This is a genomic window from Acinetobacter seifertii, from assembly GCF_016064815.1.
Lineage (GTDB): Bacteria > Pseudomonadota > Gammaproteobacteria > Pseudomonadales > Moraxellaceae > Acinetobacter > Acinetobacter seifertii.
The window spans coordinates 346,029-576,714 of sequence record NZ_CP065820.1 but is presented as its reverse complement, the minus strand read 5'-3'; the positions used below and the strand labels follow the sequence as shown (position 1 = coordinate 576,714).

General features: G+C 39.2%; 222 protein-coding genes, 8 tRNA genes, 6 rRNA genes and 5 pseudogenes (2 of these 241 only partly in view). 87 read left to right on the top strand and 154 right to left on the bottom strand.

Annotated elements, in window-relative coordinates; all coding sequences use genetic code 11:
- On the top strand, nt 1-1,691 hold the 3' portion of the coding sequence (gene mnmC / locus I8T81_RS02850; RefSeq protein WP_198072069.1) for an FAD-dependent 5-carboxymethylaminomethyl-2-thiouridine(34) oxidoreductase MnmC. 181 nt of this gene lie to the left of the window's left edge; 1,691 of the gene's 1,872 nt are visible here — the last part of the coding sequence; the start codon falls outside the window, past its left edge; the stop codon is at nt 1,689-1,691.
- A 52-nt stretch (nt 1,692-1,743) separates the two neighbouring features.
- Here mnmC and I8T81_RS02845 read toward each other — a convergent pair whose 3' ends face one another.
- Nucleotides 1,744-2,058 (bottom strand): rhodanese-like domain-containing protein, encoded by a 315-nt coding sequence (locus I8T81_RS02845; RefSeq protein WP_019457454.1) that lies wholly within the window; start codon nt 2,056-2,058, stop codon nt 1,744-1,746.
- A 91-nt stretch (nt 2,059-2,149) separates the two neighbouring features.
- On the opposite strand from I8T81_RS02845, the gene I8T81_RS02840 reads away from it, so the two are divergent.
- From I8T81_RS02840 to I8T81_RS02830, 3 genes are all read left to right on the top strand, one after another.
- Nucleotides 2,150-2,638 carry a YajQ family cyclic di-GMP-binding protein gene (locus I8T81_RS02840; protein WP_002051423.1) on the top strand — a complete coding sequence of 163 codons (489 nt, stop codon included), beginning with the start codon at nt 2,150-2,152 and terminating at the stop codon, nt 2,636-2,638.
- Between the two features lie 35 nt (nt 2,639-2,673).
- Nucleotides 2,674-3,168 (top strand): DUF4442 domain-containing protein, encoded by a 495-nt coding sequence (locus I8T81_RS02835; RefSeq protein WP_049063462.1) that lies wholly within the window; start codon nt 2,674-2,676, stop codon nt 3,166-3,168.
- A gap of 75 nt (nt 3,169-3,243) precedes the next feature.
- Nucleotides 3,244-3,750: a nuclear transport factor 2 family protein gene (locus tag I8T81_RS02830; protein ID WP_198072068.1), complete on the top strand. Its 507-nt coding sequence runs from the start codon at nt 3,244-3,246 to the stop codon at nt 3,748-3,750.
- A 49-nt stretch (nt 3,751-3,799) separates the two neighbouring features.
- On the opposite strand, the gene I8T81_RS02825 is transcribed toward I8T81_RS02830, so the two are convergent.
- The 3 genes from I8T81_RS02825 to I8T81_RS02815 are packed head-to-tail and all read right to left on the bottom strand — an operon-like array spanning nt 3,800 to nt 5,552.
- On the bottom strand, nt 3,800-4,216 hold the full coding sequence (locus I8T81_RS02825) for an acyl-CoA thioesterase (protein ID WP_002051216.1): 417 nt from the start codon (nt 4,214-4,216) through the stop codon (nt 3,800-3,802).
- A 1-nt stretch (nt 4,217) separates the two neighbouring features.
- The gene (gene trxC, locus I8T81_RS02820; protein ID WP_002051446.1) at nt 4,218-4,655 is read right to left on the bottom strand and encodes a thioredoxin TrxC; all 438 of its coding nucleotides are present in this window, start codon (nt 4,653-4,655) and stop codon (nt 4,218-4,220) included.
- Nucleotides 4,656-5,552, bottom strand: a complete 897-nt coding sequence (locus I8T81_RS02815; RefSeq protein ID WP_198072067.1) for an alpha/beta hydrolase — start codon at nt 5,550-5,552, stop codon at nt 4,656-4,658.
- 191 nt (nt 5,553-5,743) lie between these two features.
- Here I8T81_RS02815 and I8T81_RS02810 point away from each other — a divergent pair, with 191 nt between their 5' ends.
- On the top strand, nt 5,744-6,079 hold the full coding sequence (locus tag I8T81_RS02810; protein WP_049063451.1) for a TIGR01244 family sulfur transferase: 336 nt from the start codon (nt 5,744-5,746) through the stop codon (nt 6,077-6,079).
- Nucleotides 6,080-6,367: 288 nt separating this feature from the next.
- Here I8T81_RS02810 and I8T81_RS02805 read toward each other — a convergent pair whose 3' ends face one another.
- A complete protein-coding gene (locus tag I8T81_RS02805) occupies nt 6,368-7,852 on the bottom strand; it encodes an Ig-like domain-containing protein (protein ID WP_198072066.1) in 1,485 nt (494 codons plus the stop codon).
- 147 nt (nt 7,853-7,999) lie between these two features.
- On the opposite strand from I8T81_RS02805, the gene I8T81_RS02800 reads away from it, so the two are divergent.
- A complete protein-coding gene (locus I8T81_RS02800) occupies nt 8,000-9,373 on the top strand; it encodes a dihydrolipoyl dehydrogenase (RefSeq protein WP_191110268.1) in 1,374 nt (457 codons plus the stop codon).
- Between the two features lie 255 nt (nt 9,374-9,628).
- On the opposite strand, the gene rrf (I8T81_RS02795) is transcribed toward I8T81_RS02800, so the two are convergent.
- The 5 genes from rrf (I8T81_RS02795) to I8T81_RS02775 all read right to left on the bottom strand — a co-directional run bounded on the left by rrf (I8T81_RS02795) (nt 9,629) and on the right by I8T81_RS02775 (nt 14,962).
- A 5S ribosomal RNA gene (rrf, locus tag I8T81_RS02795) occupies nt 9,629-9,743 on the bottom strand.
- A 183-nt stretch (nt 9,744-9,926) separates the two neighbouring features.
- Nucleotides 9,927-12,817 (bottom strand): 23S ribosomal RNA (locus tag I8T81_RS02790).
- A 340-nt stretch (nt 12,818-13,157) separates the two neighbouring features.
- A tRNA-Ala gene (locus I8T81_RS02785) sits at nt 13,158-13,233 on the bottom strand.
- Nucleotides 13,234-13,288: 55 nt separating this feature from the next.
- Nucleotides 13,289-13,365 (bottom strand) — tRNA-Ile (locus I8T81_RS02780).
- A gap of 59 nt (nt 13,366-13,424) precedes the next feature.
- Nucleotides 13,425-14,962, bottom strand: a 16S ribosomal RNA gene (locus I8T81_RS02775).
- Together the 16S, 23S and 5S rRNA genes with 2 tRNA genes alongside form the textbook arrangement of a ribosomal RNA operon.
- A gap of 543 nt (nt 14,963-15,505) precedes the next feature.
- Here I8T81_RS02775 and I8T81_RS02770 point away from each other — a divergent pair.
- The 3 genes from I8T81_RS02770 to I8T81_RS02760 are packed head-to-tail and all read left to right on the top strand — an operon-like array spanning nt 15,506 to nt 17,732.
- On the top strand, nt 15,506-16,009 hold the full coding sequence (locus I8T81_RS02770; protein WP_004704137.1) for a YfiR family protein: 504 nt from the start codon (nt 15,506-15,508) through the stop codon (nt 16,007-16,009).
- Nucleotides 16,010-16,014: 5 nt separating this feature from the next.
- Nucleotides 16,015-17,238: a diguanylate cyclase domain-containing protein gene (locus I8T81_RS02765; RefSeq protein WP_004704135.1), complete on the top strand. Its 1,224-nt coding sequence runs from the start codon at nt 16,015-16,017 to the stop codon at nt 17,236-17,238.
- A gap of 14 nt (nt 17,239-17,252) precedes the next feature.
- Nucleotides 17,253-17,732 (top strand): OmpA family protein, encoded by a 480-nt coding sequence (locus tag I8T81_RS02760; protein ID WP_004704133.1) that lies wholly within the window; start codon nt 17,253-17,255, stop codon nt 17,730-17,732.
- A 46-nt stretch (nt 17,733-17,778) separates the two neighbouring features.
- On the opposite strand, the gene I8T81_RS02755 is transcribed toward I8T81_RS02760, so the two are convergent.
- Complete coding sequence (locus I8T81_RS02755; protein WP_039255371.1) at nt 17,779-18,789, bottom strand: metallophosphoesterase; 1,011 nt, start codon at nt 18,787-18,789, stop codon at nt 17,779-17,781.
- Between the two features lie 106 nt (nt 18,790-18,895).
- Here I8T81_RS02755 and I8T81_RS02750 point away from each other — a divergent pair, with 106 nt between their 5' ends.
- A complete protein-coding gene (locus tag I8T81_RS02750; RefSeq protein ID WP_198072065.1) occupies nt 18,896-20,521 on the top strand; it encodes a phospholipase D family protein in 1,626 nt (541 codons plus the stop codon).
- Here the strand turns inward: I8T81_RS02750 and I8T81_RS02745 are convergent, their stop codons facing one another.
- Nucleotides 20,522-21,331 (bottom strand): lysophospholipid acyltransferase family protein, encoded by an 810-nt coding sequence (locus tag I8T81_RS02745; RefSeq protein ID WP_002048714.1) that lies wholly within the window; start codon nt 21,329-21,331, stop codon nt 20,522-20,524.
- Nucleotides 21,332-21,534: 203 nt separating this feature from the next.
- On the opposite strand from I8T81_RS02745, the gene hflX reads away from it, so the two are divergent.
- From hflX to I8T81_RS02725, 4 genes are all read left to right on the top strand, one after another.
- A complete protein-coding gene (gene hflX / locus I8T81_RS02740; RefSeq protein WP_198072064.1) occupies nt 21,535-22,869 on the top strand; it encodes a ribosome rescue GTPase HflX in 1,335 nt (444 codons plus the stop codon).
- Between the two features lie 42 nt (nt 22,870-22,911).
- The gene (locus I8T81_RS02735) at nt 22,912-23,283 is read left to right on the top strand and encodes a hypothetical protein (protein ID WP_019456617.1); all 372 of its coding nucleotides are present in this window, start codon (nt 22,912-22,914) and stop codon (nt 23,281-23,283) included.
- A 10-nt stretch (nt 23,284-23,293) separates the two neighbouring features.
- A complete protein-coding gene (locus I8T81_RS02730) occupies nt 23,294-23,968 on the top strand; it encodes an LrgB family protein (RefSeq protein ID WP_198072063.1) in 675 nt (224 codons plus the stop codon).
- A gap of 83 nt (nt 23,969-24,051) precedes the next feature.
- Nucleotides 24,052-24,495: a DUF2147 domain-containing protein gene (locus I8T81_RS02725; protein ID WP_198072062.1), complete on the top strand. Its 444-nt coding sequence runs from the start codon at nt 24,052-24,054 to the stop codon at nt 24,493-24,495.
- 40 nt (nt 24,496-24,535) lie between these two features.
- Here I8T81_RS02725 and I8T81_RS02720 read toward each other — a convergent pair whose 3' ends face one another.
- From I8T81_RS02720 to pdxA, 3 genes are read right to left on the bottom strand one after another with little or no spacing between them, the layout of a single operon-like run.
- On the bottom strand, nt 24,536-25,375 hold the full coding sequence (locus I8T81_RS02720) for a symmetrical bis(5'-nucleosyl)-tetraphosphatase (RefSeq protein WP_198072061.1): 840 nt from the start codon (nt 25,373-25,375) through the stop codon (nt 24,536-24,538).
- On the bottom strand, nt 25,376-26,188 hold the full coding sequence (rsmA, locus tag I8T81_RS02715; RefSeq protein WP_004704118.1) for a 16S rRNA (adenine(1518)-N(6)/adenine(1519)-N(6))-dimethyltransferase RsmA: 813 nt from the start codon (nt 26,186-26,188) through the stop codon (nt 25,376-25,378). It lies immediately after the preceding gene.
- Between the two features lie 23 nt (nt 26,189-26,211).
- Nucleotides 26,212-27,186 (bottom strand): 4-hydroxythreonine-4-phosphate dehydrogenase PdxA, encoded by a 975-nt coding sequence (gene pdxA / locus I8T81_RS02710; protein ID WP_019456613.1) that lies wholly within the window; start codon nt 27,184-27,186, stop codon nt 26,212-26,214.
- A 182-nt stretch (nt 27,187-27,368) separates the two neighbouring features.
- On the opposite strand from pdxA, the gene rplM reads away from it, so the two are divergent.
- From rplM to I8T81_RS02665, 9 genes are all read left to right on the top strand, one after another.
- Entirely contained in the window at nt 27,369-27,797 is a 429-nt protein-coding gene (rplM, locus tag I8T81_RS02705; RefSeq protein ID WP_002117832.1) for a 50S ribosomal protein L13, read from the top strand.
- Between the two features lie 12 nt (nt 27,798-27,809).
- On the top strand, nt 27,810-28,196 hold the full coding sequence (gene rpsI, locus I8T81_RS02700; RefSeq protein ID WP_002048725.1) for a 30S ribosomal protein S9: 387 nt from the start codon (nt 27,810-27,812) through the stop codon (nt 28,194-28,196).
- 172 nt (nt 28,197-28,368) lie between these two features.
- The gene (locus I8T81_RS02695) at nt 28,369-29,022 is read left to right on the top strand and encodes a glutathione S-transferase N-terminal domain-containing protein (protein WP_004704113.1); all 654 of its coding nucleotides are present in this window, start codon (nt 28,369-28,371) and stop codon (nt 29,020-29,022) included.
- Between the two features lie 6 nt (nt 29,023-29,028).
- Nucleotides 29,029-29,463 (top strand): ClpXP protease specificity-enhancing factor, encoded by a 435-nt coding sequence (locus I8T81_RS02690; RefSeq protein ID WP_198072060.1) that lies wholly within the window; start codon nt 29,029-29,031, stop codon nt 29,461-29,463.
- A 17-nt stretch (nt 29,464-29,480) separates the two neighbouring features.
- The gene (locus tag I8T81_RS02685; RefSeq protein WP_004704109.1) at nt 29,481-30,137 is read left to right on the top strand and encodes a hypothetical protein; all 657 of its coding nucleotides are present in this window, start codon (nt 29,481-29,483) and stop codon (nt 30,135-30,137) included.
- Between the two features lie 336 nt (nt 30,138-30,473).
- Nucleotides 30,474-30,833: a roadblock/LC7 domain-containing protein gene (locus tag I8T81_RS02680; protein ID WP_198072059.1), complete on the top strand. Its 360-nt coding sequence runs from the start codon at nt 30,474-30,476 to the stop codon at nt 30,831-30,833.
- An 82-nt stretch (nt 30,834-30,915) separates the two neighbouring features.
- On the top strand, nt 30,916-31,881 hold the full coding sequence (locus I8T81_RS02675; protein WP_198072058.1) for a hypothetical protein: 966 nt from the start codon (nt 30,916-30,918) through the stop codon (nt 31,879-31,881).
- Nucleotides 31,882-31,889: 8 nt separating this feature from the next.
- Nucleotides 31,890-32,450, top strand: coding sequence for a GTP-binding protein (locus I8T81_RS02670; RefSeq protein ID WP_019456610.1), 561 nt, complete (start codon nt 31,890-31,892; stop codon nt 32,448-32,450).
- On the top strand, nt 32,443-32,862 hold the full coding sequence (locus I8T81_RS02665) for a roadblock/LC7 domain-containing protein (protein WP_019456609.1): 420 nt from the start codon (nt 32,443-32,445) through the stop codon (nt 32,860-32,862). Before I8T81_RS02670 ends, I8T81_RS02665 begins: the two co-directional genes overlap by 8 nt.
- A gap of 46 nt (nt 32,863-32,908) precedes the next feature.
- On the opposite strand, the gene I8T81_RS02660 is transcribed toward I8T81_RS02665, so the two are convergent.
- The 7 genes from I8T81_RS02660 to I8T81_RS02630 are packed head-to-tail and all read right to left on the bottom strand — an operon-like array spanning nt 32,909 to nt 41,469.
- Nucleotides 32,909-34,849, bottom strand: a complete 1,941-nt coding sequence (locus tag I8T81_RS02660; protein WP_198072057.1) for an acetyl/propionyl/methylcrotonyl-CoA carboxylase subunit alpha — start codon at nt 34,847-34,849, stop codon at nt 32,909-32,911.
- A gap of 18 nt (nt 34,850-34,867) precedes the next feature.
- Nucleotides 34,868-35,704, bottom strand: a complete 837-nt coding sequence (locus I8T81_RS02655; RefSeq protein WP_198072056.1) for an enoyl-CoA hydratase/isomerase family protein — start codon at nt 35,702-35,704, stop codon at nt 34,868-34,870.
- 16 nt (nt 35,705-35,720) lie between these two features.
- The gene (locus I8T81_RS02650; RefSeq protein ID WP_198072055.1) at nt 35,721-36,878 is read right to left on the bottom strand and encodes an acyl-CoA dehydrogenase family protein; all 1,158 of its coding nucleotides are present in this window, start codon (nt 36,876-36,878) and stop codon (nt 35,721-35,723) included.
- Nucleotides 36,879-36,920: 42 nt separating this feature from the next.
- Nucleotides 36,921-38,534 (bottom strand): acyl-CoA carboxylase subunit beta, encoded by a 1,614-nt coding sequence (locus I8T81_RS02645; RefSeq protein WP_198072054.1) that lies wholly within the window; start codon nt 38,532-38,534, stop codon nt 36,921-36,923.
- Nucleotides 38,535-38,543: 9 nt separating this feature from the next.
- Entirely contained in the window at nt 38,544-39,455 is a 912-nt protein-coding gene (locus I8T81_RS02640; protein ID WP_198072053.1) for an SDR family oxidoreductase, read from the bottom strand.
- Nucleotides 39,456-39,475: 20 nt separating this feature from the next.
- On the bottom strand, nt 39,476-41,281 hold the full coding sequence (locus tag I8T81_RS02635) for an acyclic terpene utilization AtuA family protein (protein WP_198072052.1): 1,806 nt from the start codon (nt 41,279-41,281) through the stop codon (nt 39,476-39,478).
- Nucleotides 41,282-41,301: 20 nt separating this feature from the next.
- Nucleotides 41,302-41,469, bottom strand: a complete 168-nt coding sequence (locus tag I8T81_RS02630; RefSeq protein WP_198072792.1) for a hypothetical protein — start codon at nt 41,467-41,469, stop codon at nt 41,302-41,304.
- Here I8T81_RS02630 and I8T81_RS02625 point away from each other — a divergent pair.
- Together I8T81_RS02625 and I8T81_RS02620 are read left to right on the top strand one after the other, a co-directional pair.
- Nucleotides 41,468-42,067: a TetR/AcrR family transcriptional regulator gene (locus I8T81_RS02625; RefSeq protein WP_022575198.1), complete on the top strand. Its 600-nt coding sequence runs from the start codon at nt 41,468-41,470 to the stop codon at nt 42,065-42,067. The two genes, I8T81_RS02630 and I8T81_RS02625, sit on opposite strands and share 2 nt — an antisense overlap.
- Complete coding sequence (locus I8T81_RS02620; RefSeq protein ID WP_019456601.1) at nt 42,064-42,564, top strand: GNAT family N-acetyltransferase; 501 nt, start codon at nt 42,064-42,066, stop codon at nt 42,562-42,564. Before I8T81_RS02625 ends, I8T81_RS02620 begins: the two co-directional genes overlap by 4 nt.
- Nucleotides 42,565-42,607: 43 nt before the next feature.
- Here I8T81_RS02620 and I8T81_RS02615 read toward each other — a convergent pair whose 3' ends face one another.
- The 12 genes and pseudogenes from I8T81_RS02615 to I8T81_RS02560 all read right to left on the bottom strand — a co-directional run bounded on the left by I8T81_RS02615 (nt 42,608) and on the right by I8T81_RS02560 (nt 54,141).
- Nucleotides 42,608-43,771 (bottom strand): acyl-CoA dehydrogenase family protein, encoded by a 1,164-nt coding sequence (locus I8T81_RS02615; RefSeq protein WP_198072051.1) that lies wholly within the window; start codon nt 43,769-43,771, stop codon nt 42,608-42,610.
- A gap of 136 nt (nt 43,772-43,907) precedes the next feature.
- Nucleotides 43,908-44,471: a DUF4256 domain-containing protein gene (locus I8T81_RS02610; RefSeq protein WP_191107393.1), complete on the bottom strand. Its 564-nt coding sequence runs from the start codon at nt 44,469-44,471 to the stop codon at nt 43,908-43,910.
- Between the two features lie 17 nt (nt 44,472-44,488).
- Nucleotides 44,489-44,842 carry a GFA family protein gene (locus I8T81_RS02605; protein WP_077164349.1) on the bottom strand — a complete coding sequence of 118 codons (354 nt, stop codon included), beginning with the start codon at nt 44,840-44,842 and terminating at the stop codon, nt 44,489-44,491.
- A gap of 128 nt (nt 44,843-44,970) precedes the next feature.
- Nucleotides 44,971-45,366 (bottom strand): putative signal transducing protein, encoded by a 396-nt coding sequence (locus tag I8T81_RS02600; RefSeq protein ID WP_198072050.1) that lies wholly within the window; start codon nt 45,364-45,366, stop codon nt 44,971-44,973.
- A 160-nt stretch (nt 45,367-45,526) separates the two neighbouring features.
- Nucleotides 45,527-45,641, bottom strand: a 5S ribosomal RNA gene (gene rrf / locus I8T81_RS02595).
- Nucleotides 45,642-45,824: 183 nt separating this feature from the next.
- Nucleotides 45,825-48,715, bottom strand: a 23S ribosomal RNA gene (locus I8T81_RS02590).
- Nucleotides 48,716-49,055: 340 nt separating this feature from the next.
- Nucleotides 49,056-49,131 (bottom strand) — tRNA-Ala (locus I8T81_RS02585).
- A gap of 55 nt (nt 49,132-49,186) precedes the next feature.
- A tRNA-Ile gene (locus I8T81_RS02580) sits at nt 49,187-49,263 on the bottom strand.
- Between the two features lie 59 nt (nt 49,264-49,322).
- Nucleotides 49,323-50,860: ribosomal RNA gene (locus I8T81_RS02575) — 16S ribosomal RNA — on the bottom strand.
- A gap of 444 nt (nt 50,861-51,304) precedes the next feature.
- A pseudogene (locus I8T81_RS02570) lies at nt 51,305-52,391 on the bottom strand (DUF6670 family protein).
- Nucleotides 52,392-52,408: 17 nt separating this feature from the next.
- Nucleotides 52,409-53,242: a CDP-diacylglycerol--serine O-phosphatidyltransferase gene (gene pssA, locus I8T81_RS02565; RefSeq protein ID WP_004705447.1), complete on the bottom strand. Its 834-nt coding sequence runs from the start codon at nt 53,240-53,242 to the stop codon at nt 52,409-52,411.
- 41 nt (nt 53,243-53,283) lie between these two features.
- On the bottom strand, nt 53,284-54,141 hold the full coding sequence (locus tag I8T81_RS02560; protein ID WP_004705444.1) for a 23S rRNA (adenine(2030)-N(6))-methyltransferase RlmJ: 858 nt from the start codon (nt 54,139-54,141) through the stop codon (nt 53,284-53,286).
- Nucleotides 54,142-54,257: 116 nt separating this feature from the next.
- Here I8T81_RS02560 and I8T81_RS02555 point away from each other — a divergent pair, with 116 nt between their 5' ends.
- Together I8T81_RS02555 and I8T81_RS02550 are read left to right on the top strand one after the other, a co-directional pair.
- Nucleotides 54,258-54,863 (top strand): 2OG-Fe(II) oxygenase, encoded by a 606-nt coding sequence (locus tag I8T81_RS02555; RefSeq protein WP_198072049.1) that lies wholly within the window; start codon nt 54,258-54,260, stop codon nt 54,861-54,863.
- A 68-nt stretch (nt 54,864-54,931) separates the two neighbouring features.
- Nucleotides 54,932-55,459 carry a hypothetical protein gene (locus tag I8T81_RS02550; protein ID WP_100290170.1) on the top strand — a complete coding sequence of 176 codons (528 nt, stop codon included), beginning with the start codon at nt 54,932-54,934 and terminating at the stop codon, nt 55,457-55,459.
- A 50-nt stretch (nt 55,460-55,509) separates the two neighbouring features.
- On the opposite strand, the gene I8T81_RS02545 is transcribed toward I8T81_RS02550, so the two are convergent.
- The 4 genes from I8T81_RS02545 to I8T81_RS02530 all read right to left on the bottom strand — a co-directional run bounded on the left by I8T81_RS02545 (nt 55,510) and on the right by I8T81_RS02530 (nt 59,778).
- Nucleotides 55,510-55,755, bottom strand: a complete 246-nt coding sequence (locus I8T81_RS02545) for a DUF2789 domain-containing protein (RefSeq protein ID WP_191010495.1) — start codon at nt 55,753-55,755, stop codon at nt 55,510-55,512.
- A 162-nt stretch (nt 55,756-55,917) separates the two neighbouring features.
- Complete coding sequence (locus I8T81_RS02540) at nt 55,918-56,904, bottom strand: malate dehydrogenase (RefSeq protein WP_002119517.1); 987 nt, start codon at nt 56,902-56,904, stop codon at nt 55,918-55,920.
- Nucleotides 56,905-57,114: 210 nt separating this feature from the next.
- Complete coding sequence (locus I8T81_RS02535; RefSeq protein ID WP_068935658.1) at nt 57,115-57,777, bottom strand: ribonuclease T2 family protein; 663 nt, start codon at nt 57,775-57,777, stop codon at nt 57,115-57,117.
- A gap of 57 nt (nt 57,778-57,834) precedes the next feature.
- Nucleotides 57,835-59,778, bottom strand: a complete 1,944-nt coding sequence (locus I8T81_RS02530) for a lytic transglycosylase domain-containing protein (protein ID WP_039251732.1) — start codon at nt 59,776-59,778, stop codon at nt 57,835-57,837.
- Nucleotides 59,779-60,065: 287 nt separating this feature from the next.
- On the opposite strand from I8T81_RS02530, the gene miaB reads away from it, so the two are divergent.
- The 3 genes from miaB (at nt 60,066) to ybeY (ending at nt 63,399) form a co-directional block, all read left to right on the top strand.
- Nucleotides 60,066-61,517: a tRNA (N6-isopentenyl adenosine(37)-C2)-methylthiotransferase MiaB gene (gene miaB / locus I8T81_RS02525; protein WP_068935662.1), complete on the top strand. Its 1,452-nt coding sequence runs from the start codon at nt 60,066-60,068 to the stop codon at nt 61,515-61,517.
- Between the two features lie 37 nt (nt 61,518-61,554).
- On the top strand, nt 61,555-62,643 hold the full coding sequence (locus I8T81_RS02520; protein WP_198072048.1) for a PhoH family protein: 1,089 nt from the start codon (nt 61,555-61,557) through the stop codon (nt 62,641-62,643).
- Nucleotides 62,644-62,919: 276 nt separating this feature from the next.
- Nucleotides 62,920-63,399: an rRNA maturation RNase YbeY gene (ybeY, locus tag I8T81_RS02515; RefSeq protein ID WP_198072047.1), complete on the top strand. Its 480-nt coding sequence runs from the start codon at nt 62,920-62,922 to the stop codon at nt 63,397-63,399.
- Nucleotides 63,400-63,486: 87 nt separating this feature from the next.
- Here the strand turns inward: ybeY and I8T81_RS02510 are convergent, their stop codons facing one another.
- Nucleotides 63,487-64,371, bottom strand: a complete 885-nt coding sequence (locus tag I8T81_RS02510) for an energy transducer TonB (protein ID WP_004705430.1) — start codon at nt 64,369-64,371, stop codon at nt 63,487-63,489.
- A gap of 232 nt (nt 64,372-64,603) precedes the next feature.
- On the opposite strand from I8T81_RS02510, the gene I8T81_RS02505 reads away from it, so the two are divergent.
- From I8T81_RS02505 to I8T81_RS02495, 3 genes are all read left to right on the top strand, one after another.
- Nucleotides 64,604-65,275, top strand: a complete 672-nt coding sequence (locus tag I8T81_RS02505) for a hypothetical protein (RefSeq protein WP_004705429.1) — start codon at nt 64,604-64,606, stop codon at nt 65,273-65,275.
- A gap of 157 nt (nt 65,276-65,432) precedes the next feature.
- Nucleotides 65,433-66,146 (top strand): DUF3108 domain-containing protein, encoded by a 714-nt coding sequence (locus I8T81_RS02500; protein WP_151749370.1) that lies wholly within the window; start codon nt 65,433-65,435, stop codon nt 66,144-66,146.
- Nucleotides 66,147-66,217: 71 nt separating this feature from the next.
- Complete coding sequence (locus tag I8T81_RS02495) at nt 66,218-66,793, top strand: xanthine phosphoribosyltransferase (protein WP_002050789.1); 576 nt, start codon at nt 66,218-66,220, stop codon at nt 66,791-66,793.
- A 53-nt stretch (nt 66,794-66,846) separates the two neighbouring features.
- Here the strand turns inward: I8T81_RS02495 and wrbA are convergent, their stop codons facing one another.
- Entirely contained in the window at nt 66,847-67,440 is a 594-nt protein-coding gene (gene wrbA, locus I8T81_RS02490; protein ID WP_174724368.1) for an NAD(P)H:quinone oxidoreductase, read from the bottom strand.
- Nucleotides 67,441-67,727: 287 nt separating this feature from the next.
- Here wrbA and I8T81_RS02485 point away from each other — a divergent pair, with 287 nt between their 5' ends.
- Nucleotides 67,728-68,975, top strand: coding sequence for a YihY family inner membrane protein (locus I8T81_RS02485; RefSeq protein ID WP_198072046.1), 1,248 nt, complete (start codon nt 67,728-67,730; stop codon nt 68,973-68,975).
- A gap of 19 nt (nt 68,976-68,994) precedes the next feature.
- On the opposite strand, the gene I8T81_RS02480 is transcribed toward I8T81_RS02485, so the two are convergent.
- Nucleotides 68,995-69,909, bottom strand: coding sequence for a DMT family transporter (locus I8T81_RS02480; RefSeq protein ID WP_198072045.1), 915 nt, complete (start codon nt 69,907-69,909; stop codon nt 68,995-68,997).
- Between the two features lie 105 nt (nt 69,910-70,014).
- Here I8T81_RS02480 and I8T81_RS02475 point away from each other — a divergent pair, with 105 nt between their 5' ends.
- A complete protein-coding gene (locus tag I8T81_RS02475) occupies nt 70,015-70,809 on the top strand; it encodes an AraC family transcriptional regulator (RefSeq protein WP_198072044.1) in 795 nt (264 codons plus the stop codon).
- A gap of 75 nt (nt 70,810-70,884) precedes the next feature.
- On the opposite strand, the gene I8T81_RS02470 is transcribed toward I8T81_RS02475, so the two are convergent.
- On the bottom strand, nt 70,885-71,526 hold the full coding sequence (locus tag I8T81_RS02470) for a fumarylacetoacetate hydrolase family protein (protein WP_049064626.1): 642 nt from the start codon (nt 71,524-71,526) through the stop codon (nt 70,885-70,887).
- A 41-nt stretch (nt 71,527-71,567) separates the two neighbouring features.
- On the bottom strand, nt 71,568-72,065 hold the full coding sequence (locus I8T81_RS02465; protein WP_004705413.1) for a YcxB family protein: 498 nt from the start codon (nt 72,063-72,065) through the stop codon (nt 71,568-71,570).
- Between the two features lie 224 nt (nt 72,066-72,289).
- On the opposite strand from I8T81_RS02465, the gene I8T81_RS02460 reads away from it, so the two are divergent.
- A complete protein-coding gene (locus I8T81_RS02460; protein WP_198072043.1) occupies nt 72,290-72,982 on the top strand; it encodes a nitroreductase family protein in 693 nt (230 codons plus the stop codon).
- A gap of 118 nt (nt 72,983-73,100) precedes the next feature.
- Here the strand turns inward: I8T81_RS02460 and I8T81_RS02455 are convergent.
- Nucleotides 73,101-73,177 (bottom strand) — tRNA-Arg (locus tag I8T81_RS02455).
- A 592-nt stretch (nt 73,178-73,769) separates the two neighbouring features.
- Between I8T81_RS02455 and I8T81_RS02450 the strand changes: the two genes are divergently transcribed.
- Nucleotides 73,770-76,139, top strand: coding sequence for a beta strand repeat-containing protein (locus tag I8T81_RS02450; RefSeq protein WP_198072042.1), 2,370 nt, complete (start codon nt 73,770-73,772; stop codon nt 76,137-76,139).
- Between the two features lie 68 nt (nt 76,140-76,207).
- Here I8T81_RS02450 and I8T81_RS02445 read toward each other — a convergent pair whose 3' ends face one another.
- From I8T81_RS02445 to I8T81_RS02430, 4 genes are all read right to left on the bottom strand, one after another.
- The gene (locus I8T81_RS02445; protein WP_100193374.1) at nt 76,208-76,801 is read right to left on the bottom strand and encodes an HAD-IB family hydrolase; all 594 of its coding nucleotides are present in this window, start codon (nt 76,799-76,801) and stop codon (nt 76,208-76,210) included.
- A gap of 106 nt (nt 76,802-76,907) precedes the next feature.
- Nucleotides 76,908-76,984, bottom strand: a tRNA-Arg gene (locus tag I8T81_RS02440).
- A 39-nt stretch (nt 76,985-77,023) separates the two neighbouring features.
- Nucleotides 77,024-77,100: transfer RNA gene (locus I8T81_RS02435), tRNA-Arg, on the bottom strand.
- 10 nt (nt 77,101-77,110) lie between these two features.
- A tRNA-Ser gene (locus I8T81_RS02430) sits at nt 77,111-77,201 on the bottom strand.
- Between the two features lie 260 nt (nt 77,202-77,461).
- Here I8T81_RS02430 and rnr point away from each other — a divergent pair.
- From rnr to I8T81_RS02410, 4 genes are all read left to right on the top strand, one after another.
- Nucleotides 77,462-79,882, top strand: a complete 2,421-nt coding sequence (gene rnr / locus I8T81_RS02425; protein WP_198072041.1) for a ribonuclease R — start codon at nt 77,462-77,464, stop codon at nt 79,880-79,882.
- Between the two features lie 135 nt (nt 79,883-80,017).
- Nucleotides 80,018-82,072: a M3 family metallopeptidase gene (locus I8T81_RS02420; protein WP_198072040.1), complete on the top strand. Its 2,055-nt coding sequence runs from the start codon at nt 80,018-80,020 to the stop codon at nt 82,070-82,072.
- 40 nt (nt 82,073-82,112) lie between these two features.
- Nucleotides 82,113-82,322, top strand: a complete 210-nt coding sequence (locus I8T81_RS02415) for a YheV family putative zinc ribbon protein (RefSeq protein WP_002049754.1) — start codon at nt 82,113-82,115, stop codon at nt 82,320-82,322.
- 11 nt (nt 82,323-82,333) lie between these two features.
- Nucleotides 82,334-82,762, top strand: coding sequence for a hypothetical protein (locus I8T81_RS02410; RefSeq protein WP_198072039.1), 429 nt, complete (start codon nt 82,334-82,336; stop codon nt 82,760-82,762).
- A gap of 148 nt (nt 82,763-82,910) precedes the next feature.
- On the opposite strand, the gene I8T81_RS02405 is transcribed toward I8T81_RS02410, so the two are convergent.
- The 5 genes from I8T81_RS02405 to I8T81_RS02385 form a co-directional block, all read right to left on the bottom strand.
- On the bottom strand, nt 82,911-85,106 hold the full coding sequence (locus I8T81_RS02405) for a TRAP transporter large permease subunit (RefSeq protein WP_019457776.1): 2,196 nt from the start codon (nt 85,104-85,106) through the stop codon (nt 82,911-82,913).
- Between the two features lie 187 nt (nt 85,107-85,293).
- Nucleotides 85,294-85,860 (bottom strand): rhombosortase, encoded by a 567-nt coding sequence (rrtA, locus tag I8T81_RS02400; protein ID WP_004705397.1) that lies wholly within the window; start codon nt 85,858-85,860, stop codon nt 85,294-85,296.
- Nucleotides 85,861-85,944: 84 nt separating this feature from the next.
- Complete coding sequence (locus I8T81_RS02395) at nt 85,945-87,030, bottom strand: hypothetical protein (protein WP_019457778.1); 1,086 nt, start codon at nt 87,028-87,030, stop codon at nt 85,945-85,947.
- 768 nt (nt 87,031-87,798) lie between these two features.
- The gene (locus tag I8T81_RS02390; protein ID WP_198072038.1) at nt 87,799-88,188 is read right to left on the bottom strand and encodes a hypothetical protein; all 390 of its coding nucleotides are present in this window, start codon (nt 88,186-88,188) and stop codon (nt 87,799-87,801) included.
- A 6-nt stretch (nt 88,189-88,194) separates the two neighbouring features.
- A complete protein-coding gene (locus I8T81_RS02385; RefSeq protein ID WP_002049719.1) occupies nt 88,195-88,452 on the bottom strand; it encodes an FAD assembly factor SdhE in 258 nt (85 codons plus the stop codon).
- Nucleotides 88,453-88,641: 189 nt separating this feature from the next.
- On the opposite strand from I8T81_RS02385, the gene I8T81_RS02380 reads away from it, so the two are divergent.
- Nucleotides 88,642-89,814, top strand: a complete 1,173-nt coding sequence (locus I8T81_RS02380; protein ID WP_198072737.1) for an acyl-CoA dehydrogenase family protein — start codon at nt 88,642-88,644, stop codon at nt 89,812-89,814.
- A gap of 49 nt (nt 89,815-89,863) precedes the next feature.
- Here the strand turns inward: I8T81_RS02380 and I8T81_RS02375 are convergent, their stop codons facing one another.
- The 30 genes and pseudogenes from I8T81_RS02375 to I8T81_RS02230 all read right to left on the bottom strand — a co-directional run bounded on the left by I8T81_RS02375 (nt 89,864) and on the right by I8T81_RS02230 (nt 106,065).
- A complete protein-coding gene (locus I8T81_RS02375) occupies nt 89,864-91,354 on the bottom strand; it encodes a flavin-containing monooxygenase (protein ID WP_004705389.1) in 1,491 nt (496 codons plus the stop codon).
- A 181-nt stretch (nt 91,355-91,535) separates the two neighbouring features.
- Nucleotides 91,536-91,913, bottom strand: a complete 378-nt coding sequence (gene rplQ, locus I8T81_RS02370; RefSeq protein ID WP_002049717.1) for a 50S ribosomal protein L17 — start codon at nt 91,911-91,913, stop codon at nt 91,536-91,538.
- Nucleotides 91,914-91,931: 18 nt separating this feature from the next.
- Nucleotides 91,932-92,939, bottom strand: a complete 1,008-nt coding sequence (locus I8T81_RS02365; protein WP_004705386.1) for a DNA-directed RNA polymerase subunit alpha — start codon at nt 92,937-92,939, stop codon at nt 91,932-91,934.
- A gap of 17 nt (nt 92,940-92,956) precedes the next feature.
- A complete protein-coding gene (rpsD, locus tag I8T81_RS02360; RefSeq protein WP_002049716.1) occupies nt 92,957-93,583 on the bottom strand; it encodes a 30S ribosomal protein S4 in 627 nt (208 codons plus the stop codon).
- A gap of 12 nt (nt 93,584-93,595) precedes the next feature.
- Nucleotides 93,596-93,982, bottom strand: coding sequence for a 30S ribosomal protein S11 (gene rpsK / locus I8T81_RS02355; RefSeq protein ID WP_001040166.1), 387 nt, complete (start codon nt 93,980-93,982; stop codon nt 93,596-93,598).
- Between the two features lie 19 nt (nt 93,983-94,001).
- Nucleotides 94,002-94,358, bottom strand: coding sequence for a 30S ribosomal protein S13 (rpsM, locus tag I8T81_RS02350; RefSeq protein ID WP_000090816.1), 357 nt, complete (start codon nt 94,356-94,358; stop codon nt 94,002-94,004).
- 107 nt (nt 94,359-94,465) lie between these two features.
- Entirely contained in the window at nt 94,466-94,582 is a 117-nt protein-coding gene (gene rpmJ, locus I8T81_RS02345) for a 50S ribosomal protein L36 (RefSeq protein ID WP_000867907.1), read from the bottom strand.
- Nucleotides 94,583-94,602: 20 nt separating this feature from the next.
- Complete coding sequence (secY, locus tag I8T81_RS02340) at nt 94,603-95,922, bottom strand: preprotein translocase subunit SecY (RefSeq protein ID WP_170318186.1); 1,320 nt, start codon at nt 95,920-95,922, stop codon at nt 94,603-94,605.
- Nucleotides 95,923-95,967: 45 nt separating this feature from the next.
- Nucleotides 95,968-96,408: a 50S ribosomal protein L15 gene (gene rplO / locus I8T81_RS02335; RefSeq protein ID WP_002049750.1), complete on the bottom strand. Its 441-nt coding sequence runs from the start codon at nt 96,406-96,408 to the stop codon at nt 95,968-95,970.
- A 3-nt stretch (nt 96,409-96,411) separates the two neighbouring features.
- Nucleotides 96,412-96,588 (bottom strand): 50S ribosomal protein L30, encoded by a 177-nt coding sequence (gene rpmD / locus I8T81_RS02330; RefSeq protein ID WP_000849088.1) that lies wholly within the window; start codon nt 96,586-96,588, stop codon nt 96,412-96,414.
- A gap of 6 nt (nt 96,589-96,594) precedes the next feature.
- Nucleotides 96,595-97,092: a 30S ribosomal protein S5 gene (gene rpsE / locus I8T81_RS02325; protein ID WP_001141025.1), complete on the bottom strand. Its 498-nt coding sequence runs from the start codon at nt 97,090-97,092 to the stop codon at nt 96,595-96,597.
- Nucleotides 97,093-97,094: 2 nt separating this feature from the next.
- The gene (gene rplR, locus I8T81_RS02320) at nt 97,095-97,445 is read right to left on the bottom strand and encodes a 50S ribosomal protein L18 (protein WP_002049741.1); all 351 of its coding nucleotides are present in this window, start codon (nt 97,443-97,445) and stop codon (nt 97,095-97,097) included.
- Between the two features lie 14 nt (nt 97,446-97,459).
- A complete protein-coding gene (gene rplF, locus I8T81_RS02315; protein WP_004705382.1) occupies nt 97,460-97,993 on the bottom strand; it encodes a 50S ribosomal protein L6 in 534 nt (177 codons plus the stop codon).
- 13 nt (nt 97,994-98,006) lie between these two features.
- Entirely contained in the window at nt 98,007-98,402 is a 396-nt protein-coding gene (gene rpsH / locus I8T81_RS02310) for a 30S ribosomal protein S8 (protein ID WP_002049732.1), read from the bottom strand.
- Between the two features lie 11 nt (nt 98,403-98,413).
- On the bottom strand, nt 98,414-98,719 hold the full coding sequence (gene rpsN, locus I8T81_RS02305) for a 30S ribosomal protein S14 (protein WP_001074624.1): 306 nt from the start codon (nt 98,717-98,719) through the stop codon (nt 98,414-98,416).
- A 9-nt stretch (nt 98,720-98,728) separates the two neighbouring features.
- Complete coding sequence (gene rplE / locus I8T81_RS02300; RefSeq protein WP_004705381.1) at nt 98,729-99,265, bottom strand: 50S ribosomal protein L5; 537 nt, start codon at nt 99,263-99,265, stop codon at nt 98,729-98,731.
- A 15-nt stretch (nt 99,266-99,280) separates the two neighbouring features.
- Nucleotides 99,281-99,598, bottom strand: a complete 318-nt coding sequence (gene rplX, locus I8T81_RS02295; protein ID WP_002049703.1) for a 50S ribosomal protein L24 — start codon at nt 99,596-99,598, stop codon at nt 99,281-99,283.
- 9 nt (nt 99,599-99,607) lie between these two features.
- Complete coding sequence (rplN, locus tag I8T81_RS02290; protein WP_001982634.1) at nt 99,608-99,976, bottom strand: 50S ribosomal protein L14; 369 nt, start codon at nt 99,974-99,976, stop codon at nt 99,608-99,610.
- A 92-nt stretch (nt 99,977-100,068) separates the two neighbouring features.
- Nucleotides 100,069-100,326 (bottom strand): 30S ribosomal protein S17, encoded by a 258-nt coding sequence (gene rpsQ / locus I8T81_RS02285; protein ID WP_001291845.1) that lies wholly within the window; start codon nt 100,324-100,326, stop codon nt 100,069-100,071.
- Nucleotides 100,323-100,520 (bottom strand): 50S ribosomal protein L29, encoded by a 198-nt coding sequence (rpmC, locus tag I8T81_RS02280; RefSeq protein ID WP_000849927.1) that lies wholly within the window; start codon nt 100,518-100,520, stop codon nt 100,323-100,325. Before rpmC ends, rpsQ begins: the two co-directional genes overlap by 4 nt.
- Entirely contained in the window at nt 100,520-100,933 is a 414-nt protein-coding gene (rplP, locus tag I8T81_RS02275) for a 50S ribosomal protein L16 (protein ID WP_002049688.1), read from the bottom strand. The genes rpmC and rplP overlap by 1 nt, the downstream gene beginning before the upstream one ends.
- Nucleotides 100,873-101,689, bottom strand: a pseudogene (rpsC, locus tag I8T81_RS02270) (30S ribosomal protein S3). Before rpsC ends, rplP begins: the two are co-directional and overlap by 61 nt.
- Nucleotide 101,690: 1 nt before the next feature.
- Entirely contained in the window at nt 101,691-102,020 is a 330-nt protein-coding gene (gene rplV, locus I8T81_RS02265) for a 50S ribosomal protein L22 (protein ID WP_001982638.1), read from the bottom strand.
- Between the two features lie 11 nt (nt 102,021-102,031).
- Entirely contained in the window at nt 102,032-102,307 is a 276-nt protein-coding gene (gene rpsS / locus I8T81_RS02260) for a 30S ribosomal protein S19 (RefSeq protein ID WP_001138119.1), read from the bottom strand.
- A gap of 13 nt (nt 102,308-102,320) precedes the next feature.
- Entirely contained in the window at nt 102,321-103,145 is an 825-nt protein-coding gene (gene rplB, locus I8T81_RS02255) for a 50S ribosomal protein L2 (protein ID WP_002049686.1), read from the bottom strand.
- 11 nt (nt 103,146-103,156) lie between these two features.
- Entirely contained in the window at nt 103,157-103,477 is a 321-nt protein-coding gene (gene rplW / locus I8T81_RS02250) for a 50S ribosomal protein L23 (protein ID WP_002049693.1), read from the bottom strand.
- On the bottom strand, nt 103,474-104,076 hold the full coding sequence (gene rplD / locus I8T81_RS02245; RefSeq protein WP_002049755.1) for a 50S ribosomal protein L4: 603 nt from the start codon (nt 104,074-104,076) through the stop codon (nt 103,474-103,476). Before rplD ends, rplW begins: the two co-directional genes overlap by 4 nt.
- A gap of 11 nt (nt 104,077-104,087) precedes the next feature.
- Nucleotides 104,088-104,726 (bottom strand): 50S ribosomal protein L3, encoded by a 639-nt coding sequence (gene rplC, locus I8T81_RS02240; RefSeq protein ID WP_002049740.1) that lies wholly within the window; start codon nt 104,724-104,726, stop codon nt 104,088-104,090.
- A 57-nt stretch (nt 104,727-104,783) separates the two neighbouring features.
- Nucleotides 104,784-105,095 carry a 30S ribosomal protein S10 gene (gene rpsJ, locus I8T81_RS02235; RefSeq protein WP_000070912.1) on the bottom strand — a complete coding sequence of 104 codons (312 nt, stop codon included), beginning with the start codon at nt 105,093-105,095 and terminating at the stop codon, nt 104,784-104,786.
- 241 nt (nt 105,096-105,336) lie between these two features.
- Nucleotides 105,337-106,065: a type 1 glutamine amidotransferase gene (locus I8T81_RS02230; protein WP_198072037.1), complete on the bottom strand. Its 729-nt coding sequence runs from the start codon at nt 106,063-106,065 to the stop codon at nt 105,337-105,339.
- A gap of 168 nt (nt 106,066-106,233) precedes the next feature.
- Here I8T81_RS02230 and I8T81_RS02225 point away from each other — a divergent pair, with 168 nt between their 5' ends.
- The 7 genes and pseudogenes from I8T81_RS02225 (at nt 106,234) to I8T81_RS02200 (ending at nt 112,390) form a co-directional block, all read left to right on the top strand.
- Nucleotides 106,234-107,424, top strand: a complete 1,191-nt coding sequence (locus tag I8T81_RS02225; protein WP_198072036.1) for a PLP-dependent transferase — start codon at nt 106,234-106,236, stop codon at nt 107,422-107,424.
- A 43-nt stretch (nt 107,425-107,467) separates the two neighbouring features.
- The gene (locus I8T81_RS02220; RefSeq protein ID WP_198072035.1) at nt 107,468-109,003 is read left to right on the top strand and encodes a helicase HerA-like domain-containing protein; all 1,536 of its coding nucleotides are present in this window, start codon (nt 107,468-107,470) and stop codon (nt 109,001-109,003) included.
- Nucleotides 108,991-109,121, top strand: a pseudogene (locus I8T81_RS19075) (hypothetical protein). The gene I8T81_RS02220 and the pseudogene I8T81_RS19075 overlap by 13 nt, the downstream one beginning before the upstream one ends.
- Before the next feature lie 23 nt (nt 109,122-109,144).
- Nucleotides 109,145-109,909 carry a globin domain-containing protein gene (locus I8T81_RS02215; RefSeq protein WP_049064635.1) on the top strand — a complete coding sequence of 255 codons (765 nt, stop codon included), beginning with the start codon at nt 109,145-109,147 and terminating at the stop codon, nt 109,907-109,909.
- Between the two features lie 84 nt (nt 109,910-109,993).
- A complete protein-coding gene (locus I8T81_RS02210; RefSeq protein ID WP_019457787.1) occupies nt 109,994-110,431 on the top strand; it encodes an RrF2 family transcriptional regulator in 438 nt (145 codons plus the stop codon).
- A 108-nt stretch (nt 110,432-110,539) separates the two neighbouring features.
- Nucleotides 110,540-111,316, top strand: a complete 777-nt coding sequence (gene yihA / locus I8T81_RS02205) for a ribosome biogenesis GTP-binding protein YihA/YsxC (RefSeq protein ID WP_019457788.1) — start codon at nt 110,540-110,542, stop codon at nt 111,314-111,316.
- Nucleotides 111,317-111,439: 123 nt separating this feature from the next.
- Nucleotides 111,440-112,390: a metal-dependent hydrolase gene (locus tag I8T81_RS02200; protein WP_191001072.1), complete on the top strand. Its 951-nt coding sequence runs from the start codon at nt 111,440-111,442 to the stop codon at nt 112,388-112,390.
- A 43-nt stretch (nt 112,391-112,433) separates the two neighbouring features.
- On the opposite strand, the gene I8T81_RS02195 is transcribed toward I8T81_RS02200, so the two are convergent.
- Both I8T81_RS02195 and I8T81_RS02190 read right to left on the bottom strand, forming a co-directional pair.
- Nucleotides 112,434-113,699: a dicarboxylate/amino acid:cation symporter gene (locus I8T81_RS02195; protein ID WP_198072736.1), complete on the bottom strand. Its 1,266-nt coding sequence runs from the start codon at nt 113,697-113,699 to the stop codon at nt 112,434-112,436.
- A gap of 106 nt (nt 113,700-113,805) precedes the next feature.
- On the bottom strand, nt 113,806-114,678 hold the full coding sequence (locus I8T81_RS02190; protein ID WP_198072034.1) for an acyl-CoA thioesterase: 873 nt from the start codon (nt 114,676-114,678) through the stop codon (nt 113,806-113,808).
- 275 nt (nt 114,679-114,953) lie between these two features.
- Here I8T81_RS02190 and plsB point away from each other — a divergent pair, with 275 nt between their 5' ends.
- Complete coding sequence (plsB, locus tag I8T81_RS02185; protein WP_004705358.1) at nt 114,954-117,527, top strand: glycerol-3-phosphate 1-O-acyltransferase PlsB; 2,574 nt, start codon at nt 114,954-114,956, stop codon at nt 117,525-117,527.
- 42 nt (nt 117,528-117,569) lie between these two features.
- Here the strand turns inward: plsB and I8T81_RS02180 are convergent, their stop codons facing one another.
- Nucleotides 117,570-118,556, bottom strand: coding sequence for a putative solute-binding protein (locus I8T81_RS02180; RefSeq protein WP_198072735.1), 987 nt, complete (start codon nt 118,554-118,556; stop codon nt 117,570-117,572).
- A gap of 67 nt (nt 118,557-118,623) precedes the next feature.
- Entirely contained in the window at nt 118,624-119,451 is an 828-nt protein-coding gene (locus I8T81_RS02175; RefSeq protein ID WP_198072033.1) for an NAD(P)H-binding protein, read from the bottom strand.
- A 20-nt stretch (nt 119,452-119,471) separates the two neighbouring features.
- Between I8T81_RS02175 and recG the strand changes: the two genes are divergently transcribed.
- On the top strand, nt 119,472-121,517 hold the full coding sequence (recG, locus tag I8T81_RS02170) for an ATP-dependent DNA helicase RecG (protein WP_174743389.1): 2,046 nt from the start codon (nt 119,472-119,474) through the stop codon (nt 121,515-121,517).
- Entirely contained in the window at nt 121,510-122,145 is a 636-nt protein-coding gene (locus I8T81_RS02165; protein WP_198072032.1) for a ComF family protein, read from the top strand. Before recG ends, I8T81_RS02165 begins: the two co-directional genes overlap by 8 nt.
- Before the next feature lie 5 nt (nt 122,146-122,150).
- On the opposite strand, the gene I8T81_RS02160 is transcribed toward I8T81_RS02165, so the two are convergent.
- A complete protein-coding gene (locus I8T81_RS02160; RefSeq protein ID WP_004705348.1) occupies nt 122,151-122,549 on the bottom strand; it encodes an NUDIX hydrolase in 399 nt (132 codons plus the stop codon).
- Nucleotides 122,550-122,563: 14 nt separating this feature from the next.
- The gene (locus I8T81_RS02155) at nt 122,564-123,145 is read right to left on the bottom strand and encodes an LOG family protein (protein ID WP_004705346.1); all 582 of its coding nucleotides are present in this window, start codon (nt 123,143-123,145) and stop codon (nt 122,564-122,566) included.
- Between the two features lie 157 nt (nt 123,146-123,302).
- Here I8T81_RS02155 and I8T81_RS02150 point away from each other — a divergent pair, with 157 nt between their 5' ends.
- Nucleotides 123,303-124,316, top strand: a complete 1,014-nt coding sequence (locus I8T81_RS02150) for a magnesium and cobalt transport protein CorA (RefSeq protein WP_004705344.1) — start codon at nt 123,303-123,305, stop codon at nt 124,314-124,316.
- Nucleotides 124,317-124,389: 73 nt separating this feature from the next.
- Here I8T81_RS02150 and I8T81_RS02145 read toward each other — a convergent pair whose 3' ends face one another.
- The 8 genes from I8T81_RS02145 to dxs form a co-directional block, all read right to left on the bottom strand.
- Nucleotides 124,390-124,677, bottom strand: a complete 288-nt coding sequence (locus tag I8T81_RS02145) for an STAS domain-containing protein (protein ID WP_019457795.1) — start codon at nt 124,675-124,677, stop codon at nt 124,390-124,392.
- A gap of 11 nt (nt 124,678-124,688) precedes the next feature.
- The gene (locus tag I8T81_RS02140) at nt 124,689-125,330 is read right to left on the bottom strand and encodes an MlaC/ttg2D family ABC transporter substrate-binding protein (RefSeq protein ID WP_039253560.1); all 642 of its coding nucleotides are present in this window, start codon (nt 125,328-125,330) and stop codon (nt 124,689-124,691) included.
- Nucleotides 125,331-125,356: 26 nt separating this feature from the next.
- Complete coding sequence (gene mlaD / locus I8T81_RS02135; RefSeq protein WP_019457797.1) at nt 125,357-126,040, bottom strand: outer membrane lipid asymmetry maintenance protein MlaD; 684 nt, start codon at nt 126,038-126,040, stop codon at nt 125,357-125,359.
- Complete coding sequence (gene mlaE, locus I8T81_RS02130) at nt 126,040-126,816, bottom strand: lipid asymmetry maintenance ABC transporter permease subunit MlaE (protein ID WP_004705340.1); 777 nt, start codon at nt 126,814-126,816, stop codon at nt 126,040-126,042. Before mlaE ends, mlaD begins: the two co-directional genes overlap by 1 nt.
- Complete coding sequence (locus I8T81_RS02125; protein WP_004705339.1) at nt 126,813-127,631, bottom strand: ABC transporter ATP-binding protein; 819 nt, start codon at nt 127,629-127,631, stop codon at nt 126,813-126,815. Before I8T81_RS02125 ends, mlaE begins: the two co-directional genes overlap by 4 nt.
- 404 nt (nt 127,632-128,035) lie before the next feature.
- Nucleotides 128,036-129,931, bottom strand: a complete 1,896-nt coding sequence (locus I8T81_RS02120) for a DEAD/DEAH box helicase (RefSeq protein WP_077163590.1) — start codon at nt 129,929-129,931, stop codon at nt 128,036-128,038.
- Between the two features lie 410 nt (nt 129,932-130,341).
- Entirely contained in the window at nt 130,342-131,172 is an 831-nt protein-coding gene (locus tag I8T81_RS02115) for an inositol monophosphatase family protein (RefSeq protein ID WP_019457801.1), read from the bottom strand.
- A 119-nt stretch (nt 131,173-131,291) separates the two neighbouring features.
- Nucleotides 131,292-133,196: a 1-deoxy-D-xylulose-5-phosphate synthase gene (dxs, locus tag I8T81_RS02110; RefSeq protein WP_198072031.1), complete on the bottom strand. Its 1,905-nt coding sequence runs from the start codon at nt 133,194-133,196 to the stop codon at nt 131,292-131,294.
- A gap of 303 nt (nt 133,197-133,499) precedes the next feature.
- On the opposite strand from dxs, the gene ribA reads away from it, so the two are divergent.
- The 3 genes from ribA (at nt 133,500) to aroE (ending at nt 136,147) form a co-directional block, all read left to right on the top strand.
- The gene (gene ribA, locus I8T81_RS02105; RefSeq protein WP_001121170.1) at nt 133,500-134,102 is read left to right on the top strand and encodes a GTP cyclohydrolase II; all 603 of its coding nucleotides are present in this window, start codon (nt 133,500-133,502) and stop codon (nt 134,100-134,102) included.
- Between the two features lie 127 nt (nt 134,103-134,229).
- Entirely contained in the window at nt 134,230-135,180 is a 951-nt protein-coding gene (hemF, locus tag I8T81_RS02100) for an oxygen-dependent coproporphyrinogen oxidase (protein WP_198072030.1), read from the top strand.
- 178 nt (nt 135,181-135,358) lie between these two features.
- Nucleotides 135,359-136,147 (top strand): shikimate dehydrogenase, encoded by a 789-nt coding sequence (aroE, locus tag I8T81_RS02095; protein ID WP_198072029.1) that lies wholly within the window; start codon nt 135,359-135,361, stop codon nt 136,145-136,147.
- Between the two features lie 48 nt (nt 136,148-136,195).
- On the opposite strand, the gene I8T81_RS02090 is transcribed toward aroE, so the two are convergent.
- The gene (locus I8T81_RS02090) at nt 136,196-138,544 is read right to left on the bottom strand and encodes a hypothetical protein (RefSeq protein ID WP_198072028.1); all 2,349 of its coding nucleotides are present in this window, start codon (nt 138,542-138,544) and stop codon (nt 136,196-136,198) included.
- 256 nt (nt 138,545-138,800) lie between these two features.
- On the opposite strand from I8T81_RS02090, the gene I8T81_RS02085 reads away from it, so the two are divergent.
- Complete coding sequence (locus tag I8T81_RS02085) at nt 138,801-140,624, top strand: acyl-CoA dehydrogenase C-terminal domain-containing protein (RefSeq protein ID WP_077168962.1); 1,824 nt, start codon at nt 138,801-138,803, stop codon at nt 140,622-140,624.
- 69 nt (nt 140,625-140,693) lie between these two features.
- Here I8T81_RS02085 and I8T81_RS02080 read toward each other — a convergent pair whose 3' ends face one another.
- Entirely contained in the window at nt 140,694-141,353 is a 660-nt protein-coding gene (locus I8T81_RS02080; RefSeq protein WP_151750438.1) for a hypothetical protein, read from the bottom strand.
- 241 nt (nt 141,354-141,594) lie between these two features.
- On the opposite strand from I8T81_RS02080, the gene I8T81_RS02075 reads away from it, so the two are divergent.
- Nucleotides 141,595-141,849 (top strand): PspC domain-containing protein, encoded by a 255-nt coding sequence (locus I8T81_RS02075; RefSeq protein ID WP_191016456.1) that lies wholly within the window; start codon nt 141,595-141,597, stop codon nt 141,847-141,849.
- 68 nt (nt 141,850-141,917) lie between these two features.
- On the opposite strand, the gene I8T81_RS02070 is transcribed toward I8T81_RS02075, so the two are convergent.
- The 4 genes from I8T81_RS02070 to I8T81_RS02055 all read right to left on the bottom strand — a co-directional run bounded on the left by I8T81_RS02070 (nt 141,918) and on the right by I8T81_RS02055 (nt 145,739).
- On the bottom strand, nt 141,918-143,018 hold the full coding sequence (locus I8T81_RS02070; protein ID WP_198072027.1) for an HPP family protein: 1,101 nt from the start codon (nt 143,016-143,018) through the stop codon (nt 141,918-141,920).
- A 132-nt stretch (nt 143,019-143,150) separates the two neighbouring features.
- On the bottom strand, nt 143,151-143,948 hold the full coding sequence (locus I8T81_RS02065) for a TIGR03915 family putative DNA repair protein (RefSeq protein WP_198072026.1): 798 nt from the start codon (nt 143,946-143,948) through the stop codon (nt 143,151-143,153).
- Nucleotides 143,949-143,950: 2 nt separating this feature from the next.
- A complete protein-coding gene (locus I8T81_RS02060) occupies nt 143,951-145,213 on the bottom strand; it encodes a putative DNA modification/repair radical SAM protein (RefSeq protein ID WP_077163599.1) in 1,263 nt (420 codons plus the stop codon).
- 109 nt (nt 145,214-145,322) lie between these two features.
- Complete coding sequence (locus tag I8T81_RS02055) at nt 145,323-145,739, bottom strand: lysozyme inhibitor LprI family protein (RefSeq protein ID WP_198072025.1); 417 nt, start codon at nt 145,737-145,739, stop codon at nt 145,323-145,325.
- 29 nt (nt 145,740-145,768) lie between these two features.
- Between I8T81_RS02055 and I8T81_RS02050 the strand changes: the two genes are divergently transcribed.
- The 3 genes from I8T81_RS02050 to glyS all read left to right on the top strand — a co-directional run bounded on the left by I8T81_RS02050 (nt 145,769) and on the right by glyS (nt 149,330).
- Nucleotides 145,769-146,194 (top strand): hypothetical protein, encoded by a 426-nt coding sequence (locus tag I8T81_RS02050; RefSeq protein ID WP_039253539.1) that lies wholly within the window; start codon nt 145,769-145,771, stop codon nt 146,192-146,194.
- A gap of 89 nt (nt 146,195-146,283) precedes the next feature.
- Nucleotides 146,284-147,261, top strand: a complete 978-nt coding sequence (glyQ, locus tag I8T81_RS02045; protein WP_002044989.1) for a glycine--tRNA ligase subunit alpha — start codon at nt 146,284-146,286, stop codon at nt 147,259-147,261.
- A complete protein-coding gene (gene glyS / locus I8T81_RS02040; protein WP_198072024.1) occupies nt 147,261-149,330 on the top strand; it encodes a glycine--tRNA ligase subunit beta in 2,070 nt (689 codons plus the stop codon). Before glyQ ends, glyS begins: the two co-directional genes overlap by 1 nt.
- 52 nt (nt 149,331-149,382) lie before the next feature.
- On the opposite strand, the gene I8T81_RS02035 is transcribed toward glyS, so the two are convergent.
- The gene (locus tag I8T81_RS02035; protein WP_198072023.1) at nt 149,383-149,667 is read right to left on the bottom strand and encodes a YciI family protein; all 285 of its coding nucleotides are present in this window, start codon (nt 149,665-149,667) and stop codon (nt 149,383-149,385) included.
- Nucleotides 149,668-149,703: 36 nt separating this feature from the next.
- Nucleotides 149,704-150,606: a DMT family transporter gene (locus I8T81_RS02030; RefSeq protein ID WP_198072022.1), complete on the bottom strand. Its 903-nt coding sequence runs from the start codon at nt 150,604-150,606 to the stop codon at nt 149,704-149,706.
- A gap of 108 nt (nt 150,607-150,714) precedes the next feature.
- Here I8T81_RS02030 and I8T81_RS02025 point away from each other — a divergent pair, with 108 nt between their 5' ends.
- Together I8T81_RS02025 and I8T81_RS02020 are read left to right on the top strand one after the other, a co-directional pair.
- A complete protein-coding gene (locus tag I8T81_RS02025; RefSeq protein WP_198072021.1) occupies nt 150,715-151,581 on the top strand; it encodes a LysR family transcriptional regulator in 867 nt (288 codons plus the stop codon).
- 235 nt (nt 151,582-151,816) lie between these two features.
- Entirely contained in the window at nt 151,817-152,527 is a 711-nt protein-coding gene (locus I8T81_RS02020) for a cysteate racemase (protein ID WP_191028827.1), read from the top strand.
- A 37-nt stretch (nt 152,528-152,564) separates the two neighbouring features.
- Here I8T81_RS02020 and I8T81_RS02015 read toward each other — a convergent pair whose 3' ends face one another.
- Nucleotides 152,565-153,461, bottom strand: coding sequence for a LysR substrate-binding domain-containing protein (locus I8T81_RS02015; RefSeq protein WP_198072020.1), 897 nt, complete (start codon nt 153,459-153,461; stop codon nt 152,565-152,567).
- 170 nt (nt 153,462-153,631) lie between these two features.
- Between I8T81_RS02015 and I8T81_RS02010 the strand changes: the two genes are divergently transcribed.
- The gene (locus I8T81_RS02010; protein WP_198072019.1) at nt 153,632-154,051 is read left to right on the top strand and encodes a hypothetical protein; all 420 of its coding nucleotides are present in this window, start codon (nt 153,632-153,634) and stop codon (nt 154,049-154,051) included.
- Between the two features lie 98 nt (nt 154,052-154,149).
- Nucleotides 154,150-154,581, top strand: coding sequence for a hypothetical protein (locus I8T81_RS02005; RefSeq protein ID WP_198072018.1), 432 nt, complete (start codon nt 154,150-154,152; stop codon nt 154,579-154,581).
- Nucleotides 154,582-154,679: 98 nt separating this feature from the next.
- On the opposite strand, the gene I8T81_RS02000 is transcribed toward I8T81_RS02005, so the two are convergent.
- Nucleotides 154,680-156,035 carry a S8 family peptidase gene (locus I8T81_RS02000; RefSeq protein ID WP_198072017.1) on the bottom strand — a complete coding sequence of 452 codons (1,356 nt, stop codon included), beginning with the start codon at nt 156,033-156,035 and terminating at the stop codon, nt 154,680-154,682.
- 74 nt (nt 156,036-156,109) lie between these two features.
- Nucleotides 156,110-156,418, bottom strand: coding sequence for a hypothetical protein (locus tag I8T81_RS01995; protein WP_081400346.1), 309 nt, complete (start codon nt 156,416-156,418; stop codon nt 156,110-156,112).
- A 581-nt stretch (nt 156,419-156,999) separates the two neighbouring features.
- Between I8T81_RS01995 and I8T81_RS01990 the strand changes: the two genes are divergently transcribed.
- The gene (locus I8T81_RS01990; protein ID WP_198072016.1) at nt 157,000-157,734 is read left to right on the top strand and encodes a hypothetical protein; all 735 of its coding nucleotides are present in this window, start codon (nt 157,000-157,002) and stop codon (nt 157,732-157,734) included.
- Nucleotides 157,735-157,796: 62 nt separating this feature from the next.
- Here the strand turns inward: I8T81_RS01990 and astE are convergent, their stop codons facing one another.
- The 8 genes from astE to I8T81_RS01950 all read right to left on the bottom strand — a co-directional run bounded on the left by astE (nt 157,797) and on the right by I8T81_RS01950 (nt 169,444).
- Nucleotides 157,797-158,771 carry a succinylglutamate desuccinylase gene (astE, locus tag I8T81_RS01985; protein WP_198072015.1) on the bottom strand — a complete coding sequence of 325 codons (975 nt, stop codon included), beginning with the start codon at nt 158,769-158,771 and terminating at the stop codon, nt 157,797-157,799.
- Between the two features lie 12 nt (nt 158,772-158,783).
- A complete protein-coding gene (gene astB / locus I8T81_RS01980; protein ID WP_191028822.1) occupies nt 158,784-160,127 on the bottom strand; it encodes an N-succinylarginine dihydrolase in 1,344 nt (447 codons plus the stop codon).
- Between the two features lie 18 nt (nt 160,128-160,145).
- Nucleotides 160,146-161,615: a succinylglutamate-semialdehyde dehydrogenase gene (gene astD, locus I8T81_RS01975; RefSeq protein ID WP_191028821.1), complete on the bottom strand. Its 1,470-nt coding sequence runs from the start codon at nt 161,613-161,615 to the stop codon at nt 160,146-160,148.
- The gene (gene astA, locus I8T81_RS01970) at nt 161,615-162,646 is read right to left on the bottom strand and encodes an arginine N-succinyltransferase (RefSeq protein ID WP_004705286.1); all 1,032 of its coding nucleotides are present in this window, start codon (nt 162,644-162,646) and stop codon (nt 161,615-161,617) included. The genes astD and astA overlap by 1 nt, the downstream gene beginning before the upstream one ends.
- A gap of 18 nt (nt 162,647-162,664) precedes the next feature.
- Complete coding sequence (locus I8T81_RS01965; protein WP_191016427.1) at nt 162,665-163,879, bottom strand: aspartate aminotransferase family protein; 1,215 nt, start codon at nt 163,877-163,879, stop codon at nt 162,665-162,667.
- A gap of 144 nt (nt 163,880-164,023) precedes the next feature.
- On the bottom strand, nt 164,024-165,298 hold the full coding sequence (locus I8T81_RS01960; RefSeq protein WP_049063596.1) for a Glu/Leu/Phe/Val family dehydrogenase: 1,275 nt from the start codon (nt 165,296-165,298) through the stop codon (nt 164,024-164,026).
- A gap of 1,021 nt (nt 165,299-166,319) precedes the next feature.
- Nucleotides 166,320-167,753 (bottom strand): amino acid permease, encoded by a 1,434-nt coding sequence (locus I8T81_RS01955; protein WP_151792878.1) that lies wholly within the window; start codon nt 167,751-167,753, stop codon nt 166,320-166,322.
- A 413-nt stretch (nt 167,754-168,166) separates the two neighbouring features.
- Nucleotides 168,167-169,444, bottom strand: coding sequence for a hypothetical protein (locus tag I8T81_RS01950; protein ID WP_198072014.1), 1,278 nt, complete (start codon nt 169,442-169,444; stop codon nt 168,167-168,169).
- A gap of 127 nt (nt 169,445-169,571) precedes the next feature.
- On the opposite strand from I8T81_RS01950, the gene I8T81_RS01945 reads away from it, so the two are divergent.
- A complete protein-coding gene (locus I8T81_RS01945) occupies nt 169,572-170,366 on the top strand; it encodes a class I SAM-dependent methyltransferase (protein WP_198072013.1) in 795 nt (264 codons plus the stop codon).
- A gap of 15 nt (nt 170,367-170,381) precedes the next feature.
- Nucleotides 170,382-170,915: a hypothetical protein gene (locus tag I8T81_RS01940; RefSeq protein WP_004705274.1), complete on the top strand. Its 534-nt coding sequence runs from the start codon at nt 170,382-170,384 to the stop codon at nt 170,913-170,915.
- 48 nt (nt 170,916-170,963) lie between these two features.
- Here the strand turns inward: I8T81_RS01940 and I8T81_RS01935 are convergent, their stop codons facing one another.
- Both I8T81_RS01935 and I8T81_RS01930 read right to left on the bottom strand, forming a co-directional pair.
- Entirely contained in the window at nt 170,964-171,536 is a 573-nt protein-coding gene (locus tag I8T81_RS01935; RefSeq protein WP_019457834.1) for a hypothetical protein, read from the bottom strand.
- Between the two features lie 139 nt (nt 171,537-171,675).
- Nucleotides 171,676-172,143, bottom strand: coding sequence for a Holliday junction resolvase-like protein (locus I8T81_RS01930; RefSeq protein ID WP_198072012.1), 468 nt, complete (start codon nt 172,141-172,143; stop codon nt 171,676-171,678).
- A 160-nt stretch (nt 172,144-172,303) separates the two neighbouring features.
- On the opposite strand from I8T81_RS01930, the gene I8T81_RS01925 reads away from it, so the two are divergent.
- From I8T81_RS01925 to yccS, 4 genes are all read left to right on the top strand, one after another.
- A complete protein-coding gene (locus I8T81_RS01925) occupies nt 172,304-172,948 on the top strand; it encodes a ParA family protein (RefSeq protein WP_198072011.1) in 645 nt (214 codons plus the stop codon).
- A gap of 124 nt (nt 172,949-173,072) precedes the next feature.
- Nucleotides 173,073-174,191 carry an AI-2E family transporter gene (locus I8T81_RS01920; RefSeq protein ID WP_039250553.1) on the top strand — a complete coding sequence of 373 codons (1,119 nt, stop codon included), beginning with the start codon at nt 173,073-173,075 and terminating at the stop codon, nt 174,189-174,191.
- A 116-nt stretch (nt 174,192-174,307) separates the two neighbouring features.
- Entirely contained in the window at nt 174,308-174,883 is a 576-nt protein-coding gene (gene sodC / locus I8T81_RS01915) for a superoxide dismutase family protein (protein ID WP_198072010.1), read from the top strand.
- Between the two features lie 194 nt (nt 174,884-175,077).
- Nucleotides 175,078-177,228 (top strand): YccS family putative transporter, encoded by a 2,151-nt coding sequence (gene yccS / locus I8T81_RS01910; RefSeq protein WP_198072009.1) that lies wholly within the window; start codon nt 175,078-175,080, stop codon nt 177,226-177,228.
- Between the two features lie 36 nt (nt 177,229-177,264).
- On the opposite strand, the gene craA is transcribed toward yccS, so the two are convergent.
- Nucleotides 177,265-178,494 carry a chloramphenicol efflux MFS transporter CraA gene (gene craA / locus I8T81_RS01905; protein WP_049066350.1) on the bottom strand — a complete coding sequence of 410 codons (1,230 nt, stop codon included), beginning with the start codon at nt 178,492-178,494 and terminating at the stop codon, nt 177,265-177,267.
- A 368-nt stretch (nt 178,495-178,862) separates the two neighbouring features.
- Entirely contained in the window at nt 178,863-179,228 is a 366-nt protein-coding gene (locus I8T81_RS01900; RefSeq protein WP_039250545.1) for a hypothetical protein, read from the bottom strand.
- A 221-nt stretch (nt 179,229-179,449) separates the two neighbouring features.
- Between I8T81_RS01900 and I8T81_RS01895 the strand changes: the two genes are divergently transcribed.
- Together I8T81_RS01895 and I8T81_RS01890 are read left to right on the top strand one after the other, a co-directional pair.
- A complete protein-coding gene (locus tag I8T81_RS01895) occupies nt 179,450-180,037 on the top strand; it encodes an NAD(P)H-dependent oxidoreductase (protein ID WP_198072008.1) in 588 nt (195 codons plus the stop codon).
- Nucleotides 180,038-180,050: 13 nt separating this feature from the next.
- Nucleotides 180,051-180,365, top strand: coding sequence for a putative quinol monooxygenase (locus tag I8T81_RS01890; RefSeq protein WP_019457841.1), 315 nt, complete (start codon nt 180,051-180,053; stop codon nt 180,363-180,365).
- Between the two features lie 45 nt (nt 180,366-180,410).
- Here I8T81_RS01890 and I8T81_RS01885 read toward each other — a convergent pair whose 3' ends face one another.
- Entirely contained in the window at nt 180,411-180,779 is a 369-nt protein-coding gene (locus I8T81_RS01885; protein ID WP_100191765.1) for a hypothetical protein, read from the bottom strand.
- A 94-nt stretch (nt 180,780-180,873) separates the two neighbouring features.
- On the bottom strand, nt 180,874-182,283 hold the full coding sequence (locus I8T81_RS01880; protein WP_198072007.1) for an FAD-binding oxidoreductase: 1,410 nt from the start codon (nt 182,281-182,283) through the stop codon (nt 180,874-180,876).
- Between the two features lie 378 nt (nt 182,284-182,661).
- Between I8T81_RS01880 and serA the strand changes: the two genes are divergently transcribed.
- The 3 genes from serA (at nt 182,662) to I8T81_RS01865 (ending at nt 185,830) form a co-directional block, all read left to right on the top strand.
- Nucleotides 182,662-183,894 carry a phosphoglycerate dehydrogenase gene (gene serA / locus I8T81_RS01875; RefSeq protein WP_002051786.1) on the top strand — a complete coding sequence of 411 codons (1,233 nt, stop codon included), beginning with the start codon at nt 182,662-182,664 and terminating at the stop codon, nt 183,892-183,894.
- A gap of 98 nt (nt 183,895-183,992) precedes the next feature.
- Complete coding sequence (locus I8T81_RS01870) at nt 183,993-184,877, top strand: EamA family transporter (RefSeq protein WP_198072006.1); 885 nt, start codon at nt 183,993-183,995, stop codon at nt 184,875-184,877.
- 89 nt (nt 184,878-184,966) lie between these two features.
- Nucleotides 184,967-185,830, top strand: coding sequence for an EamA family transporter (locus tag I8T81_RS01865; protein WP_198072005.1), 864 nt, complete (start codon nt 184,967-184,969; stop codon nt 185,828-185,830).
- Between the two features lie 14 nt (nt 185,831-185,844).
- On the opposite strand, the gene I8T81_RS01860 is transcribed toward I8T81_RS01865, so the two are convergent.
- The 3 genes from I8T81_RS01860 to truB form a co-directional block, all read right to left on the bottom strand.
- On the bottom strand, nt 185,845-186,282 hold the full coding sequence (locus tag I8T81_RS01860) for a hemerythrin domain-containing protein (protein WP_198072004.1): 438 nt from the start codon (nt 186,280-186,282) through the stop codon (nt 185,845-185,847).
- Between the two features lie 213 nt (nt 186,283-186,495).
- Nucleotides 186,496-187,272, bottom strand: a complete 777-nt coding sequence (locus I8T81_RS01855) for a sulfite exporter TauE/SafE family protein (RefSeq protein ID WP_004705250.1) — start codon at nt 187,270-187,272, stop codon at nt 186,496-186,498.
- Between the two features lie 19 nt (nt 187,273-187,291).
- Nucleotides 187,292-188,197, bottom strand: coding sequence for a tRNA pseudouridine(55) synthase TruB (gene truB / locus I8T81_RS01850; RefSeq protein WP_198072003.1), 906 nt, complete (start codon nt 188,195-188,197; stop codon nt 187,292-187,294).
- A gap of 153 nt (nt 188,198-188,350) precedes the next feature.
- Between truB and I8T81_RS01845 the strand changes: the two genes are divergently transcribed.
- Both I8T81_RS01845 and I8T81_RS01840 read left to right on the top strand, forming a co-directional pair.
- On the top strand, nt 188,351-189,385 hold the full coding sequence (locus tag I8T81_RS01845) for a lipase secretion chaperone (protein ID WP_198072002.1): 1,035 nt from the start codon (nt 188,351-188,353) through the stop codon (nt 189,383-189,385).
- 119 nt (nt 189,386-189,504) lie between these two features.
- Nucleotides 189,505-190,446: a lipase family alpha/beta hydrolase gene (locus tag I8T81_RS01840; protein WP_079393460.1), complete on the top strand. Its 942-nt coding sequence runs from the start codon at nt 189,505-189,507 to the stop codon at nt 190,444-190,446.
- A gap of 53 nt (nt 190,447-190,499) precedes the next feature.
- Here I8T81_RS01840 and rplS read toward each other — a convergent pair whose 3' ends face one another.
- From rplS to ispH, 12 genes are all read right to left on the bottom strand, one after another.
- Nucleotides 190,500-190,868 carry a 50S ribosomal protein L19 gene (gene rplS, locus I8T81_RS01835; protein ID WP_002116654.1) on the bottom strand — a complete coding sequence of 123 codons (369 nt, stop codon included), beginning with the start codon at nt 190,866-190,868 and terminating at the stop codon, nt 190,500-190,502.
- Nucleotides 190,869-191,087: 219 nt separating this feature from the next.
- Complete coding sequence (gene trmD, locus I8T81_RS01830) at nt 191,088-191,843, bottom strand: tRNA (guanosine(37)-N1)-methyltransferase TrmD (RefSeq protein WP_198072001.1); 756 nt, start codon at nt 191,841-191,843, stop codon at nt 191,088-191,090.
- Between the two features lie 45 nt (nt 191,844-191,888).
- Nucleotides 191,889-192,437 (bottom strand): ribosome maturation factor RimM, encoded by a 549-nt coding sequence (rimM, locus tag I8T81_RS01825; protein ID WP_100191762.1) that lies wholly within the window; start codon nt 192,435-192,437, stop codon nt 191,889-191,891.
- A 19-nt stretch (nt 192,438-192,456) separates the two neighbouring features.
- Nucleotides 192,457-192,708 carry a 30S ribosomal protein S16 gene (rpsP, locus tag I8T81_RS01820; RefSeq protein WP_000260334.1) on the bottom strand — a complete coding sequence of 84 codons (252 nt, stop codon included), beginning with the start codon at nt 192,706-192,708 and terminating at the stop codon, nt 192,457-192,459.
- A gap of 147 nt (nt 192,709-192,855) precedes the next feature.
- Entirely contained in the window at nt 192,856-193,281 is a 426-nt protein-coding gene (locus tag I8T81_RS01815; protein ID WP_267459863.1) for a type IV pilin protein, read from the bottom strand.
- Between the two features lie 32 nt (nt 193,282-193,313).
- Complete coding sequence (locus I8T81_RS01810; RefSeq protein ID WP_198072000.1) at nt 193,314-193,790, bottom strand: type IV pilin protein; 477 nt, start codon at nt 193,788-193,790, stop codon at nt 193,314-193,316.
- A 13-nt stretch (nt 193,791-193,803) separates the two neighbouring features.
- The gene (locus tag I8T81_RS01805; RefSeq protein ID WP_198071999.1) at nt 193,804-197,484 is read right to left on the bottom strand and encodes a pilus assembly protein; all 3,681 of its coding nucleotides are present in this window, start codon (nt 197,482-197,484) and stop codon (nt 193,804-193,806) included.
- A 15-nt stretch (nt 197,485-197,499) separates the two neighbouring features.
- Complete coding sequence (locus I8T81_RS01800) at nt 197,500-198,282, bottom strand: pilus assembly PilX family protein (RefSeq protein ID WP_049066361.1); 783 nt, start codon at nt 198,280-198,282, stop codon at nt 197,500-197,502.
- Nucleotides 198,279-199,316, bottom strand: coding sequence for a PilW family protein (locus I8T81_RS01795; RefSeq protein ID WP_198071998.1), 1,038 nt, complete (start codon nt 199,314-199,316; stop codon nt 198,279-198,281). Before I8T81_RS01795 ends, I8T81_RS01800 begins: the two co-directional genes overlap by 4 nt.
- Before the next feature lies 1 nt (nt 199,317).
- A complete protein-coding gene (gene pilV / locus I8T81_RS01790; protein ID WP_100191757.1) occupies nt 199,318-199,818 on the bottom strand; it encodes a type IV pilus modification protein PilV in 501 nt (166 codons plus the stop codon).
- Nucleotides 199,815-200,264 carry a GspH/FimT family pseudopilin gene (locus tag I8T81_RS01785; RefSeq protein WP_198071997.1) on the bottom strand — a complete coding sequence of 150 codons (450 nt, stop codon included), beginning with the start codon at nt 200,262-200,264 and terminating at the stop codon, nt 199,815-199,817. Before I8T81_RS01785 ends, pilV begins: the two co-directional genes overlap by 4 nt.
- A gap of 168 nt (nt 200,265-200,432) precedes the next feature.
- Entirely contained in the window at nt 200,433-201,383 is a 951-nt protein-coding gene (gene ispH / locus I8T81_RS01780; protein ID WP_198071996.1) for a 4-hydroxy-3-methylbut-2-enyl diphosphate reductase, read from the bottom strand.
- Nucleotides 201,384-201,505: 122 nt separating this feature from the next.
- Between ispH and gmk the strand changes: the two genes are divergently transcribed.
- From gmk to bfr, 7 genes and pseudogenes are all read left to right on the top strand, one after another.
- Nucleotides 201,506-202,135, top strand: coding sequence for a guanylate kinase (gene gmk / locus I8T81_RS01775; protein ID WP_198071995.1), 630 nt, complete (start codon nt 201,506-201,508; stop codon nt 202,133-202,135).
- Nucleotides 202,136-202,207: 72 nt separating this feature from the next.
- Nucleotides 202,208-202,486: a DNA-directed RNA polymerase subunit omega gene (rpoZ, locus tag I8T81_RS01770; protein ID WP_000135049.1), complete on the top strand. Its 279-nt coding sequence runs from the start codon at nt 202,208-202,210 to the stop codon at nt 202,484-202,486.
- A gap of 38 nt (nt 202,487-202,524) precedes the next feature.
- A pseudogene (locus I8T81_RS01765) lies at nt 202,525-202,655 on the top strand (hypothetical protein).
- Between the two features lie 39 nt (nt 202,656-202,694).
- Nucleotides 202,695-204,800: a RelA/SpoT family protein gene (locus I8T81_RS01760; RefSeq protein WP_198071994.1), complete on the top strand. Its 2,106-nt coding sequence runs from the start codon at nt 202,695-202,697 to the stop codon at nt 204,798-204,800.
- A 121-nt stretch (nt 204,801-204,921) separates the two neighbouring features.
- Nucleotides 204,922-205,305, top strand: coding sequence for a RidA family protein (locus tag I8T81_RS01755; RefSeq protein WP_198071993.1), 384 nt, complete (start codon nt 204,922-204,924; stop codon nt 205,303-205,305).
- A gap of 208 nt (nt 205,306-205,513) precedes the next feature.
- On the top strand, nt 205,514-205,708 hold the full coding sequence (locus tag I8T81_RS01750) for a bacterioferritin-associated ferredoxin (protein ID WP_004705220.1): 195 nt from the start codon (nt 205,514-205,516) through the stop codon (nt 205,706-205,708).
- Between the two features lie 244 nt (nt 205,709-205,952).
- Complete coding sequence (gene bfr, locus I8T81_RS01745) at nt 205,953-206,417, top strand: heteropolymeric bacterioferritin subunit Bfr (protein WP_000678120.1); 465 nt, start codon at nt 205,953-205,955, stop codon at nt 206,415-206,417.
- Nucleotides 206,418-206,457: 40 nt separating this feature from the next.
- Here bfr and I8T81_RS01740 read toward each other — a convergent pair whose 3' ends face one another.
- The 17 genes and pseudogenes from I8T81_RS01740 to I8T81_RS01660 form a co-directional block, all read right to left on the bottom strand.
- Complete coding sequence (locus I8T81_RS01740; protein WP_198071992.1) at nt 206,458-208,086, bottom strand: PglL family O-oligosaccharyltransferase; 1,629 nt, start codon at nt 208,084-208,086, stop codon at nt 206,458-206,460.
- 162 nt (nt 208,087-208,248) lie between these two features.
- Nucleotides 208,249-209,883 (bottom strand): O-antigen ligase family protein, encoded by a 1,635-nt coding sequence (locus tag I8T81_RS01735; RefSeq protein WP_198071991.1) that lies wholly within the window; start codon nt 209,881-209,883, stop codon nt 208,249-208,251.
- Nucleotides 209,884-210,007: 124 nt separating this feature from the next.
- Nucleotides 210,008-210,451 (bottom strand): pilin, encoded by a 444-nt coding sequence (locus I8T81_RS01730; protein WP_086497062.1) that lies wholly within the window; start codon nt 210,449-210,451, stop codon nt 210,008-210,010.
- A gap of 340 nt (nt 210,452-210,791) precedes the next feature.
- Nucleotides 210,792-211,352, bottom strand: coding sequence for a TPM domain-containing protein (locus tag I8T81_RS01725; RefSeq protein ID WP_198071990.1), 561 nt, complete (start codon nt 211,350-211,352; stop codon nt 210,792-210,794).
- The gene (locus I8T81_RS01720; RefSeq protein ID WP_198071989.1) at nt 211,346-212,425 is read right to left on the bottom strand and encodes a TPM domain-containing protein; all 1,080 of its coding nucleotides are present in this window, start codon (nt 212,423-212,425) and stop codon (nt 211,346-211,348) included. The genes I8T81_RS01725 and I8T81_RS01720 overlap by 7 nt, the downstream gene beginning before the upstream one ends.
- Nucleotides 212,426-212,446: 21 nt before the next feature.
- A complete protein-coding gene (locus I8T81_RS01715) occupies nt 212,447-213,037 on the bottom strand; it encodes a LemA family protein (RefSeq protein WP_002051712.1) in 591 nt (196 codons plus the stop codon).
- Nucleotides 213,038-213,167: 130 nt separating this feature from the next.
- Nucleotides 213,168-214,055: a metal-dependent hydrolase gene (locus tag I8T81_RS01710; protein ID WP_198071988.1), complete on the bottom strand. Its 888-nt coding sequence runs from the start codon at nt 214,053-214,055 to the stop codon at nt 213,168-213,170.
- Nucleotides 214,056-214,229: 174 nt separating this feature from the next.
- A complete protein-coding gene (locus tag I8T81_RS01705) occupies nt 214,230-215,651 on the bottom strand; it encodes an FAD-dependent oxidoreductase (protein WP_019457868.1) in 1,422 nt (473 codons plus the stop codon).
- A 69-nt stretch (nt 215,652-215,720) separates the two neighbouring features.
- Entirely contained in the window at nt 215,721-220,196 is a 4,476-nt protein-coding gene (gene gltB / locus I8T81_RS01700) for a glutamate synthase large subunit (RefSeq protein WP_174736074.1), read from the bottom strand.
- 462 nt (nt 220,197-220,658) lie between these two features.
- Nucleotides 220,659-221,533, bottom strand: a pseudogene (locus I8T81_RS01695) (hypothetical protein).
- 15 nt (nt 221,534-221,548) lie between these two features.
- Nucleotides 221,549-222,631 carry a 3-dehydroquinate synthase gene (gene aroB / locus I8T81_RS01690; RefSeq protein WP_198071987.1) on the bottom strand — a complete coding sequence of 361 codons (1,083 nt, stop codon included), beginning with the start codon at nt 222,629-222,631 and terminating at the stop codon, nt 221,549-221,551.
- A 28-nt stretch (nt 222,632-222,659) separates the two neighbouring features.
- Complete coding sequence (gene aroK / locus I8T81_RS01685; protein WP_004705195.1) at nt 222,660-223,229, bottom strand: shikimate kinase AroK; 570 nt, start codon at nt 223,227-223,229, stop codon at nt 222,660-222,662.
- A gap of 11 nt (nt 223,230-223,240) precedes the next feature.
- Nucleotides 223,241-225,367: a type IV pilus secretin PilQ family protein gene (pilQ, locus tag I8T81_RS01680; RefSeq protein ID WP_151760756.1), complete on the bottom strand. Its 2,127-nt coding sequence runs from the start codon at nt 225,365-225,367 to the stop codon at nt 223,241-223,243.
- A gap of 61 nt (nt 225,368-225,428) precedes the next feature.
- A complete protein-coding gene (locus I8T81_RS01675; protein ID WP_198071986.1) occupies nt 225,429-225,956 on the bottom strand; it encodes a pilus assembly protein PilP in 528 nt (175 codons plus the stop codon).
- 10 nt (nt 225,957-225,966) lie between these two features.
- Nucleotides 225,967-226,707 carry a type IV pilus inner membrane component PilO gene (gene pilO / locus I8T81_RS01670; RefSeq protein ID WP_198071985.1) on the bottom strand — a complete coding sequence of 247 codons (741 nt, stop codon included), beginning with the start codon at nt 226,705-226,707 and terminating at the stop codon, nt 225,967-225,969.
- Nucleotides 226,704-227,348 (bottom strand): PilN domain-containing protein, encoded by a 645-nt coding sequence (locus tag I8T81_RS01665; RefSeq protein ID WP_004705190.1) that lies wholly within the window; start codon nt 227,346-227,348, stop codon nt 226,704-226,706. Before I8T81_RS01665 ends, pilO begins: the two co-directional genes overlap by 4 nt.
- Complete coding sequence (locus I8T81_RS01660) at nt 227,348-228,406, bottom strand: pilus assembly protein PilM (RefSeq protein ID WP_004705187.1); 1,059 nt, start codon at nt 228,404-228,406, stop codon at nt 227,348-227,350. The genes I8T81_RS01665 and I8T81_RS01660 overlap by 1 nt, the downstream gene beginning before the upstream one ends.
- A gap of 161 nt (nt 228,407-228,567) precedes the next feature.
- Between I8T81_RS01660 and ponA the strand changes: the two genes are divergently transcribed.
- Nucleotides 228,568-230,686, top strand: the 5' portion of a protein-coding gene (gene ponA, locus I8T81_RS01655) for a penicillin-binding protein PBP1a (RefSeq protein WP_198071984.1). It continues 437 nt past the right edge of the window; only the first 2,119 of its 2,556 coding nucleotides appear in the window; its start codon is at nt 228,568-228,570; the stop codon falls past the right edge of the window.

Below are 230,686 nucleotides of genomic sequence, written 5' to 3'. Positions count from 1 at the left end.
ACTTTGAATATTTTAGTGTAGGAGAAACTGGTTTTGGAACTGGTTTAAATATTCTTGCACTCTGGCAGCTTTGGCAACATGTCCGCCCCAATAACCACAGTCATTTACATGCAATTAGTGTAGAAAAATTTCCATTAAGTAAAACAGACCTCATTCGTGCTCTCAATGTATGGGATGAACTTAAACCGCTTGCTAAACAACTTATTGAGCAATATCCCTTACCTCTGGCTGGCTGCCATCGTTTAAGTTTTCCCGAGGAACGTTTTAGCATCGACCTATGGTTAGGAGATGCACAAGATATTTTTCCAAGTATGGTAAAAACGAAAGCAGTGAATGCTTGGTTCCTAGATGGTTTTGCACCTTCGTGTAATCCAGACATGTGGGAACAAAACGTTTTAAACAATATTGTTCGTCTTTCTGACTATGGCACTACCTTTGCCTCATTTAGTGTAGCGGGTGTTCTCAAACGTGGACTAAAAGCCCATGACATTGATATTTCACGTCCTCGCGGCTTCGGGCATAAACGTGAAATGCTTAAAGCAGTTTGGAAAGCACCGTTAAGTGAAGACACTGCACTAGAACCAGATAACCATACTTTCAATTTTAAACAGCAGCATATTGCCGTGATTGGCGCAGGAATTGCTGGTTTAAGCACAGCATGGGCTTTTGCTGAGCGTGGGCACCAAGTTACCCTATTCGAGCGTACAGCGCCTTTATCAGGAGCTTCTGGCAACCCTCTAGCATTGCTCAACCCAAAGCTCTGCCCAATTGAACAAAGTCATGAGCATCTAATGACTTTAAGCTGGCAACATGCGCTGAATTTCTATAAAAAATTTCAAGCATTTCGCCCAATTCAAATACAGCAAATGGCATTAAAAAATGCCCAAGATCTTCTCGATCTTGCTGATCAATATCCTGCTGATATTGTTACGCATCAAACAAGCTCACTTGAATCGGACTATCCCCATATTGTATTAAGCGAGGCTGGAGCAGTTTCTCCACACCAGTTACGTGATGAAATTTTGCAGCATTCAGGTATTGAATTAAAAATTGCTAATATCACGGCACTCACATCTTTTGACGATACAGTTCAATTAAAGACTAATAATGATGTTATTGCAGAGGCAGATCATGTTGTGGTGTGCTGTGCCCGAGAAAGTGCCGCTTTATTTGAGAACTATCCCCCTTTAAAGCCAATACGTGGACAAGTGAGCTGGGTTAATAACTCATTTGCGCCTCTACCTTTGTATGAAGCGTATAGCTATGGTGGCTACTGCATGCAGCTTGACTCTTCTCAACTCATTTTAGGGGCATCTTTCTATCCGAACCGAGAAGATCAAGATGTACTTAGCGACGATCATGTGCATAACTTTGAATTAATCCACAGCATCTTCCCTACTTATGCAAAACAATTGCCACCTGTAGAACAATGGCAAGGTCGAGCAGCGGTTCGGGCCCAAAGCCCAGATTATTTCCCAGTAATAGGTAAAATGCAGAGTGAAAGTCGTATTTCAACTTTTGCAGGGTTAGGATCAAAAGGTTTTCTATTTGCACCGCTTTGCAGTGAAGTACTTGTAGCGGAAATTTTAGGAGAGACTTGTCCTGTCCCGGAAAGTCTATTACAGAAATTAAGTACTCGACGCTTTCAAAAGAAAGTTAAACCAAAGAAACCTTATTTTAAATCTCAATAGTGCGCTTGAGAAAATTTAGTTCCAATAAAAAAGCACCCGAAGGTGCTTTTTTTTATGCGCCCTGCTCTAGAGGTAAACCTGCATCACGAGCTGCACGCGTCCCCCCCATCAGCACGACATATTCACGCGAGGCATCTAAGTCTTCTAGTTTCTCAGCTGCACGAGGAGCTTTGCTACCACCACCACATAAAATATAAATCGGCTGATCCGCAGCGACTTGGCTCAAAATATCAGCATTTAAATCATTAATCGGGCGACTTATCGCACCTTTAACATGCCCTTCTGCATAAGCACTTGAATCACGGACATCCCAGATAACAGCATTTTCTGGGAACTCAAATGTTGTAATTTCTTGTTTACGGATCATTGTGCACTCCTTTGATGTAAACAACACTTGGCAAATGAAGAAAACCCTCTTAGCATCTCAAATATTCTTTCACTTTGTAAAGGTCTAAACCATGCCTTCTTTCGATATTGTTTCTGAATTAGAGTTATTTGAAGTTAATCATGCGGTTCAAAACACACAAAAAGAGATTGCAACACGCTTTGACTTCCGTGGTCACGATGTTTCTATCGAACTAAACGAAAAAAATAAAGAGATTAAAATCAGCACTGAAAGCGATTTCCAGTGTGAACAAGTTTATAACATGTTAGAAAACCATTTTTATAAACGTAAAATTGATGTGCAAGCACTAGATCCGCAAAAAGCTGCTGCTTCAGGTAAAAATTTTGTACAAGTCATAAAACTTAAAGATGGCCTTGACTCTGATACAGCAAAAAAAATTAATAAAGCCATTAAAGAAAGCGGCGTTAAAGTGCAATCTTCTATTCAAGGCGACAAAATCCGTGTAACCGATAAAAAACGTGACACTTTACAACAAGTCATGACTTTTTTACGTGAACAACAATTTGGTGTGCCATTACAGTTTAATAACTTTAAAGATTAATATCTTTTAGTGACATTCAAAGTTAAGGTAATCCCATGTCTCAATCCAATCGACTATTAAAACTGGTAAAAGCAACTTCAAAATTTCCTAAAGGTGTTCGAAGTACGCTTTGGAGCAAGGCATTTGGCCGTATTGTGCCAATGGTGGGTACAGCCAATATTCGCTATCTAGAAGTAGATGTAAACCATGTGACTGTTCGCTTAGAAAACCAGAAAAACATGCAGAACCATATTAAAGGTGTTCATGCTGCTGCAATGGCACTTTTAGCAGAGACTGCAACAGGTTTTTTAACAGGTTTACATATTCCTGATAACCGTATTTTATTAATCAAATCATTACATGTTGATTATTTAAAAGTGGTAGAAGGTGGTTTAACAGCAACGGCTACGCTCTCTATCGAACAGCAAAAATATATTGCTGATCATGAAAAAGGCGAACTTGTCATTCCTGTTACTGTCATTGATGATGCAGGCAACGAACCAATCCAATGCCAAATGCTCTGGGCATGGTTACCTAAACGTAAGAAATGATAACTAATTTAAAATATTTTTAGATTGTTATTTACCTCAAGATATAAAACTACAAATTTATATCTTGAGGTCACAATGAAAAGAACACTGATTCTATCCTCGTTATTTACCAGTTTTATATTTACAGCAGTGGCTACTCAAGCTGCCGAACCTACAAACAAAACCAGTAAAATTATTCAAACTAAAACTGAGGCAGTAGATAAAATAAGCGCCCAGAATAAAAAAATCGTAACCGATTTCTATGAAGGTGTCTTTTTAAAGCATCAAGTTAAAGAATATGCCGACCGTTATATTGGTCATGAATATATACAACATAATCCTAATGTTCCTGATGGAAAAGCACCATTCGTTAATTTCTTTACTGAGAAATTCCAGAAAAATCCACAAGCAAAAAATGAAATTAAGCGTGCAATCGCAGAAGGCAACTTGGTTGTTTTACATGTCCATTCTACTGAAAACGAAAAAGATCGAGGCAGAGCAATTGTTGATATTTTCCGGGTAGAAAATGGAAAAATTGTAGAGCATTGGGATGTTATACAAAATATTCCAGAGCAAAGTAAAAACTCTAATACAATGTTTTAGTGATAAAAATTAAAGCCTGAATACTGATATTCAGGCTTTATAATATGTTTTATTGAGTTTCTAAAAACTTTTGTTTCGCCTCTTCTGGAATTTGGCGCTTGTTACCTTTTACATCAACAGCGACAAAAGTGAAGACCCCTTCGGTAATACGAATTGGAGCACGAGAATCATCATGACTATCCCAAACTTCAATTTGCATTTGAATAGAGGTATTACCCACTTTTAAGATTTTGGTATAGCAGCTAATCACAAAGCCTACTTTTACCGGAACCAAAAAGGTCATCTGATTAATGGAAATCGTAGCACAACGTCCACGACTAAAACGCTCCGCGTGAATTGCTCCAGCCAAGTCCATTTGTGACACGATCCACCCACCAAACACATCACCACTCCAGTTTGTATCTGCTGGCATGGCAATCGTTTGTAAGGATAAAATTCCTTCTGGTTTGGTATAAGCTTCTGACACCTTAGCTCCCGAAATTCGTTTGAAGTTGTTGATCTAGCCACTGTTGCAATTCAGGCGCGCGTAATGCACCGCTCATTCGAGCAACTTCTGTGGTTTTATTCATTAATACAAGGGTAGGAATACTTCTCACATTAAATGCTTGGCTTAAGCGAGGAGACTCTTCGGTATTAATCTTGGCAAAAATGACACGTGGATTCTGTTTTGCAACTTGTGCAAAATGTGGTGCCATCATTTTACAAGGTCCACACCATTCTGCCCATAAATCTATCAAAATAGGCAGATCACTATTCGTGATATAGTTGCTAAAGTTTTGTTCATTTAACTCAATCGGTGCAAGCGGAAGTAATGGCTGATGGCATTGGCCACAACTCGGTTGCGCGCTAAGTTTTTCCTCTGGCACTCTATTTTTTGCACCACACGATGCACATACAATAATCATTTACATCACTCCTATATGCTGATGTAAAAATTCTAATTGGGTCGTCACTGCTTTTTCAAACCATGAGCCATGATAAATATCAAAATGTTTCATATCCCATTCATGATAACTCACAAAAGGTGCAATATTAGTCGCAGCTTCACGACTAGACTCAATCGGGATCAAAGAATCATGCTGAGCAGCAATAAATAAAACGGGAATATTAATCTGACGTACGAGTTGAATTGGACGGTAACGCATCAAATTAAAAAAGACACGTGCTGGTACTTCACCACCCCAATAATAATCTGGATTTACAATCGACAAATACCCATAGTAACTATCTGCTGTTGGCATAAAACATAATTTAAGTTGATCAACAACAGGTAATCTCTTTGGATTAAGGCCCATTTTTGAACCCATATAATCTTGGCTCGATAACTTCAAAGCTTGGGGGTAACGCTGTAACGGATATAGTTTTGCAGTTTCTGCACCATCTACATATGGAATTTGTACCATAATGGCCTGAATATTTTTCAGTTCAGAAGCTAGACTTAAAGCATATCCTCCACTTAAAGATGTGCCCCACAAAACAATTCTTCGATTATCTATTAATTTACAGGTAGAGGCGTATTGAATAATGGTCTTCCAGTCTTCAAGTTGAGAATTGATAGAAATCATCTCTCGTGGCTTACCTGTACTCCCTCCCCAATATCGATAATCAAATAAAATAACGGCATAGCCTGCCTGAGCAAAACGCTGGGCATATTGGATAAGCTTGAATTGACGTAATCCGGCAAAACCATGTGCCATGATAATTACCGCAGATTTATTATTTGTTTTTGGAATATAAAAGTCAGCTGCGATCATTTCCTGATCACATGGAACATATAAAGGCTCAACCGTATAAGCGTGCATATGTGCTCCGTGGCATTATGGTCGAAGTAATGAATTTACAAAAAACATCCTGATCGCCTTTTAAAATCTATAGCTGTTCTTTTACATAATTTTTATCTATGTAGGAACAACGTTTTAGTGTCTTGTATCTCAGGTTAAGCTTAATGCTATGATACAGCATAAGAGGTTTTATTAAATTTTGGAGTGACGAAATGTCAGATAATGTTGGTTTCGCAGGTCAAATTGGTCCAGAACATGTGGGACAAGTTGTAGAAAAAGGATTTAAATCTATTATAAATAACCGTCCTGACATGGAAGGCGGTCCAGAGCAACCAACAAGTGCTCAAATTGAAGAAGCAGCACGTCAAGCAGGTCTAGATTACGTTTACCAACCTGTAGTTGCAGGTCAAATTACTGAGCTTGATGTCCGTACTTTTGCAAATCACTATAATGAACTTCCAAAACCTGTACTTATGTTCTGCCGTACAGGAAACCGTTCAAACAATCTTTATCAATTAGCCAAACAAATGGATTTGTTAGACGATTAATTCTTTGAATACAATTATTAAAGGCTCTATTTTCAAGTAAAAATAGAGCCTTTTTTTAATAAAAGAATATATAACTGCATCAATTCAACAGATATATCACTACCTTTCAACTAAAATATTCAAATCACTTTAAATTTTTCAGTTTTATTATGAATAAACTTATATTCTTACTGGTAAGTTGTCTCATTCTTAGTGCATGCTCATCTATGCAGGTTCGACCTACAGTCGGTGTAAGTATGGGTACGCACCTTTAAAAAAGAAGCAGCTTAAATGCTGCTTCTTTTTATATTAATTACCATTTGAACAGTTTAGATCTGTTCCATATGGGCTTAATATATTCGGAGCAATAAGATCACTTACAGTAACATCTTTATTTAAATAACCTAAAGTCAAAGATGTAGATCCTTTAAGCAAACTTCCCGAAACTGTAGATTTAGCAGTTAACTGAACAGTTAACCAAGATGCATAAATTTTAGGGTATTGAATCTTAAGATCAAAACGACCATTTCCATCTGTTGTATATTTATTATTGGTTGCAGCAGTACCTGCACTATTAATATACGATACAACTTGGACTGTAGAATTTTCTTTAAGCGGCTTTAATTGATTAATAACCTCACCGTTAACATTTACAGCTTGAACTGGTGACGTACAAGCAACTCTAGAAACTGGTAAATATTCATCTGGCTTACCATCTGCAGGAGTAGACGTGTCAACAAAAGCAAATTGCCCCTTATAATAAGCAAGTGCATTAACACCCATTGTTACATCTTGATTTGGTATTGGCTTACCGTCAACATCAGTTACTTGTACTGAGATATTCTTATAGTAGTAAACTCCATCACTCGAGTCTTCCATCGTTGTTGGATTATATGCTACAGAAATAGCTCCTACGGCTGTTGGTACATCAGAATTAACAACATCAAGTTTATAAGTATAAACTTTCGTTGATTGACCAAAATTAGCTTCTAAAACAAGATCATCTGTCACAAATTGAGCAGCACTATATGATGAAGCTCTTTGATTTTCACTAAAAGATAAAGTATAGGTTATCTGACCATTGGCATCAGTTTGAGTCGCATTTGGTGTAAATTTGACACCATTTGAGACTGAGTTTTTAACTTTAAGTGTAATTGCTTGGTTGGCTAAAGTTGCCCCATTTGCATCTACAGCCGTCAATGTAACTGTTGTCTGATCCCCTCTAACGTTTAGAGATGTTTTTGTCGCATCAAACAATACAATACTCGTAGTATCAGCTTCAACAGTACTATTACTACCCGTTACAGTTACAGTTTGCTCTTGAGTAAGGCTACCATTATTCGTAGATGCTTTTAATTTAAAACCATTTTTCACCAAATCATTTATTGAACTTGATGTTTTTGGTGTTTTTATAATATATACAGCGTTACCTGCTGCATCTGTAGTTTGGACCGATGTTCCTTCTATAATTACATTATTTGTTGGATCATCTATGTTCAAAGTAACTTTAGCGCCAGCAATGCCACCTTTATTTGCATCTAAAGCTCTAACTGTCACAGTTAAAGTATCATTCGTTGCCGCAACTGATAATTTATCTAGTTCTATCTTTAAAGCTGCAGCATTTGCTACTTGCTGCGATCCACTATTATCACTTCCAGATGAGGAATTACTACTATTTGATGAACCACTCTGGTAATAACCATCGCCACCTCCCCCGCCACAACTTGCTAACATAATTGATACAGCAATAGCCGACAACTTCAAGGTAAGTTGTTTTTTATACATACTTTTCATTTCCCCAATCTTTCCTAAAGGTATAAGATTTTTTAATTATTTATATTATTAGTGTAATCATATTCACCACACTCTGTAAACATAAATTACATTATGTTCTCTTGTGTAACTTGTTAAATGAAAAATTTATAAATACTAGGATTTATAATGTTCGATATCATTATCATTGGTGCTGGTACAGCTGGTATTAGTGCTTATAAAGAAGCAGTGAAATACACAAACAATATTTTAATTATAAATGAAGGACCATGGGATACCACTTGCGCACGTGTAGGCTGCATGCCAAGTAAAGTCTTAATTTCTACTGCAAATCGTATGTATGACATACAAAATGCTCAAAAAGTTGGGTTGAATGCTTCAGTAGATATTAATACTGATCAGGTTATGGAACATGTAAGAACCTTACGTGACCGTTTTACGAAGGCGACCCTTAAAGATGTAGAGCAATGGCCAACTGAACATAAAATTTCAGGTAAAGCACGTTTTATTGATTCAAAAACTATTGAAGTGAATGATAAACAATATCAATCAAAAAGCTTTATCCTGGCAGTTGGTTCCACTCCTAATTATGATCAAACATGGAAACAAAAATTAGGTGATCGCCTTATTACCACAGACCAAATATTTGAATTAGACACTCTACCTAAATCTATTGCCGTTATTGGAAGTGGAGTAATTGCCCTAGAGATTGCCCAAGCCATGCATCGCTTGGGTGTAGAAACAACTATATTTGCTCGTAGTAAAAGAATTGGAATATTTACTAGCTCTAAATTACAGCAACTTGCTCAACAAGAATTAAGTAACGAGTTAAATTTTTTATTTGAGACATTACCTAGCGCAGTTAAGTCTACTTCTAATGGCGTTATATTAAATTATAAAATTGATGAAAAAGAAAAATCTATTCAAGCTGAGTATGTGTTATCTGCAACAGGCCGTTCAAGCTTACTAGAGACCTTACAATTAGAGAATATTGATAAATCTTTTAAAGACATTAAATTATTACCTATAAATGCAAAAACAAAGCAGTTAGATAGTTATCCAATTTTCATTGCTGGGGATGCTTATACTTCAACTCCACTGCAACATGAAGCAGCTCATGAAGGTAGAAAAATAGTTTATAACTGTTTGAATTACCCACAAGTTAATCCAGTTAAGACACTCACTCCATTAGGAATTGTTTTTAGTCATCCTGAAATGGCGATTGTCGGGCAAAGTTATAAACAATTAAAAGATAACGGTATACATTTTATTACAGGTGAAGCCTCTTATGAACGGCAAGGAAGAGCTATAGTTCTTGGAAAAAATAGAGGTGCTATTGAGGTTTATATAGAAAGAGAAAGCCAAAAACTTCTTGGTGCTGAATTATTTACAGAAGCAACAGAACATATGGCTCACCTATTAAGCTGGATCATTGGTGAAGAATTAACTTTAAATGACATTTTAGAAAAACCTTTTTATCATCCCACTCTCGAAGAGGGTCTGCGCACGGCTCTAAAACATGCTCGTAGACAGTTAAAATAATACATTTAGAAGAGCTTTCTTAATGTTAAAGTTAGCTCTTATTCATTTTGTGCCTCATACGGAAACGAAAAAGTTTTAACTAAGATCCATTGCATATTAAATTTATAACAAGGTGAATAGTTTCAGAATAGCTTTATTTCTTTATAAATTGAATTAAATTTAATCTCTAAAGGATTAGGAATTAACTTTCCGCTTTTATTCCGCGCAATAAGCAACACCCCGGTTTCTTTCGAGACCGGGGTGTTTGGAATAATGAGCTGGCGATGACTTACTCTCACATGGGTAACCCCACACTACCATCAGCGCTAAGAGGTTTCACTTCTGAGTTCGGGAAGGGATCAGGTGGTTCACTCTTGCTATGGTCGCCAGCACAACTGTTTATGGATACTTGCTTTGGTCTTATTGATTGCCGAAGCGTTTTCCAAATCTTTACAGATTGGGCTGATTGAATCTGACTTTAGTTGTTCATTTTATCTAGAGGAATAACTAAATCAAGTTTGTTTGTCGATTTATGAATCGATTGATGCTTTATATACAACTGCTTGGGTGTTGTATAGTCAAGCCTCACGAGCAATTAGTATTGGTCAGCTTCACATATCACTATGCTTCCACATCCAACCTATCAACGTCCTAGTCTCGAACGGCTCTTTAGAGGAATAAATTCCTAGGGAAATCTTATCTTGAGGTAGGCTTCCCGCTTAGATGCTTTCAGCGGTTATCCCTTCCGAACATAGCTACCCGGCGATGCGACTGGCGTCACAACCGGTACACCAGAGGTTCGTCCACTCTGGTCCTCTCGTACTAGGAGCAGATCCTCTCAAATTTCCAGCGCCCACGGTAGATAGGGACCGAACTGTCTCACGACGTTCTAAACCCAGCTCGCGTACCTCTTTAAATGGCGAACAGCCATACCCTTGGGACCTGCTTCAGCCCCAGGATGAGATGAGCCGACATCGAGGTGCCAAACACCGCCGTCGATATGAACTCTTGGGCGGTATCAGCCTGTTATCCCCAGAGTACCTTTTATCCGTTGAGCGATGGCCCTTCCATACAGAACCACCGGATCACTAAGACCTACTTTCGTACCTGCTCGACTTGTGGGTCTCGCAGTTAAGCGCGCTTTTGCCTTTATACTCTACGCGTGATTTCCGACCACGCTGAGCGCACCTTCGTACTCCTCCGTTACTCTTTAGGAGGAGACCGCCCCAGTCAAACTACCCACCAGACACGGTCCTCGTCCCGGATAACGGGACAGAGTTAGAACCTCAACATTACCAGGGTGGTATTTCAAGGACGGCTCCATTGGAACTAGCGTTCCAACTTCAAAGCCTCCCACCTATCCTACACAAGTAAGGTCAAAGTTCAGTGTCAAGCTGCAGTAAAGGTTCACGGGGTCTTTCCGTCTAGCCGCGGGTACACTGCATCTTCACAGCGATTTCGATTTCACTGAGCCTCTGCTGGAGACAGCGCCGCCATCATTATGCCATTCGTGCAGGTCGGAACTTACCCGACAAGGAATTTCGCTACCTTAGGACCGTTATAGTTACGGCCGCCGTTTACTGGGGCTTCGATCAAGAGCTTCGCTTACGCTAACCCCATCAATTAACCTTCCAGCACCGGGCAGGCATCACACCCTATACGTCCACTTTCGTGTTTGCAGAGTGCTATGTTTTTAATAAACAGTTGCAGCGGCCTGGTTTCTGCGGCTGTCATCAGCTCAGGAAGCAAGTTCCATCACCAACAACAGCGTACCTTCTCCCGAAGTTACGGTACCATTTTGCCTAGTTCCTTCAGCAGAGTTCTCTCAAGCGCCTTGGTCTACTCGACCTGACCACCTGTGTCGGTTTCGGGTACGATTCCTGTGTAACTGAAGCTTAGAGACTTTTCCTGGAAGCATGGTATCAGCCACTTCACTGTACAAGTACAGCTTGCTATCGGATCTCAGTATAGAGTACCCCGGATTTGCCTAAGATACATACCTACATCCTTCCACCTGGACAACCAACGCCAGGCTGACTTAACCTTCTCCGTCCTCTCATCGCATTACACAGAAGTATTGGAATATTAACCAATTTCCCATCGACTACGCCTTTCGGCCTCGCCTTAGGGGTCGACTCACCCAGCCCCGATTAACGTTGGACTGGAACCCTTGGTCTTTCGGCGAACGGGTTTTTCACCCGTTTTGTCGTTACTCACGTCAGCATTCGCACTTCTGATACCTCCAGCATACTTCTCAATACACCTTCATCGGCTTACAGAACGCTCCCCTACCACTTGACTAATGTCAAATCCGCAGCTTCGGCACATAGTTTTAGCCCCGTTACATCTTCCGCGCAGGCCGACTCGACTAGTGAGCTATTACGCTTTCTTTAAAGGGTGGCTGCTTCTAAGCCAACCTCCTAGCTGTCTATGCCTTCCCACATCGTTTCCCACTTAACTATGATTTTGGGGCCTTAGCTGGCGGTCTGGATTGTTTTCCTCTTGACTACGGACGTTAGCACCCGCAGTCTGTCTCCCGGATAGTACTCATAGGTATTCGGAGTTTGCATCGGTTTGGTAAGTCGGGATGACCCCCTAGCCGAAACAGTGCTCTACCCCCTATGGTATTCGTCCGAGGCGCTACCTAAATAGCTTTCGGGGAGAACCAGCTATCACCAGGCTTGATTAGCCTTTCACCCCTATCCACAAGTCATCCCCTGGCTTTTCAACGACAGTGGGTTCGGTCCTCCAGTTAGTGTTACCCAACCTTCAACCTGCTCATGGATAGATCGCCTGGTTTCGGGTCTATACCCAGCAACTAAACGCCCTATTAAGACTCGATTTCTCTACGGCTCCCCTATACGGTTAACCTCGCTACTGAATATAAGTCGCTGACCCATTATACAAAAGGTACGCAGTCACCGAACAAGTCGGCTCCCACTGCTTGTATGCATGCGGTTTCAGGATCTATTTCACTCCCCTCACAGGGGTTCTTTTCGCCTTTCCCTCACGGTACTGGTTCACTATCGGTCAGTCAGGAGTATTTAGCCTTGGAGGATGGTCCCCCCATATTCAGACAAGGTTTCACGTGCCTCGCCCTACTCGTCATCATTATGTGTGCCCTTTCGTGTACGGGAATATCACCCTCTACGTTCGCACTTCCCAGAGCGTTCCACTAAAACACACATAACTTAATGGGCTGATCCCCGTTCGCTCGCCGCTACTGAGGGAATCTCAATTGATTTCTTTTCCTAAGGGTACTGAGATGTTTCACTTCCCCTCGTTCGCTTTGCAACACTATGTATTCATGTTGCAATACCTACCTTAAAGTAGGTGGGTTCCCCCATTCAGAAATCTCCGGATCACAGGATATTTGCCGCCTCCCCGGAGCTTTTCGCAGGCTATCACGTCTTTCATCGCCTCTGACTGCCAAGGCATCCACCACATGCACTTAATTACTTGACTATACAACCCCAAACAGTCGATGTTACCTACAAGTTAGTAACTTCAACATTTCAGTTTAGAGTACTGTGCACTTAAACACTGTACAGCTTCAATCTAAATTCATATACCAAAACGCTTGATTCAGTTAATTTGCTAGTTCTCAATTCATTCAGATTAATTGCTTAATCTAAACTCTTGAGTGAACAATTTATTTCAGACTCAATTTTGCCAATCTGTTAATGAATAAACACGCCTTCGTCAGGTCATGCTTAATACCGTGATACTTAAATCACAGAAGTTAATAAACTAAGACCGAAATCTCTATTTACTAATTTCTGTAATCCGAACTTCTCTTAAGTTCTGGTGGAGACTAGGAGAGTCGAACTCCTGACCTCCTGCGTGCAAAGCAGGCGCTCTACCAACTAAGCTAAGTCCCCAGCTTACATCATCAGTTATGTATCTTTTATCTATAACTTCAACCAGTCAAAGTCATGGTGGGTCTGACAAGACTTGAACTTGTGACCCCACGCTTATCAAGCGTGTGCTCTAACCAACTGAGCTACAGACCCTCAGATACATCTATGAAGAACAACTTGTTGTGGATTCTTACCAATCGTCAATCTTTCGTTAAGGAGGTGATCCAGCCGCAGGTTCCCCTACGGCTACCTTGTTACGACTTCACCCCAGTCATCGGCCACACCGTGGTAACCGCCCTCTTTGCAGTTAGGCTAGCTACTTCTGGTGCAACAAACTCCCATGGTGTGACGGGCGGTGTGTACAAGGCCCGGGAACGTATTCACCGCGGCATTCTGATCCGCGATTACTAGCGATTCCGACTTCATGGAGTCGAGTTGCAGACTCCAATCCGGACTACGATCGGCTTTTTGAGATTAGCATCACATCGCTGTGTAGCAACCCTTTGTACCGACCATTGTAGCACGTGTGTAGCCCTGGCCGTAAGGGCCATGATGACTTGACGTCGTCCCCGCCTTCCTCCAGTTTGTCACTGGCAGTATCCTTAAAGTTCCCGACATTACTCGCTGGCAAATAAGGAAAAGGGTTGCGCTCGTTGCGGGACTTAACCCAACATCTCACGACACGAGCTGACGACAGCCATGCAGCACCTGTATGTAAGTTCCCGAAGGCACCAATCCATCTCTGGAAAGTTCTTACTATGTCAAGGCCAGGTAAGGTTCTTCGCGTTGCATCGAATTAAACCACATGCTCCACCGCTTGTGCGGGCCCCCGTCAATTCATTTGAGTTTTAGTCTTGCGACCGTACTCCCCAGGCGGTCTACTTATCGCGTTAGCTGCGCCACTAAAGCCTCAAAGGCCCCAACGGCTAGTAGACATCGTTTACGGCATGGACTACCAGGGTATCTAATCCTGTTTGCTCCCCATGCTTTCGCACCTCAGCGTCAGTGTTAGGCCAGATGGCTGCCTTCGCCATCGGTATTCCTCCAGATCTCTACGCATTTCACCGCTACACCTGGAATTCTACCATCCTCTCCCACACTCTAGCTAACCAGTATCGAATGCAATTCCCAAGTTAAGCTCGGGGATTTCACATTTGACTTAATTAGCCGCCTACGCGCGCTTTACGCCCAGTAAATCCGATTAACGCTTGCACCCTCTGTATTACCGCGGCTGCTGGCACAGAGTTAGCCGGTGCTTATTCTGCGAGTAACGTCCACTATCTCTAGGTATTAACTAAAGTAGCCTCCTCCTCGCTTAAAGTGCTTTACAACCATAAGGCCTTCTTCACACACGCGGCATGGCTGGATCAGGGTTCCCCCCATTGTCCAATATTCCCCACTGCTGCCTCCCGTAGGAGTCTGGGCCGTGTCTCAGTCCCAGTGTGGCGGATCATCCTCTCAGACCCGCTACAGATCGTCGCCTTGGTAGGCCTTTACCCCACCAACTAGCTAATCCGACTTAGGCTCATCTATTAGCGCAAGGTCCGAAGATCCCCTGCTTTCTCCCGTAGGACGTATGCGGTATTAGCATCCCTTTCGAGATGTTGTCCCCCACTAATAGGCAGATTCCTAAGCATTACTCACCCGTCCGCCGCTAAGATCAGTAGCAAGCTACCTCTCTCCGCTCGACTTGCATGTGTTAAGCCTGCCGCCAGCGTTCAATCTGAGCCATGATCAAACTCTTCAGTTAAAATCATTTTGCACCTTATTTAAAGACAAGGTGCCAATTCTGGCTCATCAATTACTGACTTAAATTTCGCTCAAATAAACTTCGAGTAATTTAAACCAATCAATCAATGAAAATTATTTCGATTAATCAATCAGTAAAAATCCACACAAGTTGTTCTTCAATTCTCTTAATGATCTTCTTCCTGGTTCGTCACCAGCAAGCTAGGTCGGCTATATTACTCTTAATCTCTTAAAAGTCAACAGGTAATTTTGATATTTTTTAAAACTTATTTTCCAAACCACCTTATCATCAAATTCATCACTTAAAGCAACCAACTTAATCACAAGTAACTGTTTTTCAACAAGTTTCTATCTGCATCACCGCCGATGGATGTGCATTATAGAGGATTAAGAACCAGTTGCAATACCTTTCTCATATTTTATTATTCAACAGATCAATTTTTAGGCTTTTTAGTAGAAATTAGATGAGATATTAAACTTTTTTTAGTTAATCAACTTCATGTAGAATAGATTATTCATGCAATTGATGTGGCATTAACTCACCATGTGGCATTCCGCTAAGAAAGTATTATTCTGCATACTTGTAGTGCTTGCTACAAGTGGGCCTGCGTATGCCAATTCAAAACATAACTTCTATGTGCTGACTTTATCTATTTTAAGTTATAGCAAATGGGAGAATGTAAGCACCCCTACTCTTTGTGTAATTGATAATGCTTCAATTACTTCTACTTTTCAGTCTTATATTCAACAATTATCTTATAATTATCGTGTACAAACAGTTAATGTTAAAGATTTTCCAAAGTCTCATTGCCAAGCTGTTTACTTTTCTACAACTTCCCCTCAACAACAACAAAATTTAATTCAGAATTATCCATATCGTTCTTTGCTTTCTTTAAGTATTAATAATCCAGAATGTGAAGTTGGTAGTATCTTTTGTTTATATGATCAAAATAATTACACCACTTTTAAAGTTAACTTAGATGCATTAAGCCATTCCAAGGTCCATATTGATCCAAGGGTATTACTCTTGGCTAAGAATGCGGAGTAAGGGCCATGATATCTAAGTTGTATCAGTCCACTTCTCTACATGCTCTTTTTAGAAAGTCTCAATTTACGATTTTTGCGATTACTTTTTTTATTTGTTCTTTTACCTTTGTATCTATTTCCGTTTTTACTATGGAAACTTATGCAAAGCAGAATTTGCAATTACTTAGTCATACGCTTCTTGAGCGTATTCAACCTGCTGTAGTGTTTAATGACAAGATCACAATAGAACAGATCTTAAATGAATATACGAATGATCATTCTATTCGAGCTATTCATATTTATGATTCTGAACATCATTTAATTGCACAAAGTTTTAAGTTGTCTAGTCAAACTTCTGTTTTGGAAGGATGGTTTAATCATTGGTTCTTAAATGAGCCTGTACATTTAACGATTTATCATCACCAACAGAATGTTGGCGAGCTAACGCTTTTTGGTAGCTCTGAAAAAATATTGCAGTTTTTAAAGATGATTATGGTCGGTCTAGCGATCGCGATGTTATTTATTGTTTGTGCACTATGGTGGTCAGTGAATTTAACTTATCGTCAAATTATGCAGGCGATTTATCCTCTTACCAATATTGCTCAAATCGTAAGTGAACAGAAAGCTTATAATCTTCGCTTTCCATATAATCGTATTAAAGAGTTTCAAGATTTAAATACTGTTTTTAATCAGTTGCTTGAAGAAATTCAAATTTGGGATAATCAGCTACAAAAGGAAAATCGCAAACTATCTTTTCAAGCTCATCATGATCAACTCACGTTACTGCCAAACAGACATTATTTTTATCAAATATTGTTAGATATGTTTGAAGATAAAGATTTTGACAACAAATCTGCTCTATTATTTATAGATAATAATAACTTTAAGGCAATTAATGACCAGTTCGGACATTTAGCTGGTGATGAAGTCTTAAAAGAGATGGCCAAAAGATTACAGACTCGTTTACGGCATCAAGATTTTATTGCTCGTCTAGGCGGCGACGAATTTGCGGTCATTTTGCATTCCATTAGTCATGCTGATCATTTAATATCTATTGCTGAAAATTTACTCGAAAGCTGTAAAGAACCTTTGCATCTTAATGATCAAACGATTTATTTCAGTTTTAGTGTGGGGATTGCTTTATCCCAATTTGCGTCTAGTCCAGAAGATTTTATTATGCAAGCCGACCAGGCGATGTATAAGGCTAAGACTTCTGAGCAACATTGGTTTATTTATAAACCAGAGAATTAAATTTAGGCTAATCTATGAATACAAGATCTTTAAAACTCTCCTTTATTGCATTGCTGTGCATTGCTCTTGCAGGCTGCTTGAGTTTTGGCCCTTTGAAATATCGTCAAGTAAAAATGCTAAAAAAAGAGGGTTTTGTTCTAACTAATGAAGGCTGGACTCTAGGTTTACCAGAACGTTTATTATTTGATTTTAATGATGCAACGTTGAAACAAAGCCATGAAGCAGAACTTGTACGCTTAGCAAATCAATTAAATAAATATGATTTGAATAAGTTAAAAATTGTTGGTCATACTGACGATGTAGGTAATCCTGAATACAACCAGAAGTTATCGGAAGAGCGTGCACAAAGTGTTGCTAACCTTTTCTTGACTCGTGGTTTTAAAAAGGAAAATATTTATGTTATTGGACGTGGTTCAACTCAACCATATGTACCAAACACAACCAATGAAAATCGGGCAATCAATCGTCGTGTTGCAATCGTCATTATTCCTTAATTTTCTTATTTAAAAAAAGCCAATCTTCGTGATTGGCTTTTTTGTTTTATACAAGTTCAATAATATCAATAGTCGGTGGTACACGGAATCTTAGGGGGATACCAACCATACCTGTTCCTACGGTAACAAATACATCAGCATGCTCGTGTGAATAAAAACCACGTTTGTGACCTAAAATTGATACTTTTTTCATAATGTAATTAGTTACCCACGGAAGCTCAACCTGTCCCCCATGAGTATGCCCTGATAACATCAAAGGTCGATTAGGTAATTTGGGAACCATATCTACTGTATCTGGATTATGAGAAAGGATTAACCACGGTTTATCTTGTGGTAAGTTTGGCATTGAACGCATATCGGTTTTTCCAGCCCATAGATCACCAATACCAATTAAACGAAATTCGTCAAACTCAACAATTTTACCTTCAATATCCATAACTTCATTGTAGTAAAGTGCATCTTTTAATAATTGTTGGATAGGTGGTCCTGGATATTGTTCATCATGATTTCCAGGAACTGAATAGACTGGGGCTTGAATATCTTTGAGTACAGCCAGTTCTTGTACTAGTTTGTCTTCTGGTTCATAGGTCCAGTCGCCTGACACAACAACTAAATCTGGCTGTTGCTCATTGAGTTTTTTCACAATGATTTTGAGTTGACGTTCGTGACCAGAAAATAAACCTATATGTAAATCAGCAATTAAAGCAACTTTTACAGGCTTATTAAAACGGCGATCCGGATTCAAACGATATTGATGAACATCAACACGTACCATATGCGGTTCTATAAAACGTGCATAAATGAGGATACCGCTTAATAAAAAGATAAAAATGGTTTGATGAATTGAGTAATACCCTATCCAACCTGCATATAAGTTAAAGAACCAAAGTGGAATAAGAAGATAAGATAGATAAAAAGTAAGTAGGTGAACAAAAGCTTTAAATGGATGAATTGTTTCTGTACGTGATTGATGAATCCAAGCTTCGACAATGCCCCATAAGGCAAGTATTGAAAAAATAAAGTAAAAACAAAAGATGATTGAATTTGGATTCCACATTACGATTCTCGACTTATCTTATATTGATTGCTAGTAATCAAATTCAATATTTATCTTTCAATATGCACGAATTATACTCTAGCTCACCTTATCGTATGTATTGATTATGGCACAATCCTTTCATTCCAAACAGCTTCAAACTCATCAACAGGCTAAAGGCTTTTTGATCAAAGCTTCTTTAGTTGTCTGTTCAAGTTTTGCTGTGACTTTGACAGGTTGTAGCACTTTACCCAAACATCGTGCAGAACCTATTGAATATGCACGGGATATCGATACATCTCAAACTTCACTTGCAAAAATTATTACACCTTTGCGGGAACAAAATCCAAATTTAACGGGTTATCATCTGTTAAATGATCCCTTAGAAGCACTTGCGGCTCGTTTAAGGTTGATTGATAAAGCCGAAAAGACTTTAGATTTACAATATTATATTTGGGATAATGACAAGGTCGGCGCTTTAGCGTTACATGCGATTATTCGTGCTGCAGATCGTGGCGTTAAAGTACGTTTATTGATTGATGATAATAACGCTAAAAAAATGGAAGGGGTTTTACTGGCCCTTTCTCAGCATAAAAATATTGAAGTTAAATTATTTAACCCTTACCGTTTTCGCGAATACCGCGCGATGGATATGATTTTAGACTTAAAGCGTATCAATCGTCGTATGCATAATAAGAGCTTTATTGCTGATAATCAGGTGGCGCTCATTGGTGGGCGTAATATGACAAATCAATATTATAACGTCAGTGATAATTACCAATTTTCTGATGTTGATGTCATGTTAGTCGGTGCTGCTGTTGATGACATCGTAAATTCTTTTGATGATTACTGGAATCATGAATATGCCTATTCGGTCCAGAGCATTGTTAGTGCTCAACAACACCGTTTACGCTATGAAAGTTTAAAAGAACAACTCGATGCTCATTATCAACAGGCAACTGTTCAAAACTTTCTCAATTTAACGTCTAGATCGCATGCTTTTGATAAATGGTTAGACCATAACATTCAGTTTGACTGGGTGAAGGCAGAAGTTGTAAAAGACTCCCCTGATAAAATTAAGTCAAAAGCAAAAAAAGAAGAGCATTTGAATTTCCAATTGATTAATCATTTGGAAAAACCAGAAAGCAATGTTGATTTGATTTCTGCTTATTTTATTCCTGAAAAGCAAGGCGCTAAAATTTTAAGTACCCTCGCCAAAGAAGGGGTAGAAGTTCGTGTTTTAACAAATTCATTTAAAGCCAATGATGTTGCTGTGGTTCATGCATTTTATGGTCGATACCGAAAAGAGCTTTTGAAAAACGGCGTACAACTTTATGAGTTTTTACCAACTCCAGATAAACGTAATTTAAATAAAAATACGGATGAGTTGGCAACCAAAGCAAAAGTAAACATGAAAGGTTTAAGTCGCTCAAGTTTACATACTAAACTCATGGCTTTAGATGAACAGGTTTTTATTGGATCATTTAATTTTGACCCACGTTCAGCCTATTTAAATACTGAAATTGGTGTAATTTTAGATAGCCCATCACTGGCTAAAACAATTCACCATACGATGGATGAAAATTTAAATAAGTATGCTTATAAATTAAAACTAGATCCGAATAATAATATTTATTGGCAACAAGAAACTTCAAAAGGCCCTGTCATTTATAGAAAAGAGCCAGAAATGAAATGGTGGCAAAAGGCAGGCATGAAGTTTCTTTCATGGCTGCCTCTCGAAGGTTTTATGTAATTAACTTTTTGGCTTAAGTACTTTTTGATGTAATTGAGCCAAACCTTCTACCATTTTTTGTTGGACTTCTTGAGTTAAACTTTTTACATCATGTCCTTCTACCGAGATAGGAGGCAATGTTAATAAATGAGCCGTTACTTTCGGCATTTCTAGCACACGCTGAATATGCTCAACAAAAGACATCTCCCCAATAAATGGTGCAACGGTATCTAATTCGCCATGACGATTTACATAACAGATTAAACATACCTGTACCGGACGCTCTGCTTCAATAGCAGCCCCGAGTAAACGACCATGAACTTTTTTAACAGAATGACCATCTGTAGTAGTCGCTTCTGGGAAGAATAAAACTGGAATATTTTGTTTTAAGAACCCAGCAATTTGCTCTCTAATTCTAATAGAGTCACCAGACCCACGCTTAATAAATAAAGTGCCACCGCCTTTTGCTAAGTTGCCAAGAATAGGCCAATTTTCTATTTCGGCTTTCGCTAAAAAGAATACACGCGCACCTGAACCTAAAACAGCAATATCAAGCCAAGATATATGATTACTTACCCATAAAGCCGGTTCTCTCGGAATGGTGCCATGCACTTGAACATCGAGGTTAAAGACTTTACATAAACGGCGGCAAAAATATTGGACGTATCGTGTGTTAACAGGGTTATTTGGATCTTTATAAAGTCCATGACGATAAACTAAGTAAAAACCTTCACTGATTGCCGCTGTCGCTGAAGTAACTTTTTTTCCGTATAAACCTATTTTTGAAAATTTCTTTAATGTTGAATTCACTATACTTTGCGTTTGAGCCATAAAATTTCACTAACGATCAATCATTGTTATACCCATCTCGAGCCATTCTATACGTTTCGGAATAAACTTGCATCGCTATGCGATAGAAGCAAATAAAAAATAAAATGTATGTAGATAATATAAAGGATAAGAGCAAACCCTTTCCCCTTTTACTCAAGTTTCCACTAGAATAAAGTTTTAGCCTTTTCAGGATTTATAACCACGTGGAATATGTTGATCGGCATCAAGGCGGTGAGCGCACAATATTGGTGAGTGTGTCTGTACAATTATTAGATGATCTGGATGCCGAAGAGTTTGCTCTACTTGCACAGTCTGCTGGTGCGGATATTCTTGAGCACGTTAAAGTACAACGTAATAAGCCAAATCCTAAATTTTTTATTGGTTCAGGTAAAGTCGGTGAAATAGCAGAGAAAGTTCAAGAATTAGAAGCTGGGCTGGTTATTTTTGATCATGCATTATCACCCGCTCAAGAACGAAATTTAGAAAGAATATTAAAATGTCGAGTCATTGACCGTACTGGTTTAATTCTAGATATTTTTGCCCTACGTGCCCGCACGCATGAAGGTAAATTACAAGTCGAACTTGCTCAGCTTAAACATTTATCAACTCGCCTGATTCGTGGTTGGTCTGCTGACTTTGAACAACAAAAAGGTGGTATTGGCTTACGTGGTCCTGGTGAAACACAACTCGAAACAGACCGTCGCCTCATTCGTGTACGTATTACTCAGTTAAAAGACAAGTTAGAGAAAGTCCACCAAACTCGTATACAAGGACGAGCAGCCAGACAAAAAGCCTCAATTCCAACCGTATCTTTAGTGGGTTATACCAACGCTGGTAAATCTACTCTATTTAATATTTTAGCGAAAAGTGATGTATATGCAGCCGACCAACTGTTTGCAACACTTGATCCAACCTTACGTCGTTTAGAATGGGATGGTATTGGTACTGTTGTGCTCGCAGATACTGTCGGTTTTGTGCGAAACCTACAACATGATTTAGTTGAGTCTTTCAAGGCAACTTTAGAAGAAACGCTTGAGGCAACACTACTCTTACATGTAATTGATAGCAGTAGCCATGAAATGCTGGATCAGATTGAAGCTGTTGAAGGTGTGTTAAAAGAAATTGGCGCAGATGCCCCTGTCCTTCGTGTTTACAACAAGATCGATTTAAGTGGTGAAGAGGCCAAAATTGTTTATTCAGAGCCTCATGTTCCTGATCGCGTTTATGTATCTGCACATTCAGGTTTAGGTCTAGATTTACTACGTCAAGCTGTTCAAGAATGTTTAATGGGACAACTTCAACAATTCTCATTAATACTTAAACCTGCTTATGGCAAATTGCGTACCCAACTTTATGCTTTAAACGTTATCGAATCTGAACATTATGATGATGAAGGGCTATTACATATTGATATACGAATAGCCCCTCATAAGCTCGAGCAATTAATTCGCCAAGCCAAATTACCTATAGATGAGATATTAGGTGAACGAGCGAGTCAGTTTAAACGACCACTGGAAGAGTTTGAAATCAAGAACTAGATCAGTTAAAACTTGATAAGTAAACTTTTAGAGATAAAAAATATGGATAAGATCAAAAGTATAGATTGGGCAGCATGGGTAGGAACTTTTCTACTTATTATCGGCTTTCGTGAAGGCTCAGTCGTCGTTATGCGTACTTTTGGTCATCCAGAATTAGGAAACTTAGTCGGTTTAATTAGTTTACTCATCATTTTGCTCGTTTGGCGCAAGTTTAAGAAAATTCCTTTAAGACTAGTCGACACCAACAATAAAATTATGAAAGAAAGTGGTTTTGCTTTTTTACCTATTTGTGCAGGATCATTAATTATGCTGGTGCATATGGGCAAAGAAATTCCTTTATTTCTCTTTGTACTAGTGGTGAGCACCCTTATCCCTCTGTGGGTCTATGCAAAAATGGCCAAACACTGGTTATAAGGAGAATAAAATGTTTATGATTTTATATGGATTTGTGATCACTCTAGTTGGCTATCTTTGTGCAAAACCTTTAAATCGCCGTATTCCTCAAGTCCCTCTCTTAGTTTTCGGTATGTTTATTGTGATTGGTTTATTGTCAATCTTGAAAGTTCCTTATGAAGAATACCGACTTTATGTAAATGATTTATTCAGCCATCTACTGGGTTATGTCACAGTTGCTTTAGCGATACCGTTGGCTGCAATGCGATATGACGATCTACCTCTTAAATCGGTGATTGGAATTTTGTTTTTTGCAAGTATTAGCGCCGTTGCTTTACCCATGGGACTCGCTTATTTATTGCATATGTCTGAGCCTACTATTCTGGCTTTTGCTACACGCGCTGTAACTACACCTATTGCTTTAAACATCGCAACTTTATTACATGCCCCTGAAACATTAGTCACGTTAATTGTGATTTTATCAGGAGTTATAGGTGCAGCATTTTCACCATTTTTACTTAAGCATATTCATGATGAAAGAGCATCAGGTTTAGCTCTAGGTTTAGCCGCACATGCTATTGGAACAGCTCAAGCTTGGCAACGTGGCCCTGTTGCGGGTCGTTATGCCGCTTTTGGTATGGCTTTAAATGGTGTATTTACCGCCATATGGCTACCGACTTTCATGTTATCTGTAGGAATTTCCTGATCAAAAAGTAGTTCAAATAAACATTGAACCAGTGATCAATTAGAAATAAGATGATCTTTTCAAATCTAAAAGGATTTTTGATTATGGGGAATTTTTTTGTTGGAGCGATGCTCTTATTGGGGATAAATTCAGCTACTTTTGCGGCTGATATTACTGGTATGTGGCAAACGATTGACGATAAAACTGGTACGCCTAAGGCTCATGTAGAAATACGAAAAGAGGCAAATGGTACTTATTCAGGAAAAGTTGTAAAAATTACACCGCGTCCGGGTTATACACCAAAAGAAATTTGTGATAACTGCCCAGCGCCTTATACCAATAAGCATATTGTAGGTTTAGATATCGCGACTGGTTTAAAACAAGTGGATAGCACAACCTACACTGGTGGTAAAATTCTAGATCCAAATACTGGCAAAGTTTACGGATTAAAAGCCAAACTCAGTGCAAATGGTAACCGTCTACACATGCGTGGTTATCTTGGAGTTTCAGCTTTAGGCCGCAATCAAATCTGGATTCGCCTAGAATAAATCTTAAAAAAGAAAAAAGCCGCTTATGCGGCTTTTTTTATTACATGACAGGATTAACTACTGAAAAACTTTGCTGGTCTTCAAGACGATAAGCAATTAAGTTTTTACCCCACACACAGCCACCATCTACGTTCTGAATATGTTCACTGATTGTTCTGCCTTCTAGAGCAGCCCAATGACCAAAGAATACTTGATGTGTTTGTGCAGCTTTACTTGGAAATTCAAACCAAGGTAAATAACCTTCTGGCATAGGTGCATCTAAAGTATCTTTAAAACTAAATTCCAAAGTACCTTCTGCATTAGTTAAACGCATGCGTGTTAAATAATTGGTAATACAGCGTAGACGGGCATTACCAGTTAAGTCATCTGTCCAAAGATCTGGTTTTGAACCATACATTTCAGCTAAAAAAGCATCTAATACAGACAGATCATCATGTGCGAATACAGCTTCAACTTCTTTCGCTAAAGCAGCCGTTTTTTTTGCATCCCAAATACAAGGTATACCAGCATGTGTTAGCACAGTTTGTTCATTTGGAAATAAACATAATGGCTGTTTACGTAGCCAGTCGATGAGTTCATCACCATCCACAGCATCAATAACATCCTGTGTACGATCTTTCTCTTTAATTTCTTTAAGACCACGAGCACCAGCAACCAGTGTTAAATCATGATTACCTAAGACGGTTGCAGCTGCGCCACGATCGGCTAGTTTTTTAATAAAACGAAGTGCACCTACAGAATTTTCTCCACGTGCAACTAAATCACCAGCGAACCAAATAAAATCTTGGTCAGGATCAAAACGTATTTCCTTCAGCAATGCTTTGAGTGCTTCAAAACAACCTTGAACATCTCCAATGATATAGTTATAGCGCTTGGTCATTTATGCCACCATTTGATCTGCCAAAGCGACAAACTCGGCAAGTGTCAGAGTTTCTGGACGAGCCATTGGGTCAACGCCTGCTTTCTCAAAGCCATCTTCTGCCAACATACCTTTAAGGCTGTTTCTTAGGGTTTTACGGCGCTGAGTAAACACATGTGCTACCAAACGAGCTAAAGCTTTCTCATCTTTTGCGACAATCGGTTTTTGTTCGTAAGGAACTAAACGGAATACTGCACTCGTTACTTTTGGCGGTGGATTAAATGCGCCTGCAGGAACTTCAAATAAAAATGTAGGCTGGCAATAATATTGAATCATTACCGATAAACGACCATATTCTTTTGTATTTGGTTCAGCAGTAATACGATCAACCACCTCTTTTTGCAGCATAAAGTGCATATCTTTGACTTTGCTACCAAATTCTAAGAGATGAAAAAGTAGTGGTGTTGAAATGTTATAAGGTAAATTGCCTACTACACGTAATGGTCGACCATCTTTTACGAGTTCACTAAAGTCATATTTTAATGCATCAGCTTCTACAATAGTTAAACGTTCTGGATGTGGAACACGCTCTGGCAAACCCGCTGCTAAGTCACGGTCTAACTCAACAACTGTTAAAGCATCACACTCTCCAATTAAAGGAGAAGTTAATGCAGCCAAGCCCGGACCAATTTCAACAATATTATCGCCTGTACGCGGATTGACAGAGCGTACAATTTTGGCAATGACTCGCTGATCATGTAAGAAGTTTTGACCAAAACGTTTACGAGCTTTATGCCCTTCATCTTTCGGGTTTAGGGCATTAATTTGATACATAGAACATTTCCAACATGAAAAATTTAACTCGCTGCCAAAGATAAAGCTAAATCGACAGCGACATTTAAACTTGAGCTTTTTGCCAAACCTGTCCCAGCTAAAGACAGAGCAGTACCATGATCGACCGAAGTACGAATAAACGGTAAGCCCAATGTGATATTAATTGCTTCACCAAAACCTTGTGATTTTAGCACAGGTAAGCCTTGATCATGGTACATGGCAAGAACAGCATCAGCATTTTTAAGATGTTCAGGAGTAAATAAAGTGTCTGCTGGCATACTTAAACTGATTTTAATGCCTTGAGATCGATAACTCTCGAGTACCGGATTAATAGTATCAATCTCTTCACGGCCTAAGTAACCATCTTCACCCGCATGAGGATTTAAGCCACACACCAAAATCCTTGGATCGGTAATTTTAAACTTAGTTTTTAAGTCATGAAGCAAGATGTCTATTACTTGATGCAAGCGTTGTTTGGTAATCGCATCTGCTACATCTCTTAAAGGTAAATGTGTAGTCGCTAAAGCAACTCGCAAGGTTTTAGTGGCGAGCATCATGACAACACGCTCTACACCTGCAAACTCTTGGTAATATTCGGTGTGACCACTAAATAAAATTCCTGCATCATTAATGACCGATTTTTGCACGGGCGCAGTAGCTACACCTACACTTTTACCTGACATTGCATAATCAGCTGAGCGACGTAGTTGCTCTAATACATAAGCAGCATTAGCTGGGTCTAATTGACCGTCAGTGACTTCTGTTTTTAATGCAACATGCTCTATATAAAGCTCACCTTGCAAAGATGATTGAGTCTGTCCGGTATACTCTAAAAACTTAATATCCAAGCCAAGCTTTTGAGCACGTTGTTGCAATAAATTTCGGTCAGCTAAAACAACAACAGGACGTTCATCAACTCGTTTCGCCAGACTTAAACAAATATCTGGACCAATACCGGCAGGCTCACCGGAAGTGACATATAAAGGCAGCACAATCACCCCCGAAACATTTCTAGAATTTGAATTATTTTAACATATCCTACATTCATCGGATTAGGGATTAAATTATCTACCTTAAACTGGATTTTTCTTGTGACTTTGGACAAACTCGTTTAGAATGCTCGCTCCTTTTGTTTGGACAGATTCCATAGTCCAAACCAACTATAATAGGTAGTGGTTTAATGAAAACTCTCAGCGCTAAGCCAGCTGAAGTTCAACATGACTGGTATGTTGTTGATGCTTCTGGCAAAACTTTAGGTCGCCTTGCGACTGAAATCGCTCGTCGTTTACGCGGTAAGCATAAAACTTCTTATACTCCTCACGTTGACACTGGCGATTACATCGTTGTGATTAATGCTGAACAAGTTCAAGTGACTGGTAAAAAATCACTTGATAAGAAATATTATCGCCATACTGGTTTCCCTGGTGGTATCCGTGAGACTAACTTCGAGAAGTTAATTGCTCACAAACCTGAAGCTGTTCTTGAAAAAGCGGTTAAAGGCATGTTACCAAAAGGTCCTCTTGGTTATGCAATGATCAAAAAAATGAAAGTGTACGCTGGTACTGAGCATCCGCATGCTGCTCAACAGCCACAAGTTTTGGACATCTAAGGGATACAGCACATGGCTACTAATTATGGTACAGGTCGCCGTAAGACCGCAACTGCACGTGTTTTCTTGTCAGCTGGTACAGGCAAACTCGTTATTAACAACCGTACTTTAGAGCAATATTTCGGTCGTGAAACTGCTCGTATGGTTGTTCGTCAACCTTTAGAACTTTTAGAAGTTACTGAAAAGTTTGACCTTTACATCACTGTTAAAGGTGGTGGTATCGGTGGTCAAGCTGGCGCGATCCGTCACGGTATTACTCGTGCGCTTATCGCTGCTGACGAAACTTTAAAACCTGTTCTACGTCAAGCTGGTTTCGTTACTCGTGATGCTCGTGAAGTTGAACGTAAGAAACTTGGTTTACGTAAAGCTCGTAAACGTCCTCAATTCTCTAAACGTTAATTCGTTTACCGAATCGGACAAAAAGCCTTGGATTTTTCCAAGGCTTTTTTATTATAAAAATAGAACCAACAGATAAGAACTTATAAATATAAAAACTATCTCTTTAGAACCGTGATTTCCTAGAGCATTTTTAGTATTCTAATCGATTCACTCAACCACGTCGTCTTGTGATATGTCGGTCGAAAATACCTCTATTCAGGGGATTACCCTTTACAGCCATGCTGATGATTTCCGTTCTCACTGGATTCGTTTCTTATTAGCAGAAAAACAAATTAAATATCAATTGATCATAACTGATCACGAAGATGAGGATTTAGCAAGTCTAAACCCTTATAACCAATTACCGATGCTCGTTGAGCAAAACCTGAAATTATTCTCAGCACCCATTATTGCTGAATATCTTGATGACCGATATCGTCAGAGCAAACTTTACGCCGATGCGCCGATGGCACGCGCAGAACAACGACAATATATTTGGCGTCTTGAAAATGATTGGTTCAAATTGGCTGATCATATGCTCAAACATGTAGATACTTTAAATGTAGAACAAAAACAAAAAGCCCAAAAAGAACTACGTGAGACCTTAATTTCTCTTACTCCACTATTTCAGCATTTTCCGTACTTTATGTCGGAAAATTTTTCAATTTTGGATTGTATGCTCGCCCCAATTTTTGTGAGGCTGAATAGCATGGGAATTGATTTACCAAAGCAGCAGTGTCGGCCTATATTTTTGTACTGTAAACGTATCTTTAGCCGCCCTTCTTTTGTTAAATCAATGACGGCCCAAGAGAAAACCCGTTACAATGAACAATTAAATATGGAATAGTGTGATATGTCTGAGCAAACTATTGAATTAACCCCTACACGTCCTTATCTTGCTCGTGCAATCTATGAATGGATTTGCGACAACAAACTCACACCTTATTTACTTGTTGATGCAACACAGCCACATACGGATGTACCACAACAATTTGTCAAAGATGGTCAAATCGTTTTAAACATTGTTCCACATGCTGTACATCAATTATTGATTAACAATGATGCTATTACTTTTTCAGCACGGTTTGGTGGAGTTTCCAAGAATATTTATGTGCCTATTCAAGCTGTTTTAGGCCTGTATGCACGTGAAAATGGTCAGGGTTTATTCTTTGATCCAGAAGAATATGCCAATGTCACTCCTGCAGAAAATGTAATCGAGCCAGAAGTACAAGAATCAACTGAAACAACATCGAGCAAGAAAAAACCAACATTAAGAATTTTAGATTAAATTTAGAGGAATAAAGTATGGCATTTGATTTAGTCCAATACTTTGCTGAGCAAATAAAAATTCAGAAGCCTCAGCTTTTAAATCAATATCCAGCAAATGAAAAGAATAAGCTGATTGATGAAGTTAACGTGCTAACACTTGGCAAGTTAATCAGCTTATGGCGTCAAGATGATAGTAAAATTTATAATGAAATAAAAACTGCTGATCCACTATATATTCAAGAAGTAGCGCGCCATCTAACTACATCTAAACACAATCAATCAGTTTTAAAAAATACTGAGCTCGAACAAAGTATTTCTGAAATTCTCACATTACAGTTAACAGAGCTGAATCAGCTTGATGACACTGGTGGGTTCGGTCAAAATGGATTGAAAGAGCTCATCTTAGGTCAAGTTGAACATTTATCAGGCCAAGCCGAAGACTGGGTTTGGTCAACAAATCACCTAACAGAGTTAATTGGTTCTAAACCTGTTGAGCAAGAAGAGCTATCATTGGATACAACAATGAAGGAGTTTAACCAAATGGTTCATCAAGCCCAACCATCCCACGAAGATTTGCATATTGAAGAACAAACAATCGAAACTTCAGTTCCTACATGGTCAAAGATCATTGCTCCTGTAGTTGCTTTAGCAATCTTGGGTTATTTGTACTGTATTTATACTCAGCTTGTTTAATTTCATCATAAACATTAAAGGAGGAACAAATAGTTCCTCTTTTTTTATTTTAAAAACATAATTTATTATCCCATATTATTTTAACATTCTATTACAATTATTAAATTTTGAATGAAAATTATATAATGCAAACCTGAGCACAATATTAAAAGTATAATGCATAAATTTTCTTATAATATTTTTTATAATATGACATTTTTGGTCACTTACTTACCCAAACATCAATTTTAATTTAAACTTGTTTGATTGACTTAAATTTGGGTAGAAATATAATGATTTTTAACTACTTTTAAATAAAAAGTGGTAACTATAATTTTATAATCCTGAGAGATAAAAATGGCTAAACTTTCTTTAGATAGCTTAACTGAAATTGATGGTTTTGTTGCATCTGCACTTGTTGATTCAGAAAGTGGTTTATCACTTGCAACTCAAGGCGGTGGGGAAATTGATTTAGAATTGGCTGCTGCTGGAAATACAGAAGTCATTCGCGCAAAAAGAAATGTCGCTAATGCATTGAATTTAAATGACAATATTGAGGACATTTTAATTACATTGGGTAAGGCTTATCACTTAATTCGTCCATTAGAGAGTAATAACAACTTATTTCTTTATTTAGTACTTGATCGTACTAAAGCAAATTTGGCTATGGCTCGCCATGAGTTAAAGTCATTTGAAAAAGAGCTAGACTTCAGCTAATTGATTTAATTTATGCTCTTTATATTAATTATAAAGAGCATAAAAAATCACTACACTATTTAATAAAACTTAAAATGATACTATGGATAGTCATTGCATAAATATTGCAGTTTCAGGTTTAAGCTTAAAAGTTTCAGATGAATTAAAAATATTAATCCGAAATTTAATATCCAATCAATATGGGATTAATTGGGTTAACATTTCTAATAATAATATTGATTTATTAATCATTAACGAAAACTTTTTTGATGCAGATAACATTCAAAATATTCTTCAAAAGAAAAAAATTCCTTATTTAAAAATTACCAAAACACCTTCACAAAATGGAAATTCTATATATGAACATACTTTACACTTTCCTTTAGAAAAGTCAGAGCCCCTTCTATCTTGGCTACAAAAAAATGTATTATCTTCTTTAAAGTATGCGGCTATTGGTTCTGGCTCAGTTTTATCAAATGAAATATCTATCATAGATGAAGAATTTATAAGAAATTTACATAGCCCAGAAAATACCAAATTACATTTATTTGATGATAAAGGCACCTTAGCCATTATTGATAATAGAACTCAAACTGCTTGGGTAGAACCTTCCCGTCAAAAAGCACATACCAATATGAGTTTTAATTTTTCTTTTGCCAAAACCTCAGACTTTACAAAGGTTTCACGTAAAAAAGGTTATTACTTACAAGACTGGTTATGGAATCTCATCTGGTATTCAAATGAATTTGAAAATTTAGCTTCGGCTGATGGTTATTTCAAAATAGATCATTGGCCGCAACCTTATCAAAAAGAATATAGAAAAATTAGCCTTCAGCTCTCTGCCTGCTTTATTCAGGGAGCAAAAGTCACTGATGTAGCAAAACAACTTAACCAACCAATCGATGTTATTCTACGTTTTATTACGGCTTGCTTAATGGCAAATAACGGACAATATGTTTCTGCAAATAAGTGTTCATACGCTCCTCAAACGAATTCAGAAGGCTCAAATAGTGAAAGTCATTTTTTTAAAAATTTCATAGGAAAAATTAGACGTCGTTTTGGTTTTTAAGGAACAGTATGATTATACAGCAATATAAAATTGTCTTTGCGGGCAGTATGGGGGCGGGAAAAACAGAAGCGATCAAATCGCTATCTGAAATTCCAATTTTAGGAACAGAAGCATTTAATACAGATGTAGAAAGCCATCAAAAATCACAAACAACAGTCGGAATTGATTACGGTGAAATTACACTAGATGATGGAGTTAAAATTGGCTTATATGGAACACCTGGACAAAGCCGTTTTGATTTTATCTGGTCAGTTATTTGTGAAGGCGCAATCGGTATTATTCTTCTGTTAGATCATAACAGCCCAAGTGCTATTAGCGAGCTAGAAAGCTATTTGGAAACCTTTAAAAACTATAATAATAATATTGCGATTGGTATTACACATATTGATGAAAATAAAGAATCTTCACTTCAGCAGTATCGTAATTGGTTAACAGAAAATGAACTTCAATATCCATTATTTTTTATTGATGCAAGAGAACAAGAGCACATTTCAATGATGGTTGAATCATTAATTGCATCACTTGAAGTTAAGGTAGGCGCAACATCTCAAGGGAAAGATCATGCTTAGTATTCCAGTTCAAAAACGAACCGCTCCAACACAATTGCTACAACTTGCAAAAAGTGAAGCCCAAAAAATTCTGATGAATACACGTGGTGTAGACTTTGTGATGATTTGTTCTTCAGATGGGTTTGAATTAGCAACAGTCAGCCATAAGAACTATCATAACACCACTAAATTAGCTGCGGTGAGTAGTTCTATTTTGGCAATGGTCACTGCATTTTTAAAAGAAATTCAACTGACCGGCTGTAATAACATCACCTTAGATGCAGATAATGGCAAAGCCATTTTAACGGCCATTCCAGCGATCCATCACCCGATGGTGATGGTTACCCTAAGTAATAGAGATGTACTTTTAGGGCAACTGCTTTACAGTCTAAAAAAAGCAAGCCAAGTGATTGCAGAGGCAGATGGAGAATAACCCACACGGCTATAAAAAAATACCGCCCAATAAGAGCGGTATTTTTTTATACTTGGATACTAAATAGCATTTGCCGTTTTTTAACTTGCTGCCCTTGTTGGCCTAAAACGTCTTCAATAATCCCATCTACATCAGATTTTATCTGCTGCTGGATTTTCATAGCTTCAAGCACTAGTAAGGTCTGACCTTTCACCACTTGATCGCCTTTATTCACCAGAATATTAACCACAGCACCATCCATTGGTGCACGAATTTTGCCATCACCAGCCGCATCAACTGTTTCTGGAGCGGCATAAGTTACGTTGCGAATTGCAACATTGCCATTATCTCGATCTAAATAAAGCTGATCACCATCTAATACATATTGGACACGGCGACGCACACCATTAATTAAATAAACTAGGTAATCTGGCGTTCTCTCAAGTACTTCAATGCAAACTGTTTGATCACAGAACTGGGCCGTGAATGTGTTATTTACAGATGAAAGCTGCAATTGGATTTGCTGATCATCATATTTAAGCTTTAATGGTAATGGTACGCCAAGCCCAGTTTGCCACATCGTAGTATTTTTACTTTGACTAAATAATGCCGCAGCAATCGCTAATGTTTCTAAACATAGAACCTGCTTATGTAAGCTGCTGTCATTTTGAAAATGCTGTTGAATGAACGCAGTATTAGTATCTCCTGCAACAACAACTGGATGACGTAATAAATTGACCAAAAATTGTTTATTACTATTTACACCTAGCAAAACACAATCATCTACGGCACGAGCCAGTAAGCGAATCGCATCCTCACGGGTTTTACCGTATGCAATCACCTTTGCTACCATCGGATCGTAAAATGGGCTGACTTCATCGGCTGCTAACATGCCATGATCGATTCGCACATTTGGTAAAGTTGTAGGCTGCCATCGTAAAACCTTCCCTGTTTGTGGTAAGAAATCCTGACGTGGGTCTTCGGCATACAAACGCACCTCGATTGCATGACCGTTTAACATCAATTCATGTTGTTGCAAAGGCAATTGTTCACCATTCGCCACACGTAACTGCCATTCAACTAAATCTAACCCCGTAATAAGTTCGGTTACCGGATGCTCGACCTGCAAGCGTGTATTCATTTCTAAGAAATAAAATGCACCGGATGCATCAAGCAAAAACTCAACTGTACCGGCCCCTACATAAGCACATGCTTTTGCTGCTGCTACAGCTGCCTCACCCATTTGCTGACGTAGTTCAGATGTCATGACTGGACACGGCGCCTCTTCAACTACTTTTTGATGGCGGCGTTGGATTGAACAATCACGCTCAAACAAATAAATATAATTGCCATGAGTATCACCAAAAACCTGAATTTCGACATGGCGCGGAGCAATGACTGCTTTTTCTAAAATAAGCTCACCTGAACCAAATGCATTTTCAGCTTCTGAACGCGCAGTTTGTAAAGCTTCAATCAATTCGGATGATTGTTGTACCAAACGCATTCCACGACCACCACCACCCGCAGAAGCTTTGACCATAATTGGAAAACCAACCTGTTCGGCTTGTCCTGCTAAGTATTCGAGATCCTGTCGGTCACCTTCATAGCCCGGTACATAAGGGACGCCCGCCTCAATCATGGCAATTTTTGAGAGACGTTTACTACCCATTAACTCAATTGCAGAAGCAGTAGGCCCAATAAACGTAATCTGGTTGTCGATACAGGCCTGAGCAAATTCAGTATTTTCTGACAAAAAACCATAACCAGGGTGAACCGCATCAGCACCTGTTTTTTTGCAAGCTTCAATAATTTTGGTAATAGCGAGATAAGACTCAGATACTTTAGATGGCCCAATGTAAACAGCTTCATCTGCTTCTTGTACATGGCGAGCCTTACAGTCAGCATCAGAATAAACTGCGACAGTTTGGTAGCCCATTGCCTTAGCAGTCTGCATGACTCGAACTGCAATTTCACCACGGTTGGCAACCAGTACTTTTGAAAATTTCATTATTTTTATCCTTATCTTTTATGACTCATCAGCCCAGTTTGGCAAACGTTTCTGGATAAAAGCCATTGTCCCTTCTTGTCCCTCAGCCCCACCAACTGCTTGAGCAAACTGCTGTGCAGCATCATCTAGCAATTCATTTAAAGGTTCATTGAGCGTTCGATGTAACAGCGCTTTAGTCACACGCGAAGCTTGAGGAGCTGCTCGTTTAATGTGTTGAATGGTTTCCTCTAAAGCTTGTTCAAGTTCAATTTCATTATGTGCAATTTGATGAACAACTCCGACACTTAATGCTGTATGCCCTTCAAAACGCATACCGATTAAAGCAAGTCGACGCGCCTGAGTCAGGCCAATACGTTTCACCACAAAAGGAGCAATTTGTGCAGGAATCACACCTAGACCCGTTTCAGGTAAACCAAACTGGGCATTGTCACGACTAATCGAAACATCCGAAACACATGCCAGCCCAAATCCCCCCCCTAAAACAGCACCTTCTAAAATCACTACAACCGTTTGCGGCGCAACTTCAACTTGCTCAAGCATGGCACCAAAACAGCGATTAAAGTCAGCATAAGGTTGTAGACTGCTGACATTGGTCACTTCAACACGCAAAGCCGCCATGTCTTTAATGTCACCACCTGCACAAAAAGTTCCGCCTTCACCACGGATAATTACCGCACGAATTGAAAGGTCATCGCGAATGGCAGTGAAAACTTGTTGAATCGCATTGACCATATTCAAGTTCATGGCATTACGGCTTTCTAGTCGGTTTAACCAGAGATATAAAATACTGCCGTCTTGTTCTAATTGAATGCTGTCATCAATATCTAGAGCTTGTAGAGATGAGGAAAGTGTCATGGTGTATTCCTTATTTTTATTTCTGCTTTTTAGGTAGAATGTCCATTAACTTACAGATAATCCCCAACATAATCTCATCTGCACCACCGCCAATAGAGCCTAAACGGCCATCACGATATAACTGTGATGCAGGGTTATCCCACATAAAGCCATTACCCCCCCAATATTGCAGACAACTATCGGCAACTTCACGGGTTAAGCGACCTGCTTTGAGTTTTGCCATAGATGCCAGCTTGGTCACATCTTCACCCGCAATATGCTGTTCACACGCTTGGTAGGTTAAGGCTTTAAGCGCTTCCACTTCAGTCATGAGTTCGGCAAAACGAAAATGAATATATTGGTTATTGATGAGGGGTTGACCAAAAGTAGTACGCTCTTTGGTATAGGCGATAGTCTTTTGGATTAAATTTTCCAAACCGCCAATCGCATTAGCACATGCCCATAAGCGCTCTTCCTGAAATTGCATCATCTGCATCATGAAGCCCATACCTTCAACGCCAACCAAGTTACGCTGAGGTACACGTACATTGTCTAAATAAACCTGCGCTGTGGTCGTTGAACGCATCCCTAATTTATTTAACGGCTCTGAAAAACTAATCCCTTTAGTTTTGGCTGGCACAATAATCATCGACTTATTAACATGTGGTTTATCGTCAGATGTGTTGGCCAATAGGCAGAAGAAATCAGCCTGCAATGAGTTGGTAATCCACATTTTGCTGCCGTTAATGACATAGTCATCGCCATCTTTTTTTGCTGTGGTTTTAATAGCAGCAACATCCGAACCGGCATGCACTTCCGATACTGCAATTGAGGCAACATATTCCCCAGCAATGGCTGGTGTTAAAAACTCATCGCGTAATTCTTTACTGCCAAAACGGGCCAAAGCAGGTGTTGCCATGTCCGTTTGTACACCAATGGCTAAAGGCACCCCGCCACAAGCTGCATAACCAATTTCTTCTGCAACTACAAGGTTATAAGAATAATCTAACGCTAAACCGCCATTTTCCTCAGGCTTACAAATCCCCAATAAACCAAGATCACCCATCTTTTTAAATACATCGTGGATTGGGAAACGTTCCGCAGCTTCCCATTCTGGAATATGTGGATTCAGCTCATTTTGAACAAATTGACGCGCTGTACGACGTAATGCTTCATGTTCGGCAGTAAATTTCATGGTGTTATTCCTATTAATTTTTTTAATTGCGGTAAAGGTTGATTAAAAACGGGACACACCAAAACGAGTTGGATTTAGCTCTCGTTGATGTGCTTCATAAATGGTTTGTAAAAGGAAAATTAATAATTTTCGACTATCTCGCGGATCGATAATGCCGTCATCATGTAGCATGGCCGTATTGAAAAGAGCGGTAGATTGCTGCTCTAATTTCATAGCCGTACTTTGCTCAAGAAAATCGAGCATTTGCGGATTCGGTTCCTGACCAGAAGCTTTTTGTTTTCCTTCGGCAACAATACGCAGTACTTTTCCAGCTTGTGCAGATCCCATGACAGCAACATGCGAATTTGGCCATGCAAAAATAAAGTCTGGCGATAAACTCCGACCACACATTGCATAGTTACCAGCACCATAAGAGCCTGCCACAACAATCGAAATTTTAGGTACAGTACAATTGGCAACAGCTTGAATAAGTTTCGAGCCATGTTTGATAATGCCATTTTGCTCTGCATCAGTTCCCACCATAAAACCAGTGGTGTTATGCAGGAATAATAATGGACGCTTGGTCTGCTCACACAGGTGAATAAACTGAGCTGCTTTCGCCGCCCCTTGAGGTGTAATTGGGCCATTATTGGTAATAATACCGATATGTAATCCACCAATCTTTGCCCAACCACAAACCGTTAAATCATCATATTCCTGTTTAAATTCTAGAAAATCTGAATCATCAATAATACGGGCAACCACTTCTTTCATGTTAAATGGTTGTTTAGGGTCATTTGGAATCAACCCCAACAGTTCATCGGCATCGTAACGAGGTTCTTTATAAGTCGTTTCAACTGGTTTGATTTGCTCTTTCCAGTTCAGATGTTCAAAAATTTCCCGTGCAAGTCGAATACCATCAGCGTCATTTTCAGCTAAATATTCTGCTGTTCCGGCAACCTGTGCATGCATTTCAGCCCCACCCAATTCCTCCGCTGTAGCGACTTCACCCGTGGCAGCCAGAAGTAAAGGTGGACCTGCAAGAAGCATTTCGGTTTGTTTGCGTACTACAATGACATAATCCGAAAGACCGGGTTGATAAGCCCCTCCTGCCGTTGCATTACCATGAACAACTGCAAGCTGTGGAATACCTGCCGCTGAAAGACGTGCCTGATTAGCAAAGGTCATACCGCCATAAGTAAATACTTCAGCTGCATAATTTAAGTTAGCGCCACCACTTTCAGTCAATGTAATTAACGGGAGTTTTTGTTCTAAGGCAATTTTTTGTAGGCGTAAGGTTTTCTGCACACCCATAGGTGACATGGTTCCGCCTTTGATTGCACTATTACTTGCAGAGACCAGACAACGCACACCACTGACAAAACCAATGCCAGCAATTACTCCACCACCCGCTTCTGAACCATCTTTATCATCATGCATGTTATAGCCAACCAAACCACACAGCTCAACAAAAGGTGAATCGGCATCAACTAATAACCGTACACGTTCATGCGGCAGAATCTTACCCTTTTTATCGAATTTCGGTTTAGCCACATATGATTTATCAATGCTTTTTTGCTGAATTGCACGGACTTCACTCAGCTGAGCAAGCAGTGCCTCTTTATTCTTTTGATACTGTTCACTACCAACAGTAATTTCGGATTGGAGAATGGTCATTTTTATTCCTCACTCCGAGCCTAAATTATTGCTTTGCTCGACTTTTTCAGTCTTATCTTTTTTAAAAATTTCAGGAATAAATGCACGATGGAAACCATTATAAGACTGACTATTTGTCGCCTCAGCTAGTGGATACATGCGTGTTCCTTGTGAGGCAGCACCATCAATACGTAAGGTCACACCAGAAACAAAAGCCGCAGCATCGGACAGTAAATAACAAATCGCCGACGATACTTCTGACTCAGTTCCCATACGTTTTAGCGGTACATTGCCAGCAAGACTTGGAATAATTACTTTGGCAAAATCACCGCTATAATTATCCATACCAGATGACACAATCCACCCCGGTGCAACCGCATTTACACGAACGCCAGATTTGCCCCACTCAACCGATCCTGTTTTAGTTAAGTTATCAACCCCTGAACGCGCAGCTCCAGAATGCCCCATTCCTGGCATACCGCCCCACATATCAGCAGTCATATTGACAATACTGCCACCATGTTTTGCCATCCATTGGTTATAAGCTTCACGCATTAAATAGAAAGTTGCGTGCAAATTATTACGCACGACTGCATCAAAACCATTTGCAGAGATATTCTCTAAAGCTGACGGGAACTGGCCACCCGCATTATTTACAAGACCATCGAGCTTGCCGAATTTCTCAATCACTTCGGCAATCATATTTTTCACTTGTTCTTCTTCACGGTTATCACAAACAATGAAATGAACCCGCCCACCATCTTCTATAATTTCTTGGCTTACTTTCTCTAATTTTTCAATTTTTCGTCCTGTAATCACCACTTGAGCGCCAAGGGCTGCAAGCTCATGTGCCGTACAACGGCCAATTCCTGAGCCGCCACCTGTCACAATGACTACTTTATTAGCGAAAGCATCTGGTCTAAAAATTGATTGATAACTCATCTTTGTTTCATCCATTCATTTTATTTTTCTAAAAGATGTGCCGGAACTTTAACAGGCATATCCAATAATTGTTGTGCAAATGCTTTACCCTGCGGATCGATTCGCAGGCTTGCAACACCCCCACCACCCAAGGCATTTTCCAACATAAAATTCAGTGCATTTAAACCTGGTAACTCATAACGAATTACACGTCCCTTTTCAGCATCCAAGACATGCTGCATATAGCTTGCAACAGACTGTTCAGTTAGTGCTGCACGAATCCATGGTAAATATTCTGCTTTACGCGCAATCACACCAATATTGCTATGATTGCCTTTATCACCACTACGGGCATGCGCAATTTCAATCAAAGGAACTTCAATTTCATTCCCTTGATAAACCGCACTTTCACCCGCTGCTAGAGTATTCAATTGCTCGATAGAAGTGCCCTGAGGAATCTCAACTGGATAGCGGTTACCATCAAAATCGATTTCGACATTGACCTGATTTTTATCAATTAAAAATGAAAATAACTTAATCACTGGAGATGCTTTTGGTCGACCTCCGACAATTCCTGCCAAGGCTGGAGCCATACCTGTTGAAGCCTGTGCAATTTCAGATGCAAAGAACATACATGCTTCTTTAAACATGTGTTTTACAGCTATTTTGACCACCACTTCACGACTATTTAAAGCCTGAGCATGTGCTCCATAAGTACTTTCAATACCTAAAATCTCAACAGACTTTTCACTAAATGGAGGCACTGAGCGCATTGCTAAAACACGTTCGCACTTAGTCAAAATCGCATCGGCAATGACTTGCGCTTTTTGTGGTGCTTCACGTCCTGCAATTAAGAAACTGACTAAAACCCGATAACCATCTGGATAAGTCGCACTAACTTTATATTGTGTAGTCGCTGCTTGTCCTTTTGCACCCGTCACACGAACTCGATGCTCCCCGACTTGCGTTAAATGCACGTGGCTGAAATCAGCAATTACATCGGGTAGTAAATACGCTTGAGGATTACTAATTTCATAAACAATTTGCTCCGCAACCGTGGCAGTAGAAACCAGACCACCTGTACCTTGAGGCTTAGTTACAATAAATGAGCCATCCTCACTCACTTCAACCACTGGAAAACCCATGTTGTCAAAACCTTGTACCAATTGCCAATCGGTAAAATTACCGCCTGTACATTGTGCACCACATTCAATGACATGACCTGCCAGCGAGCCTTGTGCCAACTTATCGTAGTCATCTAAAGACCATTGATACTCATGAAGTAAAGGGGCAAGCACCACAGCAGAATCAACCACACGGCCAGTGATCACGATATCTGCGCCTAAATTTAAAGCATCACGAATAGCCACCGCACCTAAATAAGCATTACTGCTTGCCACCTGTTCCGGCAAAGCTTCACCGCTAAACATTTCCTGAATATTTTGCTGCTTAAGTTGTTCATGCTGCGCTAAAAGATCATCGCCTAACACCACAGCCACTTTCAGATCTAGACCATATTCTTTAATTATTTTTTGCAAGGCATCTCGACACGCCAGTGGATTAACACCACCAGCATTACTAATCACCTTAATCTTTTTCTCTGCAATTTTTTTAAGTAGAGGTGCTATGACTCGGCTGACAAAATCCAAAGCATAGCCATGCTTTGGTTCCACTATCTTCGCTTTTGCCATAATCGATATGGTGATCTCTGACAAATAATCAAAAACCAAATAATTAATATCGGTTAGATGTACTAATTGGAAAGCGGCAGTATTGGTGTCTCCCCAAAAACCTGAAGCACAACCTATTTTTACGACACGTTCATCATCCTGCTGATTACTTGCCATTTTATTTCTCATTATTTTGTTTAAAAATTAAACTCAACATTACCAAGCAAGCGCTTGGTTTGTAAAGAGCAAAATGTTATTGTGAAATTGACCAAAACTGCCAAACTCGACAACTCAGGTAAAACATGATGAGATTTGGCAAACTTTTCTGTTAAGTATTTTTTATATAAAGGATCCGGCTTTCGCATGATTGCTACTTCAATTGAACAGATTCCAAATATCTCTTGCTTTGATGACAGCCCGCGTGGTCGTTTATTACGTGGGGCTGCCTACCTATTTCATAAACAAGGCTATGACAAAACTACTGTACGCGAACTTGCTCAATTTATTGGAATCCAGTCGGGAAGCTTATTCCACCACTTTAAAAGTAAAGATGACATCCTCGCTCACGTGATGGAGGAAACCATTATTTACAATCTTGCTCGTTTACAAGATGCGGCAGCTCAATCTACCGATCCAGAACAACAACTTCGTGCTCTTATTAAATCTGAACTCATTTCAATTACTGGAGACACAGGGGCAGCCATGGCTGTTTTGGTTTATGAGTGGTTTGCCCTATCAAAAGAAAAACAAGATTATCTTTTAAAAATGCGTAATGAATATGAGCAAATCTGGTTGGATGTTATTGAAAAATTACGCACTGAAGGCAAGGTAAAGCATGATGCCTTTATTTGGCGAAGATTAGTTGGTGGTGCAATTTCGTGGACCGTAACTTGGTATAAAGCTGAGGGTAAAGTCAAAATTGATGAGTTAACCGAAATGGTCTGGGAGATGGCATTAAAATGAGTCTAGTCTATTTACGTAAACCCAAGAAAAATGACCTTGCAGAAATTAAAGAAGCTTATGCACGTAGTGTTCAATTACATCAACCGTGGGCATATCCACCAGCTGACTTTCAAACATATTTAGAACAAGAACATCGTTATTTTGTTTGTGTAAGAACAAACCATGCTATTGCTGGAACATTTAATATTTCAAATATTATACGTGGCCATTTTCATTCAGCCTATTTAGGTTATGAAGTATTTCATCCCTATCAAGGTCATGGCTACATGACGCAAGGTCTCAAATTATTACTCAATGAAGCATTCGAAAATTTAAATTTGCATAGGTTAGAAGCAAATATACAACCTGATAATATTCCCTCGATTCAACTAGTTGCCAAAGCAGGTTTCTTTAAAGAAGGTTTTTCTCGGCAATATCTTCGAATTGGCGGAAAAACATGGAAAGATCATGAACGTTGGGCAATTTTAAATGAGAAATGGATAGAACCATCTCAGTAAAGTCTGAATGAGATGGTTTATACAAGCAAAACCTATTCTAAAATTAATAACCTAACTGTTTACTAATTAAATCTTTCATAATTTCTTCAGCACCACCACCAATCATATTGACCTTCACTTCACGGTAAATACGTTCCGACTTGGTGCCTCGCATAAAACCCATGCCACCTAATGTTTGCACAGCTGCATCAGCACAAAATTGCATAGTGCGAGTCGCAACATTTTTAAGCATTGAAATTTGTGCCACCAACTCAGGTCCTTGTAACTTCGGCTGAGTCATTTTCCATGCAGTTTCTTCAAGCAATGCCCGTGTTGAGGTTAATTGCGTTGCCATATCTACTAATTTATGACGAACCACTTGATGATCAATTAATCTCTTACCAAAAGTTTTCCGTTGTTGCGCCCACTCTAAAGCTTCTTCGTAACAGACTAATGCATACCCATAAGCCACTACTCCCAAGAAGAACCGCTCCATATTAAAGTTATTCATAATAACTTTAAAACCAGCGTTTTCTTTGCCGAGCAGATTTGATGCAGGTACTCGTACTTGATCAAAATGCAAATGAGCTGTATCAGAAGCCCACCATCCCATTTTCTTTAAAGGTGTTTTAGTAATTCCTTCACTGTGCGCATCAACGAGCAACATTGAAATACCTTCAGCTCCTGTTTTTGTGGGGTCTGTACGCACTGCAACAGTATAGTAATCTGCACGAATTCCCGATGTGATAAACGTCTTCTCACCCGAGACAATATAGTAATCACCATCACGAATAGCTTTAGTCTGTAATGCAGCGACATCCGAGCCACCACCAGGTTCTGTAATAGCTAAAGCAGAAATTTTTTTACCAGAAACAATCTCTGGGAGAACTCTAGCCTTTAACTCCTCACTTCCAAAATGCTGAATGGGAGGGGCACCGATTGTATGTACCATGAGTGAAGTGTGCACACCGCCAGAACCTGCCTTTGCCATTTCAATACCAGCGAGTAATGAATAAAATGGATCTGCATCAGGAATCCCGCCATATTCTTCTGGAAAACCTAAACCCAATAGCCCAATTTCAGCTGCCTTTCTATAAAGCTCTCTAGGAAATGTCTCAGCTTCATCCCACTCATTAACAAAAGGTGCCATTTCTTTTTGTACAAATCGGCGAACATTGTCAGCAAAAGCAATGTGTTGTTCATTATAGTAAATTGGGTTGAGTTGCATGTTTATAAATGTCCTGATGTTTTTATTTAATTCCTGAACATATCTTGTCATGTTTACAGTCAATCAAAAGTTGCAAGAATCTCCATTTTCTTGGCATAAAACATCAAACAGAATTATTTTTATTTATGCACAACGCCTATACTCTTAAGCAGCAACGAAAACCACGCACAGCATAATAAGACTGTGCTCCATTATGATAAATGAAGACCCGACCATAACGTCGGTCAGCAAAAATAGCTCCATCTAACCGTCGAATCTCATCAGGAGTTTTAAGCCAACTTGATGTTTTAAGATCAAACTCCTCTAACATTTGTAAATCATGGTATTGCTCTTCTGTGAGAAGCTCAGCTCCCATTTCATTAGCTAGATCTATTACACTGTTTTTTGGAGGATGATCTTTTCTAGACTCCAAAGCCTCTCGATCATAACAAAGACTTCTACGACCTTTGGGTGTCTCAGGAGAACAATCAACAAATAAATACTCATCCTTATGTTGATCGTAAGAGACAACGTCAGGTTCTCCTCCAGTATTTTCCATTTCTTGCAATGACCACAATTTTTCAGGCGATTCTAATAATTTAGCTCGTACATTTGTCCAATCAATTTCTTTATGGCGATGTGTGTTCTTTTCAAATCTCTTCTTTAATAGTTCAAGCAGTGAATCTAATTCTGTTGAAGTTAATTGTTTTTTAGTTGTCATTGAATAAATCCTTATAATTATTGAACTGAGCGTCCATCAAAATAATTTATTTTTATTTTATCTAAGTCAATGTCGTCTATACATCGAACATTAATCGCAAAGATAGAATTACCCTCTGCATCTGTACCTTGAGCATAAGGATGAATACCGCAATTTTTACAGAAATGATGATTAATCACATGCTTGTTAAAAGTGTAATTCGCTAAAATATCAGGAGAATCTAAAGTAACTGTAACTTGATTAGTGGGTAGGAACCAAAGTAAAGACCCTTTCTTTTGGCAAATGGAACAATTACAAGATAAAACTTCTATTAGCTCACCTTCTACGACAAACTTCACCTGTCCGCAGTGACAACTTCCTTTATATTCCATAACATTCTTCCCTTTATAATTTTTTATAGTTTTATAATATTCTTTGTTATAGATCAATTTTCAACCCAATTCCAATTTTGGCTTTTTCCTCATAATAAACCCTAATAAATTGAAGTAATTATCAATCACTAACTCCAAAAATATTGGCATTGTTTGCATCTATTACCATTTTTAAAAGAAAACAAAGGTAAACCAAAGAACATGAAAGCCATAAAGGCTGATTTTTTCCCTTTTGTGTAGGCTTCAATATCATAACTTCCACAGTTAGGACATCGCTCTTTATTTTTTCCAAATTCTTGCTCTAAGTCTTCACTAAAATCTTTTTCAAGGAAAGCTTTCGCATCATCAACATCTTTTTCTAGAACTAATAAACGAACTCCCCCCAATGCATTTGAATAAAACCAGTCCATATTAATTGTATGTTCATTTTCAATACGAGCAGGAATTCCAAAAGCCTCTAATTGAGTTTTTGCGATTTGTGCCTCATACGGAAACGAAAAAGTTTTAACTAAGATCCATTGCATATTAAATTTATAATAAGGTGATTAGTTTCAGAATAGCTTTATTTCTTTATAAATTGAATTAAATTTAATCTTTAAAGGATCAGTAATTAACTTTCCGCTTTTATTCCACGCATAAAGCAACACCCCGGTTTCTTTCGAGACCGGGGTGTTTAGAATAATGAGCTGGCGATGACTTACTCTCACATGGGTAACCCCACACTACCATCAGCGCTAAGAGGTTTCACTTCTGAGTTCGGGAAGGGATCAGGTGGTTCACTCTTGCTATGGTCGCCAGCACAACTGTTTATGGATACTTGCTTTGGTCTTATTGATTGCCGAAGCGTTTTCCAAATCTTTACAGATTGGGCTGATTGAATCTGACTTTAGTTGTTCATTTTATCTAGAGGAATAACTAAATCAAGTTTGTTTGTCGATTTATGAATCGATTGATGCTTTATATACAACTGCTTGGGTGTTGTATAGTCAAGCCTCACGAGCAATTAGTATTGGTCAGCTTCACATATCACTATGCTTCCACATCCAACCTATCAACGTCCTAGTCTCGAACGGCTCTTTAGAGGAATAAATTCCTAGGGAAATCTTATCTTGAGGTAGGCTTCCCGCTTAGATGCTTTCAGCGGTTATCCCTTCCGAACATAGCTACCCGGCGATGCGACTGGCGTCACAACCGGTACACCAGAGGTTCGTCCACTCTGGTCCTCTCGTACTAGGAGCAGATCCTCTCAAATTTCCAGCGCCCACGGTAGATAGGGACCGAACTGTCTCACGACGTTCTAAACCCAGCTCGCGTACCTCTTTAAATGGCGAACAGCCATACCCTTGGGACCTGCTTCAGCCCCAGGATGAGATGAGCCGACATCGAGGTGCCAAACACCGCCGTCGATATGAACTCTTGGGCGGTATCAGCCTGTTATCCCCAGAGTACCTTTTATCCGTTGAGCGATGGCCCTTCCATACAGAACCACCGGATCACTAAGACCTACTTTCGTACCTGCTCGACTTGTGGGTCTCGCAGTTAAGCGCGCTTTTGCCTTTATACTCTACGCGTGATTTCCGACCACGCTGAGCGCACCTTCGTACTCCTCCGTTACTCTTTAGGAGGAGACCGCCCCAGTCAAACTACCCACCAGACACGGTCCTCGTCCCGGATAACGGGACAGAGTTAGAACCTCAACATTACCAGGGTGGTATTTCAAGGACGGCTCCATTGGAACTAGCGTTCCAACTTCAAAGCCTCCCACCTATCCTACACAAGTAAGGTCAAAGTTCAGTGTCAAGCTGCAGTAAAGGTTCACGGGGTCTTTCCGTCTAGCCGCGGGTACACTGCATCTTCACAGCGATTTCGATTTCACTGAGCCTCTGCTGGAGACAGCGCCGCCATCATTATGCCATTCGTGCAGGTCGGAACTTACCCGACAAGGAATTTCGCTACCTTAGGACCGTTATAGTTACGGCCGCCGTTTACTGGGGCTTCGATCAAGAGCTTCGCTTACGCTAACCCCATCAATTAACCTTCCAGCACCGGGCAGGCATCACACCCTATACGTCCACTTTCGTGTTTGCAGAGTGCTATGTTTTTAATAAACAGTTGCAGCGGCCTGGTTTCTGCGGCTGTCATCAGCTCAGGAAGCAAGTTCCATCACCAACAACAGCGTACCTTCTCCCGAAGTTACGGTACCATTTTGCCTAGTTCCTTCAGCAGAGTTCTCTCAAGCGCCTTGGTCTACTCGACCTGACCACCTGTGTCGGTTTCGGGTACGATTCCTGTGTAACTGAAGCTTAGAGACTTTTCCTGGAAGCATGGTATCAGCCACTTCACTGTACAAGTACAGCTTGCTATCGGATCTCAGTATAGAGTACCCCGGATTTGCCTAAGATACATACCTACATCCTTCCACCTGGACAACCAACGCCAGGCTGACTTAACCTTCTCCGTCCTCTCATCGCATTACACAGAAGTATTGGAATATTAACCAATTTCCCATCGACTACGCCTTTCGGCCTCGCCTTAGGGGTCGACTCACCCAGCCCCGATTAACGTTGGACTGGAACCCTTGGTCTTTCGGCGAACGGGTTTTTCACCCGTTTTGTCGTTACTCACGTCAGCATTCGCACTTCTGATACCTCCAGCATACTTCTCAATACACCTTCATCGGCTTACAGAACGCTCCCCTACCACTTGACTAATGTCAAATCCGCAGCTTCGGCACATAGTTTTAGCCCCGTTACATCTTCCGCGCAGGCCGACTCGACTAGTGAGCTATTACGCTTTCTTTAAAGGGTGGCTGCTTCTAAGCCAACCTCCTAGCTGTCTATGCCTTCCCACATCGTTTCCCACTTAACTATGATTTTGGGGCCTTAGCTGGCGGTCTGGATTGTTTTCCTCTTGACTACGGACGTTAGCACCCGCAGTCTGTCTCCCGGATAGTACTCATAGGTATTCGGAGTTTGCATCGGTTTGGTAAGTCGGGATGACCCCCTAGCCGAAACAGTGCTCTACCCCCTATGGTATTCGTCCGAGGCGCTACCTAAATAGCTTTCGGGGAGAACCAGCTATCACCAGGCTTGATTAGCCTTTCACCCCTATCCACAAGTCATCCCCTGGCTTTTCAACGACAGTGGGTTCGGTCCTCCAGTTAGTGTTACCCAACCTTCAACCTGCTCATGGATAGATCGCCTGGTTTCGGGTCTATACCCAGCAACTAAACGCCCTATTAAGACTCGATTTCTCTACGGCTCCCCTATACGGTTAACCTCGCTACTGAATATAAGTCGCTGACCCATTATACAAAAGGTACGCAGTCACCGAACAAGTCGGCTCCCACTGCTTGTATGCATGCGGTTTCAGGATCTATTTCACTCCCCTCACAGGGGTTCTTTTCGCCTTTCCCTCACGGTACTGGTTCACTATCGGTCAGTCAGGAGTATTTAGCCTTGGAGGATGGTCCCCCCATATTCAGACAAGGTTTCACGTGCCTCGCCCTACTCGTCATCATTATGTGTGCCCTTTCGTGTACGGGAATATCACCCTCTACGTTCGCACTTCCCAGAGCGTTCCACTAAAACACACATAACTTAATGGGCTGATCCCCGTTCGCTCGCCGCTACTGAGGGAATCTCAATTGATTTCTTTTCCTAAGGGTACTGAGATGTTTCACTTCCCCTCGTTCGCTTTGCAACACTATGTATTCATGTTGCAATACCTACCTTAAAGTAGGTGGGTTCCCCCATTCAGAAATCTCCGGATCACAGGATATTTGCCGCCTCCCCGGAGCTTTTCGCAGGCTATCACGTCTTTCATCGCCTCTGACTGCCAAGGCATCCACCACATGCACTTAATTACTTGACTATACAACCCCAAACAGTCGATGTTACCTACAAGTTAGTAACTTCAACATTTCAGTTTAGAGTACTGTGCACTTAAACACTGTACAGCTTCAATCTAAATTCATATACCAAAACGCTTGATTCAGTTAATTTGCTAGTTCTCAATTCATTCAGATTAATTGCTTAATCTAAACTCTTGAGTGAACAATTTATTTCAGACTCAATTTTGCCAATCTGTTAATGAATAAACACGCCTTCGTCAGGTCATGCTTAATACCGTGATACTTAAATCACAGAAGTTAATAAACTAAGACCGAAATCTCTATTTACTAATTTCTGTAATCCGAACTTCTCTTAAGTTCTGGTGGAGACTAGGAGAGTCGAACTCCTGACCTCCTGCGTGCAAAGCAGGCGCTCTACCAACTAAGCTAAGTCCCCAGCTTACATCATCAGTTATGTATCTTTTATCTATAACTTCAACCAGTCAAAGTCATGGTGGGTCTGACAAGACTTGAACTTGTGACCCCACGCTTATCAAGCGTGTGCTCTAACCAACTGAGCTACAGACCCTCAGATACATCTATGAAGAACAACTTGTTGTGGATTCTTACCAATCGTCAATCTTTCGTTAAGGAGGTGATCCAGCCGCAGGTTCCCCTACGGCTACCTTGTTACGACTTCACCCCAGTCATCGGCCACACCGTGGTAACCGCCCTCTTTGCAGTTAGGCTAGCTACTTCTGGTGCAACAAACTCCCATGGTGTGACGGGCGGTGTGTACAAGGCCCGGGAACGTATTCACCGCGGCATTCTGATCCGCGATTACTAGCGATTCCGACTTCATGGAGTCGAGTTGCAGACTCCAATCCGGACTACGATCGGCTTTTTGAGATTAGCATCACATCGCTGTGTAGCAACCCTTTGTACCGACCATTGTAGCACGTGTGTAGCCCTGGCCGTAAGGGCCATGATGACTTGACGTCGTCCCCGCCTTCCTCCAGTTTGTCACTGGCAGTATCCTTAAAGTTCCCGACATTACTCGCTGGCAAATAAGGAAAAGGGTTGCGCTCGTTGCGGGACTTAACCCAACATCTCACGACACGAGCTGACGACAGCCATGCAGCACCTGTATGTAAGTTCCCGAAGGCACCAATCCATCTCTGGAAAGTTCTTACTATGTCAAGGCCAGGTAAGGTTCTTCGCGTTGCATCGAATTAAACCACATGCTCCACCGCTTGTGCGGGCCCCCGTCAATTCATTTGAGTTTTAGTCTTGCGACCGTACTCCCCAGGCGGTCTACTTATCGCGTTAGCTGCGCCACTAAAGCCTCAAAGGCCCCAACGGCTAGTAGACATCGTTTACGGCATGGACTACCAGGGTATCTAATCCTGTTTGCTCCCCATGCTTTCGCACCTCAGCGTCAGTGTTAGGCCAGATGGCTGCCTTCGCCATCGGTATTCCTCCAGATCTCTACGCATTTCACCGCTACACCTGGAATTCTACCATCCTCTCCCACACTCTAGCTAACCAGTATCGAATGCAATTCCCAAGTTAAGCTCGGGGATTTCACATTTGACTTAATTAGCCGCCTACGCGCGCTTTACGCCCAGTAAATCCGATTAACGCTTGCACCCTCTGTATTACCGCGGCTGCTGGCACAGAGTTAGCCGGTGCTTATTCTGCGAGTAACGTCCACTATCTCTAGGTATTAACTAAAGTAGCCTCCTCCTCGCTTAAAGTGCTTTACAACCATAAGGCCTTCTTCACACACGCGGCATGGCTGGATCAGGGTTCCCCCCATTGTCCAATATTCCCCACTGCTGCCTCCCGTAGGAGTCTGGGCCGTGTCTCAGTCCCAGTGTGGCGGATCATCCTCTCAGACCCGCTACAGATCGTCGCCTTGGTAGGCCTTTACCCCACCAACTAGCTAATCCGACTTAGGCTCATCTATTAGCGCAAGGTCCGAAGATCCCCTGCTTTCTCCCGTAGGACGTATGCGGTATTAGCATCCCTTTCGAGATGTTGTCCCCCACTAATAGGCAGATTCCTAAGCATTACTCACCCGTCCGCCGCTAAGATCAGTAGCAAGCTACCTCTCTCCGCTCGACTTGCATGTGTTAAGCCTGCCGCCAGCGTTCAATCTGAGCCATGATCAAACTCTTCAGTTAAAATCATTTTGCACCTTATTTAAAGACAAGGTGCCAATTCTGGCTCATCAATTACTGACTTAAATTTCGCTCAAATAAACTTCGAGTAATTTAAACCAATCAATCAATGAAAATTATTTCGATTAATCAATCAGTAAAAATCCACACAAGTTGTTCTTCAATTCTCTTAATGATCTTCTTCCTGGTTCGTCACCAGCAAGCTAGGTCGGCTATATTACTCTTAATCTCTTAAAAGTCAACAGGTAATTTTGATATTTTTTAAAACTTATTTTCCAAACCAACTTATCATCAAATTCATCACTTAAAGCAACCAACTTAATCACAAGTAACTGTTTTTCAACAAGTTTCTATCTGCATCACCGCCGATGGATGTGCATTATAGAGGATTAAGAGCCAGTTGCAATACCTTTTTAAACATTAGCGCAACAACAGCTCGCTTTTTGATCAAAAATGGTGAAAATATTCATTTTTTATATAAACATGGTTGTAAAAGCAGCAATTTATCGAGATTTTTTTCATTCTGGTTCTTCTCTTGCCATCTTAAAGGCCGGCAATCGATATATTCACAATATCCACCCTCTCCCTGAAGACACTGGTCATTCCAGCTTAACTGGTAGCTGAAACTTCCTATATATCCAGCTGCCAATCCAAATTTATAATCACCACGACTTTCAACATAGAGCTCAAAAATAACTTTGCCATCTTTTTTACATTGCCAAGAAAACTCTCGAGGTAAGTACATTTCTCTTCCAAAAGGTGTTTGAACTTTTGGATAAACACGATAAATATGAAAATTAACATCTTCAGTAAAAGTTAATGGTTCTTTGCCTATTTCTTGAATATCTAAGCGTGAACACAAAACGATATTCCATTGGTTTCTTATTTGGGTCAGAGTGACTTGAGTTGTTTCATTGAGATTAATCACTTGATATGTGTAAAAACATAAAGATAGAAAGGGTAAATGTAATGCTCGAGCATGTTTAAATCGCCCTAATCCACTCACTTCATATTTTTGCCCTTTATATAAGATTTCACCTTCACAATGACAAAGAACTGTCCAATAGTCTGATATTCCCCACTGCAATGCAGATGAGTTCAAAATATTGGAAGGAGTTTGAATAACTAAATCACAGCTCATCTCAGAATCCACTCGTTTAAGATGAATTTGAGGAATTTGCCATTCAATAAGATCAGTTTTATCAAATTGGTAGTAATTAGGATTAAGCTGACATTGTCTTCGAATTGAATAAATTTTTAAGTGATCTACACTGTGTAAACTACTACTGACCAATACTGTTGCTGTATCAATCGCAGAAGTCACAATACTGTTTGCGTTATAACAAAGGGGAATTCTAGGCTGTCCAATCAGGCTAATATAATTAAAATAACGAAGTGGCGCAGGTAAGTTAGGAAGGATTAAACCTTGATAAACAACTTTGAAAAAGCCTCTAGAAGGCTGATATACAACGCCCCCATTTGAGTTGAGGCCCAGCTGCTGCAATTGATTTATCTGATTCATCAACTTCGGCATACTGAACCTCATATAATTTATGTTCTGATAGTCTCGTTATTTTTTTTAGCTAATAGTGTGGTAACAAAGCCCGATAGAGCATAGATAATTGAAACAATCAAAATACCCATTGGGATATTATAAGTGATTGCTGCAAAAATCAGTACTACTGGCAACATAACTACAAAAGGAACACGCTTACGGTCCATTTGCTTAAATGAATAGTATTTAATGTTTGAAATCATAAGTAGTCCAACCACCACCATGATCACCGAATTAATCACTTGAATCGCAATATCACGCAAATCGAAAATGAATGGGTAATCTCGCGCAACCCATACAAGTGAAATAATAATAATTGCAGCGAGTGGACTTGCGATACCAATAAAGTAACGTTTATCAACTACTCCAATTTGAACATTAAAACGCGCTAAACGGAAAGCCGCACAAGCAGTATAAACAAAACAGCAAGCTAAACCTATACGGCCTAAGTCATGCAGACTCCAGCTATACATTAGCATTGCTGGCGCCACACCAAAGGCTAACAAATCTGACAATGAGTCATATTGCTCGCCAAAAGCACTTTGCGCACCGATTGCTCTGGCAACTCGACCATCTAACCCATCTAACAGTGCTGCTATAAAAATGGCATAAATTGCTTGAGTAAATTCGCCATTCATACTCGCAATGATGGAATAGAAACCAGACAATAAAGCGGCTGTAGTTATTAAGTTAGGCCAAAGATAAATACCTCGACGCTTTACTTTTTGTCCTTCCGGATTATCTTCCTCTTCAACCACTTCGAACGTAATCCCATCAAAAGAATGTTCATTATGAGTTAAATCTTGCTCTGGTTTAGGCGCATTTGTCATTATTTTCTATTCCAAACATGTGCATTGATTTAGATTAATTATTACTCACCCACTAACCAGCGTACAGCGGCGTGACCACCCGTTTCTTGCATACGTAAGTGAGGGAATAACCATTGTAGGGCTTGATCGGCTTGTTCAGAGAACTGCCAAGGCGGGTTGATTACTAATAAACCACAACCATTTAGACCTACAGGAGTGTCATCTGGCCATACACAAATTTCACAAACTAACTGACGGCGAATTCCTGTTTTGAACATTTTCTTTTCAAAACGCTCAATCATCGCTCGGTCTTTAATTGGATACCAAACTGCAAAAACGCCTGTTGGCCATTTCTTATGAGCTTGTTGTAACAATTCAACTAATTGCGGAAAATCTTTACGTTCTAACTCGTATGGCGGGTCAATCATGACTAGACCGCGCTTTTCCTTCGGTGGAATTACACCAAGTAAGCCTTCATATGCATCGCGCTCGTGCAAACCTGCACGTTTGTCATGAATGTTATGACGTAATTGCTGAAAAACATCACGTTGCATTTCAAATATAGTTGCTTTATCAATTTCGCGCATACCTTGTAATGCAAACCAAGGAGAACCAGGATAACTCCCCTTACCTTCTTGAGAGCGTAGTTCTTCAACAAGTTTTAAGTATTGTTGAATTGCTTCAGGAGCTTGGCGCTTTTCCATTTCTGAAAGCTGAACAAGACGATGAATACCTGTTAGGAATTCTCCTGACTTTTGCGCAGGTGCTTGAGATAAATCATATTTTCCTGCACCTCCATGCGTATCGATATAACGATAAGGTTTATCTTTGGCATTTAAACGATTAAGAAGCTGTAGCAAAAGCACATGCTTCATAACATCTGCAAAGTTGCCCGCATGGAAATGGTGACGGTAATTCATGTTGACTTTAATTCCTCAATTCAACAAATAGTTTAACATGAAAAAAATATTCTTTCGTAAGGTTGTGATCATCTAAAATAGAGCTGCTTGATATTTTACGATCTATTCGAGGTTATATGCACTATCACTCGCTTCCTGATTCATGGAATCTGGATCAAATTTTAGATGATTTAAATGCACATGGTTTTGCAATTATAGATCATGCTTATTCAGATCAATATCGCGCTCAGGTTGCCAATGAATGTAGCCACCATATGGATGAATTCAGAGAAGCTGGTATTCAAAACGGCGTGGTAAGCAATATTCGGAGTGACCATATTCTATGGATTAATGATCAACTTCCGATTGCCCAACAACATATTGAAACCCTAAATTTATTATCGCAAAGTCTAAATCAAGCATTTTATTTAGGAATTAAAGAGGTAGAAGCTCATTTCGCCTGTTACCATGCAGGTGAATTTTATGCATTACACCGCGATAATCCTCAGCAAAAAAATGATCGTATTGTCTCTAGTGTTTATTATTTACACCCTGAATGGCAAGAAGACTGGGGTGGACAATTAAGGTTACAAGATAAAAATGAAAATTGGCATATTGTTAAACCTGAACCTAATCGGTTAGTTGTATTTCAAAGTAACTTATTGCACGAAGTTTTAGTTTCCAAACAGCAGCGCTTATCAATTACAGCATGGCTGCGTAGTGGAAACTCAATTTGGGGTTAGATGAGTGCTCTTTAAATTTCTCAAATGACCCCGATATAAGAGCTATTGATTAAAAAGGGCGAAGGCGTATGTCTATTGAAACAAAAGCAATTGTGACCAGAATTGGTGAAACAGACCAACTCTATTTAACGGAAAATACGCCTGAGCTTGCTTTGGAACGTGCAGATTTACGTATGCAACTCGCGATGTTAAGCCGCGTTCGCCAAGAGCAAATTCATTTTTTGCAAGAGGCGATTGTTTTGCTCGAACAAGCTCGCATTGAATATGACGAGATGCCAATGAATTTATATTTAAATTTATCATTGCATTTAGCTAAAGCGTATATGATTTATTTTGAATTAAATAAAGAAAAGCGCTTTGCACTCATTACTCAGCAAATTTTGAAACCACTATCGCATCATGAGCATGCAGATATCTATTTCTTCTTGGCTTATGCTTCGGCAGCACAAGAAAAACCTGCCCTCACTCGGCATTGGCTTACTAAATATGTATCTACAAATCAATGTGATCTTGAACTGGTTCATGAACATCCGGTATTTCATCCAGTACGCCATGAGTCATGGTACAAAGATTTATTAAAACGAAAAACTCATTAAAGTATGAATTTTAAAAGGCCTGTTGCTAATAAACAGGCCTTTTTATTTTGCTATTTTTTGACACTATCTTCATGTAACTGTTCATTGAGTTCATCAATGACGACAATCCACTCATCGTCTTTTTCCCAATGACTTTTTAAAAAATCACTTTGTCCTTTTGACCAAAAGGGTGCTTCATGTAATTTCTGTTCAGCAGGCAATTGATGCGTTTTGATGAAGTTTTCAATACTTGCCTCGTCAGCATCTAATCCCAATTGTTCAAATAAAAGTTCTAATGTCGGTTGCTGTTCAAACACTGTTATTCTCCTATAACTTCTTTTCCATAATCTAACAACTATAGAGTTTAGTTGCATATCTATGTCTATATTTTCTTGTTCTTTTTTGTGTGTAGTTATAAATTTTCAAACATAAAAAAGCACCCTACAAGAGAGTGCTTTTTAATTCATTAAAGTAATGAATTATTTTACCATGTCAGCAATTGCTGCACGTTCTTCTTCAAGCTCGTTTAGAGTGAAGTTGATACGCTCACGGCTAAATTCGTCAATTTCTAAACCTTGAACGATTTTATATTCACCGTTTTCAGTTGTTACAGGGAAACCGAACATAACGCCTTCAGGAATACCATAAGAACCATCAGATGGAATACCCATAGTTACCCACTTGCCGTTTGTACCTAGCGCCCAATCACGCATATGGTCAATTGCAGCGTTAGCAGCAGAAGCAGCAGAAGACAAACCACGTGCTTCGATAATCGCAGCACCACGTTTACCAACAGTTGGAAGGAATACATCTTTGTTCCAAGCTGGATCGTTGATCTTGTCTTTTAAGCTTTCGCCGTTTGCAGTTGCAAAACGGTAGTCAGCATACATTGTTGGAGAGTGGTTGCCCCAAACTGTTAAGTTTTCGATGTCAGCAACAGCAACACCAGCTTTTTGAGCAACTTGAGTCAACGCACGGTTGTGGTCAAGACGCAACATAGCTGTGAAGTTTTTCGCTGGAAGGTCTGGAGCAGATTTCATTGCGATATAAGCGTTAGTGTTTGCAGGGTTACCTACAACTAATACTTTAACGTTACGGCTAGCAACTTCGTTTAAAGCTTGGCCTTGGCCGATGAAGATTTCACCGTTAACTTTTAACAAGTCAGCACGTTCCATACCAGGACCACGTGGACGAGAACCAACTAGTAATGCATAGTCAGCATCTTTAAATGCAACTTTAGGATCATCAGTCCCGATCATGCCAGCCAATAAAGGGAAAGCACAGTCATCAAGTTCCATCATTACGCCTTTAAGCGCTTGTTGTGCTTTTTCAACTGGAACTTCAAGCAATTGTAAAATAACTGGTTGATCTTTACCTAGCATTTCACCGCTTGCGATACGGAATAATAAGCTGTAACCAATTTGACCTGCAGCGCCAGTCACGGCAACACGAACGGGTTGCTTCATGTAATTGTCTCCAATGAGTGTCCTTAATCGGGCTAAATAGCGATTCTATCTAACCAAATCATCATAAACGGCAAAGATTGTACTCTAAAGAAGTTGCAGATGCATGTAAAAGCGACTCATTTTCACCAAAAGTCTGATAGAAAATACAAATTAATCTTTACAAATAGATTCAATGTATGGTCAGCATTTTTTTATGAAATGGTAGCTCGCTTAGTAACTACCTTTAATTGTAATTTCACTTGGACAATTCGAGACAACATGATTTGAACACTGTTTATATTGGCCATTTACGGTGTAACAGACTTTAACTTCTGTGAGCACAACATCAGAACGAGATAACTGGCAATTAAAACGAATACCATTTTGAGGCATGCTTGGATTAAGCTTCGTAAACTGCTGACGTAGTGTAGATTGCTGCATTTCTACATTGCTAGAACTTGTTAAATTAGCAGGTATTTTTAACCGCTCGGCAAAGTTAATAATCGTACGGAAATATTGACTCGCATTCATAGGAACACAGCCACCGACACTTTTCCAAAGCTGCATGCGAGCATTATTGTCTGGCATAACACGAGCAACAACTTTAGCTTGTAATGGTGATAGTGCAGCAGAACTTTCTGTTGAACAGTCAGTTCGGGTAGTTTCTGGCATTAAGCCAGTAATTGTAAGTGAATATCCTTCCAGACATTTACGCTGCTTCTGTTTAGAAGGATCTAACGAACAGACAGCAGGCGTCATCTGTACATGCATGACATAACCTTGCACGTTAACAGGTTCCGCATGTAAAACAGAACTCATCAATCCAATGCTTGCACAGATCAACCACCATGCAAGTTGTGATATTGATTGAGGTCCTAAATATCTATATTTCATTTAATTAAAACTTGGTTATGCCAATTAAAAGAATGTTCCATCATTCATCATCTAAAATTAAGGTGATGACCGCATTGGAATGACTTTCATACGCTGTATTAATGACTGAGCGCCTTGACCCAATACCACTCCATAATGTGTCGCATTCGTCATGACATGCTTAACGTAATCTCTCGTTTCAAGCAATGGAATGGTTTCCGTATACTGATCAGCCTCAATCGGTTGGTAATCTGGTTGCCAACGTCTTGCACGATTCGGACCAGCATTATAACCCGCTGTCGCTAAAACAGGGTTATTGCTTAACTGACCTTGAATCATTGATAAATAAAATGTTCCATAACGAATATTGGTATTCATTTCACTCAACGCCGCCGGATTATATGTCTCCCCCATCTGACGAGCAATCAACTTTGCTGTATCAGGCATAATTTGCATTAGGCCACCTGCCCCCACATGGGAACGTGCCGAGGTAACAAACCGACTTTCTTGACGCATTAAACCATAAGCCCAAGCTGGATCAATTCCAGCATTGTAACTATGACTTACGACATTAGTCTTATGTGGGGTGACATAACGATAGGTATCATTATGTTTATTAGTTGTACGATCCGCTGCATAAATTGCACGGTCATACCAACCCATATCATGAGCACGCTTTGCAGCAGCTAATAATAAACCATCATCATGTTGGAGATAGGCCTGACGGACTGCCCAGTTCCATTCGCGATTTGTATAAGTCGGATTGGCGTTAATGCGTCTCAGAGTAAATGCACGGTTAAAGTGAATATTTTGATCTAAACGGCGCAAATCGCTTGCAGTTGGCTCATCACTATAAGGTTGATGATTATAGCGTACACCTAAACGGTCTTTTGCAAGTAAGTTGTGATAATCATCACCACTTTCAGCGAGTTTCTTATAAATACGTTGTGCCGTATTTTTAGAATTGCTATCACCACGCTGCTCTGTCGCACGAGCTAACCAATATTGCCAGCGATCTTCTTGCTTCTGTGAAACAGACATACTATCAATCGCACGAATCAAGCTTTCCCATGCACTAAAGCGAATTGCTTGTCGTGCATAAATTTCAGCTTCTTCAGGGCTTAAAGGGTAGCCATAACTCGCATCAAAGTATTGAAGAACTTCTCGGTTAAAATTATTTTTCATGACCGTAGTTCCGCCAATATAAGCTACGGTTCGATATAGATATTTTTGTACATTCTCGGGAGTGCCTTGTGCTACTCGCTGCACATTTGCAAAAGCATTTCCCAAGTCATTATTTGCTAGACGTCCCAATGCAAAAATCAGATAAGCATAATCAGCATCATTAGTTTTTGGGGCAGTCCACAAATAGTTAAGCGGATTTGCTTGAATCTGGTTAAGCTGAGCCAAAGAAAGATTTATTCCTAAACTTTGAGCAGTAGCAAGTGCCTGTCCAGATAGACCAGAGCGTAGCTGTACCCAAAGACGTTGTTGCTTATCTTGAGTACTCATTAATGGACTAGAAATCATCATACGACCTAGCCCAACACATGATTCTGGTTGAGATTCTGTTGCCAACCAAACATCTTTATATTCAGCAAATACTAATGCATCACCACTTTTAGCTCTTACCTGCGCTAAAGCACAATTTTCGGCTGGATCAGGGTTAGAAACATAAGATAAAAGTGGTTGAGCAGATACAAAGTCAGCTTGTTTTACTTTTTCTTCTACATAGTCTGCTGCAAGCTTCTCTGCCATAGCAGATTGAGGATAGCGCTGGGCAAAACTTACAATTGATGTTGGAGATTGAAAGCCTAGATTGCTGTTTAATTTCCAGTATTCAGGATAATAACCCAATACATCATTTTGCATTGCAGCCTGATATTGATCTAACAAGGCTGTATTACCACTATTTGCGGCATTTAATGCATCATTAAATTGTTCTTCTGCTGCATAAGACAATGAACAACCAAGTAAACACACAGCCCCTAACCAGCCACGATGTGCATATTTATTTTTCATCACACGACTCTTGTTTGATGAGCTCTTTTTACTTGGTCTCATAAATGTGTTAAACCCTGACTATCCACCTTTAGGCATAGTTTAATTATTCTTCGTGCTTTCTTTTGTTGTGTTATGTAACTCTCTGATTCAACATCATTAAAATTTATGTCATTTATCTCCATAAATCATAGCTCGCTTATGGCAGTTTAATTTTATCTGTTCAGCTCAAATACTGTTATAATGTTGGGTTTGACCCGTTTTGGGTTGTTTTATTATTTAACTAGATCGATCTGTTAGGAGCCTGCATGACGGTTCAAACCTTCATTCCCAATGGTGCCAAAGCTGCCTCAGAAAACACTGTTACCCAGCCAACGCACACCACTGATGTTTCAATAAAAAAACTTTATATTGAAACTCAAGGGTGTCAGATGAATGAGTATGACAGTCACCGTATGGCAGACCTTTTAGGGGATTCTCACGGCTACGTTTTAACGTCAAATCCTAATGAAGCAGACATTCTGCTCATGAATACTTGCTCTATCCGTGAAAAAGCGCAAGAGAAAGTATTCAGTGAATTAGGCCGCTGGCGCAAATTAAAAGATAAAAATCCTGACCTTGTGATTGGTGTGGGTGGTTGTGTCGCATCTCAAGAAGGTGACAATATTCAAAAACGTGCTCCTTATGTGGACATGATTTTCGGCCCTCAAACACTCCACCGCTTACCGCAAATGCTTGATCAGCATAATGCTCAAGTAGAAAAACCCAAAAAAGATAAAATCAAACTGGTTGATATTTCTTTTCCAGATATTGAAAAATTCGATTTTTTACCTGAACCACGCGTAGAAGGTTTTAAAGCATTCGTTTCTATTATGGAAGGTTGCTCTAAATACTGTTCCTTCTGTGTAGTGCCATATACACGCGGTGAGGAAGTTTCTCGTCCACTAGATGATGTACTCGCAGAAATTGCTGGTCTTGCTGAAAAAGGTGTCCGTGAAATTTCATTGCTGGGTCAAAATGTAAATGGCTACCGTGGTGAAACATTCGAAGGTGGTATTTGTACCTTCCCTGAATTGTTACGACTCGTTGCAGAAATTCCGGGTATTGGACGACTACGTTATACAACTTCACACCCACTTGAGTTCTCTGATGAGCTTATTCAGTGTTATGAAGATTTACCTCAAATGGTTTCACATTTACATTTGCCTGTACAAAGCGGATCTAACGATGTTTTACAGGCCATGAAGCGAAATCACACTATTGATGTGTATATCGATAAGATTGCCAAGTTACGTAAAATACGCCCTGACATGCATTTATCGAGCGACTTTATTATTGGATTCCCTGGAGAAACTGATGAAAATTTCGCAGAAACACTTCAGTTTATCAAAGACTTAGATTTCGACCACTCATACAGCTTCGTTTACTCAAAACGTCCTGGTACACCAGCATCAGACTTACCAGATACAACACCTGAACACGTTAAAAAAGAGCGTTTAGCCCAAGTTCAAAAAGTGATTAAACAGTCTAGTATTGAAAAAACTGACGCAATGCTTGGCAAAATTGAACGTGTTCTCGTTGAAAAAGTATCTGATCAAGACCCTAATATTTTATTAGGTACCGCAGACAATACTCGTCTAGTCACTTTTGTAGGTGATGCTTCATGGGTGGGTCGCTTTGCGGAGATCGAGATTACTGAAATTAAAACTTTAAATTTAGTTTACGGCGAGCTCTTGAATCTTGAGCCTGACGTGGCGTAATGTAGAGGTATTCTAAAGTCTACTGAAAGGTTTTCTCTTGACTGCAGCGATTCGACGTACCGTAACATTTCCTGAAGTTTCAATGGAACGTTTAAAGAGCATCTTGGGTGCCTATAATGGGCACCTTAAGCAAATTGAACAGCGTTTAGATGTCAAAATTACTCATCGTGGAGATGTTTTTCACATAGATGGTGAGATAGATGCTGTTGGGAGAGCCGAAGCACTATTGCAGCGACTCTATGAAGAGTCTGAGGTATCCCAGCAAATCAGTGCTGACTTGTTGCATCTACTCATTCAATCTTCTCAAACCGAGCGTAATTTCGAGCTGGTTGGTGAAGAGATGGATGAGCATGATGCACCAATGGATGTCTATTTCCAGACTCGAAAAGGCCGTATTAATCCGCGTGGTGCCAACCAAAAACGTTATGTACAACGTATTTTACAAAGCGATATTTCTTTTGGTGTAGGCCCTGCTGGTACAGGTAAAACTTATTTAGCAGTTGCCGCAGCCGTAGATATGCTCGAACGCAACGAAATCCAGCGGATTTTACTTGTACGTCCTGCGGTAGAAGCAGGAGAAAAGCTCGGTTTCTTACCTGGTGATCTTACTCAGAAAATTGACCCATACCTACGCCCTCTTTACGATGCTCTTTACGAAATGCTCGGCTTTGAAAAAGTTGCCAAACTAATCGAGCGTCAAGTGATTGAGGTTGCTCCTCTTGCTTATATGCGTGGTCGTACTCTTAATCATTCATTTGTAATTTTGGATGAAGCCCAAAACACAACACCTGAACAAATGAAAATGTTCTTGACCCGTTTAGGTTTTGGCTCTCGCGCAGTGATTACAGGTGATATTACCCAAGTAGATTTACCTCGAGGCCAACAATCTGGTTTGGCACACGCTCTTCGTGTACTCGAGAATATTAAAGAAATTCATATTACCCGTTTCCATTCTCGTGACGTTGTACGTCATCAACTTGTTCAAAAAATTGTTGAAGCGTATGAAGGTTGGGATGGTGAACAACATCGTCTTAATGCTGAAGCACGTGCTGAACGTAAAGCACGCCAAGAAGCATTAGTCGCTGAAAACGATACAGCAGCAGACTTGCAACATCAGGATGCCTAGGGTCTGTTGAATATTCAAAATTGGCTTGCGTTGTCGGCTAAAATTGAGCAGGCAAGGCATGAAATGATGGGAATGGTAAACCCCTTTCCAAGTTTCATAACGTAGTCTGAGATAATTTTAGCCACAACCCTTCGGGACAAGAGTGTTTTTTGTTGCTACATCGTTGTGAACTATTCATTTAGAATAACTAAATTTCATAGTCCACGCCTTGTATCATCTAAAAACACTCGATGTCGCAACCATCTGTGAATGTTTAACAGACCCTAAGGATTCACTTTGAAAATCAGTTTAAGTTTACAACAAGACTTCCAATCACCTGAGTTAGAGCTCAAACGAGCTCAACTCAAAAAAATTATTGAGACAACTTTACGCCACGTTGGTTACAAAGAAGATTGTGAAATTGGTATCGCCTGTGTTGATTTGGAAGAAAGCCATCAACTTAACTTGCAATATCGAGAAAAAGATAAACCTACCAATGTTTTATCATTCCCAAGTGATATTCCAGAAGAAGTTTTACCAATGCTTGATGCACTACCATTAGGTGATTTGGTAATCTGTATTCCAGTGGTATTACAAGAAGCTTTGGAACAAAAGAAAACTGCTCAAAATCATTTTGCACATCTATTGGTTCATGGTGTTTTACATTTACTTGGTTATGACCATGAAACAAGCGATGAAGATGCCGAAGAAATGGAAGGCTTAGAAATTGAAATTTTAGCTAAACTCAATATTACTAATCCTTATCAGGAATCATAAATTTCACTTTGAAACGATTCATAACAGAATCAGTTTTCTGATTTATTTTTAAAATGTGGATATCCTACAAGTTATCCACATTTTTCATTAATGTACCTCAAATTCAGCTTCAGCTGGATCAAAACGCCAAGTACGAATAATACGTAGCTCAGAAATATCTTTCATATTGCTATCAAAACGACCAAATGGCGCACCACGGCGTACAGAAGCTTTTGCAGCTTCATCTAAAACTGAGTGTCCTGAACTTTCAAGTAAACGAATTGCACGAATGCCCCCTTGAGCATTCAAAATCACCATAAGGCGAACTTCACCTTTTAATTGTTGTTGTTTAGCTTCTTCTGGATAATAACGGTTACCGTAAAGCTCCACCTTTTCACGGAACTTATCTAAATAAGCTGCTGAAGCATCTTTCTTGGCTTGAATACCATCGACTGTTTTTATTTTTTGTTGACGACTGAAATCTTGCTGACGTTGTAAATATTGAGCTTCTAGGCTCGCGACCATTGCAGCTTTAGCTTGAAACTGGCTTTCTAATTGCTCAAGTGCTTTCTTTCTTTGACTCTCCTCAGCTTGTTTCTGCCAGCTCAACACAGTCATAAGTACTTTTTCTTCAAACTTAAGTTCTCGTTGTTGCTGTACTTTTTCTAAAGTTTCTAACTGGGCTTCTCCCGTTGAAGCATCAGTAGTCATAGGCGTCGGAGAATTACTAGACATCCGATGAGCCTCTCTAAAAGTTCCTGAACCTTGTTGGTCTGCTTGCGCTAAAAAATCTGCATGCTTAACAGCATCCTCAGCAGGACGAATAGATATAGCGATTTCTTTCGTGGATTGCTCTGACGGCGCAGGCATAGCAAAATGAATAAGCAGCACAAGAGTATGCAACAAGATTGCGAGTATTATTGCAACAATAAAGACTCGGTCTTGCCACCAATAAAGAAAAGGCTCTATAGGAAGACTTCTTTTTTTCAACATAATCTTAAAAGCATATAAATGCCTTTTCCCCACGGTACTGATACCGAACAAAATACAAACTGATATTCAAATATGGATAAAAGTGTGATTCACTTCAAATATGAGTTTTTATCCATTTTCATTTTGTGAAAATGTATCAATTAAATTTGTTACACTGCAATATCAAAACGTGTTTTTAACATAATAAAGAGTGTGTTGTTTCTTTAATAATTCATCTTCTGGAAGTTCTTTTATGCAAACGCTATTTTCCTCACTAGTCAAACGTCTTCATAAAGTCTACCGCAAAGCTGAAGCCTTCATTGAGGAAGAAAGAGATTTTACATTGTCGCAAACTTTTCTAAACGCGACATTAGAACGCTATGTTACCAATAATGTCGAATTTCTAGATGATTTGCATACAGACCTTTATCATGATTGGTTAAGACTTTATGCCACAATGCATGTCAAAGGTTTAGAGACGACTTTATCTGTCGACTTAAAACTGATTCAGATGGAATTTAATAAAGAACAGCAACTAATAGTTTTTGAACAGATTAGTAATACACAAATAGTAGAAGCTAAATATAAAAATTTCTGGCAAAAAATTGCTGTAAAAGCTGCTATTTTTTACTATCACAAAATTCTAAAAAAAGATCCTTTGGGCATGATTTTGGAACGTTTTAACGTAGCCCAAGAAAAAGATGATCTTATCTTCCTAGACCTGAACCGTTGGTTCGGTAAGAAAGCCAGTATTATTGAAACATTAGGCAAAGTTCATATTAACTATGCGCGGGTTCGTGAAGCAGAATTGGTCGTCTTTGGTAATGTGAACCTTGCAGCTTTACTTTTCAAAGATCAAGATGACGATTTTGAAGATGAACTAGAAGACTCTGAGATTACGCCAATACAGCAAAAAGATGCATAACAACTGTATGAGCTAAAGAAATTTGCTGCTAAAAAACACAAAGAGATTACATATTTAGCATAAATCCTGATTTTTTCTCCATGATCAACAGGCATAATATGCAAAAGTCATAGATGCATCAGCACTGACCTTTCAGTCTGTACAAGGATATTTACTTATGGCAACAAAATTTCTGAAATCATTCAGCATCGCAACTGGTATTTCGACAACTTTGCTTATTGCAAGTTTCTCTAGCCATGCACTTGCCATGAGCCCATTTCAGGCAAATTATCAGTTTACCTATAATAATAAAGGCATGGGTTCAGCAACACGCGCACTTAGTCAACAAGGAAATAACTGGACTTATCTATTCACTGCAAAAGCAGGTGGAATCGCTTCTGCGAGTGAAACCAGTAAATTTAGTTTTGCTAATGGTAAAATCAGTTCACAAAGCTTTAGCCGTACCAGTAAAATTTTAATTCATAACAACACTATGAATATTAATTTTAACCCTGGTAATAAGACAATTAGCACTAAGAAAGATGATAAAGCACGCTCATTTGCTTGGCAGCCAGGCGTACTTGACGAGCTAAATGCTGAATTACAAGTCCGTGAAGATTTAAAAAATGGTTCACTCAAATCTTCTTACCCTCTTGCAGATGCAAAAGAAGTCGAAAACCGCCGTTTTGTAAAACAAGGCAACGAAAAAGTTAAAACCTCTTACGGCACCTTTGATACAGTAAAAGTGGTTTTAGAACATGGCAGACCAGATCGCAGTACAATTTTCTGGTTAGCACCTAAATTAGACTACTTACCAGTTAAGGTAAGCCATATTGATGGCAAAACATCTTATGGTTTGTTATTAACAAGTTATAGCGGTAAAACGAATTAAAGCTTGCATTTTTTCGGATGCTTTTTAAAATACGCATTTGCTTTAAAAGCATCCGTCTAGAGGATTCTCCCGTGCACGCACTAGAACAGAAAATCTTAACAGAAGGTATCGTTCTATCTGATCAAGTGTTGAAAGTCGACGCTTTCTTAAATCACCAAATTGACCCTGTCCTCATGCAGCAGATTGGTAAAGAATTTGCCGCTCGCTTCAAAGATGCAGGGATTACCAAGATTATTACCATTGAAGCTTCAGGTATTGCGCCAGCAATCATGGCAGGTTTAGAACTTGGTGTACCTGTGATTTTTGCTCGCAAATATCAATCGCTCACTTTAAAAGACGATTTATATCGCGCCAAAGTATTTAGTTTTACTAAACAAACTGAAAGTACCATTGCTATTTCAAACAAGCACATCAACTCAAGCGATAAAGCTTTAGTCATTGATGACTTTTTAGCAAATGGTCAAGCTGCACTTGGTTTAATTGACTTAATTCATCAAGCAAATGCAGAAGTTGTAGGTGTTGGTATTGTGATTGAAAAATCATTCCAACCTGGCCGTGATTTATTGCTTGAAAAAGGTTACCGCGTTGAATCATTAGCGCGAGTTAAATCACTTACTGATGGCACAGTAACTTTTGTTAAAGAATAAAATTGTTTTAATAAAAAAGAGCGGATTTCCGCTCTTTTTTATTACTATAAAAATTAAGAATGAAGTTTTTTTACGATTTCACCTAAACGCTTACCTTGCGCTTCACATAAAACCTTTTCATCTTGACTTAAACCTTGGTCATGACGTGGACCACTCACATGGCTAGCACCATAAGGCGTTCCGCCTGTTTTCGTATTTGATAAGGCGGGAATAGAATTTGGTAAACCTAAAATCATCATGCCATGATGAAATAACGGCGGTAACATTGTTAATAAAGTACTTTCTTGCCCACCGTGCATTGAACCAGAAGAAGTAAAAACGCAAGCAGGTTTATTATGTAATGCACCATTGAGCCAGAGACTTGTCGTTTGGTCCCAGAAATATTTCATTTCACTCGCCATATTACCAAAGCGAGTTGGAGACCCTAGTGCCAAGCCAGCAGAATTAGCTAAATCCTCTAAAGTACAATAAATATCGCCTTCTTCAGGAATGCTCGGTTCAGCCTCTGTTACAACTGTTGCAATATTAGGTACTGTTCTTATTTTTACAGCAACCCCAGCAGACTCAACACCATTTGCAATAAGATGCGCCATTTCTTTAGTAGAACCATATTTACTGTAATAAAGCACAAGAATGTAAGGTTGCATCGCTTTCATGAATTTTGTTAAAAAGAACACTATACGGTATTTTTTATTTTTTTGGCGAAGCCAATTCTATGAAATTTTAGAGGTGATTGATTTTTAAGGGCAACAGTAACAAATATCGGTAAAAGCTTTTTATAATGTTTTGTTACGATGATACATACGGAACTTTCAGAATACTTTTTATTCTTTAAGTTAAAGTTTACCCATATCAACGATAGTGTTCTCAACCGAAGACACTGGTGAATATCAATCACCCACATCATGATTAAAAAAATCGGGATAGATGACGCATGTTAGAACGTTTTTTGAAGAGACTTCCTTTTTATAACAAGACCTGGTTTCAATTTATTTTATTCGTGATTAAGCGTTTTGAAGCTGATCGCTGCCGGGAACAGGCTGGCGCACTTACTTATACAACTCTTTTTGCTGTTGTGCCGATGCTAACAGTATTTTTAGTTATTATTTCTTCAATTAAAGCGTTAGAACCTGCTAGACAACAGTTACAGCACTTAATCTATAGTAACTTTTTACCTAAAAGTACCATTGCATTTGATAAGGCACTCAATGCATTTACCGAAAAATCCAGTAATTTAACTGTAATTGGTGTGCTGTTCCTATTTGTCACGACAGTTTTAATGCTGACAACAATTGAAACTGCCTTCAATCGAATATGGAGAGTGAAAGAAACTCGTAGTGGCATTGTAGGTTTTATGCGCTACTGGACCATTATTTCGCTTGGCCCTATTATCTTAGGTAGTGCTTTCGTTATTTCATCAACTGTTGCATCAATGAACTTATTAAGTAATAACTTCACGGGTTATCAACTTGATGGCGCCTTTCTACTTTGGCTCATTTCTTTTGTTCTTACTGTTTTGGGATTCTTTATTTTATATTGGACCATTCCCAACCGCACGGTCCCGTTATTTTCAGCAACAATTGCAGCATGTTTAAGTGCTGTATTATTTGAAATACTCAAAAACTTATTTGGCTTTTTAATGTCCAACTTCACCAGTTATGAAATCATATACGGTGCATTTGCGGCAGTACCTATTTTCCTACTATGGGTTTTCTTATCTTGGAATATTGTTTTGCTTGGGGTCGAGGTGAGTTTTGCCCTTACCGCTTTCCACTCAGGTAAAGAGCAAAAAAGACATCCAGTACTCATGCTACTCGATATTTTAGAACTCTTTTATAAAAAGCAGAAACTTGGTGAAAGTGTAAGCGATAAAGAAGCATTAGGTATTTTAGGCCGCGGTGAGGTTGGTCGTTGGCCCGCTTATGTCGTCTTACTTGAAGAGCAAAATTTAGTTAAACGCACAGATAAAGATGAATATGTTTTAGTTCGCAATTTATCTCAAGTCGACTTCTGGAGCTTCTTCACCGCATTGCCTTATCCACTTCCCCTACGTCTAGATGTACTCAATGTGCATGACGACGACGAATGGATGGAAAGAATTGGCCCTGCACTAGTTGAGTCAAACGACTATTTAGCTGCAAAGCTTTCTATTCCACTTTCAACGATTTTTGAAGAGAAATAATATGCATGAACAACAGGGTTTAGCCTTTGTTTGGTTGGCCCTGTTTTAAACTCATAATAATGATTCCTGATAAAACCAAAATACTTCCAGCTACAAATTTGATTTCTAATTTTTCATCTAAGAACAACACACTAAAAAGCACACCAAATAATGGCGTCAGAAATGAAAATACGCCTAAACGTGAGGCTAAATAATTTCTTAATAGCCAAAACCATAGTAGTAAACTTGCAAAAGATACAATCAATGTTTGAAAGCTCAAACTTAAAAATGTCAATTTCGTAAGATGAATTGTGGTTTGATCTGTCGCAAAAGCGATTAAGATTAATAAAATAAAACAACCCGTTAGTTGATAAAACAAGGTTTGCGTTGCTGGGGCTTGAGCCAAAGAAGATAAGCGAACAATAATAGTGCTTAATGCCCAAGCCATTCCCGCCATAAGTGCATATAAATCACCCAATAAAACTAGCACTAATGCTGCGCCATTTAGAGTTGTAGCTGTCGGATAAAATGTAATAATAATTCCCATAAAAGCCAAAGTAATGCCTCCCCACTGCGCTCGGTTCAAGCGTTCAGTAGGAAATCTCCAATGAAGTCCCAATGCGACAAAAATTGGAGCGGTATAGAGTAAAACTACAGTATGGGAAGTCGAAGTGAGTTTTAAGGCTTGAGTTACAAAATAGAACTCTAATGAAAAAAATAAAGCAACAAGCGCACCGGCTTTACATTGTTGATAAGAAAACAGATGGATAGAACTATCACGCCACAATAAAGGTAATACTAAAAGTGCAGATAATCCAGAACGTAAAGCAATTTGCATAATCGGCGTAATATCTGTAGCCGCTATTTTTAGAACCACTTGTTGAAGTCCTAAAATCATACATAAAAGCACCATTAAAGCCGAAGCTCTGGTATCCAGATTTTTGCGCTCGCCCATTTGTTACCTTTATTTATAGCGAAAAATCAGACTATAGAACTGTCGTATTTGCATGATATAGTGAAAAACAGACAAGCTATTTGCATTTTCAGGCAATTTTCATAGATGAAAAAATCAGCTCAACGTGTGCAAGATTTTCTAGAAATTCCCGCTCATAACTCAATTCCTGATTTACTCTGGTTTCGTGTGCGAAATGCGCCAGCAGAAACGGTTTATCCTCAACATGCACATGCATGGGGTGAATTTATTTATGCTTTTAGTGGTGTACTTGAAGTTAATATTGATCAAATCAACTATTTAACACCGCCACCATATGGGATTTGGCTACCACCTTATACCAAACATAGCGGAATTAATCGCAATGAGGTGACCCATGCAACCTTATATATTCATGAAAGTCTGTGCCAAAAGTTACCGCAGAAAGCAGGAATATTATTAACTTCACCGCTTGTACCTGCATTGTTAGACCACTTAAGGCAATATCATCAGGATGAAACTCAAGTTGAATATTTACGTGTACTTCAGGTTCTATTAGATCAACTCATAGAAGCTGAATTAGTCGGTAGTTATTTACCAACAACACATCATCCAGCCTTAGCAAAAGTTTTAAATGATTTACACCATAACCCTGCCGATAACAGCACTTTGCAAGAACTCGCTGAACGTATAAATATGACTGAAAGGACTTTGGCTCGTTACAGTCAAAAAGAGTTAGGCATGTCTTTACATGAATGGAGACAAAGATTAAAAGTTATGAAAGCAATGACTATGCTTAATCAAGGAAAAACAATTGAAAGCATCGCTTTTGATTTAGGTTATGCCAGTGCATCAGCATTTATTTATATGTTTAAACGCTGGATGGGATTTACCCCAGACCAGTTCCGAAAACTCTATCAATAACTTAATGTCGAGTGCAATAAAAAACCCTATTATCAGTTCAATAATAGGGTTCAAAACTTAATGAGCTAAATCAAATTATGCTTTAACAAAAGTTTCCCAAACAAAATCTTGAGTAGCACCTTTCAAAGTCATTTTTAACTGATCACCAGCATTCAATGGCCCTACACCTGCTGGCGTACCTGTCATAATGACATCGCCCGGTTCAAGTGAAAACACCTGATTTATATCAACCAATAAGTAAGCAATGTTAAACATAAGCAAGGCTGTATTACCATCTTGACGTAATTCATCATTTATATGGAAAGTAAACTTAGTATCTTCCCAATTGGTAATTTCACTCACATCGACCCAGTCCGCAAGTACACATGAACCATCAAATGCTTTTGCTCTTTCCCAAGGCTGGCCTTTATCCTTCAATTCATTTTGCATATCACGCAAAGTTAAATCTAACCCTAAAGTTACCGCCCCAATAGCTTGCAATACTTTTTGCGGATCAGTTTCGCCTTTTAGTGGCTTATCAATACGTAAAACAAATTCGCATTCGAAATGGCAACTACCCCAAGATGGATTCCACGAAATACCTTCATCTAAACCAATCAAACTACTTGGCGGTTTGATAAACAATACTGGTCGTCCCGGCATTGCATTGTTCAGCTCTTTTACATGATCGGCATAACTTCTGCCCACGCAAACGATTTTTGAAGGACGTGTATTCATGAGGCTTCCTTTATATTGTTGCGACTAATAATTCCAATAACTTATTTCTTAAATGTATTTTCAAATACGGTTTGATCTGAAGCTTGAGCAAAAGCACGTTTAGGTACAATAATGACCGTCTTATTTTTTAGCTCAAGCATATAAGTCAATTTACCTATGGCAAAAGTTTGTACGTCACCATACTGTACAACTTGTTTACGACCCGCAGCATAAAGTTCAAAATAATCCTGATATAAATCGATTCCCTGCTCACTCTTACCAAATTGATAACGTACAAACTGACGTTTAAACATCATTGGTAAAAGCCAATAGCGCATTAAACCTTGCATAATTAGGAAAAAAACACCTAAAGCAACATAGTAACGACCAACACCTGAGAAACCTAAATAAAGCCCCCAAATAATGATTGCAACACTAATAACAGGGGTTAAAAAACGGCTGAATTGCTTCTTTCCGAACGTCACCAAGCCAAACCCGTCTTGAGACTCTTCTAAATTTAAATAATAACGTAAAGATAAAGCGCTTTTTTGCTCGGTCATCACAATGTGTCAATATTGAATAAATCGAAACTATTAGAGCATATTCATCTACGCTTTAAAATGAATCAAAAGTGATTTTTTATTTTTGCTCAAGTTATAAGGCTTTCAGTTGTACAAGCGGCTTACTCGTTTCATATATAGAACATAGATTCATATTTATAAGGCTTATTTCATATTCTTAAATTTATAGAATGCTTCTATTGTCTCTTTTAGTGGAATTCGTCATGTCTTTCTTTGCAAAACTATTTGGCTTAAATCAAAAATCGGCAACTCAAGAAGATGTGGCTGTTAAAGCCACTCAAAAACTAGAGCCTTCAAATGCAGTTTCTTTCTTAGAACTCATTAAGAACCGCCGCTCTATTTATGCAATTGGAAATAACTTAAGCCAAACCAACGACGAAATTGAAAAATTAATTCAAGAAGCAATCAGACATAGTCCTTCTGCATTTAACTCTCAATCATCTCGCGCAGTTATTTTATTTGGAGAGTCACATCATAAGTTTTGGAATATAGTTCTAGACGTATTAAAAAGTATTATCCCAGCTGAAGCTGTATCTGGAACAGAGCAAAAAATTCAAAGTTTTGCCGCTGGTGCAGGCACAGTTTTGTTTTATGAAGATCAGAACGTGGTTAAAGGCTTACAAGAACAGTTTGAAGCTTATGCTGATAATTTTCCAATCTGGTCTGAGCACTCAACAGCAATCGCTCAATTTGCAGTTTGGAACGTATTAGCTGAACAAGGTGTTGGTGCTTCATTGCAACACTACAACCCAATTATTGATGAGAAAATTAATACTGCTTTCAATATCCCAGCTGAATGGAAGCTAAGAGCTCAGTTAGTTTTCGGTTCTATTGAAGGAAATGCTGGAGAAAAAGCCTTTATTGATGATGCAAGCCGCTTTAAAACATTTGGCTAATCAATATTTTGTACTATTGTTTAGAGCTGGTTGCCTGCCATGAGCACCAGCTTTTTTAATAAAACTATAAAAAAATAGGCACAAAAAAACCGCTATAAATAGCGGTTAATTCTTCAAGTGGTGCGCTCAGAGAGATTCGAACTCCCGACCCCTTAGTTCGTAGCCAAGTGCTCTATCCAGCTGAGCTATGAGCGCGTACTTGATGGAGGGCATTATACGCAGTTTTTCTATTTTAGAAAGACATTTTTCATCTTTTTGTCATCGAACGTCTAGTTCTTAGCCATTAGAAAATACAAAGGTATGATCTCGCTCAGGAATGTAGTCTGCTTAGCTATGAAATCGGTTTGAAATATTTTTTTTCAATTAAAGTTCTTTACGGCTACACCCCAATTTGGGCATTTTGGCCAAATGAGTAAAAATAAAAGTATAGTTTTTTAGTCAGGATTATATAAATAAAATATTTCTACCTGCCCATAAATATTTTTATTAGCTAATTTATTTAGCTTTAATATTTATAAAAAATAATCAAAAAAAGAGGAAAAAATACATTGATCTTCAAACCATATATTATAAAAAAAATTATTATTTTTATGTCTAAATCAAAGTGAATATCTAATTGTCAAAACATTATAAGTATCAAATTATTTGAGTAGAAATATGCATTGACACTTTTTGAGATGTACCCAATACTAATTTTTAATTATTGAGAAGCATATCTCAATAATTGCCTAACGTAATAAATAAATACTTACTTAAAAATACATAAATACACAGGAAATAGACCATCATGTTCTTATTAAAAAATCTAGTAACTTCGATATCAAAAGTTACCCAAGACTTGGGTAATATTATATCGGTAACCCCAATTGTAAATACAGGTTCCTCTGTTAACGTAAACGTTTCTGATATAAATATTGCTACTGGAAATGTTTCAACATCAGGCTTACTTTCTAATGTTGTTTCAACTGTAACCAATACCGTTTCTCACACAACAGGCTTAGTTTCTGGTGTAGTCGGTACCGTAACAGGTGCAGTTGGTGGTGTAACTGGTGGCGCTACTAGCGGCAATCCAGTTGGTGCAGTAACTGACATCCTTGGCGGTGTGACTGGCACTATCGGCGGCCTGACTGGTGGTTTAACTGGCGGTGTCACTGGCGGCAATCCAGTCGGTGCAGTAACTGATATCCTTGGCGGTGTAACTGGCACTATCGGTGGCCTGACTGGCGGTTTAACTGGCGGTGTCACTGGCGGCAATCCAATCGGTGCAGTAACTGACATCCTTGGCGGTGTGACTGGCACTATCGGCGGCCTAACTGGCGGTTTAACTGGCGGCGTGACTGGTGGCAATCCAGTCGGTGCAGTAACTGATATCCTTGGCGGTGTAACTGGCACTATCGGCGGCCTGACTGGCGGTTTAACTGGCGGTGTCACTGGCGGTGTCACTGGCGGCAATCCAGTTGGTACAGTAACTGACATCCTTGGCGGTGTCACTGGCGGCAATCCAGTCGGTGCAGTAACTGACATCCTTGGCGGTGTGACTGGCACTATCGGCGGCCTGACTGGTGGTTTAACTGGCGGCAATCCAGTTGGTACAGTAACTGACATCCTTGGCGGTGTGACTGGCACTATCGGCGGCCTAACTGGTGGTTTAACTGGCGGCGTGACTGGTGGCAATCCAGTCGGTGCAGTAACTGATATCCTTGGCGGTGTGACTGGCACTATCGGTGGTTTAACTGGTGGTATTATTGGTGGTGGTACATCTCCTATTTCTCCAGTTGTTGATGTAGTTCAAGGCGGCATTGATATTCTTCAAGGCGTTGAAAGCTTAAAAACTGGTATTATTAATACAGCAATTAATACTGTTGCTGACACTGTAGTTGGCGTACTCCCTCAAACGGAACATCCTGTTACCGATATTGCTCATCTTGGCACTCTAACTTTTGAAACCTCTCGCGATACAGTCAATGGCGCATTAGAAACAGTATCTAATTTAGTAGGTGGCGACATTCAGGGAGCTACTCAATCTGCAACAGGTATTCTTGGGACACTTGTTAATAACGGTTCAACTGCAACAGGCATTTTAACTGACATCCTTGGCGGTGTGACTGGCACTATCGGCGGCTTGACTGGTGGTGTTACTGGCGGCAACCCACTTGGTACAGTAACTGACATCCTTGGTGGTGTGACTGGCACTATCGGCGGCTTGACTGGTGGTGTTACTGGCGGCAACCCGCTTGGTACTGTTACTGACATCCTTGGCGGTGTGACTGGTACTATCGTCGGCTTGACTGGTGGTGTTACTGGTGGCAACCCACTTGGTACTGTTACTGACATTCTTGGCGGTGTAACTGGCACTATCGGCGGCTTGACTGGTGGTGTTACTGGCGGCAACCCGCTTGGTACAGTTACTGACATCCTTGGCGGTGTAACTGGCGGTATTATTGGTGGCGGCACATCTCCTATATCTCCAGTAATTGATGTGGTCCAAAGTGGTATCGATGCTCTTCAGGGCGTGGAAACTTTAAAAACTGGTATTATTAATACAGCAATTAATACTGTTGCAGACACTGTAGTTGGTGTGCTTCCTCAAACGGAACACCTTGTTACCGATGTTGCTCATCTTGGCACTTTAACTTTTGAAACGTCTCACGATACAGTGAATGGTGCGCTTGAGGTTGTATCTGATTTAGTGGGCGGTAATATCCAAGGTGCAACTGATCATGCAACTGGTATTGTCAACACACTCATTACAAATGGTACAACTGCGACTGGTATTTTAACTGACATTCTTGGTGGTGCGACTGGCGCTACTGGTGGTGTTGGTGGCGATAATCCACTCGGTGTAGTTACTGATCTTCTTGGTGGTTTAACTGGTGGCAATCCACTTGGTACAGTTACCGATATCATTGGTGGCGTAACTGGCGGTACAGCTGGCAGCAATTCTATTGGCATCGTAACAGATATCGTGGGTAGCTTAACTGGTGGTGTAACTGGCACAGGTAGCTCAGATGTGATTTCTGGGCTATTAGGTGGATTAACAGGTAACTTAGGAGGAGTAACTTCTACAGTATCAAGCGTAACAAATACGGTTCATACTTTAGTTCCTCAATCATTACTTACTGATAATTTCTTAGATAGCTCTTCACACACTCTTTAATAAAATTAAATAAAGCCACTATTTATAGTGGCTTTATTTTTGTATATATTTTTAAAGATTAATTAATATTAATTCATTTCCTGCCATTTATAATATTTCTTATGCGCTAACCCTAACATCGGATAATCATTAGGAGTATCACCATAAGCATAAATAGTAGAATATTTTGTTAAATCATATTTATTTTTTATTCTATTTACTTTTTCTAAATAACCACAATCACCATTAATAAAATGACCAGTCAAGACACCATTATGTATCTCAAGTTGATTACAAATAACATCTAAGTTTAATGACTGACACCAACTTTCTAAATAAACCCCTAACGAAGCAGATACAACAACAACCTGATCCCCTTGCTGTTTATGCCAGAGAATACGTTCTAGTGCATTTTCACGAATACAGGTAGGAATTACTTTATTAGCAAACTCTTGTCCTATATGTTTCAGAGAATCGGCATTATAGCCAACATATCCTACCTGACAGAGCTTGGTCCGTATAGTTCTATCCGTTACCCAGCCAAACTTATAGCCCGCAATATAAGGTGCAAGTCGAATACCACCAAGTATTTGAGTTTTCCTGCTCAAAGAAAATTTAAGGAACAAACTAAAAGTATCGTTATGGGTTATCGTGCCGTCAAAATCAAATAAAGCCAGATTCATTTATGATTATCTCTAATATAATTAAAAAGTTATAAATTTAAATTTTTAAAAATTACTAAATAGCAGACACAAAAAAACCGCTATAAAAGCGGTTAATTCTTTAATTTGGTGCGCTCAGAGAGATTCGAACTCCCGACCCCTTAGTTCGTAGCCAAGTGCTCTATCCAGCTGAGCTATGAGCGCGTAACTTGTGTGCCTTTCAGCGATTCGTTCTATTTTACTTGGTGCGCTCAGAGAGATTCGAACTCCCGACCCCTTAGTTCGTAGCCAAGTGCTCTATCCAGCTGAGCTATGAGCGCATTAAGTAAATGGCGGTGAGAGAGGGATTCGAACCCTCGATACCAGTAATAGGTATGCTTCCTTAGCAGGGAAGTGATTTCAGCCACTCATCCACCTCACCGGAACGAGCCGCCATAATACAAACTAAAATCCTATTGTTCAAGTCATCATAGTGAAATTTTCTTGTTTTTTAGTTCAATGAATTATTTTTTAAGCAATTTCCTTATTATTTTCATCTTTTTCGATCAAACGCTTGTTAAGATAGATATTATTTCTTCATTAAAATACAGTAGTGCATACACATTATTGCAAACCTAAACGTGCAGTTCGGGTCTGCATGACTTATGCTAAACTTATCTGCCAAGCGTGAAACCAAAAGACATGACAAAAAACTGGGCTGACCCCGAAGCGAAAGCTGAAGCTGAACGTTATGACAATCCGATTCCAAGTCGTACTCTTATTTTAGATACATTGGAGCAATTGCAGACACCACAATCCCATGCAGAACTTGTTGACCATTTTCATATTCAAGACCAAAAAAGTATCGAAGCTCTTAGTCATCGCTTAAGTGCAATGGTTCGTGATGGTCAAATCATGAAAGACGGGTTTAAGTTTCAGTTGGTGGCAGACCAACCCACTTATGAAGCGACTGTCTATATTAATAGTAAAGGTTTAGGTACCGCTCATATTGACGGCCAAAATGACCTTTTACTTCCTGAACGTGAATTACGCTTAGTCTTTAATGGTGATCGGGTTCGAGTTCGACAGACATCAGTAGATCGTAAAGGTAAACCGTGGGGTTTCATTACCGAGGTTCTACAGCACCGTGTAAAACAGTTAATTGGTAAATTGTCTATACACGACGGTGAATACTTTATTCAACCTAATAATCCAAATCAGCACCAACCGATTCCATTAGAAAAAGAATTAGTTGCACATGCCAACGCAAATGTTGGCGACATGCTTCGTATTGCTATAGATACCTACCCAACCCGTGAAGAGTTTGCAACAGCGCATATTATTCAATCTATGGCAGATAAAGCGGATACTGAAATTATTATCCCGCAGACCATTCTTGAGTTTGGCTTACCTTACGAATTTCCAGATGAAGTTATAAAAGAAGCTGAAAGTTTTAAAGAACCTTCTGCACAAGACCGCGAAGGTCGAGTTGATTTAAGAGATTTGGCACTCGTCACAATCGATGGTGAAGACGCACGAGATTTCGATGACGCCGTGTATGCAGAAAAACGTCCAGGTGGGGGTTATCGCGTTGTAGTTGCAATTGCCGATGTGAGCCATTATGTGCGCTTAGATTCAGCTCTTAATGAAGAAGCGGAAGAACGTGGTACTTCGGTTTACTTCCCTCATTTTGTATTACCAATGCTACCAGAAGCATTATCAAACGGATTATGTTCACTTAACCCGCACGTAGACCGTTTATGTATGGTCTGTGATCTAAAACTCTCTCGTAATGGTCGTGTAACGGGTTATGAGTTTTATCCATCTGTGATGCACTCAAAAGCACGTTTGACCTACACGCAGGTAGCGCAATACTTTGACGGCGCAACTGACGCAATTCCGAAAGATCGTGATATTCATAAATCGCTTAATACGCTTTTCCAGCTTTATCAGATTTTGAAAAATTTACGTGCTGATCGTCATGCAATGGAATTTGAAACCATTGAAACGTATATGACTTTTGATGAGCTAGGTGGAATTAAAGAAATTTTGCCTCGCACACGTAATGAAGCACACAAACTTATTGAAGAATGCATGTTGCTTGCTAACGTGGCTGCGGCTGAATATGCATTAGAACATGATGTTCCAATGTTATATCGCGTACACGAAGCGCCTGAGTTCTCACGTATTCAGAAAGTAAAAGACTTTGTAAAACTTCTTGGCTTACCGTTCCCTGACCAACCAACTCAAGCAGATTATCAAAAAGTTATTGAGGCAACTAAAGACCGCATTGATGCGCCAAGCATTCATGCAGTGTTATTACGCTCAATGATGCAAGCTTACTATGGTGCAAAAAATGCCGGTCACTATGGTTTAGCTTATGAAGCTTATACGCATTTCACCTCCCCAATTCGTCGCTATCCAGACTTATTATTACATCGCGCAATTAAAGCTCATTTAAAACAAAAGCCGTCCCCACTCTCGGGTGCAGCTTTAGACGATGCTGGTGAACATTTCTCTCAAACCGAACGCCGTGCAGATGAAGCATCTCGCAGTGTAACGACTTGGTTGAAGTGCCACTATATGCAACAGCACTTAGGTGATGAATTCATTGGTATAGTAAGTGCTGTCACTGAATTTGGCCTATTTATTACCCTTAAAGACTTATATGTCGATGGCATGATTCATATTAGCCAGCTTGGCGATGACTTCTTTATTTATGATCAAGCGAGTCAAAACCTTATTGGACAAAATCGTGGTCAGGTCTTTGGTTTAGGTGATGAAGTTAAGATTCAGGTTGCTGGTGTAAATCTGGAAGAACGTAAGATCGATTTTCAACTTATTCAGCAAGTCACCCATGCTGGACGAGTAGTTCGCAGTCGTGCCCCACGTACAACCAGAACATCAACCCAAGCAACTGAAGAAGTTTTTGGTAAACCACCTACCACTTCGAATGATGGTGAAAAACCTGTCCGTAAAAAGAAGGAAAAAGGTAAGCCAAGTTCATATACTAAAAAGTCTGGTAAAAAAACCACTACGAAAGCAGAGGTCAAGCCAGAAAAAGTAAAGAAAAAAGCGAAACCAAAAAAGAAAAAGTCGAATGCCAAGTCCAAGGCTGACTAATCCATAGGTTTTTTACATTATTTATTATTAAGCTCCCAAAAATGGGGGCTTAATACTTTTAGAACGTTTATTTTTCAAATTAAGCTTGATTTCCTGCCTAACAATACCTACATCTAATACTATGTTTAAAAAATAATGTGGCTACTAGCAATGACTTTACAGCAAGCAACTCTACCTACTCCCCGCTTTGACCAAATTACATTAGATAATTTAAAACAAGACATTCAACAAGCAATTCAAGCAGGACAAGAGTTCTTAAATACCCTTACAGCTGCACCTTCTGAAACAGGCCAGCAACTTGCTGTACTTGAACAAATTGATACCCTTGAAAACAACCTTAGTGAATCATGGGGTGTTTTATCACACTTAAATGCCGTGATGAGTAATGCAGAAACCAGAGAAGTCTATCAGTCACTCTTACCCGCTTTAAGTGAATATTACACTCAACTAGGCCAACACACGGCGCTATATCAGACTTATCAACATATTCATGATGGTCAGAGCTATACAACACTTAGCGCTGCGCAACAAAGTGCCATCCGCCTCGCATTACGTGATTTCAAGCTTTCTGGCGTTGCTCTAGAGGGTGAAAAGAAAAAACGCTATGCAGAAATTTCTGCACGTCTTTCACAGCTTTCTTCTGACTTCTCGAACCATGTACTTGATGCTACACAAGCCTACTTTAAACCGCTTACAGAAGATCAGTTAAAAGGTCTTCCAGAAAGTAATATTGAATTATTAAAGCAGTACGGCAAACAGCGCGAGCTTGACCAAGCAGTAGCGACTTTAGATTTTCCAGCTTATTTTGCGGTCATGACCTATGCAGATGATCGCGCATTACGTGAAGAACTATATAAAGCTTATGTCACTCGTGCATCAGATCAGTCTGAACAAACTGATTTTGATAACAGCAAAATTATGGAAGAAATCTTGAGCCTTCGCCAAGAAATGGCAAAACTACTTGGTTTCAATAACTACGCTGAATATTCTCTTGCTAGCAAAATGGCTCCTGATGTCAAAACAGTTCACGACTTTTTAGCCGACTTAGCTGAGCATGCACGTACACCTGCTCTTCAAGAAGTTGCTGAGCTACAAGCAATTGCAAAACAAGATGGAATTGACGAGCTCAAACCTTGGGATACGACCTACTATTCTGAAAAACTCAAACAGCAACAGTTCAATTTGTCTCAAGAAGCATTAAAGCCTTACTTCCCTGCCCCGAAAGTCATTCAGGGTTTATTCCAGATTGTACAGCGCTTATACGGCATTAATATCGTTGAACGTGAAGCTCCTGTTTGGCATCCAGATGCACGTTATTTTGAGTTAGAAGACCAAGGTCAAGTAGTAGGCGGGTTCTTCTTTGATTTATATGCGCGCACTGGTAAACGCGGCGGCGCATGGATGAGTGGCTTCCGCTCACGTATGCAAACTGTTCATGGTTTACAAAAACCAATTTGCTATATGGTGTGTAACTTCACTCCACCTGTGGGTAATCAGCCAGCTTTACTGACTCATGATGAAGTTATTACCTTGTTCCACGAGTTTGGACATGGTTTACACCATATGCTAACTGAAGTAGATAATATCTCGGTTGCAGGTACTCACGGCGTTGCTTGGGATGCAGTCGAGTTACCAAGTCAGTTTATGGAGTTTTGGTCATGGGATAAAGAAAGTCTTGATGTTTTAAGTGAGCACATTGAGAGCAAACAGACCTTACCTCAAGAATTACTTGATGCTTTATTAAATGCGCGTTTCTTCCAATCTGGTATGCAAACTTTACGTCAACTTGAATTTGCACTGTTTGATTTAACTATTCACACCAAGACTCCTGCGTTGAATAGCGAGCAAATTCAAGAGACATTAAATGACATACGCCAACAATATGCAGTAGTACCAACTGTTGATTACAACCGTTTCCAACATAGCTTTAGCCATATTTTTGCAGGCGGGTATGCGGCGGGTTACTACTCTTACAAGTGGGCAGAAGTTTTAGCAAGTGATGCATTTGACCGCTTTGAACATGAAGGTATTTTCAATACTCAAACGGGTAAAGAATTCCGTCAAGCAATTTTAGCTGTAGGTGGGAAAGATACTGCTCTTGAAGCATTTGTCAATTTCCGTGGTCGTGAACCAAAAATTGATGCTTTGTTACGTCATCAAGGTTGGACGAACGACAACAAAACCGCTTAAACTATGGACCTAAATTGATCGTGTGGTTAGGGTGATAAAGATGAAAAAACGTTTCATTGCTGGGGCTAAATGTCCAAAATGTGAAGCCATAGATCGGATTGTCATGCTAACCACCGCTGAAGACGAATGGATTGAATGTATCGAATGTGGTTATAGCGAAAATCGTCCGACTCATGTTGATGAACCGGAAACACCTGCTATACCTGATGAAGTTGGAGTAATACAGTTCAAGCCTCGTCGTTCTGACTAAAGGTCTTAGAGATGCCACTACAAAGAAAACAAAACTCAAAACTCTTGTGGATTTTAATTGGGGGCTTAAGCATTCTGGCAGTGCTTTTTTTCGCAGCACAATGGTTTTTTAAAAAAACTGAATCATCAGCACCGATAGTCGATCCTCATCCTGTATCGACACCTGCTCCTGAAAAACCTACAGCACCAGCAAGTTCCGTACCTGTAGCTCAACCGCAAACTGCTAGTTCTCAGCAGCTTGTGAATGAAGATGTGCTCAAACAACCTGTTCCAGCTCAAGAATCTTTAGCAAAAGAAGAAGTTTCTAAGCTCAATGATATCAACCATCAATTACAAGATCAGGAAGCGACTTTAAAAGCTCAACATGCTGATGCAGATCAACTTATTAAGCTAAAAGAAGAGCAAGTAAAGCTGCTCGAAGCTCAGGTTAAACAACAATAGCTTTTGCCTAAATCTAAAGATAACGTAAAAAAGCTAGTTCACCTTGAACTAGCTTTTTTTATTAATTAGAAACTGGCTTATTTAAAAACTCACCATAAAAAAACACCCCCTTAAAGAGAGTGTTTTTAGTAGGTTTATACATTTAAAACTATTTGTACCAACCAAAAAGTTTCAGTACTAATGGAGCATAAGTTACCAGTACCAACGAAGAGAACAAGACAATAATTGGTAATAACCAGCGTTCATATCGATAATAGAAACTTGTGTATTTCTCTTTCGCTTCTACATCCGCAGCATTGACCTCATCATCCCCAACGGATAACCGTGTTAATAGATGGTTTAAGGCAACTGGTGGTGTTACATAACCAAATTCGAATGCAACCAATACAATCATCCAGAAATGAATTGGATGAATACCATTTTCGTAAGCTACAGGAGCAATCGTTGCTGCTACTAAAATTACAGCACCAAATGGATCTGTACACATACCGATAATAGCAAGTAACAATGCAATACATGCCAGTGATATATAGATACTGCCTAAATGAGTTGGTAATAACTCAACCACTTCAGAGCGCTCAATTAAACCACCTACACTTGCAGACAATGCCATCAAAATAATTAAGGCACCGATATGCCCAACGGTTTCTGATGTCGCAAAACGCAATGCACCACCAAAACCAAGACGGAACTGCGAACTATGCGGATCGTGTGATTGTAAGAACGGAGATTTTTTCTCATGTTCACGAACAATTGCTTCATGAATATTTAAAGCTGGTGTCTCTTTAGGCATCACCAATTTATCGTACAAGATCATCGCAATCAGTACGAGTGGCAGAATTACTGGTGCAGTAAATTCGTTCATTCCGGTATCTAATGCATATTTATAAAATGCAAGAACAACTACTGTAATTAAGATGTATGGAATAACGGGTACGAAAGCTCGTGCCATGCCTGGAAGTGCTACTTTCGGTGAGTTCACACGGAACTTTTCTTCTGCCAAGAAAAGAGATACACCTAAGAAAATAAATGCAGTTAACCAGAATACGTAAATACCATGTCCAAATAATTCATCAGATGTAACATGGCGACTGTCTAGCATGGCAATTAAAACGACCAATAGACATGGACGTACCACAACACCTAATGAACCTGACATTGCAGATACAGCAAGTGCATACTGACGGCGAGCACCTGCATTCCAAACTTCCTTATAAATAATCGCACCGGCCGCAATAACGAAAATCCCTGATGCACCTGTATAAGCTGTTGGTACAGCAGCAGCAATCAGAATTAACCAAGTTAAGGTTTCTGGCGCTAAGTTCCATGGACGAAGTACATTTAAGAACAAGTCCATAACACGTGTTTGTGTAAGCAACATACCTGCCCAAATAAATAAGGCAAGATTTAAGAAAATACCTGAGAACTCAACCAACAAACCAAGGTAAATCCCTTGCCCCATTGGATAGTCCATAAAGAATGTGAAGACAATACCTGTAATTAGTGCCATATAAGCATATAAAGGCACAGAGAGTAAGGCTAAGCCTATGTTACCGCCTTCACGTTTTGGCGGAGGTGAAACAAATAATTGATACAGACTAATTAAGCTCAGAACAACAAACAGAATCATCCAGATCCAGTAAATCGTTACTGTTTCATAAGTAGGTGTTACCCCAGAATTAATAACAGAACGATACTGACTAATCACAGAAAAACTTAGTAGTGCATTACCAAGCAACATAAAGAGAGAATACACTTTGTAATCAATTTTTGTTGCTGGATTACGCAAGCCAATATGGTGATATTTCAATGATGCAGTAATTGCAGAAATTAAAACCATAAAGACCAGTAAAATGGCACGGTTCTCTGTACCAAATTTAAATATACCGAAGAAACCCGTTTCAATCGTACGGTATGTACGTACTCCCGGATTTGCCTCAATATATTTAATAGTTTTATCGTAGGCCTTATATTTATCTTCACATTGCTGCTGTGCGGCTTGTAAGGATGCACGGACATCACTTTCTGAGGCAGCACCAAAGAAGCTTGCGAAATCATCAGATGCATTCGCTTTCATTTGCTCTTTTACTTGAGCATCAATATTTGGATTTCGATCACAAGATGGCTTTTCAGGCTCAGCACGCAAAAATGAATATTGCATGCCTATCGCAGGGTCACCATAAAGGCGCTCCCCGATACGTAATAATTGCCCGTGGATCATTTCCCCGGTACCAATTATCAGCGTCATTAATAGCAAAATGAGGATTACGAATGTTGAGATCCATTCGTTCCATATATAACCCAGCAGACCTAATCCAGATCTTTTTTCTTGATATTCTTGCATAAATATTCCAATTTTGTTCTCTCAAATCCCTCATAACAAAGGCTCTGAGTCATGCAATTTCCTTGGTCAGGGGTATCGTCCATCCCCTTTCTACCAATCCCTTTATTCAACGATCAAATTTGCATCAAACTTTATGAATAAAGAATGACTAAAATCTCTTTTTTAACAGTTTGTATTGTCAATCTTCCTACTTGAATCTCTGTATAAGCCAATAGCATCCACCAAAGATTGCACCGCCTATCGCACCATACAAATGAGCTTCGGTTAAAACAGGACTACCAATTAGTTGTGCAGTGCCCGTTTGTCCAAAGGTGTTTTCCCAAACCAGTTTGGCAATAATTAGCCCTAAAACTAACAATGCAAAATTCCGTTCTTTGCGATATTGCAAATAAACTAGAGCAACGGCTGTATATAGCCCGTGAAGTACACCAGATAGGCCGGCATATGCATCGATATAAGGCAAATAAAAATAGAACACCAAGCTAATAAATGGTGGTAGAAGAAAAAGAAGAATTAAGATGTGCCACACTTTGGTATGTGGAAATATGAAGGGCAAACATGCAAATGCCATCATATTTAAAAGGAAGTGAATCCACCCCACATGTACCCAATGCGCTGTCCACAAACGCCAAAACTCACCAAGTAAGCTTTCACGCCAATAAATAAAATAATCTGGAAATACTTGTAGACATGCAGAAACAGAAATGCACCCTGCGACCAAAAGCACTTTTTTATTGAGTACATGATCCTTCATAGCACACTCCTTTTAAAACTAGACTCCTTACGATTAATACGAAAAATAAGTAGCAACGCAAGGAGTTAGTTTCTTCAGATCTTTTTACTGTGCAGGTGCAGTTGCTGAGTCTGCTGGAACTTCTGATGCAGCCCCACCGTCAAATAACTCATCCAGTTCTGCTGAACCCTCGTTTTTCTCATCCCAGAAATGAGACATACCGCCGTCACCTGTACGAACGCCCGTATGCTCAGTCCAATAGCGGTCAGAAATACCACGAACAATTAAACCAGCCATGCTATCGATTAACTTAAAGTTCGGATTAACTGGTTTATCATCTGCTTGAGATGCTGCATAAGTTTTTAATGCATCACGGATTTTGGCATCGTCACCACTTGCTTGTGCAGCTACAGCATAGAGTGCGTGAGACAAACGAACACCTTTTTGTTCACCAATTTGCACTGACTGTTTTAAAGTCTCATACGGGTCTGGCTTACCTTCATTAGCTCCTGGTAATAAAGTCCAGATCACCGCACGTGTTGCATTTGGTGCTCCCCAGAACTTTTGGTTATCAAGACAAACCATGCCACGCTCTACGATAGCAGCAATATCTTTCGGAACATTGACAGAACCACCTGAGTTAATGTCATTTGTTACTGCTTGAAGGCCACTGATCATTCCAAGTAGATATACAGTCTGATCGGTATCACTACGCATAGTTGGACAAGAGTCACCTAAATGGTACTTATATTTAGATTCCCAACGATCAGCGAATAATTTATAGCCCGTATATTGCCGCTCTGCAGCAATTGCAGCCCAACGCTTCTGCGCAATACGTGCATCTTGAGCTTCTGTTACTTGTCCTGCTTTTGAAGCGCGCAAATAACGTAACTCCTGCTCTAATGCTTGGTTTTCCGCACATACACCTGAAGCAGCATACATTAAGACAGCAACACGAGTAGGATCTGCACCCATCCCTTTAGTCGACATGATTGCAGGAGTTAAGGCACTACCAGTATTACAAACCATTTCAGCATCTTGCATTGCCAAAATAGGTGGAACAACGTGCTTTTCCGTAAAACCTAAAGCAACATTTGCTCCGCTTTTCACGACGTATGAACAACCTGATAAAACTGAAGCTGCAAGAAAACTCATCGCCAAACCTTGGCTTATTTTTTGGACTTTAGACATCTTCCTGTCCTCGATGTAATTTGTTTTTTCCTTTTCAGATGTACATTAGCAGATGCATATCTTGAATAAAAGAGTAATTACTCTAATTGTAGCGCTTATACTTTGACACACTTCACAGCAGATAAAATTGACAGTTTTTGAGGGAAACAAAAATTTTAGGCAAAAAAAAGTAGCATTGCGACGGTTCAGCACATGCTACTTATTAACTGGGATAAGCTTTTAACGGCTTATATTATTGTTGTTCTATATAATCCTTGAGTAAAGTTCCTGCTCTTCCTACTACTACAGCCATAACAACTGCAATTAACAGAAACATCCACATTGAAATCTCCATGAGAGACCTCCTTACTACATTCGCACCCAGTAAAAACCGGACACTTGATGAAATGAATCGATTAATCAATTAAACTATTGACTGACCGACGACCTTTGCATCCTCTGTCTCTTAACTTTGCTAAGATTAGCTTTATTAAGATGTTCCCTGAGTAAAGTTCCTGCTCTTCCTATCACCACTGCCAAAATGATGGCAATGACCAAGAACGACCATGTTGGCATCTCCATTTGAGACCTCCGACACACTTTACGTTGGTGTTTGTACTTTAACCGATAGAATAATAACCATATTGAGAAATTGTCGGACAATTGGCTTTCTTGCTATTTTTTCTGTATTTTAACTAGACAATTTATATTTTCTAAATAGAAATAAATCTTAATTATTTGATTTTTAATATTTTTAAATAAATATACAAATGTAGAATTGTCTAACAATTAATAGAATTTTTCTAAAGCCTTAAGCTGTTTCCATTGAGATAAGGACATTTGATCAAACCAAATAACAGAAGTTAATGTTCTATCACCCTTAAAATAGACCACTATGAAAATCTGATAATCAATTATTTTTAAAATCTCTACTCGAGAAATTGTTTGTTCTAAATGAAAGCTAAGTGACCATAATTTCTGATCTAAATAAGCAATTTGAACGAGCTGTGGTCGCTTTAAAAAGAAAATAAAACTTATAAATAATAAACAGATCGCAACCAACCACCAGAGTATTGGTATCAGCTGATAAAACAGAGCTGCTAAACTTAAGCCAATAAAAAACTGAAATATAATCGAGAAACGGCTATATTTCAGTTTAAAATTCAATTGGTTGATCAAAACTAATCAGCCATGAACATAATGCTTTAATTTATGAATAAAATCACGTAATTCTGTACGCGGCGGTTCAGATACTTCCATAAACCAGTCAAGTAAATCAGGATCTTCCTGCTCTACTAATTCAGCAAACAATGCTTTTTCTGCTGGATCTGCCTTTAAATAATAATTTTTCACATACGGGTCAAAATAGACATCAATTTCCTTTAAACCGCGGCGTGCGCGATAAACTACTTTACGTTCTTCCAAGGTCATTTCTTCAGACATTTATTTCCCCATCTGCGTTGATAGTGCGCCTAGTTTACCTGATCACATAAGAAAGTTCGCTAAAAATCTCAAATTGACCAAACTTATCACTTCATAGCTATAAATGAGCATTCATCACATTGTTAGACCTAATGAGCTTGCCTTATGTTTAGACTCATAACATCAAGCCCAAACCAAGGAAGAAATACAATGCAATCTGGTGCTATTCGTCCCATTCCAAATATGTTACCTCGCCATCTATTTAACGAAGAACATGAAGCTTTTCGTGAAACGGTACGTAAATTCTATGAGAAAGAAGTTGTACCAAATACTGAAAAATATGAAAAACAACAACATGTGGACCGAGATCTTTGGAATAAAGCTGGTACATTAGGTTTATTGTGCACCACCATGCCAGAACAATATGGTGGCTCAGGCGTGGACCGCCTATACAGTATGATTCTTATCGAAGAACAAGCATACGCAATGGACTCAAGTACAGGTTTCTCACTACATTCCGATATTGTCGCCAACTATATCAATAACTTTGGAAACGAAGAACAAAAGCAAAAATGGCTTCCGAAAATGGCAACTGGTGAAATAGTGACCGCAATTGCCATGACCGAACCAGGAACAGGTTCAGATTTACAAGCTGTTCGAACAACAGCAGTCCTTGATGGTGATGAATATGTGATTAATGGTTCAAAAATATTTATTACCAATGGCTACTTGTGTGATATGGCCATCGTGGTCTGTAAAACAGGCAACAGTGATAAAGGCTCTGCCAATTTATCACTTATTATTGTTGAAGCTGACCGTGCTGGTTTTACTAAAGGTAAGCCACTCAACAAAATTGGCATGAAAGGTCAAGATACATGTGAACTCTTCTTCGATAACGTTCGTGTTCCTAAAGAAAATCTTTTAGGCATGGAAGGCATGGGCTTTATTATGCTCATGAAAGAATTAGCCTGGGAGCGTATGTTGGTTGCAATTATCTGCCAAGCTGGTGCAGAAGCAGCGTTTGCACATACTGTTCAATATACAAAAGATCGTAAAGCATTTGGCAAGCCAATTAGTGCTTTCCAAAATACACGTTTCAAACTCGCAGAACTACGTACTGAAATTGATTTCTGCCGTACCTATTTAGATCGTTGTATGGAATTACAACTTGAAGAAAAGTTGAGTATCGAAGCTGCCGCAGCTGCTAAATATAAAATTTCGGATATGTTCTCGAAAATAGTCGATGAATGTCTTCAATTACATGGCGGCTATGGTTACATGCTGGAATACCCAATTGCTCGTGCTTATATTGACCACCGAGCAAACCGTATTTATGCAGGTACAAACGAAATTATGAAAGAGTTAATCTCTAGAACACTTTAATACCAAGCATAAAAAAGGAGGCTATTTGCCTCCTTTTTTATTTCAAATCTTAAGACACTAGCTTTGGCTTACGTGTATTTACATCTGAATGTTTGTGAAAATGAAGAATGCCATCATCAAATTTAGCATTTTGTAATGACTTTCTATCTTCAAGATAATTATTGGTTACTTGCCATGGAGCATGCTTACCTTGTTTTGGAAGTTCATGAGCTGCACGACTAATATAACCAGAAGACAATTTACCCATTACTGTATCTTCTTCCATTTCGTTTTTATTACCCGCTGGAATAACCTCATCATAGTTATTCTTGTCCATATAGTTTAATAGACGGGAAATATAATCAGCTGCAATATCAACTTTTAATGTCCAAGATGCATTCACATAGCCAATAATCATGGCCATATTTGGAATATCACTTAGCATAATGCCATTGTAAAGCATATGTTCTGAGGAGTTGATTGGCTTACCATCAACTTTAGCTTGAACACCACCCATAATTTGGACTTGTAAACCAGTTGCAGACACTATGATGTCGGCATCAAGGTGTTTGCCTGACTTTAATTGAATACCCGTCTCTGTAAATTTCTCGATCTGATCAGTTTCAACACTTGCCTTACCTTCACGAAGAATCTTAAATAGATCACCATCAGGGACTACACAAAGACGCTGATCCCAAGGATTATAAGAAGGCGTAAAATGTTTCATATCCACTTTACCCTTAAGCTGCATTTCAATTGCTTTTAAGAGTAAACGACGAACTGTTTTAGGATGCTTTTGTGACAATGCATAAATTGCGCGTTGCATACCAATATTACGTGCACGCGTAAATTTGTAAGCTGTTTCTTCAGACATAAATCTACGAGTTTTTTCATAAATGAAGTCAATAGAAGGAACTGTTGCAATATAAGTTGGTGAACGCTGTAACATTGTCACGTGACCTGCCCCACCTTTCGACATTGCAGGAACTAGAGTAATTGCAGTAGCTCCACTACCAATAATTACTACTTTTTTACCTGTATAGTCTAAGTTTTCAGGCCAATGCTGCGGATGAATGAGTTGACCTTTAAAAGCATCTTGATTAGGGAAAGTCGGAGCATAACCTTGGTCATAATTATAATAACCAGTACAACCTACAACAAAGTTAGCTACCCAAGTCTGTTGCTTTTTATTGCTATCCTCGACAACAACATGCCATTTCTTTGAAGTAGAATCATAATTTGCAGAAAGCACACGATGACCAAAGTGAATCTTTTCTTTTAATTTGAACTCATCAATTACTTCACCTAAATAACCTTTAATTGAAGCACCATCAGCCAGTACATTAGCTTTACACCATGGTTTAAAGTTAAAACCAAATGTAGACATATCCGAATCTGAACGAATACCAGGATAACGGAAAAGATCCCAAGTCCCCCCAAAAGATTCACGACGCTCTAAAATTTCAAATTGGCGCTGCGGAGAATTTTTAGATAGATGGGCAGCAACTCCGATTCCTGAAATGCCGGCACCAATGATTAGAATATCAACTTGCTTTTCCATTTTATTTTTATACCCATTGTTGAGAATATGACTTTATTAAAGCACAATTTTGACAATACACAATGTCAAGTTTGACCGTTTATCCGTTTTTTTATGTCACTTGGGGACAATTTTTTATTTTTATAGCTTTTAAAAAATAAAAAAGACCGGCATAAAGCCGGCCTTTTTCGAATAATATCAATTATTCAGCTGAAGTATTCACTTCACGATCTACAAGCTCAACGTAAGCCATCGGTGCTGCATCACCAGCACGGAAGCCCGCTTTAAGAACACGTAGATAACCGCCGTTACGTTCTTTGTAACGAGGGCCGAGTACGGTAAATAATTTACCTACAGTTGCAGCATTACGAGTACGAGCAAATGCTAAACGACGATTTGCTACAGTATCGTTTTTTGCTAGAGTGATTAAAGGCTCAGCAACACGACGTAATTCTTTAGCTTTAGGAACAGTTGTTTTGATCAACTCGTGTTCAAATAAAGAATTAGCCAAGTTTTGGAACATCGCTTTACGATGGCTGCTTGTACGGCCTAATTTCACACCACTATTACGATGACGCATGGTGATAGTCCTACTTAATTAACGGCTACGATAGGCAAAACGGTCGTCCATACGAAGACTAGCTGGTGGCCAGTTTTCAAGACGCATACCGAGTTGTAAGCCTTTCGATGCCAAAACATCTTTGATCTCTGTTAACGATTTTTTACCAAGGTTAGGAGTTTTTAATAACTCAACTTCAGTACGTTGAACGAGATCACCAATGTAGTAAATATTTTCTGCTTTCAAACAGTTAGCAGAACGAACAGTAAGCTCTAGATCATCTACTGGGCGAAGCAAGATTGGGTCAACTTCTTCACGAGGTTCTTGAGCAACTGGAGTTTGATCTTTCTGAAGATCAACAAAAATTGCAATTTGTTGTTGCAAAATTGTTGCCGCTTTGCGGATTGCTTCTTCCGGATCAACCGTTCCATTTGTTTCAAGGTCGATTACCAGTTTATCTAAATCGGTACGTTGTTCAACACGCGCATTTTCAACGGTGTAAGAAACACGTTTAATCGGACTATAAGAAGCATCTAATTGCAAACGACCTACTGGACGTGTTTCACCTTCAGGGAAACGAGAATCAGATGTTTCATAACCACGACCTTGAGAAACTTTCAAGCGCATTTTTAATGAACCTGAAGCACTCAAAGTACCAATTAAATGATCTGGGTTAACCACTTCAACATTATGAGGTAAACGAAGGTCAGCAGCAGTAATATCGCCAGGACCTTGTTTCTCTAATGTTAAATAAGCTTCATTTTGATCGAACAGCTTAATAGACAATCCTTTTAGGTTCAGCAAGAGCTCGACGATGTCCTGCTGCAAGCCTTCTAAAGTACTGTACTCGTGCTCGACACCTTCTATCTCTACTTCAACCACAGCAGCGCCAGGTAAAGAAGACAATAGAATGCGACGTAAAGCATTACCTAGAGTGTGGCCAAAACCACGCTCTAAAGGTTCTAGAATCACTTTTGCCGAGGTCCCGCTTACCGCTTCGACCTTGATCGCTTGCGGAGTGAGAAACTCGTTTGCAGTACGCGTCATTATTGCTACCTCAAGGATTATTTAGAATACAATTCTACAATCAAGCTTTCGTTGATTTCAGCAGGTAAATCAGAACGATCTGGTGCAGCTTTAAACGTACCTTCAAGTTTAGAATGATCAACATCAATCCAAGCTGGAATACCACGTTGAGCAGCTAATTCAATCGCGTTTTTAATACGCAATTGTTGTTTAGCACCTTCGTGAACCGCAATTACATCACCCGCTTTAACTTGAATAGACGCGATGTTTACACGACGACCATTCAAAGTAATGCTACGGTGACTTACTAACTGACGAGCTTCTGCACGTGTAGAACCAAAACCCATGCGATAAACAACGTTATCAAGACGGCTTTCAAGCAATTTCAACAAGTTCTCACCAGTTGCGCCTTTAACACGAGCTGCTTCTTTATAGTAGTTACTAAATTGACGCTCTAACACACCGTAAATACGACGGACTTTTTGTTTTTCACGTAATTGTAGTGAATACTCAGATTGCTTACCACCGCGAGCCTGACCATGTTGACCAGGAGCTTTGTTAGCTTTTTTAGTTTTGACGTCAAATGGTTTAACGCCAGATTTAAGTTGCAGGTCTGTCCCTTCGCGGCGAGAGAGTTTGCATTTTGGACCAATATAACGAGCCATGAATGTTTCTCCTTACACGCGACGTTTTTTAGGTGGACGGCAACCGTTGTGAGGAATTGGAGTCACATCGGTAATGCTGTTAATCTTATAACCCACTGCGCCTAATGCACGAACCGCAGACTCACGACCTGGACCAGGACCTTTTACAAGGACGTCTAGGTTTTTCAAACCGTAATCTAAAGCTGCTTTACCAGCAACTTCAGCAGCTACCTGAGCAGCAAACGGAGTTGATTTACGTGAACCACGGAAGCCTTGTCCACCTGAGGTAGCCCAAGCCAATGCATTACCTTGACGATCGGTAATCGTAACAATGGTGTTATTAAAAGACGCGTGAATGTGTGCAACACCTTCAGAGACGGTACGAGTGACCTTCTTGCGTGTGCGAGTATCTTTAGCCATCTTTTAGCTTCCAGAAATCTTACTTTTTAATCGGTTTGCGCGGACCTTTACGGGTACGTGCGTTAGTTTTGGTGCGTTGACCACGGACAGGCAAGCTGCGACGATGACGAAGGCCACGATAGCAACCTAAATCCATTAAACGTTTAATGTTCATGGAAATTTCGCGACGTAAGTCACCTTCGGTAGGAACCTTAGCAACTTCTGCACGAATCGCATCAAGCTGTGCATCGTCCAACTCACGAATCTTAGTAGTTTCAGTGATACCAACTGTAGCTAAGATATTCTTAGCAGTATGGCGACCGATACCAAAGATATAAGTGAGGGAGATAACAGCATGCTTGTTATCCGGAATGTTTACACCGGCAATACGAGCCATTCACTTTTCTCCAAAAAGGCAGTAGAGATAATCAACCGCCCCACAAAAATCTTGAGGGGCGGATATTAACCCAATTCGCCTACTGAAATCAACAGGTCTTGATTAGATTAACCTTGACGCTGCTTATGACGAGGTTCTGCGCTACAAATCACGCGAATAACCCCATTACGACGGATAACTTTACAGCTACCACAAATTTTCTTTACAGAAGCTTGTACTTTCATGATGAAACCTCTAAGTGCGCTTATCCCTTAGGATGAGCAGTCGTTTTTCTCATTAATGTTTGATTGTCATATTGATGAGAAGTTAAATGCGCTTGTAGCTGAGCCATAAAGTCCATAACAACAACGACTACGATAAGTAATGAGGTACCACCTAAATAGAATGGAATACCAAAAGAACTCTGTAAAATCATTGGCATTAAACAAATGACTGTAATATAAATCGCACCAATAAACGTCAAACGATTAAGAATATGATCTAAGTAACGAGCAGTTTGCTCACCTGGGCGAATACCAGGCACATAAGCTCCGCTGCGTTTTAGATTTTCTGATACTTCCTTAGGGCTAAATACTAAAGCCGTATAAAAGTAACAGAAAAAGATAATTAACGCACCAAAGAGCACCAAATACAAAGGCTGTCCAGGCGACAATACCAGAGCTAAATCTTGTAAGCTACGCTTAATTAAACCAGCATTCGGATCTGCACTACCTACCCATTGACCCAAACTAGCTGGGAACAACAATAAAGAGCTTGCAAAAATCGCAGGAATCACACCAGCCATATTAATTTTTAATGGTAGATGTGTTTGCTGAGCTGTAAATATACGACGACCTTGTTGCTTTTGTGCATAGTTTACTGGAATACGACGCTGTGCTTTTTCAATAAACACAATCGCAGCCAATACGCCAAGAGACAAAAGACCAAAGATGACAAGACCAATCAAACTTGTTTGACCATTATCTACAGATGACACTGATTGCATAATTAATTTAGGCAAACCAGCAACAATACCTGCAAAAATAATCATTGAGATACCATTACCGATACCTCTTTCAGTGATTTGTTCACCTAACCACATTAAGAACATAGTTCCAGCGATAAGTGACGTAACAGCAGGAATATAAAATGCAAGACCCGTAGACAGAGTAATACCCTGACCAATTAAGCCTGCACACATACCTACTGCCTGAACCACTGCAAGTAATAATGTACCCTGACGCGTATATTGGTTAATTTTACGCTTACCTTGCTCCCCTTCCTTTTTCAAGGCTTCAAGAGAAGGAATCACTGTTGACATTAACTGCACAATAATTGATGCAGAAATATAAGGCATGATCCCTAAAGCAAGAATAGACATTCGCTCTAAAGCACCGCCAGAAAACATATTGAATAGCCCAAGAATAGTTCCTTGGTTTGCATGAAATAAATTTTCTAACGCAGCATTATTAATGCCTGGTACTGGAATATGCGCTCCTAGTCGAAAGACCAGCAATGCACCGATTAGAAAACTCATCCGGCGAATAATTTCACGGTATTTCACATGAAATGGCTGACCTTTCATCATGTTGACATGACCTGAAGAACTAGGAGACATAGACACTCGAGATTACTCCTCGACTTTACCGCCAGCTGCTTCAATTGCAGCTTTAGCGCCTTTAGTCAATGCAACACCTTGAACAGTGAATGCACGAGTGATTTCACCAGAAAGCACGATACGAGCACGAATTTGATCGCGACGAACAACATTCGCAGCTTTTAAAGTTTCAAGGCTAACAATGTCGCCTTCCACTTTAGTTAACTCAGACAAACGTACTTCAGCAGTTTTTAAAGCGATTTGGCTAGTGAAACCGAATTTAGGTAAACGACGATAAATCGCTGTTTGACCGCCTTCGAAACCTGGACGAACGCCACCACTTTTACGTGATTTTTGACCTTTGACACCACGGCCACCAGTCTTACCAACGCCAGAACCGATACCACGGCCTAAACGACGGTGTTCACGTTTTGCACCTTCTGCAGGTGCAAGCTCATTTAAACGCAGAGTCATGGCTTATTCCTCTACACTAACCATATAGTAGACTTTGTTGATCATACCACGGTTAGAAGGCGTATCTTGCACTTCTACAGTATGACCAATACGACGCAGACCTAAACCTTGTAAGCAAAGCTTGTGATTTTTCAAGCGATGTGAAGAAGATTTAGTCTGGGTAACTTTAATCGTTTTCATGATTGATTACCCTTGAATTTCTTCTACTGATTTACCACGTTTCGCAGCGACTTTCTCAGGAGAAGTCATATCACGCAAACCTTTAAAAGTTGCGTTTACTACGTTAGCAGCATTAGTAGAACCATAACATTTAGCAAGTACGTTATGTACACCTGCAGCTTCAAGAACGGCACGCATTGCGCCACCAGCGATTACGCCAGTACCTTCTGAAGCAGGTTGCATGTATACACGGCTTGCACCATGACGAGCATTCACAGGGTGTTGTAAAGTAGTACCAGCAAGGTCTACAGTGATCATGTTGCGACGAGCAGCTTCAAGTGCTTTAGAAATAGCAGCTGGAACTTCACGTGCTTTACCACGACCAAAACCAACACGACCATTACCATCACCCACAACTGTTAATGCTGTGAAAGAGAAGATACGACCGCCCTTAACAACTTTGGCTACACGATCAACGGCAACCAGCTTTTCAACAAGACCTTCGTTTTGTTCAACTTTAGCCATGATTAGAACTCCAAGCCGTTTTCACGAGCAGCATCAGCCAAGGCTTTGATACGACCATGATATTTAAAACCAGAACGGTCAAATGCAACTTTAGTTACACCAGCTGCTTTCGCACGTTCTGCGATTAAAGCACCTACTTTAGTAGCTGCATCTACATTACCTGTAGTACCGCTACGTAAAGATGCATCCAAAGTTGAAGCTTGCGCTAAAACTTTGCCACCATCTGCTGAAATAACTTGAGCATAGATGTGACGCGGAGTGCGGTTTACACACAAACGAGTCGCACCCAATGCACGAATGTGCAAGCGTGTGCTTTTCGCACGACGCAAACGGGATTGTTTCTTTTCGTTCATAAGAACCTCGCGCCTTATTTCTTCTTAGCTTCTTTACGAAGAATGACTTCATCCGAATAACGAACACCTTTACCTTTATATGGTTCAGGAGCACGGTATGCACGGATTTCTGCCGCTACTTGACCTAACAACTGCTTGTTTGCTGATTTCAAAATGATTTCAGTAGCAGTTGGAGTTTCCGCTGTTACACCTTCTGGTAAAGCGTAGTCAATTGGGTGTGAGTAACCTAGGTTAAGGTTTACAACAGTACCTTTAACCGCAGCTTTATAACCAACACCAACTAGCTGCAACTTACGTTCGAAGCCTTCGCTAACACCTTTTACAAGGTTGTTCAATACAGCGCGAGCAGTACCAGCTTGCATCCAAGCATCTTTCGATTCTTTAACTGGAGCAAGTTGAAGTTTACCTTCTTCCTGTTTTAGCTCGACCAGCGCATGCAGGTTGAAAGACAATGTACCTTTAGTGCCTTTCACTTCGACCTGCCGGCCGTTCTGAGTAACTGCTACACCATTAGGTACAGTTACTGGGGCTTTAGCCACACGAGACATGAGGAATCACCTATTAAGAAACAAAAGCAATAACTTCACCACCAACGCCCGCAGCACGTGCAGCGCGATCAGTCATGATGCCTTTGCTTGTAGAAACAATTGCAATACCTAAACCTTGCTTAACGCTTGGAAGTTTATCTTTACCACGGTATTGGCGAAGACCTGGACGGCTTACGCGCTTAACCATTTCGATAACTGGTTTGCCTTCGAAATATTTTAAAGTAATAGTCAAAGTAGATTTTGTCTCTTCTTGAGCAACTTCTACATTTGAAATATAACCTTCTTGTTGAAGTACGTTTGCAATAGCAACTTTCAACTTAGAAGAAGGCATAGAAACAGTTTGTTTCTTAGCCATTTGTGCGTTACGAACACGTGTTAGCATGTCGGCAACGGTATCTTGCATACTCATTTAGTCGCTCCTTACCAGCTTGCCTTAACAACGCCTGGTACATCACCTTGCATTACTGTGTCACGTAATTTGTTACGGCTTAAACCGAACTTACGGAAGTAACCATGAGGACGACCAGTTAAACCACAACGGTTACGAAGACGTACCGGAGATGCATTACGCGGCAATGCTTGTAACTTTAACATCGCTTCGAAACGCTCTTCGTCGCTAGCATTTACGTTTGCAATCGTAGCTTTTAATTCAGCACGTTTTGCAGCGTATTTAGCAACAGTTTTTTCGCGTTTCAATTCGCGATTAATCATACCTTTCTTAGCCATATCGACCTCTTATTTGAACGGGAAGCCGAATGCACGCATAAGCGCACGGCCTTCGTCATCGGTGCGAGCAGTCGTAGTAATGGTAATATCCATACCACGAATACGATCAATCTTATCGAAATCGATTTCAGGGAAAACGATTTGCTCTTTCAAACCCATTGAGTAGTTACCACGACCATCAAATGATTTCGCAGAGAAACCACGGAAGTCACGGATACGAGGGATTGCGATAGAGATCAAACGGTCCAAGAATTCGTACATTTGGTCGCCACGTAAAGTAACTTTACAACCAATCGGCCAACCATCACGGATTTTGAAACCTGCGATAGATTTACGAGCAAGTGTAATTACTGGTTTTTGACCAGCAATTAATTGCATGTCGACTACAGCGCCATCTAATAATTTCTTATCAGTTGCAGCTGCGCCTACACCCATGTTTAGGGTAATTTTTGTGATGCGTGGAATTTCCATCACGTTCTTAATGCTAAGTTCTTCTTTTAACTTTGCTTTAAGTTCATCATTGTAACGTGCTTTAAGTCTGGCCATTGCCTTTTCAACCTATTACTTCGCTACCGCCACTGATTCACCATTTGATTTATAAACGCGAGTTTTCACGCCATCAATCACTTGGTAACCAACACGGTCAGCCTTCTGGGTTGTAGCATTTAAAATTGCCACGTTTGAAATATGAAGCGAAGCTTCTTGAGTAACTACACCGCCTTCAGCGCCAGTTACACGATTCGGCTTTTGATGCTTCTTCACTAAGTTAAGGCCTTCAACCTTAACGCGGTCTTCAGAAACAGACAATACAGTACCCTGTTTGCCTTTTTCTTTACCTGCGATCACGATAACTTGATCGCCTTTTTTAATCTTAGCCATGATTGCCTCTTATAGAACTTCAGGAGCCAATGAAATGATTTTCATGAACTGTTCAGTACGAAGTTCACGAGTCACTGGTCCGAAGATACGAGTAGCAATCGGAGCTTTGTTGTTGTTCAAGATAACTGCAGCATTATCATCAAAACGGATCACAGAACCATCTGGACGACGAATGCCGAATTTAGTACGAACTACAACCGCATTCATCACGTCACCTTTTTTAACACGTGCGCGTGGGATTGCTTCTTTTACAGTAACTTTAATAATGTCGCCAACAGAAGCATAACGACGATGTGAACCACCAAGTACTTTAATACATTGTACGCGGCGAGCACCACTGTTGTCTGCTACGTCGAGCATAGTTTCGGTTTGAATCATTGCCCTACTCCAAAACCGAGCATCACCGGTCACAATTTCGAAAGGCTCAAAGAGTACTCGAAATTGACCGATGATGCAACAAGAACGTCGAATTACTCAGCAGCTGCTTCAACTACTTCCACTAAAGTCCAAGCTTTAGTTTTAGAAATTGGGCGGCTTTCTTTAATGGTTACAACATCGCCAATTTTAGCAACGTTGTTCTCATCATGAGCGTGTAACTTAGTTGAACGGCGAATTGACTTGCCATACAACGGGTGTTGAACGCGGCGTTCAATAAGAACAACAATAGATTTATCCATTTTGTCACTTACGACTTTGCCGGTTAACGTGCGGACTGTTTTTTCACTCATTGTCCGTTCCCCTGTTTTTCGGTAAGGAGTGTCTTAATACGAGCAATTGTCTTACGAGCAATTTGCACTTCGTGCGATTTACCCAACTGACCAGTTGCTTTCGCCATACGAAGACGGAATTGGTTAAGCTGTTGCTCATCAAGCAAAGCTTTCAACTCTTCTACCGATTTTTCACGTAGATCTTTAGTTTTCATTACATTACCGTCCGAGTCACGATAGTGGTTTTAAACGGAAGCTTAGCAGCAGCTAAAGCAAATGCTTCACGCGCTAATTCTTCGTTCACACCTTCAATTTCGTACAGGATCTTACCTGGTTGGATCTGGCAAACCCAGTATTCCACGCTACCCTTACCTTTACCCATACGCACTTCAAGAGGCTTTTGAGTAATTGGTTTATCCGGGAATACGCGAATAAAGATTTTACCACCACGCTTAATACGGCGGCTAATAGTACGACGTGCAGCTTCAATCTGACGCGCAGTCATACGACCACGTTCAGTTGCTTTAATTGCAATCGAACCAAATGATACTGTACTACCACGATGCGCTAGACCAGTGTTACGGCCTTTATGCACTTTACGGAATTTGGTACGTTTAGGTTGCAACATGGATTATTCTCCCTTGTCAGCAGCACGGTCACCGCGACGACCACGACGCTCTTGACCTTCACCACGACCACGACCACGTTTAGCTGGACGATCTTCAGCAGGAGCAGGGTTCATGACTTGTTTCATGCCACCTAAGATCTCGCCACGGAAAATCCAAACTTTAACACCAATCGTACCGTAAGTTGTTTCTGCACGCATAGTTGCATAGTCAATGTCTGCACGTAATGTATGCAAAGGTACACGACCTTCACGATACCATTCTGTACGAGCAATCTCTGCACCACCTAAACGGCCAGACACTTCAACTTTGATACCTTTAGCACCAGCACGCATAGTGTTTTGAACCGCACGCTTCATAGCACGACGGAACATAACACGCTTTTCTAATTGAGAAGCAATTGCTTCAGCAACTAAACGCGCATCTAAGTCTGGGCGATCAATTTCGTTGATACTTACTTGCGCTGGAACACCCATAATGCTGGTAAGTTCGCGCTGTAATTTCTCAATATCTTCGCCTTTTTTACCGATTACGATACCAGGACGAGCTGTGCTAATAGTTACTTTAGCAGCGCCTGATGGACGTTCGATAAGAATATTGCTTACCATCGCATTCTTAAGTTTTTTAGTTAAAAACTCACGAACTTGAAGATCTTTAAGCAAGTATTCAGCGTATTGTTTCGGATTCGCATACCAGTTAGCGTTATGACGTTTCACAACACCTAGGCGGATACCGATTGGATGAACCTTCTGACCCATATCAAACCCCTACCTTAACGGTGATGTGACAAGTACGCTTAGTAATACGATCTGCACGGCCTTTAGCACGTGGCATAATACGTTTAAGGCTCATGCCTTCATCAACGTAAATCGTAGAAACTTTAAGATCGTCAACATCTAAACTGTTATTGTGTTCAGCGTTTGCAATCGCAGATTCCAATGCTTTTTTTACTAAAACAGCAGCTTTTTTATTGCTGAAGTTTAAGATGTTTAAAGCATGCGCAACAGATTTGCCGCGAATAAGATCTGCAACCAAACGTGCTTTTTGTGCCGAGATAGCGGCACCGCGTAATTTAGCAGTTACTTCCATCATGACACCTATTAACGTTTAGATTTCTTGTCAACACCGTGACCACGATAGGTACGAGTTGGCGCGAATTCACCGAGTTTATGACCAACCATATGCTCAGTAACAATTACTGGAACGTGATTACGACCATTATGAACAGAGATTGTTAAACCAACAAAATCTGGAAGGATCATCGAACGACGAGACCAAGTTTTGATCGGCTTGCGAGAGTTACTAGCAACAGCCGCTTCAACCTTAGCGAACAAGTGCGCATCGACGAATGGGCCTTTTTTCAGAGAACGAGGCATTAGTCAGATTCCTTTACTTGACGCGACGGTCGCGAATAATCATCTTAGTCGTACGCTTATTGGTACGTGTCTTGTACCCTTTAGCTTTTTGACCCCATGGGCTTACAGGTTGAATACCTTTGTTACGCCCTTCACCACCACCGTGTGGGTGGTCAATCGGGTTCATCGCCATACCACGTACGGTAGGACGAACACCACGCCAGCGTGAAGCACCAGCTTTACCCAATGAACGAAGGTTGTTTTCTTGGTTAGAAACTTCACCAATTACAGCGCGGCATTCAACATGCACTTTACGCATTTCGCCTGAACGAAGACGAATAATCGCGTAAGAACCATCACGACCCAACAACTGAACAGAAGCACCAGCAGAACGCGCTAATTGTGCACCCTTACCAATTTTAAGTTCAACGTTATGAAGTGTAGAACCGATCGGCATATTACGAAGTGGCAAGCAGTTACCTGGACGAATTGGAGCATCGTTACCAGATTGTACTTTATCGCCAGCACGTAAACCTTTAGGTGCAATGATATAACGACGCTCACCGTCAGCATATTTCAATAAAGCAATATGTGCTGTACGGTTTGGATCGTATTCAATACGCTCTACAACAGCTGGGATGCTGTCTTTGTTACGTTTGAAGTCAACGATACGGTAGTGTTGTTTATGACCACCACCAACGTGACGAGTAGTAATGTGACCGTTGTTATTACGACCACCAGTACGTTTTTTAGCTTCAACCAACGGTGCGTAAGGAGCGCCTTTGTGAAGATGGTCATGAACCACTTTCTCTACAAAGCGACGTCCTGGAGACGTTGGCTTACATTTTTGAATCGGCATAATTTTCGTCCTTATTCCGCTGCGCTTTCAGCGGTATCGCCCAAGTCAGCCATTTCAACATCTTGGCCGGCTTTCAGGGTGACGTATGCTTTTTTAACATCAGAACGACGTCCTAATGTACGACCAAAGCGCTTAGTCTTACCTTTAGTAATAGTTGTGTTAACTTTAACAACTTCTACACCAAAAAGTTTTTCAACTGCTTTTTTGATTTCAAGTTTAGTAGCATTGATGTCTACTTTAAATACTTGAACACCAACAGTATCACCTAAAACTTGTGCCTTTTCTGAGAAGACTGGTCCTTTAAGGACTTGATAGATACGTTCGTTGTTCATCCGAGTTCTACCTCAATTTTCTTAGCAGCAGCTACAGACATCACAACTTTATCAAACGCGATCAAGCTTACAGGATCGATTGCAGTTGCATCTACCACATCTACATGTGGAAGGTTACGTGCTGCAAGATATAAGTTCTCATCTACAGCGTCAGTAACGATTAATGCACGAGCAGCATTTAAGTCGTTAAGTTTTGCAAGCAATTCTTTAGTTTTTGGAGCTGCAACAGCAAACTCTTCAACTAATACAAGGCGATCTTGGCGAACAAGTTCAGCTAAGATACATTGCATTGCACCGCGGTACATCTTACGGTTTACTTTTTGAGACCAATCTTGTGGACGAGCAGCAAAAGTTTTACCACCACCAACCCAGATAGGGCTACGAATAGAACCCGCACGAGCACGACCAGTACCTTTTTGACGGAATGGTTTTTTACCACCGCCAGAAACGTCTGCACGCGATTTTTGAGCACGAGTACCTTGACGACCACCTGCTAAATAAGCAGTAACAACTTGGTGTACAAGAGCCTCGTTAAATTCACGTCCGAAAGCAACTTCAGACAATTCAACAGCAGAGCCGGAAACAGTTTTCAAATTCACGGTATTTCCCCTCAGGCCTTGATGGTAGGACGTACAATTACGTCACCGCCAGTTGCACCAGGAATTGCACCTTTAACAACTAAAACAGAACGTTCAGCGTCAATAGATACGATTTCAAGACCTTGTACTGTTACGCGTTCATCACCTAAGTGACCAGCCATTTTTTTGCCTTTGAACACGCGTCCAGGAGTTTGGTTTTGACCTGTAGAACCTAATACACGGTGAGAAACTGAGTTACCGTGAGTAGCGTCTTGGGTACGGAAGTTCCAACGTTTAACACCACCTTGGAAACCTTTACCTTTTGATTGACCAGTTACGTCAACAATTTGACCAACTGTGAACAAATCAACGCCAATAGTACCGCCAACTTCACGACCTTCAAGCTCAGCTTCAGTAACACGGAATTCTTTAACCAAGCGACCAGCAGCAACACCAGCTTTCGCGAAGTGACCTTTCTGAGCGTTAGTTACGCGAGATTCGCGACGTTCACCAGTAGTTACTTGAACAGCTTGATAACCATCAGTTTCAAGTGTTTTGATTTGCGTAATGCGGTTTGGATCGACTTCGATGACTGTAACAGGTACAGAAACACCAGCATCTGTAAAGATGCGAGTCATACCACATTTGCGACCGACTAAACCAATAGCCATGTGCATAAACCTCTAAAAAAGCGGCCTAATTAACTAATCGTTAATTAACCGAAAGCCTTAACCCAAAGCGATCTGAACATCAACACCAGCTGCAAGATCTAACTTCATCAATGCATCAACAGTTTTATCTGTAGGTTGAACGATGTCGATCAAACGTTTGTAGGTGCGGATTTCGTACTGGTCACGCGCATCTTTATTAACGTGCGGTGAAGTAAGAACGTTGAAGCGTTCGATGCGAGTAGGCATCGGAATTGGACCACAAACTTGTGCGCCGGTACGCTTAGCGGTTTCTACGATCTCTTGAGCAGATTGATCAATCAGACGATGATCAAAAGACTTAAGACGGATACGAATTCTCTGGTTAGACATACCAGTAAACTCCAAGCCAAATATATAAAGAATCACCTTTGACGCATCTCACCTATTGGTAAGTGTCAAAGGCAGTGATAATCACCAAGGTCGTGATCGATGCCACGACTGTAATGCACATTTACTACTTTCTTCGCAGTAAATGCCCTCTTCTTGAGGGTCGCTCATTATAACGATTGTTTAAGTCTTATGCAATTCTCTTTTTCTATTTTTTGCTCAAATCCTGTTTTAGTTAATCATTTTAGGTATTTATTACAAATTCAATCGCTTTATTTAAAAGCTGATTACCCTGTTCAAATTTTTTTGCATCTGAATATTCAAGCTCACGTGTAGATTGCACATATTCCCCACTAAAAATTGAAAGTTCTTCCTCATTTTCCAAAAGAATTTTTAGGGCTGCTGGGGTCATCTCTGGATGAAACTGAAAGCCTAATACATTCTTTCCAATCTGGTACATTTGATTACGACAAGCATTGCTCTCAGCCAAACGTATAGCACCTTTAGGTATTTCAAATGTTTCGCTATGCCACTGCATCACATTAATTTCTTCAGGCAAAGGAAAGCTTTCCTGAGGTAAGTTTGCAACTCTTTGAACTGTCGACCATCCAAGTTCTTGATAACGATTACGGCTAACCGCTGCACCCAATGCATTTGCGATCAGTTGGCCTCCCAAGCAAAGACCTATAGCTGGCTTACCTGCCGCTAAATATCGACGTAGCCATCTTTTCTCTATTTTCAGCCATGGGTAATTTGCTTCGTCATTAACACTCATGGTTCCACCCATAACCAATAATAAATCAACTTCTTCAATTCGTGGTAAAGCTTCTATTTCAAGAGAACGATCAACTGGAAGTGCAAAAAACTCAGTAGAGCTAATAGTTGCATGATGAGCTTTTAAAAATGAGTAGCAACTTCCAAAACCTTCACCAGCAATATGTTGGAAATAGTGAACACGTAAATGCGACTTCATGCGCTTAAACCTATTGTTGTTAGAATGTTGGTTAGATCTTTGCAAAAATAAAGCCAAGTTTTTAGTGAATGTTACAGCAGTAACGAAACATCTTAGAAATAATCAAAAATCTAGCGAATAAGTAAGTTTTCTCTTAATCTAATCTTATTATTTAAAGTACAGCGCCCTATGAAAAAGCATAACAATTTTCAAACCCAACTCATTCATGCACCACGAAAAGCACCTCAGTTTATCGAGACCGTGCAACCTCCCTTATTTCGTGCATCAACTATTATTTTTAAAACAACTGCGCACCTTTTTGATCGCCATTGGACTGACCCTTATGATTATAGCTATGGGACACATGGCACACCTACCACATTCACTTTAGCCGACAATATTACGCAAATAGAGGGTGGTTTGTACGGCTTACTTGCACCAAGTGGTTTATCTGCAATAAATATAGTTAACTCTGCTTTTTTAGGAACAGGTGATGAAGTTTGGGTACCAGACAATATATATGGTCCAAACCTAGAGCATTTAAACTATTTAAAAGCACAATATGGCATCAGGGTTAAAGTTTATAATTCAATTGATGTTTCAACTTTTCAACCTACCGAACAAACCAAGCTTTTATGGCTAGAGGCTGCAGGCTCTGTCACTATGGAGTTTCCAAATCTTAAAGAGTTAGTAAAAAAAGCAAAAGCTCAAGGTGTTTTAACAGCTTTAGATAATACTTGGGGGGCTGGACTTGCATTTAATGCTTTTGATTTTTCTAATGAACATCTATCAGTTGACTTAACTGTGCATGCACTTACCAAATATCCAAGTGGTGGTGGCGATATATTGATGGGTAGCATTGTAACTTGCGATGAAAAACTATATCACCGCCTGTTCCGTACACATGCCACTCTAGGTATTGCTATCTCAGGAGATGATGCAGCACAAGTTCAGCGTAGCCTCGCACACATGTCACTACGATATGAACAGCAATCAAATAATGCGAAAACTTTATTGGAATGGTTAAAGCAACAGCCTCAATTTGCACAAGTTCTACATCCAAGTGATAAAGCTTCCCCAGGTCATCAATATTGGCAAGAGATTTGCACTACAGGTAAGAGTGCAGGATTAGTCAGTGTCATATTTAAACCTGACTATGATATTTCAGCTATACGTCGCTTTTGTGATGCTCTTAAGCTATTTAAACTTGGTTTTAGTTGGGGTGGTCCAGTTAGTCTTATCATGCTTTATGATCTAAAAATGATGCGAAAACTTGAAAATACACATTTACAACAAGGTTTATTGGTTCGTTTGTGTATAGGTCTGGAAGATCCCCAAGATTTAATTCAAGATATCGAAAATGCGCTGAAATATTTGTAAAACGACAAGATCAACAGTGACTCACACCGAAGGATAAAAATATATGGGTACACCGATTGTTATTGCTAAAAATATTAATGACACCTCTAAAGAAATTGTTTTGCTTCCTCAATTTGCTAACCGGCATGGTTTAATTGCAGGTGCTACGGGTACAGGTAAAACAGTCACTCTAAAGGTTCTTGCAGAAAGTTTTTCTAGAATCGGTGTTCCCGTCTTTCTTGCCGACGCAAAAGGCGATGTTTCTAGCCTAGCAAAAGCTGGAGAGGCTTCGGATAAATTTAATGAGCGTTTAAAGCTTCTACAAATTGATAGCGTTCCTTTTGCTGCCAATCCCGTTATTTTTTGGGATTTATTTGGGCAACAAGGCCATCCTATTCGAACCACTATTTCTGAAATTGGGCCAATTTTATTAGCACGTATACTCAATCTAAATGACACTCAAGAAGGTGTTCTATCTGCTGTTTTCCGCATCGCAGATGATCAAGGATTACTGTTAGTCGACTTTAAAGACCTAAAAGCCATGATTACTTTTGTGAGTGAACATGCAGCGGAATTTAAAGCTGAGTACGGCAACTTATCTCCAGCCAGTTTAGGAGCAATTCAGCGCAATTTGCTCGCTCTTGCCGACCAAGGTGGGGATCAGTTCTTTGGAGAGCCAGCTTTAAATATTCTGGACTTTATACAAACCGATGCTAATGGCCGCGGCTATATCAATATTCTTGCTGCTGACAAGCTAATGAATACACCCAAGCTATACGCTACTTTTTTATTATGGATGCTTTCCGAATTATTTGAACAGCTTCCAGAAGTTGGCGATATGGATAAACCAAAACTCGTGTTTTTCTTCGATGAAGCTCACTTGTTATTTGATAATGCCAGTCAAGCTTTACAACAGAAAATTGAACAAGTTGTACGTTTAATTCGCTCTAAAGGTGTCGGTATTTATTTTATTACTCAAAATCCACTTGATTTACCAGAAAGTGTTTTGGGTCAGCTTGGTAACCGCGTACAACATGCTCTACGCGCATTTACTCCGAAAGATCAAAAGGCAGTAAAAACTGCTGCAGATACGTTTCGTGCTAATCCTAATTTCAAAGTGGATGAAGCGATTACACAGCTAGCGGTAGGTGAAGCCCTCATTAGTTGCCTAGATGAACAAGGTACTCCACAAATTGTAGAGCGTGGCTGGGTGATGCCCCCCTACTCCTCTTTTACACCCATTACACCTGAAGAACGAAAAAGCCTAATTTCCCAAAGTATTATTGCTGGTGTCTATGAACAAGTTGTAGATCGCGAGAGCGCTTATGAAATGCTGCAAAATAAAGTCGCTGAACGTGAGCAGCAAAAACAGGATGCTGAGCTTGCCAAAGAGCAAGAAGCTTTAGCGAAGCAACAAGCCAAGGAACAAGAACGTTTAGCACGAGAACTGCAAAAGGAAGAAGAACGTGCTGCAAAAGAACGAGCAAAACTAACTCAAGATATAGTGGGAACTTTTGCAAAAAGCGCTGCACGCACTTTAGGCGGCAGTACAGGACAGAAATTGGTACGCGGATTACTTGGCTCATTATTTGGAAAATAGACCATTTAAATCAGCACTTTATTTTAAGGGATTTTATATCCCTTAAATTTTTTATGGTTTTATTAAGAAAACTATTGCGATTAATTTTTATAAGATGTATTTTAAATACATCTTATAAAGCCAGATAATTAAGGTCTAGCCATGACTCCACAACAAATTGAACTCGTAAAATCTACTGTACCTGTATTGCGTGAACACGGCGTTACACTGACTACATACTTTTATAAACGAATGTTGAATAACAGTCCTGAATTAAAAAATGTTTTTAACCTAGATGACCAGACAAGCTTACGCCAACCCCGCGCCCTTGCAGCAGCAGTACTCGCATATGCTGAAAATATTGAAAATCCTACAGTGCTTGCCAAAGCAGTTGAGCGTATTACCACTAAGCACGTAAGTTTAGATATTCAACCAGATCAATATGCAATTGTTGGAGACAACTTACTTCATTCAATTAGTGAAGTTTTAAATGTTCCATTTGAATCAGAACTGATTGAAGCGTGGAAACAAGCTTATTTACAGTTGGCAGATATTTTAATTGGCGTTGAAAAACAAAAATATGAACAGCTTGAAAGCTTAAAAGGTGGATGGGCTGGCTGGCGTTCATTTGAAATTACACAAATTGACCCACTTGAGTCTGGCAAGCGCTTTACGTTAAAAGCGACTGATCATGAAGATGTACTGACTAGCCCAGCTAATGCTTTTATTTCTGTAAAAGTACAAGTTCCTGAGCAACAACTTGAGCAACCTAAAGCATTTAAATTTACAGAAGCTCAGGAAAATAATGCGTACCACTTTGAGGTGCAACCAGAAGAAAATCATACTGAATTTTCCGTTGCTAATATTTTACTTGAGCACTATAGAGTGGGTGACCAAGTACAAGTTTCAGCTCCTTTAACGCTCTAATATAAAAAGCTCTGGCCTGAAAGTTTTCTTCTTTAGACTTTCAGGCTAAGATGATCGTCCGTCAACCTTTAGTTTTTGGTGATCATGCAACTTAATAAATTTACCGATTATGCTTTACGAATATTAATGTACGTCGCTCGCCCAAGTGATGCACCGTATACGATTGCAGAAATCGCGAAAGATTTGCATGTTTCGCAAAACCATCTGGTTAAAGTTGTTCATTTCATGGGCAAGCAAGAATGGATTATTACCATTCGCGGCAAAGGTGGAGGAATTCGCTTAAATCCTAATGCACTAAACTCAAATTTGGGTGCAATTGTTCGTATATTACAAGGTGATAACCAAATCGTTGAATGCAATACACCACCATGTGTTTTGCGCTCTCATTGTGGCTTAAAAGGAATTCTCGATCAGGCTTTAGAAAGTTTTTATCAAAGCTTAGACCAATACACGCTTGGAGAAGTCTTACAACAGCCGAGATCTGCTTCAAATACCTCTCCGATAGACTTTTTGCAAATCTAAACTTCGTAATTCTATTTATCTTTACAAGCAAGCTTACTGAAAATTAGCAAGAATAACCAAGCTCCTTTATACTAGGCGCGAGCCCTCTCATTTAAAAAGTTATTTTTTATGCGTCGTAGTGAAAAATCGAAAGACACCAAAGCCAGACTCGCACCCAAACAAAAGATCAGTTATGAAAAGAAACCAGATCCAGCGATCACGGAATATGCCGTACAATCCCTGAACTGGTTACGCCAAGCTGAGTTTTTAATGAGTGCACCTAAATTGGCACTTTGTGTTGAAGATAGTGGCTACGAGATTGCTTTTGCAGGACGCTCAAATGCTGGTAAGTCTAGTGCTATTAATGCCTTAACCAACAAAAAACAACTCGCACGTGCCTCAAAAAAACCAGGCCGCACTCAGATGATTAACTTCTTCAGTCTAGGTAATCCTGATCAACGCCTAGTTGACCTTCCTGGTTATGGTTATGCTGCCGTACCAGAGGACATGAAACGTGTATGGCAAAAAGAATTAGAGAACTATCTAATCCATCGTAAAAGCTTACAAGGATTAGTGTTACTTATGGATATTCGCCACCCTTTACAGCACTTTGACATGATGATGTTAGAGTGGGCTTATTCACGCCATCTATTTGTACATATTCTTTTAACTAAAGCAGACAAACTTAATCGCGGCCCAGCAAACAAAGTCTTGCTTGAAGTTAAACAACAACTGAAAAAAATGAAGCTTGATTTCTCGATTCAGCTTTTTTCTTCATTGAACAAACTAGGCTTAGAAGAACTCGCCAGTGTAATGGCTGGACGCTTACATTTTACGCTTGATCAAGAGCCAGAATTTGACGTTGATGCGATTCCTGAAGCAAGCGATGAGGATGCTGAAGAGTAAATCGTCATAGCAGATACAATTTCTTTATCAAATTTATATTCAAATGGCCCCTATTGCTAAACACAAATGCAGGGGCTTTTTTTATACTCGTTATAACTTCATCGAGTTAAAAATCAGGACTAAATGATGAAATTGCTATCTTTTTTGAAGAATAAGGCTTTAGGTTCTTCTATTGATTATAAAATTCTTCCACGCAAGGTGAAATTTGATTGGAAAGACACGCCTGTAGACTGGATTCCAAACCAACCGTTTGCAAGTTACTTTATTAATGAAATTAATAATATCTTGCCTGCTGGAGAGTTCTGGTTCTGCCGTTTATATAACAAAGTTTTACCTCGCATTACCGATGAAAAACTTAAACAGGACGTTCAAGCATTTATTCGCCAAGAGGCTATGCATGCAAATGCACATACTTCTGCCAATAAAGAATATTTAAGTGCACGTAATATTGATATTCAGAGAAATCTGGACGTTATGAATTATCTATTTACCACCGCTTTGGCAGATAAACCTTTTGACAAAGAAGTTCCTCAGTTCTTGCAAGAGCAATGGGATTTATTCCGTTTAGGTGTTATTGCAACTGTTGAGCATATGACCTGTGTACTCGGTAAATATGCGCTTTATAACAACCGTTGGGAGGAACTAGGCGCAGATCCAGAAATGGTCGATCTGGTTAAATGGCATGGTTCTGAAGAAATTGAACATCGCACAGTAGCCTTTGATTTATATCGTCATCTTGGTGGCGGATATATTCCACGTTACTACTTAAGCCTTGCAGTTATTACCCTCGTACTGGGATTATGGGTAGATGGCGCAGCACATATCATGAAGCAAGATCCTCGCTTTGCCGATGCAGCCAAATCTAAATTTTTTCCAGTTTGGGTTGCTGTAGAGTGGTATAAGATTAGCCGTAAGGATAATCAGGTATTACCAAATCCGTTTTGGCTTATTGCTCAGCAAATTGACTACCTTATGCCTTGGTATGATCCGGTCAAAGAAGGCAGCACTGAAGATGCGGTAAGTTATTTATCTCAATCTCCAGCAGCAAAAAGAGCCGAGCTACAAGCCGCTTAAAAATAAAAAAGCAGGATATAAATCCTGCTTTTTTATTGAGTGATCAGACACTGATATCTTTATCTTTTGTATATCGATCTACAACCACACTAATCATCATATCGCCCTGAACATTTACCACTGTTCTTACTGTATCGAGCAACCGGTCGATTGGAAGTAAAATAGCAATTGCTTCAGCTGGTAGACCCACAGACTGCAATACCATAATCATGGTAACCATACCCGCGCTCGGAATTCCCGGTGCTCCAAGTGATGCAATCATTGCTGTTAAACACACGACAATTTGCTGGGTCAGATTTAAATCCAGTCCTACTAGATTTGCCACAAACAGTGCAGCTGCTGCTTCATATAGTGCGGTACCATCCATGTTGAGCTGCGTACCTAATGGAATCACAAAACCCGCCGTTTGAGGACGTACGCCTAAGTTTTCTTGTGCGCATTTCATACTCAGCGGCATTGTGGCAGAGCTAGAACTGGTTGCGAATGCAGTAATTAAAGCTGTACGTGTACCTTTGAAAAAAGTCCAAGGGCTCATACGACCAAAAATCCAAAGCAGTAATGGCAAAACGACAGCACCATGAAAAATAGTGGTTCCGGTTACCACAACGGCAAATTCAGCCAGTCGACTTAATACTGAAATATCTTCTGTCGCCATTAACTTAGCAAGTAATGCAAAAATTCCTAATGGCGCCAATTTCATGACCCATCCAACCAGCATCATCATCATTTCAAAAAACTGATGACTCAATAAGCGGATACTCTTAAAGCGCTCACCACCATGAACTAAAGCAACACCCACAAATAGTGCAAACACGACAACCGCCAGGACATTTCCATCACTAAATGCTTTAAATGGGTTAATTAAAGTATTTTGAATAAAATTAGTGAAGAAAGTTGCCGGGTTTAAACTATCTGGTGCTTGATAGCTTTGCATGGATGCCTGAAAAATTGAAATATCTACGCCTCGACCCACCTCAAATAAATGAGCACAGCTAATACCTAAAATTAAGGCCAAGGTGGTAGTGGTGATACAACATAAAAATGTGATTTTCCAAACGGGACCTAACTGCCCGCCTGCCTGTAAATTTGAAACTCCAACCACAATGGAAGTAAAAATTAATGGCACTAACAACATTTTAAGTAGTCCAATAAAAACACTACTTAATACGCCCAAGCCATATAAACTATGCTTTACAAAAGCAGTATCAGGATACATGGTGAGTAGGAAGCCAAAGGCTAAACCTAAAATCGCGGCAATCAGAATTTGTGTATTTAAGTTCATATCAACGTTATTTTTTTCAGTAGGCAATACTTTTGCAAATATGACATGAGCTTGATTTTCATTCGAGCAATTTTTTGTCACATGCTTTGAATTAAAAATAAAAAAGCCATCTTTTTAGATGGCTCATTATTAATTATTGAGTTTCAATTTCCCGCAAACGTATCAAACCTTCTTGCACCGTACTACAAACGAGCTGCCCATGTTGCCACATACGGCCAAAGTTTAGACCGCGAGAAGCTGCGCTCACTGTGGCTTCCATGTCATAAAGCATCCATTCATCAGCACGAAGTGGGCGATGAAAATAAATGGCATGATCAATACTGGCACACTGCAAACTTGGAGAAATATAGCTTAAACCATGAGGTCTTAAAGCCGTAGTCATTAAAGTAAAATCTGAATAGAACGCCACAATTGCTTGGTGTAAAGCAATGTCATCTAGCTGTTTTGGAATGCGATCATGAGTACGAATATAGTGCGCATTAAACGGGGCTTCCGGCTGAGGCTGAAATGGATTGACTGGATCAATCGGACGAATTTCAACATGACGTTCACGCATGAAACTTGCACGGACATTCTCTGGTACGAAATTAAGAATCCCTTCTTTAAGCTCACTTTCTGACTTTAACGTCTCAGGAGCTGGGTATTCCGGCTCTGAATGCTGGTAGTTCAAACCTTCCTCAGGGTTGGCGAAAGATATCATTGCCGAGAAAATAACTCGTCCATGCTGGATTGCCCGAACTTGACGGCTGACAAAGCTTTTTCCATCACGCAAACGATCTACTTCATAGATGATTGGAGCATTAATGTCGCCACCATATAAAAAGTAAGCATGCATAGAATGCGCAGGACGGTCGGTTGTATAAGAGGCAGCACGTAAAGCCTGACCTAAAACCTGACCTCCAAAAACACGTTTACCGACCAAATTACGGCTAATTCCACGGTAAATATTTTCTTCAAGCTTTTCTAAAGTGAGCAGCTCAACCAGTTCTTGGGTTAACGCATTCATGAGAGATACCTTCATATTGCAGGCAAAATTGGTATTAAAAGACAGATGTGTAGAATCTATTGTGCCATAAAAAACTATTTGTACATGGAACAATCAGTCAACTTCTGACGAACATTGCCCTTAAAACAGCTAAAAATACGATTTTTAACGATAAAAAATGCCAAAAGCATTATAATTTATAAGAAAGTAGCATATTGTTTTTTTTAATAAATGCCTCAAAATAATTACCCTCTGCATTTGGTGCCGGGATTTGTCTTTAAGAAGTAGGAGTTCTTATGTCCAAGAGTGGGTTTGGTCAAATGTATCGTCGGCTTTCGAGTAAGCTACTTGACCTCGTGGTAACACCACATGTTCTTGGGGAAGTTCCTACTGAACCAGTATCAGAAACAACAGAAACTGAAGCAAAGACTGAGCGCCAAAAAGTGGTGTGCTATGTCTTACAAAACCATTCTCGCAGCAATGCTTTAGTGGTGGATGGGGAAACTCGCCGTTTAAATTTAAAGCCAGCATTAGATCCGTTAGTTATCGGTTCTCATCAGGAAAAAGCATCAGTTTTATTTTTACAGCATAATGATGAAAATAACCTATTAAATCCCCCACCTCATGCTTTTCCACCTCGCTTAATTAAACTGATTGAAGTTTTACAGGCAAATCCTGAGCTCGATATAGAACTGGTTCCAGTAACCGTTTTGTGGGGGCGTTCCCCAGATAAAGAAGACTCTTGGTTCAAGCTCTTGTTCTCAGACACATGGGCAACGCCAAGTACAGTTAAGCAGCTTGTGAATATCGGTTTACATGGTCGCCAATCTTATTTGGAGTTCCATGAACCGCAGTCTTTACGTGACCTTGTTGAATATGCCCAACAGCATTATCCAAACCTTTCACCAGCGACTTATATTGTTAGTACCTTAAATGACTATCTTGACCGTCAGCGTGAAGTGGTCTTAGGTCCTGACTTATCAGATCGTCGCAATGTCATGCAGTCAGTTGTAAAGTCTCGTGACGTGCAAGAGGCTATTCGACGCGAGAGTATTCGCGGCAAAATTAGCATGCTCGAAGCAGAACGTCGTGCGATTGGTTATGTCAATGAAATCGTATCTGACTATTCACACTCAGCAGTACGTTTTGCAGATTTAGCATTAACACGCCTATGGACTCAGCTTTATGACGGCGTAGAGGTTCACAACTTTAGTACGGTTCGTGAGCTCGCGAAAGATTACGAAATTGTTTATACACCGTGTCATCGCAGCCATATTGACTACTTATTATTGTCTTATGTGATTTATAGACGTGGCCTAATGGTTCCGTATATTGCTGCTGGTGACAACTTGAACTTGCCTTTCGTGGGCCAGCTTTTACGTGGTGGTGGTGCTTTCTTTATTCGCCGCTCTTTCCGTGGCAATGGTCTTTATACAACTGTATTTAAAGAATATTTATACAGCATTCTTTCTCGTAATACGCCACTTGAATACTTTATTGAAGGTGGTCGTTCGCGTACAGGTCGTTTATTACCACCGAAAACTGGTATGCTTGCCATGACAGTTCATAGTCATTTACGTGGCCGCACAAAGCCAATTGTATTTGTACCAACTTATATTGGTTATGAGCGCCTGATGGAAGGTTCGACTTACGTTGGCGAAATGCAAGGTAAGCCAAAAGAAGCTGAATCTATTTTTGGTATTGTTAAAACATTACGAAAAATTGAACGCATTTTCGGTAAGGTACACGTTAACTTTGGTGAACCCGTTTTCCTTGATGATTTGCTTAAACAGCATAACGCAGAAAATGTCTACATCGAGAAAAATGACGACCCTATTCCTCAAGCCGTTTCAGATGCTGTAAATAGCTCTGCACATGCAATTTTAGAAAATATTAACCGTGCGGTAGTCATTAACCCGGTTTCTTTACTCTCAATTATTTTGCTTGCTACTCCAAAGCATACCCTTGATGAAGAAATCTGTATTAAACAGCTTGAAGCTTACCGCAATTTAGCATCGAATTTCCCTTACGATCAGCGTACAGAAGTAACGCCACTATCTGGCAAGGAAATTATTGCTTACGGCTTAAAGCTAAAATTAATTAAGCGTGTACAGCATGCACTGGGCGATATTATTGCGATTGAAGATAATCAAGCAGTTCTGCTTACATACTTCCGTAATAACATTTTGCATGCTTTCGTTTTACCTTCATTGGTTGCATCGCTTGTTGAACATAACGGTAAAATCAGTCGTGCTGATTTAAGTAATGTCATCTATACGCTTTATCCATTCTTAAAAGCTGAACTGTTCCTTAAATGGCAAAGCAGTGAGCTTAAAGAACAGATTGAACAATATGCAGATGCATTGGTTCAATCAAACCTTATTCATCAAGATGAAGAAGGTAACTTGATTAGCTCTGCACCAAACACTGAAGAGCACAATCAACTTGTTGTATTGGCAACACCTGTTAAGCAAAGTCTAGAACGCTATTACATGACTTTAGCTTTAATTACTCAGCGCGGTTCAGGCAATATTTCAGCAAAACAAGTTGAAGAGTTAAGTCATTTGTTAGGTCAACGCTTGTCTGTTCTTTATGAGTTTAATTCTCCAGAGTTCTTTGACAAAGCATTGTTCCAAAGCTTTATTAAAGTTTTAACTCAGCAAAATTACATCCGTACTAATGATCAAGGCCAGATTGAGTTTGACGATAATTTCCGTCAAATGGCAGCAGGCGCACAGTTAGTACTTGATGAAGTAACATTGCAGATGTTGCAGCACATCACGACCTTTACTGATGAAGAACTAAAAGAAGCACTTGAAGCAATGGCCTCTCAACAAGCGAAACGTCGTTTAAAACGTAAAAAATCTTAAAGTTTGACTCAAAATAAAAGGCAACTTAAGTTGCCTTTTATTTTATCGAGGCATTGAACACTCGAAGTAACGTGGATCATCAATACAACGTAAGCGCTTCATCAATTCAACAAAGTAAGCATCGTAATATCCAGAACGCACATATTGATTGCGTATTTTGGCCACCATAATGTCATAGCTCTGCTTTTCGTAAAAAGAAACATCTACCCAATAGTAAGCTGGCAAATGGTTTTCCCACTGTATCGCTCGATTCGTTAATAATTGACTATTTTGCACAAACCAAGACCGAATTTTTCGGCCAAAATTGGCAGGATACGATTTAGGCTTAATAATTAGATTTACCCCGAAATAAGCCAGTGGAAAGTTAATCACCTGAGTGTCTGGCCCAAAATCTTTCTGTAAGTTATATGGTAAAAGCCCATAAATCGGTGCAGGCATAATATCGATTTTGTTTTGCTGGAACTGAGTGATCGCATTGGATAAATCAACATAGACTGGCTGTGCACCTACACTTCTCACCAACGCCTGCTGTGGCGGATTATTGGCTAATACACCGACTCTTTGACCTTTAAGCTGTGCCACTTTCGATATTTTTTTGTTTTTCATGACCATATAGGCTGTTCCTACGGGAATCATACCAACCACTTCATAGTCTTGATTAATGAGTTTTTTCTCAATTGTCGGGTGATTTAAAAGCTGTAATAAATTTCGGGCAGTCCTGTTATTAGGTATAAGGCCTATACCTGAACTACTTCCCATAAAATGATTGTATTGATACGTATTAAAGTTACTGGCTGCTAAACCCGAACATTTACCATCGTCAAAAGCTTGAATGGCTTGCTGCTCTTTTTGATAGCTGACAACTTTGAATTTAACATTATATTGCTGAGCATATAATCGGATGTCATTTAAACGACGCGTTATATCCCCTTGGGTGCCCATAGGATCATATGTACACCACAACTGATCCTCTGCCCAACTCGCAACAGACATTGCACTCAAAATAAGCGCTAAATAAAATTTCTTCACTTTCAACATTTTTATCTTTATCGGCAATTTATTTGCCTCTTCAGGTATTTCTATTGTTATTTAAAGTTTAGTCTAAATTTTGGTTTGTACTATGAGCATTTAAACATAATAAATAGTCATTAAAGCAAATTGGGTGTTCAAGTTGAAAACCTGTTTCAAATAAGTGTTTCGCATATATTTTTTTACCTGAAACATGAGCTGAATCTAAGGTAAGCAACGGTAAGTCTAACTGGCTCTGAAACCAAAGGATGACTTCATGTAACGGTACAGGGGCATTATTGGCAACAAGATAACTCTTATGCGGTTTTTCATAATCAGCTAAAAATGCTAAAAATCTTGCCAAGTCATCAATATGAATACGATTACTATAGTGAATATTTGGGTAGGTTTGTGTGTTTTCAGCCATGCGTTTTAATCGATCAACCGAAGCACCATAAATCCCTGTGGGACGTACAATCACGCATTGAGCTGGAAAGTATTTCTGCCATAGCAATTCCATATTATGAAGAATATGGCCTTGAGCATCATTCGGATGAATCTGACTTTCATCATCAATCGTTTCACCAGAATTTTCACCATATACCCGCGTAGATGACACCACAATTAATCTTTTGACTGCATGTGATTTTAAAGCCTGTCGAATAGGCTCAATACTATCCACGTAAGTATGATGATAACCTTGAACTGTACTATCGTCTGGAGAAAGCAAAATATAAACGACATCTACAGGCGCAATTTCACTTAAATCGAGCGTAAAAATATCCTGTATGAGGTGTGTCCCGTAAGGATCTGTTTTTTCACTACGGCTAATTGTGGTAATTTGATGTCCTGTCTCAAATAGTTGTTTAGCAACACGCTGAGATGTTTTACCATAACCGATAAATAATATATGCATAGAGAACTCGTTGAGGGGACATGACTTCAGTCCATCAGTTACAAGGCGTTGGATCGGCTTCAGCAGCCCTACTCGAAAAACTAAATATTTTTACCACAGATGATTTACTGTTTCATCTGCCCCGTGATTATGAAGATCGCAGTACCATTATTCCTATGAATCAGTTGGTGGTTGGTCGTAGTTATTTACTCGAGGGTGAAGTCAAATCTGTTGATTTCCCTCCAGGTAAACGTAAATCTATGGCTGCATTAATACAAGATGAATTTGGTAAGGTGACTTTACGTTTTTATCATATTTATAAAAACTTAACCGATAAAATAAAACCTGGTAACCGTTTACGTATTTTTGGTGAAGTTCGCGTAGGCGCACGAGGACTTGAGCTTTATCATCCAGAAATTCAGCTCATTAATGAACACACACCTCTGCCAAAAACTCAGCTCACAGCAATTTACCCGAGCACTGATGGATTAACACAACCTAAATTACGCGAATATGTTAAACAGGCGTTGAAGCATCATAGTGATGCCTTACCTGAGTTGCTTCCCAAGCAATATACAAATGGATATGCACTCAAAGAAGCATTACATTACATTCATGAGCCACCTGTCGATGCCAATATGATTCAATTGGCCGAAGGATCTCACCCTGCACAGCAGCGTCTTATTTTTGAAGAACTGGTTGCACACCAAATTAGCCTTCTCACACGACGTGCTTATATTCGTCAAATTGCCTCACCCGCTTTCCCAAGCAGTAAGGTACTGGCAAAAAAACTGTTAGAAGCTTTACCATTTCAAATGACCAATGCACAAAAGCGTGTATCCAAAGAAATTTTAAGCGACTTAAAACAACACCAGCCTATGCTACGTTTAGTACAAGGTGACGTAGGTGCAGGGAAAACTCTAGTTGCGGCAGTTGCAGCATGCCATGCATTAGAGGCCGATTGGCAAGTTGCATTAATGGCACCTACCGAAATTTTGGCAGAGCAGCATTATTTAAACTTTAAACGTTGGTTTGAACCTTTAGGCATTACTGTCGCTTGGTTATCAGGCAAACAAAAAGGTAAAGCGCGAGCACAAGCTGAACAACAAATTAAAGAAGGTCATGCAGAACTGATTGTAGGTACTCATGCCTTATTTCAAGATAACGTTGGGTTTGCAAAGTTAGGTCTTGTGATTATTGATGAGCAACATCGCTTCGGGGTAGATCAACGATTGGCTCTACGCAATAAAGGCGCTGAACAACTTACCCCTCATCAATTGGTCATGACTGCAACGCCAATTCCTAGAACATTAGCAATGAGTGCTTATGGCGATTTAGACACATCCATTATTGATGAATTACCACCAGGTCGTACACCAATTCAGACAGTCACGATTCCGCTAGACCGTCGTGAAGAAGTGCTAAATCGAATTGCTACAAATTGTCGAGAAGGCAAACAAGCTTACTGGGTATGTACTCTGGTTGAACAGTCCGAAACTTTAGATGCTCAAGCCGCGGAAGCCACCTATCAAGAAATGAGAGAGCGCTTTCCTGAACTTAATATTGGTTTAGTTCATGGCAAAATGAAAGCTGATGAAAAGCAATCTGTCATGCAAGCATTTAAAAATAACGAACTACAGCTTCTGATTGCCACAACTGTCATTGAAGTGGGTGTAGATGTACCCAACGCTTCGATTATGGTTATTGAAAATGCTGAGCGTTTAGGCCTTTCACAGCTACACCAATTACGTGGTCGTGTCGGACGAGGTGCAAAAGCCAGTTTTTGCGTTCTTCTTTATAAACCACCACTTTCACAAAATGGGCAAGAAAGACTTTCGATTTTAAGAGAGAGTAATGATGGCTTTGTGATTGCAGAAAAAGACCTTGAACTAAGAGGTCCGGGTGAGTTATTAGGAACCAAACAAACAGGTGATATGGGGTTTAGAGTCGCGCGATTAGAACGAGATGATCATTTACTGAGTCAAGCGCATTATGTTGCACAACAGGTTCTAAAAGACTATCCACAACAAGCTGATGCCCTCTTGAAACGCTGGCTACCGGAAGCACCCCGATACGCTTATGTTTAAGTTGTTCAATCCTCAATATCTTTTTCAGTTCTTGTCCCCTTGCCTGTTATGTGAAATAGGAACGCGGGGTAAGCACTCGCTTTGTAAAGAATGTTGGGAACAACTACCATGGCTTAAGCAGACAGTTCAGCGTAATGATCTATCTGTCCTTGTGGCCTGCCATTATGCCTATCCAATTAACCGTATAATTCAGCAGTTTAAATATGAACAAAAATTACATTACCAAACCCTACTTGCTGAGGTTTTACAGCAAATAAAATTTCCTAAGGTACAAGCCATAGTACCTATGCCTATTTCTAAAGAGCGTTTAACGGAGCGAGGTTTTAATCAATCATTATTACTTGCCAAGCTTCTAAGTAAACAATTAAGAATACCCGTTTGGCAGCCTGTCAAACGCCTCAATGAGCGTTCACAAAAAGGATTATCTCGACTCGAAAGATTTGAAAATATTGAACAGCAATTTGTTGCGATACCTCAAGAAAAACGGCGCTACCGTCGTGTGCTGATTATTGATGATGTGATCACAACAGGAAGTTCAATTTCCGCTTTAAGTCTAGTGCTAAAACAGCTAGGGTGCACATCTATTTATGCAAGCTGCCTAGCTGCTGCCTCATCTACATCATATTAAAATTATTAAATTGCAGATAAGTTTTGCTCACACCATGGAATTACTATTTCTTTGGTTAATGGCGCAAGTTTAGTTTCGGAATCATTAAATTTTATCCACTTCATTTCAGCAATTTCGGCTGCAATTTGTGGAGACTGTTTTAATCGAACCAAATATAAATGGCTAATCAGCGTATGATCTGGCTCATTAGCAGCTGCTGTCTCAAACTGTCCTATAAACTGCTCTATTACACAAGAGCTGCCAACTTCTTCCAGAATTTCACGTTGTATGGCTGTTTCCGGAGCCTCATTCGGCTCCAGCTTACCGCCTACTTGCATAAAAGCTTGTGTATCACGCTTTCTAACCAGTAATAATTCATTGTGCTCATTTAAGATCACCGCAGCGGCGACCGTAATTATTTTCACCGATTTAACCTCGTTTATGGTTGAACATCTGCATTAGCCCATTTTGGAGCTGGTGGTTGATATTGTTCAAATTGTTGAAGAATATCCTCAATTTTATCCGAAGCGATCAATTTATCAGCGAACCGTGCCTGACTAAAACCTTTATCTACAGTTCCTTGAACCATTTTAAGCAAATCTTCATAAAAGCCCGCTACATTTAGAAAAGCACACGGCTTTTGATGAATACCTAATTGTGCCCATGTCCATTGTTCAAAGATTTCTTCCAATGTACCTGCCCCACCTGGTAACGCAATAAAACCGTCCGACAGATCTGCCATTTTGGTCTTACGCTCATGCATATTCTCGACGACATATAACTTTGTCAGTCCGGGATGAGCTAACTCGCGATCGACTAAAGCACGAGGAATGACGCCAATGACCTGCCCACCGGCTTGCAAAGCACTATCAGCGACAACGCCCATTAAACCTGAACGACCACCGCCATAAACGAGAGTTTTACCTTGCTTGGCAATAGTTTGACCGGTTAATTGAGCAATTTGTTGAAAGATTGGGTCTGAACCTAAAGATGAACCACAGAAAATGCAAATTGAATTCATAGTATAAAAACCGTTTTATTGAACTGTCATGCTGACAAACTAGACTATCGACAGAGTTTTTTTTTGCAAAATAGTGTATTGGCAAGTGTTTTTCGGCAAATCCTTGTCTAAAATACACCCATCAATTTCCATCAGACTGCGTGAGGAAAAAAGACACATGCTTGAAGCCTTTTATGCCACAGAACGCGGAAGTCTGGAAGATGCCACCATCAACGGTGGATTTGATCTACATCCCGAATTAGTATGGCTTGATCTAATTGCACCCTCTCAAGAAGAACAACAATGGGTCTTAGATGCCTACGATCAGAACTTACCTACACTAAAGTCCCTAGAAGACATTTCTTCTTCTGCTCGATTCTACCGCGATGATGACGGTATTTTGCATATCAGTACCTATTTTTTAACGAAAAATAAAAATTATCAGGTCGATGGAGATGCTGAAGAGTCATCACATATGCTTGCCATGGTACAAACCGTAGCATTCATTTTACACAAAGATCGCTTATTTACATTACGCGGTGAAAAGCTCGTTGCGTTTCGTGCATTTCGTGCCCGAGCTCGCCGTAATGACTATGAAATGGATTACAAAGATCCAACTTGGATTTTATTAGGTCTGCTTGAAGCAAAGCTAGATGAGCTTGCGGATATCTTAGAAGATATCCACAAGGATCTAGAAAAATACTCTACTGAGGTGCTTAACAACCATCAACGTGAGAAAATTTTGGACCTTGATGACATGATTACCCGCTTGGCTCAACAAGAAGACATGCTTGGAAAGGCACAACTTTGTTTAATTGATTTACGTCGGGTCTTAACCTTTTTATCTCGTCCACGAGCCTTAGGTAGTCACATCTACGATGCAGATATCCGAGAGCTCAGTGAAGACGTCCGCTCGCTTGTAGAACATGATGCGTTCTTATTCCAAAAAGTACGATTCTTGCTTGATACAACTTCCGGGTTCATTAACACCGAGCAAAACGATACGATTCGTCGATTCTCGATTTTACCAAGTATGTTAGCGCCACCAATGCTGATCGCGAGTATCTATGGTATGAACACTGAAGTATTGCCTTTTGCTCATGGTAAAAGTAGTTTTATCGCAGTGCTATTAATTATTGTCGGCTTTTTTATTGGCCCTATCATTTACTTCCGCTGGAAGAAATGGATTTAAAATCTGCACTTATCCCCTATTAATTTTTATAAAAAAAGCACCTAAATTTAGGTGCTTTTTTATTTTTGCATGACTAGACCAAATGTAGGTCTTCTTGCAAATGGCAAGCTTGAATGATTTTCAGCATCTTCTCTGGAACATTTTTAAAATGTAAGCCAGCCTTCTGCGGAGTCTGACGTAGCCATTGGACTAACACCGCCAATGCCAACGTATTACCATGCTCAAGCTGTTTTAGATCGACTATTAAAGGAAAGCTTGTTTGCTTCTTAATAATTGCCAATCCAGCTTGGTATTGTTGCTCAGCATTTTCAAAATCGATTTTGCCTGAAACAACTAACTCTTGGTTAAGATACTGAACCACTCTTCACCTACTTATTTTTGTTTGTTCTGATTAACAGCAGCATCTGCATCAGGTTGGAATGTCGCAATTGCTTTATTCAAATCGCCGCCATTACGCTTCACAGTTGCAGCAAACTGGTTGCGGAACTGTAACCCTAAATCAATACCAGAAACATTGATGTTACGGATTTTCCACTGTGAACCTTTGTCAGCCAACTGGAACGACACAGGAATTTTGTCGCCATTGTGGTTAAAGTCTAAAGTCACAACTGGGTTTTTACCTGCTGTCGCCTTATAAGGACGCATGGTGTAAGTTTGGTTTGTGTATTTAGCAAATGCACTACCGTAATTCTCAATTAAAGTATTACGGAAGTTTGTTTCAAACTGAGCACGTTGTGCAGCAGTACTATACTGATTTGTCGCATAAGTACCCATCACAATACGAGTGAACGCTTGTGAATCAACATACGGGTCTAAGTTCTGACGTATGATTGATTTAACCAAAGCAGGATTGTTTTGCAACTTGGCATGGTCTGTTTTCAAACGAGCAATCAAACCATCAGCAACACGCTTAATAAAATCAGGTGGTGCTTCTGAAGGTGCAGCAAAAGCTGTACCAGCAATCATAGTAGACAAAATACTTGCTGTCAGGGTTTGTTTAAACAACTTATTCACCTGGAACCACTCCTTCAAATAATCTCTTACTCAACAAATGACGGCTGTGCGCTGCTGTCAGTACTTGCAGGAGCTTTTTCTTCTGCTGAGGATGATGAACCAGCGGCAACTTTACCTGCGCCACCACCAGTAATAAATTTACTAATTAAATCTTCTAAATCCATCGTTCCTTGGGTGTTAGAAATCGTATCACCACGTTTAAGGTAGTTAAGACCACCACCTGGTACGATTTTTAAATATTTCTCACCCAACAAACCATTGGTTGCAACCATTATATAAGCATCTTCATCAATACTGGTGATGGATGACATGTTACTGATCAGTTGCTGTTCCATTGTTTTTTGTTGCGCTGGCGTCGCTTGCGTATAATCAGAACTATAACGCAATTCGTCTAAAGCATTTTTTTGAACTTCTTTTAACTGCTGAGCATTAAAACTTGTCAGTTTTCCATCAAGGTCAAAAGTTACTGTAGCTAAACGTGTAACCGGATCAAGTGTAATTGAATCAACACGACCAATTGTTACACCGCTCATCGTTACTTTAGCACGAGGCTTAAGTCCATTAACGTTGTCAAACTGAGCTTTCATCGTGTAGCCATCACTCAAGTTTGTACCAACTAAACCACTTACTTTCATCGCTAAAAAAAACAAAGCAATACCGAAGATAATGACAAAAATACCTACGGCCAGCTCACTAGTACGTGATTTCATTAAATCCCTCCGAACATGACCGCAGTCAACACGAAATCAAAACCTAAAACACATAATGAAGAATATACAACCGTACGGGTCATTGCTGTCGCAATGCCTTCAGGTGTTGGATCACACGCATACCCTTGGAAAACTGCAATCCATGTACAAAGTAAAGCAAATACAATGCTCTTAATGATGCCATTTACAACATCATGGCCAAATTGAACATTATTTTGCATACCACTCCAGAAGGAGCCTTCATCAACGCCAAGAAAATCAACGCCAACCATTTTGCCGCCAACAATACCAATCGCAGCAAAGATAACAGTTAACATTGGTAAACTGACTATGCCAGCCCAAAGACGTGGTGAGACGATTTGCTTTAAAGGATCAACACCAATCATTTCCATACTGGCAAGCTGCTCACTTTGTTTCATCGAACCAATTTCAGCAGTTAATGCAGAACCTGCGCGCCCAGCGAAGAGTAAAGCAGCAACAACTGGTGCAAGCTCACGCAGCAAAGTTAAAGACACCATAGTGCCTAGCATTGATTCACTACCCACATTGACCAATATTGAGTAGCCTTGTAGTCCGAGTACCAGACCAATAAATAAACCTGATACCGTAATAATAAGTAAAGACATTACCCCTACACGATGCATTTGATAGACGAAACGCCCAAAACCACCCGATGAAGGTAATGAAAAAATAATCTGTAAGAGCATCAGTGCCGCAACACCAATCCCTCGAATCCGCTCAATAACGAGTCTACCTAACCAGGCAATCGTATTCATGGACGAACCTCGTTATCTAAATAAGCTTGATGGCTAAACTGGTACTCAACCGGACCTTCTGCCGAACCGGTTAAGAACTGTTTTACAAAAGGAGAAGCATATTTTTGCAATTCTTCCGGCGTTCCTTCCCCTTGAATCTTTCCTTCCGCTACAACATAAATGTAATCGGCAATAGATAAGGTTTCGGAAACATCATGCGAAACAATAATGGTGGTTAAATCCAAAGCTTCACGTAACGAACGAATAAGACGAGTTAAAACACCTTTTACAATGGGGTCTTGCCCAGCAAATGGTTCGTCATACATGATTAAATCTGGATCAAGCGCGATTGCACGAGCCAAAGCAACTCGTCGATTCATACCGCCTGATAACTCGGTAGGCATGAGCTGTTCTGTTCCACGCAGGCCAACAGACTCAAGCTTTAAAGCAACCAGTTCAGCAATCAAATTTTCAGAAAGCTTGGTATGTGCACGGATTGGAAAAGCGACATTTTCATAAACCGACATATCGGTAAATAAAGCGCCACTTTGGAAGAGCATTCCCATACGCGCACGAGCGGCAAACAATTCCTGACGTGACATTTGAGCAATATCTTTGCCATCAAGCAAAACCTCACCCTGATCAGGAACAAGTTGTCCACCAATCAAACGTAATAAAGTCGTTTTACCTGTACCAGATGGTCCCATAATGGCCGTAATCTGACCGCGACGTATATTTAAACTAATATTGTCATAAATGACGCGTTCCCCTCGATTAAAACTCAAATTTTTCACTTCAATGAGTGACTGAGTCGAGAGAGGAGTTTTATTATTCATAATGGCAATCATTCCTGCACTTTTATGCCCGCATACTATAACACTGAATTTTGGGAATCTTGTTGTAATTTTGACAAAAGCAAAGACAACTAAAAGTATAAATATAGGTTAGTTTTTGAAGGGAATTTACTGATTGAGCACTTGGAACTGATCTACAAAATGGCCTGTTAGCAAAGCATAGGCAAAGTAAATCCCATTGCACAAAGCGAGTACAATAAAAAGATATGGCAAACCATGTTGAAGTAATAATTTACTCAACCATGTCAAAGATGCCCTTTTTCGATTACTTTTACGCATTATTACAATTAAATTTGAACTGCTTCACACTTTATTATTTTATAGCAAAACTGAAAAATAAAAAAGGCCAGTTTGTTAACTGGCCTTTTTTTAAGTCTTTTTAAAGATCAACGGTCGAATTTACGACGTGGTTTGTCATCAAAACTACGACGTGGGCGATCTTCACCACCGAAGCTACGTTTTGGACGATCTTCACCGCCAAACGATGGACGTTCACCACGAGGTTTGTCATCAAAGCTACGACGTGGCTTATCATTAAAACCACCTTCGCGACGTGGACGATCTGAGTTGAACTCACGACGTGGACGATCTTCGCCACCAAATGACGGACGCTCACCACGTGGCTTGTCATCAAAACTACGACGTGGACGATCTTCACCACCGAAGCTACGTTTTGGACGATCACCAAAACCGCTTTCACGACGTGGTTTATAGTCTACACGGTTACCACGGTTGTCATCATTCGAGTCAAAACGCGGTTTATCATTGAAACCACCTTCACGACGCGGACGGTCTGAGTTGAACTCACGACGTGGACGATCTTCAAAACCGCCTTCGCGACGTGGACGGTCTTCAAAACCACCTTCACGGCGTGGACGATCTGAATTGAACTCACGACGTGGACGATCTTCGCCACCAAATGGACGATCACCACGTGGCTTGTCATCAAAGCTACGACGTGGACGGTCATCACGACCACCTTCACGACGTTTGAAGTTGCTTTCGCCTTCAAAACGACGACCACCACCAAAACCGCCACCACGACGACCATCACGGCCACCGCCATTGCCGCCACGACCACGACCACCACCATCACGACCTGAACGAGCAGGAGGTGGAGATGGCTCTAAGCCTTCAATTTCAGAAACGCTTAAACGAGCTTCTAAATATTCTTCAAGTGCACGAATCTTACCGCGTTCACGATAAGTCGCTAAAGTAATCGCTTGACCTGTACGACCAGCACGACCTGTACGACCAATACGGTGTACGTAGTCTTCGTGCTTCATCGGAAGACCAAAGTTAATTACGTGAGAAATAGTCGGTACGTCAAGACCACGAGCAGCAACGTCAGTTGCAACTAAGATCTTCGCACGACCTTCACGGATACTACGTAAACGACGGTTACGAACTGTTTGTGGCATCGCACCATGAAGTGCAACAACTGAATGACCTGCTTCTGCAAGTTCTTCAGCCAACATATCAGTGTCTTCTTGAGTGCTTGCAAAAACTACAGCTTGATCTAAGTTTTCATCACTTAACCAATGAGTAAGTAATTTTTTCTTGTGCTCAAAGCCATCAGTCCAATGCAATGTTTGCGTAATATCTGTATTGGTTGAATGACCAGTTTCAATTGCGATACGCATAGGATCTTTCATCATGCATGCTGCAAGACGAATAATACGATCAGCAAATGTTGCAGAGAACATTAATGTTTGTTTACGGTTAGCCGCTAATTCGCTAATTGCTTCTAAGTCTTCAGAGAAGCCTAGGTCAAGCATACGGTCCGCTTCATCAACAATTAAAGCATCTACTTGGTCTAATTTAATTTGACGACGGTTTACCAAGTCAAGTAAACGACCCGGTGTTGCAACAACAACTTGCGCGCCTTTTAACTGTTGAATTTGTTTAGCAAATGGCATACCACCCATAATTGCAGCAATACGAACACCTTTCATGTGGCGTACAAATGCAATTGCATCTTGGCTTACTTGTTGAGCTAATTCACGAGTAGGAGAAATAACCAAAATATTTGGTTGAGTTACTGCTTTCATGCGTTCTTTGAACGGAACGAAAGTTTCTTGACCAGCCAAGTTATTTAATGTTGGCAATAAGAAAGCTGCAGTTTTACCAGAACCAGTCTGGCTAGAAACTAAAAGGTCTTTACCTTCTAAAGCTGCAGGAATAGATTGTTCTTGCACAGGAGTCGGGGTAGTAAAACCTAAACCTTCAAGCGCTTGTTGTAAGGTTTCATGCAAAGAAAATTCGGCAAAAGTTTTGCTCATAGAGAGTTTCACCCTAATGGGTGCTCCATTTTTAATAAGTACAAAATAGACATCGGCACAAAGCGGCAAAGCAAAATTAGCTGAACCTTATTATTCAGCGGCAATCCGAGTAACGACGATGTGGATTAAACGCACGCTTGATTACGGCCGAACCTGAAGAATCGCTGAGCGATCGGGGCGCAAGAAATGGTCCTCTCTATGGACAGCGTGCGCTTACAATGAATAGAACAGAATGTTCAGGTAATGAACGGAAATTTAAGTGCGTGGGCGGATTATAGCAGAAAGAATTTAAAAGTCATGTGTTTTAATCAACTTTCTCGTTATTTCTATTATTATTTGTATTTTACCGATCATTAAAAAGTTAAAACCCTCTATAAAAAGAGGGTCTTAACAGAGAAACTATTTCTAAATTATTTTGCAGCTTTGTCCCAAGCAGGAACAACAGTTTGCATTAATGGCTTTAACATTTTAAGTGAACATGCGATCACTTGGCCATTTTCAAGTGAATCATTGCCACCACGAGCATCAACAACTACACCGCCCGCTTCTTTAATAATAAGCTCACCAGCAGCGATGTCCCATGGTTTTAAACCAAGTTCAAAGAAACCATCGAAACGACCAGCAGCAACATAAGCCAAGTCTAGAGCAGCTGAACCACCACGACGGATTTGAGCGCCCGCTTGAGTCACTGCTAATAATGATGCGAAATGTTGTTCTGCATAAGATACGATCTCACCAGCACGTTTAGCACGGTAAGGATGGCCTACTGCCAAGAATGTATTTTCTAAGCTATCTTTTACATTTACACGAATACGGCGTTGGTTCATAACCGCACCGCGACCGCGACTTGCAGAGAACAATTCGTCACGCACTGGGTCGTAAATTACGCCGTGCTGAGTAACGCCTTTATGTTGAACTGCAATAGAAATACAGAAATGAGGGAAACCATTAATAAAGTTTTGCGTGCCATCAAGCGGGTCAATGACCCAGCACCAGTCTGCATCGTGGCCTTTGCCTTCTTGCATACCAAACTCTTCACCTAAGAAGCTATGGTTTTTATAACTTTTACGTAATGTATCAATCGTTAATTGTTCTAAATAACGATCTACACGTGTTACCGGGCCATCAATGCCTTTCTCTTCAACTTGCAAATCGAGTTTATGACGATTTTGATGCGCTTTTAAAAGCTCTTGACCAACTGTTTGAGCCGCACGCGCAGCCATAACCACCATAGGTTCCATTGAACACCCACTACAAGAAATTTGAAGATTTTGACAAAGAATAATGCATAAAAGCGCGAACATTTTAGCAAATGAATGCGCTTTATGGGAAAAAATGTTTCAAATTTTTTGTGAAAGGCTTAAACGACCTGATTTTGCTTAAGCCAAGCTCTCTCAATTGAGTTCAAAATACCTTTCGTATCTAGACCACAATCTTGCAGCATTTGATTATGTGAAGCCTGATGCAAGAATGAGTCCGGCAAACCTAAGTTAATGATAGGTTTAACAATTTGTTCTTGTGCCATAAACTCATTCACTGCACTACCTGCGCCACCCATAATCGCATGTTCTTCAACTGTTACGAATAAATGAGTATGCTCAGCCAAGTCTCGAATGATTTGTTCATCAAGCGGTTTTACAAAGCGCATGTTTACCACACGCACACCGACATCATGTTTCTGTGCAAGTTGCTCACCAGCTTCTATAGCAACCATGACACGGCTACCAAACGCTAGAATTGTAATTTGCTCATCATTGTTTGCATTAATTTCTGCAACGATTTCAGCTTTACCTAATTCAAGAACCGTCATTTCTTTTTGAATTTCGACACCAACACCAGCACCACGTGGATAGCGTACTGCAGCTGGGCCATTGTAGACATAAGCAGTATGAAGCATTTGACGACATTCATTTTCGTCTTTTGGCGCCATGATCACCATATTCGGGACAGTACGCATATAAGCATAGTCATAAGCACCAGCATGAGTTGGGCCGTCTTCACCCACTAAACCTGCACGGTCGATTCCGAAAGTTACATCAAGGTTTTGCAAGGCAACATCATGAATAAGCTGATCGTAACCGCGCTGCAAGAATGTTGAATAAATTGCAACAACAGGTTTGAGCCCTTCGCAAGCCATACCAGCCGCAAGTGTTACAGCATGCTGCTCTGCAATGGCGACATCAAAGAAACGCTGTGGAAATTGCTTGGCAAATTTAACCATGCCTGAGCCTTCACACATCGCAGGTGTGATCGCAAGCAGACGTTCATCTCGAGTAGCTTCATCACACAACCACTCACCAAATACATCAGAATACTTTGGTGGAGTTTTGCCACCTGAGGTCGCATTTATTTTACCAATCGCATGGTAAGTGATCGGGTCTGCTTCAGCAGGAGCAAATCCTTTTCCTTTCTTGGTATAAACGTGTACTAAACGCGGTCCTTTACGTTTTTTGAGCGCGTTAAAAACTTGAGCTAATTGAGTAACATCATGCCCATCAAATGGACCAAAATAGTCAAAACCAATTGCTTTAAATAAATTATCTGCTGCATCGGTTGCTGATTGGTGTAGGCGAGAGTTATAAGTCCATTTTGGGTGTGGCTGAATGTAAGCCTCACCATGTTCATCTACATTGACTAAATGACCCTTTTCCCAAATTGCAGCTAAATGCTTAGCGAAGCCACCCGTACTGCAAGAAATTGACATGTCATTGTCATTAAGGACAACAATCAAGTCAGCATCATGTGCAACAGCGTCGTTCATTGCTTCAAAAGCCATGCCCGCAGTCATTGCCCCATCACCCACAATACATACCACTTCACATGGGTCATTTTGATAGCGACGTGCAAGTGACATGCCCAAGCCAGCAGAAATAGCTGTCGATGAGTGCCCCACTCCGAAAGTATCAAAAACTGATTCTTCTCTGGCAGGGAAAGCTGCTAAACCATTTTTTGAACGGATAGTGGTAATTTGTTCACGACGTCCAGTCAGGATTTTATGTGGGTATGCTTGATGTCCCACATCCCAAACTAAACGGTCATTTGGTGTATTAAAGCAATAATGCAGCGCAACCGTCAGCTCAACCACGCCGAGGTTAGCACCGAAATGGCCACCACTCTGGCCTGCTGCATATAAAATATATTGACGCAACTCATCAGCCACTTGAACCAGTTGGCTATGCTCGAGCTGACGTAATTGTTGAGGATGATCAATTGCATCTAACAATGGCGTAACAGGGCGTTGAGTTGGAATTTCGGTATACAACATATGTGGCAAAGCCTTTATAAGCCTGGCAAATCCTAAGCTGGGTCAAAATGGGTCGATCATACAATCGAATGAAGTCACCTTCAATCAGCCACATTTGCGAACGAGATCATGCAAAGCAGTCTCTCATACATTATGGGTATGGTTGGCAGATTATCCTGAATAATCTGACTATTTATCAACTATTATCGTCTTCTTTATACAAAAAAGAAAACCTTAGTGTGCAAAATGATTATGACAATTCGACCAATCTCCCAGCATTACGCTATACTTTAAACCGTTTTCGGTTAAAAGATGAGTTAATCTGTGCCTATAGAGTTCATTGCAACATCAAAACTCCCGACCGCTTTTGGTGAATTCAATATTTCTGTGTTTCAAGATCCAGCAACAGGTGAAGAACATGTGGCACTTTCTAAAGGGTTAGAAAATCCGCCAACAGGCCCTGTTTTAGTCCGTGTACATTCTGAATGCTTAACAGGTGATGCTTTTGCGTCATTGAAATGTGATTGTGGCCCACAATTACAAGCGACTCAAAAACTCATCAATGAAGCAGGACAAGGCGTAATTTTATATTTACGCCAAGAAGGTCGTGGAATTGGTTTAACCAATAAAATTCGTGCTTATGCCCTACAAGATCAGGGACATGACACCGTAGATGCTAATTTACTACTGAATTTACCTGCCGATGCACGTCGTTACGATATGTGTAGCATTATGCTCGACCACTTAAAAGTAAAAGAAGTGAAGTTAATTACCAATAATCCTTTGAAAATTCAGGCACTCAAAGATCAAGGTATTAACGTTGTAGACCGCGTACCGTTAACCGTAGGTCGTAATCCTTTTAATGAACAATATTTAAAAACCAAACGTGAAAGAATGGATCACCTTTATCAAAAAGATGATTTTTGATTTCAAGTCTATAGTTTAAAAACAATGTTTAAGGGATTTTTTCAAGATTTAGAAAAAATCCCTTACTTTTTTTATGGTTTTATGTTTTGATGTATTTAATTTATATCAATCATCTTTGAGGGTCATTATGCAACATCCGACTTCCACAGATATTCAACGTGTCCGCGAATTTCTCCTCGATTTACAAGCCCGTATTTGCGCTGGTTTAGAACAACAAGAAAAAGCTGGCGGTGGTAATGCAGAATTTATTATTGATGATTGGGAACGTCCAGAAGGCGGCGGCGGTCGTTCACGTGTGCTGCAAAATGGCACAGTGATCGAAAAAGGCGGCGTGATGTTTTCTCACATCAACATTAGCAAACTTCCTGCTTCTGCAACAGAACGTCACCCTCAAATTGCAGGCGCTAAAGCTCAAGCACTAGGTGTTTCTTTAGTTATTCACCCTAAAAACCCAAATATTCCAACATCTCATGCAAATGTTCGTTTATTCGTTGCAGAACGTGAAGGACAAGATCCGATTTGGTGGTTTGGTGGTGGTTTTGACTTAACGCCATTTTATCCAGATGACCAAGATGTTTTAAATTGGCATCAAGCTGCTTATGACCTATGTAAACCTTTTGGCGACAATGTTTACAACGAACACAAGCAATGGTGTGATGACTACTTTTATTTAAAGCATCGCGACGAACAGCGCGGTGTCGGTGGTTTATTTTTTGATGACTTAAATTGCTGGGATTTCGAAACTTGCTTTAAATATATTCAAGCTGTAGGCAACGGTTATTTAAATGCCATTTTGCCAATTTTCGAAAAACACCGTGAACAACCTTATACCGAAGCTCAACGAGAATTTCAGCTTTATCGCCGCGGCAGATATGTTGAATATAACCTAGTGTATGACCGTGGTACTTTATTTGGTCTACAAACAGGTGGCCGTATCGAGTCTATTTTAGTCAGTCTTCCTAATTTAGCTGCATGGTCTTATCGTCCTGAATGGGATGAAGACTCTCCAGAGAAGCGTTTAACTGACTATTACTTAAAACCTCGTGATTGGTTAGGTTTAAAAGAAAAAGTTGCTTAATTTTTTGTTTTGGGGATTCTTTGGCTTCCACCCTAAAGAATCTCCTTTTTTATTTTTCAAGGTTTCTGAAACCCTCCTAATATTTTTTCTTGTGCCAATTTGACTTATAGTGAGGCCTGCTGAATATTCAGTATAGGCTTTATCTGCTTCACGCCATTTTAAAATTTTGGATACAAGAATGACCAAACAGTTTGCAGTAATTGGCAACCCGATCGAACAATCACGCTCTCCTGAATTGCATCATGCTTTCGCTCAAAAAACAGGTGTTGATCTAAACTATCAAAAACGTCTGGCCCCTCTCGACGGTTTTGAATCGAGCATGCGTAGTTTCTTTGCAGAGGGCGGAAGTGGTATGAACGTTACCGTTCCGTTTAAAGAGCAAGCTTTTGCTTTATGTGATGTGTTAACTGAGCGTGCCCAAATTGCTAAAGCTGTAAATACGTTATGGATGGAAAATGGCAAATTGCATGGTGACAATACTGACGGTCAAGGCTTAGTTGCCGCAATTCAAGCATTAGAATGGAATCTTGAAAATACAACTATTTTAATTTTAGGGGCTGGTGGTGCAACTCGTGGAGTTATTTATCCGCTTGTACAAGCTGGCGCTAAAAAAATCGTTATTGCAAATCGAACTCTGGCTCGTGCAGAGCAACTCGTAGATGACTTAAAAACAGCAGTTCCACAAGCTCAACTACAAGCAATTTCACTAAATGACTTAGAAGGGAATTTTGATATTGTAATTAATGCGACGTCTGCAAGTCTTTCAGGTGATGCTTTACAACTTCCTGAAAAATTACAATTCAAACATGCTTATGAAATGGCTTACGGCAAGCCATCTAGTTTCCTAGATCAAGCGAAACAACGCAATGTGCCTTATGCAGAAGGTTTTGGCATGTTAGTAGGCCAAGCGATTGAAGCTTTTTACATCTGGAATGACGTAAAACCAGACTTAAAAGATTTTCTATAATTAAAAAAAAGAACCTACATCAAGTAGGTTCTTTTTTTATCTCATTTACTATTTTTTAGCAGCGACCATTTGCTTATAAACATCTCGGAAAATTTCATAATCAATAAATTCATTATGTTCAGGTTTTAACTTCTGAATTGTTTTTTCCGTAAGCTGTTGTTTACGAGCTGCCACATAAACGTTCCCTAAAATATCAGCCGTTTCTGATAACAAATGTTTTTCTTCAGCAGAAACACCGTTTTGTTTTTCAAACTCTAACTGATACTGTTTTGAGAAAAGTTGGGCTGGTTGCTTATATTGCTTCTGTAGGTTCTGCCAAGCTTCACGCCCTGCTTTACCTTGCATGGTCTCTATTACAATATGATCTACAGCACGACCTAACTCATGGTCAAACTGCTCATCTTGCTCAAGATGATGCTTTTTCTGTAAAGCTGTAATGCGTTCTAAGGCTTTTCCTTGAGGAGTATAGGTATCTTCTTCCGAGAACCAGTAAGCATAAACCTCAGCAATTTCTTGTAGCTGTTGAACAGAGTAATACTTAATATATGACGGTTTTTCAGCAGTCAATTTGGCAATAAATACTGCTTTATAAGTTTTGTCATAGGCATGCGTTGCGTCATAGGTTTTATCTGCAAGTACAGCCAGATTTGCATCTAGATCTTGTACGTCACTATGCGTGCCCACTGGATGCTCTAACACATCACCTTGACCGAGTTTATCACCAAAGCCTTTAATAAAGTTTTCTAGCATAGAACCTTTACTTGCTTCAGCTACAGATTTAGCTTGTTTAAGCTGCTGCTGATCAATTGAGGTTGCTTTGCCATAGTTTAAAATTTGCATATCAGCTTTAATATTGAAGCTATGTTTAAACTCGGCTGGCGTGTAAGCAACATCATAAGCCATGTTCACTGCACGGCCTTTATCATCTAAAGCCACATCAATCGTGATTGGATTTCTTTGCTTCGGTAAAGCTTGCTCAATCTCAGCTTTATGTTTTAACCATAAAGCTTTGAAAGCTTCATCATTGATAAACTGATTTTGGTTATAAGCTTCAAACGTTTGTTTTAAAGCGTCTCGGCGAGACTTAGTTTGAACTTTTTCAGCACTTGCAGCGCTCTGGTCTAGTACGTCAATGCCATAGACTTGGCAATAATTAATATCGCCTAAAGCAACAGGTTTCTTCAGTGATTTTAATTCAATACATTGATCTTCAGTGAGTGTTACAACCTCTTCAGCTTGTGCATCTTGTACACCATCTGCAGCAGCTTCTTCACTGGCATCTTCGTCTTCAGAAGCCGATGCATCTGCAGCTTCAGGAGCTTGCGCCGCCGCACTTAAATTATCTTCACCTTCATCATCTGATGAAAGAGCGTCATCAAAGTGTGCGTTGATTAAACTATATAGTTCCTGACTTACAGCAGCAGCATCATCGGAAGAAACTTTTTGTTCTTCCTTATTAGTTGCTCCTTTTTTTGCTTCAGAAGCAGCAAGCTCAGTTGCTACCTTTTCTGCCATCTTTTCATTATCGAAGCCTAAAACACTTTTTTGAAGGTATTTATCATTGACCTGACCATACAGCTCAACTTCTAAAAGCAACTCTTCAATCGTAGTTTTCAAACGAATTTTATCAACAGCCCCAGCCTTACGATCACTATCTGTCAGAGATACACGTTGTAAGTTTTGCGGGTCAGCCAAACGATATGACACTGCACTAGAAGCTTTAAGATATTCAACAAACTTCTTCATATCGACATTTTTAAAGAAGTCTTTGTACTTTGAAAAATCAATGTAAGTTAAATTGTTTTGATTTTCTTTATTGACTAAATACGGCATTAAACCAAAGTAATTTACATAAAACTTATAATTTTCTAAATCAAGCACCATTGGCAATTTTGCCTGGACCAATAGCGTTGGCTTTTCATATCTGGCAGTTAGGTTAAATGAACCCATTTTCTGACGATAATGAATTGAGCCGTCATAGCTAAATTGAAGATCATTTAATAAATTAATTAATACGGCGTTTACTTTGTCAGAACGTGCTGATGGGGTCAGTCCCAAATCACCTTGTTCATTTGCAATAGCCGCATAGAGGGTTTGTTTCTGTGCTTTACTTAAGCCAACCTTTTGCTCACGTAGGTACTGATCGACTTTCTTTTGTAATTCAGCATCAAGCTTAGGTGTATTTTCAGCTTTTGAATTTTGCTTTATTTGTGATGGATCAACCGTAATTTTAAAGTTTCCGCGATAATCATAACTTGGATATTCATACATCGCGTTAACGCTTTGAATAGCTTTTTGCTCTAAATTCGCAGATGCCAATTGCGGACGCACACTGTGTTGCGCACACGCCGTCAAGCCCAAACTAAATAAACATAAACTGAGATATTTTAAATGCATAACCTTTTTTAAAACCTTATCGCTTTATCTTTTCAGCAAAACTTGCTAAAAATAAAAAATTAGTTGTTTTTTCACATAAAAGTATAAGACCTGACTTTATCAGAAAATATAATTTACGGTGTATTTATTTTCGACAAAATTCGCTTTTCTGACATTCTTTTCGGGTGTGATTAACATTGTATTTTTATCATGCGAGTGAATAATCAAATCATCGATTGAGATAATCCCACAATGATTCAAAATTAGGATTAAAGCCATGCCAGCATATAAAGCTCCCCTACACGATATCCGCTTCTTAATGAATGAAGTACTAGATTATCCTGCTCACTATAAAACTTTATCAAATGGTGAAAGTGCAGATCCAGATACTGTAGATATGATTCTTGAAGGTGCGGCAGATTATTGTGAAAACGTACTGTCACCACTTAACCAATCTGGCGATGAAGAAGGTTGCCATTTTGACAACGGCGAAGTAAAAACGCCAAAAGGTTTTAAAGAAGCTTATGACCAGTTCGTAATGGGTGGCTGGCAAGGACTTTCTTATCCTGAAGAATTTGGTGGTCAAGGCCTACCAATGTCTCTAAACCTGATTAAATCAGAGATGATGGGTACTGCAAACTGGTCATTTACCATGTATCCAGGATTAAGCTCAGGTTGTATGAACACGATTTTGCAATTCGGTACAGATGAGCAAAAACAAACATATATGCCTAAACTTGTTGAAGGTACATGGAGCGGCACAATGTGCTTAACAGAACCTCAATGTGGTACAGACTTAGGCCAAGTAAAAACCAAAGCTGAACCTCAAGCAGATGGTACTTACAAACTCACGGGTACAAAAATATTTATTTCTGCGGGTGAACACGATTTAACTGAAAACATTATTCACATCGTACTTGCTCGTCTTCCAGATGCGCCAGCAGGTACACGTGGTATTTCATTGTTTATCGTACCTAAATTCATGCCTACAGCAGATGGCGGTGTGGGTGAACGCAATACCGTAACTTGTGGTTCAATTGAACACAAAATGGGTATTCGTGCTTCTGCAACTGCTGTACTCAACTTTGATAATGCAACAGGTTATCTAATTGGTGAAGTAAACAAAGGTTTACATGCAATGTTTACCTTCATGAACACAGCGCGTATCGGTACTGCAGTTCAAGGTATTGCACATGCTGAGTTATCTTTCCAAGGTGCTCTTCCATATGCTAAAGACCGTATGTCTATGCGTGCGCTTTCTGGTAAGAAAGATCCAGATAAAGTTGCTGATGCAATCATTCACCACGCAGACGTACGCCGTATGCTTTTAACTCAAAAAGCGATCGCTGAAGGCGGTCGTGCAATGATTTACTATGCTGCGCAAATTGCTGACAAAATGACAGATGCGTTAACACGTGGTGATCAAGCTGCTTTTGAAGACTACGATGACAAACTTGGTTTCTATACACCGATCTTAAAAGGTTTCTTAACTGAACTTGGTTTAGAAGCAGCCAACCACGGTATGCAAGTTTACGGTGGTCATGGTTATATTAAAGAATGGGGTATGGAGCAAATCGCACGTGATGCACGTATTGCGACCCTATACGAAGGAACAACTGGTGTTCAAGCACTCGACTTAATTGGTCGTAAAGTGTTGTTAAGTTCAAAAGGTAAAGTAGTACGTGAATACACTGCTGAAATCTTAAAATTCTGTGCTGCTCACGCCCGTAATAAATACTTACGTCGTTTTGCTTGGGACTTAACTAAGCTTTGTGCTCAGTGGAACACGTTAACAGTTCGTATCATGCTTGCTGCACGTAAAGACCGCGACATCGTGTCTTCTGCTTCTGTAGATTTCTTAATGTTCTCAGGCTATGTCATGATGGCTTACTTCTGGGCTCAACAAGCTGTGATTGCTTCTGAAAAATTAGAAGCTGGCAACGGTCAAGAAACTGCTGAATTCTATAAAGCAAAAATTAAAGTTGCTGATTTCTACTTCGACCGTTTATTGCCACGTGCACAAGGTCATGCAGAATCGATGGTAACTACATCTCGCACACTTACTTCATTACCAGTTGAACACTTTAGCTTCGACTACTAATGATTTGTAAATACTGAAATTAAAAGAGCGCAATTTATATTGCGCTCTTTTTTTATATTTAAATTAACTTTATTCTTTTTTAAGGATATAAGCTTTTGTAGGAACAAAATAATTTTGTTCTAGAAACTCACGATTTTTACCATAATCACTATAAAAGAGTTTTTCTAAATTTACCGATAAAATTCGTTCTGAATCAATATTAAAATAGAAATTCACATCTGATGCGGGGCAATGAATAATTAAATTATGTTCTACATTATCTACTTTCCACGTTAAGTTAGGACACAATTGATTTACAACCGCACTTTTAGCACCATCTTTAGTACCTATACGTCCGTAATGAACTACATTCCAGTAGGCAGAACCATCAGCTAGTAAATTTAAAATATATTCAGCTTCCCCGTTCTCACAATCAGCAAAAGCATCTGTACAAGATATGCGAGTATGATAACGTCCAACATACTGTAACGATGAGGCCGACAATTTTTGTAAGTGGCCTTGTGAATTATTTGGTAGAAAAGTCCGACCAGCAGCAGCATCTAAAGTTGTTACTGCCGAGTTATTTTTTATAGCGTCATTTTCATGCTTTGAAGCTGTCTTGGATACACTGGAATGATCTTTCGATTCAGCATGGTTTACATCGCAGGCAGTTAACCCTATACCTAGGATAATCATTAAACCTAAATGCTTTATTACAAAACCAGACTGCTTCAAAGATATATACATCATTTAAATACGACAGCAATGTTACAAGTTTATCTTTAATCCAAGAACTATTTACCTATATAAATAAGATTTAGCCCTGAAAAAGTGCATTTTAGTTGATGTTTCTTTCATTCCCTTAAATCGTTTACATATTTTAACCATTTTTAGTTTTATTAAGACTTTAACTTGGTAATTCGATCTCCATATCTTTATTAAACAAGTGAATAAATGATTCCTTGTAGTTTATATATTTGAGGAGAATTAGATGGCCAATTCTGGTTTATATCGCTCGAACCGACAAAGCATGATCGCCGGTGTAATGGGCGGTATTGCTGAACGTTTTGGTTGGAACGCAAATTTATTACGCATTATTTTCGTATTGGTTTCGGTAATGAGTGCGGCTTTCCCAGGGATTTTAGTTTATCTCGTTTTATGGTTAGTCATTCCTAAAAGACAGCCTGAACAAGTCCAAGGTTATCAACAGCCTGTTCGTACTGTACGAGAAGAACAAGTACATTAAATAACTTAGTTTATTTTGGTCGCTACGGTTGCATCCCCTAATCAACCGTAGCTTTTTTTATTCTAAAATTATAGCTTCCGATTTAACTGTTGCTGTAATGCAGCAATCATATCTGCACGGCTAATCATTCCTATAAGCTTACGATTTTCAACAACAGGAATGTAGTTAAAAGACTTTTCAACAAAGTATGGCACTAAATCTTGAATAGGTTGGGTTGGTAGTACAGTAACCACTCGACGACTCATGATCTGCTTAACATAATGCTGCCAAGAGTTTCTTGGATCGGCTGCGCCTTTAAACCATTCTACGACTTCATAGAGCGCTAAAGTTCCGACCAAATGGTTTTCTGCATTGACCACAGGTAAACTCATAAGATTCTGTTGTTTAAACTTATCGAGTGCCTGATGAATATCGTCATTTTCATGTAGTTTAATCACATCACGGCTCATAATATCCTGACAGATATATTGGTTCACCATACGTTCATTAGCATGTTCTTGCGCTTCTAAAATGATTTTTTCTAAGTCGTACTGGCTAATATCTAACAGTTCAGTGTGATGCCCTAATGCATACTCGATATCTTTTGGCTGAATCGACACTTTCTGAGTTGGCGTTGGGTCCTTACTTCGCTCATTTAAATGTGCGGTAACGGGATAATGTCGCCCAATCAATCGATTGAAGAAAACAGCAAACCCAAGTAAAAGAAGCGAATTGAGTAAAACTGGATAAAAAATAAAATAAAAGCCTAATTTATGGATGGCTGCACCACCCAGTACAGCCGTAATTGCAACTGCTCCACTTGGTGGGTGCAAAGAGTCGGTAGTCATCATTAAAAAGATGGCAAGCCCGACAGCCACACTAAAAGCCGTAGTTAAATCAGGAATCCACTGTGCACAAGCAACGCCAATAATGCCAGCTAAAGTATTGCCAACAATCACATTCCAAGGTTGAGCCAATGGACTGGTTGAAACTGCAAATAAAAGAACAGATGAGGCACCCATAGGCGCGATGTACCAAGCATTAATTCCGCCAAGAACATACCAACTAATTAAGGAAGAAATTGCTAAACCACATAGTGCTCCAATACCGCAAAGCAATCGCTCTTTTAGTGGTAAAACCTTAAAATTTGGTTTTAAAATCTGTAACCATTCTCGCTGTATAACACTCACAGTACACCTTTGGGGATATGCCGTTATTTATAACGGGCAAAAGTATACGCCGAAAGCCGTATAAAATGCATTTAAATTATATCTTTCAATGCTCAGAGAATTTTTTGAAGTTATTCTTACTATTTTAAAACTTTAATATTCCATCAATTTTTCATTTAAGTAGCGCCAGTAACGTTTTGGCAAATACTGCACATGAAGTTTTATATTCTGGCGTTCTGTAATATTTACGCTCTTGAAATAATCTTTCCAAAGCTGGTCATATAAAACTTCCTGCTCATCTAACTCAAGTTGAAAGCTTTGACTCATGCCATTTTTAAAATTACGGTCAACTTCAGAGGCTTCGAGTGAAACTTCATATATTTCACGTAAATCATAATAAATTCCAAACTTACGTTGCTCGTCATAAATGAGCCAACGCTGATCTTGATAACGCCGTTTAAAATGCGGCTGAATAAGGGGTAAAACATTAAAATCAGGACGTACTAAACTTAAAAAAAGCTCATCTTTAGTTTTCTTAAACCGAATAAAAGCTTCCATGCGATGCTTTTCTCGCCCGACTTTTTTCGTCCACTGCGCAATCGCTAAAACACTTAGGTGCGAATAATCTTTTTCTACAGACGAATGACTACTAAACACATAAATACAATAATTAAATAAATGCTGATAGGCATCTAAAGATTCAGATAAATAAGCAAAATAAAATTGTTTTAACGAAGAAGATGAAAGCTTTTTTTGTAGCGCAGACCACACACGTTCGGCATGTTGCTCGTTATTTGCAACCTCAATTTTATCGGCAAATAAGCCATGCTGAGCTGCATCATTCAGGCAGAGTTTGACCTGTAATTCTTTAAATTGAAATGCACGAAAAACACAGCTTAGTAGCCCAACCATTGAACCATCAAAATAGTAAGCAACTTCCTCATTAAACATGGCTAAAACCCAAGGCTTAATTGTGGCGAGAGTTGCTGCACATATTTCGAAGATCCCTGCGTTAAAATCTGCTGTCGGATATAGCCAGAAGATAATTCCTTTTGGAATTTTGGGCTGTCTTCACAGCGAATAAAGAATTTTGCACGCTGGTAGGCCACGCCTAGTTTTTTAAGTAAATCGATATGGATTTTTCCAAAACGGCGAGCCTGCACAATTTTCTTGGCCGATTTCACTCCAATGCCCGGTACACGCAAAATCATTTGATAATCTGCACGGTTTAAATCTACCGGAAACTGTTCAGGATGCCTTAAAGCCCAGCTTAATTTAGGGTCTACATCCAAATCTAAATTTGGATGTTTTTCATTAACGATTTCATTGACCTGAAAACCGTAAAAGCGCATGAGCCAATCGCTTTGATAAAGTCGGTTTTCACGAAGCAACGGCGGTGCGGAACCCACTGCTGGCAAGTAATTATTTTCAGTATTAATTGGAATATAACCCGAAAAATAGACGCGCTTGAGTTTAAATTCCTTATAGTGCTTGTCTGCCATAAACAAGACATCTTGGTCTGACTCTTGATGTGCTCCCACTACCATTTGAGTGGTTTGCCCTGCTGGTACATATTTTGGTACATGCTTAATGATTTGACGCTCATCTTTAAGCTGAATGAGCCTGTCACGGACTAGTCCTAAATCTTTTTGTACTTCCTGATGTGATTTTTCTGGGGCGAAAGTTTTTAGCCCAATCTCAGTTGGCATCTCTAAATTAATACTCATTCGGTCAGCGTATAAACCTGCTTCATGAATCAGTTCAGGCGATGCCCCCGGAATAGTTTTTAAATGAATATAGCCATTAAAATTTTCTTCAAGGCGCAATTTCTTTACGACTTGAAGCATACGCTCCATCGTATGATCCGCCGATTTAAAAATGCCAGAGCTCAAAAATAAGCCTTCAATATAATTACGGCGGTAAAAATTAATGGTTAAGTCTACAACCTCTTGCACGGTAAATGCTGCACGCTGGACGTCGTTAGAGCGACGTGAAACACAGTAGGCGCAGTCAAAAATACAAACATTACTAAATAGAATTTTTAAGAGAGATACACAGCGGCCATCTTCAGTATAGCTATGGCAAATACCCGAATGGCTAGCATCCCCTAGACCTTTATCTTTGTTTTTACGGTCACTGCCACTTGATGAACAAGACACATCATATTTAGCAGCATCAGCAAGAATCTGTAGTTTTTCTCGAATGCGATCAGACATATCAAACGGCTCATTTATGGCATCGTTTAAAAAATATCATGTCGCATTCTTAAATTTAATCTAGTGAAGTACGCTCAGCGTCATGAGATGACGTTTAAAATGAACTAGCTTAATTAACGTATTCTTCAAGCTGCTTTACACGCTTTTCATATTCTTGCATAGGGCAATACGAATACATCGGTGAGCCAATGTATAAACCTGCATTATTACATTCCTGATCTACATAGGCTTTCCAGAGTCGCTGAGATTTTAAAATATCTTGGTAACGTTCTGGCTGTTTGTATTCTTCGCTTTGTGTACGAATTTGATCAATGAGAGCAACAATTTTTTCTTCATAAATCTTTTTAGCTTTATCAGAACAACTATACACAACCATGTTATTAATACTTTCAAGCTTCATTTCCTTAATAGTCTGTTCTACACATTGGTTGTATTCATCTTGCTCGTCAGCATCAGTCTGCGCATATAGCCATGGACTATAAAAAAGACTGGATAAAACTATGAGTTTGCAACAAAATTTCAGCATAATTAATTCTCGATTCTATAATTTTTAATATGCTTCAATATAACAAAAAAACGATTATTCACGCACTTGCGCTTGCACCTATCCCATTGCTAAGTTTATCTGCCTTAGGGGTAATGACATTAAATGCTGAGTTCAACCTTTATTCGATTGGAGTTATTTTTCTAGCCCACTTCTTATTTTATTTACTTTTTTATGGCCTTCTAGTTATTCCTTTCACATATGTCATTTCATATTTACTCGCCCGTAAAAATCGTTTAAATCTGATGAGTATTTTCATTAGCGCAACTGCGATCTGGATTTTGATAAGCCCTATTGCACGTTTGTTTTTTGTCGGGTCATTTCCATCTCCTTGGTGGGATATTTATAAGATTTACAGTTTTTATCTCATGATTTTATTTACCGGCTTTTGCTACTGGTTAAGCTTGAAGTGGCTAAGCCGAAAACAAATAAGCTAATCGCGCATTCCTTTGATTAAGCCTTTGCCACTCCCCTACAAAATCCTTATACTTAGGGGCAATTTTTCTCATAAATTCGTGGATGCTACATGAGTCGCGCCATCTCGCATATTGATACATTTCAGGGCTTAATTCTTGCCCTACAAAACTATTGGGCCGAACAAGGCTGCGTCGTATTACAACCTTACGACATGGAAATGGGCGCTGGAACATTCCACACCGCAACATTCTTACGTGCTTTAGGCCCTGAGACTTGGAACGCGGCATACGTTCAACCTTCACGTCGTCCAAAAGATGGCCGCTATGGTGAAAACCCGAACCGTTTGCAACACTACTACCAGTTCCAAGTGGTACTTAAGCCAAACCCAGACAACATCCAACAGCTTTATCTTGATTCTTTAAAAGCAATCGGGATTGATACGCTTACTCACGACATCCGTTTCGTAGAAGACAACTGGGAATCTCCAACGCTAGGTGCTTGGGGCTTAGGTTGGGAAGTTTGGCTTAATGGTATGGAAGTAACTCAGTTTACTTACTTCCAACAAGTCGGTGGTGTTGAATGTTACCCAGTAACAGGCGAAATCACTTACGGTTTAGAACGTCTTGCAATGTACCTTCAAGGTGTTGACTCGGTTTATGACCTTGTTTGGACTAAAGGCCAATTCGGTACTGTAACTTACGGCGACGTATTCCATCAAAATGAAGTTGAGCAATCCACTTATAACTTTGAATACGCTCCAGTTGAAAAACTATTTGAACTGTTTGATTTTTATGAATCAGAAGCAAATCGTCTAATAGAAGCAAAACTTTCTCTTCCTGCTTATGAGCAAGTGGTTAAAGCATCTCATACCTTTAACTTGCTTGATGCACGTGGCGCAATTTCTGTGACTGAGCGTCAACGTTACATTTTACGTGTACGTACTTTAGCGCGTGCTATTGCACAAAGTTATGTACAAGCACGTGCAGAGCTTGGCTTCCCAATGGCAGAACCACACTTACGTGATGAAGTATTGGCACAGCTAAAAGCACAAGCTGAAAGTGAAGCAGCAAAGGCGGAGAAAAACTAATGAGCAAACATACTGTTTTATTCGAACTTGGCTGTGAAGAACTTCCACCAAAAAGCTTAAAAACATTACGTGATGCCCTAAAAGCTGAAACAGAAAAAGGCTTAAAAGATGCAGGTTTAAACTTCGCATCAATTGAAGCTTATGCAGCTCCACGTCGTTTAGCACTTAAAATTGTTGATATCGATGCTGCTCAGGCAGACACACAAAAGCGTTTTGATGGCCCTGCTGTTCAAGCAGCTTATGATGCAGAAGGCAAACCGACTAAAGCGCTCGAAGGCTTTATGCGTGGTCAAGGTATTACAGTTGATCAGCTTTCTACTTTCCAAGCAGGTAAAGTTGAAAAAGTTTGCTATTTAAAAGATGTAAAAGGTCAAAGTCTTGATGCTTTACTTCCACAGATTTTACAAACTGCATTAGACAATTTACCAATTGCTAAGCGTATGCGTTCTGCGGCAAGCCGTACCGAATTTGTACGTCCAGTGAAATGGGTTCTTTTACTCAAAGATGACCAAATTATTGACGCGACTATTCAAGATCATAAAGCTGGCAATGTGACTTATGGTCACCGCTTCCATGCACCTGAAGCAGTGACTTTAGCGCATGCAAATGATTATTTAGCTGCTTTAGAAAAAGCTTACGTTGTTGCGAACTTTGAAAAACGTCAAGCAACCATTCAAGAACAAGTGAAAAAGTTGGCTGATGAAGTGAACGCAACTGCGATTGTTCCAGCTGATTTACTTGACGAAGTAACAAGCCTCGTTGAATGGCCTGTAGCTTTACGTGCAACTTTTGAAGAACGCTACTTAGCTGTTCCTCAAGAAGCTCTTATTACGACAATGCAAGACAACCAGAAGTATTTCTGTTTGATCAATGCGGAAGGTAAATTACAGCCTTACTTCATTACTGTTTCAAATATTGAGTCTAAAGACCCGACTCAAATTATTGAAGGTAACGAAAAAGTTGTTCGCCCTCGTTTGTCTGATGCTGAGTTCTTCTTCTTACAAGATCAAAAGCAACCGCTTGCATCTCGTAAAGAAAAATTAGCAAACATGGTATTCCAAGCACAACTTGGTACGCTTTGGGACAAATCAACACGTATTGCAAAACTTGCTGTTGCATTATCTTCAATCACTGGTGCAAACACAGCCGATGCTGAAAAAGCTGCATTACTTGCTAAATGCGACTTAACCTCTGAGCTTGTAGGTGAGTTCCCAGAACTTCAAGGTATTGCTGGTACTTACTACGCACGTATTGAAGGCGAAAACACTGAAGTTTCAGAAGCTTTAGGTGAGCAATATTTACCAAAATTTGCGGGTGATGTTTTACCTAAAACTAAAACAGGTACAACGATTGCTCTTGCTGACCGTTTAGATACGCTTGTTGGTATTTTCGGTATTGGACAAGCGCCTACAGGTTCTAAAGACCCGTTTGCACTTCGTCGTTCAGCAATTGGTATTTTACGTTTAATCATTGAAAATGAATTAGATGTAACGATTGAAGAGTTAGTAAATCTTGCACTTCAAGGTTATGGCGATATCGTTAAAGACCACGACAAGACTCGTGCAGATGCTGTTGCATTCTTGGAAGGTCGTTACCGTGCTAAGTACGAAGACCAAGGTGTTGCTGTTGACGTACTTCAAGCAGTTCAAGCACTTGCACCGAAGTCTCCACTTGATTTTGACAAGCGCGTAAATGCAGTTAATCACTTCCGTACATTACCTGAAGCTGCTGCACTTGCTGCTGCAAACAAACGTGTTGCTAATATTCTTGCAAAAGAAGCGACACCAGAAGGTTCTGTAGTTGAAGCAAATTTGGTTGAAGATGCTGAAAAAGCATTATTCGCTGAGCTTCAAGCAGTTACACCTGTGGTTGAACCATTACTTGCAGCAAAAGACTACACTGCTGCACTCTCTAAGCTTGCAGCACTTCGCGCGCCGATTGATGCATTCTTTGATGGTGTAATGGTAATGGCAGATGATGTTGACCTGAAAGCAAACCGTTTACGTTTATTGGCTCAGTTACGTAACTTGTTTACTGCTGTAGCTGATGTGAGTGTGTTGCAGGGTTAATTAGCTCATTATTAAATAAAGGGATCTTTTATAGATCCCTTTATTTTTTACGTTAAACAAATTCTTTAATTTCTTCTAAACTTTTCGATGGCTCAAACCACATAAAATCATAATCAGCAACATCATGAATATAAAACGGATCATTTTTCATGATTTCTTCAGCTTCTGGAATCGAAGAGCTTAGAACTAAAATTACCCCACCTACTCTATTTTCCCGGCGCCCCGACGCTAAAAACTTCTTTTGCTCATAGTAACGATCTAAAAATGCAATATGTTCTTTGAGTACAGCATCAACTTCGGCTAATGGTTTTTTATAGGTCAAGGTAACAACAATCATCTCATTCTCTTAAAGCAAGTAGCGCATTACATATGCTTATTCGATAGTACGCCTATTCCCCCAATTCATCCACACCAAACTCCCTACAATAATTACTCCACCTAGCAGCACCATCATTGATGGTTTTTCATTTAAGAAAACAACTGCCAAACTCATCGCGACAATCGGGGAACAATACAAAAAATTCGATGCAATCGTTAACGACATATTTTTAAGTACATATCCCCAAAGCACATACGCCATTGCACTTGGAAAAATACCTAATAGGACAACTGACATATTGGCTTGCCAAGTGGCATGTAACATCTCATTCGGTAAATGGGCACTATAAAATAGTAAAGGAATGGTACCGAACCAAATGATGTAGCACATCATGCTCAAAGCATCATAATTTAAAGCAAATTTTTTATATAAATTAAAATAAAGCCCCCATGCAATTGCAGCTAAAACAATCAACAAACTATAAGGGCTCGGCACACCAAAACCATGATCTCCACTAACCACTAAAACGGCGCCACAAAGGCCAAGCAAAATACACAACCACTGTTTAAAACTAATTTTTTCTTTAAAAAGCAAAGCTGAAATAATAAAAGTGAATAGCGGAATAGATTGACTCAAAATGCTGGAAGCAACAGCAGTAACATACTGCTGCCCGGTATTTATAAGTAAGTGATGTAGCGTTACAGAGAAAAATCCCAACATCCCAAGTGCAGGAATATCTTTCCACTTTAATGGCTGAATACCTTTTTTCATGACCAAAAGCAGTAAAAAAACAGATGCAATCAAAAAGCGGAGCAAAGCTATATGCTGCGGTGTATATGAATGCAAGGCACTATGTACCCCAATAGGTGAATACCCCCAACAAAAGACAGTAATAGCAATACATAAGTAAAGCTTAAAAGCTGGAGGCTGGGTTTCGGCAGCAAGAGAAATTGCCATGTTAAATCTGCACTAATGAAATGGAACTCTTTCATCATATGCGCATGGATAGTTGAATAAAATTAACTTATATTGAGTCATATATTCATTAAAAGTGAATGATAAAACATGGATATCACTCAGTTAAAAATGTTTCAAACAGTGGTTGAATGCGGAACAATGGCAAAGGCATCAATCCAACTACATTGCGTACCATCCAATATCACAACGCGCATTAAACAACTCGAAGAAGAACTTGGTACGCCACTGTTTTATCGGGAAGGAAAAAGTTTAAACCTCACTCCATCTGGAGAAATCTTTCTTAATTATTGCCATAAAATTTTAGCGCTATGTGATGAGGCAAAACGTAGTATTCACCCAGATGCACCGCCTTCTGGCCCACTCAAAATTGGAGCGATTGAATCGTCTGCCACAACTCGTCTGCCTAGCTTACTTGCGAAATATCATCAGCGCTATCCAGAGGTTTCCATTCAAATTATTACTGGCACATGGAAACAGCTATTAGTTGATATTTCTCAGCATAAACTCGATGGTGCAATTGTCGCGGGTAATATTGAATTTCCAATGTTAAATAAGCTCGGTATTTATCAAGAAGAAATTATTTTAATTGCCCCAGAATCTTTCGGTGAAATCCACTGCCAAGAAGATTTGATTGGTAAGGAAATTTTTATGTGGACGGAGGGCTGCCCTTACAGAGCTGCTCTTGAAGAATGGCTTAAGCTTAAAAATATTTCGCTTCCAATTACGAGCATTACCAGTTATGCCACGATTATTGGTTGCGTGAGTGCAGGCTCTGGCGTGTCTTTAGTGCCGAAGAGTCTTTTTGAGCAATATAAAAATTTAACCAATATTCGAGGCTATAAATTTGAACATCTTACCTTTATGCAAAACCAGTTTTTCTGGCACAAAAATGTAAGCAATCACAAAGCAAGAGATATGTTTTTAGAATTGATTAAATCTGAATTTATCGTTTAGATTTTTGCCTAAAACAAACTATCCATGCAAAAATCTATGCTTTATATGAAATTGTCATGCATGAAAAGCATGACTAAATTACAGAAATTTAAATTTTATACTTATAAAACAAATACTTTAAATTAAATTAATTTTTAATTTAGAAATTAAATCTGCATAAGCCATCCGCTTTTTGCAATGATCACAATAAAAATAAGCTCATTCTAAACCTATAGAATTTTTTGAGTCACCCAACATGAATAAAGCAATTGGAATTTTAGGTGGCATGGGCCCACAAGCTACGATTGATGCTATGAATAAAATTATTAAAAATACACCAGCACATTGTGATCAAGAACATATTCCTGTCGTTACAGTTTCTATCCCAGATATTCCTGACAGAACTCAATCCATTATAAATCATGATGATAAACCACTCGAGAAAATGGCTGAATATCTTAAAATCTTAGAAGCAGCACAAGTCGGTTGTATCATTATTCCTTGTAATACTGCTCATTTCTGGTTTAACCAACTGCAAAAGCGTACCCAAACTAAAATGATCAGTATCATTGAGTCTGCGGTTCATTTTATTCAAGACAGTCAAATTGATGAGGTGTGTATTCTTGCTACATCTGCCACAATAAACACCGAGCTTTATCAAAGCCAGTTTATTGAAAATAGTATTGGTTTCTCTACTCCTTCTGCCGAAATGCAAAATAAAGTAATGCAAAGTATTTACCAATACAAAGCAGGGAATATTCAACAATCTAAAGAAATGATGAAGGAAGTTATTAATTTTTACACTAACAAGAGAAATATAAAATTCCTGTTGGCTTGTACAGAAATACCTCTCATTTTAGAAGAAAGTATTGAGGCTTATCCTGAACTATTCATCGACACAACCGACGTACTCATTAAAAATGCGATTGCGTGGTATCAAAACGCTCCCATAGCAAAAGTTGCATAGTTAAATGAAATATAATGCAACTTATGCATAAAATGATTTAGGCATTTGTCCAATCAATTGCCTTCATAAAGTTCCATAAACTTTCAGAAGCTGTATTGAGCCTCGCACTACTACGATATAAGTAAATATCTACAGATAAAACTGAATCTTTCAAAGGCACAATCAAAAGTTGATTTTTTTCAAGCTCCTCCTCAATACTGTAATCGGGTAACCACCCTACTCCATACCCACCTTTGATCATGTCCTTAAGCAATAAACTCATTGAAGACACAAAGTTTGTCTCAAATTTGTCTGAATGATGCTCTTGTAGAAACTTATTTACTTTTTTACCCATGTAACTATCGTCGGTGTAATTCATGAGCGGAACTGAAGCATCTTCGAGTGAATATTTGGGACGACCTAAATGATTAGGTGCAGTGACTAAATAAAGCTTTGCTGAAAATAGTTTATGGCACAAGAACTGTGGATTCATAAGATCATCATCATAAAATGATGCGATAAAGTCACATTGACCATTTTTAAGAGAATCTACGGTTTCATTTACGTTAATGGCTTCAACATGAAAAATCTTTTCTTGGTAGTCTTTTAAATTTCCTAAAATTTTAGGAAAAATATAACCTGCCAAAGAATGCGCAGATGCAATAGTGACTTTACTTCTAACATGATTGTCACCTTTAATTCGATCTATATTGAACTCAAAATCATCTAGCAAATTTCTGGCGTGTAGAACAAAAAGCTTACCCTTTTCTGTAAGCTGTAACGGCGAAGTTTCTCGGTCAAAAACCTCAAACCCCAAACTACTTTCTAGAGCCTGAATACGGCGGCTTAGAGAAGACTGTGAAATATTTCTAATATCAGAAGCGATTGTAAAATTTCGGTATTTTTCTAGAATGATCAGATCATATAACCATTTTAATTCTATATTTTGTATCACCTGAAGCTCCAGATCATTCTAGGAATTTAGATAAGCTATTTAAGTATATTTGAAATGATGATTTATCGTAATCAAATCGTATGGGTTTTATCTCATTGCTGCACAAGGTTTATTTTTAACAGTAAGATCAGAACTTGATATTTTGACAGTCATTGGGGAGTTTGAACCAAATGAAAACCTTAAAAGTTTTATGTATTGCAAGCTCTATATTGGCTTCATCGACGCTTTTTGCTGAAACAACACAGCCTCAACCTACAAATGAGACAACGTCTAAAGCTCAACCTTATGGTGATAATCCAAGTTTAGGTCGTGTGTTGTTATATAAAACGGGAAAAGGCATACAAAACCTAGGGAACTCTATTCAAGGTGCTTCTGAAAATACGTCAAATAAAATTAGTGAAAAATGGCAAAGTACTAAAGAATTTACAGCTGAGAAATCAGAAGTTGCCCAGCAAAAAGCAGATACTGCAAAAGCATATACTGAAGAGAAAATAGAACAAGCTAAACAAAATATCACCAGTAGCCGAAATGGTGAAAACATTCCGATCGAACAAGGTGAGTTAAGTAAGTCTAGTACGACGACTAATTAAAATTGAGTCGGACGAATAGCGCGATTACTTCGCGCTCATAGAAATATATACGTTTAAAAAGAAATACTCCCCATTACAAAGAGCTAGGAATCTGCCTTATGAATAGTCAAAAACTTCTCTTTTCAACACTATGCTGTATCGCACTATCTGCATGTGCAACTACTAAATCTGTTTCTTCTTATTCTCAATCAAAGATTTTAGAACAAGACACCAATATTGAGGCTTATCCAACCACCACAGGTAATGTAGCCAAGCTCATTAAACATGATAAGCAAGCTTGTATGATCGAATTTACGGGTTACTTAGGTGGAGGCCAAGTCACTGAGCACTGGATTTTTAATAATAAAGGTCTGATTTCAGCTCAATCATTTACCGAACAATATCCCGACTCATCTGGCATACTAAGTCAAGCCACCAACTCGACAACAAAAAGCTCGACCACTTTTAATATTCAAGATCCAGCAATTCAAAATAATTTTAAAAAGCTTCAAAGCAATTTTAGTAAAGCCAATTTAGCAAAATGTGATTAAAGATTTTCCATAAAAAACCCGTTGCAGAGGCAGTTTTCTGCAACGGGCCATAGCCATTCAAATTTCTTGGACCTAATAAAAAATTATAAATATGCTATTTAATTAATGGTTAAACCATTGGTTGCAGCCAGTAAATCAATACGAGGGAAAACCAAACCTGTTCTTGGGTCAGTAATAGGTTTACCCGTAGTTCTTAAACGATTAATGGTCTGATCGATAGTTTCAGTTGGTGTCACACTATTTGCTCTTAATAGTGCAATTGCGCCAGCAACATGTGGTGTAGCTTGGGAAGTACCGCCCATAGTGTAGCCACCTGCTGTAATCATTGCCCCTGGAGCTAGTAAAGTCACAAGACTACCGCCGTTACTAAAACATGCTACTTTGTCTGCTGCTGTAGTTGAGTCAGTACATTTCACAGGTTTACCCCACGATACACCACCAATATTACTATCATATACTGCGCCAACTCTTACCGCTCCAGCAACACAAGCAGGTGACGAAATTCCATCAGGGAACGCATCATTACCAGATGCCACTACAGGGACCACGCCAGCAGCTCGCGCATTTGCAAATGCTGTTGCATAACTACTATTACTGCATTGTGATGTGTATTTAACGTCAGGTACACCAAGGCTTAAATTTATCGCTTTAATATTGTAGGTTTTAGCATTATTTACTGCCCAGTTAATGCCTGCAATGATATCGCTATCATAGGCTGAGCTTAACAATTGACCATTCACGCGAACTTTTCGGAAAACGTCTATTCCTATAATTTTTGTTTTACTCGCCACTTTAGACACAATCGCTGAGACATTACTCCCATGGCCATCATCATCCAGTGCACCATCATCTGGGGCGCTATCAAATGAATAAACGACACGACATGTACTTGAAGGTGAATTAACTGCCGTACAACCGAAATCCGAATGTAAATAATTTACCCCAGTATCCAATACAGCCACACTAGAACCAGTACCATTAAAGCCTTTGGTATTAGCTTGAGGCTGATTAATTAAAGGCAAACTTTCCATCGTAGTAGCCCGATTAATTCGGTTTGGATATACAGCTTTAACGTTTGGGTCATTTAGTAAATCAACTAAGGCTTCTCTATTACTAACTCGATAAAAAGCTAAAGGCAAATTGTTGTAGTCCCGAAGTACTTGCACCCCTACACCACGATTAAACCTTGACTGTAAGTTCTTTTTATTTGAAGCAATATAACTTCGTCGTTCCAAACCTGAAGCCACGCTTTCCGTAGGAATATTATATTCAACGATAAGGTCATTAGACTCATTGGTGACCAAGGCATCTAAATCGATTTTACCCTGAGACACTTTTTGTTTTGCTGCCTGATTTAGTTGCTGTTTGGCTCCCTTAGAATCCAAAGGAAGAGCAAAAGCTGTTGTACTTAATATTGTAGATATACCTAATAGTAATAACGTTTTACTTTGCATTATTTTTCTCCGTAGTTCTTTGGTAAAGAACATTTGAACGTCTAGTATTTCTTGGATAAAGAAAACTAGATTATTTAAAGTGTTTTAATTTCATTAGCAGGATCTTTTTCTGGATCAATCGGTTGAATAGAAAGATCACTTTTTGTGTCATATAAAGGAACAGTATCTGCGGATACTGGTTTAGGTTGAGTAGAATTTAAAGATACATTTTTAGGTTGAGCAGGCTCCTTAAGTTGGGAATGTAAAGATGAAGTGTCTGATTGCGATGAATTCGACTTGTGCAAAGTAGAATTCATCACATCTGATGCACCGCTTGATGGCTTAAAATAGAGAACAACGGCGACTAGGCCGAGTAATACGACAAGGGAAGCAATAATTTTCATCATTTAAGATCTCTGTTTTTTTGTTTATAGACATCTCTATTTATTTTTGATTATTCGAAATAAAGCGCTATTTCTTGGGATATATGTCATGTGAAATTTCATTTCATAAAACATGTAAGCCCGAGGAACACTAAAATTCTTTTTCCCGAATAAACAAAAATACTGTTCTGCCCTGTGCATTTATATTTCTGGCAGAATATGGTTCAAAAAAGTGCCAAAAAGCACTTTATTCTCATAATAAGCAATAACTATGCCGTTATCTCGATTAAAAAAAGAAAAGAAAATCTTCTTTATAGATATAAAAAAATGGTCGTGTTGAATAAGTTTAAATATTTGTATTTCTAAAAAATGAGAGAAGTTATTTTTTATTAGCTTTTTAAACAGTCAAATATCGATATCTATTTCACTTTATTATTAATATTTTCTTTTCTCCACAATTTCTCCCTCATCTGTTTAGTGACTGTAATACTGTTGTAAGGTTTTGATGAAGTCTATTCCTAAGCAAAGCAAGGTTTGACTATGATGCGATTGCGTTTATGAAATACCTCACTAAAAAGGTATATTCTTTGAAGGATATCGCAATGAAAATGATGAAAACAGCTATCGTGACTGCAAGTGTTCTTGCCTCTGCTTCTATTTTTGCACAAAGTGGGGGCATTAATGCAGACGCTTCTGCCCAAGTAAATGTACAACCGGGTGGTCTTGTTAGTGGCGTAGCCAACACAGTCAAAAGTACTGCACATACTGTAGGTAGCACAGCAAAGCATGCTGGTCATGTTGCTGCTGACACTACAGTTAAAGCAACTAAAAAAACAACTGGAAAAGTGACTGAACTTTCTTCTAAAGCTGCAAATGGTACAAAACACTTTGCTACCGAAGCTGCTACAGGTACTAAAAATGTAGCGACTAAAGCTGCAAACGGTACTAAAAATCTAACCGTTGAAGCGAAAGCTGATACAAAAGCACATTTAAATGCGGTAAAAACTAAAGTAGCAGCACATGAAGCTGAACAAAAAGAGTTTACTGCTGAAAAACAAGCTAATGCTCAAGCACGTGTAGATGCAGTTAAAGCTCGCGTAGCTCAAAATCAAGCTGAGCAAAAAGAAATAGTGGCTGACATCAAAGCTGATGCTCAAGCAAAATTAAATGCAGCTCAATCAGCGCACGCGATTAATGCTCAAACAGGTGTAAACGTTGGTGTTAATGTTGCCCCTGTTGGAGTTAGTGCAAATGCAAACTTAAATGCAGGTGCTCAAGGCTCTACCCAAAAAACTGAAAAGAAATCTTTCATGAAAGGTCTTTTCGGTACTAACTAATTAAAGCTAGCAATAAAAAAGGGCAATCAATTGCCCTTTTTTATTTACTTTAAATTAGACATTTAAAGAGTTTCAGTTAAAACCAAACCAGCGCGCAAACCAATTTTCACATTTGGGTTTGGAAATAAAATCCAGACTTGATCTTGCTCAACCACATAATTCCCAGAAGGTTGCAAGGTAATGATTTCACCTTTCGTAAATGTCGAAAAGTTTGGAGCCTCAGCCGATAAGTTCATTTGAAAATCTTCATCTTTTTTAATTAAAGAATCAGACACCTGAAACACTCGAATTTTCGATTTATGTCGCGTCGGTAAAACTTGTTCAGAAACCACATCACGAATGACTTCATCAATTGCAGCAAACTGACTTAAGTCATTTTGTCCAAATGGCAAGGCTTTACCTAACTCTAAGGTTGCACTCGCAGCTTTAAAGCTCTCGCTGGTAAAATGTGTAAATGTTTTACCCGCAGCACGATGATAAACCAGAGCATCTAAATCGGCAGCTTCAAGACTCGCTGTCAAATCAGCATCATAGTCATGCGTTTGATAAGGCAATAAAGCAAAAGTGGGTAACAAAGAAGCACGAATTGCGGTGTGCAAATCATAGTGATAGCGCTTAGCATTACTCGCACTTTCTTTAAAAAAAGTAGCAACTGCCTGCTCTAAAACCTCAGCTCGCTTAGACTCTTCTGTTACGGCTAGAGTTTTATATCCACCACAAAACATTCGATTTACATCGTCATGCACATAGCGTTTGCCTTGACGCATTGCATAAGGGTTACCCAATACAAGCAGCAACCTCACAGCAAGGTTTAAACGCCCTGTAAATAAATCCGTGCAAAGTTGAGATAACAATTCAATTGGTGCTGTTTCATTACCATGCACTCCAGCTGACAGTACGACAGCTTTGTCGTACTGTACGTTTGGCGTACATTCAAGAAGTCCTTCACCCAACCAGCGCCAAGAAAAATTATTTTGTTTTCCTTCGCGAGTTGTAGGCTGCTCACCTTGTAAGGTTAATGCTAGAAAATCTTGCATGTCACCTCCTCATTATTTTTGGAAAGGATAAACCGAACCCAAACCTAAAATTTTGGTCAGTTCGTCAAGTGCCATGCGGCTTTCCATTAACAAATGCGGATCAGCCAAATCTTCTTGTGCTAAACGATCACGATAATGTTTATCAACCCATTGATTGAGTGTGCCAAACAACTGATCATTCATCAGTACTTTTGGATTTACGGCATTTAATTCCGTTTCGTTCAAAGCCACACGTAAACGCAAGCATGCTGGCCCACCACCATTACGCATACTTTCACGTAAGTCATATACTTGAATCGCATCAATTGGTGTACCCATTTGAATCATATCGTTCAAATAGCCCCACACTGCAGCATTTTGACGAGACTCTTCTGGCACAACAATCGTCATACCGCCATCTGGACGAGTCAAAATCTGGCTATTAAACAAATAAGTAGCAACAGCATCGTCTACAGTAACGCGGTTTTCAGGTACTTCAATCGAAATAAATTCTTCACCAATGCTTGCCATTTTTTGACGAATTTCAGCAAAAGCTTGATCTTGATTTAAGAAAGCATGTTGATGGTGGAATAAAACCTGTTGGTTACTTACTGCGATCACATCGTTATGGAAAACACCCTGATCAATTACATCCGGATTTTGCTGAACAAAAACGGTATGCGTATCGTCTAAACGATGCAAACGTGCAATAGCTTCACTTGCCTCGCGTGTTTGACGAGCAGGATAACGTTTTGGTCCCGGCAAGCCATTATTTAAATGTTGTTGACCATAAACAAACACCTGAATACCACGCTTAGCATAATCACCACCTAAACGATTGTGATTTGCTGCCCCTTCATCACCGAACAAAGCCACTTGTGGTAAAGCTTCGTGGTGTACAAAATGACGCTCATTTTTAAAGATCGCTTGTAAAACTTGGCTTGTAGTTTCAGCTTCAATTGAACGGTGAAATTTATTGTTCAGGTTAGCCGCAGTAAAATGCACGCGCTCATCTTGGCTATCAGCCGAAGGTGAAACTGTCGCAGCATTTGCAGTCCACATTGGAGAAGCTGAGCTTAAAGATGATAACAGTTCAGGCGAATGACGCATTGCTTGAGCCACAACACTAATGTCATCTCCTGTAAAACCTAAACGGCGTAACATTGGAACATGTGGACGTTCATGCGGAGCAAGTACACCTTGTTTCATTCCCATATCAGCCAAGGCTTTCATTTTTAATAAGCCTTGTTTCGCCGCTAATTTTGGGTTCGAGGTATTATTGCGGTTTTTGGTTGATGCTTCATTACCAAAAGACAAACCCGCATAGTGATGTGTTGGTCCCACTAAACCATCGAAATTTACTTCATATCCTTTCATTTTTTCTTTCCCTAGTGTTTAAGGCAACACAATCCCTGGAGATAATTTTTCTGGCAAACTTAAGCTTTCACTTTCAAGTGAAGCCATTGGCCAAGCGCAGTAGTCAGCAGCATAAAATGCACTTGCACGGTGGTTGCCTGAAGCTCCAACACCACCAAATGGTGCGGCACTTGAAGCACCTGTTAATGGCTTATTCCAGTTCACAATACCGGCACGTGCTTCAATGAGTAAGTCATCAAACAGTTCACGTTTTGGAGAAACCAAACCAACTGACAAGCCGAAACGTGTTGCATTAGCAATTTTCAATGCTTCATCAAAGCTGTCATAACGTTGAATGGTCGTAAGCGGGCCAAAATATTCTTCATCTGGAATACCCGCAACACCTGTTACATCAACAATACCTGGAGTCAGTAGCGAACTGTCTTCTTGTGGACGAGTCATTGCTAATAAACTTTTGGCACCGAGTTCAAGTAACTTTTGCTGAGCATTCATCATGTTTGTTGCAGCAACTGATGAAATTACACCACCCATAAATGGTTGTTGTTCATCATTCCAGCGACCCACTTTCAGGTTTTTAGCAACTTCAACGAAACGTTGAATAAATGCATCACCTTCTGCACCATTTTTTATCAAGATGCGGCGCGCACATGTACAACGCTGACCTGCCGAAACAAATGCAGATTGAATAGCCAGATTAACTACCGCATCGACATCAACAATTTCATCGATAATCAATGCATTATTGCCACCCATTTCAAGTGCAAGAATTTTCTCAGGCGCACCTGCCATTTGCTTATGCAAGTGATAACCAGTGTTTGCACTTCCGGTAAACAATAGGCCATCGATTTCATGTGAAGCAGCCAGCGCTTCACCAGTAGTACGACCACCTTGTACCAAGTTCATCACGCCATTTGGCAAACCAGCTTGTTGCCAGAGTTTTACAGTTTCTTCAGCAGTCCATGGTGTTAATTCACTTGGTTTAAATACAACTGTGTTGCCCGCAAGCAATGCAGGAACAATATGTCCATTTGGTAAATGGCCCGGGAAGTTATATGGACCAAAAACTGCAAGTACACCATGTGGACGGTGACGTAGGGATGCCACGCCATCTGCCATTTCAGTTGAGCTTTCGCCAGTCCGCTGGTGATAAGCACGAATCGAAATCGCAACTTTGCCAATCATAGATTGAACTTCAGTTAAGGTTTCCCAAAAAGGTTTGCTGGTTTCTTGGCTAATGACTTCTGCTAAATGTTTTTTATTTTCTTCAAGTAGAGCTGCAAACTTTTCTACAATCGCAACGCGCTCAGCAAGAGGTAAACGTGCCCATGCAGGAAATGCTGTACTTGCAGCTTGGCAAGCTTTCTCAACATCACTAGCCGTAGCTTCACCACCTGACCATACAGTTTGGTTATCAACTGGATTTGTTTTTACAAATGTTGTACCGCTGCCTTGTAACCAGACACCGTTTATAAATAAAGAGTTTGACATCAGGATACTTCCATAGGATTTAGTGATAACACACGAACAGCGTGGCCTTCTTGTACACCGAGTTTCTCAGCTTGTTCATGGGTTAAATTTAGAGTGCTATCTACGAGATCAAGCTTCATTAACATGGCTCGATAGTCGTGATAATTATCATTGGCAACAAGGTATTGTGTTTTCCCTACCGTTGCGTCATTTGTAATTTTGACAGTTAAAAATTGGCTTTCTTTTACTGCGCGCAACTCATCAATATTGGCTTCAATCGTTGGGCCTGCATCAAAAATATCGACATATCCTTGATAACGTAAACCTTCAGACTCAAGCACATGATAAGCAGGCAGAGTATGTGGATGCATTTTTCCAATTACTTCTTGCGCGTCTTTTGGCAAAAGATCTACATAAACTGGAAAACGTGGCATAAGTTCCGCAATAAAAACTTTTTGACCAATTCCACTTAAATAATCTGCTGTGGAGAAATCCATATTGAAGAAATGGTGCCCAATCGCATCCCAGAAAGGCGAACATCCATTTTCATCAGAGAAACCACGCATTTCAGCAATGAGTTTTTTCTCAAAATATTGCTTAAAAGCAGCAATAAACATAAAACGGATTTTTGATAAAAATTTACCGTTTTGATTCTCACGACGTTCTGGATCTAAAAATAATGTACAGAGTTCACTGCTTCCCGTTCTGTCATTACTTAAAAATAATGTCGGTAATGATTTGTAGACATTTAATGCTTTTGAAGCGTGTACTTGTGTTCCCACATGAAAGTTGTACCAAGGTTCGATTAAACCTACAGCAACCTCAATTGCACTCACCCCAATAACACGTTGAGCTTCTGTATCTTCAAGAACAAACAAATAACCTTGTTCGCTCTTATGAACATTACCATTTAAAGTATTGCGAGTACGTGAAATTCGAGCCGAAAGCGTATCCATATTTTGTGGCAAGGAAGTCAGGCCAACACCTGACTTACCTGCTAATTTATAAATATCTTCAAGGTCTCGAAACTCGGCATGACGGACAATCATCATGGCTAGCTTTCCTTTTTTTTATTTAGCCAACTTTGCCAAAGCTCTTTTTAAACGAGCAATCCCTTCATCAATATCCTGTTCAGGAATAATGAGAGATGGAGTAAAACGAACCACGTTTGGTCCAGCAATTAAAGCGAGTAATCCTTCTTCGCCTGCCCAAGTCGTAATGTCTTTTGCTTTACCAGCATATTCAGCTTTTAATACGCAACCAATCAATAATCCTTGACCACGAATTTCATCAAAAACTTGATATTCAGCATTTAAAGTATTTAATGCATCAAGGAAATATTGATGACGGTGTTTTACACCTTCAAGTACTTCTGGCGTATTAATAAACTCAAATACTGCGCCAGCAACAGCACTTGCTAATGGGTTACCACCATAAGTTGTACCATGTGTACCCACTGAAAAATGCGGAGCAAATTTATCAGTTGTTAACATTGCACCGACTGGGAAACCACCACCTAGTGCTTTTGCAGTGGTAAGAATATCCGGAGTAACACCTGAGTTCATGTAAGCATAAAGTGAACCTGTACGGCCTACACCAGTTTGTACTTCATCAAAAATAAGTAAGGCACCAAACTCATCACACAGTGCACGTAAACCTTTTAAAAATTCGATGTCAGCAGGAATAACGCCACCTTCACCTTGGATCGGCTCAACAATGACTGCACATGTTTGCTCATTAATCACCGCTTTTGCAGCTTCTAAATCATTAAAGGCAACATGGTTGATACCATTTGGAAGTGGTGCAAAATCTTGTGAATATTTAGGTTGACCACCTGCTGAAACGGTAAATAAAGTACGGCCATGGAACGCATTATTAAATGCCACAATGCCACTTTTACCTGCCACACCGCTATCGAGTCCAACTTTACGAGCAAGCTTTAAAGCTGCTTCATTCGCTTCTGCACCTGAGTTACAGAAGAATACTTTATCTGCAAATGTATTTTCGGTGAGTTGTTTAGCAAGGCGTAGAACTGGTTCATTGGTATAACCATTGCCGACATGCCAAAGTTTTGTTGCTTGTTCTGTTAATGCATTTACTGCCACTGGATGCGCATGACCTAATGCGTTTACTGCAATCCCGCCTGCAAAATCGATATATTCTTTATTTTCTTGATCCCAAATACGTGAACCTTCACCACGTACCGGAATGAAATTTGCCGGTGCAAAAACTGGAACCATCCAGTCATTAAAGTTGCTTCGAGTTACAGAAATTGGCTGTTCCATGCTTACCTCAGTATCTATTTAATTTATTTAATCTGTCTTACTGTCTTTTATTTAATTTATTTAGAAAAAGGGACTGAGAAAATAACTCTATAACATCCTTTATATTTACTCAGCCCACTTTTTCTAAAAGGTAATTTCCTCAGATTAGCCTGGGAAAATACCGCGTTCTTTACGAGCTTTTAAGATACGCTCACATGCCAAGATGTAAGCTGCTGTACGTAAAGTACAAGCATTGCTGTTTGCTGTATTCCAAACGTCATGCATAGCTTGAACCATCAACTTGTCTAAACGCTCGTTGATTTCTTCTTCGGTCCAGAAGTAGCTCGCCATGTCTTGAACCCATTCGAAGTAACTTACAGTTACACCGCCGGCGTTACATACCACGTCAGGAACCACAACAATGCCACGCTCAACTAAAATATCTTCAGCTTTAGGATAAGTCGGGCCGTTCGCGCCTTCTAAAATCAACTTAGCTTTAAGTTTTTCAGCACGTTCAACTGTGATTTGACCTTCTAAAGCAGCAGGAATAATGATGTCTACATCTGCAGTCCAGAAATCTTCATCAGCAATTGCTTGCGCGCCAGCGAAACCACCAATACCACCTTGGTTTGCATTTACGTGTTCACGTAATGCAACAAGATCAATACCGTCAGCATTGAAAATTGTGCCTGTGTGATCTTGAACGTGAGTGATTTTTGCTTTTGATTCAACAAACAAGAAAGCAGCTTCACTACCTACGTTACCAAAACCTTGAACAGCGATTTTCGCGCCTTCAATTGGTAAATTGATTTTTGCAGCTACTTCGCGACCTGTAACGAATACACCGCGACCAGTCGCTTTAACACGACCTAAAGAACCACCTAAGTGAACTGGCTTACCAGTTACAACACCAGTTACTGTATAACCTTGGCTTGTAGAGTAAGTATCCATCATCCAACCCATAATATTGGCATTTGTACCAACGTCTGGAGCCGGGATATCTTTTTGAGGCCCGATAATGTGACCGATTTCAGTCGTATAACGGCGAGTTAAACGTTCTAATTCGCGATTTGAAAGTTTACGTGGGTCAACACGGATACCACCTTTTGCACCGCCAAATGGCAAGTTCAAAACAGCAGTTTTAATTGTCATCCATGCAGATAACGCCATCACTTCATTTAAATCAACGTTTGGATGGTAACGTACACCACCTTTACCAGGACCACGAGACAAGTTGTGTTGTACACGGTAGCCTTCAAAGTGCTGAATAGAACCGTCATCCATTACGATTGGCACGTCAACAATAAGCGCACGCTTTGGACGTTTTAATGTATCGATAAACTCAGCTAAGTGGTCTAAGTACGGAGCAACACGGTCAATTTGTGCCAAGTAAGTTTGCCATGCATCGCTATGTTCGTTTACGTATGAAAGATCTGACATCTTTTTTCCTATCTACCTATACAGACTCAGATGTGATAAATCCGCAGTCTTTATTATTCAGCAACCAAAACCTTGCAATAACAATGTTTTGATTTATTTATAAAATCTTCAGCCCTTTTAAAGCTTTAGACCCTTTAAATTCCATCTTGTGATATCAAAAGTACGATTTACTTTTATATATCGATATCTTTTACAATCTTTCTTTTGCCTCATCTGCTGTTTATAAAAACGTCTTTATAAAAGCAAAAGTCCACCGCAACCAACTCAAACAAGCCGATTGGAAATAAGTACAAAAGAGGTGATACAACCGTTTGGGAGTTAAAAAGAACTCGGGTTCATAAACCGAAAAACCATAAGTCCATAAAATTATTTTTGACTAATCGATAGATCCCTCCATTAGTCTTTTTAAATAAAAATTGTTCATTAATACTGCAAGCTTTATATCGGTACTCAAGCAGATAATTGATGCTTTCATATAGACATAAAATCTTTAAGTAAATATAGCACACAGCAAGGTAATTTAGAACATTTTAAAATAAACAAGCAGAGAAAAAATAATCAATTTCTCGTCTTTTTTATAATAAAAAAGTAACCAATCTAAAAAACACCTTTGACCATGATCATTTTATTTTATGGAAATTAAAAAAATATTAAAATTAAAAATGATCAAAAAATTACCATTTAATAACAATAACTTAATTAACAAAAAATTTCAAAAAACACTCAAAAATTGCAGAAAATTTCATAATATTTTTTTAGTTTGATTTAATTTAAAACAAAAAATGAAATATAAAAGTTTCTTCAATATTAAATAACCATGTTAAACATATACTTATTTAAAAACTTATAATAATTAGCTATTAATAACATTCCGACAAATGGTTAATTTATGAATCATTATTTGATTTTTTTATTAAAATAAAAAAAACATTTTTAAAAAAAATATATAAAACATCAGAACCAAGCTCAATTTTTAGACATAAAAAAAGGTCCCTTGAGGGACCTTTCAACCAAACCAAGTTTAGTTCTGAGCAATCTCTTTCTTACGATAAAAGATAAAATAACTGAGATAGCATAAGACGATAAAAATTAAACAACAAACGAAACCAGCTTGCATTGATGGATCAAATACCATACTCACACAGGTAACAATACAGAATAACCCGCCTACAATTGGAGTAAGAGGGAAAAGTGGTGCAGCGAAACGTAAATCTTTTGCTGTTTTGCCGGCTTTATACCATTGTCTACGGAAGTTAAATTGTGAAACACAAATTGCGATCCACACCACCACCATTGTAAAAGCAGCAACACCTAGTAAATTTTTGAAAATTGTTTCTGGCGCAAACTGTTCTGAAAGTAATCCGGGAATAGCACCAAACATGGTCACAATAATGGCAACAATAGGTGTTCCAGATGGTGTGAGTTTAGCGAAAATTTTAGGTAATTGATTTTTTGCTGAAAGCGACCACATCATACGTGAAGCAGCAAACAAACCAGAGTTAGCTGCAGAAAGTAGAGCCGTAATAATTACGAAACGGATAATATCTTCTGCATACGGAATACCAATATAGTTAAATACCGTCACAAATGGACTACTGCTCACATCATTTGCATTAAGACCTGCAAGATGGAATGGTAGCAAAGAGCAAATAACAACAATTGTTCCTACAAAAAATATAAGCAAACGCCAAATTGCTGCATTAATTGCTTTAGGAACAGTCTTCGCTGGCTCTTCTGCTTCACCTGCAGCCACACCAATAAGCTCAGTTCCAGAGAAAGCAAAGTTTACTATCAGCATGGTTGTGAAAATTGGAAATAACCCGTGCGGAAACCAACCTTGAGCAGTCAAATTACTAAACAATGGCGCTGTTTCATGCCCGTGATAAGGAATAAAACCAAAAATCGCCAATAAACCTAAGGCAATAAAAACAATAATTGTTATAACTTTAATGAGAGCAAGCCAGAACTCAGATTCAGCAAATAGGCGTGTAGAACTAATATTAAGAAAAAAGACGAGACCACCAAAAAATAAAGTCCACGCCCAAACCGAAGTGCTTGGGAACCATTCCTTAACCAACAAAGCTGCGGCAGTGAATTCAGTTCCTAAAGTAGCAGTCCAAGTTAGCCAATATAACCAGGTGATCATATAACCTGTGCCCGGACCAATATAGCGTCGTGCGTATTCACCGAAAGAGCCCGACTCAGGCACATGAACCGCTAGCTCACCAAGACAGAGCATAACGGTGTAGGCAATCAAACCGCCCAAGAAATAAGAGATAATTGCGCCAATTGGGCCTGCTTGAGAAATTACGTCGCCAGACCCTAAAAAAAGACCTGTACCTATGGCACCGCCAAGGGAGATCATCACCAAATGTCGAGTACTCATTGCTCGTTTCAAAGGTGCAGAACTTCCATGTTGCGATGCATCATTATTCCGATAATTTAATGATTGCATATAAAAAACTGTAACGACAATTTAGTAAAAAATCATTTTAGGAGAAAAAAATAAATATGCAATTATCTTTGAATAGTGAAGCTATTTTAAGCAACCATTATCATTAAAAATAAAATAGACATAAAAAACAATACATTAATAAATATCAAAGCAAAGATTGTATTTTAATTAACCCCATACTATTTATTTAATTTATGTGTTAACAAAAACCATTAATTTTTAAATATAATAATTTTTCACTTAATTTATCATGACTATTTTTAGTTCTATCTTTATTTAAAAATTAGTCTCACTATTTATTTAAATAATGATTTTTAATTTTACATACAAATAAATTAATAAAAAAATATTTTTTGAGCAAAAAATAAAGCCCAAATTTGATGATTTGGGCTTTATTTAATCAGTAAATTAAATTAAAAACGGGTCAGTACAAATTGTTGCGATGGTTGAACTGAACCTTCAATGTAGTCACAAACACCTTGTTCATCACAATCTAAATTGAATTGCTTATAGCTCAATGCAAAAAAATCAGAATATTGTTTAATGACAAATGGACTCATATCCGAGCTTAATGCATCACCTTGTTTAAATAATTTAATAATTTTTCGGTCATTCATACCTAACAAATAAATTTCATTATTTAATTCAATGTGTGCAACTCCGGTCTGCTCTGCCACAATCGGAATCAGATACGATGTATTTGCGAACAACACATCTACAGCATAGCTTTCAAGTTTTAAATTAATTAAATTGAATACTAAGACTGTACCAGAGTGAGTCTGCAAGCCTTTGTTAGAGCTTACAACTTGCTGGCTGTACTGAATTTTAATTCCAAGTTTTTGGAAATCTTGCTCAGTCGCCTGCTTTGTTTTTACAAGACTACGTGTAATCGCTTGCTTGAGCGGGTTATCTAAATAACGCTCATCTAATTGAAAATCATTTTGACGTAAAATTTTCAATAACATACTGTCATGATAAGTCAACACATTGGCAAGTACATTACGGTAATAGAATTTACTTTGTTTTTTAATTTTACGAACGTGTTGATAGAAATATGTTTCATCAAATTCATGTTCAATAAAATCATGTAAAAGACTTGAACTAGCCAATACAGATAAAGCTTCATGTCCTGTAAAAGGCAAATGAACCGTATGTAAACTTGGCAACATTTCTTTTATTTTTAAGTAATGTTCACGATCGACGGCAAAGTAAGGGTCATAAACAATAATATATTCACGACTTGCATCTATATCTTGCTGCTGAATTTGCATGTCTTTATTTGCGACAGCATCAAAGAATTCAGCATAACGTCGGTCTTCAACTTGTTCAGGGTCAATTGAATATTGAGGTACAAAAGCAACGATTCGATTCATGTTTAAAAGATTCGAATATTTGATTGCTGCATAGCCACCCATTGAGCCGCCATAACCTACAATATTTTTAAAACGCTGAATAATAGGCAAAATGGCTTTAGCCATTTCAACCATACTGGCTTTTGGGAACCATGATTTTTGTTTTGGCATAATCCCAATAACATTGTATTGGTACTTTATTAGAGACTTTTCAGCATTGATAGATAAGCCACTCGCTCGGGTAATCAAATCGCCAAAAGAGAGAACTAATGTATTAGAATCGCCTTGTAAAAAAATGGCTCTAATGTGTTCGTCTTCAAAAATAATTTGCTTATCCATGCTCACACCGAAAGAAAATTTACTCCCACATATATCGTCAAAAATGAAACAAAATAGGTGTTTTGCCAATTTATGATTGCGGAGTATCTTATTTTATAGATGCCAGTCAGATTAAAAAGCGCAAAATATGACACAATCCTTACATCCTGCCGCTCAAAAAGGCTTCAGCTCCGCTGCGGAGCTTTATCAGCAAGTTAGACCGAATTATCCAGCAGAAATAGTCAGTTGGCTGCAAGAATGCCTCCAAATACATGAAAATTCTACTGTTATTGATCTTGGCTCAGGCACTGGCAAATTCTTACCCTACTTAAAACAAACCCATGCAGATATTCTTGCAGTAGAGCCAATTGGCGAGATGTTACAACAGCTTCAGCAAGCCTATACTGATATTAAAACTTTACAGGCATTTAGCCATGCTATTCCGCTAAACGATCAACAAATTGATGCGGTCATTTGCGCTCAATCTTTCCATTGGTTTGACAACATGGAAACACTGACTGAAATCCATCGAATATTAAAACCGCAAGGACATTTGGGACTCGTATGGAACCAGCGTGATGAACGTACGAACTGGGTAAAAGCCTTAGCAGATTTTTTGCTACCCCTTGAAGGTGATACACCGCGTTACCATAGTGAAAACTGGAAAAAGGTTTTTGAAAATCAAAATTTATTTAGTTTTGAAAGCTTAGAAACTTTTTCGCAATCACAGCATGGTACTGTCGAACAAGTGGTGAGTAAAAGATTACTCTCTACAAGTTTTATTGCAGCAATGACCGAAAAAGATCAATTACAGCTCAAAGCTCAGTTTGAAAAAATTGTTTATGATTTTACAGGGCTAGGCCCACAAGATCAGATTGATTTTCCATATGTCACATATGCATATCACTTTCAGAAAAGTACGTCGTCAAATCATAGAGAATAGGTTCGGTTGAAAGCTATGTTTAAAAAAACGCCTCATATCATCTTAATGTCTTTGCTCAGCTCTAGCCTATTATTGACTGCTTGTAAAAAAGCAGATGAGCCAGCAAAGACCGAACAACATCAGACAAATTCATCTACTGATCAGGTGATGGAAAAGCTCAATGAAAGACCTGTTAAAAAATTCGCGGCCACTGCTGACGATGCGCATGACATTGCATTATTAGAGGACTATGACCGTCGCTTTACTGAAATGAGCGATGAAATGGAAACTGAGCTAGAAAAAATGCATGCAGCAGGTACACTCACCACAGAGTTTGAACAGAAACGTACACTTGATAATGTTCGTTCAGCATTAACTATGTTAAAAGATCTCGACTTAAAAACTGAACAAGGTCGTTATATTCAAGGCTTGCTTTATCAGTATTGGGAAAACCAAGAAAAACATATCAATGATAAACAAGCCAATAAAGATGAACAGGTCAATCAACTGGCTGACTACTTACAAGCACAGAACCAGTTGAAATACTGGAAAGCTTCGCAGCAGCATTAATTTTATAGCGTGCAATAAAAAGCCTTCTGATTAAGAAGGCTTTTTAATTTATATATTTTGTTTTTCAACCCAGTGAATTGCTTGAACACGGAATAACTCACACGCACCATCACCTGTATCAGTTGAGGTTAAAGATGATCGCCAAACTAAATTTTTGTCTTTAATTTCGACCAATTCACCTTTGAGATAAACCAAGTCACCGCGTTTAACTTGTTTAATTTGTTGAGCAATCTCAGGGCTCGCAGGAATGATGTGCATATTAGACACCATTTGCATCGCTTGCTCAGCAGGTACTGGAAGCTTACTCATTTTCCAGTTCAAATAGCGGTCATACTGTTTAACTGAAATAGTACGAGCAATATCTGGTTGAGCAAACAGTCCCCAGCTTACCGCATAATCAATCGGTGAAAACTTAGCTTGTTCATCATTTTTATAAATTTTTGAACCTAAAATTCTAAAGTTGCCTTGAAATGGTTGTAACACAGAAATTGACTGATCTTTTTCAATCGGTAACAGACCATTTGCAATGTTATATTCACCAGAAGTAGAGGCCGTCGAAGCAAAAGCTGAGCTAATACATAAAGAGGCCAATAAGCCTATCATTACATGTTGTTTTTTCATCGCTTTATACCTCAAATATTGCTAGATCAAATACAGTAGATCTCTAATTTATGGTAGCGCTAAGCGATGAAAAAAATATCGGAATTTAGTAACAATACAGATCAATTTCGTCTATTTTTGTGCCTAATTAAATAGGTTGTTAATCTTCAAAATCAATTCGTAACGTTTCAAAACGAACCTTTCCTTCTTTTATTGCTTGAGCAATTGCCTGCTGCCCTTTGGTTAAACGCGCTCCCCCACTTTTTATATCAAGTAAAATAATCTGGATATCCTCGGCAGTCCCGTCCCCATCTCGAAAATCGGTATAGCCATCAAAAATAACGTAATCAACTGGATCACCCAAGAACTTGGCATCACTTGGTAAGTATCGAAACTCAGGTAAAATCGGCGCGAATTGTTCTGCCATTTTACCTTTTAATACGGCGCGGCTTGTATTCACACTTCTCTTTTGTGCTTGTGCTAATGCCTGTTGATGCTCAAGCTCTAACTCCGCAATATATTGCTCGTATTCGGCCTTAATTCGACCATTACGGGTATTTGATAAAATGAATGTAGTAATAATAATACCAATACCAGCACCTATAAGCATGGCTAGCCATACGGACATAAATTTTCCTTAACAAATACATATCATCGCGTTAGATGAGCAATCATATCTAAAATTACGGAGTAGCTTAAACTTTTGTCAAAGGTGGTCATCTACTTCGCATAAAAAGATGCTAAGGTATAAAACATAAACACATGTGCTGCTGAAAATAATTGGATTTATGAAAACGATACTTATTGCAAATCAAAAGGGCGGATGCGGAAAAACCATGACAGCCATTACGTTGGCAACAGCTTTGGCACAAAAAGGATATAAAGTAGCATTAGCAGATTCTGATAACCAAAAATCTTCTTTACAATGGTTGAAGCAACGTCCAGAAAATGTAGCTGCGATTCAAAGCCTAGATTGGCGTCATGAAAAATCGATTGGCGACGCGCCTAAAAATTTAGATTATTTAATTATTGATGCACCAGGCGCTCTTTCAGGAGATCACGCTGAACAATTGGTTAGCGAAGCTCATGCCATTATTACACCACTTCAGCCTTCGTTTTTTGATATCGATAGTACACGTCGTTTTCTCAAGCATTTGCAAGATATTAAGCGTATACGCAAAGGTAAGGTACAAATTTTACTGCTTGCAAATCGAGTTAAACCGAATAGCGCCAGTTCAAAAGACATTCAGCAATTTTTTGAAAAAATCGAACATGAACCAGTCGCTTGGATCGCAGAGCGTAGTGCTTATGGCAGCTTGGCAATGCAAGGTTTGAGTGTGTTTGATAAACCACAAAAAAACTTTATTACAATTCAAAGCCAGTGGCAGCCACTTTTAAATAAACTGATTGAAGATAAATCTGAGTGGTTCTAAAAAGAACTTTTTATTTTTGTTGAGCAGGAATGTGTACATTAGCATTTCTGCCTAAAATTTGCCTCAGGTCATTTTTCAGTTAATATGGCCTCATCCTATTTAAAAAATTAGAGAATTTTTGTTCGTGCATCAATACGCTCCTACTTTACAGCGCGTTTTATTGTTTGGGTTGTTTTTTATCCTGATGTTTTTAGGATTTAACATCCTGAAGTACTTTATTGTACCTGTAGTTTGGGCTGCGATTATTGCCTACATGACTTGGCCTATTTATTTAAGAATCCAGCGTTTTTTTGGTGAAAACCGCCATAATTTGAATGCCACATTGATGATTAGCTTAGTCATTTTAATTGTTGGCGTTCCACTCACATGCGCTATTTTTATTTTGCAGCACGAAGGCCGTAATCTTTATTTCGACTTGCAACGCCAAGTTTTTTCGGGCCATTTAAGCGTACCTGACTTCATTAAAAACTTACCTTTTGTCGGTAAAGAAATAAGCCGAACACTAAACGATATAAATACCGACCCCAATAGTACAATTCAAAGTATTGCAGCTTGGGTTCAAAGCCATTTAAGTTATGGTCGCGTATTACTCAATGAAATTAGTAAAAATATCGTCAAACTTGGTTTCGCAATTTTAACGCTTTTCTTCTTTTATCGTGATGGTCACACCATTTTAACTCAAGTAAGTAAAGCCTTAGAAATGGTGATCGGACCACGTATTCATCATTATCTAGATACAATTTCAGAAACAACTCGTGCTGTTGTCTACGGTGTGGGTTTAACTGCGATTGCTCAAGCTGTACTTGCTGGATTAAGTTATTTCGTAGCGGGTGTACCAAATCCAATGGTACTCACGATTGCAACATTCTTATTAGCACTCATTCCTTTTGGCACTCCTGTTTCCTATTTAGGCGTTGGCCTATGGTTGTTCTCTCAAGGGCAAACTATGGAAGCGATTGGCGTAGTTTTATGGGGTGTTCTTATTGTAAGTAGTTCGGACAATGTGATTCGCCCTCTTGTGATCTCTGGTGCAACCCAAATTCCGTTTTTACTCATTATGTTTGGTGTATTAGGTGGTATTGCGAGTTTTGGTTTAGTTGGTTTATTTATTGGGCCAGTTATTTTAGCCGTTCTATTAGCGATTTGGCGCGAATGGCTCCATGAAACCATTGATCCTGAACCAATGCCAAAAACCACTATGATTTATGATTCGGATGATGATTTACCACCATCTCAAAATTAGGCCAATGATTTAAAAATGTTTCAGGATACAAAGTGACTATTTAAATTAACTTGTAGGCTTAACGAGCCTTTGCTTGAATAAAAAAATCAGCTTTATATCTATAAGGACATCCAATAATGCCATTATTAAATAAAATGAGTGCAGTATGTGCACTGACAGCCTTATTAACAGTCGGTTGTAGCACAGTCAGCAAAACTGTTTCAGATACGACTCATGCATTAACCACAATGCACACCAAAAAAGTAGTCGATGTGAATGAAGTAACAGCCAATGGGATTGGTAAAAAAATCGGGACAATTAGCTTTCAAGAGAGTGATAAAGGCCTGATTATTACCCCTGCTTTAGCAGATTTACCAAGCGGTACTCGCGGTTTCCATATTCATGAAAATGCATCGTGCGACCCTGCTGTTAAAGATGGAAAACCAGGTGCCGCTTTAGCTGCGGGTAGCCACTATAACCCAAATCAAGCGCCACATCATGGTACGCCAACTACAGGACACTTGGGCGACTTACCAGCATTGGTTGTTGATAATAATGGTGTAGCTACCACCGCTGTTATTGCACCACGTTTAAAACTTGCTGACATTCAAGGCCGCGCCATCATGATCCATGCTGGCGGAGATAACTATTCAGATTCTCCTCTACCTTTAGGTGGTGGCGGAGCACGAATTGCCTGTGGTGTAATCCAATAACTTATTATTTTCATATTGTGGGTATCTAAAAAGATATCCACAATTTTGCTATTTTATTAAGCAGTTTAGTTCACTTAATTATTATAAAATCTTAAAAAATTAACTGACTTTTTTAGATAAAGCGCATAATATTTTTCAAGTAATAAAAAATTTAAATATCCCTAGTCACGCCCCCTATCATTTAGAAAAAAACCGTGAATTATTTGACTCAAATATTTAATCGTTTTAAAGCGAATTCAATTTTAATTTACTGTCTGCAAATTTTAATTGTACTTACAGGCACAACCTTAGGCTTACGCTGGTTAGGCGATAATGAGCTTATTGTTCCTGTGACTTTAGGTGCAATTGCTGCTGCACTCACCGATTTTGATGATCGCTTAAGTCTTCGTTTACGTAACCTGCTGTATGTGTGCTTACTCTTTTTTACTGTCAGCACTATTCTTGGTTTTTTAGCACCTTATAAACTTTTATTTATTTTATATCTTTCAATTTCAAGTGCTGGTTTCATCTTATTGGGAGCCTTAGGCCAGCGTTACGCCACCATTTCTTTTGGTACGATTTTACTCTCGATTTACAGCATGTTTGGTTTAGGAGAATATGCTCACTGGTACCAACAGCCTACTTATTTTGTCTATGGCGCACTGTGGTACGGCCTAACATCTATTTTATTTTTTCTCTTAAAACCAACACTTCCTTTACAAGATAAGCTTTCGCAAATTTTTGAAGAAATCTCTGCCTTACTTCAAGCTAAAGCCCGCTTGTTCGATCCAGACAATAAAGAAAATGTTGAACAGCTTTTATTTGAATTATCACTACAAAATACGCAAGTCGCGCAAAGTCTTAACCAAATACGTAGCTCCCTGCTTACTCGCCTTAAAGCATCACGAGTGAGTAATAAAAGTATTTACTGGTTAAACCTGTACTTTTTTGCTCGCGATATACATGAGCAGGCCACCTCTAACTATCTACACTATGAACATATTCATCAAAATTTTAGCCGTAGCGATCTTATTTTCCGTTTTCAAAAAAATCTACGTTTACAAGCTCAAGCTTGCCATGATTTAGCACAATGTATTTTGCATAACCAGCAATATCAGTCTTCTCAAGAAGGGCAAATTGTTTTAAACCATTTGGAAAGTTCATTAAAAGACTGGATACAACAGCACCCACAAAATTTTGAAGTTAAAAACTTAAAGCTGATTTTTAATAATTTAAAAGGCATGCATGAACAGTTTGAACAACTTCAATATGCTCAGCCGTTTAATGAAACGCTCAGTCAAAACAAGCAAGATCATCTCAATTTACTTGATGATGATATTCAAGATTTTTCTGACCTTGTTTTAAAAATTCGCCAGCAACTCACTCCACAATCGGCTCTGTTTAGACATGCAATACGAATTGCCGTTGTGTTTGCAGCAGGTTACGGCATTTCACTGCTACCTTTTGCCCAGCACGGTTACTGGATTTTGCTCACCAGTTTATTTGTTTGCCAGATTACTTACTTTGCAACGAAAAGCCGTTTAAAACTCAGAACAATTGGAACCTTACTTGGCGTTTTGTTGGGTATCCCTATTTTGTATTTTGTACCAAGTATTGAAGGTCAGCTCATTCTTACCATTATTTGTGGAGTTAGCTTTTTCTACTTACGCCAGAAGAAATACGCCTTGGCAACACTGATGGCAACCTTAATGGTATTGCTCATTTTCAACTTAAAAGGCGCAGGTTTCAGTATTATTTTACCTCGTCTAATCGACACATTATTAGGCTGCTTTATTGCTTGGCTTGCTGTTAATTTTATATGGCCAGACTGGAACTTCCGTAATATTCCAAACAATATTAAAAAAAGTAGCCAAGCCACATTGGATTATTTCAATGTAATTGTTGAGCAGTACCAGCATGGTAAAAATCAGGACATTGAATATCGCAGAATTCGCCGTGCTGCACATAACGCACAAATTGAGCTGTCGAATATGATTTCGAGCTTAAGTGCTGAGCCCAATCCCAAACCAGAGCTGATTCATTACGCCTTTCGCTATCTGGTTTATAGTCATAGCCAGTTGAGTTATGTCGCAGCATTAGGTAGCCAAAGACAAAAAATTGAGGATCAACAGGTATTACAGCTCTTACTGGATTGTCAGCAAATCCTTAACCAAAGTTTATTTGAACAAACTTCTGTTGATTTTAATTTTCTTGAGCAAACTTTGAAGCAAATTCAAAGTCTAACAACTCATGAGCACTTTTCAGAAAGCTACACTCTTGTTTTAAAACAAATGAGTTTACTATTAGAAACCTTGCCTGAATTATTAACCCTTAAAGGCAAACTTTTAGAACAAGAGATTAAATAAAATAAAAAATACCGGAATATATATTCCGGTATTTTTTTAATGTAAGTCTTGGGCAACTCTTTCCTGCATTTCCCGTTTTAAAGCTAAACGTGGCTGAATAAACCACAGCGCAATAAATGCAAAAGCAGATAAGACAAAAGCCCATAAATGAAATTGAGTATAGAGATAACGCACTAACTCAATCATTGCAAAAAAGCTCGTCATCAATAGCATTGAAACAGCGGCAGCCACAGTTCCTTTTGATACCTCAGATGACATCAGTGCAAAACGGTACAACACTGAAAAGCTAATTCCTTCACCAAAGCAAATGAGTGTCATACCCGTAAGCAAACAAGGAATTAAATAGGTTTGCCAGACAACGCCTAATATTAAAATCAGTGTACCAGTGAGCATAATCGGTAAACCAATTAGGACTGTTTTACCTAAAGCCAAACGGTCAATAATTTTAATTAAAACGATGTTACCAACAATTAAGCCTAGAAATACCGGAAATTGAGCTAAACCATATTGCACACTGGTTAGCTTGAGTTCATCAACCAAAATAATGGGTGATAACGCAATCCAAAGCATAAGCGGCATACCTACAAGCGGTAGCGCGAGTGTTAAACCAAGGAATTGCCGATTGCTAAACACTTTTTTAAAGTCATCAAAAAGATAGCTAAAAGGTTGTTTAGTTACACTCACCTTCTGACTAGGCATTTGTTTCTTTAAGCCAAACCAACTTAGCAGTGCAAGTAAAGCAATTGCCACAAAGCCCCAGTGCCAAGACACATAATCAATTAAAAATGCGCCAAGTACAGGTCCGAGCAAGGGTGCAAGCAATGAGATATTTGCCATAAGCGCCATGACTTTAATAGCATCACGCTCGGCAAAATTTTCTTGAATCGCTGCATAGCCCACTGCTGAAATTACACTTAGACCAATACCTTGTAAAAAACGTAATGTCAGAAAGTGTTCAATTTGTCTTGTTAATAAAATTAAAAAACAACATAAGGCAAAAAATAAAACACCGGCCAAAAGTACTTTCTTACGACCTAATCGATCTGATAAAGGCCCAAGTAACCATGCAACAGATGCACCACCTAATAAATAAAATGACATTGAAGATGGTGCCCAAGTTGCACTCACACCAAAATCTTCAGTAATTGCCAACATGGCTGGCTGAATCAGGTCATTACCAATATAAACCGCAAATTCAAATAGCACTAAAGCTAAAGGAAACATCAACGTTGTACGGTTCAACGCTGTCGTTTGAATATTATTCATGAGTTGTACACTTCAAAATAGCGGCCAAAATGTCTCAGCAACTACATATTGAAATAAATAATGTAGTCATCACGATGACAGTATGGTCAGTCAATCTTTAATTAAATTTTTATATGCCGTGAGAGTGCATGTTTAGAATGTGAAACACCGTATTCACAAGGTGTCTAAGACAAGAAAAAATGTATGACGTGAGATTCGGTAATTTTTACCATTTGGCTTAATTTCCGGATGACACAATATCACTTTTTATATTGATCAGCAATCGGACAGTTTCATCCATTTAAAATTCTATATTTTGCTTAGCATCAACTCATTTTTATATTGTGAATAACCTTGAAGTTATCCACATATATCCTAAAGATTCAGCCTTAAGGACAAGGATTGACTTGGAAATCTGTTGTTTCCTGCCCTTGTTTACATTGATAACTTTGTTTTTTATTTACGATTTTCCAAATGGTCTGATCACGCTTTAATAAATATTCGGTACGTGTTTTTGATATAGCATCTTCGCTAGGCACAGTTTGTAAAATAGTTACTTGTGCATTAGAAGCATCATCCAAAGCATTCATTTGTTGTGAAATACTTAAATTACTCGCATTATTTAAAAGGTTTGGTTGATCAATCAAAACTGCTTGTATCGGACTATTGGCTTGGGGTGTAGGCGGGTTTGTATTCGGTGTACATGCGCTCAGAATCAACAAATTACACACCATGAGTAAACCAATTTTTTTCATACTCAACTCCACCACAACTTCACGTTGATGCTAAAGGCTATAGATAAATTTTTCCATTCAACTTTGTAAAGTGTTTATGTTTAGAGTGAAAAATTTAATAATTTTTTAATGCATAATTCATGATTTTTAATCAATAATCTTTTTCCGATTACTGCATTTTTCTCTAAGAGTAAGTTCACTAAAGTATGCATCAATTTAGGAATTTAACTAGAGTAACTTTCATGAGCAATATTTTAGTGATTAATGGTGGCAAACATTTTGCCCATTCAAATGGTGAATTAAATGACACACTCACGGCATTGGCAACTGACCATCTCACTGAACTAGGCCATGATGTTCAAGTGACCCGTACAGATAGCGACTACAATGCAGAAGCCGAAGTAGAAAAATTCTTATGGGCCGATGTTGTGATTTACCAGATGCCTGGTTGGTGGATGGGTGCACCGTGGACAGTAAAAAAATATATTGATGATGTATTTACGACAGGTCACGGCTCACTATATGCAAATGACGGTCGTAGCCGCTCTGATGCTTCAAAAAAATATGGTTCAGGTGGCTTAATTCATGACAAGAAATATATGCTATCACTCACTTGGAATGCACCTATGGAAGCATTTGATGATGCTGATCAGTTCTTCCACGGTGTGGGCGTAGATGGTGTTTATTTACCGTTTCATAAAGCCAATCAATTTTTAGGTATGAGCACGCTTCCAACTTTCATTGTAAACGACGTAATTAAAATGCCTGAAGTTGATCGTTACGTTGAAGAATATAAAGCACACTTAAACACTGTATTTGCAGCAGCTTAATCAGGAGAAAACCATGCTTACCATTATTGCAGAAATTCGTACTCAATCAGGTGGACAGCATCGCCAAAACGTATTGGATGCTTTTCAAAAAATCATTCCAACTGTTTTAGCAGAAGATGGTTGCCATGGTTATGAACCTTTAATTGATCACAAATCAAATGCAAGTTTCCAGACTCAAGAGCCTGACACGATTGTTATGCTAGAAAAATGGGAAAGTGTGGCTCATCTTGAAGCTCATTTAGCTACACCTCATATGCAAGCGCATCATGCAGCCGTTAAAGACGATGTCGTTGATGTCAAAATTAGAATTTTAGAAAGCGGCGTATAATTTAACCCATAAAAAAAGACGATATATTTATCGTCTTTTTTATTTTTAAGAACAAAGTTGGGTTTGGAAACCTTTAGAACCCTTCCCTCGCGCACATTGGTAGCTTGTTTGCTTATTTTGCAATTGCCACTTTTCATCGACCAATTTAAATGAATATTCTGTTCGAATTGCTGAAACAGAATCATCCATTAAACCAGTTTGTATAACGATAATACGGGAAACTGTTGGAGACTCTACTCGGTTAAATACTTGCTGAATTGAGGTATTGTTATGCTCTTTTACAATCTCAGGTTGGGCTTTAAGTACTTGTTGCATCGGAGTTTCCGAACCCACAAAAGGAATCAATTTACTGGTCGTCGCACACCCAGTGAAAAGTCCAACACAAAGTGCTGAAATTAAAAATAAACGTTGCATTCTTATCACCAAAAACAAAAGCCATAGCTTTATGATGCTATGGCTTTGTCGGTTACTCTGTAGAAACTATGTAGTCCTACAAAATAGATCTAATTTAAAGATCAAATAATTTACCTGGGTTCATCAAACCATTCGGATCAAATACTTTTTTCAAAGCTTTCATATATTCAATTTCTTCAGGAGAACGCGAATATTCCAAATATGGCTTTTTCGTCATACCTACGCCATGCTCGGCAGAGATTGAACCATCGTATTTTTTCACGGTATCAAATACATATTTATTCACAACCTGACACTTCGCAAAGAACTCATCTTTGGTTAAGTTTTCAGGTTTTAAAATATTTAAGTGTAAGTTACCGTCACCAATATGACCGAACCAGCAAATTTCAAAGTCAGGATAGTTCTCTTGAACAATCGCATCAATTTCACGAATAAATGCAGGTACGTGAGTAATTAATACAGAAATATCATTTTTGTATGGAATAAACGGTGCAATTGATTCAGAAATATCTTCGCGTAAACGCCATAAACTCTCTACTTGGTCAAGGCTTTGGCTCATCACGCCATCAAGTACCCAGCCCTGCTCCATACAGTGCTCGAAAATTTCCATTGCTTTGTCGATAATCGGCTCGTATGGTGCTTCAAACTCAAGCAATACATAGAACGGACATTCGGTTTCAAATGGACGTTGTACATGACCATTGTTTAAAACTTTTTGCATTGCAAGTTCACCAAAGAACTCAAATGCTGTTAAGTCGATATCTTTTTGGAACGCATGTAATACAGGCATTACTGCATCAAAATCAGGAACACCTAAAACTAAAACTTGTAAGTTTTGTGGTTGACGCTCAAGTTTAATTTCTGCTTCGGTGACTAAACCTAATGTGCCTTCACCACCGATAAACAAATGCTGTAATGCATAACCAGTTGCATTTTTAACCATGCCTTTGTTTAAACGTAAAATATCGCCTTTACCAGTAACTACAGTTAAACCAAGCACCCAGTTACGTGTCATGCCATATTTAATGACTTTAATACCGCCAGCATTGGTAGCAATATTACCGCCAATCTGACTAGAACCTGCTGATGCAAAGTCAACCGGATAATACATACCTTGTTCTTCTGCATAATTCTGCAATTGCTCAGTCACAACACCAGCTTGAACACGCACCATACGGTCTGCCGGGAAGAACTCAAGAATCTGGTTCATTTTGTCCATACTAATGACAATTTCACCATTGGTTGCTACTGCGCCAGCAGAGAGACCAGTACGGCCACCAGATGGCGTAATCGCGACATTAAACTGGTTCGCAAGTTTTACAACTGCCTGAACTTGTTCAGTCGTTGATGGAAAAACGATGACCGATGGGTTCGGATTAAAATGCTTGGTATGATCTTTACCCCAGTTTTCGAGACTATCAGCATCGGTTTTAATACGGTTTTCACCGACGATTGCTGTTAATTGGGTGAGTAACTCAGGTGTTAAAGCGACTGGAGCATTCATCGTTTGCAGACCTAGCAAGAAGTAAACTGTGGTGGGACTATGACCTCATATTCTCAAGGTTTTCACCTGAGCAAAGCCATAATGTTCAAGGAACTTCTATATTCTACATGTAACCGCACAAGCGATAAAGTTCATAATAGAGATACTGTCACTACAAAACATGTTTAAAACCCATAAATGTGTTTTTATAAGGCTCTAAAGGAAAACCTAAGCCCTCAAGAATACCAAGCATATTTCATCGCGCTCGGCAAGCCATAAACAGAAGTGATTAGACATAGATAAAATTGCCATAAGGCGATGGTATAAACGAAATATCTATAGCGCTGCCCAGTATGTTATTATACCGCCACCAAATTTGGCCTTTGTAGCGGAGCCGTAATGAGCCAACATCTTTCACTACCTAAAGATAAAATCCGTTTCCTTTTGTTAGAAGGCGTTCACCAAAACGCAGTCGATACTTTAAACGCTGCGGGTTACACCAATATTGACTATCGTAAAACTGCTCTTGAAGGCGAAGCGCTTAAAGAAGCAATTAAAGATGCTCACTTTATTGGTATTCGTTCGCGTACCCAATTGACTGAAGAAGTTTTCGAAGCTGCAAATAAATTGATCGCAGTAGGTTGTTTCTGTATCGGAACAAACCAAGTTGATCTTAAAGCAGCAATGGCACGTGGTATTCCTGTATTCAACGCACCGTATTCAAATACGCGTTCGGTAGCAGAGCTTGTACTTGCTGAAACAATTCTTCTTCTTCGCCGTGTTCCTGAAAAGTCAGCGGCTTGTCATCGTGGTGGTTGGGACAAATCTGCTGTGGGTTCTTTTGAAACTCGTGGCAAAACTTTAGGTATTGTGGGTTATGGTTCCATCGGTTCTCAACTTTCAGTTCTTGCTGAAAGCATGGGTATGCATGTTATTTATTATGATGCAGTCACTAAGTTACCAATGGGTAATGCTCGCCAAGTTGGTTCTTTAGATGAACTTTTAGCAACTGCTGACGTTGTGACTTTGCATGTACCAGATGTTCCGTCTACACGTAACTTCTTTACTAAAGAACAATTTGCAAAAATGAAAGAAGGCGCAATCTTCTTAAATGCTGCACGTGGTACATGTGTAGTCATCGAAGATTTAGCTGATGCAATCAAATCTGGTCACCTTGCTGGTGCAGCGGTTGACGTATTCCCTAAAGAACCAAAAGCAAATGGCGAAGAATTCCAGTCTCCACTTCGTGGTTTAGACAACGTGATCTTGACTCCTCATGTTGGTGGTTCAACGATGGAAGCTCAAGCAAACATCGGTTTAGAAGTAGCAGAGAAATTCGTTGCTTACTCTGACAAGGGTATGACACTTTCTGCGGTAAACTTCCCAGAAATCGCATTGCCATTAACGGCGGGTCAACACCGTTTACTACACATCCATAAAAACGTACCGGGCGTATTGTCTAAAATCAACAACTTGTTTGCTGAACAAGGCATCAACATTTCTGGTCAGTCTCTTATGACTAAAGGTGACATTGGTTACCTCATTATGGATGTTGACGCTTCTGCATCTCAAGAAGCTTTAGATACATTACACGAAGTTGAAGGCACCATTCGCGTACGCGTATTGTTCTAATTCGAACTGTAAATTTAAAAGCCACAGCATTGTCTGTGGCTTTTTTATGGGTATTTACATTATCATGTGAAAAGTATACCAATTGATCAAATAATAAAATGTCCAGTCCAAGCCAGAAATCCCAGCTCCATGCTTTGGGCTTCCTTATTCTTGCTATGTTGAGCGTCCAAAGTAGCGCATCGTTAGCTAAAGTTTTATTTCAGAGCTTTCCCGTTTTAACAGTGTCTGCAATGCGTTTATGTATTGGAGCGTGTATTCTGGCTTTTATTTTTAAAATCTGGCGAATTAATTTTAGTCAGGTTCGATGGAAAGCGATTTTGGCTTATGGCTTTGCTCTTGCAGGCATGAATGCTCTTTTCTATTTATCTCTTGAACGTTTGCCGATCGGTATTGCAGTTGCATTTGAATTTATTGGCCCATTAAGCGTGGCTTTATATCACGCGCGCCAAAAATATGATTTTGTATGGGTCACTTTCGCAATTCTTGGGCTCATTTTATTATTTCCTTTTAATCAAGCTCATAGCTTGGATTGGATCGGCGTTTTATTTGCAATGAGTGCAGGCGCATGTTGGGCGCTCTATATTATTGCAGGACAAAAACCTTCCGGTATTTCAGGTAATCACACTGTGTGTTTAGGAATGACAGTGGGTGCATGCATCTTATTACCCATTACCTTTTTTTCAAGCTCGATTGGTCAAGTGATAGAACTGCCTTATCTATTTTATTTTATTGGTTTAGCAATCTTAGCCAGTGCACTTCCCTTTTCCTTAGAAATGCTTGCATTACGCAATTTGACACCCTTAAGTTTCGGAACACTGATGAGCTTAGAACCCGCAGTCGCAGCATTGTCTGGTTTCATCTTCTTAGGTGAGTATTTGTTATGGAATCAATGGCTAGCTCTCGCAACCATTATTATCGCTTCTGTTGGCTGCACCATAACCACCCAAAAAGCCCGTCAGGAACGCGAAAAAATCGCAGTTTAGTTGATTAAGAACTGCCAGCTAAAATGCAATGTTGGCTATAATTGATCGCTATTAATTTTAAGTATCAAATGAAGCACTAAGGTATTTCCATGCAAAATCTTCCATTTATTGCTGTGCTATATATGATTTTGTCGATGGTTTCATATCAAATCAGCGCTTCATTTGCCAAGCAACTTATTGCAGCTTTAGATCCTCTGACGGTTACTATTTTAAGATTAAGTTTTGCGACTATTATTGTTGCAATCATGTTCCGTTCGTGGAAAATCTGGTCTCGTTTACCCTATTTAAAATGGCGTGATTTATTAATGTATTGCGCATCTTTAGGGCTAATGAATATTTTATTTTATACTTCTTTAGGAAAACTACCTCAGGGGATCGCGGTAGGCTTAGAATTTATTGGACCATTAGGTCTTGCTCTACTTTCGATTAAGCGAAAGAGTGACTACATTTGGGTAGCATTTGCTATGTTAGGCATTGCGCTCATGGTGCCATGGCAAGACTCAACACAGCATCACTTTTCCTATGTTGGGGCTGCTTGTGCACTGGGTGCAGGTCTATGTTGGGCCTTCTATATTTATTTTGGTCAAAAGGTCGTGACCCAAAATATAGGAATGCATGCCTTAACAATTGCGATCGCTATATCTGCGCTCGCCTTATTACCAATTGGTATTTGGTATAATGGCCCAGCATTACTTGAAACACAGTATTGGGGTAAAGCCTTACTTATTGCGGTTTTAGCGACTGCTATTCCATATGCACTAGACTTAATGGCTCTCAAACAACTTAATAAATTAACTTACGGTACCCTAACAAGTTTGGCACCCGCATTAGCAGCATTAACGGGCTTCTTATTACTTCGTGAAGAAATCAGTATGCTGCAATGGGTGGCTTTAGCTTGCGTAATGCTCGCTTCAATTGGGGTTACTCTAAGAAGTACTAAAACAGCATCATAGATATAATCCTACTACTATTTTTTATACTTCTTATATTCCTTTAAATATTGATTACCAAGTTTTTCTTTTTCACTATCTTTAAGAATTTTTCCAGCTTGCTGAAAAAATTTATGTTCTTCTTCTTTTAAATGATGATGAACTTTTTCACTCAACTGTTTCGCAGTTGCCAACCAGCTAGGACTACTCATATCGGTTTTTTCAAGTTGCTCAACCAACTCATCCATTTCATGATGTTCAGATAAAGCATGTCGGGTAATATCTAAACCGACATCATCAAACATTAAAGGAATATATAAGTAACGGTCTTCGGCAACCGAATGGGCATAAAGTTCATTTTTTAATGCATCAAATAATTCTTTTCGTTCTTCGGTTAAACCATGTGTTTGGACTAATTTTTCAGAAAGGTTGCGTTGATTTTCATGGCTTTCTCTTAATGCTTCGAAAATATTCATTCTCTTCCTCATTTTTAGCTAAAAAATCTTTTTTTATTTCAATGCTTATCATACGTTGAAATTTATATGGTTTCCGTAGCTTAAAATGAGACTATTTTTTACACAGTTTTCTTTCTAGTAAATTTCTGTAATGATTTTTATATTTCTAATTTCAAATGATACATAAAAGTATGAACTGCTGTTTTAAAATCAGTTCATACTTTTCATACTATTTTAGCCAGTCACAAACATCTGATAACCCAAACGGCAAATTAAGATACTGACCAAAACTAAAAAGATAATACGCACAAAACCGCTACCGTATTTGAGTGCAGTCCGCACTCCAACAATAGAACCTAATACGTTGGCTGCCGCCATCATTAAACCAATATGCAAAATAGCGTGACCCGTAGGAATAAAAAAACTCAACGCTGCAAGATTGGTCATGAAATTACCAATTTTCGACAATGCCGAGGCATGCAAAAAATCGACTTGTAAAAAACGGATAAAGAAAAAGATAAAGAAACTACCGGTACCTGGTCCAAAAATACCGTCATAAAAACCGATTGCCAAACTACCAATACCCGCTAGAACAAGCATTTTCGTAGTAATTTTTTGCTCGGTATGAACTTGCCCAAAATTCTTTTTAAGTAAAGTATAAATAGCAATTACGATCAGCATTACAAACACAAATGGACGTAAAACCGATTGGGGAATAAGTGATAAACATGCTGCTCCAGCAAATGAGCTAATGAGAGCACAAACCGCAATCACGGCAAGAAGCTTCCATTGCAGTTTCACTCGTTTTGCAAATGTATAAGCCGCCGATGCAGTACCAAAAATCGATGAAACTTTATTAGTACCAATCACCGTTGCAGTCTGCATGGTCGGGAAAGTGCTCATAATACCGGGAATCTGGATGAGTCCGCCGCCACCCACAGCAGCATCAATCGCTCCCGCAGTAAACGCAAAAAAGATCAAACTAAGGATAACATCCCATTCCATGCCCATGCTTTATACTCTACATCTACTACAAATTTAAGATACGCTTAGGTACCAACCGCTTTTTATCAGTAATTTCGGCTAACCCTAAACAGCACTCACCCGAAAAAACCAAAACTTCTGCTTCCGCAGAATGATCAATATTGCTTTCTAAACCGTTGCAAAAATATTTTTCACGTCCCTCAGGAACTTGAATTTTCAAGAAATGGTCAACTGGTGCATAAACTGGTAATAACAATGCGTCTCTTTGCTCTTCGTTTAAGCTTTCCAAATATTCAATGGTATAACTTGGGATCAACTCAAAATGTCCTGTTTGAGTCCGATTCAGCATTGTTAAATGCCCACCACAGCCAAGCGCTTCACCAATATCCTCACCCAATACACGGATGTATGTACCTTTAGAACAGGTTACATCCAGAGTGATACTATTTTCGGTAAACTCGACTAACTCTAGCGCATAAATCGTAACTGGACGCGCTTCACGTTCAATCTCAATACCTTTTCGCGCAAGTTCATATAAAGGTCTACCTTCTTTTTTCAAGGCAGAATACATTGGAGGAACTTGCTGAATATCGCCTCTAAATTTTTCTAGAGTTTGCTCAATAAGCTCTTCTGTAAGAACAGGAACAGGACGCTCTTGTAAAATATCGCCCTCAACATCACCGGTTGTTGTTGTTTGCCCCAAACGAACAGTGGTTTGGTATCGCTTTGTAGAGTCCAGTAAATAATGTGAAAATTTAGTTGCCTCCCCTAAACAAACGGGAAGTAAACCTGTTGCTAATGGATCTAACGCACCAGTATGCCCTGCTTTTTGGGCACGGTATAGCCAACGTACTTTTTGCAAAGCAGAGTTTGAACTTAGGCCTAATGGTTTGTTTAAAAGAAATACACCACTGATATGGCGACGAGAAATTTTTTGATTTTTTGTCGTCATTTTTACTGGGACACAAAGCTAGAGAAAAGTGCCGACATGTTAGCAAATTCGGCAAGATATTTTCAGAATATTTAGGTGCGTTTTCACTTATTTTATGGCACATTATTAATCGAGTAAAAAAACAACAAATTAAAACTTAAGGAAGATATCTTTATGCAAAGGATGCAGAAAAAGATATTGTGGTGTGTGCTTGGATTTTTTATTTTGAGCCTCATTGCATGTGTATATTGGCTTAGCCCAGACTCAAAAAGCGCCTCACCTCAGCGTAATCAAGAGGAGGCAAAAAGCTTAGCAGGCACTTCTCAAATCACTTTAAATTCATCGCTAAATCAAAATATTTATTCAAGCAAAAGTCAGCAAGATACCCAAGTGAATTGCCAGCTAAAAGTTGATAGCAACCAACATTTAGTTGTGAATAGTCAGACACGCGACTGCTTTGAATATTTTATTACGCAGTATGGCGAAGGGAATTTACAACAAGTTAAAACTCATTTTGAGAAATTTATACAAGATCAGTATTTAGAACCAACTCGCTCACAAATCATTGATTTATGGAATCGTTATTTAAAATACCGTGAAGAACTTGCACACATTCAAACACCCCAATCTAAGCAACAAGATCAAAGTTATTTTCAAAAAATTTTTAATTCAATTCAAGATATCAGAAAGCGTTTCTTTTCAGCCTCCGAAATTGAAGGCCTCTTTTCAACAGAAGATATGTATCAGAACTACACATTAGATCGTATGAGAATTCTGGAAGACTCATCTTTAAGTGAAATTGAAAAGGCTCAAAAGCTCAAAGAACGCTTTGAACAACTACCAGTAGATTGGCAACAAAACCTGCAAGAGCTATCAAAACTTGATGATTTACATACGCTGACCAAACAAATTAAAGCCCGTAATGGCTCAGCAGAGGAACTGCGACAAATGCGTACAGCACTTGTTGGAGCCGAGTCAACACAAAGATTAGAAACTTTAGATACACAGCGTAATGCTTGGCAACAGCGAGTTACAGGCTACCTAAATCAACGTGATGAAGTGCTGAATAGTAGTATGAGTGATAGCGCAAAAAATCAAGCGATTCAACAACTACGCCAACAACAATTTAGCTCATCACAGGAACAACTTCGTCTTCAAACTTTTGAAAAAGTCCATGACAAAGGAGGTGAATTACCATTTAGCTACTAGGCTTTTCTATTCCAAAGTTAGCCAACTCTTAATCCAGCAGCAAAATAAAGCTGCTGCTCATACAAAATAAAAATAGTGAGTAAAAAATGAAAAGGAACTTAATATTTTTCTGTGCAGCAATGCTCTCAGGACTGAGCATTTCAGCAGCCCATGCTACAAATGCAGAGCAAGTAAAAGGCTCATTTGTCTACTCAAATTATGCCCAAACTAAATATCCATTGGTTTTTAACCATGGTATGGCTGGTTTTAGCAGAGTTGGGACAGATACACTTGGTCTGGACTATTGGTATCAGATTCTTCCTGACCTTGCTCGTAATGGAGGAAATGTATGGGCAACAAGGGTTTCACCGTTTAACTCAACCGAAGTTCGCGGAGAACAACTTGCCCAACAAGTAGAAGAAATTATTGCTATTACAGGAAAACCCAAAGTCAACTTGATTGGACATAGTCATGGGGGACCAACAATTCGCTATGTCGCTGGCATCATGCCAGAAAAAGTTGCCTCACTTACTACGATTGGAGCACCTAACAAAGGATCTCCAATGGCAGATGTCATATTGAACGTTGAGGGTACTCCTCTGTCAAAACTGGCAACACTAGTAAACTGGTTTTCAGCAGCAATTACTTGGGCAGAGGGCCTCGATCCAACAAGTTACCCGCATGACTCTTTAGCAGGTGCTCACAGCTTATCTACTCAAGGTTCTGCACAGTTTAATGCTCAATTCCCTATGGGTATGCCTACAACTTCTTGCGGCGAGGGTGCTTATCAAGAGAAAGGTATTTATATGTATTCGTTCTCAGGTAATAAAGCGCTGACCAATCCATTAGATCCTTTTGATATTGCATTAACTGGTAGCAGTTTAGTTGTCGATCCATTAGGAGATAATGACGGTTTAGTTTCTAGATGTAGTGCAAAATTTGGTAAAACTATTCGTGATGACTACAACTGGAACCATTTAGATGAAGTAAACCAAGTGCTTGGTATACGCTCTATTTTTGCGGCCGATCCTGTCTCGGTTTACCGTCAACATGCCAACCGTTTAAAACTACAAGGACTATAATTTTTAAACAAAAAAAATGCGCCTCTGGGCGCATTTTTTTACTCGGTATAAGCTTACGCTTTACGAGCTGGTAATTTTTCACGAATACGTGCAGCTTTACCAGACAAGTCACGGAGGTAGTAAAGTTTAGCACGACGAACGTCACCACGACGTTTCACTTCGATTTTAGCAACAACTGGTGAGTGAGTTTGGAATACACGCTCAACACCAACACCGCTAGAAATTTTACGTACTGTGAACGCAGAGTTCAAGCCACGGTTTTTCTTAGCGATTACAACACCTTCAAATGCTTGAAGACGTTCACGATCACCCTCTTTTACTTTTACTTGGACAATAACAGTGTCACCTGGTGCAAAAGCAGGGATATCAGATTTTAACTGTGCATTTTCAACAGCTTGAACTAAAGGATGTTTACCACTCATTGTGGGAATCTCCAATATGTGCGGAGTCAGAAGAGGTCTGAGATTCCGCTGGGGATAGAGGCTAAAGCGCATATCAACCCGTTTATCTTTCCCTTTACGACAATATGTCTATAAAGAGCCTTTAAATATACATAAAACTATTCATGAAATAGACTTATGCTTTAACTCGAAGCAATGCTTCTCGTCCTGTTTTAGAACTTTCGTTCCTGAGAACAGCAATTAAAAATTACCACCATTCTCTTTTATATCTTTTAGCCATTTTTTTTGTTGCTTAGTCAACTCAAATTTTTCAGCCAACTCTGGTCGGCGCTCTAAAGTTCGTTGATATCGCTGCAAAAATCGCCATTTTTCAATATTAGCATGGTGCCCTGACTTTAAAATTTCAGGAACATCCAAACCTTCAAAATGGTCTGGCTTAGTGTATTGAGGACAATCTAAAAGACCATCTACAAAAGAATCCTGTATCGCTGATTGCTCATCTGACATTACATTCGGCAAACGGCGAATAATACTATCAAGCAACACCATGGCAGGTAGTTCACCGCCAGATAAAACATAATCTCCAATTGACCATTCCTGATCAACATAATGCTGGATCAAACGCTCATCTACACCTTCATAACGTCCACACAATACAATCAAGCCGTCATAATCGACAAACTGCTGTACTGCCTGTTCATTTAAAGTTTTGCCTTGCGGAGACATATACACCACAGGTACATGAACACACCCTGCTTGCGAAGCAAGTTGTTTGGCATGGTTAATTGCTTTTGCTAAAGGCTCAGCCATCATCACCATACCGGGACCACCACCAAATGGACGTTCATCCACTCTTCGGTAACTCCCTTCAGCAAAATCACGTGGATTAATACAAGCTACTTGTACAATGTCACGCTTTGCTGCGCGTCCGCTAATCCCGTACGCTGTAATCGCTTCAAACATTTCAGGAAAAAGCGTAATGACTGCAAAAAACACCGCAGACTCCTCTATTTTCCTGCTGCGTTAATCCTCTAAAAAGGATTAATAATCTACGCCCCAATTGACGTAAATGCGACCAGCTTCAAGATCAACGCGTTGTACCACATCTTTATGCCAAGGAATCATGCGTTCTTCTGAATCAATGCTGTCTGGTGTAGCACGTACAACCATCACATCATTAGCTCCAGTTTCAAATAACTCATGAATTTGCCCTAAGTTAACTTCCTGTTCTTCATCATCAAGCCCTAACACTGTTAGGCCTTTTAAATCTGACCAGTAATACTCATCTACATCTGCTTTTGGCAGTTGAGACTTAGCAATCCAGATATTAGCGCCAACCAAGTTTTCTGCTCCAGTGCGATCACTCACACCTTTCAAAGCAACTACTAAGCCTTTGCCATGTGGTTTCCAACGTTTTACATCTATTGTTTGCCAACCGGCCTTGGTCTCAATGTACCAAGGCAGGTAGTCAAACATGTTGCTCATAGGTTCTGTATTGGAATACACCCAGAGCCACCCATTCAATCCATAAGCTGAACGTAACTGTCCAATCTGAATACGATCTTCGGGAACATTCTGTATTGGTGTCATGGGCTACCTACTACAATAATTATGCAGTAGCTTTTTTAGCTTGAGCAGCTAAAGAAGCAACACGTTCTGAAGGTTGAGCACCTTGAGAAACCCAGTGAGCAAAACGGTCTGCATCTAAACGAAGTTTTTCTGCTTGACCTTGTGCAGTCGGGTTAAAGAAACCGATACGCTCGATGAAACGACCATCACGTGCATTGCGGCTATCAGTCACAACGATTTGATAGAATGGACGTTTTTTTGCGCCGCCACGTGCTAAACGAATAACAACCATGATAAAAGCCTTATAATTCTTACGGATTATCCCTGCGCCGACCATCGGCAACACTTCAAACCCCTTTCATAGAGGGCGACATTCTACGTGATTTTCGCCCTGAAAGAAAGATTAAATTTTGAGTTATCCGCAGTTTTGAATTTAAATTTATTTGCCATCCCAATTCGATGTTGCAGAAGGAACGCAAGCCGTACCACTGTTAATATCAGTTCCCTTTGTCCAGCAACGCTCACCCCGATAATTTAAAACAATATGTCCATCACCAGTCTGAGAAGTATTTACAATCGGCGTCGCAGTTAATACCCATGTTTCTGCATTTAAAGCCCCTGCCGTCACCGGAGTCAAATTGACTGTATAAAGAGGTGTGCCTTGAATAGGATAAGATGTAGCAATATTTAAATCAGAACTCGTTGCACCCGTTACTCTAAAATTTGCAATTTTGTAGCGTTGGATCTGCATAGCAATCTGTTGCAACGTAGTTTGCATATCCGCACGATTAGTACGACGAATATATGCTTGATAAGAAGGATAAGCTATCGCCACTAAAATCGCGATAATAGCTACAACAATCATTAGCTCAATTAAGGTAAAGCCTTTTATTTTATTTACCACGGCTCAGCTCCAGTGCCACAAGTTATATAAGTAACATTGCTAGTGGCTTTATTTTTACAACGTAATCCGTTACTACCAAACAAATAAGTAAAATTATTAGGATCGGAAGCCTCTGCTCGAATCACCCAGTTTTGCCCTAAAGCTGCAGGATCTGTTAAAGGTTTCGTTGTATCGTCACCATCGCGTACCGTTATTTTATATTTTATAGCACTACCAGTTGCTCCGACAGGCAAAGTTACTGGGGCTGTAGCCCCAGTAGAAAAACCTATGTAATTAAAATTTCTAGCTTTTTGACGAGCAAGTTGTACTGCTATTTGTTGCATTTGCTGCTGCGCACGTGAAGCATCGGCTCGTAGAACATAGGCTTGGTATGAAGGTATTGCAACTGCGGCAAATATAGCAACAATCACGACTACAATCATTAGCTCAATAAGAGTAAAGCCTAAAGAATACGTGAAATTACGTTTCATCACTTATTCCTTTCTAACGGACATACCAACGCTGTGGTATTAAACACATCTTACTACTATTCGAGGCAATAATACCGCCAATAGTGGTAACACCACGATTACCCATATTCACACAATAGTTCTTATTATTAGTACTTCCATTACCGCCGCCACCGCCGCCGCCGCCACCATCACCGCCACCATCACCGCCATCATCTACAACAGTAGTATCTTGAATACCTGCACCCTGTGAACAATCAGTACCAGGTGCACACTGAACACTATCATTATTAGCTGCTAGGGTCGATTTACTGCATTGTCCAAAAGGCATACAAAACTGACTTAAAAAGCTTTCTCCTTTTACTCCTGCTCCACAATCTCCAGACATACCCGCTTTTCCACCATCAAAAGTAGAAACAAACATACGATGATTTAATACAATTGGTGTTGCAAATACTTTAGCATCTTGAATATTGGCGGACTTAAATTGATAAAACCATCCACGCGTAGCAGAAAGTAAAGCGACGGCACCATCATCATAAGTATTCCAGTTTGAATTAGTAATTTCCCCCATTTGATTCGTATTTGTGATTGGAGTTTGATATACGAAGTCAGCTTTATATAAATTTCTATCTGCTACATCTTTGTCATAAATATTATATACAGCATCATAATTATAACCTTGGCCAGATGCATATTGAGCTAAAGGTTTACTACGATTACCACTACCAATAGAAACAACAGCGAATGTTGTACCATTATAGTCATATACCGAGAATGCAGGCATTTCATAAAAACGTGGACTAGCCGCACCATTATTTAAATTCAATAACAATTTTGGTGGCTTGGCAAAGCTTGAATTTGTTGCAGCAGTATTATCTAAATCGATACGGAATAGTTGTCCACCTAAATCACCAAAATAAAGATGATCAATCAAACCATCACCATTTCGGTCTTCGGTACGAATTTCACTTACTACACTATATTTTAAATTATCGGATTGAGTATAGGCTTCAGCACCTTGAGCTGTTGTTGCTTTAGCACTAGCCCACCACAGTAGATTTCCATTGTCAGCATCAAACATATATACACCTGCCCCCTTACTAATGCTAGGGTTATAGGTATCACTCTCATAGCCTTCATCATAACCACCGCCAACAAACATCACTCGTTTACGTTCAGTAGTTTTACCATCACTTTTTTTCCAATTTACCCAACCAATACTTGGTTTAGACCAACTTTGCCCCATATTGTCTAATGCGGCATAGGTATTGCTTGAACCGTTATAATAAGTTTTCTGTTCATCAGGAGATATTTGGAATAATAACTTTGGATTGCTCATATCTTGCAAATTAAGCGCATAATAACTGCGCCCACCCATTCGCAAGCCACCATATACAATCTGCTTACCTTCTTGAGAACCATAACCTTTACCGACAGTTAGCCCTTTTCGACTACTATCTAATACATACTGAGTATAACTAGCCCACGGCCCATCAATACCATAATATAATTGATCGACTCCTCCATTCATGGCATCGTTTTTCAGAAATGCTTCGGGTTGTTTTTCGACCATCTCATTTGGAACAAAGGTGAATACTTCTTTTCCGCCATTACTATCTACAGAACTACTATCATTCTTGCCAGCTTTGACTATATGTAAAAGCCCCTGTGTTGTACCAAATAAAACATAGTCTTCACGATTTTGAGTATCAATTACGCCATTTGTATATGTAATTTGACCACTATTGGTAATTAGTAGTGGTGAGGAATGCATTAACGCACCAATTTGTCTTAAAGCAGTAGACGGCGCGGCATTAAGAACTAAATGATCAGGATCCTTTGCTTGAGTCACAGTCATCGGATACCCAAGCAACGCCATCAAATAACCACGTTTTCCATCAGTTTGGTAAGTCGTATCTGTTAAATCAGACTTTTTAATTTGTCTTAGAGTTGTAGTTGTTGAACCGTCTGCCCCTCTATTCGTCAACAAATTACGATTTTCTTGTGTTGTTTGATTCATTGTTAAAAGCAACTGCGACCAAGCTCCTCCCTTTAGGGTGTAGCTATTACTTCCAGGTGTATTAGAGTCGGCATTATCATTTGTAGTATCACTATCGATATATGCCCAAAAATCACGATTTGGAAGTATTTGCCCCTTTGTAGCAGTTGCTGTACTAATTAAAGTAGTATTATCACGGTCTTTTAAAATCCCATTAACCACTGCATATTTTTTGAGATTACCTGCCCAAAGTTGATAGTTTTTATCTGGAGTCGGTTGGAACTGAGGAAAGTAAGCTTGCTTTTGTAATACCGCAGGGTTAAGACTATCTTTAGGAATTGTAGGTGATCCTGTAGTTACAGCCGGAATATCAGACCCTAGATCTCCTAGAAATGCATTTACACTACTTACAACATCTTGAGAGCTTGAACCAGAATACCAACCACCACTTGCATTAACACCCCATTTTGCAGCTTCTTTTTGATTTGCTGATGCATTAGAGTTGTCAATATTTGCTAAGTTATCTGCTACAGACAACGATCTATTAAAAGATGGAATAATATTAAAATCACTTCCAAACCCAACAACAGCAGTCTTAATTTTTAAGCCAACAGGGTTACTACCATTGTTTAGTAAAAATTGTGAAAACTGTTGAATACAATTCCAACCTGTATCGCTATCTGTACAAGCAAATGTTTTACCGCTTAAAGCTTTCTTCATTAATCCTGATGCAGAAGTATTACTATTTGGCTCTCCATCAGTTAAAACATAAATACCTTGGCCACTACACTGCGTAGTTGTCCCTGTCATTTGTTTAGTAATGCTATCGGGACGTACATAGTTTCCTCCACTGGTTGCACCTGTACCAGCATAGTTGAAACCACTATTAGTTACTCCTTGAGTGGTGGTACCCATTAAGGAGGCTGCAGCTTCTGCATAAGCATGAGCTGTTGGGGTACCCCCTCTAGCACCAAGTTTTGCAATTTCTTCTATTAATAATCTTCTTTGAGTTTTGCCATTTACGACTGCATCCAGACGTCGAGCAGGAATACGGACCTGACCTGTTAAATTGTCTGCAGCAGTCGGCTCACCAGCAGTATTAAATTGTGTTGGACGGGAGAAAGTCGTCAGACCAATTAATTTATCATCAGAAACAGGTAGGATGCCTTTACTAGTATTACCGTTAAGCAGATCAATCATGCCATCTTTTACACGAGTAATACGGTCAGGATATTGAGTATTTGGACCAGCCTTATAGTAATAAGTACTATAGTTTGCAGACATTGAGGTCAAACCACTAGTAGAAGGTGCACTCTTTAACTTAGTTGTACAATCACTTTGCGAACTCGAATTACCACAGCTATACCAAGATGACCCATACTTCATATAATAATAAGTGGGAGCAGTTGCAGTGCAATAATAGCGCTTATATTCGGCGACACCATTACTAGACAACACATTACTATAACCAGTTTGCAATACATTACTCGGGATATCACATGCACTAGCATCATTTTGGAGCTGCGGATATCCCATAGAACCCGATATATCTAATACAAACATTAAAGTAATATCACCAGCTTTTGCTTTTTGATAAATATCAATATCACTGGCCTGACTTACACTGCTCGCTACTAACCCAGTACATAAAGCGGCTACTGCACTTGTTAGAAGTTTTGGATGATATGAAAACTTTAAGTCTTTCTTATCCATTATTATTTTCCCCAATTAGTTAAAATCTTGTGCAATAGTGTATTCAGTGACGTTCGTAGTGAATGGGACATTTAAGCTGGTTAAGCACTCTGCCACTGACTTTAAAGGATTGTCTAAGTCGGATTTATTAGTAACATCTGGTGCTGCCGTTCCATCTGGGAGTGTCACTTCACTCATGTGTTGTTGTAGACACTTGTTAATATCAGCACGATTAACGCTACTTAAACCTGGCATCAATGACACAGCAAATACTTTGACTCGTTTCGCCTCTTGGACTTGCCCTTCTTTTTCATCAAGGCCACGAGTTCGAGCATAAAAAGGGTCATCTTCCCCGACAGTGGAGAATTTGACTGCAACCTGAGTCATGACTGCCTTACGACCACTGGTAAACCAGTTATTGGTTGTATCAACTGCATCACAATAACCATCTGTACCTAAAGCATTATTAGTAGGTGCACTATTTCCATCCACCCATTGCATTAAACTTGCACGACCAATATTAAAAAAGTCGCTTTGATCTCCGCGATAACAAAAGACCAATTCTTTATTTTTGTCATTTGCATTGCTGATATAACCAAATAAACCTGTCGCACTTAAGCTTTGAATTAGATTAGTTGGATTCTCTATCTGAAAAAAAGAAGCATCCGAATTTTGTAATATCAATTGTTGAACTTGACTATTTGTTGCTATATTTAGATTAATCAATCCTTTACGAATTGCTATTGTACCAATAATCATAATTGCGACTAAAAAAATGAGTACAACAATTAACGCTGAACCACTCTGCTTCAGTTTCATTCACCACGCTCCCCGATTACATTACGTAAAGCAATGGTTTGTGATATCACTTGCCGCACATATTTTTTTGTAGAATTTGTAGGCTTTTTAACTGTAATCGTTTGATCCAATACTGAAAATTGTTGATCATCTTTAATTGCTACTTCTGCACCGACTGGTTGCAATGAACGAGTTAATAATCCAATTTGTACCGAAACAATACGTGGACGAGGAGCTGTTAAACTCAAATAATCATGTATTGAAATATAACGTCGCCCTGAACTCCCCTGAACATTCAATAAAACTCGGAAATAATCTACGCGTTTCATTATAATTTCACCCGCATCCCCATAACGCGTGATAGCAGTTGGATTACCCGTTAATGGGTAATAACCGGCATCACAAGCTAGTGCTAAGGGTTGATTGGGTTCATCAGTAGTGTTATTAGCATCTTTACGTAGAAAATATCGTTCAACTATAACTTGGCGTCCACTTGCAAGCGGAAAATTCAAGTTGTTTCCTTCGCAATCTGTACCACCTATATATTCATCGTCAGCTTGAGTTGCTGTACCTTTTGTATCAATTGTATATTGCGGTACATATTGAATAACGAGTTGGTCACTGGCAATATCACTTCCATTACTTTGGACGTTTGATGCTCCAGTCCAAGTATTACCACTACCAACACTATCGCCTTGACTACGTGAAAGTAAATTAGTACCGGCTGTTACACCAACAATGGTTTTATAAAGATTACTAAGAGGCTCATTAGCAGCATCTTTAGCTGAGTTAACTGCAGAAGTTAAGACGATACCGCCGTACGCAGTTTGATCATTAATAACTGCTTTAGGATTATTTAAATTCGCAAGGCGAATATCTTGGGTTAAATAGTTAAGCCCAAAATTAGCATTATCCTGTACATCGGAAACACCTATCTGCATTGATAAACTTTTTTGACTAGTCAAAAATAATAATATTGCAGCCGCTGTAATTATGAGACCTAAAGCTAACGAAAGTATGAGCTCGATTAATGTAAAACCCTGATTTTCTTTCATTTTAATAGGCCTCCATAATCACACACGTTGAATTATTGTTATATGAAGTATCTTGAGTACAATCTCCTACACCAGTGCCATTCGTTGCACTAGTATCTCCCCATGCAATATAAATACATTGACGATTGTTAGTTTGGGGACAGGCAATCATATTCATAGTCATACCAAAAGAAGATGCACTTTTTACAACCTGAGCAACATCAAAATCAGCTAGCTCTGTATCAGTACAATTGTTTTGAAAGCAATTTTTAGCGTAGTCTGTTTGTTTACTGGCATCTTGAAGTTGCTGGTTATATACAGTTAAAGAATTACGATTAACTCTCATGCGCTCGGCAAGATCGCGCGCCAATGTAATTGCTTGTACCCGCGATGTACTTTCTGCACTTGCCTCTAACGCTCTATACTGCAGAGCAATAAAGCCTAAAATTCCAATTGCCAAAATCAGCAAAGCAACTAAAATTTCAATCATCCCCATACCACGCTGGTGTCCAAGGCTCTTCATGAACACGTCCCCATTGTGATCGACTGAATTGATCCCATTCTTGAAACATTAATAATTTTTGATTTATTACCAGATGCCGTATTACAAATTTCAAAAGTTGTATCTCCGGTTGCATCTTTTACCAAACCGGACATTAAAAATACTATAGAAGTATTAGATCCTGTTTTTAATTGAGCTTTTCCGCTTGGTACCCAATTAATTTGATTGTCACTATCTGCAACATACGTAGAATTTAATTGCACTTTTACTTGTCTACGCTCGACTATAGCTTTCATACGTGCCTGATTTATACTTGAAACTAGATCTTCTGAACTTCTATTCAAATTTTGATTATTCAACATATCCCCAAACATTGGTTCAGCCATCACAGCAATAATTGCCATAACCACAATTGTCACTATGAGTTCAATTAAGGTGAGCCCTTCTTGCGGAATAATTCCCCTCATCCCCATAACCCCAAATAAACTTAAAATTTTTTATTTCTATATAAATTTTACGTTTTAGTTTTACAAAACGAATACAAACCAGATAAAGGGTATAAAAAAACAGATAACTGTCATATCACAATTATCTGTTTAACTATTTTAAAATCAGTATGTTAAATAAGTCACACTTTAGGCTTGCGTTACATGAATACGTAACTCTTTTGGAAGACTAAAAGTAATATTTTCTTCACGTCCTTCTAACTCTTTAGGAGCTTGAGCACCCCAGTCTTGTAAACGTTGAATGACTTGCTTAATTAAAATTTCTGGAGCCGAGGCGCCAGCTGTTACACCAATTTTACAAGTTTCATTGAACCATGAATGTTCAAGCTGATCGGCGTTATCTACGAGATAGGCAGCTTTCCCCATACGTTCAGCAAGCTCACGTAAACGGTTCGAATTTGATGAATTAGGTGACCCAACTACCAGTACGACATCGCATTTTTCAGCTAAGTCACGTACCGCATCTTGTCTGTTTTGAGTTGCATAACAAATATCATCTTTGCGTGGTCCCTGAATATTTGGGAATTTCGCACGCAATGCATCAATCACTTTCGCTGTATCATCAATAGATAAAGTCGTTTGCGTAACAAATGCAAGTTTGTTTGGATGTCTTACCTGTAAGGCTTCTACATCAGCCTCATCTTCTACCAGATAAATATCCCCACCTTTTAATTTGTCATATTGCCCCATCGTACCTTCAACTTCCGGGTGCCCTTCATGACCAATTAAAATTGCTTCCGTTCCTTCACGAGCATATTTGGTTACCTCAATATGCACTTTAGTAACTAAAGGACAAGTTGCATCAAATACTTTTAAACCTCGACGCTCTGCTTCTTGTTGGACTGCTTTTGAAACACCATGTGCACTGAAAATTACAATTGAGTCATCTGGCACTTGGTCCAGCTCATCAACGAAAACTGCCCCTCTCTGACGCAAGTCATCTACCACAAATTTATTGTGTACAACTTCATGACGTACATAAATAGGAGGATTAAAACATTCCAAAGCCCGATTGACGATTGCTATGGCTCGATCAACACCGGCACAAAAACCACGCGGATTCGCTAACACAATTTCCATAACAGCCTCAAAATTAATAAAACAGGGGAACTTCTCTTAAATATTTGCAGTTAAAACTATTCAGTTTAAACGCACGGTACACTACAATAGCGAAGATATTTTATCATATCAGGAAAAATATCATGTCGGGTCTATTGTTTGTCGTTTCTGCTGCATCAGGAACGGGCAAAACATCTTTGGTGAAAGCCCTACTTGATCGTGTAAGCAATTTACATGTTTCAGTTTCGCATACTACCCGAGGTCAACGACCAGGTGAGTTAGATGGTGTTCACTATCACTTCACAACAAAAGATGACTTTTTAGACCAAGTTAACCAAGATGGATTTATTGAATACGCTGAAGTATTTGGTAACTACTATGGCACTTCGCAAGCAACCGTAAAACAACAGTTAGCTCAAGGACATGATGTCTTACTTGAAATTGATTGGCAAGGTGCAGAGCAAGTACGCAAGCTGTTTCCTGAATCTAAACAAATCTTTATTTTACCGCCTACTCAATTTGACTTACGTCAGCGTTTATCTAATCGCGGTACAGATTCTGTTGACGTGATCGAACATCGTTTAAGCTGTGCTGTTGAGGATATGCAGCATTATACGAACTTTGACTACATCATTATTAATGATGATTTTAATAAAGCCTTACATGAGCTTGAAGCTGTGATTACAGCGAACCGTTTAGTGCTATCTCAGCAAGCAAAAAGACACCAAACATTAATTCAAGACTTGATTACTCCTCAACCAAAACAGGAATAACTTGAGTCTAGAACGAAAGCCTTTTATACTATTTAGTCTGTTCAAATTTACCATTCCAGAACGAGAACTTTTATGGCACGCGTCACCGTTGAAGATTGTTTAGATCATGTAGACAACCGTTTTGAGCTTGTGCTCGTTGCAAGTAAACGTGCTCGTCAATTGGCACGTCAAGGCATGGAGCCAACTGTAGAATGGGATAACGACAAACCGACAGTTGTTGCTTTACGTGAAATCGCTGTAGGTCACGTAACGAAAGAAATTCTTAAACAACGTGAGCAAGATTATCAAACTTCGAGTCTTGATCTTGCCCTTTCTACAAACAGCTTGAATTTAGAAGGTTTTTCTTTCTAATTACTCCTGTTTCTATAAAAAACCATCGTTTCTTTGCGATGGTTTTTTATTTGGCTTCTTCATATTTAAAACATATTGGCAAAAACAATTATTTTCATTGAAAAAAAAATACACTTTTTCAACCGAAAAAATTGACAAGTTCCGCAATATGCTTTTCATTAAGAAGTAGATAGATTTAGTTTTTTAAGCAACAGAAAAAGGGTGGTCTATGCCAGGCGAAGAGGTCAGCCAAGCCAAGCAACAGCTCAAATTAATTATCGAACCTTACTTATCCGTAAGTGAAGTCGAGAAAGTGCTTGCTGCCTGTGATTTTGGAGATCTGGCACACACTGGTATTACACGTAAAAGTGGTGAACCCTATATTCTACATCCTATTGCTGTTAGCTGTATTTTAGCTAATATGCGATTGGACGCTGAAACTTTAATGGCAGCCCTTTTACATGATGTCATTGAAGATACTCAATATACCAAAGAAGATATTACTGAGCGATTTGGCCAAACTGTTGCAGAGCTAGTTGATGGCGTGACCAAGCTAAGCCAATCAAGTGATAAAGAATACAACAAAGCTGCATCTTTCAGAAAAATTCTACAAGCCACACTACAAGATCCACGCGTCATTATTATTAAACTAGCCGATCGCTATCATAATATGACAACCTTAGGTGCTTTGCGTCCCGATAAACGTGCTCGTATCGCGCAAGAAACTTTTGATATTTTTGTACCTATGGCAAGATTAGTCGGCATGAATGAAATGGCTGATAATCTTGAAAATTTATGTTATCAAAATCTTGATTTAGATATGTTTGATAACGTCCAGAATGCATTACTCCAAACCAAACCCGAACGATGTAAATACCAAAGCATTTGGGAACAAAATCTAGCAGAGCTTCTGCACAACTACCATATTCAAGGCCGTATTAAAAAGAAAAATAATAATATTGAACTATTACGCCATTTCGTCAAAAGCGAGATGGATTTACAAGAGCTTACTCATAGTCATGCCTTTGAAATTGTTTTACAGTCAGTTGCCGACTGTGACCGTTTGTTTGCAGCATTAAAAGAAAATTTTCAAGTTATCGAATACCAAGACCATATTCGACGCCCATTACCTGGCGGTAATCAGTCTTTATTGATCAAGCTTAAAGGCGAAAAAACCACACTATCACTCACCATTCAAACTGAACTCATGCGTAAAGCCGCACGTTTCGGCGTCGTACTAGGTGAAAATGCTCCACAAACTTGCCGGTCTGCTATTCAGGCATCAATGCAGAACTTAAATACGCTCATTGACGGTGAATGTGCTAAAACAACTTTTAATGATTTATTAGATTACTTACATCAAGAAAAAATTTGGGTTTACACCCCACATGGGCAACTACACGAATTACCACAAGGCGCAACAGTAGTTGACTTTGCTTATTCAGCAAGCCTTTTCTTAGGCAACCATGCAGTAGGTGCGAAAGTTGACGGAGAAATTAAACCTCTTTCAACCCCCCTAGTCAGTGGACAGGTAATTGAAATCATTACTGATGTTTTAGCAACTCCAAATCCGGACTGGTTAAGCTTCATTAATACTCAAAAAGCCCGCCGTGCGTTACAACATGTACTCAAAGATCAAGATATTGAAGAACAACGTTTAGTGGGTGCACAGGCACTTTCACGAGCATTAAAACTCTTTAACCGTTCAATCAATGATCTTTCAGAAGCAGATTGGCTAGATCTTTTACAATGGCGTCATATTGATAATAAAGATGCATTATTTGAGCAAATCGCAGTTGGAGACTTACTTCCTCAACTCGTAGCCAATCATTTGTTTGCAAACGACAAACATCCACAAATAGAAAATTCAGACCGATTAATTCAGGGTACTGAAGGCATCGATGTTAAATATGCTCACTGCTGCAATCCAGTTTTGGGCGATCTCATTCAAGGTCACTTAACACGCCGTGGATTAATTGTGCATCGTATTCGTTGTCATAATTTACTGCATGAACAGCATTTACATCCAGAAAATATCATGCCGCTTCAATGGAAAGCAGATGATGTAGATGATGTACGCTTTACTGCCTACCTTGCGATTTATATGGCTATGAATGATGAACAGGTATCAGATCTTATCTATCAATGCCGTAAAAATAATGCAGGGGTAGAAATGGTACATTCCAATGAGCAACGAACTTTCTTCAATATTGTGGTGAACAATCGTAAGCATATTGCAAAAGTTATTCGTGATTTACGGATGCACTACGGATTTCCACGTATTGAACGCTTAGATGCCCCAGCTCCACAGGCGGAAATTTCCAAAGTTAGCTAAAATTTGCTCTGCTTTACTAAAATCTAACTTTCCAAAATCACTTAATTAATTAAATCGATGATACTTTTGTCAAACCGTATCATCGATTATGATGGAAAAAGATTTAATCAAGGAGAACCAAATGTCCAGTCAAGTTATTCATACTGAAAATGCCCCTGCTGCTATTGGCACATATTCTCAAGCCATTTTAGTAGGCAACACTCTCTATCTATCAGGGCAAATTGGTTTAGACCCATACAGTATGGAACTTGTAGAAGGCATTGAAGCTCAAATTCGCCGCGTATTTGACAACCTTAAAGCTGTATGTGAAGCTGCAGGTGGATCACTTGCAGATATTGCAAAACTCAATATTTTTCTCACTGATTTATCTAACTTCCAACTTGTAAACCAAATCATGGGTGAATATTTTGCTCAGCCATATCCAGCTCGCGCTGCACTTGGGGTAGCAAGTTTACCCAAAGGTGCATTAGTTGAAATGGACGGCATTGTTATTATTAATCAATAAGATAACAATTTAATTCTTAAATATTTAGTGAAAACCGTAAATACCACCGTGCTTAAAAATCTAGACAACTCTCAGATTTCCGCTTAGGTGGTATTTTTTTATCCAAAATCCCAATAAAGATAAATGAGATTTTAAATGAATTTCATTGACAAACGATAATAATTATCAATAATATCAATTATCGCATTTATATTTGGGGATCACTCCCATGTACGTTTGCTTGTGTCGTGGCATTACAGATCAAGATATCAAAGACGCTATTGAAAATGGCGCTGAAAGCTATCGTGAAATTCGTGATTTGCTTGATCTTGGTACTTGCTGCGGACGCTGTGCACCAGAAGCACGTGCTATTATTAGTGATGAATTAGCTGAAATTGCTGCTCGTATTTCTGTAGCTGCATAATAAAAATTAGTATTTAACAGTAAATTATTGACTCCTCCACCGCTTTTTGCGGAACGTTCATTGTTCCTCATTCAAGCGGTTTTTTTTGCAAGTAAATTCACCTTTACCAATATTGTGTTGTTTTTGATTGCGATTTTCATTTGCTGTTCTATAAATTACTCGCCATCTCCATGATTGTTCACTAAAATGAACTCATAGATTGCCTTAATTGGATTAAGGCAGAAATTGTTTTGGAGTAGCTACAATGAAAGGCAATCGTGATGTGATTAATCAGCTTAACCAAGTGCTGTATCATCATTTAACTGCAATTAACCAATACTTTTTACACTCTCGCATGTTTAATGACTGGGGAATTGAACAACTCGGTTCTGCTGAATATAAAGAATCAATTCGTCAAATGAAGCATGCTGACAAAATTATTGAGCGTATCTTATTTTTAGAAGGCCTTCCGAATCTTCAACATCTAGGTAAATTATATATCGGTCAACACACAGAAGAAGTTCTGCAATGTGATATTCGCAAAGTGAAAGAAAACATTGATGCCATTCAAAAAGCAGTCGCTTTAGCGGAAACAGAACAAGACTATGTGACACGTGATTTGGTACAAGAAATTCTAGAAAAAGAAGAAGAATATTGGGATTGGTTAGATACTCAAATTGACCTTATCGGTAGCGTTGGTATCGAAAATTATATCCAGAGCCAAATGTAATTTCCCATAAAAAAATCCCCTTGAGAACAAGGGGATTTTTTTATTTATCTTTTAGTAATTGCGGCAGTGTTATTTGCTGTCCATAAAGGTGCTGCAAAATAAATATTTGTTGCTCTGCTTGATCTACTTTTCCATTGTAAGCAAGTAACTGAGCATATTTACGCAAATTATATGGAGTTGCTTTGTTCTTCACAAAATTTCCCCATTGAATTAATTCTGCTTCAGATAAGGATACATTAGGATTAAGTGCAATCCACTTTAAACGCTGATCAAATTGAGTTAAAACAAAAATTCGATCGCTTCCCATAAACTCAGCATTTGGCTGCTTATTTTTAAATAGTAAATTACTATTCATGACATATACGTTGTAATCACGCCAAATTGCGATTATAAGCACCAAGCCTATACCCCATACTAAACGCAAAAGCTTTTTACTTAATACAACGCCTTTCAGTATTGGAGTATGTGCTTGAATTACACCTAATAAAAAGCCACAAGTCAGTAAGAAATAGGCATAGCGCTGCGGAAACTCTAACATCGCATGAATAAGTACTGTGCATACCATCATTATTGCAATGATTGAGATCGTTTCTTTTGCTTGTTGATTTAACCAAAACAACCAACATGTAAAGTAGGCAATCATCACAGTAGCAATTGGAATACCATTCCAAATAATAAGATCAAGCAGCACATTATGAGCGCTGGTCGTCCACTCTGTTGTTGGGAAAAGAGCATAAGCGGACATTTGAGCAACACTGGTTTGATTCCAGCCATATCCCAGCCACGGATGTTGCTGTACAGCGAGTAACATTTGAGTCCAGATATTAAAGCGTAAGTAACCAGAACTTGCCCGTTCAGCCAAGCTACTCGCCTGAGTTATATCAGTATGTGACCACGTTTCAATTAAGCTTGTAATAAACGGTAAAACCAAACCAGCCATTAAAAAAAAGCCAGCGCACCAAAGTAGGCCTTGAAATAGTCCAAAACGCTTAGGTTTATTAAATTGCTTAACAACCCAATAGATGAGTAAAAAAGGCAAAACAATCCAAGAGGTTCGTGATTGACTCAGAACAACTGCAAATAAAATAGTTAGTGCTGATGGCAAGAGCAACCAAACTGAAGCCTTGTTCTTTTCATATAAACATAAGCACCCTAATAAGCCCATAATGAGAAATGTTGCCATATTATTAGGTTGGCCAAAATTTCCGTATGGACGATTACCTATTAAATGCAGCATGTATGCAAAATGTGTATCAACGTTTAACCACTGACAGATTGCAATAACGCTTGTTGCAACTGAAACAATAACAGTAAGAAAACTAAAACCTATAAAAATCTCATCTCTTTTTTGTGGCTCTAATGATAGGTTATAGCCCGCTACAACCATAAACCAGAAGCCTAAAAAATAAAGTGAACTTAACAAAGCTGTACTAAAATCAAAAACTAATCCCAAAGCCCACTGCACCACTGGAATTAAAATAAATGGTAACAACAATAATTGTGCACGCGGAATTTTAATATTTTGATGAAAAAGCGCAGCTAAGACACTTAGACCTGCTGCAAAAGTACTCATCTCACTAGAGAACATCACCCAAGGGTTATAGTGAAATGGCGATAGCCACGCAAAACCCAACAGAATTGCTGCGAGGAATAGAAAGAATACTTGCATAAAGACAGGTTATAAGCAAAAATTTGAGATGAATTATACATTGAAGATGAATAAATGGACTACAAAGCTTTAGCAAGAAAAATTCACCTCGTTTCCTATCAATTTAGTCTTTTTTTGAATCGCATAATAAGTTTATTGGGAAAGATGACTAATAAATAGAAATCAATTAGAAATTAAAGAATTATCTTTACGCAACAAATCTTCATAGCTAACATGTATATCGTATAAAATACTTAAAATTTTTAACTGACGAATAGATTCTTCTTTACAACCATTAAAAGCCAACAATTGTGCGTATTTGTATATATCATATGGTTTTAAATACGTCTGAACCATTTTATTTCCTAACAATATTTCTTCTCGATCGACTTTCATCTTTGGATATAAAGCCAACCACTTAGCACGTTCGTCAAAAAAATCGAAGAAGACTAATTTATAAGGTAGTTTAACTTTATCTCGCTGATTACCCATGGCATGTAATTTTCCTGAAAAAAGATTATCATTGATCTTTAAATACTCTTTAAATACCATAACACCCAAAAAAAAGCTAAATATCAAAAAAAACAATATAAATAAATAATTTATTTTTAAAAATACTTTATATTTATAACCAAGAGCATATCCTAAAAATAAAGCAAAAGGTATAAAAAAGTAAGAATAATATAAAGGAAACTCTAACAAACTATGAATTAAAATAGATGAAATGGCTAAAAAGCAAAAAATACTTTCCAAATCACTAATAGTAAAAATAATTTTTACATACAGATATACAAAGTAACTAACGATTAACAATCCTAGAGGAATACCACACCAAACAAATATGTCTAAAATCAAATTATGTGCACTAGTGACCCACTCCTTATTATGAATAGAATCTACAACTCTAAACTGAGCAGCTGTAGTTTGATTCCACCCATATCCATGCCAAGGTTCTTCTGTAATTGCATGAATCATTTGATTCCATATTTCAAATCTTTGATATCCAGTAGTTGCTCTATCTAACAATCCAACTGTGTTTATTATATTAAAATTCGAAGATAAAATAAGATTAAAATAAGGAAGGGAAATACCCAAAAAAATGATAAAAATACTAAAAAAACCTATATTTTTCATAGACAATCTAAGATTATATTTCTTAATACCAATACTAAGAAACATCAAAAATAGAAATAGAATTATCCATGCAGTTCTAGACTGTGTTAATAGAATTGAAGTTGAAATAAAAATTGAAAAAAAAGAAAGTGTAAATTGATTAATTTTGTATTTCTCAAATAAATACCATAAAGAAAGAAGACTAACACATAGAAAAGTAGCTAAATGATTTGGCTGTGCCATATTACCATAGGGACGATTTCCCACCAGCCCCATAATAAATAACTTATTTTCAGATAATCCTACCCATTGTATAATCGCTATTAAACAAGAAAATAAACCAGAAATTGTAAAAAAAATAACCAAATACATTATAATATTAAAGTTTCTTATTTTAGAGTTAAATCCAAAAATCAACATTAATAAAAAATAAAGTAAACTAACAGTTGAAAAGAAAAAATTTGAAAAGAAAAATATTTCTCCAAAAATATACTGTATTAAAGGTACAATTAAAATAATTACAAAGGGAATTATATCTACAGGTATTTTATTTTTAAAAAAACATAAGCTTAATGTTAGCAACCATCCAGCTATATAACAAGAAAACTCCGAAAAGAAACCTACCCAAGGTAAAGTATGAATTGGATTTAATATTGATAACAAAAGAAATATAAAAGAAAAAATATAAATTAATCGAAAAGGCATACCAAATTCCATATTAATTATTTAAAGAAAAAATTTATCTTTAATAAAAATATTTATGGTCAAAATAAAATGGCAGCTATAGATAGAATATAACTGCCATTTAATGTATTTTAATTAATATATTTTAGCTACGGCAATTTGCTGGAACATATTTATTATTGTCCGCAGGTGTAGCGACTGTACACTTCCAAGTAATTTGATTTGTTGGAACCGTTCCTGCAACTAATGCTGTAGTACCACCACCATCATAAGGAGTTAAAGTAAGTTGAATACTTTTTACTTTACTTGTGTAACTAATTACAATTGCACCTGTAGTAGCATTTGGTGTGATTGTTGAAACACTATCTGTTGGGCTAAAATTAGGCACTCCTAAAACTAAACTTGAAGCACCATTTCCTGCATTTTCAGCAATTACAGTTTTATAAGAAGATGCTAGATTTAAACCTTCTGTTACTTTTGAGCGGACAATGTAATCCTGATAAGCAGGAATCGCGATCGCTGCCAAAATACCAATAATCGCAACCACGATCATGAGTTCAATTAATGTAAAACCTTTTTGTGCATTCATAGCCTTTTCCCCAAAGATTGTATGTATGTTTTTATATAAGCTTTTTGAGCTATAGAATATATTGCAGCAACTATGCCAACTTTTATTTTAATTTAAAAACAATAAGTTATAATTTATAACAATTAAACCCCAGGGTATATTAGGCAAATAATTGACAAAAATTGTCACCATAATTTTATTAGGATTGAATCACTAATAAAAATTACTTCACATCCTATTTCTTTTTTTTACTCTTTAATGTGACAAAAATCTCTTTAAAAGCAGATAAATAGATGACAATTTTTGTCAGCCACCATATTTGGAATAATTTTTAAAAAAGCTGATTTTTTAGGTAGATAATCTAATTAATAATAATCGGTGCATTGCCCAATTCATTATTTTGATCCAGCATATTCTCATCGTAAAAACGTGACATTACATCACCAATTTGCTGAACTCCAATTACTACAGCTTGTAGATACTGTTTTTGTTTGAGCTGTTGAACAATAGACTCACAAATCTTTTGCCACACTTCATCAGTCGTCGCGTTTCTAATACCGCGGTCAAATATGATTTCTACTGTTCGCTCACATAAATTTAAATAGAGCAGCACACCGCTATTAAGCTCAGTATCCCAAACCCCAAGTTCTGCAAATAATTGTTGTGCCCTCAAACGTGTATTTTGCCTATATGCTTGTGAACAAGGAATATGCCCTTCTATAACGACCTGTATTTCACCAACATGACCAAGTTCAGCTTGTTGAACAGCTTCAGCAATAGCCTGTTTATCTTTTTTACTAAAATAGCGGCTACTAGCAGGAAAATAGCAAAGATGCTTAAACCAACGTTTTAAGCTTGGCTCTACATATTCCTCAATTTTGGGTTGAGTAATAATTTGTGTTGTTTCTGATGTTGTTACCATGACCCTGAAGCACCTCCACCACCAAAACGACCTCCGCCGCCGCCATAACCGCCGCCTCCACCACCGAAGCCGCCTCCGCGTCCACCACCAGAACCACTTAAAATAGCCTGTAAAATAAGTTGGGCAATTGAGGTAATGAGTAAAAAGAAAATACCAAATCCAAGTAGTAAACTAGTAACCAAGCCAGCACCGTTTACAAAGCCTGCTACGGCGGCAGCAACACCTGCTGTAGAAGCACTAAGAGGTCGTCCAACAATAAATGAGCCTACAATTCCGGCAATAAGAATAAACAATGCCATCGTCAGCGTTGTTTGTTTGGCTTGTTGTTCTTGGGCAGCCTGATGTTGGCGCTCTTTTAAATCTTGGGCAGCTTGCTGAGCAACTTCCGGATCTAGATTTAAAATTCTTGTAATTTCATCGACACCAGCATTTAAACCTTGAGCATATTGGGCTTGTTTAAAGTAAGGTGTAATTTGATTTCGAATAATTCGGCTTGCAACGATATCTGGTAATACGCCTTCTAAACCATATCCAGTTAGAATTTGTATTCTATGATCATTAATTGCAACTGCGATAAGCAAACCATTATCACGTTTACTCGAACCAAGTTCCCATTTTTCACCCACACGCAAAGCATAATTAAAAATATCTTCTTGGCCCGTAGTCGGCACAATCACGATACCTATTTGCGCCTTACCTTGTTGATATAGATTTAAAATTTTCTGATTGAGTTGCTGCTTTTCAGCTTCACTCAAAATATTGGCTTGATCAATAACAGGCTGATTTAATGTAGGTAAACCACGAATTGATTCACCATCAGCCATATCATTTGCAACTTGAACTTGAGGGGTAGCACCTGAAGCAGGTTGCTCGTTTAGTTTAGTCTTCGATGCTTGAGCTTGTTGCTGCTGAATAATTTTACCAGCCACCACAGTGTCAGTTTCATCTGTAGCGGTGGCAATATTATTCTCACTCCAAGCCGCACTCTGAAACAGTACACTACAGCAGAGCATCATTAAGGTAATAACAAACACCTTAATTTGCTTAAACTGCAGTAATATCGTATTTCTCATGCGGCACTTCCTTGATTTAAATTAATCAAAAGAAACTTTTGGAGCCTGTTGAGCCGATGCTTCCGCAGAGAAATTAGCTTTCGGATGCATACCAATCACTTTTGCTGTTACAGCTTGTGGGAACTGACGGACATAAGAGTTATAGTCCTGAACAGTTGTAATATAACGATTACGTGCCACAGCAATTCGGTTTTCTGTACCCTCAAGCTGAACCTGTAATTCTTGGAATTGAGTGTTGGCTTTTAAATCTGGGTAATTTTCTGAAACAGCAATAAGTCGAGATAGTGCACCTGTTAACTGGCTTTGCGCTTGTTGATATTTTTCCAGTAATGCTGGGTCTTCTAATACTTCTTTATCAACTTTCAAACCTGCAACATTTGCACGTGCTTGAGTGACTTCTGTTAATACTTGCTCTTCATGTTTAGCATAGCCTTTAACCACATTTACAAGGTTTGGTACCAAATCTGATCGACGTTGATATTGGTTTTGTACTTCAGACCACGCCGCTGTTACAGCCTCATCTTTGACCTGTAAAGTATTATAGCCACAGCCGGAAAATAGTAAGGTGCTTGCAAGTGTTGTCGCGATTACCAGTTGTTTAAACGTTTTCATCGTCACTTCATCCTCAAGTTTTTCTTTATATTTTTAACCTCTTGTCTCGATTGTATGATGAATTTGGCATTATTGTGTTGCTTTTATTTTATAAATTTAAAAAACCGGATCTTTAAATCCGGTTTTTATTTTAGCTTGGTCGTTGCATTGTTTCTTCTTGGAAACTTGTCATTTGATATTCACCAGCCAAATAGCTTTTCCAGTAATCGACCATATGTCCATAATCTGTTTGACTCGGATGAAAGTCCTTTTTGTAATAAGCAAAATATTCAGGTGTAAGTTGTATAAGCATTTTAACAAGCAAATATACGCCAAAAATATTTCCACCTATTTTAGGGAAGCTTTTCCATTTATCTTGCCAAAATAAACGAGTTGTTCCATAGAAAGCGAGACTTGCAAATCCTGTAGTGACACTACGCATTAATAATCGGCGAATACGGTCATCACCATAGACATGTTGATAGACATCAAATGCAACTGAACGATGTTCAATTTCCTCAATAGCATGCCAAACCCAAAGCTTTAGAGCATCTTGATCTAAAGTTTTTAGTAGTTCGGGATGCTGTAAAATATATCCACCAAGCAAAGCCGTAAAATGCTCAAATGCACATGTCAGTGCCAGCTGTAGCTTAGGTGGAATTGTTCTTAAATATTTATCACGTTCATTTAGCCAAGCTTGAAAACGGTCCAAATTATAGTCTTCACGGCGCCAAGCCTCATTAAATTCACCATGCGCTTTCGAGTGCATTGCTTCTTGCCCAATGAAAGCTGCAATTTGTGCCTGTAGTTGAGGGTCTGAAACTTTGTCGCGTACATTACGCACACTATTTACAAAAAACTGCTCTCCTACTGGAAATGTTGACGAGAGTGCAGTTAAAAAATGAGACATTAAAGGCGAGTTCGCAAAATAATAGCGCTTGATTGCTTGAGGATTAAACTCAAGGCGACGTACTGTAATACCCAACGCTTTTCGACGATTTAAATATGATTTTTCTGACGTCATATCTGCGATGTTCATACTCAACACCTACTGTATTAAAGAAGGAAGCTTTGAGTATGTCTTGGGATTTAAGCACTAAAAAGGGCAAAAAAGCTTATTGTATTTGCCAAAAACGTCAAACTGACTAATGGTAAACAATAAAAAAAGCCTACTTGAAGTAGGCTTTTTTGAGTGATTTAACAAATTAATTTATTAAACACCAAGGTAATCTAAAATACCTTCAGCAGCTTGGCGACCTTCCCAGATTGCTGTAACTACAAGGTCTGAGCCACGTACCATATCACCACCAGCAAAGATTTTCGGGTTTGATGTCTGGAATTTGAATTCTTGCTTTTCAGCTGCAACAACACGGCCTGAGCCATCAAGATTGATATTCACATTACCAAACCAGTCTGCTGGGCTTGGACGGAAACCAAACGCTAGTAAAACTGCATCAGCTGGTAAAACTTCTTCAGAACCCGGAATTGGTTCAGGGCTACGACGGCCACGACTATCAGGTTCACCCATTTGTGTCGTTACTACTTTTACGCCTGTTACTTTGCCATTTTCACCAACAATCTCGATTGGTTGACGATTGAATAGGAATTTCACCCCCTCTTCGTAGGCATTTTTCACTTCACGTGCAGAACCAGGCATGTTGCTTTCATCACGGCGGTATGCACAAGTTACATCGTGAGCACCTTGACGCAATGAAGTACGGTTACAGTCCATAGCGGTATCACCACCACCTAGAACAATAACTTTTTTACCGTCTAAGCTAATGTATTCACTTGGATCTTTTTCCCAACCTTGGCAACGATTTACGTTCGAGATCAAGAAATCAAGCGCGTCATAAACCCCATCAAGGTCTTCACCAGGGAAGCCCCCCTTCATGTAGGTATAAGTTCCCATACCCATGAATACTGCATCATATTCTGCAAGTAATTCATCAATAGTGACATCTTTACCAATTTCAGTATTTAAACGGAATTCAATGCCCATACCTGTGAAAATTTCACGGCGGCGTTTCATGACATCTTTCTCCATTTTGAATTCAGGAATACCAAATGTCAGTAAGCCACCAATTTCAGGACGTTTATCAAATACAACTGGCTTAACACCACCACGAGCTAAAATATCTGCGCAGCCTAGACCTGCTGGGCCTGCACCAATAATTGCAACTTTTTTACCTGTCCATTTCACATGTGACATGTCTGGCCGCCAGCCCAAAGCAAAAGCTGTGTCATTGATGTATTTTTCAGCATTACCAATGGTTACTGCACCAAAACCATCATTTAAAGTACAAGCACCTTCACACAAACGGTCTTGTGGACAGACACGACCACATACCTCTGGTAAGGTATTTGTTTGGTGACAAAGCTCAGCAGCTTGGAAAATTTGACCTTCAGCAATCAGTTTTAACCAGTTCGGAATGTAGTTATGTACTGGACATTTCCATTCGCAATAAGGATTACCACAACCTAAACAACGATGAGTCTGATTAGTGACTGTTTCCGAAGTAAAAGGCTTATAAATTTCCACAAATTCTGCTTTGCGGACAGTAATATCTTTTTTCTCTGGATCTTGACGTGGTACATCCAGAAATTGAAAGTCATTATTTAGGCGTTCTGCCATGTCTCTCTCCGTGGGTAGGCGCGGATTTCACTGTTGCCCGCACCTGCCTATGTCTTTGCAGTCGTGGAATTATTGTGGGTCAGCTTGTGTAGTTTTCAAAAGCGATTGCAAGTTAGCAGCTTTTGGTTTTACAAGCCAGAATTTACGGCTGTAGAAGTCGAACTCATTGCGGATTTTATAAGCCCAAGCACTACCTGTTTCTTTGATATGCTCATCGATAATACGCAATAAGAACTCTTTATGATCTTCCATAGATTCTGTTGAAATACGGTTTAAATCAATCAACTCATGGTTGTAGTAATCTACGAAGTCATTATCAAGGTCAAGTACATAAGCAAAACCACCAGTCATGCCTGCACCAAAGTTATGACCTACTTTACCAAGTACAGTCACAACACCACCTGTCATATATTCACAGCAGTGATCACCCGCACCTTCGATTACAGCAAATGCGCCAGAGTTACGAACTGCAAAACGCTCACCCGCTGTACCTGCTGCAAAAAGCTTACCGCCAGTTGCACCGTACAAACAGGTATTACCAATAATTGCTGTGTTTTGTGTTTGGAAAGGTGAACCTTGTGGTGGGAAAATCGAAATACGACCACCCGCCATACCTTTACCTACATAGTCGTTTGCATCACCCTCAAGACGGATGTGTAAACCACCAGCGTTCCATACACCAAGTGACTGGCCAGCTGTACCAGTTAAGTTCATTACAACTGGATGTGCTTCCATACCCAAGTTGCCGTAACGACGAGCAATTTCACCAGATACACGAGCACCGATTGAACGGTCACAGTTCACAACATTAAAGTTGAACTGACCACCTGCACTCGACTCAATTGCAGGAAGCATTTCTGCAACCATTTTTTCAGCCAATACACCTTTATCGAATGGTGCATTACCTTGTACTTCACAGTACTGCGCTTTACCTTCAGCAGAAGGATGTGAAGTTAACAGTGCACTTAAATCAAGATGCGCATGTTTTTCAGTTTCACCCGGTAATACTTCAAGCAAGTCCACACGACCAATCAAGTCTTTTAATGAAGACACACCTAATGCTGCCAACCATTCACGAGTTTCTTCCGCAATGAAGTGGAAGAAATTGATGAGCATTTCTGGCTCGCCGATATAGTGCTCTTGACGTAAATGATCTTGTTGAGTCGCAACACCGGTTGCACAGTTATTTAAGTGACAAATACGGAGGTATTTACAACCTAAAGCGATCATTGGTGTTGAACCAAAGCCAAAGCTTTCAGCACCTAAAATTGCTGCCTTGATCACATCAAGACCAGTTTTTAAACCACCATCAGTTTGTACACGCACTTTTCCACGCAAGTCATTTACACGCAGTGCTTGATGCGCTTCACTTAGACCAAGCTCCCATGGCGAACCCGCATGGTGAATTGATGAAAGTGGAGATGCAGCCGTACCGCCGTCATAACCTGAAATGGTAATGAAGTCCGCATAAGCTTTTGCAACACCCGCAGCAATTGTTCCTACACCCGGTTCAGATACCAACTTCACAGATACCATGGCTTTCGGGTTAACTTGTTTTAAGTCAAAAATTAACTGAGACAAATCTTCAATTGAGTAAATGTCGTGGTGTGGTGGAGGCGAAATCAGTGTCACACCCGGTACTGAATAACGTAAACGTGCGATTAAGCCATTTACTTTACCACCTGGTAACTGACCACCTTCACCCGGTTTTGCACCTTGAGCAACTTTAATTTGCAATACTTCAGCAGAAGTTAAATATGCAGGTGTTACACCGAAACGACCAGATGCAATCTGTTTGATTTTCGAGTTACGAATTGTGCCGTAACGAACAGGATCTTCACCGCCTTCACCAGAGTTTGAACGACCACCGATCGTGTTCATTGCGATTGCGATTGCTTCGTGTGCTTCTGGAGAAAGCGCACCTAAAGACATCCCAGCCGAGTCAAAACGAGGCAAGATCTCTTCAACTGATTCAACTTGCTCAACTGGAATTGAATTGGTTGTTTTTAACTTAAATAAGTCACGAATAGTCGCTACTGGACGATTATTAACCAACTCAGCATATTCTTTAAAGTCTTCGTACTTACCAGAGCGAACCGCTTTGTGTAATGAGTTAATCACGTCTGGGTTAAACGCGTGGTACTCTTTATCAAATACGAATTTAAGCAAACCACCCTGATCAATTGGTTTACGGCTTGACCACGCTGTTGCTGCTAATTTTTTCTGGTCTTTTTCGAGGTCAGCAAATGTTGCACCTTGAATACGACTTGGAACACCTAAGAAACACTGATCTACCACTTCAGATGATAAACCTACTGCTTCAAAGAGCTGACCACCACGATAAGAAGCGACGGTAGAGATACCCATTTTTGAAAGAACTTTTAGCAAGCCCTTCTCAATACCTTTACGGAAGTTTGCTTGCGCATGGATTGGGTCACCTAAAAGCTCACCTTTAGCAATCAAATCATTGATCACGTCATACGCAAGGTATGGATAAACAGCGGTTGCACCAAAACCAAGTAATACCGCAAATTGATGCGGATCACGTGCAAAACCAGTTTCAACCATGATGTTTGCATCAGTTCGCAGACCAGTTTTGATGAGGTAATGATGTACCGCACCTGTTGCAAGTGCTGCGTTTGCTGGTAATAAACCTTGGCTGATATTTTTATCTGTTAAGACAATTAAAGTTTTGCCATCACGAACTGCTTGTGCCGCTTCTTCACAGATACGTGTAATCGCAGCTTGCAAACCTTCTTCTTCGGCATAGTTTAAATTAATATCAACTGCTTCGTAACCCGGACGCTCAATGCTACGGATTTGCTGCATTTTTGAATTTGACAATACTGGACTAGAGATGATGATACGATCAGCATGCTCAGGGCCTTGCTCAAATACATTCTGCTCACGACCTAAACAGGTCTCTAACGACATTACAATTGACTCACGTAGCGGGTCAATTGGTGGGTTTGTTACCTGTGCAAACTGTTGACGGAAATAATCTGTCACGTGGCGTACTTGACGAGACAATACAGCCATAGGTGTATCATCACCCATAGAGCCTACTGCTTCCTGTCCACTTTCAGCGATTGGGCGTAGTAACTGGTCGCGCTCTTCAAATGTCACCATAAACATTTTTTGAGCTACTTTTAATGCCTCACCAGTTAAACCTTTATCAACAAGTTGTTCTTCAAGTTCTGGGTCTGCTTTCAAACGAATTGCATGATCACGTAGCCATTCGCGGTACGGACGCATGTTTTTCAAATGTGTACTCACATCTTTAGTATCGAGTACTTTACCTGTTAGGGTATCAACTACCAAAATTTGACCCGGGCCTACACGGCCTTTAGACACTACATCTTCAGGTTCATAGCCCCAAACACCGATTTCAGATGCTAAGGTGATGTAATCATTTTTGGTAATTACCCAACGTGCAGGACGTAAACCATTACGGTCAAGCATACAAATCGCATGACGACCATCTTGAATAACAAGACCGGCAGGACCATCCCAAGCTTCCATATGCTTAGAGTTGAACTCATAGAATGCACGTAAGTCTGCATCTAAAGTTTCAACGTTTTGCCAAGCTGGTGGAACGAGCATGCGTAATGCACGGAATAAATCCATACCGCCACCCACCAAAATCTCAAGCATGTTATCTAGGCTTGAAGAATCTGAACCTGTGCGGTTTACAATCGGATTAAGCTCAGTAAGACCCGGTAATAGTGGGTTTTCAAATTTAGGCGTACGTGCCAATGCCCAGTTACGGTTTGCTGTAATGGTGTTGATTTCACCATTATGCGCAAGGTAACGGAATGGCTGAGCCAAAGGCCAACGCGGTAATGTATTTGTAGAGAAACGTTGGTGGAATACCACAATATGCGATTTTAAGCGCTCATCTGCCAGGTCTGTATAGAACTCAGCAATTGCCGCAGGCATCATCAAGCCTTTATAGCTAATGACTGTTGAACAAAGTGTAGTCACATAAAATAACGGATCTTTTTGGAGTTGTTGTTCCGCACGGCGACGCGCCAAGAATAACTTACGGTTAAATTCAACCTCAGTTACACCCATTGGACAGTTCACAATGACTTGTTCAAAAGCTGGTAAAGATTGAAGCGCAATTTCACCTAATGCATCGTTATTTGTAGGAACGATACGCCAAGCAAGTACACGTAAACCTTCTGACTCGATTTCTTTCGTTAAAATATTTTTAGAGTGCTGTGCTAATGCTGGATCAATATTTAAAAATACCGTACCCACAGCAAAAATTTCACTGAGTGTAATATCACTTAGTTTTTTTGCTTCATCACGGAAAAATTGCTTTGGCATCGCCAATAATAAGCCGCAACCATCTCCCGTCTTGCCATCTGCGGCAATACCACCACGGTGCGTCATGCAACTTAAACTGTGAATCGCGGTTTCTACTAGATGATGACTTGATTCACCCTTCATATGGGCAATCAGTCCAAAACCACAGTTATCCTTAAACTCATCAGGCTGATATAAACCTTGAGCGGGAGCTACAGTATTAGGCGATGGCATGTGCATAGCGTACCCTTCTTTCAATAAGGCTCTTTCGAGCGTCAAACAAACAACTTCTTTTTGCGATAGTGCCTACCGATGATAGTTAGCTCAATGTTTCGCAAATAAAAAATTTTGGGCTGATAAGCCAATATACGCTGTTCCATTTTTACGTACACTGGTTTTTGCTAGAAAAATGTTTTGACTTATTTCGCACTCTTTTAAAGCAGTTCGACCCCACGACTCTGCATAGAATTCACTTCTTAGAGGGCGAAAATAGTTTGCAGCACATTAATAAGCACAACAATAAAGCAAAAAGTGTGCCATATAATAAAAATTAAACTAAGTACTTATATTCAATATAAATATATCTATTTTATTCGCGTTATCACACCAAAAAATGACTAAATATGCACCAGATATGGTCAAAAAATATTATTTAGATTTTATTTTGCACTAATATTGTGCATATTGTTGAGCAAATTATCTCCTTTTCCTGCCCTTATTTGAGGCATTTTTTATTGAATATCATTTGAACGTGTTTGAGCTGGCTTATTCGGTTGATCAATATTTGAATTCGATTGTTGTACATCCACTACATTTCCTTGAGCATCACGGCGAACAATAGTGGTCTTAGTAGCTGAATTGGTCGCAGGAGCTTTCGGCTGAACATTGACTGCGGCATTAGTTGATCCAGCCATCAATAATGATTCATCAATTGTAGGTAGAGCGGCTGGACGCAAACGAACCTCATAAAGCTGATTATTTCCACCTTTTATCTCATCTGCACCCAAATCATTGACCAAAGGAGCATAACTTGAGAACTGTTGTGGCTGAGGCTTAATAGACTCAGGCAATTGTAGGTTAATCTGTGTTAACTGCTGAATTGCATCGTCTGAGCGTTTAAAGGTCCCATAAACCAAAACATACTGCTCCGCTTGCTGTTCACCACTTAAGCGAAAATAAATAAATTTATTACGATCACTACGATTTTTTAAAAAGTTTTTAATGATGTCTTCATCAGATGCTCTAAATATCTCAAGCGTCCATTGTTTTTTATTTTCGTTAATAAATTTCGTACCACGAAACTCTGGTTCATGCTCACCAGATGCAACTGTACGAGTTGTTAGATCAAGTGGACGAACTTCATCAGCTAAAGCACCCAAGTTAGGTGTCGTAGCAACTTTCTCTGGTTGAATTTGAACAGGCGCATCAGAATCAGCTGACTTTTCAACTTCAACCAACTTCTTGCTATCGGTAATTACCCAGAAAATAAAAGCCAGCAACAAGCAGGCAATACCACCAACCAACCAGATATATTGTTGAACATTCTGCCAAAATGTACGTGATACAGTCATGCTTTACCTTATCTATTATCCGTGTTGATTTGCCAAAATAGCTTGCTTCATCAATTCGACATCAAAGTCTTTAGTAATGACAGCTTGTCCAAGTTGTTTTAATAACACCAAACGTAATTGCCCATTGAGAACTTTTTTGTCATGCGCCATGTATCCAAGGAAATCATCCAATGGAATTTGTGGACATGATATCGGCAAATTCGCACGTTGAATGATTTTTTTTGTACGTGCTACATCTTCAGTTGAGATCCAGCCCAAACGCTGAGATAAATCTGCTGCCATGACCATACCAGTTGCAACAGCTTCACCGTGTAACCAAGTACCATAACCAAGATATGACTCAATCGCATGACCGAAAGTGTGGCCTAAATTAAGTAAAGCACGTTCACCTTGTTCTTTTTCATCATTGGCAACGATACGCGCTTTGTGAGCACATGAACGATAGACAGCTTCTGCAAGTAAATTAGCATCTCTCGCAACAAGCCCATCCATATTTTCTTCAAGCCATACCAAGAAATCGACATCACCTAAAAGAGCATATTTAATCACTTCAGCTAAACCTGCTGAAAGTTCACGTTCTGGCAATGTATTGAGTTGTGCCATATCAGCCAGAACAACTTGCGGCTGTTGAAAAGCACCTAACATATTTTTACCAAGCGGATGGTTGATTCCTGTTTTTCCACCAACACTTGAATCTACTTGTGAAAGTAATGTGGTAGGAACCTGAACAAAGTAAACGCCACGCTGGAAACAAGCAGATGCAAAACCAGCCATATCTCCAATCACACCGCCACCTAAAGCTAAAACGGTAGAATCACGGTTAAAACCAGCTTCAAGTAATGCATCAAAAATTAAATTTAGATGTTGAATATCTTTGTATTTTTCACCATCAGGCAAAATACAAGTCGCAACTGTTTTACCTAAACTTTTTAAAGCTTCCTGATAGTGGCTTAAATATAAAGGCGCAACCGTCACATTACTGACTATCATGACCTGTTGACCATGAATATAAGGCTCTAGTAATTGTTTCGGGTCAAGTTGACTACCAATAAAAATAGGATAACGGCGTTCGCCTAATTCAACATGTAATGTTTGCATGAATTTATAAAACCACTAGTCAGTTTGTCTATTTTAGCTTGTTCGATAGAATAAGTTGCAAAATCTTTTGTGCGAGATCACGTGCAGCGCCTTGATTCGTTTCAATCGTATAATGTGCAACTTCACGATACAAAGGGTCTCTGATCTTTAATAGGTCTCGCAATTTCTGTTCAGGATTTTCAACTTGTAATAATGGTCTGTTTTTGTCGCGGTAGGTTCTTTGTAATTGTAATTCGACAGGTGTATAGAGATAAATAACTATTCCGCGTTGCTTTAAAAATTCTCGGTTAGGCGCTTGGGTAATTGCGCCACCACCTGTTGCCAAAACCAACGCTTTACGTAAGGTCAGCTCATTTAAAACCACAGTTTCACGAGTTCGGAACCCAACCTCTCCCTCTTTTTCAAAAATCCAAGGAATAGTAGCCCCTGTCTTGCGCTCAATTTCATGATCACTATCTAAAAATTCACGCCCTAATAGTTCTGCTAAATGACGTCCAACGGTTGTTTTTCCTGCCCCCATGGGCCCTACCAAATAAATATTTGGTAGGGTTTCAAACGCTTTGCTTGGCAAGGCGCCACCTATTTCAATTGCTTTCATTGAAAAATATATTAATGATTTCTCGCCAAAGTGTCATTAACAATTCGTGGTGTTACGAAAATCAGTAACTCTTGTTTATCATCAGACTTTACATCTTTTCTAAATAAACGCCCAACTAAAGGAATATCCCCAAAGAATGGAACTTTAGTTTGGGTATTTGTCGTTGTTTGCTCGAATACACCACCTAAAATGACGGTTTCTCCGTTATCAACCAGCACATTGGTATTAATATTATTCTTATTCAGAATTAACTCACCATTTGGCGCTTCACCCGCTACAGAATCCTTAGAAATATCTAATTTCATTTGAATTTTACCGTCAGGCGTAATGCTAGGTGTAACATCAAGACTTAAAAGAGCATCTTTAAATGATGTTGTGGCTGCTGAACCCGCACCAGATATCGTTGTCGTTAGATAAGGAACTTGTTGACCCGTGGCAACTTTTGCAGTTTGCTTATCGGCAGTCATGACTTTAGGGGTTGAAATGACTTCACCATAACCATCAGCCTGTAAAGCTGAGAGTTCAAGATCTAACATAAAATCAGACATACTGATAAGACCAAAGGCAATACTTCCCGCCGGATTAGAGACTCCCAAATCAACGTTTAAGTTATCTGGACGTTCGATGGTATATTTATAGCCTCCAGTAGTTTCATCTTTTTTAGGGTCACGTAAATTCCATAAAGTTGTTTCACTACCACCAACCAATAAATTTTTATTATTAGTAATACCTTGTGAAAGAATACCCCACTTAACTCCAAGTTCTTTAGTAAATGACGTAGACGCTCTGACGATACGCGCTTCAACCATCACCTGCTTAACTTGCACATCAAGTAGTTCAATCATTTTACGAACTTTATCAATATTTTGTGCTGTATCATTTACAATCAAAGTATTAGTCCGGGTATCAGCAACAGCGCTACCACGTGAACTTAATAAGCTCTCCAACGCAAGAGAATCAGAGTTTGCGGTACGATTTGCAACTGCACCTTTACCATCACGAGTATCTTCAATCAACTTAAGCACATCAGTCGCTTTTGCATAACTCAAACGAATATAATCTGTTTGGATTGGCGCTAACTTAATCGTTTGAGCTAAGGCTTTTGCCTCATCATCTTCTGCTTTAATTAATTCAGTAACAGGAGCAATCCAAATTACATTTCCATTACGACGTTTATCAAGATTTTTAGTTTTTAAAATAATATCTAGTGCTTGATCCCAAGGTACATCTTTCAAACGTAGCGTGATGTTACCTTGCACACTATCAGCAGCCACCATATTGATGCCTGTAAAATCGGCAAGCAACTGTAATACACGACGCACTTCAATGTCTTGGAAGTCTAATGAAAGCTTATTACCAGAATAACTTGGTGCTTTATACGAAGCTGATGTACTTTTATCTTGTGGACGTTTCAAACTAATAGTGAGCTTATTTTCAGCTTGATAAGCCATATATTCATAACTACCAGATGACTGAATTGTGATTACACCAGCACCTTTTTCATTATAAGCATCGATACTTGATACGGGCGTTGCAAAATCATTTACATTTAAACGACGTGCTAAATGTGTCGGAATCTTTGTACCTAATGTTCTTATAACAACCTTACTGCCTTGTTGTTGAACATCTACAGGTGTATTACTTCCCAAAAGATCGACAACAACTAAACCTTCTCCCTGACTACCACGCTGAAAGCCAATATTTGAAACACCTTGTGGTTGTACGGTAGCTGCTGGTATCGGCTTATTCGTTGTTTGAGCTGAATTAATTTTTAGAATAAAAGTATTGCCTTCCACGCGCGTTGTAAAAGCACCAGCATCTTTTAGATTTACAGTTAAGCGTGAACGTACATCATCTGAAGTCACATCAACGGAACTTGCTTCATTCGTTGCAACAGCAATTTTAGACTGCTTTAAACTTTGTTGCGCTTTATCAAAATCTAGTATTAAACGCGAAGGGTTTTCAAGTTGGTAAGCTTGTGGCTGTGGAGGCAAACCATTAAACATGACTCTAATTTCTGTACCCTGACCTGCAATTTGCGTTGGTACAATATTGGTCATGCTGACCTGTGCAGATGCAGCCTGCATAATTGCAATCGCTACAGCCCCCATAGAAAACTGACGGAATACCTGATTCATTGTCTGACCATCCCCAATAAATAATCTATAAAAATACTTTTTCGTTGTTATTCCCTAAATATTAGGGTGCAGGCCCAATCAAGACCAATGTTCTCGGTCTTTCGACATAGCCTTCTCGACCATCTGGCACAATCTCGACCAAATCAATCTGAGTCGGACTAATCTGGGTAATACGGCCCTGATTCATGCCCATATAATTGCCCACTTGTACGCGTTCAACTTGATGATCTGGCGTCTGGATGAGAGCTAATATTTGACCCCGACTATTCCGCATACTTCCTTTCATACTTAAAGCCTCAAGTGCATAACTTTCTAATGGCTGTGGCATACGTGAGAAATTTGGATAAACACGTTTTCCAGCCATAATTTTGAGTTCAGCAGCCAGTGAGCTTGGCATAAATGGACTTTTTAATTGATGAGCAGCATAATTAAATTGTGGTACAGGAGTAAAAATAGGTGCTGGTTCGATAGCTAGCGGCGGTTGATTACGGATATTTGCCATTTGCTGATTGACTGCATCAATTCTTGAATCACATCCTACAAGAGCAGCACAAGCCAAAATATAAAGAGTAATTTGCTTAATTTTCATCATAACTCTCCTATTTCGGCTGAGCAGTAGTGCTAGTTGAAGCAGGTGTTGTTGGAGATTGGGTCGATTGCTTCGCTGTATCTGTTGCTTCTACATAGCGATAGGTTTTCGCTTTGATAGAATAGTTCAATACAGGAATATCTGACTTGCTGTCTTTCGCTGGAGATACATCAACAGTAAAGTCGTGCATGGTTACGATACGCGGCAACGCAGCAATACTACTCACAAAAGCTCCAAAAGCGTGATAATCACCTGTGGCTTCTATCGCAATCGGTTGTTCAATAAAGACTTCCTGTTTTACTTCATTCTCCAAGCGAATATTTTTAAATTTCAATCCTGAGTTCACACCCGTTAAATTGATATCTTCAACTAAACTAGGAATCTCTGTTTCTTTAGGCAACTGCTCTAATTGCTGATTAAAATTTGCTTGCATCTCCTGAAGTTGAACTTGATACTGCTGCAAGTTACGTAATTTCGAATCTTTTTCTCGAAATTCGTTTAACAAGTTACTTTCCTGAGCTTGAGCATTATCAATTGCTTGTAGCTTTGGCTGAATGGCAATAAAATAACCCAAGGCTAATACAGCAAAGAAAATAAAAATCCAACAAGTAATTTTTACAGATATGGGCCAACTACCGTAGTTGTTCATATCCAGCGTATTAAATTGTTGAAGGAATTTATCGAGATTAAATTTCTTTTTCTTTGAAGCTGCTTGCTCTAATGATAATTCTTGAAGTTCATCTTGACTCATTTGGCTGCCCCCGTATCTTTAGCTACGGCTGGTTTATCAGCATTATTATCAGCTGTGGTCATGCCCATTTCCCCTAAATCGACAGTCACAACAAAACTACCGTAATGATCTTCTACCCTAGGAAGAAGAGAACTTGCTGCCTTATCTTTTTTATCTTCAGTAGCCAAGAAAGAGTTCATAAAAGCATTTCGATACCAAGGAGATGCTTCAAGATTACGCAGTAGTTCAGCTACAGTATTTGGACTTTCAGCTTTACCTTCAATCGTAAATTTATCTCCAGTTCGGCTAAATTTCGTTAAATACATTGCAGGCGGCGTGACTCTGACTAACTCATCAACCAGTCTTACCACTACTGGACGCTGACTCTGTAAATCTTGAATCAATTTCATACGCTCAATGATGGCATCACGTTGTTCTTGTAAACCATTTAAGGCTTTTAATTGCTGATCAAGGTTTTGATTAGTACTTGTAATAAGTTGATTTGCTTGTTCTTGATCATCTAATTTATGATCAAAATAGAACCACCCCCCAAATACGGTTGTAATTCCTAACACAACCACCCCAAAGCATAACGTTATAAATTGTTTTTTTCGTTGCTCCCTCAGCTCTTCACGCCAAGGTAGTAAATTAATTGTTGCCATTAATCAAAACTCCTTAAAGCCAAGCCACACGCCACCATTAAAGATGAGGCATCATTTTCAATTTTTTGAACGTCGACTTGAGGAGAAAAACCCATCTGCAAAAATGGATTGGCAATAGTGACACGGTAACCTAATTTTTGCTGCAAAAGCTTGGCAAGACCTGGAATATTCGCATTTCCGCCTGCAAGCAGAATATGGTCTATTTCGTTAAACTGAGATGAAGAAAAGAAGAATTGTAAAGAGCGAGCCGCTTGCTGAACTACGGCATCTAGAAACGGATCTAATACTTCAATTTCATAGTCATCTGGTAAAGAGCGATCTTTTTTCGCTCGACTTGCTTCGTCTAAAGACAAACCATAACGACTTTGAATTTCAAGCGTAAGTTGTTTTCCACCAAAAACTTGCTCACGGGTATAAATAATTTTGCCGTTTTGCATGACAGACAAGGTTGTCATGGTATGACCAATATCTAAAACTCCTATCGTATTTGCACCCATAGGTAAGCTATCAGCAAACACACTAAATGCGCGCTCAACAGCATAACTTTCAACATCAGCCAATTTAGGATTTAAATCTGCCAACTCAAGAACCTCAACGCGCGTTTCTACGTTTTCCGTTCTTGTTGCGACTAAGAGTACATTTACACGATTTGAATTCGCGAGACGGTCAGGTAGAACCTCAAAATCTAGGCTCACCTCATCCAAAGGGAACGGTATATACTGCTCCGCATCTACACGAATCTGAACTTCACGTTCATCATCGCTCATATCCGCATCCATCTCGATAGTTTTATGAATAACTGTCGATGTAGGAACAGCAATTGCAGCATTTTTGGTTTGGGGATTTGCTAAGTTAATCGCCCTTTCCAATGCTTCCGCTACTGCTTCTGGATTCAAGATATTTTTTTCAACTACACTGTTTTCAGGTAAAGGCATCAAAGCATAGCTTTCAACCCAATATTTACCGTTCTTGACAGAGAGCTCTAACAACTTAACAGAAGTCGAACTAATATCGACGCCCATTAACCCCTTATTAGGTTTACGATATAACCTGAGCACACTATTGTCCTATTATTTTTTTATCCCCAAAAAAAATTACAAACCAACAATCTCGGTCTTTATTTTTACACGGATACAATATCTCATCTAACAATCCGCATGTCTAAAGGCTATACTGACCACAATTAGTTTGTATTCGATCTTATTAAAGCTTACTTATCATGAAAAAGCTATCCAGTTTGGGCTTCGTGCGTCCAATTTTTTTGATCATTATTATTATCTTAGTCTCACTTCCGATGGGATTTTATGGCATGTATCTCTATATTGCCCCAACCCTCCCGGAAATGAGTTCATTAAAGAAAGCACCACTTCTAAAACCATTACAAGTCTATACAGCCGATAATCAACTTATTGCTGAGTATGGTGGTAAACTTTCGATACCGGTCGAATACAAACAAATTCCTCCTGCTTTTATTCATGCATTTTTAGCGGCAGAAGACTCATCTTTCTTTGAGCATAGCGGTATTAGCTTTAAAGGTTTAGGTCGTGCTTTAAGCGAGAGTGTGACTGGTTCCGATGTGCAAACGGGTGGTTCGACTATCACAATGCAGGTCGCAAAAAACTATTATTTAAGTCCCGAGAGAACGTTAAAACGTAAACTAACAGAAATCTTTTTGGCTCGAAAAATTGAGCAAAACTTATCTAAAGAAGACATCTTAAGTCTTTATGTAAATAAGATTTTCTTGGGGAAAAATGCGTACGGTATCGCAGCAGCAGCCAAAATTTACTATAACAAAAGCATTAATGAACTTAGCATTGCTCAAATGGCAATGATTGCAGGTTTACCAAAAGCGCCATCCAAATATAACCCTGTTGTTAACCCTGAACGTGCACTTGAACGCCGTAACTGGATTTTAGGCCGTATGTTGCAACTCGGTTATATTTCTCAAGCGGAATATCAAAAAGCTGTGGCTGAGCCTATTAATTTGAATATGCCCAACCGCGACTTAAATAATATTCATCCATATGCTGGTGAAATGGTTCGCTCAGAGCTTGTAAAACATTTTGGTGAACAAGCCATTGACTCAGGTTATAAGGTTTATACAACCATTAATGCCCAACGGCAGGCTATTGCCGAGAAATCTGTACAAGATGGTCTTGAGGCTTATGACAGACGTCATGGTTGGCGTGGCGCAGAAGCACATGATAAACCATTAAGCCAATTTAGAGCTTATGCTAACACCTACCCCGCAGAAGTGACTAAAGTAAATAGCAACTCTTTTGATGCTTTAATGCAAGATGGTTCAACCGTCACTGTGCAATGGTCTGGTATGTCATGGGCACGCCCTTATCGCAATGCAAACAGCGTAGGTGGAGCACCTTCACGTGCATCTCAAATTGTTAAAGTGAAAGATATTATTCGCTTACGTCCAAATGAAGCTAAAACTGCATGGTCGTTAGTTCAAGTACCAAAAGTTCAAGGCCAGCTTATTGCAATTAATCCAAATGATGGCTCAATTGAAGCCATTGTTGGTGGCTATAATTTTTATCAATCAAAATTTAACCGTGCTTTACAAGGTTGGCGTCAACCGGGTTCTACCATCAAGCCATTTCTTTATGCTTTGGCACTAGAGCGCGGTATGACACCTTACACCATGGTCAACGATAGTCCGATTACCATTGGTAAGTGGACACCAAAGAACTCTGATGGTCGTTATCTAGGCATGATCCCATTACGACGTGCTTTGTATTTATCTCGTAATACTGTATCTGTAAGACTTTTGCAGACTGTAGGGATTGAACGTACTCGCCAATTATTCATGGATTTTGGTTTACAAGAAGATCAAATTCCACGTAACTACACTATTGCCTTAGGTACACCTCAAGTATTACCAATTCAAATGGCAACGGGTTATGCAACCTTTGCAAATGGTGGTTACCGTGTTCAACCACATTTCATTCAACGTATTGAAGATGCATACGGTAAAGTTATTTACGAAGCTAAACCAGAATATGCATGTATTCCATGTATTAACGCACCTGAAACAACAGATGATGCTCAAGCAACCACGCCAGATGATCAAGTTGTTGAAGTGACTAATAAAGAGTTGGAGCAGAGAGAAAAAGCAGCAAAACAGCTTAATCTTAAACAAACAGATAAAAATAACAGCCAATATCGACAAGCTCAGCGCATTTTAAAATCAAGCTCTGCTTATGATATGGCGAATATCTTACGTGATGTAATTGAGCATGGTACTGGTCGTGCTGCACTTAAAATTGGTCGTAGTGATTTGGGTGGTAAAACAGGTACAACAAACGATGCAAAAGATGCATGGTTTG

Bases quoted from the DNA above. Each gene is read 5' to 3' on its own strand.
- glyQ (WP_002044989.1), top strand. From the start codon at position 146,284: ATGAGTCGCGCCATCTCGCATATTGATACATTTCAGGGCTTAATTCTT.
- miaB (WP_068935662.1), top strand. From the start codon at position 60,066: ATGACGGTTCAAACCTTCATTCCCAATGGTGCCAAAGCTGCCTCAGAA.
- rpsE (WP_001141025.1), bottom strand. From the start codon at position 97,092: ATGGCTAAAGTTGAACAAAACGAAGGTCTTGTTGAAAAGCTGGTTGCC.
- I8T81_RS02750 (WP_198072065.1), top strand. From the start codon at position 18,896: ATGGCACAATCCTTTCATTCCAAACAGCTTCAAACTCATCAACAGGCT.
- I8T81_RS01720 (WP_198071989.1), bottom strand. From the start codon at position 212,425: ATGAGAAATACGATATTACTGCAGTTTAAGCAAATTAAGGTGTTTGTT.
- I8T81_RS01865 (WP_198072005.1), top strand. From the start codon at position 184,967: ATGCAAAATCTTCCATTTATTGCTGTGCTATATATGATTTTGTCGATG.
- I8T81_RS01815 (WP_267459863.1), bottom strand. From the start codon at position 193,281: ATGATTGTTGTAGCTATTATCGCGATTTTAGTGGCGATAGCTTATCCT.
- I8T81_RS02010 (WP_198072019.1), top strand. From the start codon at position 153,632: ATGAAAACCTTAAAAGTTTTATGTATTGCAAGCTCTATATTGGCTTCA.
- wrbA (WP_174724368.1), bottom strand. From the start codon at position 67,440: ATGCAACCTTACATTCTTGTGCTTTATTACAGTAAATATGGTTCTACT.
- gmk (WP_198071995.1), top strand. From the start codon at position 201,506: ATGTCGGGTCTATTGTTTGTCGTTTCTGCTGCATCAGGAACGGGCAAA.
- craA (WP_049066350.1), bottom strand. From the start codon at position 178,494: ATGAATAATATTCAAACGACAGCGTTGAACCGTACAACGTTGATGTTT.
- I8T81_RS02030 (WP_198072022.1), bottom strand. From the start codon at position 150,606: ATGGCAATTTCTCTTGCTGCCGAAACCCAGCCTCCAGCTTTTAAGCTT.
- secY (WP_170318186.1), bottom strand. From the start codon at position 95,922: ATGAAAGGTCAGCCATTTCATGTGAAATACCGTGAAATTATTCGCCGG.
- trxC (WP_002051446.1), bottom strand. From the start codon at position 4,655: ATGATTATTGTATGTGCATCGTGTGGTGCAAAAAATAGAGTGCCAGAG.
- I8T81_RS02385 (WP_002049719.1), bottom strand. From the start codon at position 88,452: ATGTCTGAAGAAATGACCTTGGAAGAACGTAAAGTAGTTTATCGCGCA.
- I8T81_RS02410 (WP_198072039.1), top strand. From the start codon at position 82,334: ATGCCACTACAAAGAAAACAAAACTCAAAACTCTTGTGGATTTTAATT.
- I8T81_RS02755 (WP_039255371.1), bottom strand. From the start codon at position 18,789: ATGTGGAATCCAAATTCAATCATCTTTTGTTTTTACTTTATTTTTTCA.
- gltB (WP_174736074.1), bottom strand. From the start codon at position 220,196: ATGCCATCGCCTAATACTGTAGCTCCCGCTCAAGGTTTATATCAGCCT.
- rplR (WP_002049741.1), bottom strand. From the start codon at position 97,445: ATGAACGAAAAGAAACAATCCCGTTTGCGTCGTGCGAAAAGCACACGC.
- I8T81_RS01715 (WP_002051712.1), bottom strand. From the start codon at position 213,037: ATGAAAACGTTTAAACAACTGGTAATCGCGACAACACTTGCAAGCACC.
- rpsH (WP_002049732.1), bottom strand. From the start codon at position 98,402: ATGAGTATGCAAGATACCGTTGCCGACATGCTAACACGTGTTCGTAAC.
- aroB (WP_198071987.1), bottom strand. From the start codon at position 222,631: ATGCAAACATTACATGTTGAATTAGGCGAACGCCGTTATCCTATTTTT.
- I8T81_RS02730 (WP_198072063.1), top strand. From the start codon at position 23,294: ATGTTTATGATTTTATATGGATTTGTGATCACTCTAGTTGGCTATCTT.
- I8T81_RS02085 (WP_077168962.1), top strand. From the start codon at position 138,801: ATGCCAGCATATAAAGCTCCCCTACACGATATCCGCTTCTTAATGAAT.
- pilQ (WP_151760756.1), bottom strand. From the start codon at position 225,367: ATGAATCAGGTATTCCGTCAGTTTTCTATGGGGGCTGTAGCGATTGCA.
- I8T81_RS02745 (WP_002048714.1), bottom strand. From the start codon at position 21,331: ATGGCTCAAACGCAAAGTATAGTGAATTCAACATTAAAGAAATTTTCA.
- I8T81_RS02500 (WP_151749370.1), top strand. From the start codon at position 65,433: ATGGCAACAAAATTTCTGAAATCATTCAGCATCGCAACTGGTATTTCG.
- I8T81_RS02620 (WP_019456601.1), top strand. From the start codon at position 42,064: ATGAGTCTAGTCTATTTACGTAAACCCAAGAAAAATGACCTTGCAGAA.
- I8T81_RS02475 (WP_198072044.1), top strand. From the start codon at position 70,015: ATGAAAAAATCAGCTCAACGTGTGCAAGATTTTCTAGAAATTCCCGCT.
- I8T81_RS01845 (WP_198072002.1), top strand. From the start codon at position 188,351: ATGCAAAGGATGCAGAAAAAGATATTGTGGTGTGTGCTTGGATTTTTT.
- I8T81_RS01760 (WP_198071994.1), top strand. From the start codon at position 202,695: ATGCCAGGCGAAGAGGTCAGCCAAGCCAAGCAACAGCTCAAATTAATT.
- rpsP (WP_000260334.1), bottom strand. From the start codon at position 192,708: ATGGTTGTTATTCGTTTAGCACGTGGCGGCGCAAAAAAACGTCCATTC.
- I8T81_RS02625 (WP_022575198.1), top strand. From the start codon at position 41,468: ATGATTGCTACTTCAATTGAACAGATTCCAAATATCTCTTGCTTTGAT.
- I8T81_RS02470 (WP_049064626.1), bottom strand. From the start codon at position 71,526: ATGAATACACGTCCTTCAAAAATCGTTTGCGTGGGCAGAAGTTATGCC.
- astE (WP_198072015.1), bottom strand. From the start codon at position 158,771: ATGCAAGATTTTCTAGCATTAACCTTACAAGGTGAGCAGCCTACAACT.
- I8T81_RS02465 (WP_004705413.1), bottom strand. From the start codon at position 72,065: ATGACCGAGCAAAAAAGCGCTTTATCTTTACGTTATTATTTAAATTTA.
- I8T81_RS02695 (WP_004704113.1), top strand. From the start codon at position 28,369: ATGTCGGTCGAAAATACCTCTATTCAGGGGATTACCCTTTACAGCCAT.
- I8T81_RS02680 (WP_198072059.1), top strand. From the start codon at position 30,474: ATGGCTAAACTTTCTTTAGATAGCTTAACTGAAATTGATGGTTTTGTT.
- I8T81_RS02020 (WP_191028827.1), top strand. From the start codon at position 151,817: ATGAATAAAGCAATTGGAATTTTAGGTGGCATGGGCCCACAAGCTACG.
- I8T81_RS02460 (WP_198072043.1), top strand. From the start codon at position 72,290: ATGTCTTTCTTTGCAAAACTATTTGGCTTAAATCAAAAATCGGCAACT.
- I8T81_RS02365 (WP_004705386.1), bottom strand. From the start codon at position 92,939: ATGACGCGTACTGCAAACGAGTTTCTCACTCCGCAAGCGATCAAGGTC.
- I8T81_RS02480 (WP_198072045.1), bottom strand. From the start codon at position 69,909: ATGGGCGAGCGCAAAAATCTGGATACCAGAGCTTCGGCTTTAATGGTG.
- rplF (WP_004705382.1), bottom strand. From the start codon at position 97,993: ATGTCTCGTGTGGCTAAAGCCCCAGTAACTGTACCTAATGGTGTAGCA.
- I8T81_RS02650 (WP_198072055.1), bottom strand. From the start codon at position 36,878: ATGAAATTTACTGCCGAACATGAAGCATTACGTCGTACAGCGCGTCAA.
- I8T81_RS02760 (WP_004704133.1), top strand. From the start codon at position 17,253: ATGAATACAAGATCTTTAAAACTCTCCTTTATTGCATTGCTGTGCATT.
- I8T81_RS01940 (WP_004705274.1), top strand. From the start codon at position 170,382: ATGTTTAAAAAAACGCCTCATATCATCTTAATGTCTTTGCTCAGCTCT.
- astD (WP_191028821.1), bottom strand. From the start codon at position 161,615: ATGTCAAACTCTTTATTTATAAACGGTGTCTGGTTACAAGGCAGCGGT.
- I8T81_RS01890 (WP_019457841.1), top strand. From the start codon at position 180,051: ATGCTTACCATTATTGCAGAAATTCGTACTCAATCAGGTGGACAGCAT.
- I8T81_RS02420 (WP_198072040.1), top strand. From the start codon at position 80,018: ATGTGGCTACTAGCAATGACTTTACAGCAAGCAACTCTACCTACTCCC.
- I8T81_RS02485 (WP_198072046.1), top strand. From the start codon at position 67,728: ATGTTAGAACGTTTTTTGAAGAGACTTCCTTTTTATAACAAGACCTGG.
- I8T81_RS02025 (WP_198072021.1), top strand. From the start codon at position 150,715: ATGGATATCACTCAGTTAAAAATGTTTCAAACAGTGGTTGAATGCGGA.
- I8T81_RS01925 (WP_198072011.1), top strand. From the start codon at position 172,304: ATGAAAACGATACTTATTGCAAATCAAAAGGGCGGATGCGGAAAAACC.
- plsB (WP_004705358.1), top strand. From the start codon at position 114,954: ATGTCCAAGAGTGGGTTTGGTCAAATGTATCGTCGGCTTTCGAGTAAG.
- yihA (WP_019457788.1), top strand. From the start codon at position 110,540: ATGCGTCGTAGTGAAAAATCGAAAGACACCAAAGCCAGACTCGCACCC.
- I8T81_RS01870 (WP_198072006.1), top strand. From the start codon at position 183,993: ATGTCCAGTCCAAGCCAGAAATCCCAGCTCCATGCTTTGGGCTTCCTT.
- ispH (WP_198071996.1), bottom strand. From the start codon at position 201,383: ATGGAAATTGTGTTAGCGAATCCGCGTGGTTTTTGTGCCGGTGTTGAT.
- I8T81_RS02080 (WP_151750438.1), bottom strand. From the start codon at position 141,353: ATGATGTATATATCTTTGAAGCAGTCTGGTTTTGTAATAAAGCATTTA.
- I8T81_RS02510 (WP_004705430.1), bottom strand. From the start codon at position 64,371: ATGTTGAAAAAAAGAAGTCTTCCTATAGAGCCTTTTCTTTATTGGTGG.
- I8T81_RS01950 (WP_198072014.1), bottom strand. From the start codon at position 169,444: ATGGATAAGCAAATTATTTTTGAAGACGAACACATTAGAGCCATTTTT.
- I8T81_RS01935 (WP_019457834.1), bottom strand. From the start codon at position 171,536: ATGAAAAAACAACATGTAATGATAGGCTTATTGGCCTCTTTATGTATT.
- pilO (WP_198071985.1), bottom strand. From the start codon at position 226,707: ATGAGTCAAGATGAACTTCAAGAATTATCATTAGAGCAAGCAGCTTCA.
- I8T81_RS02505 (WP_004705429.1), top strand. From the start codon at position 64,604: ATGCAAACGCTATTTTCCTCACTAGTCAAACGTCTTCATAAAGTCTAC.
- I8T81_RS01995 (WP_081400346.1), bottom strand. From the start codon at position 156,418: ATGAAAATTATTGCTTCCCTTGTCGTATTACTCGGCCTAGTCGCCGTT.
- I8T81_RS01710 (WP_198071988.1), bottom strand. From the start codon at position 214,055: ATGAACATCGCAGATATGACGTCAGAAAAATCATATTTAAATCGTCGA.
- I8T81_RS02840 (WP_002051423.1), top strand. From the start codon at position 2,150: ATGCCTTCTTTCGATATTGTTTCTGAATTAGAGTTATTTGAAGTTAAT.
- I8T81_RS02770 (WP_004704137.1), top strand. From the start codon at position 15,506: ATGTGGCATTCCGCTAAGAAAGTATTATTCTGCATACTTGTAGTGCTT.
- I8T81_RS02175 (WP_198072033.1), bottom strand. From the start codon at position 119,451: ATGCATATATTATTTATCGGTTATGGTAAAACATCTCAGCGTGTTGCT.
- I8T81_RS01795 (WP_198071998.1), bottom strand. From the start codon at position 199,316: ATGAAAGAAAATCAGGGTTTTACATTAATCGAGCTCATACTTTCGTTA.
- I8T81_RS01665 (WP_004705190.1), bottom strand. From the start codon at position 227,348: ATGGCAACAATTAATTTACTACCTTGGCGTGAAGAGCTGAGGGAGCAA.
- I8T81_RS02640 (WP_198072053.1), bottom strand. From the start codon at position 39,455: ATGAGTTATCAATCAATTTTTAGACCAGATGCTTTCGCTAATAAAGTA.
- I8T81_RS02665 (WP_019456609.1), top strand. From the start codon at position 32,443: ATGCTTAGTATTCCAGTTCAAAAACGAACCGCTCCAACACAATTGCTA.
- rplP (WP_002049688.1), bottom strand. From the start codon at position 100,933: ATGTTGCAACCTAAACGTACCAAATTCCGTAAAGTGCATAAAGGCCGT.
- I8T81_RS01735 (WP_198071991.1), bottom strand. From the start codon at position 209,883: ATGCCTTTTCGATTAATTTATATTTTTTCTTTTATATTTCTTTTGTTA.
- I8T81_RS02215 (WP_049064635.1), top strand. From the start codon at position 109,145: ATGACTCCACAACAAATTGAACTCGTAAAATCTACTGTACCTGTATTG.
- I8T81_RS02225 (WP_198072036.1), top strand. From the start codon at position 106,234: ATGAAAAAGCATAACAATTTTCAAACCCAACTCATTCATGCACCACGA.
- rplX (WP_002049703.1), bottom strand. From the start codon at position 99,598: ATGGCTAAGATTAAAAAAGGCGATCAAGTTATCGTGATCGCAGGTAAA.
- I8T81_RS01885 (WP_100191765.1), bottom strand. From the start codon at position 180,779: ATGCAACGTTTATTTTTAATTTCAGCACTTTGTGTTGGACTTTTCACT.
- I8T81_RS01990 (WP_198072016.1), top strand. From the start codon at position 157,000: ATGAAAATGATGAAAACAGCTATCGTGACTGCAAGTGTTCTTGCCTCT.
- I8T81_RS02230 (WP_198072037.1), bottom strand. From the start codon at position 106,065: ATGAAGTCGCATTTACGTGTTCACTATTTCCAACATATTGCTGGTGAA.
- rpoZ (WP_000135049.1), top strand. From the start codon at position 202,208: ATGGCACGCGTCACCGTTGAAGATTGTTTAGATCATGTAGACAACCGT.
- I8T81_RS01750 (WP_004705220.1), top strand. From the start codon at position 205,514: ATGTACGTTTGCTTGTGTCGTGGCATTACAGATCAAGATATCAAAGAC.
- rplW (WP_002049693.1), bottom strand. From the start codon at position 103,477: ATGAACAACGAACGTATCTATCAAGTCCTTAAAGGACCAGTCTTCTCA.
- I8T81_RS02675 (WP_198072058.1), top strand. From the start codon at position 30,916: ATGGATAGTCATTGCATAAATATTGCAGTTTCAGGTTTAAGCTTAAAA.
- I8T81_RS02405 (WP_019457776.1), bottom strand. From the start codon at position 85,106: ATGCAAGAATATCAAGAAAAAAGATCTGGATTAGGTCTGCTGGGTTAT.
- I8T81_RS02155 (WP_004705346.1), bottom strand. From the start codon at position 123,145: ATGAATTCAATTTGCATTTTCTGTGGTTCATCTTTAGGTTCAGACCCA.
- I8T81_RS01895 (WP_198072008.1), top strand. From the start codon at position 179,450: ATGAGCAATATTTTAGTGATTAATGGTGGCAAACATTTTGCCCATTCA.
- I8T81_RS02720 (WP_198072061.1), bottom strand. From the start codon at position 25,375: ATGACCAAGCGCTATAACTATATCATTGGAGATGTTCAAGGTTGTTTT.
- I8T81_RS02050 (WP_039253539.1), top strand. From the start codon at position 145,769: ATGCTTCAATATAACAAAAAAACGATTATTCACGCACTTGCGCTTGCA.
- I8T81_RS01675 (WP_198071986.1), bottom strand. From the start codon at position 225,956: ATGAAAATTAAGCAAATTACTCTTTATATTTTGGCTTGTGCTGCTCTT.
- I8T81_RS01860 (WP_198072004.1), bottom strand. From the start codon at position 186,282: ATGAATATTTTCGAAGCATTAAGAGAAAGCCATGAAAATCAACGCAAC.
- I8T81_RS02605 (WP_077164349.1), bottom strand. From the start codon at position 44,842: ATGGAATATAAAGGAAGTTGTCACTGCGGACAGGTGAAGTTTGTCGTA.
- rpmJ (WP_000867907.1), bottom strand. From the start codon at position 94,582: ATGAAAGTACAAGCTTCTGTAAAGAAAATTTGTGGTAGCTGTAAAGTT.
- I8T81_RS02655 (WP_198072056.1), bottom strand. From the start codon at position 35,704: ATGACACTTTCCTCATCTCTACAAGCTCTAGATATTGATGACAGCATT.
- rpsQ (WP_001291845.1), bottom strand. From the start codon at position 100,326: ATGAGTGAAAAAACAGTCCGCACGTTAACCGGCAAAGTCGTAAGTGAC.
- I8T81_RS01785 (WP_198071997.1), bottom strand. From the start codon at position 200,264: ATGAGGGGAATTATTCCGCAAGAAGGGCTCACCTTAATTGAACTCATA.
- rplO (WP_002049750.1), bottom strand. From the start codon at position 96,408: ATGACTCTGCGTTTAAATGAGCTTGCACCTGCAGAAGGTGCAAAACGT.
- I8T81_RS02830 (WP_198072068.1), top strand. From the start codon at position 3,244: ATGAAAAGAACACTGATTCTATCCTCGTTATTTACCAGTTTTATATTT.
- I8T81_RS02615 (WP_198072051.1), bottom strand. From the start codon at position 43,771: ATGCAACTCAACCCAATTTACTATAATGAACAACACATTGCTTTTGCT.
- rpsD (WP_002049716.1), bottom strand. From the start codon at position 93,583: ATGGCTCGTTATATTGGTCCAAAATGCAAACTCTCTCGCCGCGAAGGG.
- I8T81_RS02540 (WP_002119517.1), bottom strand. From the start codon at position 56,904: ATGAAGCAACCCGTTCGTGTTGCCGTGACTGGCGCTGCAGGTCAAATT.
- I8T81_RS01810 (WP_198072000.1), bottom strand. From the start codon at position 193,790: ATGAAACGTAATTTCACGTATTCTTTAGGCTTTACTCTTATTGAGCTA.
- rplQ (WP_002049717.1), bottom strand. From the start codon at position 91,913: ATGCGTCATCGTAATAGTGGTGTGAAATTAGGCCGTACAAGCAGCCAT.
- truB (WP_198072003.1), bottom strand. From the start codon at position 188,197: ATGACGACAAAAAATCAAAAAATTTCTCGTCGCCATATCAGTGGTGTA.
- rplE (WP_004705381.1), bottom strand. From the start codon at position 99,265: ATGGCCAGACTTAAAGCACGTTACAATGATGAACTTAAAGCAAAGTTA.
- I8T81_RS02670 (WP_019456610.1), top strand. From the start codon at position 31,890: ATGATTATACAGCAATATAAAATTGTCTTTGCGGGCAGTATGGGGGCG.
- pilV (WP_100191757.1), bottom strand. From the start codon at position 199,818: ATGAAGAGCCTTGGACACCAGCGTGGTATGGGGATGATTGAAATTTTA.
- I8T81_RS02600 (WP_198072050.1), bottom strand. From the start codon at position 45,366: ATGCAATGGATCTTAGTTAAAACTTTTTCGTTTCCGTATGAGGCACAA.
- I8T81_RS02805 (WP_198072066.1), bottom strand. From the start codon at position 7,852: ATGAAAAGTATGTATAAAAAACAACTTACCTTGAAGTTGTCGGCTATT.
- I8T81_RS01945 (WP_198072013.1), top strand. From the start codon at position 169,572: ATGACACAATCCTTACATCCTGCCGCTCAAAAAGGCTTCAGCTCCGCT.
- I8T81_RS02000 (WP_198072017.1), bottom strand. From the start codon at position 156,035: ATGCAAAGTAAAACGTTATTACTATTAGGTATATCTACAATATTAAGT.
- rpmC (WP_000849927.1), bottom strand. From the start codon at position 100,520: ATGAAAACTAAAGATCTACGTGAAAAATCGGTAGAAGAGTTGAAAGCT.
- I8T81_RS02530 (WP_039251732.1), bottom strand. From the start codon at position 59,778: ATGAAAAATAAATATGCACATCGTGGCTGGTTAGGGGCTGTGTGTTTA.
- rpsN (WP_001074624.1), bottom strand. From the start codon at position 98,719: ATGGCTAAGAAAGGTATGATTAATCGCGAATTGAAACGCGAAAAAACT.
- I8T81_RS02220 (WP_198072035.1), top strand. From the start codon at position 107,468: ATGGGTACACCGATTGTTATTGCTAAAAATATTAATGACACCTCTAAA.
- serA (WP_002051786.1), top strand. From the start codon at position 182,662: ATGAGCCAACATCTTTCACTACCTAAAGATAAAATCCGTTTCCTTTTG.
- I8T81_RS01930 (WP_198072012.1), bottom strand. From the start codon at position 172,143: ATGTCCGTATGGCTAGCCATGCTTATAGGTGCTGGTATTGGTATTATT.
- I8T81_RS02115 (WP_019457801.1), bottom strand. From the start codon at position 131,172: ATGGAACCTATGGTGGTTATGGCTGCGCGTGCGGCTCAAACAGTTGGT.
- I8T81_RS02190 (WP_198072034.1), bottom strand. From the start codon at position 114,678: ATGAATGCGTTAACCCAAGAACTGGTTGAGCTGCTCACTTTAGAAAAG.
- I8T81_RS02725 (WP_198072062.1), top strand. From the start codon at position 24,052: ATGGGGAATTTTTTTGTTGGAGCGATGCTCTTATTGGGGATAAATTCA.
- astA (WP_004705286.1), bottom strand. From the start codon at position 162,646: ATGATGATTGTCCGTCATGCCGAGTTTCGAGACCTTGAAGATATTTAT.
- rpsJ (WP_000070912.1), bottom strand. From the start codon at position 105,095: ATGTCTAACCAGAGAATTCGTATCCGTCTTAAGTCTTTTGATCATCGT.
- rplN (WP_001982634.1), bottom strand. From the start codon at position 99,976: ATGATTCAAACCGAAACTATGCTCGACGTAGCAGACAACAGTGGTGCT.
- I8T81_RS01960 (WP_049063596.1), bottom strand. From the start codon at position 165,298: ATGTCAGATCTTTCATACGTAAACGAACATAGCGATGCATGGCAAACT.
- I8T81_RS01730 (WP_086497062.1), bottom strand. From the start codon at position 210,451: ATGAATGCACAAAAAGGTTTTACATTAATTGAACTCATGATCGTGGTT.
- bfr (WP_000678120.1), top strand. From the start codon at position 205,953: ATGAAAGGCAATCGTGATGTGATTAATCAGCTTAACCAAGTGCTGTAT.
- rplB (WP_002049686.1), bottom strand. From the start codon at position 103,145: ATGCCGATTCAAAAATGTAAGCCAACGTCTCCAGGACGTCGCTTTGTA.
- rsmA (WP_004704118.1), bottom strand. From the start codon at position 26,188: ATGTATCAAATTAATGCCCTAAACCCGAAAGATGAAGGGCATAAAGCT.
- rplS (WP_002116654.1), bottom strand. From the start codon at position 190,868: ATGAGTGGTAAACATCCTTTAGTTCAAGCTGTTGAAAATGCACAGTTA.
- rimM (WP_100191762.1), bottom strand. From the start codon at position 192,437: ATGACACCAATACAGAATGTTCCCGAAGATCGTATTCAGATTGGACAG.
- I8T81_RS02375 (WP_004705389.1), bottom strand. From the start codon at position 91,354: ATGGAAAAGCAAGTTGATATTCTAATCATTGGTGCCGGCATTTCAGGA.
- rpsS (WP_001138119.1), bottom strand. From the start codon at position 102,307: ATGCCTCGTTCTCTGAAAAAAGGCCCATTCGTCGATGCGCACTTGTTC.
- aroK (WP_004705195.1), bottom strand. From the start codon at position 223,229: ATGAAAGCAATTGAAATAGGTGGCGCCTTGCCAAGCAAAGCGTTTGAA.
- I8T81_RS02445 (WP_100193374.1), bottom strand. From the start codon at position 76,801: ATGAATCTGGCTTTATTTGATTTTGACGGCACGATAACCCATAACGAT.
- I8T81_RS02060 (WP_077163599.1), bottom strand. From the start codon at position 145,213: ATGTCTGATCGCATTCGAGAAAAACTACAGATTCTTGCTGATGCTGCT.
- I8T81_RS02125 (WP_004705339.1), bottom strand. From the start codon at position 127,631: ATGAATAATAAAACTCCTCTCTCGACTCAGTCACTCATTGAAGTGAAA.
- I8T81_RS01955 (WP_151792878.1), bottom strand. From the start codon at position 167,753: ATGCAATCATTAAATTATCGGAATAATGATGCATCGCAACATGGAAGT.
- I8T81_RS02810 (WP_049063451.1), top strand. From the start codon at position 5,744: ATGTCAGATAATGTTGGTTTCGCAGGTCAAATTGGTCCAGAACATGTG.
- mlaE (WP_004705340.1), bottom strand. From the start codon at position 126,816: ATGAATACGATTGCCTGGTTAGGTAGACTCGTTATTGAGCGGATTCGA.
- mlaD (WP_019457797.1), bottom strand. From the start codon at position 126,040: ATGAAATCACGTACTAGTGAGCTGGCCGTAGGTATTTTTGTCATTATC.
- I8T81_RS01840 (WP_079393460.1), top strand. From the start codon at position 189,505: ATGCTCTCAGGACTGAGCATTTCAGCAGCCCATGCTACAAATGCAGAG.
- rplM (WP_002117832.1), top strand. From the start codon at position 27,369: ATGAAAACTCTCAGCGCTAAGCCAGCTGAAGTTCAACATGACTGGTAT.
- I8T81_RS02645 (WP_198072054.1), bottom strand. From the start codon at position 38,534: ATGACCATTCTCCAATCCGAAATTACTGTTGGTAGTGAACAGTATCAA.
- rplV (WP_001982638.1), bottom strand. From the start codon at position 102,020: ATGGAAGTAACTGCTAAATTACGCGGTGCCGCTATCTCGGCACAAAAA.
- I8T81_RS02550 (WP_100290170.1), top strand. From the start codon at position 54,932: ATGTCTATTGAAACAAAAGCAATTGTGACCAGAATTGGTGAAACAGAC.
- I8T81_RS02415 (WP_002049754.1), top strand. From the start codon at position 82,113: ATGAAAAAACGTTTCATTGCTGGGGCTAAATGTCCAAAATGTGAAGCC.
- astB (WP_191028822.1), bottom strand. From the start codon at position 160,127: ATGAAAGGATATGAAGTAAATTTCGATGGTTTAGTGGGACCAACACAT.
- I8T81_RS02735 (WP_019456617.1), top strand. From the start codon at position 22,912: ATGGATAAGATCAAAAGTATAGATTGGGCAGCATGGGTAGGAACTTTT.
- I8T81_RS02610 (WP_191107393.1), bottom strand. From the start codon at position 44,471: ATGACAACTAAAAAACAATTAACTTCAACAGAATTAGATTCACTGCTT.
- I8T81_RS02630 (WP_198072792.1), bottom strand. From the start codon at position 41,469: ATGCGAAAGCCGGATCCTTTATATAAAAAATACTTAACAGAAAAGTTT.
- I8T81_RS01855 (WP_004705250.1), bottom strand. From the start codon at position 187,272: ATGGGCATGGAATGGGATGTTATCCTTAGTTTGATCTTTTTTGCGTTT.
- I8T81_RS02555 (WP_198072049.1), top strand. From the start codon at position 54,258: ATGCACTATCACTCGCTTCCTGATTCATGGAATCTGGATCAAATTTTA.
- I8T81_RS02845 (WP_019457454.1), bottom strand. From the start codon at position 2,058: ATGATCCGTAAACAAGAAATTACAACATTTGAGTTCCCAGAAAATGCT.
- I8T81_RS02635 (WP_198072052.1), bottom strand. From the start codon at position 41,281: ATGGCAAGTAATCAGCAGGATGATGAACGTGTCGTAAAAATAGGTTGT.
- hemF (WP_198072030.1), top strand. From the start codon at position 134,230: ATGCAACATCCGACTTCCACAGATATTCAACGTGTCCGCGAATTTCTC.
- I8T81_RS02765 (WP_004704135.1), top strand. From the start codon at position 16,015: ATGATATCTAAGTTGTATCAGTCCACTTCTCTACATGCTCTTTTTAGA.
- aroE (WP_198072029.1), top strand. From the start codon at position 135,359: ATGACCAAACAGTTTGCAGTAATTGGCAACCCGATCGAACAATCACGC.
- rpmD (WP_000849088.1), bottom strand. From the start codon at position 96,588: ATGAAAACGATTAAAGTTACCCAGACTAAATCTTCTTCACATCGCTTG.
- I8T81_RS02800 (WP_191110268.1), top strand. From the start codon at position 8,000: ATGTTCGATATCATTATCATTGGTGCTGGTACAGCTGGTATTAGTGCT.
- I8T81_RS02055 (WP_198072025.1), bottom strand. From the start codon at position 145,739: ATGCTGAAATTTTGTTGCAAACTCATAGTTTTATCCAGTCTTTTTTAT.
- sodC (WP_198072010.1), top strand. From the start codon at position 174,308: ATGCCATTATTAAATAAAATGAGTGCAGTATGTGCACTGACAGCCTTA.
- I8T81_RS02450 (WP_198072042.1), top strand. From the start codon at position 73,770: ATGTTCTTATTAAAAAATCTAGTAACTTCGATATCAAAAGTTACCCAA.
- I8T81_RS02065 (WP_198072026.1), bottom strand. From the start codon at position 143,948: ATGTTTAATGAGGAAGTTGCTTACTATTTTGATGGTTCAATGGTTGGG.
- I8T81_RS02535 (WP_068935658.1), bottom strand. From the start codon at position 57,777: ATGAAATATAGATATTTAGGACCTCAATCAATATCACAACTTGCATGG.
- glyS (WP_198072024.1), top strand. From the start codon at position 147,261: ATGAGCAAACATACTGTTTTATTCGAACTTGGCTGTGAAGAACTTCCA.
- I8T81_RS02090 (WP_198072028.1), bottom strand. From the start codon at position 138,544: ATGCATTTAAAATATCTCAGTTTATGTTTATTTAGTTTGGGCTTGACG.
- I8T81_RS01755 (WP_198071993.1), top strand. From the start codon at position 204,922: ATGTCCAGTCAAGTTATTCATACTGAAAATGCCCCTGCTGCTATTGGC.
- rplC (WP_002049740.1), bottom strand. From the start codon at position 104,726: ATGGCTATTGGTTTAGTCGGTCGCAAATGTGGTATGACTCGCATCTTT.
- I8T81_RS01705 (WP_019457868.1), bottom strand. From the start codon at position 215,651: ATGGCAGAACGCCTAAATAATGACTTTCAATTTCTGGATGTACCACGT.
- I8T81_RS02660 (WP_198072057.1), bottom strand. From the start codon at position 34,849: ATGAAATTTTCAAAAGTACTGGTTGCCAACCGTGGTGAAATTGCAGTT.
- I8T81_RS02210 (WP_019457787.1), top strand. From the start codon at position 109,994: ATGCAACTTAATAAATTTACCGATTATGCTTTACGAATATTAATGTAC.
- I8T81_RS01965 (WP_191016427.1), bottom strand. From the start codon at position 163,879: ATGGAACAGCCAATTTCTGTAACTCGAAGCAACTTTAATGACTGGATG.
- rnr (WP_198072041.1), top strand. From the start codon at position 77,462: ATGACAAAAAACTGGGCTGACCCCGAAGCGAAAGCTGAAGCTGAACGT.
- I8T81_RS02395 (WP_019457778.1), bottom strand. From the start codon at position 87,030: ATGTCTAAAGTCCAAAAAATAAGCCAAGGTTTGGCGATGAGTTTTCTT.
- I8T81_RS01805 (WP_198071999.1), bottom strand. From the start codon at position 197,484: ATGGATAAGAAAGACTTAAAGTTTTCATATCATCCAAAACTTCTAACA.
- recG (WP_174743389.1), top strand. From the start codon at position 119,472: ATGACTTCAGTCCATCAGTTACAAGGCGTTGGATCGGCTTCAGCAGCC.
- I8T81_RS01880 (WP_198072007.1), bottom strand. From the start codon at position 182,283: ATGAATGCTCCAGTCGCTTTAACACCTGAGTTACTCACCCAATTAACA.
- I8T81_RS02690 (WP_198072060.1), top strand. From the start codon at position 29,029: ATGTCTGAGCAAACTATTGAATTAACCCCTACACGTCCTTATCTTGCT.
- I8T81_RS02380 (WP_198072737.1), top strand. From the start codon at position 88,642: ATGCAATCTGGTGCTATTCGTCCCATTCCAAATATGTTACCTCGCCAT.
- I8T81_RS02200 (WP_191001072.1), top strand. From the start codon at position 111,440: ATGATGAAATTGCTATCTTTTTTGAAGAATAAGGCTTTAGGTTCTTCT.
- I8T81_RS01725 (WP_198071990.1), bottom strand. From the start codon at position 211,352: ATGGTAACAACATCAGAAACAACACAAATTATTACTCAACCCAAAATT.
- I8T81_RS02815 (WP_198072067.1), bottom strand. From the start codon at position 5,552: ATGCACGCTTATACGGTTGAGCCTTTATATGTTCCATGTGATCAGGAA.
- I8T81_RS02005 (WP_198072018.1), top strand. From the start codon at position 154,150: ATGAATAGTCAAAAACTTCTCTTTTCAACACTATGCTGTATCGCACTA.
- I8T81_RS02685 (WP_004704109.1), top strand. From the start codon at position 29,481: ATGGCATTTGATTTAGTCCAATACTTTGCTGAGCAAATAAAAATTCAG.
- rpsM (WP_000090816.1), bottom strand. From the start codon at position 94,358: ATGGCTCGTATTGCCGGTGTAAACATTCCGGATAACAAGCATGCTGTT.
- rpsK (WP_001040166.1), bottom strand. From the start codon at position 93,982: ATGGCTAAAGATACTCGCACACGCAAGAAGGTCACTCGTACCGTCTCT.
- I8T81_RS02165 (WP_198072032.1), top strand. From the start codon at position 121,510: ATGTTTAAGTTGTTCAATCCTCAATATCTTTTTCAGTTCTTGTCCCCT.
- I8T81_RS01800 (WP_049066361.1), bottom strand. From the start codon at position 198,282: ATGAAACTGAAGCAGAGTGGTTCAGCGTTAATTGTTGTACTCATTTTT.
- rpsI (WP_002048725.1), top strand. From the start codon at position 27,810: ATGGCTACTAATTATGGTACAGGTCGCCGTAAGACCGCAACTGCACGT.
- pssA (WP_004705447.1), bottom strand. From the start codon at position 53,242: ATGACAAATGCGCCTAAACCAGAGCAAGATTTAACTCATAATGAACAT.
- I8T81_RS01740 (WP_198071992.1), bottom strand. From the start codon at position 208,086: ATGCAAGTATTCTTTCTATTCCTCGCAGCAATTCTGTTGGGTTTTGCG.
- I8T81_RS01900 (WP_039250545.1), bottom strand. From the start codon at position 179,228: ATGAAAAAAATTGGTTTACTCATGGTGTGTAATTTGTTGATTCTGAGC.
- I8T81_RS02150 (WP_004705344.1), top strand. From the start codon at position 123,303: ATGCTTGAAGCCTTTTATGCCACAGAACGCGGAAGTCTGGAAGATGCC.
- rrtA (WP_004705397.1), bottom strand. From the start codon at position 85,860: ATGAAGGATCATGTACTCAATAAAAAAGTGCTTTTGGTCGCAGGGTGC.
- I8T81_RS02120 (WP_077163590.1), bottom strand. From the start codon at position 129,931: ATGAGCAAAACTTTTGCCGAATTTTCTTTGCATGAAACCTTACAACAA.
- I8T81_RS02035 (WP_198072023.1), bottom strand. From the start codon at position 149,667: ATGATTGTTGTTACCTTGACCTATAAAAAACCATTAGCCGAAGTTGAT.
- I8T81_RS02835 (WP_049063462.1), top strand. From the start codon at position 2,674: ATGTCTCAATCCAATCGACTATTAAAACTGGTAAAAGCAACTTCAAAA.
- I8T81_RS02560 (WP_004705444.1), bottom strand. From the start codon at position 54,141: ATGAATTACCGTCACCATTTCCATGCGGGCAACTTTGCAGATGTTATG.
- dxs (WP_198072031.1), bottom strand. From the start codon at position 133,196: ATGTTGTATACCGAAATTCCAACTCAACGCCCTGTTACGCCATTGTTA.
- I8T81_RS02075 (WP_191016456.1), top strand. From the start codon at position 141,595: ATGGCCAATTCTGGTTTATATCGCTCGAACCGACAAAGCATGATCGCC.